Here is a 228934-nt window from a genome sequence, read left to right on the forward strand (position 1 = left end):
CTCAACCGTGGCCCCTGCCGCGGCGGCGACCTCTGCCGCCTGAAGCGCCGGGTGATCACCGCTCTCATCATATATGAGGACCGACCCGCCGGGCGTCACATCCCCCGAAATGATATCCCAGGCGGAAACAACATGCGCGGCCTCCTCGCCCGCCTCGAATAGCTGCATATTCGGCAGCCCGCCGGTTGCAATGATCACAACATCAGGAGAGAGAGCGGTCACATCCTCAACCTCCGCCCAGCTGTTGAAGCGGAACTGCACATCCCGTGCGGCACATTGCGCCATGCGCCAGTCGATGATGCCCATCATCTCGCGGCGGCGCTGGTTTTGCGCGGTGAGCCGGACCTGTCCGCCGGGATCAGGCGCCGCCTCAAAGACGGTGACCACATGACCGCGTTCTGCCGCAACGCGCGCCGCCTCCAACCCACCGGGGCCAGCGCCAACGATCACCACCTTCTTGTGCTGCTCAGCCGGGCTGATCACATGCGGCATCGTCAACTCGCGCCCGGTTGCGGCGTTATGAATGCACAGCGCCTCCCCGGCCTGATAAATCCGGTCCAGACAATAGGTGGCGCCCACACAGGGGCGGATGTCATCCTCGCGCCCCTCGGTGATCTTCTGCACAATATGCGGATCAGCCATATGGGCACGGGTCATACCCACCATATCCAGCAGACCGCTGGCAATCGCATGGCGGGCGGTGGCCACATCGGGGATACGGGCCGCATGAAAGGTGGGCAGGCCTGTCGCCTGCCGGACCGCACCGGCAAAATCCAGATGCGGCGCCGACGGCATCCCCTGCACCGGGATCACATCGGTCATCGCCGGATCCGTGTGGATGCGGCCCCGGATCACATTCAGGAAATCCACCATCCCGCTGGCGGCCAAGCGTTTGGAGATCTCAAGCCCCTCCTCAGGGGTGATCCCGCCCGCCTGCGCCTCATCCGCTGTATACCGCAGGCCAACGATAAACTCATCCCCCACCCGCTCACGGACCGCCGTCAGCACCGCCATCGGCAGCGCCATCCGGCTGTCCAGCGTCTGCCCCCCGTAGGGTCCGTCCAGATCATTGGTCAGCGGCGACCAGAATTGATCCAGCAGATGGCCATAGACCTGCAGTTCGATCCCGTCCATGCCGCCTTCCTTCATCCGCGCCGCGGCATCGGCGAAATCGGCGATGACCCGGGTGATGTCCCAATCCTCCGCCAGCTTCGGAAAGGCGCGGTGTGCAGGTTCGCGGTGGCGCGAGGAGCTGATTGAGGGCAGCCAGTCGCCCTTGTCCCAACCGGTGCGGCGCCCCAGATGGGTCAGCTGGATCATCGCCGCGCAACCATGCTCATGCAGCTGGTCAGTCAGATTGCGGATCCAGGGAACCACCTCATCCTTATAGGCGAGGATATTGTTGAACACCGGCGGGCTGTCACGCGACACCGCCGCAGAGCCCGCCGTCATCGCCAACGCCACGCCCGCCTTGGCCCGTTCTGCGTGATAGGCCGCATAACGCTCCTTTGGCATCCCCTCTTCCGGGTAGGCCGGTTCATGACTGGTTGTCATGATCCGATTGCGCAGGGTGAGATGTTTCAGCTGGTAGGGCTGTAGCAAAGGGTCGTTGGACATAACAGGCTCCTGCAAAGGGGGCGGGATACCCGCACCGCCGCCCGGGACCCACTGACAAGTTCACAGTTCTGGACAGATGTGTCAGGTCAATTTCCGACGCCATCAACAGTCTTGCGCGACACCGCTCCGGTCCTCCCCCAACTGCCGGGTCACCCAGTGATCCCCTGTTCAAAAGAAGTGAACTCTCGCTGGCGGCTGCGAAAGAACTGTTTCAGCCCGCGTTTGAAGTGACGGACCTTGGCCGATTGCAGCAGATCCTGATGGCTCAGCACCCAGATCGGCGCATAGTCCTGCGGCGCAATCCCGGGCAGCGGCGCCAGATCCGGATCGCTCCGCCCCAAGTACACCGGCATCCTGACGGCCCCCATTCCGGCCTTGGCCGCCGCAATCAGTGAGGTCATATCGTCAAACCGCGCCCGTATCCGCGCATTGGGATAGTGCTGCAGCGCGGCTTTTGGTGGCGCGTCATATCCGCTGTAGATCACCCAGTCGAGCGGCGCCTCCGGATCGGCGGCCGCCTGTGCCACCAGATCGGGCCGCGCCACGCAGGCGGTTTTCTGATCGGCCAGATGCAGCCCCACCAGCGTGTCGCCCGGCGTCTTGCTGATCCGGATCGCCAGATCCGCCTCGCGCCGGGTCAGGTCCAGCACCTCGTTTGTTGCCCGCACGGTCAGCGCAACCTCCGGATGGGTCGCACAGAACTCCGCCAGAAATGGCGCCAGGTGAGACTGGATCAACAGCTGAGGCGCCGTCAGCACCAACTCCCCCGATAGGCTCTGATCGCGCCCAGAGAGGTTCCGTAACGCCGATTGCTCCGCCTGTTCCATCCGCCGCGCCGCAGCGGCCAGGTCTTCAGCCTCCGCCGTGGCCAGATAGCCATCGGGGCGGCGTTCAAACAATGGTCGCCCCAGCATATCCTCGGCCCGCTGCACCCGGCGCGCAACGGTGGTGTAACTGACGGAGAGCGCCTGCGCCGCCCCGGCCAGGGATCCAGCCCGCACCAGCGCCAGAATGGTCCGCATGTCGTCCCAGTTGATCTGCATACATGCGTTTTCGCATGAGCAAGACGCAAATGCATGTGTTTTCTTGCAGCCCACCGCTTGGCATCAGATTCATATCAACGCTGAAAGGACAGACGATGGCCTATGTATATGTAAACCTCCTGCTGAAAGACCCCGACACCATGGCCGCCTACCGCGAGAAAGCCGGGGCGGCTCTGCAGAAACACCGGGCAAAAGTGCTGGTCTCCACCCCGCAGCAAACCGTGATCGAAGGCACGCGTGATGCCACCGGTATCGGTGTCATCCTGGAATTCGCCAACGCCGACGCTGCCAAGGCTTGGATCAATGATCCCGATTTGCAGGAGACGCACGCCCTGCGCCAGCGCGCAGGCAAAAGCGCGATTACACTTCTGGCCTGACAGAACCCCAGGCAGAGACCTCCGCCCGTCGGCTGGCGGCAGTGCCACCAGCTCCCGTTTGGCGTGGCGCCGCGCCCCTTGGGCCCGGCGCAGGTCGCGCGCGGCCACATCTCATGCGCCCCACTTGCTCCGCTCTTGCTTCCAACACAGCAACGGGCCACGCCCGCGCCGGGCGTCAGCCCGGCGCCACGAGAGACAACGGGCGCGGAACCTCTGGTTCCGCGCCCGCTCTAATGTCTCAGTCAGATCCGCCGGTTCACTCGGCTGCGATTTGCCCTTCGATCTTCTCAACCTTCACCGCCGAGAATTTGAACTCAGGGATCTTGCCGTAGGGGTCCAGCGCCGGATTGGTCAGGATATTGGCAGCAGCCTCCACATAGGCGAAGGGCACAAACACCATGTCCTCGGCGATGGCCCGGTCAGCCCGCGCCATGATCTCAATCGACCCACGGCGTGTTGACAGGCGCACCATTTCGCCCGGCTCAACTCCCATCAGCTTCAGCGTGCGCGGGTTGAGCGAGCAGTTCGCCTCCGGCTCCACCGCATCCAGAACCAATGACCGGCGGGTCATCGACCCGGTATGCCAATGCTCCAGCTGGCGGCCCGTGGTCATGATCATCGGATAGTCCGCATCCGGCGCCTCATCCGGCGGGATCACCGATGCCGGGGTGAAGCGGGCGCGGCCTTCGGGACGCGGGAAGCCATCGCCGAACACAATCGCCTGACCGGGGTCGGTCTCATGCAGCGACGGATAGGTGATGGTCTCGGTCTCCAGACGCTCCCAGGTGATGTTGTTCAGGGACTTCATGTTCAGCTTCATCTCGTTAAAGACTTCGCTGACATCCCTATAATCCCAGGGCAGACCAATGCGCCGCGCCAGCTCAACCGTCACCTTCCAGTCCTCACGCGCCTCACCCGGAGGCGCCACAGCAGGACGCACCCGCTGCACCTGACGGTTGGTGTTCGACACGGTGCCGTTCTTTTCATAGAGCGCAGAGGCCGGCAGGATGATATCGGCATAGTTCGCCGTTTCGGTCAGGAAGATATCCTGAACGATCATCAACTCCAGCTTGGCAAAGGCCTCGCGCGCGTGGTCGGCATCCGGGTCGGACATCGCCGGGTTTTCACCCTGGATATACATGCCCTTGATATTGCCGGCATAGGCCTGATCGACAATCTCGGTCACGGTGAGGCCCTTCTCGTTCGAGAAGTCACCGCCGCCCCAGACATCGGTGAAGGATTTGCGCACATCATCCGAGGTCACGGTCTGATAATCCGGCAGGAACATCGGGATGAGGCCCGCGTCAGACGCGCCCTGCACATTGTTCTGGCCACGCAGCGGGTGCAGACCCGCCCCCGGTTTGCCGACGTTGCCGGTCATCAGCGCCAGCGAAATCAGGCAGCGTGAATTATCCGTCCCGTGTATGTGCTGGGAGATGCCCATACCCCAGAAGATGAGACCCGCATTCCCCCCTGCAAAAATCCGCGCCACACGGCGCAGCTGATCCGGGCTGATGCCGCAGATTTCCGACATCTTCTCAGGCGTGAACTGCTTCAGGTGCTCTTTCTCGGCTTCCCAGTTCTCGGTCCAGCGGTGGATGTACTGGCTGTCATAGAGCTCTTCTTCGACGATCACATTCATAATCGCGTTCAGCATCGACACATCGGCACCCGGGCGGAACTGCACCATTTCGGTGGCAAAGCGGCGCAGGCCGACGCCGCGCGGATCCATCACAATGAGCTTGCCGCCGCGCTTGGTGAACTGCTTGAAATAGGTCGCCGCCACCGGGTGGTTCTCAATCGGGTTGGAGCCGATCACGATCGCCACATCGGCGTTCTCAATCTCGTTGAAGGTCGCGGTCACAGCCCCTGAGCCGACGTTTTCGATCAGCGCCGCAACAGAGGACGCATGGCACAGACGGGTGCAGTGATCGACGTTGTTGTGCTTGAAGCCCTGACGGATGAACTTCTGGAAGAGATAGGCCTCCTCATTGGTGCATTTCGCGGAGCCGAAACCGGCAACCGATTTCGGATCTTCGTCCCGCAAGCGCATCAGCTCTTTGCCCGCCAGATCCATAGCCTCTTCCCAGGTCGCTTCGCGGAAATGGGTCGAAAGGTTGCCGGGATCGACGTTCAGGCCCTTGGCGGGCGCATCGTCGCGGCGGATCAGCGGCTTGGTCAGCCGGTGCGGGTGATGGATGTAGTCAAAGCCAAACCGCCCCTTCACACACAGGCGGCCCTCGTTTGCCGGGCCATTGATGCCCTCAACATGCTTGACCTTGCCATCCTTCACTTTCAGCGACACTTTGCAGCCGACACCGCAGAACGGGCAGACGCTTTCGGTTTCGCTGTCGTAATCCTTGCTGTCCCCAACCTGATTGTCGTCCATCACGGTCGCAGGCATCAGCGCCCCGGTCGGACAGGCCTGCACACATTCACCGCAGGCCACACAGGAGGACGCGCCCATCGGATCGGCGATATCAAACACCGGGTAGGCATCATGGCCGCGACCAGCCATGCCGATCACGTCATTCACCTGCACTTCGCGGCAGGCGCGCACGCAGAGGTTACAGGAGATGCAGGCGTCCAGATTGACCTTCATCGCCACATGGCTGTCGTCCAAGAGCGGGATCCGGTCCTTTTCCAGCTTGGGAAAGCGCGACTCTGAAACCCCGTTCAGCTCTGCCATATCCCACAGATGGGAGGACTTATCGCGCGCCTCTTCCTGCTTCGGCTGATCGGCAACCAGCAGTTCCATCACCATCTTGCGGGCACCTTCCGCGCGCGCGTTGTTGGTGGTGACAACCATGCCCTCGGCAGGTTCGCGGATGCAGGAGGCGGCCAGCGTGCGCTCGCCCTCGATCTCCACCATGCAGGCGCGGCAGTTGCCGTCCGGACGGTACCCCGGCTGCGGCTTGTGGCACAGATGCGGGATTTTCAGCCCGCGACCGTTGGCGACTTCCCAGATGGTCAGGCCTGCGTCTGCCGTGACCTGTTCGCCATCGAGTGTGAAAGTGATTTTATCGCTCATGGCTTATACCTCCTCGGGGAAGTGTTTGATGGTCAGGCGGATCGGGTTGGGTGCGGCCTGTCCCAGACCGCAGATCGAGGTATCAACCATCGCGGCGCTCAGCTCTTCCAACAGCCCCTGATCCCACTTCTTTTCGCCCATCAGCTTGACGGCTTTTTCGCAGCCCACCCGGCACGGAGTGCATTGACCGCAGCTTTCATCCTCGAAAAAGCGCAGCATGTTCAGCGCCGCATCGCGGGCCGAGTCCTTGTCGGACAGCACCACAACAGCGGCGGACCCGATGAAGGTGCCATGCGGCTGCAACGTGTCGAAATCGAGCGGAATGTCATGCATCGACGCGGGCAACAGGCCAGACGACGGGCCGCCCGGCTGATAGGCTTTGAAGGCGTGGCCATCCAGCATACCGCCGCAGGCCTCGATGATATCGGTGATGGTCGATCCGGCAGGCAGAAGATGCACGCCCGGGTTCTTCACCCGACCCGACACCGAATAGCTGCGCAGCCCCTTGCGACCGTTCTTCTCAACCGAGTTCAGGCATTCCGGCCCCTCGCGGTTGACCTTACAGACCCAATACAAGGTCTCGACGTTGTGAACCAACGTCGGACGGCCGAAGATGCCCACCTGCGCCACGAACGGCGGGCGGTGGCGCGGCTCGCCGCGCTTGCCTTCGATCGATTCAATCATCGCGCTTTCTTCACCGCAAATATAGGCCCCTGCCCCGCGGCGCAGGTCGATATAGCCCGCCTCGACGATGCCCGCCTCTTCCAGCGCGGCGATCTCACGGCGCAGAATTTCCAGCACCGCCGGATATTCGTCGCGCATATAGATAAAGGCTTTCTCGGCCTCGACCGCCCAGGCGGCAATCAGCATCCCCTCAAGGAAGACATGCGGCGTCCGCTCAAGGTAGTAGCGATCCTTGAAGGTGCCCGGTTCACCCTCGTCGCCGTTCACGGCCAGATAACGCGGGCCTTCGTTGGCGCGCACAAAGCCCCATTTGGTGCCGGACGGGAAGCCAGCGCCGCCAAGGCCGCGCAGACCGGCTTCTTTGACCTTGGCCTGAACCGCTTCCCAGTCGCCATTCGCACGCAGGTCTTTCAGCGTGGCATAGCCGCCATCCGCCTCATAGGCGGCAAAGGTTTCATACGCGGGGATATGCGCGTGGGTGTCGTCTGCCGCAATCGCCGCCTGCACCTTCTCGGGTGTCGCGTGGTCGATGTGGTTGTGGCCGATTTCCAGCACTGGCGCGGTGTCGCAGCGCCCCATGCAGGGCGCGCGCAGCACGCGGACTTGTGACGCGTCCAGACCGTCTTCCAGCGCCTTCTGCAGCGCTTCGGCCCCCGCCAACTCGCAGGACAGAGAGTCGCAAACCCGGATGGTCAGCGCCGGTGGTGGTGTCTCGCCTTCGCGCACCACATCGAAATGGGCGTAAAAACTCGCAACCTCATAGATCTCCGCCTGCCCGGTGCGCAGCTCCTCAGCAAGGGCGCGAATATGCGCCGCGCTGAGACAGCCGTATTTGTCCTGAATGAGATGCAGGAATTCGATCAGCAAATCCCGATTGCGCGGCTGGTCACCAATCAGGTCCAGAACCTCGCTATGCGCCTGATCCTCCAGCTGCCGGCCTTTGGGGGTTTTGCGCCCCTTGCCTTTGCCAGATTTCCATACGCCCTTGCTATTGTCCAAAGGTGCCACAATGACCTCCACTTCGCGTCGCCAGTTACGGCGGCATTCCATTGAAGAAGCCTATCGTCAAATCGGAAATTTCGAAGGTACGATAACGAACGCTTATTGCACGAAATCGTCAACCACCGCCCGCAGGGCCTGCACCGTGGTCAAGGCAGGCTGACGGTCCAGCGTCACCATGGCAATCGGTTTGGTTGGAGCCGGGTCCGTCAGCGGCAGCACCGTTGTCCCGTCCAGCGTACCCAGCGCCTCGACAAGTGCCTGCGGCAGGATTGTTGCAACCGATCCCGCCCGCGCCATCACCATCGCCGCCATGAACCCGCTGGATTCCGAACGCACTTCAGGCCGCAGCCCCTGATCGGCAAAGATCCGGTCCAGAATACGCCGGTTCTGCATTTGCGGCTCCAACAGGCTCAGCGGCAGATCCGCCGCCTCCGCCCAGGTGATGCCCTCGGCGCCCGCGGGACGCTCCGCCACCATAGCCGCCGGCGCGACCAGCACATATGTCTCTTCATAGAGCGGCTGAATGCTCACCTGATCCGGGCCCAGACTGTCGTGATAGGTCACACCGGCATCAATGGTGCCATCAAACAGCCGCTGTTGGATCACCAGCGAGCTGAGCACCTCAACCCGTGCCAGCACCCGCCGGTGGGCCAGATGCAACCGGTCCACCAGCTGCGCTGCATACGCCGTCGCCGTTGGCACCACGCCCAGCACCAGCGTGCCGGTGACCTCCCCGCGCGCCGCCGCCACCTCCTGTTCCAATGCCTTGGCATCGTCCAGAATGCTGCGCGCCCGCCGCACAATCATCATGCCTTCTTCGGTCAGACCCTGAAAGCGGTTCCCACGGCGCACGATCGACACGCCAAGACGGTCCTCAAGATTGCGGATCCGCATGGAAAACGCCGGTTGCGACATGCCGCTGTCCTGCGCCGCCTTGGCAAAATGCCGATGGCGCGCCAGGGCGCTCAACAACCTCAGATCCTTGAGTTCAATCACCGCTCTACGTCCTTGCTGCTGCCGGGGCGCCCCGATCTCTGCCCGTGCATCACCAATGACGCAACAGGCCGAACACGCAAGGGCGCAGGTCACCCTGCACCGAAGCTCGCTCCCTGTCGAGATCGCGATGGGTGTCGGCGGAAACCGGCAGACGGAACGGCGCTACGCGGGTCCTAGATTTGCCGCTGCGCCGTTGCCGAGCGGGCAATACCATCATAGATGCCAGTCAGAATGTTCAGCACCCGCGTCGCCTCACCCACACGGTTTTCCACCCCCGGCACCTGTTCCAGCGCCTGCAGCAGCAGCTTGCGACGCTGCACATCATAGGCGGCGGTTATCTCCAGCCCCTCGTCGGTCGCCGAATAGGTCACCCCGCCACGCCCGGATCCGGTCTTGCGGATCAGCCCTGCCGAGGCCAGCTTGCGCAGCGAATACTGAATATTCGGCACATCATCCCGATTGGTGACGCGGGCCAGTTCCTTGATCGTCTTGGGCCGGTCATTCATGCGGATCACGTTCAACAAGGTGATTTCCGGGCCGGAGGCCGCCAGATCCGACACCAGACCCAGGCATTCAGATTGCCAACGCGCAAAGCCCTCAAAGGTCCGCATCAAGGCAAATTCGAAATCGCTCAGATCGTCTTCCGCCCCTTGATGAGCGATCTGATCCGCAGCCTCAGCGGCCTCTGTCTTGGGTGATCCGGAATATGTATCCAACAATAGTCTCCTTACGTCAGCGGCAAAATGAGCCTCCGGTGGCGGCAAAACCCTCTGTCAAGGTGTTTTGCCCGCATTCGTTCCCCAAAAACGTCACCACGCCCCTTAGTAAATGTCTGGCGTTAGGTTTCAACCCGTCCGTGCAGGAGAAAGTGAAGCCAAACGCGGCGAATTCTTCCAACGGTTTGGAGAATCAGCGGAAAATAAAAAACCGGATAAATTTTAAATGATGCGAAATACGATGGAATATAGATAAAATACCACCCTACGGGGACTTCATGACAGAAAATTTCGCACCTGCCTGCCGCAAAGCAAGGCTTCTTCAAGGCCGCCGCGACAGTGAAACTGCGCCCTCTGCGCGATGCAAAACCGCAACTGAAACATCACCTTGCGTGAAATTCCGTCATCTCACGCCGTTATCACAGCGCAAAATACCCGGCTCGATGGGGCGTCCGTCATTGCCGCCTGGGCCATTAATTCACCGGTAAGTCCTGATGGCTATGCTACCCGCCGAATATGTGCAGACGCGCATGTTATGAAAAGGAGCGGACCTTGGAACGACGGGCGGACCTCAAGCTGGTTATCGCGCAGATGCAGGCCACGATCACAGCGATTCCGCGCCCTGTAACGGCCCGGCCTGCTGTGGGCCGACCAGTCTCGTTGCGGCCTGTTACACCGCGATACGCACACTGCACGTCCATTACAGGGCGGTGTCTGCAGTTGTTCCGCAAAGTCGCCGCGCCTTTTCCTGTCGTTTTTTGTCTCAATTGGGGCAGCGCTATTTCGCGCTTGCTGACTACCGGCATCCGAGCCTGTGCAAAGGCATGCCATGTTGTGTTCACCATGTCGCCGCCCCCAATCGGGCATGGTTTTCTGGGGTGTCCAATTCCGGTCAATCCCATCGTGAAGCGAGGCAGCCCGATGGCGCGGCTGCCTATTGGGGGCTGTCGGTATTAGTCCGACTCAAATACCGCCCGCGCGCCAGTTCCGCGCAACGGCGACTGAAAGGTGCTGAAATGAAATTCCGAAACCCTGCACGTGCGGCCCTGAACAGGCTCTCTGTCTTTGCCAAATGCAGTCTGCTCATTGCAGTGTCCACCCTTGTGGTCACCCTGTTTCTAACCTGGGAAAACCAGAAAATTCTGGGCGAAGCCGTTGATAGCGGCGTGCGGACGCTGGCCGAAGGTGTCACCGTAACCGTGGCCGCGCGCAGCGGCGGCGCCATCCGCTTTGGCGACACCGAACGTCTCGAGAGCGATCTAGAATCGCTGATTGAGCTGTCGAACGGTCGCGCCAGCCACGGCATTGCGATCAACGGCAAAAGCAAGACCGTCGCCTCCACCGGCGTCGCGACAGAGGCTGAAATCGCGGAACTGACGCTCGTCGCGCAAAAAGCGATGGAATCCAATCAGATGGAGTATAGCGAGAACGGCTATCTGGTCGCTGCACCTGCAACAGCGGGCGCCGAAGGCACCGTTGTGGTCGGCGCTGTCGGCATGGTCTGGTCGCCGGATGTGGCCTTTGCCGAAGTGGCCCCGAACCAGCTGTTGTCCTTCCTCCTTGCGGGGGCCGCCTTTGTGGTCATGCTCGGCCTCTCCGTGGTTGCGCTGCGGTCGATGATGTCCCGCCCCCTTGGCGATGTCGCCACCGCCATCAACCGTCTTGCCGATGGGGATTATGACCACGATACCGAACACCAGACGCGCGGCGATGAAATCGGCCTGATTGCACGCCATATTGAGGCGCTGAAGGCACAACTCTCCGCGGCCCGCACCGTCGAAGAACAGCGCCATGCCGATCAGGCCGCACAGAAGCTGGTTGTGGACCGCCTGAACGATGGGCTTCATACCCTCTCCGAAGGGGATCTGTCGCAGACCATCGACGAAGAATTCTCGGCCGATTACGAAAGCCTGCGCCAGAATTTCAACAAGACTGTCGACAAGATGGTCGGCATTATTGACGCGGTGATCGAAAACTCCTCACGCATTCGCGCCAGTGCCGAGGAAATCAGCCAGTCCTCCGGGGATCTGTCACAGCGCACGGAATCGCAGGCCGCCACGCTGGAAGAGACCGCCGCCGCGATGGAACAGCTGACTGTCAGCGTGAAATCCGCCGCCGATGGCGCGCGTGAGGTCGAGGGGATCGTATCCGAGGCCAAAGAGACGGCCGTCAACAGCGGCGAGGTCGTCACCCGCGCCGTGGATGCCATGTCCAAGATCGAAACCTCATCGGAAAAGATCTCTCAGATCATCTCCGTCATTGACGACATCTCGTTCCAGACCAACCTTCTGGCCCTGAACGCGGGTGTTGAGGCTGCCCGCGCAGGCGAGGCTGGACGTGGCTTTGCCGTCGTCGCATCCGAAGTGCGCGCGCTGGCGCAACGCTCCTCGGATGCCGCACAGGAGATCAAGGCCCTGATCAGCGAGAGCACCAGCCACGTGGGCGAAGGTGTGGATCTAGTCGGTCGCGCCGGCGAGGAGCTGAAGCAGATCATCGACCGGGTCGCCACCATTTCCGGTCATGTCAGCGGCATCGCCACTGGCGCGCAGGAGCAATCCACCACATTGGGCGAGATCAACACCGGTGTCACCCAACTGGATCAGGTGACCCAACACAATGCCGCCATGGTTGAGGAATCGACCGCAGCCAGCCAGATCCTGCGCAACGATGCCAATGAACTGGCCCGTCAGGTTTCGGTTTTCAAAACCCGCAAGGCAGCAGGCAATGTGGTGGCCATGGCCCCCAGTGCCCCGGCGCCAGCCCGGCCAACCACAACCGCCGAACCAACCGCGGCGGCGAACCCGGCGCCCACGGCGCATGGTGATGATGATTTCTTTGACGCCAGCCCGGCAAAGGCCGCCGCCGGATGGGAGGATTTCTGATCCCCTTGCAATCGACACACTGACAAGGCGCGCCCCATCAGGCGCGCCTTTTTCGTGGTATCCTATCTCTCACACCAGCCCCACAACACCAGTCCGCCACGGCAGGAGCGGCTCCCAAATTGCGCCCGACCGCTGGGCTATCTGGTCAAGTGCGCCGTCACGCCACTACGCCACACCAGCATAGTCAGTCAGGCGCAATTGCTTTCCCAACAACAAGGGGGCGGCCTCCGACGAGGCGCCCCCTTTTCGTTTGCATGATAGGCAGCAACCACTGTCACAAAGGGTGTTCACCGCAGCCGATCCCATCAGGTCGGCGCAGCCTTGGCACAGGCTGCGCGCCAGAGTTCAGGAACAGGCGCGGACTGGTGCCGCCTCAGCCGATGCGCTCTGCGTCGGCGCCCAGCCCGGATAGTCCAGCGCCGCCAGAGGGGTCGCCTCAGACGGGTCCGCCTCCAGCCGCCAGGCAGGCTCCAGCCAGACCTGAGCCCGATCCGCCGCAGTCCCTGCAGCATGGACCGACACACTCAGCGCGGCGGCATCGTGCTGCGCTGTCACCTGCAATTCATCGCCGGGCGACAGCCGCCGCGACGCATCCAGCAGAAACGCCGTCCGCCCCCAATGCCCATCCGACGTAAGCCCGTTTGTCAGCGCAATCCCCGGTGCCAGCTGCATCTCGAAGCTGACAAAAACCGCATGGGCCTCACCGCCATGCGTGCAGCCCAACCGTGCGTTGCTGCGCGCCGGGGCCACATCGGGGCGGGTAAAATCAAACTGAAACAGATCGGTGCCCGGCCCCAGAGACCGCAGTCCGCAGGCCATAAAATCTCCTGGCGTGATCTGCGCCACCCGCGCCAGATGATGAAATGCGCTGAGGTCGAACCCCTCCGCTGTCTGTGGCCGCCACTGCTGCAGCAACGCCTCACTCTCAACCAGCTGCGCCACCAATGTCCCGGTTTCAGGGATCGCCCGCGCGCCCGGTTTGGCCAGTACAGCCATCGCATGGCTCAGCGTATCCAGCGCGCCCTCCCCCAGCAGCACCGTATCGACGATCTCAGAGACCACCACATCGGCCTGTTCCGGCATATCAACGCCAATGACAATCTCATGCGACCACTTCGAAAGAACCGTAATGCGGTCGCTCAGACCGTTGTCGGCAATCACCTGCGTGGCCGCCGCCGCGATCAGCGGCTGCTGTTCGCAGGTATAGACATGTTTGGCTCCGGCCCGCGCCGCCAGCATTGCCGTCAGCCCCGCACCGCAGCCGATGTCCAGCACGATATCGCCCGGCCTCACCTTCATCGCGATCGCCTCGGCATAGGCGCGGTTGCGTGCCTGATCTGCCAGCATGGGAAAATGCCAACGCGGCACAAACGTCTGATGCAGCCGCTCCTGCAGAATCTGCGCCTCATGGTGATGCGGGTCCAGTTGCAACGCCTCTGCCAACAGCTGCGAGGTCTGCACCCCGCCATCCGCAAGGGAGGCCGTTTTTGCAAGCTGCACAAATGTCCCGGCATCCGCACGCGCCGTTTGGGAGGAGCGCGGAGCAGGGTTCGGCGTTTGTATTTTAAGCAATTTTTAGTTTTCCCTATTTGAGGCAAATGCACCTGAACGCGACTATCCTCCATGCGGGTCTAAGAATTGGTAAAGGCGGCACGGCACATCCAGCACGCCTCAGCGACCGCCCCCTTGCCAAGCACCGCTCAGTTTTCTAGCCTTGCGATAACGGTCACACACACAATGGGAGGGCATCAGCTGAATATGCGTATCATCCGCCGACTTCAGCACGGCCCCCGTCTGGCCCTGTAAATCCGTTTGCAGGGCTGGCCAGAGGAAAGTCTCAGAAACTGGTCTGCCTATTGCCGCTGCCGCGGCCATATCTTTTTGAGCTGAGTTTTCCATGTCCATCATCAATCTCAATGCCCTGGGTGTCACCCTTGGCGATCCGCTGTTCTCCGACCTCTCCCTGACCCTCTCAAAAGGCGACCGTATCGGTCTGGTCGCCGCCAATGGGCGCGGGAAATCAACCCTTCTGGCCTGTCTCGCCAATGAGCTGGCCCCAACAACAGGTGAAATCACCCGCGCCCGTGGCCTGCGCATCGGCCATGTGACACAAAGCCTGCCCGCAGACGCGCTGCCAATCACGCTGTACGACTGGGTGCAGGCCGCGCTGCCAGCCGAGCAAGCCGATTACGAAAGCTGGCGCGTTGATGTGGTGCTGGATGAGCTGCAGGTGCCGTATGACTTCCAGCACCAGCCGCTGGGCACGCTCAGCGGCGGCTGGCAGCGCACCGCCATGCTCGCTGCCGCCTGGATCAATACGCCGGATCTCCTGCTGCTGGATGAGCCGACCAACCATCTGGATCTGAAACGCATCGCCTTTCTGGAAGGCTGGCTGTCGCAGCGCCCCCGCGATCTGCCGATGGTGATCACTTCCCATGACCGCGCCTTTCTGGATGCCACGACCACGCGCACCCTGTTCCTGCGGGCAGAGGGATCGCGGGTGTTTCAGCTGCCGTTTTCTGCCGCCCGCAGTGCTCTGGACGACCATGACGCCGCTGAGGCGCGCCGCCACAGCAATGACCTGAAGAAGGCCCAGCAGCTGCGCCAGCAGGCGGCCAAGCTGAAAAATGTCGGCACCAACTCCGGCTCCGACCTGCTGTTGACCAAGACCAAGCAGCTGGCGGATCGCGCCGACCGGCTGGAGGCTGCGGCCACCCCGGCGCACCGCGAACACTCCGCAGGTGACATCCGGCTGGGCAACAGCGGCACCCACGCCAAGGCCCTGATCACACTGGATGATCTCACGGTGGACACGCCGGACGGACGGCCGCTTTACAGCACGGGGCAGAAGTGGATCACCCCCGGTGACCGCATCGTGCTGCTGGGCGCCAATGGCACTGGCAAAACGCAATTGGTCCGAATGATCCAGCAGGCCCTGACCGGCGCCCGCGCGGACATCAAATGCGCGCCCTCGGTTGTCCCGGCCTACTCGGATCAACATCTCAGCCAGCTGTCCGAGCCGGAAACACCGCTGGCGCTGGTCACGGCGGCGTCAGATGTTGGCGACCAATCCGCGCGCAGCCTGCTGGCGGGTGCCGGGGTCAAATTCGCCCTGCAGGATACCCCGGTTGCGGCCCTCTCGGGAGGGCAGAAGGCGCGGCTGGCAATGCTGCTTTTGCGGCTCAAACACCCGAATTTCTATCTCTTGGATGAGCCGACAAACCATCTCGATATCGAAGGCCAGGAAGCGCTGGAGGCAGAGCTGGTCGCCCATGGTGCCGCCTGTCTGCTGGTGAGCCACGATCGCAGTTTCCTGCGCGCAGTTGGCAATCGGTTCTGGCAGATTCGCGGTCGCCGCCTGGAGGAGGTCGCCAGCCCCGAGGCCTTCCTCGCCTCTGAAATGGCCGCCACCTGACAGATCGGGGCGGCAGGCCAGCCGCCCTGCCGCCACCTGCCTAAATTTTAGGCAAAGCGCTGTCCGCAGCGCACCCCGTTGCCTCAGCACCGCAGAACCGCTTGCGCCGCGACGCACTTTTGGTGACCCTGCGGGCAGCAATACCGGCCCCAAAGCGGGGTAAGGCCAGACCAGAGGATACCCCGCAATGCCCGCGACGATTGCCATCACCCGAGCCAGCCCGGCAGAGCCCGAGGCCCGGTCTCTGATCCGCCGTCATCTGGACCAGATGGCCGCACAATCCCCTGAAGAGAGTTGCCACGCGCTCGACGGCAGCGGGCTTGACGCCCCGGATGTGGCCTTCTTTCTATTGCGGCGCGAGGGCACAGCGATTGCGATGGGCGCTCTCAAAACGCTGTCAGGCGGCGGGCGCGAATTGAAATCCATGCACACCGTGGCTGAGGCCCGCGGCAGCGGCGCCGGGCGTCAGATGCTTGAATTTCTGCTGCACAGGGCGCGTGCGGAACAGGCAACAGCGATCTATCTGGAAACCGGCTCCACACCCGATTTTCTTGCCGCAAGACGGCTTTACGAGAGCTACGGTTTTGTCGAATGTCCGCCGTTCGAAGGCTACACCGAAGACCCTTGGTCGCTCTTTATGCGCCTCGACCTGCCCGCCGCGACTTGACCCTTCCCCGCGTCCTGTCATAACTGGCGCCAGCGGTCCCTTAGCTCAACTGGATAGAGCAGCTGACTTCTAATCAGCAGGTTGAGGGTTCGAGTCCTTCAGGGATCGCCAGCACGCCCTTACCATTCGGCAATTTGGGACAGACCGGTCATATCTGGTCGGCTCACACGATGTCTGCCTGACCTCTGCGACAGGCCGCCCTTCCCTTAACTTGACAAAAGAACTAAGGTTAAATAGGTGACGGAACGCGCCCGAAATGGCGCTCTCAGCAAGATTCTGCGCCTCTCGCGGCACCGAAATCCAGCCATCCCAGATCTACAGAATGATCAACACTGCGGCAGCCTCCTGTCGCTGGCTGGAGAGACACGTGAGACAGGCCTATCCACCTCAGAAGACGGGGAAAAATCTCCGACATATGCGGGTTTCCCGACGTGGATCCGGCTGGCGCAAACCACTGGCGTCCTGTGCGGCGCCACTGGCCGCGCTGGTGCTGGGCCTCCTGCCGCTGCACAGCAGCGCAGATCCTTTCCCGGTGGTGATTGACCATCGCTACGGCACCACGACGGTGCCCGCCAAACCCACCCGCATCGTCTCGCTCAGCTTCATCGGGCATGATTTTCTGCTGGCGTTGGGGGAGCGCCCCTATGCGCTGCGCAAATGGTACGGCAGCGATCCCTATGGCGTCTGGCCCTGGGGGCATGATGCGCTTGGGGAGGCTCAACCGGTGGTGATGCGGGGCGAGATCGACATCGAACGGATCGCGGCCATGGAGCCTGATCTGATCGCCGCACAGTGGTCTGGCATCACCGCGCAGCAATTTGCGCTGCTGTCGCAAATCGCCCCGACCCTACCGCCGCGCGCCGAGGATGGCGACTATGGCACCCCCTGGCAGCAGATGCTGCTGCGACTGGGAACCGCCACCGGCAAACGCACCACCGCTGAGGCAATTGTCACCCGGATTGAGGGTCGTTTTGCCGAGCTGCGTGCATCCCATCCCGAATGGCAAGGCGCCAGCGCCATGATGGCCTGGGCCGGCCACACCCGCGCCTATACCCGTGCCGATATTCGCGGCCAGTTCCTCACCGCATTAGGGTTTTCGGTGCCGGACGCGCCGGGCGGGCCAAATGCGCTCAACAGGTTTTACGTTGAATTCCCCGCCGAAGACCCGTCAGCGATGGATGTGGATGCGCTGATCTGGCTGGATACCGGGCGCAATGTCGAAAAACTCGCCCGGATGCCGCTGCGCCATACCACACGGGCCTATCGCGAGGGGCGCGAGATCTATGCCGACAAATTGCTGTCCGCTGCGCTGTCCCATTCCAGCCCGCTCAGCCTCGATTATGCGCTCGACCAGCTGGTGGCCCTGCTGGAGGCGGCGGCGGATGGCGACCCCGCAACCGTGGTGAGCAGCACTGCAAATGCCGGGCTACTCGCGAAGGGAGGCTCCTGACATGACCGCGTCGACACTCTCGCTTCCTCGGCGCTCCAGCACTGGCGATCTGCGGCTGCTGTGGCTTGGGGCTGCGTTGCTTGCGCTTTGCCTGCTGTCCATTGCCGCCCTCAGCCTTGGTGCCCGCGCCACCAGCTGGGCGGAGATCTGGGGGGGGCTGACAGCCTATGACCCGAACAATGCCGATCATATCGTGGTGCGCAATATGCGCCTGCCGCGACTGATCGGGGCCGGGCTGGCGGGGGCGGCCCTTGGCATGTCGGGCGCGCTGATCCAGGCGATGACCCGCAACCCGCTGGCTGATCCCGGCCTTCTGGGCATCAACGGTGGCGCAGCCCTTGGGGTTGTGCTGTGCATTCTAGTTCTGGGCGTGACCGACCCGGCTGAATTCATCTGGGTGGCCCTCGGTGGTGGTCTGGCCGCCTCCGTGCTGGTGTTCCTCCTCGGCGGTGGCAGCCAGGCCAACCCGCTGCGGTTGATCCTGGCCGGGGCTGCGGTCAGCGCGCTGTTTCTGGCACTCACCCGTGCCCTGCTGCTGGTCAGCCGACAGACGCTGGATGTCTATCGGTTCTGGGTGCTGGGCGGGTTCGACGGCATTCAGCCCGCGACGCTCCAGTCCCTGCTGCCGTTTCTCATTCTGGGCGCGCTGCTGGCCATTATCGCGGGGTTCGGCCTCAATGCGCTGATGCTGGGCGAGGATACCGCCAAGGGGCTGGGCGTGCGCACCGGGCTGACACGGCTCACAGCCGGGGCCGCGATTGTGCTTCTATGTGGCGCAACCGTTGCCATGGCCGGGCCGATTGCCTTTGCCGGGCTGATCGTGCCGCATATCGCCCGCTGGGCCGCAGGTCCCGCGATTGGCTGGTCGCTCGCCTTCTCTGCCGTGTTCGGCGCGCTGCTGCTGATCGCGGCAGATCTTCTGGGGCGGCTGGCGCTGTTTGGCGGCAATATGCAGGCCGGGGTGATGACCGCACTGATTGGCGGACCGGTGCTGATCTGGCTGGTTCGCCGCAACGGGGTGCGCAAGCTATGATCTGGACCCTCCGCCTCTCCGCCCTGTCGCTGCAAATCTCACACCGCGCGGTTCTCACTGCGGCCCTGCTGTTCAGCGTGGTGCTGGCGACCGCGGTGCTGGCCCTGACCCTGGGCAGCTACCCGCTGAGCCTTGCGGACATGCGGGAGATCCTGACCGGCGGCGGCACCGCGATCCAGCAGATGATCCTGCTGGACCATCGGATGCCGCGTATCCTGACCGCACTTGGCGCAGGGGCTGCCTTCGGCCTCTCCGGTGCGCTGTTCCAGACCATGATGCGCAACCCGCTGGCCTCTCCCGATGTGATCGGCTTCAACGCCGGGGCCAGCTGCGGCGCGCTGGTGGCGATGATGCTCACCGGTGGCATGGTGCTGCCCGGTGCCATCGTCGGCGCGCTCATCACCGCCGGTGTTGTGACCCTCCTGGCCTGGTCGCGCGGCCTGCCGCCCTATCGGCTGATCCTGACCGGTGTGGGGGCCAGCCTCGTGCTGACCGCCCTAGGCGATCTGCTGATCAGCCGCATGGATGCCCAGACCGCCGCAGATATGGCGCAATGGCTGATCGGCACGCTGAACGCCCGCAGCTGGCGCGATGTTGCCCTCATCTGGGGCGGCCTGCTGCTGCTGGCCCCGGCTGTGATCTGGCTGCACTTCCCGCTCACCCGGCTGGGCATGGCCGATGATATCGCAACCGGGCTGGGGATGGCGCTGTCACCGCTCAGACTTGCACTCACCGGCACCGGCATCCTGCTTGCCGCATTGGCTGTCAGCACCGCCGGGCCGCTGCCCTTTGTGGCTTTTGCCGCCGGTCCCATCGCCCGCCGCCTGATCCCCAATGGCCGCCCCGTGCTGCTGGCTGCGGCAGCCACCGGCGCGCTGATCACCCTGCTGGCCGATACCGCCGCCCGCGCGGTCCCGATGATCCAGCTGCCTGCCGGTGTCTTCACCGCGCTGATCGGCGCCCCGGTACTGATCTGGCTGCTCTTGGCCCAATTCAGAAAAGGAGCCCTGTGATGGCTGCCACCGCCCGCCTGCGCGCCGAGGATCTCTCGGTGTCCTACAGCCGCACACCCGTGCTCAACAGTCTGTCGACAGATCTCCCCGATGGCGCACTCACCGTGATCGTCGGCCCCAACGCCTGTGGCAAATCCACCTTGCTGCGGGCGCTGGCGCGGCTGCAGCCTGCGGGCAAGGGTCAGGTGCTGTTGGATGGCAAGGCGATCCACCGACAGGGCAGCCGCGCCGTGGCGCAGCGGCTTGCGATCCTGCCGCAGACCCCCACCGCCCCGGAGGGGCTGACCGTACGCGACCTCGCCACCCGTGGTCGCACCCCGCATCAATCTCCGCTGCGGCAATGGTCCAGACAGGATGCCGAGGCAGTCACCCGCGCGCTTGATCTGACCCATATGACACCCCATGCCGATCGCCCGCTTGAGGCGCTCTCCGGCGGGCAGCGCCAACGTGCCTGGATCGCCATGGCGCTGGCCCAGGACACAGACATCCTGCTGCTTGATGAACCCACGACCTACCTCGATCTGCCGCATCAGATCGAACTGCTGAAACTGGTGCAGCAGCTCAACCGGGACACCGGGCGTACCGTGGTCATGGTGCTGCATGACATCAATCTGGCCGCACGCTTTGCCAGCCATATGATCGCGCTGAAAGACGGGCAGGTCTTCTGCGAAGGCCCCCCGAAGGAGGTGGTCACCGAAGGCGTCCTGCACTCCGTCTTCGCCCTGCCCTGCCGGATCATTGCCGATCCCGTCCACGGCAGCCCGCATGTCATCCCGGAGTGAGTGAGACCCCATGACCATCAACCCGACCTTCCCGCTACAGACCACCGCCACCCTGTCCACGCTGCCCTTTGGTACCCTGCGCACGCCCCTTGTCGCCATGGCGCAGGAACATGAGCTGCCGGTGATCGAAGACAGCGACAGCGCCGTCACGGTCGAGGTGCCCAGCTTTGGCCACTATCATTTCACCGCGCAAGGTGATGGGATCGAAATCCGCGTCTCTGCCGCCCTGCCCGACCGTCTGCATATGCTGAAGGATGGCTTTGCCGAACATCTGGAGGAGCTGCAACCTGGCCTGTCCCAGACCCTGCGCTGGTCCGACACCGCCACCGTCGGCGCGCTGCCTCCGAACGTGCATGTCACCACCGTGATGTCGATCACACCGGTGGGCCGCGCCTTCCTGCGGGTCCGGGTGAAGGCGGCCGATCTCAGCAGCTTTCAGGAGGACGCCATTCATTTCCGCCTGCTGTTGCCCGCTGCGGATTGCGCCGACCCCGCGTGGCCTCATGTGGCTGAAAACGGCGCCACTGTCTGGCCCTCGGGTGACAAGGCGCTGCACCGCCCCGTCTATACCATCCGCGATATCGACCATGCCGCCGCAGAGATGACCTTTGACATCTTCCTGCACGATGGTGGCCGCGCCACCAATTGGGTTCTGGGCGCCAAACCCGGCGACACGCTTCGGATTGCAGGCCCCGGCGGTGGTGGCATTCCGCAGACCTCGCAAATCCTGATCTATGCCGATGAAACCGCCCTGCCCGCAGCGGCCCGTATTCTGGAAACCCTGCCGCGTGACAGTCGCGGAGCGGCGGTCTTCCTCGCCGCAGACGGGGCCGATTGCGGCTATCCCATCACCGCGCCAGAAGGCATCTCCGTCACCTGGTTGCGCCACGCTGACCAGCAGAGCCTGTGCGATCTGGCCCTGACTGCCCGTGCGCGGACCCCCGACCACTTCCTGTGGTTTGCCTGCGAAAAATCCGACGTGCAGCGCCTGCGCACCGCGATAAAGCAGGACAAACCCGCCCCCGGACAAAGCTATATCGCTGCCTATTGGAGCCAATCATGACCATCCGCAGACCAGCGGCCCTTGCCGCGCTGTTGCTGATCCCCTCGCTGGCTGTGGCGCAGGAGCCCCCCGTCGCCCCGACCACATCCGCGCCGCAAATCACCACACAATCCCCAGCCACCACGGCCCCAGCCACCACGGCCCCAGCCGCACCCGCTGCCCCGGCTGCCCCGGCGGGCACATCGACGCCTGCGGCGCCAGCCGTCTCGGGTGAAACGCCAACACCGGGCCTCTCCGGCACCAGCGTCCCCGCGACCACCACTGCCGATGGTGCAGGCCCCAGCGCCGAGACGACACCCGCAGCCGACAGCAGCCCCGCGCTCAATGACACGCCCGCAGCGACGCCCGCGCCCCAACCCGAGGCACCGCTCTCCCAGCAGGAGATGCTGGCTGACACCGCCAGCGACGCGGCGGCGCAAGCGGTCAAGTTCCTGCGCGACGGCGGCCCGTCGATCTGGGCGATTGCGGCGCTTTCTGTGATCACGCTGGCGCTGATCCTGTGGAAAATCTGGCGGCTGGCGCTGATCGGCGCATGGTCGCGGGGCAAGGCGGGTCGCGCCGTCGCCGCCTTTGAGAGGGGCGAACAGGACGCCGCCCGCGACATCGTCCGGGGTCGACGGGGCATCCGCTCCAAAGTCGTCGCCTCCGCGCTGGCCTCCGTCTGCACCCTGCCCGAAGATCGCGCCCGCGAGGAAACCGCCCGCGTGGCGAAGCTGCATCTGGCCTCGGCCGGCACCGGCCTTGGCGCGCTGGAATTGATTGCCACCATTGCCCCACTCCTAGGCCTTCTGGGCACGGTTCTGGGCATGATCGCCGCCTTTCAGGCCTTGCAGGCCGCCGGGTCCAAGGCCGATCCCGCGCTGCTGGCCGGCGGCATCTGGGAGGCGCTGCTGACCACCGCTGCCGGCATGGCCGTGGCCATCCCAGCCTCCGCCGCGCTGACCTGGTTTGAGGCCGTGATCACCCGCATCCGCCGCGACGTTGAGGACAGCGCCACCCGCATCTTTGTCGCCCATCAGCCGCAGTCGCTGAAACTCGCCGCTGAGTAACCCGATGCAGTTCACCCAAGCCCCGAAACCCCGGCGCAAACCCAGCCTGACGCCGATGATCGACGTGGTGTTTCTGCTGCTGGTGTTTTTCATGCTGGCGTCCCGCTTTGGCACCGATGCGGTGCTGGATCTGCCGCTTGCAGGTCAGGGCGGCAGCTACACCGGCCCGCCCCGGCTGATCGGTATCGGCGCGGGCAATCTGGACCTGAACGGGCTGCCGGTGGCCGACAGCAACCTGGCCGAGGCCCTGGCCCCGCTGATGGACAGCCCCGGCGATATGCTGGTGTTGCGCGGGCGCGATCAGGCCGATCTGCAACGCATCACCAATGTGACCAGCCTGCTGCGGCAGGCGGGGTTCACCAATTTTGTTCTGGTGGAGTGAGGAGGCCCTATGGACCTGACCGATCCCCCCCGCCGCGCGCGTGGTGAATCCATCGTGCCGATGATCAACGTCGTGTTCCTGCTGTTGATCTTCTTCCTGATGACCTCGCGCCTCGCCCAGCCTGACCCGTTTGAGGTGACCCCGCCCGACGCCGGCTTGGAGGGCGAGGCCAAATCCGACGATGTGCTTTATATCGACGCCACGGGTCGGCTGCATTTCGACGGCAGCGAAGGCCCCGCCGCGCTCAGCCGACTTGCCAGCGCACCCGGCAAATCCGTGCAGCTGCGCGCCGATGCGCGACTGCAGGCGACAGAACTGGCGCGAATCCTGCGCCAGCTGGCCGAGGCCGGGCTGAGCCACGCCGAACTGGTGGTGAACCCGCAATGAAACGTGCAGCCGAACTCACCGTTTTTGCCGGGATCGCCACGGTGATTCACGTGGCGCTCTTTGCCAGTGCCCCCAAATCCGGTGCTGAGGCCAGCGGCGGGGGTGGCGATGCCATGGTCTCGGTGCAGGCCGCAAGCGCCACCGTCGCCGAGATGGTCGAAACCTGGGAGCGCCCGCCGCAGACCCAACCGCAGATCGACACCGCCCTGACACCACCGCAGACCGCCCCGACAGCACCCGTGGTGCCCCAGTTCGAACTGGCCCAGGCGCCCAGCGCCGCGCGGCAGATCGCCCTTGCCAAGCCCACGCCGGACGACAAGCTGCAACTGGACACAACACCGCCTCCCCCACCTCCGCCACCGCCAAAGGCAGAGCCGCAACCCGATCCCGATCTTCGCCCCCGCGCCAAACCGCGCCCCAAACAGGAACCGACCCCGCAGACCGCCCAAAAGGCCCAGCAGACCTCTGCAGGCCGCGCGGCTCAGCGCGCCGTCGGGTCGGGTGGTGGTGCGCAGGCCGGTCAGACCGGACGCGCCGCCGCTGCGACGGCGCAGGCCGGGCAACAGGCGAAACTCAAATCCATCTGGGGCGCAAAAATCCGCGCCCGTGTCGAACGCAACAAACGCAGGACCTCTGGCACCCGCGCCACCGGACGGGTGCTGCTGCGCCTCACCGTGGCGCGCAATGGTCAACTGATCAGCCACCGTATCGCCAGATCTTCCGGCAATGCAGCGCTGGACCAGGCCGCTCTTCAGGCCGTTGCCCGCGCCCGCAAGTTCCCTGCCGCCCCCAAGCAGCTGTCTCTCAACCAGATGACCTTCAACCTGCCGATGACCTTCTCCAAATAGCCCGTCAGGTCCATGGCAATGTCCAAACGGCCCGCAATTCTCATGCGGGCCGTTTTTCTTTTCTGCTCACCCAAGTGGCCCACACGGCACAAAAAACTGCGCCCGCAGATCTTGCGGACGCAGTTGCCGTTCCCCTTAGCTGTGGCTAAGGCTCAGAACTTCGATGTCAGTGTCAGGGCAATGTTTCGCCCGTCGCCGAAGTAGCAGGCACCGCCCTGACAGGTGGTGACATAACGCTCATCGGTGAGGTTCCGCACATTGAGCGACACCAGCCAATTGTCCTGACCGTAGGAAACAGCCGCATCATAAAGCGTATAGGACGGCGTCAGATAGGTCCCGGTCCCCCCCAGGCTTCGCCGTTGTAGCGCACGCCGCCGCCAAAGCTCCAGCCCTGCAAGGCACCCGCTTCGGGGGCGTAGTTCAGCCACAGCGAGGCGGCATTCTTCGGCACCTGCGCGATATAATCGCCCTCGGCATCTTCGCTATCAAGATAGGTATAAGCCGCATCCAATGTCAGATCACCAAAGCGGTGGAACAGTTCCAGCTCCAACCCCTTGGCCGAGGCGGCACCGGTCTGCACCTGAAAGCCCGGATTGCCCGGATCCGCCACCGTCATATTGGATTTGGTCAGATCGAATACCGCCGCCGTCAGCAGCGTATCACTGCCTGCAGGCTGGAATTTCACACCCAGTTCATACTGCTCACCACGGGTCGGCTCAAACGCCTTGCCATTCACATCGCTGCCAATCGCATCCTGACGGAAGCTTTCGGCGTAGCTGATGTAGGGGGCGATGCCGTTGTCAAAGCGGTACATCACCGCCGCATTGCCGGTCCATTCGCTGTCACTGGCCGCGGTGCTGGTCGCACCAAAGCTGCCATTGCTCGGCCCGCTCTCGATCTTGCCATAGCGCAGACCAAAATCGACAAACAGCCGGTCATCATAGCTGGCACGCTGCTGCACATAAGCGCCAGTTTCGGTGATGGAGGTTCCTGGCGTATCCGTCACTGAGACCGTCGGGTAACCGACATAAACCGGGTTGAACGGATCAATCGGGCCAACCTGTGCGCCGTAACCTGTGTCGCTGTCATAATGGCCGCGCGTATAGCTCGCCCCGACAATGGTTCTCATGTCGAAACCACCAAGCCGGTATTCCGCCGTGCCATAGGCATCAAGCCCCCAGGTCTTCAGCGTGTTTTCAGCCCGGTAGAAGGTCCGGTTGATGGTGCCATCCGGATTGTACCGGCCTGAGCCGAAGTTGTCGAAGGCCCACCAGGCATGCTGGTATTCACCGTCGCTCTCCAGATAGCGCGCATTGGCGTTGAGGCTCCAAACCGCGTTGAAACGATGTTTGAACATCGCCGTGATGGCCCGTTGTTCTGTATTGAACGTATCAAACCCCGGCTCCCCCACAAACAGGCTGTTGGGCAGGTAATCGCCATTGCCAAGCCCGGTCGCAGGCAGCAGCGTGCCCGCCATGGAGGCAAACTGGATCAGCGGGCTGCCATCGCTTTTCTGGTAGTTGGCCAGAATGGTCAGCTCTGTGTCCTCGCTGGGCCGCCAGGTGATCGAGGGCGCCAGAACAACCGTGTCATCCTGCGAATGATCGACCTGTGTTTCAGCATCTCGCAGCAGACCGACAAAGCGATAGCGCAGGGTGCCGCTGGCGTTCAGATCACCGCTGACATCCACCGCCGCCTGTTTGCGATCATGAGATCCGACCTGCAGCTGAAACAGGTTTTCGGCCTCCTGTGCGGCGGTTTTGGATGTGGTGTTCACCACCCCGCCCACTGCGCCGCTGCCATACAGCCCGGAGGACGGGCCTTTCAGCACCTCGACGCTGTTCAGCAGGAAGGGTTCCGGCTTGGTGTCATTGTAAAACCCATACCGCGCGGGCAGCCCGTCGTGCAGGGTGCTGGCGTCAAAGCTGCGCACCAGATACCAGTTGGCGCGGCTGTCCAGCCCCCATTGGCCGCCAACAACCCCGGCAGAATATTGCAGCGCCTGTTCCACATTCTGGGCACCGCGCTCCGCCAGTTCCTGAGCTGTGACCACCGTGACCGAGCGTGGCGTCTCGGCGATGGCATCCCCGGTTTTGGCCACCGTGCCGGTATCAAGGGACACGCTTTTACCAAAGAAGGCATCCCCGGAGTCCTGAGTTACAATAATTGGTTCCAGTTCGACAACTTCAGCCATTGCCGGCACAGAGGCCAGCAGGGCAAAGGTCGACACAGCAGTGCGTCGCAGAATCATGTCCCGTCTCCGCTTGTTTTGCGGTTGATGTTCTGCCTGACTTTTCGCTGGGTGATTGGGGGTTAGCCGGGCTGAGTTCTGCTGGCAAGACCTGATACCAATCCCGGCTCCAAAAGCTCTGAAGCCGGTGCAGGAACCGCAGATTTCGCACGCATCAAGCGCAGCAAACCACGCCCACACCACCATAAGATCGCAAAGCAGCAATCGCCCCTTTGGCCGCGTCCGGTTAACCCCGCCGAAACATCTGTTGCAGCGTCACCAGATATCTGCGCCCGCCCCCTGCGCAACGCCCAGAAAAAGTATCAACACCCCTGCCCGAATGCTTCGCACGCGAAACAATTGGACAGAAACACTGACCTGTCACCGCACCTTCGGTCATCGGAGTTGGAACAGCTCGCTCAGCGCGCACCATCGAAGACAGTGACAAACATCGTTGCCATTACATAGTTTGCTATTTACATTCATAGCAGGCACTGTAATTGACCCAGCATGGAGACCCGCCATGAAAACACGCATCCACGCCATCGCAGGCACGATCGGCTTTCTGACCATTTTGCTGTTCTGGACATCCACTGTCCTGTCTGAACAGTTTGGCTCTCACGCGACCGTCGCAACCGTAAAATCAGCGATCCTGATGGGCATGTTCATCCTGATCCCGGCAATGGCGATTGTCGGCGGCTCCGGGTTCTCGCTGGCCAGCGGGCGCAATGAGGCGTTGGTTTCGGCCAAAAAGAAGCGGATGCCTATTATTGGCGCCAACGGTCTGCTGGTGCTGGTGCCGATGGCCTTCTTTCTCGAATCCCGGGCCGCAGCCGGACAATTCGATGCCACCTTCTACGGCTTGCAGGTCGTCGAACTGCTGGCGGGGGCAACCAATCTGGTCCTGATGGGGCTGAACATGCGCGATGGCATTCGCCTGTCAGGAAAGGCCGCGCCAGCCACTCAGGTCACACTGACCAGCAGCGAGACAATCGCAACCGGAACGATGGCGTTTCACATGACCAAACCCGCGGGATTTCAGCATCAGGCGGGTCAATGGATCCGCCTGACCATCGCAAATGCCGCAAAGGATGGCAAAGCCAGGTCCCGCATCCTCTCCATCGTCAGCGCACCGGATGAGCCTCAGATCACAGTCGCCACCCGGATCAGCGACAGCGCCTTTAAACGCAGCCTCAGCACACTGTCCGACGGGGCTAAGCTGACGGTCGCCGGCCCTTCCGGCACCTTCACTCTGCACGAAGATACCAGCCGACCTGCGGTTTTCATTGCCGGTGGCATCGGGATTACCCCGTTCATGTCGATGTTGCAGGACGTCACGGCGACCAACTGCGACCATAAAATCACACTGTTCTATTCCAACCGCGCCCCCGCTGCCTCTGCCTTCCTCAGCGAACTGGAGAACCTGCAGAAGACCACTTCCAACGTCCAGCTGATCGCGACGGTGACCGATCTAGACGCCGATGACAGCTGGAGCGGTGAGACCCGCCAGATTGATCAGGACATGCTCCGCCGCCACCTCAGCGATCTCAATGCGCCGATCTACTATTGCGTCGGCCCTGCGGGCATGGTGACCGCCACGCAGAAAATGCTCACCGCCGCCGGCGTGGCAGAGCAGGACATCCGGGGTGAATCCTTCACCGGCTACTAGGAGCTTTTGACAAACGTGAAACTGGTCTGCCCCCCTTGCTCCGGCTGCTGCCGGGCCATCAGGGGGCGGACAGCCTCAGCTCAAACCCCCCGCGCGCAGGGTTTTGACCACCCGCTGAAGCAGGTCGATAAATGTTCGGCGTTCCGCCTCGGACAGATCGGCCAGCATCACGCCGTTCACATCCCCGGCCGCCCGGTAAGCCTGATCACGGATCGCCTTGGCTTTCTCCGTCAGATAGATCACCCGGGCCCGCCCATCCTCAGGATGCGCCTGCCGCACAATCAACCCATCCCGCTCCATCCGATTCAGTGTATTGGCCATGGTCGCCTGTTCGACATCCGTTTTGGCCACCAGTTCACGCTGGGTCTGACCATCGCGCTGCCAAAGCGCCAGCAGCGCCGGGAACTGCCCGGGCACAATGCCCAGCGGTTCGATTTCCCTGCGCAGCCCCTCAAAGGCAAGCCGCGCCAATTGATTTATCAGATATCCGGCTGAGGTATTTTGATCAAAGGTCATGCGCCACCGGTAGCAGTGCATAGCATAGAATGCAATAACGCCGCAAAGCGCGGGTCACCGCGTCGTGTCCCCGGCTCAGTCATGAGTGGCCCTATCAGAACGCGCCCAGAATGCTGTGCTAGCACCACCTGCCCCCGCCCTGCGACGGCTCATCGGACACATTCGACAGGCAAAATATCACACTGCGGCCGGTTTAGCCGTCGATTGGCTGAACCGCCTGAACAGCGCGCTTCGCCAGTTCCATAATCGCCTCTCGGCTGCGCGCCACCGCGATGAACCGGGCGTTGTGGCAGAATTTTGCCCCCGCAACACCAGAGGCCGCCTCAAGCGCCCCATCCGTAAGGCCCGCCCAGGCTGCGGGCAGATCGGCGCGGCTCTCGAAACTGTCACCGCTCTTGCGGATGGTGGTCAGCGTCCAGTCGCGGCCGCGCGGATGCACCACGAACAGCAGATGATCGGCGCCCGCCTTCTCCACCGCTGAGCGGAAGGGCATCCCCATCGGCAGCTCCAGCACCCTGCCCGCGCCTGCGACCTCAATCGCCTGCAGCACCATGGTTTCCGCCCGCCGTTTCGCAGCCTTGCCCCGGATCGACGCCTCGACAAAGGCCCGCGCCACCGACAGCGCTGCCAGAAAGGCCTGATCATCCGCGCCTTCACTGCGATCATCAAACGCCGGCTTCAGCGTTTCCAGCAACACCGGCAGCGTCATCCCCGCCAGAGGCCCGGCCACACCGGGATCAATCGCGCCATTGTCCAGCAGATCCACCGGCAGCACGAAGCCCTGATCAAAACTGTGGTGGATGGCGTCAATGTCGGCCTCCGGCACATCGAGGCTGCGAAGGTAATCACGCCCGAAATGGTGCCAGATCAGACCGAAGGAGCTGTAGGGCTGGCCATCTTCGCGCAGGGGATTGGGGCGCTGATGATGGTCGAAAACCTGCGCCGCCGCCTCATAGGCCTGCCCCACATCATAGATGATCCGCCCCGCGTCCGGCGTGATCCATGCAGCCTCCCGCGAGCGTATCAGCTCTGCATCGGGAAACAGACAGGTCAGGATCACCGACGACAGAAGTTCATCGGCATGAAACCCGCCGGAATGGGTCACAAGATGGGTGATGGTCATAAAAAACGCTCCACGGCGGCAGGACAGAAGACAGGCGACACAACGACGCCCACAGGGGTCAGGGGCAGCGGTTACAGAGGCGCCCAGTCACACCTCTGGCTCCCGTCGGCACATCGCCCGGCTCCCCCTGCGATACCCCAAGACCCGGGCCAAAGACAACCGGGGGCTGTCGGAGTTTCTTGAGGCTCTGCTGGTTCAGAGTTCAGCCAGAATGAGATCCGTTGGCCTGCCTTATGCACCGGCTTTGCGGACCAAGACGCGGGCCCATTTCTCGCCCCGCCAAAGATCACGCAGTGATCCGATCTGGCCCAACTCCTCGCGCTGGCGGGCAGCCTCTGCATCCCGAAGGTCAAGGATGATGGACCCGTCCTGCCTGACACTTGTCTCCCAGAACCGTGCATAGGTGTTCGCCGGATAGTGAAAACCGCAGCTGAGCAAGGACAGCGCCAGATCGACCTCTGCAATCTGGGTTGGCTCCTCACGTCCGGGGTTGAGCGTCGTCACGGCCTCTGCCGCCACCCCATTGGCCAGTAGGAACGCCCGCGCCGTGGCAAGGCTGCTGTAGGCCGCCCCCTCTGTGTGAAACCCAAAATGCGTCGCGTCATTGCTTTCCAGATCAATCAGCGTCAGCGCGGGCTGGAAATCCCGGGCAATGAACAGGTCAATGAACCCGTAGCCACATCCTATGTCCGCGACATGTTTCGGAGCGAGGGTTGCAATGGTGGGTTTCAGCGCGAGATATTCGAGATAGAGAACCGAAATCGCACGCCTGAGCAGCAGATCGCCCCGTCGGGCCACCTCCGCCTGAAGCGCGTCGGGTTTTCCCTTGGACCATTGCCGGATCGGCAGGCCAGGGCGATCCAGATCAAAGAGAACCTCAGAGCGCTGCAACACCGTGTTGAGAATGTCCTTGTCAGAGAACATCGACAGGTCAAGCGCGGTCACAATTTGCGACTGGGCGACCTCCTGCACACGATCTGCATCGAACATGTCTGTCTTCCTTGTGTCCGCATCGGATCTGCGCCGCATCGCATCCCATTTCACCTATATGAGACACAGGTTCGCGACGAATAACAACCAGATTATCAAACATATTCCGTCACAAAGAACGCATCTGGGCTCAGTTCTTCATCAAACGCTTGCGACGCTCCCGAATACGCGCGTCTGCCTCCGTCGTCCCGTCATGAAAGGATCCGAAGAATTTGTCCCAAGGGATCTCAAGCGAGCCATAATTACACTCAAAATAGCGATGATGCATCTGATGGTGGAACGTCCCAAGGGCCAGCCGGTTCTTGTCCTTCACCAGCAATCCCTCAAAACCCGTGTGGGTCGTGGCGGCGGTCAGCGCATAATATTGCAGATGAAACAGAATGTGGATCGGGTGCGCCGCAACAATCCAGTGGATCAACACCGAGCCAAGAAAGATGAGATGCTCAACCGGGTGCATAGACAGCCCCGACCAGGGACCAACATTGATGTTTCGGTGATGCAGCGCATGCACGTGTTTGTAGAGAAATGGCACATGCAGCAGGCGGTGGATCCAGTAGAAATAGAAACTCTCCCAGATCGGGATCAGCAGGAACAATGCAACAAACCAGACCGGATGCGCCGCAAAGGTCAGCATCGGCGCGTAGCCATTGGCCAGAGCCCAGAACATCAGGACCTCATAGGCGGTCCAGACTGTCACGCCGCTTGCCAAGGTCCAGAACATATTGTCCCGGATCTGCCCGCCCAAGGTGAACTGTCGTCCGGCCTTCATCAGCGGGCGCGGATCATATCGCAGCCTCTGGCCCTGTTTGGTGAAGGTGTAGAAATAGAGATGCAGCCCGCCGGCGACCGCTGTCATCAGGAGGAGATTGCGCAGATACATCTGGGCAATCCAGCCAAAGGCAAACTCTCTGCTCTCCGCCAGAGGGGGTTGAAACCAATAATAGGACGCAAATGCAACCGCGACGAGGATCAACTTTTCGGTAATCAGGAACCAGGAGTTCCAGAGCCACCCAGCCATCACCAGCGGCCGTGGCGGCCAGGTAAAAAACGGGGATACTTTGATTGGAACAGGCGGAACATGGTTCCACCCCTTGAGCGGCGTCTTGTCCATCAGCATTGTCTCCGCGCGAAACGGTATGCTGCCAGTCTGACAGAACATCCCGCGCGTGAATACAGTTAATAGCTGACCGCAATAGTCGCCCGGAACACCGCTCCTGTTCAGCGGCTTCTACCGGAATCCAGGGGTCGTCCCGCATGGGATCTGATGACCAGACCCATCGCAGAGCTACGGTGCATAGATAGCACCGTGATCAGCAGGTTCGATGGCCAGTCGCGTTCAGTCGGTTTCGATCACCGTGTAGAGACTGGGGGTGAACTTCAACCCGTCTATCGGCGCGATCCCGGCAGTTTTCATCATCTTCGCGGAGGCCGTCTTATACGTCTCTGCGCTCTCCCAAATCGCGACATTGACCAGCATGAATTTGGCATCTGGCGCAATCGATTGATGCAGAGCGGTTGAGACATATCCGGGTTGGGTTTGCAGAAAATCGCGGGCCAATTTCCAAAAGTCGATCGTGGCCTGCAAGGCACCTTCCGGAACTTCAAAAACGTTGATCAAGGTGACGTGACCGCCTTCTGCCGGTGCAGAGGCGGCGCTCATAATGCACCTGAGAGGTTATGAAAGATGAGAGATATCATACAGAAAGGCTCCAGGAGTTCAATTTGCATAGCCGACTTTATAACATTAAACAGCCAGCTATGCAATGCGAAGTATCTTGTGGGCATCGAACATGCCCCCACCCTCAACGGTCAGACAACGCCGCCGTCGACAACCTGATCGGGATGTTGCTCCGCCCAGTCCATCAGGAATTCCGCCACCTCGGCCACGCCTGTCAGCGCGATTGCGCGGCGTGGCAGGGTGATACCTTCGCCCAGTGCCAGGTCCAGACAGGCGATGTGGTCGCGCGCGGCGGCCTGCGGGCAGTTTTCCGCGCCATGCAGAATGGTCGACAGCAGCGTGCCGCCAAAGCCGTTCACATGGGTGAGATCCGGTTTGAGGCTCAAAAGATAGCGCAGACCCTCCGCCACCCCTTCCCAGCCTGCAACCTGCACCGGCGTCAGCCCTTCGCTGTCGGGGCGGTCATAATCGACGCCGATGGCAACCAGCCGCCGGATATGATCCAGCTTACCGGGCAGATGCAGGATCTGGCGAATGATGTCGCGGTAGGCCTCCGGGATCGCCTCGGGCGATAGAACAGCCCCCTGCGGCGCCCCCTCTGCGGCGGCTGCCAGGGCCTCCTCCACCGGGGTCAGGGTTGTGTCCGCGCCCCGCTCTGCCAAGAGCAGCGCCAGATCGCGGTTGCCGAAGACACGCGCATAGGCATAGGGGGTCGCGCCCTGAAACCGGCGGTTCAGCGCCGCGCCATTGTCCAGCAGCAGCGTGATCATCTGCCGGTCGGCCATGCGGCGGGCGGCCTGATGCAGGGCGGGCACCACCCAGGGCGTCTCACCGCCCACGGGGCGCCCGTCAAAGGCGTCAACTTTGGCACCGTGATCCAGCAACAGCTGCACCGCCTGCAGGTCATGGAAATCCATGGCCCGCAGCAGCGCGTTGGTGCCCTCCGGCTCGGCACCATGGGCCAGCAACATCCGCAGGCCGTCGTGATGCCCCAGTTCGGTTGCGTGGTAGAGGCTCTCGCCGTCATCGGGGTTGGCGCCCTGTTCCAGCAGCCATTGCCCCAGCGCCATGTTGTCGGCATGGCCAATCGCAAAATAGAGCGGCGACAGGCGGTGGTCGCTGCCGTCATGCACCGGCGCACCAAGGTTGATATCCGCGCCCGCCGCAAGAAGCGCCTCGGCGATGGCCAGCATATCCGCCTCTCGCTCCGGGGCGTGATGGATCCATCGGGAGCGCGCCAGAATGGTCATCGGTGGGGCAACATCGCCGATCAGCGCCGTTGCATGTTGCGTGGACTGGTCCAGTGCCGCCAGCACATCGGCCTTGCGCAGCAGGCTGAGGCTGAGGCCAAAATCGCCATCCGCAAGGGTCGGGGTGTCGGCCAGCAACTGATCCGCAACCGCAAAGTGACCAGCATAGAGCGCCCCCCGCAGACGCTGGCGTTTGGTGGCCAAATCCATCCCCAGCAACTCCACCGCGAGTTTGAGGGCAGGCCAGGAGGCAAAGCCGTTTTCCCGCGCGATCACATGCAGATAGTCGGCATGTCTCAGCGGGGTTTCAGGCTTGCGTGGTCGCTGGCTGGCGATCCGCTGCAGGGCGATTGTGTCGTGGGAGTGATGGGCTTTGCGCAGCGCCTTTGCGTCGCGGCGCAGTTGGTCCAGAGATTTGGTCATCGGTGTCCTCATTCAATGCCCGACGGTCCGCTATGTGCGAGCATGAGACATACCGAAGAAGGCTGTCGTCTGATGTGGTTTGGGGTGCCGATGACGGCTTTCCGCGGACCTGGTGGCTGCCCCGGCAGCGGTGTCATGTTAGGACGATGCCCCGCTTAGGGCAAGAGGCCGGGGCACGGGGGCACGGGGGCACGGGGGCACGGAGGGATGGCACCCCTTTCTGCCGGTGAGAACAGTTCTGTCAGTACATCACCTGGTTGAGGGTGATATGGAGCGGGGAGCCTGCCGGCAGTTTGGTGCTGCCACGGGCGATCAGCCAGCCATCTGCGCGTTCAAGCCGCGCCACCACCTGCAGGGTCGGGGAGAGGGCTGACAGCGCCGCCGATGAGAGGGTGAAGTCGATCCGCTTGGCCCGGCCTGTGCTGATCAGGTCAAACTCCAGCGCCGGATCCGAGGTGCCAGGCTGACCCAAACTTGATAGGAAAATGGTGATCCGCCCTTTTGGGATCTTGGCGTCCCCTGCAAAAATCAACCTGCCCTGCACGACCTCCGACTGGGCCTTGGCGCGATACGTCAGGGCCGTCAGCGCGAAACCGGCAGCCCCCAGCAACAACGTGCGGCGATGAGGATGGTGGGGCATGCTTGTCCTTTGTCGACCTGAGGCAGGCACAGGGAGTGATGAGACCCCCTGTGCCAAGTTTATGTGCTATTTCTGGACCGGATCAGATGATCACAAAATCATCTGCGCCCAGCTGTAATCCGGACTGCAACTGCGCAAACTGGATGGCATCAACGCCGCCCATCCCGTCCGCATCATACGAGAGCGCACCACTGTCGGAGTTGTAGACAATGCGGTCCGCGCCATCCAGCGCGGTGCCAGAGGCGCTGCTGTGGAAGGCGTTGAAGTCCAGCACGCCGACCTCTCCCACCTCAGTAAAGATGGCGCTGTCCAGCAGGATCGTATCGCTGGTGGTATCGAAATCGCGGATCTCATCAATGTTATCCGCCCCCAGTTCGGTGGAGAAGCGGAAGAAATCATCCCCTTTGCCACCGATCAGGGTATCGTCCATCAGCCCGCCATCCAGCAGGTCATTGCCACGTCCGCCTCGCAGAACATCTGCGCCAGCCTCACCCGGTTGCGCCGGTGCCGGTGGGAATTCAACCGAGACGTTCAGCTCATAGGTGGAACCTTCCGGCACGCTTTCGGACCAGCCTTCGGCGGCATCCGGCGACCAGCTGCCCTCGACAATGAAATAGGTGCCGGTTTCCTCAACCACAAAGACGGTGCTGGAATCGCGGTTGCTGGTGGAGCCGGGATCGCCGCCGCCATCATCGTTCTGGGTGACGATATTGCCCTCGCCGTCCAGCAGGCGGACCCAGCTGTCGTGGACATTGGGATCGGCGATGCCGTCGATGTCGATGGTCAGCACGGTGCCTGCCGCCAGATCAATGCTGTAATAGCCCCCCTGCCCGTTGCCGGTGGCATTCACCGTGGTGTGCAGCACGGTGGTGGAGTCAAAGATATCCGGATCCTCGGTCAGCGAGAAATTATCCGAGATATCAAAGGCGGTTTCCATCGAGTTGTTGGTGGCGTCCGGCCCCAATGTGGCATAGCCGGTGCCCATACCCGGCTGCGGTATCGCATCCGCTGCATCGGCGTAATCCCCGAGTAGAATGTCGTCGCCGGCCGCGCCGCGCAGGGTGTCATTGCCGCCCTGCCCGGTCAGCACATTGTCAGACCTGTCGCCCTTGATCCGGTCGTTGAAGCCGGAGCCGGAGATATTCTCGATAGAGATATAGGTGTCACCCTCGGTCTTGCCCTTGGCCATGTTCAGCTTCACGCCACGGGCCGACTGCGCGTAATCTGCGGTATCGCGACCAATCCCGCCATCCAGCAGGTCTGCCCCACCGCCACCGCTCAGGACATCATCTCCCGCACCGCCGCGCAGGGCATTGTCGCCATCGGAGCCAATGAGATAATCGCCGTGGAAGGAGCCGGTCGCATTTTCCACATCGACAATGATGTCATGGCGAATGGTGGTGCCGCGCCCGACAATCTGCACCGGACCATCCGCATCGCCCCCACGGGCGGTGCCGTTTTCCAGATCCACCGTCACGCCAACAGAACTGGTGGTATAGAGCACCGTATCCACGCCTGCGCCACCGTCGAGATAATCCTGACCGCTGCCGCCGATCAGCACGTCATCGCCGTCCTCACCATAGAGCATGTCACCGTCGTTGCCGCCGTCCAGCGTGTCGTCACCGCCACCGCCGTTGAAGACGTCGCCGCCGCCCTGCCCCCAGAAGTGGTTGTTGTCGGAGGTGCCGATAAAGCGGTCGATACGATCATCGGAGCCGATCAGGTTTTCAATGCTGTAGAAGGTATCGCCCGACGCGGTGCCGCCGCTGGCCACATTGGTCTCCAGATTGACCAGCAATTGGAACGGGCTTTCCTGGCTGAAATCAACGGTGTCGCTGCCAGCCCCACCGCGGAACACATCCTGACCAGCCTGACCGCGCAAGAGGTCATCGCCGTCGCCACCGTCCAGCAGGTCATCACCGGCCCCGCCGTTGATGGTGTCATTGCCGTCGCCACCATAAAGCGCATCATTGCCATCATCCGTTTCGGTCTGATCCTCCAGATCCTCAATCGCGATGGTGTTGTTGATGTCGCGGCTGGCCAGCGTGTCGCGCCCGCCAATGATCAGATCATCGCCGCCAAGGCCGAAGATCGTGTTGCCCCCTGCGCCACCGTCCAGGGTTTCATTGCTCTCATCGCCGATGATCAAGCTGTCGGTCGCGTCGGTCGGCCCGCCGTTTGGCGCATCCGGCGCGTCGCTGCCCGGCGTTCCCGGCGTACCGCCAGCGTAGATGATGGTCTCCACATTGGCGATGTCGCCCAGATCCAGCCCATCGGCCACCACGATCACGGTGTCATTGCCGCCGTTTTCTTCCTCGCGGACGATATCATCAATGGAATCAACAAAATAAACGTCATCGCCGCCATTGCCCGCCATCCGGTCATTGCCCGCGCGCCCGTCCAACACGTTGTCGCCATCATTGCCAATCAGGATATCGTCGTAGCTGCTGCCGATCCCTGTCTCGATGTAATATTCCGTCTGGTCGGCATTGTGGCCCGCAAAGATCGACACATTGTTGCTGTGGCCGTTGACGCTGGAGAACTCACCCGCGCGCAGGTCCAGAATGGTGCTGGCGGTGGAACCGGAGAAATCAATGGTGTCATCACCGCCGGTGTCATGGATCACAAAGCCGATGTCATGCTGCGGCCCGTCCTCGGTCAGCAGGTAGCCATAGTCGGTGCTGTTGAAGCCATAGGTATTGTCGTCGGTATTGAGGTTGATGGTCTGATAGGTCCGCACGCCGTCATCATCGACGGTCGAATAATAGCGCCGGATGATCGCCTCGATGTCGCCCATCAACGGGGTCACCGCCGACCAGCGTGTCTCCTCTCCCACGTCGATGCCATCAAAATAGGACATGACGCTGTACTGCTGGCGGTCATAGGTCCAGGTGGCATTGTTCAGATAGTTGATCTGCACACCGCCGGGGCCGCTGTAATTATAAAGACCGGGGTGGTTCAGGCCGAATTCATGGCCAAACTCATGCACGAAAGTGTCAAAGACATAGCCGCCCAGATCGGTGATATTCGGCTCAGTGTCGTGGAAGCGCTGGCCGACGCTGACATAGCGGTCGCTGGAAAAGGCGCTGCCGTCGCTCGGCTCACCGATTTCGGGGCTGACCACCTCCATCCAATGGAGATCCGCATCATAAGGTGCGTCATCGACAATCTCGAACTGCAATGGCGTGACCGAGGACCACATCTCCAGCGCACCGATGGCGGCGTCCTTGTAGGCCGGGTGATCATTCAGCCCGGTCAGGTTGATCACCAAGGGTTCAGCGGCGATTTCCGGGGTCAGGCTGCGGCCAAGCGCGCCCAGGTAGTCAAGAAACCCCTCGTAATCTTCGCTCTTGCCAAAGGGGTTCTCCGGCGTCTGATCATTGGTCCACCACTCGGTGGTGCTGTCGGTTGTTGCGGGCATGTTTGCCTCCCTGTCATTCAACCCCGAGTGGTCAGACCTGCTGGGCAAAATTCACCCGCAGCCCTCCGCAGGCATAGCGGAGCGCCCGGGCAGCCATCGGCCGACCTCGGAGATTATAGATATATTGGTTTCGCGCCCTGATCGTTTCCGAATTGAATGATCGTTCAACTCACTATTTTTGGTGAGTTTTTCGCCATCCCTTCGTTTCGGCAAAAGCCGGCCCATTGACGTCGGGGCATGGGCGAAGTTGTGCAGGGAGATGCCAGCGCCACAACCCCACGCAGAACGGCGAATTGACAGCTGGTCGCTGTCCCACCGATCGAATCAATCATAGGTGGTAGATCCGTAGCGCACCCAGCATTCCAGCGAAGCGTGTCAGTCTGCCCCCCCCCAAAGCGGTGCAGCACAGGGAATGGTCATCGACAGCAACCTGTGCGGGGCCGCCGCTTCAAGTCGCGCAAGACTGGGGAGGCTTTTTTGCGCGCTAGCTTGGAAACTCAACCTCTATCGTGGGGGTTTGGGCGACACTTTGACAGGTAAGAATGTCGCCTTGCAAAATGTCTCTTTCGCAAAGCGCCATCTGCGTGCGCATCATAACCTTACCCGTCTTAAGCCGTGCCTTACAGGCTCCACAAACCCCGGACCGGCAACTATGCGGAGGCTTCAGCCCCGATGCGAGCGCGGCCTCCAGAACCGTCTGATCCGCAGCCATAGTGACATCGTGACACCTGCCATTGAGGATCACCGATGCTGTCGCTGCCATTCCATTGACCGGGCTGCCAATATCCATCTCTGCGCCGCCAAAGCTCTCCAGATGAATGCGGTCTGCAGGCACATCCAGTGCCATCAAAGCGTCGCGCACATCTTTGTTCATCGCCCCCGGACCACAGATCCAATATTTGACGTCCTGCGCCACCGGCGAGCTCTCCGCAAAAGCTGCGCTGATGGCGTCTGCTCCGATGCGCCCCTTGCGCCAGGGGGAGAACCAGCTCCATAGGGACGGGGCCGAGAGTATGTGGCGCAGGGTGAACCGATCCTCATGTGCATCGGCGAGGGCCGCCAGTTCCGCGCGAAATAGAATTCCATCCGCGGTTTTATTGCCGAAAATCAGATGCGACACGGAATGCGGTTCATGCGCCAGGACATCTTTGATCATCGCAAACAGAGGCGTAATTCCGCTGCCACCGCCAAAGAAATAATGGGTGCGGCGCGCCATCGGGTCGGGCTGCAGCGCGAATTGCCCCAACGGCGGCATCGCGTCCAGGGTCTCTCCAATCTTAAGGCTCTCCGCGATATGGTTCGAGACCACACCACCTTTCACCCGCTTGACCGTGATACGCAGCGGCGCACCGGGCGGGTTGGAGATCGTATAACAACGGCGGTGCTCTTCGCCGTCGATCCTCAGGCGCAATGGCAAATGCTGCCCTGCCTGCCAGCTATATATTTGGCTCAGATCTGGCGGCACGGCCAGGGTAATGCTGGTGGCGTTGCCGCCGATCTCCTGGCGGATGTCGGCGATGGTCAGGGCGTGAAAATCGATGCTCATTGCAGCCTCAACGGTGGCGATAGATGGAAGACAGCGCGGCAGCCAAGAGAGGCTCGGTCGCGCGAGTGGCAATGCGTTTCATTCAACGCCCTCCAGTTGGTTGATCCGTGCAGTGATTTCGGACAGGCGCGACAGCGTTTGCAAAGTCATCGGCAAGATCAGAGCGCTTTCAACGAAGTCCCAGCTGTAGGTGACGATGGAAAATACACTGCCAGCGGTGACGCCGAGTGACTGGGTTGCAAACCAAAGGTTGAACATTTCCATGCCCAGCAGGGCGGTGAAAATCAGTCCGTAGATCAGGCCTTCGGTATCTGAGATACGGATCTCTGATTTTCGCAATGACAGAAGATGCGCTCCCAGGCGCGGCGTCGACCGGGTCGACAGCACGCCAACCTGCTGCTCAGCCCGGGCGTTAAGTGTCGCATTCAGTTGGAAAAACCGTTTGTGCGCCAGCCCGTATATGAGCATGGTTGCGGCCAACGCTGCCATCGCTGACGATGCCAGCAGGGGATGGAAGCCTGCCAGGATGACAAGCGCGGCAAGAACCCGGACAACCGCTGTCATACTTGCCGGCGCTTCAGATTCCAGAAAATCCACCAGTTCCCGTCCCATACCCAGGCGCGCGTTCAACTGCGAGACAGGTGTGCCTGCTGATCTTCGGGCAAGCTCCTTACCCAACTCGACCCGCATGAGACCGTAGGCCCGGGTATCATAGACCCGACGCAGGGTGCCCAGAAGGACCAGCCCGCCCAGCACCGCACCTAGCTGGATAAATGCCCCGAGATCCGAGACCAGCAGTCCGTCGATGGCCTTGCCGATCAGCAAGGGGATCAGAGCAAACATCACCACCTCCGCCAAGGTCAGCCCCCATGTCACACTGATCTGCGGCCAAAAGGCGCGCAGCAACCCACGCAGGGTGAGCGGCCGGTCTGTCAGCGGTCCGACGCGGCGCCTGGTGGAGGGCCTCATGCGTTTCGGGCCTCTTGCGCGGCCATGAAGTCCAGGACGGCTTGCTGGTGACGGGTGACTGGGCTTTCTCCGACCGCTGCCGGGCCAACCTCAAAATAGGGGCTTTGCAGCGATTTCTGCTGCTGCTCACATGCATAGACGTCCTCGGTCGTAAAATCGCCCGACGCCATTGGATCCTCTTCGCCCGACAGGTCAGCCTCGTCGTATTTTGCGCCACCGAAGTCTTTCCAGAAACCGTGGCTGCTCCACGCCTGCTTGCTGAAGTCCCACTCAGAGACATTGGCGAGTTTGGTGCGATTTTCGATCCGCGTCAGCTCCGGGCCCAAAGGCGTTATGACAAACAGGTTCCAGCTGTCCTCGCTCGCGCCAATGCCAATACCGGGAAACAGCATTGGCACCCATGTGCCGCGATGCGGTTCAGGGATCACCCTCGGGGTAGGCAGATTTTTTTCAAGATCCGCGCCATAAGCCTCGCTGGGTGGTTCCCAGAAATGGTAGTGTGGCCCCTTCCAGCCATAGTCCGCCTGCGAATGGGCATACATGTGCAGCGTATTCGCGTGCAGGTGACTGAGATGATAGACGTCGATGTAGTTTTCCACGACGATCTTCCAGTTGGCTTTGATCTCGTAGGACTTGCGCGCTTCAGGGTATTCCACCAGTTCATCGGGCTTGTGCGGGCCCAGATACGGATCCACAGCGCCGAACCATTGTGCCAAGCCGGGGGCCTGCGGGTCCGGGTGCACAAACAGCATGCCGCGCCAGACATCGACACGTGCCGGTTTCAAACCCAGACAGCTCTTGTCGATGCCATTGGGATACTCGCGATCCTCGTCGGGAACCGAGATCAGGTTGCCTTCCAGATCATAGGTCCAGTCGTGATACGGACAGGTCAGCGCCTTTTGCGACTTGCCGACTGCGCGGATCAGTTGGGTTCCGCGATGGCGGCAGATGTTGTGAAACGCCCGCAAACGGCGATCCCGCCCCATTACGATGAAGAGGTTGTTGAGGCCAGCCTGAACCGAGATGTAATGGCCAGGTTCCGGGACATCCTCTGCAAGGCCGGCATAGCGCCAGCTGCGGGAAAAAATCAGAGCCTGTTCACGGTCGAACCAGTCCTGCGACGTGTAAGCGGAGACGGGGAGGTTGTGGTACATGCGAGTCATTGTTTTGCCTCAGACAAGCCAAGGGGCGTAGTGCGGGAACAGGCTGGCGGCGATCATCATGACGCCGGACAAGCCCCAGAGGAGCAGCACGGCCCAAAACAGCAGCGGATCCTCGCTGCGGGCGACCTCAAACACAAAATGGGCTTGGCCGCTTCTCACGGCAGGCACCAGCCACCACAGAAACAGCAGCCCCCAAATCCAATAGAGTCCGAGAACCGCAGCGCCCCCGAGGATCGGAAAGGCAATGTAGTTCACGCCCCTCTGACGCGTCATGCCGATCCCCCCAGAGTCCGCGCAAGAAGCAAGGCCGCCTGCTTCAGTTCCTGCCGCCACCCTGCGGGAGGAGAAAGCGGTGATAGAGAGTCGAGTGTCACGAAACTTGACGAAATGCCCTGTGCCACGGCCCGGACCCTTGCGGGGTTTGCCCCGGGTACGATCCGGTTCAGCGTGTCGCTGAGAACCGTCAGAAAACGCTCAAGGCTGTCCAGAAGGTCAGCCCGCATTCCGGGGGTTTCTGAAGCCGAGATTGAGAGCCCCTGCCAGGCGAGCAGCAGCCTCGGGTCATTCGGTGCATCTTCGGCAAACAATATTGCAACCATGTCTTCCGCGTTCCCTGCATCAGCCAAGGCGGTAGCCAATGAGCTGGTCGAAGCATTGAACGTGTCAACGACATGTTGGGTCAGAGCAGCAATCATCTGATCGCGATTGCCAAGGTAGTGCCGCAGAAGTGGACGCTTTACTCCCGCTTCTGCGGCAATGCGTTCTTGTGTTGCTCCTTCCAACCCGAAGCGGGCAACGCAGGTCAGATACGCGTCGAGGATCTCCTCGGAACGCTGATCCTTTAAACTCGGGCGAGGCATGGCGACTCCATTCTTTGTCACATTTGACAAATAACGGCATCGTATAAATTGTCAACTCTGAAAATATATCCACATGCCTTTCTCGCCTGCGAGTTTGAAACCGCAGAAGCCAGAAGAAGCTTCGGTGAGGGCGCCATCCGTTGCACCCGCGCTTCGTGGCCAATCAGCATGACTGGGGTCCAAGGGATTGTCGTTTTGTGTGGTGGATTGACAGAGCGGACATCACAGGTCACAGCCGCGTCCCGACAGTGGCGTATGTACCGAGCGCTTTGCAGGGTGACCAAGCAGATTTCGCCCGATCATGGCACCGAAAGCCCACAGCTAAAGCGCTTCGGAACAATGATGGCACCGGCTAGCGCAACAGGCCTCATAGTCCTTCAGCAAGGCCAATCACAGGCAGCAATAGGAAAACTCCAAACACCCTCCATCACCACGTGGAGGGCGGATAGCTGCATACCCCGTCTGATTTCAAACGCAGATGAACCGACATCAACTGATAAAAAAGGCGCCCGCTGGGCGCCCTATATGTAGATCTTGGTGAGAACTCGTGCCGAAACGGTGGGAACTCGTGGAAGATTTAGAAACCTTAATGTGTCCAGGGGGCGCGGCGGTTGGTGGCGAAGTTTTCGCCGTAGCCGCCAGCGCGGACATTGGCCTTGCGGCTCTTTGGCTCTGTCACCACGGCGTCGATGCCGTTGGCCTCGGCGTATTCCAGCGCGGCCTCTTTGGTGTCGAAGCGCAGGCGCACCTGGCTCTGGGTATCCTGAGAGGAGGTCCAACCCATCAGCGGGTCCACTTCCCGCGCACTGGTCGGCACGAAATCCAGAACCCATTTGCGGGTTTTGGCCATACCGGAGGTCATGGCGTTCTTGGCTGGCCGATAAATCCGCGCTCGCATGGGATATCTCCTCGTCAATCTCTGCCCCCTATATGCGCTGAACCCTGCGGGCGGGCAAGGTGGCAAATGCCGCAGATTGCGCAGGTTTGGGTGGAAAACCGGGGATCTCAGGACCTTCACGACAGGTTTGAGCGCAAAGCGGGGCCTTCATCCACGCACGCAGGCAAAATCCCCCTTGAATAAGAACAAAAACAGACCAATCTCTGCCCCTAGCAGGAGAGAGCCACAATGCCATACGCCCATTCCGACAAATCCATGCCGATGATGGCTGACCGCGCGCCGCAGCACCGCCCCAAGCTGGAAGGTGGGCGGGAATTTGTGATGCATACGGAGTTTGATCCGGCGGGCGACCAGCCCACCGCAATCCAGGAGCTGTCAGCAGGCGTGCTGGACGGCGAGCGCAATCAGGTGCTGCTGGGGGCGACCGGAACGGGCAAGACCTTCACCATGGCGAAGGTGATCGAGGAGACCCAGCGCCCGGCCATCATTCTGGCACCGAACAAGACGCTGGCGGCGCAATTATACGGCGAATTCAAAGGCTTCTTCCCGGAGAACTCCGTCGAATACTTTGTCTCCTTCTACGACTATTACCAGCCTGAAGCCTATGTCGCGCGCTCCGACACCTATATCGAGAAGGAAAGCCAAATCAACGAACAGATCGACCGGATGCGCCACTCCGCCACCCGGTCGCTGTTGGAGCGGGATGATGTGATCATCATCGCGTCTGTGAGCTGCATCTACGGTATCGGCTCGGTCGAGACCTATTCGGCGATGACGCAGGATTTGAAGGTCGGCGATGACTATGACCAGCGGCAGGTGATGGCCGATCTGGTCGCGCAGCAATACAAACGCAACGATCAGGCGTTTCAGCGCGGCAGCTTCCGGGTACGTGGCGATTCGCTGGAGATTTTCCCCGCCCACCTTGAGGATCGCGCCTGGCGGCTGTCCTTCTTTGGTGAGGAGCTGGAGGGCATCACCGAATTCGACCCGCTCACCGGCGAGAAAACCGGCTCCTTCGATCAGATCCGCGTCTATGCGAATTCCCACTATGTGACCCCGAAGCCGACGCTGAAACAGGCGGTCATTTCGATCAAGGAAGAGCTGAAGATGCGGCTGGATCAGCTGGTGGGTGAGGGCAAACTGCTGGAAGCGCAGCGGCTGGAGCAGCGCACCAATTTCGACATTGAAATGCTGGAGGCCACCGGCCATTGCAACGGAATCGAGAATTACTCGCGCTATCTGACGGGGCGCGCTCCGGGGGAGCCGCCCCCTACCCTGTTTGAATTCATCCCGGACAATGCCATTGTTTTTGCGGATGAATCCCATGTTTCCGTGCCGCAGATCGGCGGCATGTACAAAGGTGACCACCGGCGTAAATTCACATTGGCCGAACATGGTTTCCGCCTGCCGTCCTGCATGGATAACCGTCCGCTGAAGTTTGAGGAATGGGACGCGATGCGCCCGCAATCGGTCTTTGTCTCGGCAACGCCGGCGGCCTGGGAGATTGAGCAATCGGGTGGCGTCTTTGCCGAACAGGTGATCCGCCCAACCGGCCTGTTGGATCCGCAGGTCGAAATCCGCCCGGTGGATATGCAGGTCGACGATCTGCTGGACGAGGTGCGCCGCGTCACCGCAGATGGGTTCCGCACGCTGGTGACCACCCTCACCAAACGCATGGCCGAGGATCTGACCGAATATATGCACGAACAGGGGATCAAGGTCCGCTACATGCACAGCGACATCGACACGCTGGAGCGGATCGAAATCCTGCGCGATCTGCGGCTAGGCGCCTTTGACGTGCTGATCGGCATCAACCTGTTGCGTGAGGGGCTGGATATCCCCGAATGCGGGCTGGTTGCCATTCTGGATGCCGACAAGGAGGGCTTCCTGCGCTCCGAAACCTCGCTGGTCCAGACCATCGGTCGCGCGGCCCGGAATGCTGAAGGCCGGGTTATCATGTATGCTGACCGCATCACTGGTTCGATGGAACGCGCCCTTGGCGAGACCAACCGCCGCCGCGAGAAACAGATCGCCTATAACGAGGAACACGGCATCACCCCCGCGACCGTCAAGAAAAACGTCGAGGATGTGCTGGCGGGTCTCTATGAGGGCGATGTGGATATGAACCGCGTCACCGCAACCATCGACAAACCGATGCATGGTGCCAATCTGGAGGCCCATCTGGCCGGGCTGCGCGAGCAGATGCGCAAGGCCGCCGAGAACCTGGAGTTCGAGGAAGCTGCGCGGCTGCGCGACGAGGTCAAGCGGCTGGAAGCGGTGGATCTGGCGGTCTCTGACGATCCGCTGGCGCGGCAATCCGCGATTGAGGCCGCATCAGATGCGGCGGTGAAATCACGCGGGCGTTCCACTGCGGGCAAGGCCGGGACACGGGCCTATCGGGGCAAGTCGCAGAAAAAGTTCTCGTCGTAGGCTCAGCGGGGCTAACTGGTTCACGAGAAGATAGCGGAGGCAACAGCGCCCGCTCCCCGACAATCCGGACACGAAAAAAGCCCCCCGCGATGGCGGGGGGCAAACTGTGCCGGATCAGGCAGCTGCGTCTCTTAGTTGGATTCGGCGGCAACTTCGTCAGCGGCGTCTTCCGGCGGGGTCACCTTCAGGCCGGGAACCGAAATTTCAGCTTCTTCCATGGTCACATCGACGTCCGGAACCTTCACCGTTGCGGTTTCTTCGGTGATGGAGACGGATCCAACCTCAGCATCGAATTTTGGCAGGTTGCCACCCTCGACGCTGACATCAACGTCGGGCAGGCTGGCTTCTTCTGTCTGATCGACGTCTACCATGTAGATGCCAATCGCAACGGCGATGACGGCAATAACACCCAGAACAATTCCAGTAGCGGTTTTCATAACGTGGTTCCTTTCCGATTGCGATACATCTCAATGATGGTTCGGAGAGGAAACGAGATATCCGTTGAAATGGTTCCCAATATTTTTATCGGAACATTTTGAGCCTTTGATTGGTTGGGATGGCAGAACACAATCATTGGAGAGAGAAAATGGGTTACAGTCTTCTTGGTCTGATCATTCTAATTGCCGATCTCTATGCGATTTATCAGGTTCTGACCTCAGGCGCCTCGACCGCGGCCAAGGTGGTCTGGACCCTCGTCATTCTGATCCTGCCTGTCATCGGCTTGATCGCATGGCTGATCGCTGGTCCCCGTGGCAGTAAAGCACATATCTAACAGTATGTTATGAAGAAAAAACGCCCCGATACCAGATCATGGTATCGGGGCGTTTTTTTTGTGGCCTGCACGATCAGGGGCGCAGCAGAGTGAGGCCCGGATGTCGGTTTTGCTGCACCGTTTTAGGTCAGCCAACCTTGACGCCCGGGCATGTCATTCTTAAAAATCAAAAAGATCTTCGAGAAACCCACCGCGTTTTTTCTTGTAGCGTTTTTCGGAATAATGCCGATCTGAATCGCGTTTTTCGGGGCGATGGCTGTCACGCGGCGGCGCGGATTGCTGCGGCGCGGATCGCTCAATGATCTTGTCCAATTCACCGCGATCCAGCCAGACACCCCGGCATTGCGGACAGTAATCGATTTCCACTCCGGCCCGGTCGGTCATGACCAGCTGTGTGCCATCAATTGGACATTGCATCGTTTTCTCCTCACAAAACATGATTGCATTGCAAGTGGGGTCGCTTTTGCCACACGACAAGTCTTGCGGCGCATTATTGCGCGCCCGGCGTCAAAACAACGCAAGCCTCAGCGTACGACATGTACCGCGCAGGACGCGTGGCGCACCACCTGGGTGGCGGTTGAGCCGAGCAACAGATCCTGCATTCCGGGACGGTGTGACGCGATGATGATCAGATCGGGAGAATTGTCTTCGGCCCAATCGAGGATGGCGCGGCCGGAATGGCCGTCGATCAGCAGGCCGCTGGCATTCGGCAGGGTTTTGGCCAGCCCGTCCAACTCTGCCTGCAACGCCTTGCGCGCCGCATCGAGGTAATCAACCGGCATGTAGGAAATCGCATAGGCCGGCACCTGTTCGACCACATGCAACAGCGTGATCTTCGCCTCCGGCGTGGCCAGCAGCCCCGCGAGTTTCAGCGGGCCGCTGACATCGCGATCCGGGTCGAATGAAATCGGGACAAGAATATGGCTGTACATCTGCGCTTTCCTCTGTCTGTGACCGCATCATGGGACAGGCGTATCGTGGGGCAGGCCTGAAGCGCCTGCCTTGATCAAGATCAGCCGCCCACAGATGGGAAACGCGCCACAGATCAAAAGGTTGCCGCGACCTCATACATCACCGGTTCAAAGCTGCGACAAAGCTCATTGATCTTGCGATTGCGGTTGCGCATCTCGGCACTGCGCAACATGGCCATAAAATCCTCGCGCCGGCGCCACTGGGAATAATTGGCAATCCGCGTCTGAGCGTCATTCACATGCAACCCGGCGGAAATGAACCCCGGCTGATGGGAAATAAACTCGGCATAGGCCGCAGTCAGGGCGTCCAGAAGATCCTGGCAGGTGCCCGGTGTCATCTCGAATGTGGTGATGACGGTTTGGGTTTCGGTATTGGTCGCGATCGTCGGCATGGCTTCCTCCGTTGTCCGGGTCCAGCCTACGCCGGTTTGGGAAAATCCGGCAGAGGTTTTTGCCACACCGGGCGGCCAGCCTGCTGTTCCATAAAAAGAGTGGTCAAAAGTGCGAACAACTTTAAGATGTTTTCATGTCTCATCACTTCGCCCGTCTTCTGGCACTGATCCTGACCTGTCTGATGCCTTCGGCGCCGGTCTTTGCCGGGGCGTGGTTACAGCAAAAGGGACAGGGGTTCAGCGCAACCAGCCTGACCCTGCGGCGGGATCTGGCCGCGATAAAGGGGCTGGACGCAGGACAGCGCATCCCGGCTGAGGTTGGCTATTACGGTGAATACGGGCTGCATCCGCGCTGGACCGTGGGGGTGGATCTGAACCTGAGCCGGGGCAGCTCTGCCCATGCGCTGCTGTTCGTGCGCCATCCCCTGCCCCGGCTGGGGCGTGCCAATACGGCGGTGGAACTGGCGCTGGGGCTGAACCAGAGCAGCGCGGTCTGGGCGCCGATGCAGCGGCTGACGTTGTCGTATGGCCGTGGGTTTGACACCCGGTGGCGCGACCGGCCGCTTTCGGGATGGGTGGCATTGGATCTGGGCCATGAATGGCGCAGCAAGGGGCTGGAGCAGACCTGGAAACTGGATGCCACTTTCGGGCTGAACCGCCCCGGCAAATTGGCGCCGCTGTTGCAGGTGGAAACCAGCAAAACGGCTGGAACGTCACTCTCCGTTGCGGTCACCCCCAGTCTGCGAGTGCCACTGGCGCGTCGCTTCGGCAAGGACGCGCCAGAGCTGGTGATTGGCCTACAACACAAGCGGACCGAGACAAGGTCGCTGGGGATCAAACTGGCGATCTGGCACCGGTTCTGACCCCCGTCCGCGCATCTCAAGGCGAGGGTTACTTGTCCACCCGGACGGTCACCTGCACAGTGCCGCGCACCGCCTCGGGCCAGATCAGCTGCACCTGATCGCGACGGCTGCCAACCCGCAGTTTGGTGTGCGGCATGGCGTGGCGATCAGCACCGCCGCTGACCTCCACCGGGCCAATCGCGATGACGCTGTCGACCCCCCGCGCCTGCCCGCGGAACGGCAGCATATCATCGGTATCGACCGTCCAGGTCTTGGCCGTACTGCCCTGCACATGTTCAATCCGCAGCGGATTGGCCACGGCGGCTGAGACATTGTGATAGGTGTTGCCCTCGTAAAAGATGCTCTTGGAGCGACTGAAATCGAGATCCGCAAAACTGGTGTCGACCCGCTCTGCCCGGTCGATGGACCCATTGATGGAGCGGAATTTATTCCCCGACACCGTCATCCCATTGAGGAAATGGCCGCTGCCATAGGGTTTGACCACGATGTAGCTGAACCACCGGGCCACATCACCGGAGAGGAATACATTGTCAGTGATTGACAGCGCGCTGAAGGAAAAGCCGCTGCTGAAATCCGGCCGCGCATCGCGTTCATTGGTCCATTCCACAAAGCAGTTGTCGATGTAATTGTCCGACACGGTGGAGGCGCAATTGGTGCTGGTCAGGATCAGCCCGGCGGTGCGACTGCCATCGGCGACGGTATCGCCCTGAAAGAAGTGGTTGCCGGTCACGGTCTGGTTCTGCCCGCCCAGGAGGGCGAAATGGCGGAACTTGGTCGCACGGTTGTTGCGCAGCTTGGCGTCATTGGCATTCACATTCAGCGCAATGGACTGGCGCGCGGAGACATTCAGCGGCTCCTCATCGGAGAGGAACTGGCAATTGTCCACCAGAATGCCCTGACAGCCCGACCCGATGGAGGTGATACCACGATTGAGAGGACGCGAGATGAAACAGTGATCCAGGCTGAACACCGTGCCCGCAGGCGCAAGACGGATCCCGCTACAACGGCCCGCGCATTGGATTTCCACCTCGGTCATGCCGAATTTGCTGAGCGCGCTGAAACCGCTGAAATCCAGCATGTATTTGAAGTCTCGAAAGGTGAACTGCTGGGTGCCGACCGCATCATAAAGCGGCGCGGTCAGGGTCAGTTCCCGCGCGCCCACGTTTTTGGCCCGGACATAGATCTCGCGCCCGACACCGCTGCCTTCGACCAAGGCGCCGACGGGGATATTGGCGATATTGGCGACATTGGTCAGCTTGCGCGCGTCGCTGGTGCTGTAAGTCGCCTGTGCAGTCACCGTGTCGGTGTCCCAGGCGGCATTGGCGGCAGCCTCCAGCTGGCCATTTCGGATCACCCGGCGGGTGGCATAGCTGGTTTTGTTGGGCACTGCCGCCTGCATGTCGACCGGCCCGCGCAGGGTCACCTTGCGCCCGCAGAGATCGAGCGATTCATGGTCGGCGTTGTTCAAAAGCGCCTGAAACGCCTTCTTGAACCCCAGTTCCTCATCCCCGAAGGCGGCAGCATAGCTGGGGAAATCAAAGTTGCGGGTGAGCAGCAGCATCCGGTTGTTGGGCATGCGGACGGTGCCCTCAAACCGGACCTCATGGTTCATGGAAACCGTGCTGGCGAGGAAGAACTCCCCCGCGGGAACCAGTACACGGCGGCCTGCGGCGGCGGCATCTGCGGCCTCAAAGGCGGCAGTATTGTCGGTGCTGCCATCGCCAATGGCACCATAATCCGTCACATCCACAAGGCTGATCATATCGCGCAGGAACACGCCGGTGACATCGCGTACCTCGATATCCTCAATCCGCACCACGCCGCCGTTTGCCCCGATCAGATCCAGCCCCACATGGGCAAAGCGTGCGGCGCGGCCCCAGGGCATATCGACACCATTGCGACTGCCGGTGCCGACGATGGCTGTGACCTCAACCACCTCGCCGTAGGTGGAGAGGCTGGTGCCCGGCCCGGTTTCCACCACGCCGCCCAGATGGCCGCCGCCGGACTGCCCGGCCCAGGCCGCGATGCGCACTGTGGGAAGGGCGCCGCTGATCGCCTTCACCTTTGCGGTGATCTGCAGATAGCAGCCCAGCGTCAGCATGGTGCGGGTCATATTGCGCAGCTTCTGCACCGAGGTGGTTTTCTGCAGCTCCAGACAGCCGCCGAAATCGGGGTCCGCCGCGACAAAGGCCGCATTGGCCGCCCCCTGATAGGTGTCCGATCCCGGTGTGCCATTGCCGCTGGACCAGTTGTTCAGCCCCTCAGCAAAGGCCGGGGGCATCAGCTCTACGCCGTCAGTGATCGCTATATTCATCAGTCACCCTTTCCAAAACCGCCGTTTCCGGCATCGCAGGCCGCAGCCCGGTTCAATCAGGGAAAGGGTTATACCGGGCCGGATTTAACGCGCTGTCAGAGGGGCGTTCGCAGGGTATGCACCACCCCCGTTGTAGAAGGGGGCGGTCCATTGGTCAGCGAGAGGGCGGGTCAGGCCGTCGGGGCGTCCGCAGTCAGCAGCTGGACAGCGTTGATTTTCCAGCCCGTCGCAGTCTCAACCATCTGATAATAAAGGAGATGCACGCGCCCCTCGGGGTCGGTGATCATGACCCGCTGCCACAGGCCGCCCGCGACATTGCGCAGATCCAGATAGCGCACCTCATCCGGTTGCCAGACCATAGGGTAGCCGGACTGCACCATGGTCGCAAACCGCTCAGAGCTGCCAAACAGTCCCTGGATCATCGGGGACGCACGGGCAAAGGCAGCCTCTGCATCGCCGCGCAGGAAGGCCGCCATCTGATCGCTGATCACCCCGGCAATGGCCGTATCGCGCCCCTCGGCAGAGGCGGAAACAGGCAGCGCCATCATGGCGACGCAGACACTCATCAACATAAACTTGCGCATAAAACATCTCCCTTGATGAGAGATCAGCTAGGCCGCCGCCTGCACCCGTCAATTCACGCCAACCTGACAAAGCCTGCCCCGCAACGGAAAAAGGGCACCCGTCGGGCCGCCCTTTTCAAATGCTTTTCTGTGGTCTGCCAGCTGGTTAGACCAGCTCACCTGCCAGCGCCTGATCAATCAGCTTGATGGTGTCCTCAACCCCGTAAAGGGCGATGAACCCGCCAAACCGCGGGCCTTGGGACGCGCCCAGCAGCACCTCGTAGATGGCCGAGAACCAGGCCCGCAGCGGCTCGAAGCCGTGGATCTTGCCGATGGCAAAGACCACGGATTGCAGGAATTCCTCATCCGCAAAATCCGCCTCGGGCAGTGGATCGGTGTTGCCGGCGAGTTCGTTCTTCTTGGCGATCGCCGCGAGGGCCGCCTCAGACGATTTCAGCGCGTCTGCCAGATCCTGAAGCGCCGCGCGCTCCTGATCGGTGGGCAAGCGGTAGGTCTTCTCCGGTTTCACGAAATCATTGAAATAGGCCACCGCAAAGCCTGCGGCCTGATCCATTGTCGGGTTGCTTTCGGGCGTCGCATCTGGCGCGTATTTGTTGATGAAACCCCACATGGTCGCCTTGTCCTCGGCACTGGAGGCGGAGGCGAGGTTCAGCAGCATCGAGAACGGCACCACCATATCCGACTGCGGAACGTCACCGCCGTGGATGTGCCAGACCGGATTGTTCAGCTGTGCCTTCAGGTCCTGGCCATGATAGGCGCGCAGCTGCTGGTGGTATTCGTCCACCGCCTTGGGGATTACATCGAAATGCATCCGCTTGGCGGTTTTGGGCTTCTGGTACATGAAATACGCGAGGCTCTCGGTCGAGGCATAGGTCAGCCATTCGTCAATCGAGATGCCATTGCCGGAGGTTTTGGAGATCTTCTGGCCGTTGGCATCCAGAAACAGCTCATAGGTGAAATGCTCCGGCGCGCGGTGGCCCAGCACCCGGCAGATGCCGTCGTAGATCGGCGTGTTGGTGGAGTGGTCCTTGCCGTACATCTCAAAATCGACGCCCAGCGCGGCCCAGCGGGCGCCGAAATCCGGCTTCCACTGCAGTTTCACATTGCCGCCGGTCACGGGCAGGGTCCATTCCTTACCGTCCTCATCGTCAAAGGTAACGGTGTAGGTTTCGGCGCAGACCTTCTTCATCGGCACATAGAGGACGCGGCCAGTTTCCGGGTGGATCGGCAGGAAGATCGAATAGGTCTGGCGGCGCTCTTCGCGCAGGGACTTCAGCATGATCGCCATGACGTCGTCGTATTTGTCGACCGCGCGCTTCAGCACCTCGTCGAACTGGCCGGATTCATAGAATTCCTTGGCCGAGTAGAAGTCATACTCAAAACCAAAGGTGTCCAGGAAGCGGCGCAGCATGGCATTGTTGTGATGGCCAAAGCTCTCATGCGTGCCGAAGGGATCCGGAACGCTGGTCAGCGGCTTTTGCAGATGGTCCTGCAGGCTCTCTGGGTTGGGGACATTGCCCGGCACCTTGCGCATGCCGTCGAGATCATCCGAGAAGCAGATCAGCTTCGTCGGGATGTCGGAAATCACCTCAAAGGCGGTTTTGATCATGGTGGTGCGGGCGACCTCGCCGAAGGTGCCGATATGCGGCAGGCCGGAGGGGCCATAGCCGGTTTCAAACAGAACATAGCCCTTCTCCGGCGCGCCCTTGGCATAACGTTTGAGAACCCGGCGGGCTTCTTCAAACGGCCAGGCTTTGCTCTTCAGAGCTTCTTCGCGCAGATCAGACATTGTTTTCTCCATCGGCAACCGGGCACTGCTCCGGTCGGGCTGCCTGCCGCCACGGGTGGTGCCGCTATGGGCGGCGATATTACGGGCGGCAAACCACTGCCGGGCACCCCATGCACCCGGTCGGCCTCACCTATGGCGGCAGGCGAAATGAGTCAAGAAACAGCAGCCCTGACACCCCTTCCATGCCGGTCCCTGCGGCGGAATATGCACGATGACGCATTGTCCCGTTGATCGGGGTCCACACGATGCCTATTCTTCTATGCAGAACACATGCCAATTTACTGGATTTCATAATGAACACCCAAACCGCCCATCCCTTTACCCCGCAGGATTGCCTTGTTGCGCTGATGGTGGCGGTGTCGGCCTCGGATGAGAATATCCGCACCGCTGAACTGGTGAAGATCCAGTCGGCGGTGAATATGCTGCCCGTGTTTGCCGATTACGATATTGACCGGGTCAATCGCACCTCGCAGACGGTGTTTGACCTGTTTGAGCAGGAAGACGGGCTGGACGCGCTGTTTGGGCTGATCCGTGAGGATCTGCCGGAGCGCCTGTTTGAGACCGCTTATGCGCTGGCCTGCGATGTGGCTGCCGCCGATGGCAGCCTGGCGGAGTCCGAACTGCGGCTTTTGGAAGAGATCCGTTATGAGCTGAACATCGACCGCCTGCACGCCGCCGCCATCGAACGCGGTGCCCGCGCCCGGCATATGGTCTGATGTGACCGAGGTACGGGCAGGCAGGGACAAGCAGGTATGACAGCGCTCACCACCGCCCCCCGGCTGACAACTGCGCGTTTGGTCCTGCGCGGGCCTGAGCGCGGCGATCTGCCCGCCTTTACCCGTTTTATGACCAGCGCGCCTTCGATGGTTGCGCAGGGCGAGACGATCACCGCAGATCAGGCCTGGTTTGGGTTTCTGACCGGGGTTGGCCACTGGCAGTGGCATGGCTTTGGCTTCTTTACGGTCACATTGCGAGAGAGCGGCGAGCATGTCGGTCGCGTCGGTCTGATCAAACACTCCAACTGGCCGGAGATTGAGCTGGCCTGGCATCTGTTTGAAGGGGCCGAGGGACAGGGTTTTGCCACCGAAGCCGCCGTGGCCGTGAGGACATGGGCCACCGAGGATCTGGGGCTGGATCACCTCTACAGCTATATTGATCACGACAATCTACGGTCGCAGGCAGTGGCAAGGCGGCTGGGGGCTGTCACCGAAGGCACCCGCGCCCCGCATGAGCCGCAGGCAGAGATCTGGGTCCACACAATGGCGGGCGGTTAGCGTAGTTGGCCGGGGCCCACGGCCGAGCCCCAGAACAAGCCGGGATAGAGGCACACAGGCGGATTAGACACAGGCGGATAAAGCCGCGCCTATGGTCTTGCACCGGATCAGCTGCCGTAAACCCGCCCCCAGCGCTCAATCAATTTTTGCTGCACCTGTTTGGCGCGGCGGTTCCAGGATCTTGCCCCCTGCGGGCGTTCGCGTTCCGCCCGTGATATGCGGGAGCGCGCCTTCTGATCGGCACTGAAAATGGCAAAGGCCAGCACGGTGCCATCGGTGGCGGTCATGAACCCGCCAAGACCAGATACGAAGTTGAGCGTACCGGTTTTGGCCGCGACCTTGATCGGATGGCCCTTCTGAATGCGGCCCTTGCTGTCGCGCATGGGGAAGGATTTCAGCAAAGGCTTCAACCGCCCATCCCGATAGGAGGCCACCAGCGCGCTGACCATATCATCGGGGGTCACCCGCGAAGCCTCGCCCAGACCGGAGTGATCCACCAGCCGGGTATTGGCCATACCATAGGTGGCCTGCGCCCAGCGGTTCATCGCCCCGGCAGAGTCCTTCAGCGTGCGGGGCCGTCCGCCGCGCGCCTGCGTGGCCGCCAGACCGATCATTTCGGCCATCAGATTGTTGGAATATTTCAGCGTCGCTTTCAGCATCAGATCCAGCGGCGGGCTGTTGTGATGGGCCACCACCTGCCCCGAGGGGCGCGATCTGGCGATCTTCGGCGCTGGCAGTTTGATGCCATTGGCACGCGCCATGGTGCGGAAGACATCCGCCGCATAAGCGCCCGGATGGCGCACCGGCAGCCAGCGCGCGCCGCCTTTGCCCAGCGCCTTGCTGGCGACCGTCCAGCGGTCGGTATCCTTGCCCTCGGAGTAGCTATAGACCGGCAGGCTGCGCTGGGCGATTTTCATCGTCGCAACAGAGACTTCGGGGCGATATTTCTTGGTCCGGGCATCCATGGTCACGGCCCAGCCCTGGCCCGCACGCTTCCATTCGAAATGGACCCGGTTGTAATTGAGCGCCAGCCCTGAAATCGCCGGGCTGTATCCCACGTGATCGGGCTGGCCGGGATCAATCGACTTGATCTGTGGCAGCGCGCCCTCCCAGACGCGGAAGGCGCCGCGCACCTCGCGGATGCCCGCAGCGTTGAGCGCCTTGGCCAGCTGCGCCAGAGTGTCGGTGTTCAGCATCGGATCGCCGCCACCCACCAGCACCAGATCGCCCGCCACCACACCGCCGCTGATGCCGCCAGTCGCGACAATCTGCGTGGTAAAGCGATGGTCCGCCCCCAGCGCATCCAGCGCATAAAGCGCGGTCAGCGCCTTGGCGACACTGGCGGGCGGCAAACCCGCACCTGCCCCTTCGGCCTCCAGCCGCAGACCGGTTTTCACATCTGCCACCGCGCAGGCGACCTCCCCCGAGAGGCCCGCCCGGGACAACAGCCCCTTCAGCCCGCCACCCGCGCTGATCAGACTGGCCGGATCCCGCGCCACTGGGCGCAGAGAGATCGCAGGCGCATTGGCCAGCGCAGTATTCGCCGCCACAGAGGCAAGGCAGGAGGTCAGGAAAAAACGTCGCGAAATCATATTAGCAATAGTCTACTCAAAACCCCTACAATTCTGCAAACGCGCCACAGGTTTTTATGTCGCGGGGCCGCGGAGATCTGGCCGCTTTCCCCGGAGGTGGATGCCTGTTACCGCTGGCGCGATGGTACGGGCAGTGATGATCATGTTTGTCGCCATGTCAATGATCCCTGCCGGGGACCTTTGCGGGAAACTGCTCACATCGGGCGGTCTGGCGACACCGGGATTTGTGGCGTGGTCACGGTTTGCAATCGGCACAGTATTGGTGCTGCCCTTTGCCTGTCGCGGGGCGTGGCCGCTGTTTGGCGACTGGCGGCTGTGGCTGCGGGCCGCCCTGCTGAGCGGTGGCATCCTGTCCATTCAGATCGCTCTCAAGACGGAGCCGTTGGCGAATGTTTTTGCTGCCTTCTTTGTCGGGCCGATTGTCAGCTATGGTCTATCGGTGCTGCTGCTGCGTGAACCGGTGACGCTGGCGCGCAGCCTGTTGATGGCGGTGGGGTTCTGTGGCGTGCTGCTGGTTGTGCGCCCCGGTCTTGGCGGGTCGGCCAATCTGATCTGGGCCGCAGTCGCAGGCGTCTGCTATGGTGGTTTCCTTACCAGCTCGCGCTGGCTGTCACATCTGGGCACGCCGTTGCAGCTGAGCCTGACACAGCTGTCGATCAGCGCATTGCTGACCCTGCCACTGGGGCTGGCTTCCCTGCCCGCCCCCAGTCTGAGCACCGCCGCACTGACCTTTGGCAGCGCCGGGTTTTCGATGCTGGGCAATCTTCTGCTGCTGTTTGCCTATGCGCAGGCGCCCGCATCGCGTCTGGCGCCGCTGGTCTATTTCCAGCTGATCGCAGCGGTGTCGCTTGGGTGGTGGGCGTTTGCGCAATGGCCCGACCCGCTGACCTGGGCTGGGCTTGCGGTGGTGATCGGAGCCGGGCTTCTCTCAGCGCGGCTGCGTCGCTGACCAATCGCCCCGCGCCCGGATCTCGCTTGAGCTGGCATTGACCATTGGTACATTCACAAAACACCAGGCCGGTGCGCAGGCCTTTGCCAACAGGCGGCTTTGCCCGCCCTTCAGCCGGTAGGGCGCATAAAGCCGCGCCGCCGGTGACAGTCGCGCCGAAATCCGGTCTCCGGGCCGTGCCAGCACCCCCACCGGCACCGTCTCAAGGATCTGCTGCCAATCCTTCCAGCGATGAAAATCCGCCAGATTATCCGCCCCCATCAGCCAAACAAACCGCACCCCGGGATGGCGTTTGCGCAGGCTGCGCAGGGTTTCGGCAGTGTAGCGCGTGCCAATATCGGCCTCGATCCCGCTGATCTGCACACGGGGGTGATCCATCAGCTCCTGCGCTGCCGCGATCCGCCGCTCTAGGGGGGCTGGCGGATGCGCCTTCAGCGGATTGCCGGGGGAAACCAGCCAGACCAGCTGATCCAGCCCGAACCGTTTCAACGCGGCAAGCGAGATCGCCCGGTGCCCCTCATGCGGCGGATCAAAGGAGCCGCCCAACAGACCAACAGTGGTTCCGGGCGGGATATGGGGCAGGCGATGCATCATACCCGCCTTGATGCACAGAGTTAGGAGAGAGATCAATCAGGTGTTGTGGGCCTGCCGAAGAACAGGTTGCGTTTCTCACACCTACTGGCCTGCCTGAAGCGAAACCTCGTGGCAGTCCAGCCTGGAAATCTGCGGGGCGCGCATCGACGACATAGGCACGTAGCCTTAAACCAGTTCTCTTCCTGTTTCACGGAGTAGCCCTGCAGCCCAGACAGACAGGGGCGCTGCCCCTCGGCCTTATGGCCTCACCCCGGAGTATTTGAAGAAAGGTGAGACAGTAAATCACCTGTCATCTTTCCAGCAAGTACTCTGGGGTCCGGGGCAAAGCCCCGGCGACAACAGGCCTGACAGGACGTCCCACACGGCAGGCCGGGAGCGGGCGTGCTGCGGGGCGTCCCGCACCGATAGAAACTGCAAGAGCCGCCGCCTGCATCCCGCATTGCCCCGGCCCGCCCCATCCGTTATCACACCAGCCAGCGAAATTCCCCCATCACGGAGCAGTCACATGGCCGCCTATCAATACGTCTACCACATGCAGGGTGTCTCCAAGACCTACCCGGGTGGCAAGAAATGCTTTGAAAACATTCACCTGTCCTTTCTCCCCGGTGTGAAAATCGGTGTGGTCGGCGTCAACGGCGCCGGTAAATCGACGCTGATGAAAATCATGGCCGGTCTGGATACCGATTTCACCGGTGAGGCCTGGGCGGCTGAGGGCGCCAAGGTTGGCTATCTGCCGCAGGAGCCGAAGCTGGACGAGAGCCTCACCGTGCGTGAAAACGTCATGCTGGGTGTCAAAGCCAAGAAAGACAAGGTCGACCGTTTCAATCAGATCGCGGTCGAGATGGCCGAGAACTACACCGATGAGCTGATGGAAGAGATGACCGCGCTGCAAGACAGCATTGATGCGGAAAACCTCTGGGATCTGGACAGCCAGATCGACATCTCGATGGAGGCGCTGCGTTGTCCGCCGGATGATGCGGAGATCGCCAATCTCTCGGGCGGTGAGCGTCGCCGCGTGGCGCTGTGCAAGCTCTTGCTCGAAGCCCCGGAAATGCTGCTGCTTGACGAACCGACCAACCACCTTGATGCGGAAACCATCGCCTGGCTGCAACAGCACCTGATCGACTACAAGGGCACCATCCTCTGCGTCACCCACGACCGCTATTTCCTTGATGATATCACCAGCTGGATCCTTGAATTGGATCGCGGCAAGGGCATTCCTTATGAGGGCAACTACTCTGCCTGGCTGGAACAAAAGGCCAAACGTCTGGAGCAGGAAGCGCGCGAAGACAAATCCAAGCAGAAAACGCTGGAACGCGAATTGGAGTGGATGCGTCAGGGCGCGAAGGCCCGTCAGGCCAAGTCCAAGGCCCGGATCAACGCCTATAACGATCTGGCCAGCCAGTCCGAGCGTGAGAAGCTGACCCGCGCCCAGATTGTCATCCCCAATGGCCCGCGTCTTGGCTCCAAGGTGATCGAGGTTGACGGCATTTCCAAACACTACGGCGACAAACAGCTGGTTGAGGGGCTGTCCTTTGACCTGCCCCCCGGCGGCATCGTCGGCGTGATCGGCCCCAACGGCGCGGGTAAATCAACCCTGTTCCGCATGCTGACCGGCCAGGAACAGCCCGATGAGGGCAATGTCAGCTATGGCGACACCGTGAAGCTCTCCTATGTGGATCAGTCGCGCGATGATCTGGATGACAATGAAACCGTCTGGGAAGCGATCTCCGGCGGCGCTGAAATCATCGAACTGGGTGATGCGCAGGTCAATTCCCGCGCCTATTGCTCGTCGTTCAACTTCAAGGGCGGCGATCAGCAGAAAAAATTGAGCCTCCTGTCCGGTGGTGAGCGCAACCGCGTTCACATGGCGCGCCTGCTGAAAGAGGGCGGCAACGTTCTCCTGCTCGACGAACCGACCAACGATCTGGACGTGGAAACCCTGCGGGCGCTGGAAGACGCGCTGGTGGATTTCGCCGGCTGCGCCGTGGTAATCTCGCACGACCGTTTCTTCCTCGACCGGATCTGTACGCATATTCTGGCGTTTGAGGGTGACGCCCATGTGGAGTGGTTCGAGGGCAACTTCGAGGACTACGAAGAAGACAAGAAACGCCGTCTCGGCCCCGACGCGCTGGAGCCCAAGCGGTTGAAGCACAAGAAGTTTGTGAGATAGCGCTTGGGAAAAGCCGCTTGGAGCTACTTTGGCGCCTTCGCTGTATGTCTCAGTGTGATCTTCGGCGCTGTATCATTTGCAGCCTTATACCTGGGCGAACGATGGTTCGCCCAGAACAAGGCTTTGACAGTGACACATTCAATATATCTGGTTGTTATTCTATTTCTTTTGTACTGTCTTGCTCATCGCCCTCACAGGCAGAACTTTCCCCTTCCCAGAGTTAGGAAGGTGCTAAGTGAGGACGCATCGCAAAGTGTACTACTTATCGACCCATGCTCTTGGCTAAGCAACCAAACCGCTGTTGCGCTGTTCAAAGTCGAAGATGATGTTGAAAGATTGATCGCAGTTGGTGAAGTTATTCTCGTTCAACAGAATAGCTTTGTTCAGATTGCTTGCCGTATTCCGGAAGCATTTGAGGGTGAGCTACCAAAAATTTCCGATATCAAAGAAAAGATTGCAGTGAAGCCGGGGATAAACCAACAATGATTGACGATGAGTACTCACATCTCGCTCGCGTTGTCCAGATTGTAGACGACTACGAGGTTGTAGTTAATCGAGGTACGACACACGGGCTGAAAAACGGCGATCACTTCATGGTCTTCGCTGTTGGTGATGAAATATTTGATCCAGAAACAAACGAGAGCTTGGGGCGTTTGGAAACAGTCAGAGGGCGCACAGTTGTTACCCATGCCCAAGCGAACATGTCGACACTACGTTCAATAACCAAACTAGAGGTTAGTAGTGGAAGGCGGATTTATCGCAAGCCAAGCGGTGCTTTGGGAACGTTGAACGCGTTGGCAGGTATAACCTACGGCATGCGTGAAGAAGAAATCGTCGAAGAGCCAAATAAGAAACTTGCTGAGTTGAATGCTACTATTGGCGACTATGTAAAGCCAATTTAACTCTCGATCCGGGGAACACTACAGCCCCCCGCCTGACCTTTGGGGAGGTGCGCATGCGCCTTCGTCATACTGAATGCGTGCCTCTGGCACGTGGGGAAGGTTAGGCGCGAGTCGTGGTACTGCGCGCCACGTCCCAGATGCCGTCCCTCCAAACCCTTTCCAAGCACCGACATGGCATCGGCATAATTTGAACAAAATCATCGCTAGTCTTTAACCATATTCTCACGATGCCCCCGGCGAGAACCGCTAGGGGATAGGGCCAGAGAAAGGGCGGAGCATGGCAGGGATTGGTATTCTGGTAGGCGTCATCGGCGGGCTGAATGCCGCTATTCTGGGCTATACGCTGATCGGTCTCTCCTTCGGGATGAGCTTGCTGCTGTATCCGCTGTTCGGAGTCCCCTCGGCAATGCTGGCGATCCTGTTGCTCTGGATGCAGAAAACCGCGCGCGAGTCGTTTGGGCAGGAGGCGCTGGACGATTTGGCGCAGGCCGCCCATCCGGAGTTTGCCGGGAAACCCGCACGCGCCTGATCTTTTTGCAAAAACCCCGCACACAACGCGATTTTGCGCGCTATACGCGCGCACCTGTGCTGTTCCTGCCATAAATCGCGAATAAGCTGCAACACATGCCACTATACTCGCCGCCTGACCGTAAGGCGTATTGATTGCACGGCCTACTTTAGGTCTGATTTACCTCAATTGATGTGAGGGTGCGATGGCTTGGCTGGCGATGTTAACGAGTGCTGGGGTGACGATGTTGATCACCGTGCTGGGCCATGTGGCCTATGACCTTCCGATCTGGGGCCTGTTTCTGCTCTACTCCGGCCTCGGCGGGCTGCTTGGACTGGGGCTCACTCTGTGCCTGATGATCAAAAGCGGCGGGTTTTCGCGCAAGATGACGGCGCAAAATTCGCAGGATTAGTCAATTTCAGGATGGCTATCAGCTTATACCCAACCAAAATGATCACCTAATTCCTCTTTCAAAACAACACCCTAACGGAACAACTGTGACGGGCGAGGCGGTGACCAGCCCAGACGTTAACCAGATCTATAGAAAATTTGAACTATTCTTGTGGATATCAAAGCGTTGCGATCCGCTTAAAAAATTGTAGATTAATTGCAACTCAACCCAAAGGGTAGGACCATGGCGTGGATCGGGATCATTGTGGGCACTTTTGCAGGGATTTTCTCTGCTGTGGCGGCCTACGCCCTCTATGCGATGCCCCTCTGGTATAGTGTGATGCTCTATCCAACTGTCGGGACAACAAGTGCGATTTTGACGATTCTGGTCATGAGCCATCTGCCGCCCGGATTACGCCCAATGGCGCAGCCGCAGCGGGATGAGCTGCAGCGCACTGCCTGAAGCGGCGCCCTTGACAGGCATCTGCCCGGACCGTGACACCCGTTACCTCTACCCCTTGGCCCAGCTGACGATCTGCCCTGCCCGCATGGCACCGGCTTGTCGTTTCTGCTCCTTGCCACGGGCAAAGCGCACCAATGTCGGGATCCCCTTGATACGATAGCGCGCGCCAGTGGACTGATGGGTCTGGGTGTTCAGCTTGACCAGCCGCACCTGCCCCTTCAGCGATTTTGCCGCCTCGGCAAAATCCGGCGCCATCATCTTGCAGGGGCCACACCAAGGCGCCCAGAAATCCACCACCAGCGGCAGATCATCCTGTGCCGCAGCCTTTTGCAGGGTTGCCGGATCGACATCTACCGGCCCCGCCGGGATCAGCGCCGCACCACAGGTGCCGCATTTGGGACCCGCGGCCAGACGGTCCTCCGGCACGCGGTTCAGCTGCGCACAGCTGAGGCAGGTCAGGGTTTTGGCGCCCATGTCGCGATCACTCCTTGCAGAAGGCCGCTGGTGCGACCTCCTTCCCGATATACGGGAGACTGCGCGCGGGACAAGGCCCTGCCGACGCGCGCCCCTGCGGCCTGCGCCTAGAAGGTCAGCTTTGCCCCCAGAATGACGCTATGGGACCGCACGCTGGCGTCGCCGGTGCGCCGGGGCAGGATCAGCGGCACAAACCCATCGTTGAACAGATACTCAGCGCCCAATGTGACATTGGGAGCCACCGCTACCTCCATCCCCAGAATGACCTGCGACATCGATTCCCATTCGGTCCCCGATGCCCCCTGCCGCCCGTGACTGGCCGACAGCGAATAAACCGCAGGGCGCCCCAGAAACTCACTCCGGTAGCGCCCCTGCAGCGTCAGCGCGCTGACCTTGTGGTCGGTGGCGGGCCAGCGGTCGGTGGTCTGGGTGAATTCTGCCATGACGTCAAACCGCTCCCCGCTGAGGGTAGCGTGGACATCCCAGGCGCCGTTCCAGCCGCGATCAATGCCGCTGCCGGGCGGATGATGGGCGATGGTGCTGTCGTAGATGGTGCCCCGCAGGAAGCCCGCGCCAAGTTTCAGCCCCAGCCCGTTGGCCAGCGGGATGCGATGGGCCGCGTTCAGCGCGTAGTTGGTGTAGTGATCATCGTTCTTCGGACTGCTGACCACCCGGTTGCCGCGATGGTTGCGGATGATCGACAGGGACAGCTCGGTCCGGTCGGTGATATAGCCGATCTCAATCAGCGGATCCTTGGTCTGAGCCCAGAAGTAGTGGCTGCTATGGGTGTGGGTGAAGGGCGCGTAGCTGGCAAAATTACCGAAGTTCACGGTCTTGCGCCCCACCGCCACGTAGAAAGGTGAGCGGTCCAAATTGCCGATGGCCAGCCAGGCTTTGCGCAGCTGGATATCATTCTGACCGGGGTATTCGACCTCGGTATATTCTCCCTGCACAAAGGCCGTCAGCACCGACGTGGTCACGGTGGCGGTGAGCGAAATATCATTGATCACGCCATAGGTATCAGAGGTGCCGCTGGTATGGGTCGGCGGCAGGCGCGACAGGATCGGAAATTTGCCGGGCGTATTGGTGTTCTCATAGATCACCGTGCCCAGAAAGCGCCCGCCAAAGGTGATCTTGTTGATGCCCAGCTGTCCGGACTGCCGTGCGCGCAGGGCAATCGCGACCTTGTTGGTCACATCCTCCTGCCGGTCCAGCATCCGTTCTGAATAGCGCAGCGAGGTTGCGAGAAAACCACCCCCCTCCTGCGCCTTACTCGTGTGGGCTGCGGTCATGCCCACAGCCATCGTCAGCGCGGCCAAGACCGCGCGCCCCCCAAATGAAACAGTCACAATCGTTACTCCAGTATATGACCCCCGACAGACCGCCAGCCGTGCTGCGCACAACACCCGGCCGATTTCAGACAGGGTCAGTCCGGTTGCAGGCAAAACAGGCCCAACACCAAACCGTTAGAAATAACGCATACCCCCGTGCGACCAAGCCGGTGGAACTGCCCCCGCAGCCGCGCCGGAAATACTGTCGCCAATCACTGAAATCCGCCGAAACTGGCGGTGGATCAGAAACGCGATCCGATCACAGGGTATCACAGCTTCGTGATCTGACGAAGCCTGATCTGCCACGGGGACAACGGCCTGACTGCGGGCAGCTGTTGCACCGACGTCGCGCAGGCCATGGTGCAATCGACCCGCACCGGGGCACCTATTGACCGGATTGTCCCCACCCCGCAGACTGGCTGCATCTGTTCCAAAACTGAAAGAGCCCCGCATGTTGTCACGCCGCGCCTTTCTGGCCAGCTCCGCCGCAGCCTCGCTCTGGCCCCAGATCGGGTCAGCCGAAACGGTCTTTGATCCGACCCCGCAAGAGGTCCGCATCAAGAAGCAATTCGCCCCCGGGCAGATCCTTGTGCTGCCGCGATCCTATTACCTTTATTATGTGACGGAGCCGCGACGGGCGCGCCGTTATGGGGTTGGGGTTGGTCGCGCGGGTCTCGAATTCACCGGCACCGCCGTTATTCAGGCCAAGAAAGAATGGCCGACCTGGCGCCCCACGCCCGAGATGATCGAACGAGATCCACGCAGCTATGCCCGCTTTGTCGATAATAAATACATCCAGCCCGGTGGCACCGATAACCCGCTGGGCGCGCGCGCGCTTTACCTGTTTCAGAACGGCATCGACACATATTTCCGCATTCATGGCACCAATCAGCCGCAGACCATTGGACATTCCGTCTCCAATGGCTGCATTCGCATGACGAATGAGCATATTGTCGACCTCTATGAGCGGGTGCCATTGGGAACCGTGGTGACGGTGCTCTGACCAACATCAGACCAGAGCGACAATGCGTGATCTGGCGTCGCTTCGGCGCCAGCTTGCCTGCCTGCGTGCTGAGCTTTGCCGATCAGCGCGCCGTCGTGGCCCCTGCGCTGCCCAACTGACAGGCACCCCCCGCTATAACACTTGCGCCGAAAGACCTTTGGCGACAAGATCGTTACCGCAAGGTTACGCAGAACTCATCGCTGTCCTAGGAGGCTCGGTCATGAATACGCAATGACATTGCCGGGCTGTCGCATGTCGCGGACAGGGATTTGAGTAAAGACTGGGAGAAGAAGACGATGGCCACAGGCACCGTCAAATGGTTCAACACCACCAAAGGCTACGGTTTCATCGCACCCGATGCGGGTGGCAGCGATGTATTTGTACATATTTCTGCGGTAGAGCGGTCCGGGCTGACCGGCCTCGCCGACAATCAGAAAGTCACCTATGAGCTGCAACCGGGCCGTGATGGCCGCGAGTCTGCGGTGAATATCGAACTGGCCTGAGCGGCCAGAACGACAATAAGATCAGCTGTCGGCCCCTTCATCGGGGCCGTCTTTTGTTGTGGGGTTGGTTTTCCGGGCTGAACAGATTTTGAGAGCTGAAACCACCGGATCAAACCCGCCTGGCGAGACGCCTACTGCTTTGCCAACTCGACCAGTACCAGCACCTTCGGACCGATGGCGGCCACATTCAACGCCACGCCTTCGGCATTGGGGTGAATCCCGTCCTCCTGCAGATATTGCGCAGCAGCCTGAATATCATCCCCGGTTGCGGCCCGGATACCGGCGAGGCTGTCTGCGTGAAGCAACGTGTCATAGTCCCGCGCGAGATCGGGAAAGATCGCGTCGAACTCAGCCTTGAAATCCGCGCCGTAATTGCCCGGTGCCTGTATGCCAACCAGCAGCACCGGCACCGCATTGGCCTCTGCGACCTCCAGAATGCGGGTGAGATTGGCACGGCTTTCGGATGGCGCAAGGCCGCGCAGCAGATCATTGCCCCCAAGGGCCACGATCAGCGCATCCGGTCCGTCCGCCAGCGTCCAGTCAATCCGGGCGGCACCGCCTGCGGTGGTATCACCAGAAACCCCGGCATTGATCAGCCGCACCTCGGCCCCTTTTTCCCCCAGCCAGCGTTGCAGCTGCGGCACCCAGCCCTGCCCCTGCGGCAGGCCATAGCCCTGCACCAGACTGTCTCCCAGTGCTGCAACACGCACCGGCTCTGCCTGCGCAATTGCCGCAGTTAACATAAAAATCAGTCCTGCTATCATCTTGCGCATTGCTACAAAGGCTCCATATCCAGAGTGGTCCCAAAACAGGCGCGATATCACATGCAGTCCAGCACGATCCCCTCATCCGATCCCATTCTGAACCTCCAACATGCGTCTTTGTCACTGGTTGGCAATACCGGACCTGTCGAAATTCTACATGATATCTCATTGGCGGTGGAGAGCGGAGAAACCCTGGGCCTGATCGGCCCCTCCGGCTCTGGCAAATCCTCTCTCCTGATGGTGATGGGGGGGCTGGAGCAGGCCACCGGCGGCACCGTCTCAGCGCTGGGACAGGATCTGACGGCGATGGATGAGGATGCGCTGGCGCGCTTTCGCCGTGACAATATGGGCGTCGTTTTTCAGAGCTTTCACCTGATCCCGACCATGACCGCGCTGGAAAATGTGGCCACACCGCTGGAGCTTGCGGGTCACAAGGATGCCTTTGATCGCGCGCAAGCTGAACTGGAGGCGGTCGGACTGGGCCATCGCGCGGGCCATTTCCCGGCGCAGATGTCCGGAGGCGAACAGCAGCGCGTGGCGCTGGCCCGCGCTCTGGTCACCCGCCCCCGCATCCTGCTGGCGGATGAGCCGACCGGCAATCTGGATGCGACCAATGGCGATGCGATCATGGACCTGCTGTTTGACCTGCGCGACCGCTATGGGGCGACGCTGATCATGGTGACCCATGCGCCGGAACTGGCGGCGCGCTGCGACCGGGTGATCCGGCTGCGCGACGGGCGACTGGATCAGGGCGCCGCGCGTGAGGCCGCTGAATGAGCCCCTCTTCCCTGTCGCTGGCCACGCGGTTTGCCAAGCGCGAGCTGCGCGGTGGTCTGTCTGGATTTCGTGTTTTCCTGATCTGTCTGGCGCTGGGGGTTGCGGTGATTGCCGGGATCGGCTCCCTGCGCTCGGCGATCCAGACCGGGCTGAGCGAGGAAGGCGCAGTGCTGCTGGGCGGAGACGCCGAGCTGGGCTTTACCTATCGGCGCGCCACCGCTGAGGAACAGGCCTGGATGGAGGCCCGCGCCCTCGCCCGGTCTGAAATAATTGATTTCCGGTCCATGGCGACGGTGGGCGACGAACGCGCGCTGACGCAGGTGAAGGCCGTGGATGACGCCTATCCGCTGGTGGGCACGGTGACCCTCTCCCCCGACATGCCGCTGGAGGCAGCACTGGCAGGAACAGGGGGTTTACCCGGCGGTCTGATGCAGCGGGTTCTGGCGGATCGGCTCGGCCTGTCGGTTGGCGATGAATTCACCCTAGGAAGCCAGCGATTTGCTCTGACGGCGCTATTGGAGACCGAACCTGATGCGGCCAGCGCAGGCTTCACCCTTGGGCCGCGAACGCTTGTGCGCACCGAGGACCTGGCGCAATCCGGCCTCTTGCAGCCCGGCACGTTGTTTTCCAGCAAATACCGGCTGACCCTGCCCCCGGATACCGATCTGGAGCAGCTGAAAATCCGTGCCGAGGCAGAGTATGACAACAGCGGCATGCGCTGGACCGATGCCCGCAACGGTGCGCCGGGCATTGCCACCTTTGTCGAGCGGCTGGCCGGGTTTCTGGTGCTGGTTGGCCTCTCCGGGCTGGCAGTCGGCGGGATTGGCGTCTCCGCCGCGGTACGCGCCTATCTGGCGGGCAAAACGGCAACCATCGCCACGCTACGCACCCTTGGTGCCGACCGCCGAACGATCTTCCTGACGTATTTTCTGCAAATCGGTGCGCTGGCGCTGTTGGGTATCGCGATTGGCCTTCTGATCGGCGGGCTGGCTCCGGTGCTGCTGGGACCGCTGATCGCGGCGCAGCTGCCGTTTCCTGCGGTCTTTGGCATCTCGGTTCCCGCCCTCAGCGAGGCAGCCCTTTATGGTTTGCTGACGGCCTTTGTTTTTGCGCTCTGGCCGCTGGCCAGGGCGGAACGGATCCGGGCGGCGGCGCTGTTTCGCGACGCGCTGGACAGCCGCAGCCGCTGGCCTGCGCCGCGCTATATTCTGGCCACCGTCGTTGCCGTCGCTGTACTGATCGGCGCGGCGGCCCTGTTCAGCGGCGCGGTTGAGCTGACGCTCTGGACTGCGGGCGGTCTGATTGGCGCGCTGGCGGTGCTGCTGCTGGCCGCGCTGGTGCTGGGCTGGATCGCGCGCCGCTCAGCCCCCTTGGCCCGTGGCAACCCGGCGCTGCGATGGGCGCTCTCCGCCATCGGGACCTCCCGCGATGGCGCCGTGCCAACGGTGCTGGCGCTGGGGCTTGGCCTGACGGTGCTGGCGGCCATCGGTCAGGTCGATGGCAATATGCGCCGCGCGATTGAGGGCAACCTGCCCGATGTGGCCCCCTCCTACTTCTTTGTTGATATCCAGCGGGACCAAATGCCGGACTTCCTCACCCGCGTTGAGGGCGATCCAGCTGTGGAGCGAGTGCAGAACGCGCCGATGCTGCGCGGGGTGCTCACCACCATCAACGATCAGCCCGCGACCGAGGTGGCCGGCGACCACTGGGTGGTGCGCGGCGATCGCGGCATCACCTATGCCGCGAAACAGCCCGAAACAACGCAGATCGTGGCTGGCGCATGGTGGCCTGAGGACTACACCGGTCCGCCACAGGTCAGCTTTGCCCGCGAGGAGGCCGAGGAACTGGGGCTGAATCTGGGAGACACGCTGACGATCAACGTGCTGGGCCGCGACATCACTGCGACAATCACCAGCCTGCGCGAGGTGGATTTCTCCACCGCTGGCATGGGGTTTGTCATGGTGCTAAACGAAAGCGCCCTGGCAGGAGCGCCGCACAGCTATATCGCCACGGTCTATGCCGAGCAGGAGGCCGAGGCGCAGATCCTGAGGGATCTGGCCAAGGCAATGCCGAATATTACCGCCGTCCGGGTGCGGGATGCGCTGGACCGCGTGTCAGACATCCTGCGGCAGCTGGCCTCCGCCACCGCTTATGGCGCGGCAGCCACCTTGCTTACCGGGTTCATGGTTCTGATCGGCACCGCCGCGGCCGGGGAACCGGCCCGCCGCTATGAGGCCGCTGTGCTGAAGACACTGGGCGCCTCCAGACGCCGCATTCTGATCAGCTTCGCCCTCAGGTCGGTGTTTCTGGGAGCAGGCGCCGGATTGGTGGCGCTGATTGCGGGGATGAGCGGTGCCTGGGCGATCAACACCTATGTGTTTGAGAGCGACTATCAGGTGATCTGGGGCAACGCGCTGGCGATCATCAGCGGTGGCATCCTGACCACGCTGCTGGCCGGGCTTGCCTTTGCCTGGGGGCCGCTTCAGGTGCGCCCTGCACGGATCCTGCGGGCACGCGACTAGACCCGCACACCGCTTTGGCGCGGAGAAGGTAAACACTTCTGACACCAGCTGCGACAGGCTGGTGTCTTTTCCAGCACTGCTGGGCCGACCTAATTCACATAGCGCGCGCAGCTGGCGGCGACCGGCGGCTGAAACAGCGCAAACAGGTCGTCATTGTCACAGATCAGCGCCTCCAGCGTGATGCCATCCAACGACTGGTAGAAGGCCTGCGCGGCCTCCGACAAGGCAAGGCGCAACCGGCAGGCCGACACCAGCGGGCAGGTATTGTCGGCATCGGCAAAACACTCAACCATCGGCACCGTGCCCTCGACATCGCGGAACACATCGCCAATGCCAATTTCTACCGCAGGCTTGCCCAGTGACATGCCGCCATTGCGGCCCCGTTGGGTATGCAGATATCCCAATTGCGCCAATTGGTTGATCACCTGTGCCAAATGGTTCTCGGAGATATTGCAGCGCGCCGCAATTTCCGATTTGGTGACCAGGCGGTCCGCATGGGCCGCACAGTACATCAACAGCCGCACTGCAATATTTGTCCGTTTTGTGATCCGCATGATCGCCCCTCCAAGGTGCCTTGATCGCCGGATCATGACATGGCTGCGCAAAGGCCACTTTGACATGTATCAAAGCTGCAATAGCTCTGTGCGGATGTTTGCCGTCGCAGGGATGCATCGCCGCCGACACCGCCGTCAGGGCAAAGGCCAGCCGCCTTGCCCCGATCCGACACACGGCGCAGATATTGCCGATTGAGACATTGCTGACAGGAGATCCGAATGCCCGCCCCCCTTCCCCCAGCCCCCTATTTCTTTGGCTACGGTAGCCTGGTGAACACGCGCACCCATGCCTATGGGCAGGCCCGTCCGGCCCGGCTCAGCGGCTGGCGGCGGGCCTGGGTGCAGACCGATCTGCGCCCGGTGGCCTATCTCTCTGCGGTGCCCTGCGCCGATAGCCGCATCGACGGGCTGGTCGCCGAAGTCCCCGGCGCGGATTGGGCCGCCCTGGATGACCGCGAGTTCGGCTATGATCGGCTGGCGGCGCGGGACGCGGTGCAGCATGATCTGGCGCCGGAGACTGAGGTCGCCGTCTATGCGATCCCCGCCGACAGTCAGCGCACAGCCAGCCTGCGCCATCCGATCCTGCTGAGCTATCTTGATGTGGTGATCCAAGGCTATCTCGATGTCTTTGGCACCGAAGGCGTTGCCGATTTCATCCGCACGACCGATGGCTGGGACGCGCCAATCCTGAATGACCGCGCCGCGCCCCGCTATCCCCGGGCACAGGTGCTGACCACGGAAGAACGTGATCTGGTGGACCATCATCTGGATGCCCTGGGTACACAACTGATCGAGGCGGATCAGTGATCTCACGCACGCTTCTCTACATTCAGCGGATCACCCGGCAGCTGTGGTTCCGCGTGGTGCTGATCTCGGCCTGTTCCCTGCTGGCGCTGGCCATCGCGCCTTGGCTCACCCCGTTTATCCCCGAGGATCTGGGCGAGCGGTTCGGACGCGAGGCCGCACTACCGGTGCTGAATATCCTCGCCTCCGGCATGTTGGCCGTGACCACATTTTCGCTGAATGTCATGGTCTCCGCCTATCGCACCGCCGCCGCCACTGCGACCCCGCGGGTTTATCGCCTGCTGCTGGAGGACACGATCACCCAGAGCGTTCTGGCCACCTTTGTCGGCGGGTTTGTGTTCAGCCTGAGCGCAGTGATCCTGTTTCGGGCCGGGTTCTACAGCGAGGATGCCGCCATTGTGGTCTTTGCACTCACTGTCGGGGTTGTGGCGTTGATTGTCGGGGCGATTTTGCGCTGGATTGATCACCTGTCGGGGCTTGGCAGCATGGATCATACCCTGCGCCTGATTGAGGAGCGCAGCCGCACCAGCCTGCGCCAGCGCGCCGATGCCCCCTGTCTGGACGCGCAGCGCGCCGAGGATGACACCCGGTTTCAGGCAGACGGCACAGCGATCCCGGCGCAGGCGTCGGGGTTTGTGCGGTTTGTGGATGTGGCGCAGCTGCAGACATTGGCAGAAGAGGCCGACACCCAGATCTCGATCCACCGCACGCCGGGAGAATTTGTGCTGCGCGGGCGACCTGTGGCCTATGCGAAATCCGGGGATGAGGACCTGTGCAAGGCCGCCAGCCGCTGCATTGAAATCGGCGATGTGCGCAGTTTTGATCAGGATCCCTCATTTGGGCTGACCTTGCTTGCGGAAACCGCCCAACGGGCGCTCTCCCCCGGGGTTAATGACCCCGGCACCGCGCTGGAGGTCATGGGGCGATTGGAACGGCTGCTGTGGGAGAATACCCCGGATGAGGACGCGCAGACCGGGCAGGATCCATCCTTTGATCGGGTACTCATGCCTGCCATATCCGCCCGGCATCTTCTGTCCTGCGCCTTCCCGCCCATTGCCCACGCCGGAGGGGATGACCCGGCGGTGATTGACTGGATGGACAAAGCCCTCACGGCGCTGGGGCACCATCCCAACCCGGCCATGGCCGAAGCCGCCACAAAGATGCGGGCGCAGCGCTCTGATCGCTGAGACCTGACACATTTGAGAGCTGACGCTCCCGGCCCAAACGAAAAAGGCGGCCCACCCGGAGCCGCCTTTTCAAAACAATATTGGCTGCGTTCAGCGGCGAGCGCGCACCGTCTCCATCAGCGCCAGCAGGGCCGACATATCGGGTCCGCGTTCCATGCCGGTGACGGCTTTGCGCAGCGGCATAAACAGGCCTTTGCCCTTGCGTCCGGTGGCCTCTTTCACAGCGGCGGTCCACTTGCCCCAGCTTTCGCTGTCATAAGGCCCCTCGGGCAGCAGCGCCATCGCCTCTGCGATGAACTCTTTGTCCTCATCCGCGATCAGCGGCTCGGCGCCATCGCGGCACAGCTCCCACCAACCGGCGAGATCCTTGAGCGTGGTGATGTTTTCCCTGGCCACATCCCAGAACGCCGCCTGTTTCTCGGCCGGAACCCCCAGCGCGTCCACATGGGTCTGCACATCCGCCAGCGCCAGCGACTGCAGGTAGCGTGCCGTCAGCGGGTAGACATCCTCCACATCGAATTTGGTCGGCGCCGCGCCAAAGCGATTGATGTCAAAGCCGTCGATCAGCTCTGCCATCTCACTGCGGATCTCAACCGGATCGGAGGACCCCAGCCGCGCCATCAAGGACAGCAGCGCCATTGGCTGCACGCCTGCCTCGCGCAGATCCCGCAGCGCCAGCGTGCCGAGACGCTTGGACAGCGCCTCGCCCTGTGGGCCGGTCAGCAGCGAGTGGTGCGCGAATGACGGCACAGTGCCGCCCAGCGCCTCGATGATCTGGATCTGGGTCGCGGTGTTGGTCACATGGTCCGAGCCGCGCACCACATGGGTCACGCCCATTTCGGTGTCATCGACAACCGACGCGAGAGTATAAAGGAACTGACCGTCGCCACGGATCAGCACCGGATCGGAGACCGAAGCCGCATCAATGGAGATATCGCCCAGAATACCGTCAGCCCATTCGATGCGCTGGTGATTCAGCTTGAACCGCCAGACACCATCGCCACGCTCGGCGCGCAGGGCGGCCTTTTCCTCATCGGACAGGGCCAAGGCCGCGCGGTCATAAACCGGCGGCTTGCCCATGTTCAGCTGTTTCTTGCGCTTAAGGTCCAGTTCAACCGGCGTCTCAAAGGCCTCATAAAACCGGCCGATCTCGCGCAGTTTGTCCGCCGCAGCAACATAGCGCTCCAGCCGCTCGGACTGGCGCTCAACCCGGTCCCAGGTGAGGCCCAGCCATTCGAGATCCTGTTTGATCGCGTCGACGTATTCTTCCTTTGAGCGCTCTGGATCGGTGTCGTCGATACGCAGGATGAAGCTGCCGCCGGCCTTGCGGGCAATCAGATAGTTCATCAGCGCGGTGCGCAGGTTGCCAACATGGATATAGCCGGTCGGCGACGGGGCAAATCGGGTGGTTGTCATCACAAGTCTCCTGTTGCCCTGCCCCATGTCACATGGACGCCGTTTTGTCCAGTTGCGCCACAGCTGCTGAGCTTGCTCGAAAGTCGTTTCAAAGTTTCGGCGTTTTTCCGGGGGATGGCTTAGATTTGATTCAGACTTCCTGTGTCAGCCTGTCGCAGCACAACATGTCATATTGGTACGAAGCAAATGGGGTCTCCCGTGAACAAAGTGATCCCGAGCGAGATATTGCAGGAGCAAAGCCTGCCCGAGCCGTCCCATGCCCGGCTTATGGATGTGTTGAACAAGTTGGATCAGGGGGTAATGGTCTGGACTGAGGACGGGCATTGCCAGGTTTTCAACGAACGTCTCCTCACCCTTCTGGAGCTACAGAACGGCGATATCTTTCCCGGCTACTCCCGCGCGGCGTTTTTCGCAACCGCCGTCAAACTCGGCCATGTGACCGAAGAGAGCGCCAAACAGGCGGAGCAGGATTTCAGCTCGGACAAACAGCGATTTTCAGCGACCCGTAGAATGCCCTCCGGGCGGCGGCTGCAAATTGACACGCGGCGGCTGTCCACCGGGGGGTTTGTCACCTGCTACACCGATGTTACCCAGATTGAGCGCAGCGCGCGTGACCTGACCCAGGCGCGACAAGCCGCCGAAGAGGCCGAGCTGACCGCCCTGAAGACGCTCGCGGCAGAGCAATCCTGGCGTGAGGAAGCCAAGTTGTTGTCCCAACTGGATGAATGGCTGCACTCCTGCAAATCCCAGGAGGAGCTGTTTCGCATTGTCAGCGCCTTTATGGCGCAGCTGTTTCCGCAATCCCGGGGGGAGCTGTATATCTATTCCAACTCACGCGATGTTCTGGACGGCAAATGCCACTGGGGTGGCGGCGAGGCGCATGACCACATCTTCCCCGATGCCTGCTGGGCGCTGCGGCGGGGGCGGCAATATCTCTATTCCGCCGACAAGATTGCCTTTGCCTGCGCCCATGTGGAAGAGCAGCCCAGCACCAGCGAGCATGAGGATTACGTCTGCTTCCCGGTCGTCGCCCATGGCAATACCGTGGGTCTGTTGCACGTGAAATTTGCGCCGGAAGAGGATGCCAAACGCAAGGTGGCGCTGCATCGTCTGGCGCTGCGCTGCGGTGAGCATATCTCGCTGGCGGTGGCCAATGTGCGGCTGCGCGACGAATTGCACGATCAATCCACCCGAGATCCGCTGACCGGCGTCTATAACCGGCGCTATTTCCTGGGAGAGCTGCGCAATGCGGTGGCCTTGGCCGACCGGCGCGCCAGCCAGCTGGGGGTGCTCAGCTTTGATGCGGATCGGTTCAAGACGTTCAATGACACCCATGGCCACGATGCCGGCGACATGGTGCTGCGCGCCATTGGCGACACGCTGAAGGAGCTGTTTCACAACGGAGAGGTCTGTTGCCGGATGGGGGGTGAGGAATTTGCAGTGTTCCTGCCCGATACCGATAAGGAACAGACCATGGAGGTGGGCGAGGCGCTGCGCGCTGCAATCGAGGATATCACCCTGCGCTATGGATCCGGCACCCTGCCACGGGTCACCATCTCCATCGGGGTGGCCAGCTACCCCGAAGATGGGCTGCTGCCACAGGATCTGATGCATGCTGCGGATCGCGCGCTCTATGCCGCGAAGGACGCAGGTCGCAACTGCGTGGTGGATTGCCAGAAGGCCAACCCGGCGGAAGGGCCGTTTTCAGGGCCGTAAGACCAGCGGCGACCATCGGCACAGGTGCCGCGGGCAACCGCAGGCGCAGCTGTGCAGGGACTGCTCCACCCCGCCGCCCTGGCCTCAGGCCGTCTTTGCCTCAGCTTGGGTCGCGCCAGCGGTTCACGATGGGGTAACGCCGGTCCAGCCAGAACGCACGCGGCGTCAGACGCGCACCGGGCGCAGACTGAAACCGTTTGTATTCGCTGATATAAATCAGGTGCTCCACACGTTTGGCATTCTCCCGCGAGAAGCCTGCCGCGACGCAATCGGCAATCGACCCATCGCGGTCCACCAGGATTTCCAGCAGCGCATCCAGTTCCGGGTAATCCGGCAGGCTGTCGCTGTCCTTCTGATCGTCGCGCAGTTCGGCACTGGGCGGTTTGTCGATCACATTCGGGCGGATCACCTCGCCCTCCGGCCCCATCATCCAGTCGCGGTGATTGGCGTTGCGCCAGCGGCAGGTCTCAAACACGCGGGTCTTGTAGAGATCCTTGATCGGGTTATAGCCCCCCGCCATATCGCCATAGATCGTCGCATAGCCCACGGCGACCTCGGATTTATTGCCGGTGGTCAGCAGCATCTCGCCAAATTTGTTCGACATTGCCATCAGTAGAAGGCCCCGCAGGCGCGACTGGATGTTTTCCTCCGTCAGCCCCGCGTCCAGACCGGCAAACAGCGGCGCCAGCGTATTGGTGATGGCGGCGCGCCCCTCGGCAATCGGGACGTAATCGTAATGCACGCCCAGCGCCTTGGCCACGGCCTCAGCATCGTCGAGGGACTCTTGCGAGGTATATTCGGACGGCAGCATCACGCAGCGGACATTCTCCGCCCCCAGCGCATCAACCGCAATGGTAGCCACAATGGCGGAATCGACCCCACCGGACAGACCCAGCAGCACCTTCTTGAAGCCGGTCTTGCGCATGTAGTCGCGCAGCGACAGCGTCATGACGTGATAATCCTGCTCCCATTCATCCGGCAGCGAGGCCTTGGGGCCGTCCACCGCGCGCCACCCCTCGGCGGTGCGTTCCAGATCGAGATGCTGTATCGCCTCGTCAAAGACCGGCATCTGCAGCGCCAGCGCACCGCCCGGATTCAGCACAAAGGAGCCGCCATCAAAAACCTGATCGTCCTGCCCGCCCACCATGTTGAGGTAGATCACCGGCAAATCCGTTTCGACAGCGCGGGCCACCATGTGGTTGAACCGCACATCCATCTTGTTGCGAAAATAAGGCGACCCATTGGGGATCAGCAAGAACTCAGCGCCGGTTTCGGCCAAGGTCTCGGCCACATCCTCATACCAGCCATCCTCGCAAATCGGGCTGCCGATCCGGGTGTCGCCAACCGCATATGGCCCCCCCAGAGGGCCGGCATCAAAGATCCGCACCTCGTCAAACACGGTGGCATTGGGCAGATGGTGCTTCAGCACCTGCGTGGTGATCTTGCCCCCCTTCAGGATCAGATAGGCGTTGAACAATTTGCCATCCGCGACCCAGGGGCTGCCGATGGCCAGAGCGGGCCCATCGGCGCAATCGGCGGCCAACCGCTCAACCTCGGCGATGGCGGCCTGATGGAAAACCGGCTTTCGCACCAGGTCCTGCGTGTTGTAGCCGGTGATGAACATTTCCGGCAAAGCGACCAGATCCGCCCCGGCGTCACGGCCTGCGGCCCAGGCCTCGCGGGCCTTGTTTGCATTGCCCGCCAGATCCCCGACGGTGGGGTTCAACTGGGCCAGTGTCACGCGAAAACGATCAGCCATCCTGCTTGCGTCCTTCGATAATCCTGCCTTCTGCCATTAAACAGATCGCGCCCCGAGGGAAAGACCACAGCGGCAAAAGACATTGCGACGGCGGCGGCTGTGGCATAGTTTCCTGTCAAACAGATCAACAGGCCCGCACTGCGGCTCTCCTTATGGCAAGCAGATATTCCATGACCCGTTTCACCACCGCCGCTCTTTTGACCTCTGCCCTGGCGCTTGGCGCTGCCGGGGGGATCCGTCCGGCCCTGGCACAGGACGATGGCAAGGTACTGACCACACAGGATGAAATTGGCGGCATCTATGAGGGCACCTTTCGCGGTGGGTTGCAGCATGGCACCGGCACCTACACCCTGCCCAACGGCTATGAATATACCGGCGACTGGGTCGATGGTGAGGTGCGCGGACGTGGCGTCGCGCGTTTTCCCAACGGCTCCGTCTACGAGGGCGAGTTTGCCAAGGGCAAACCGGAGGGCGCGGGCAAAATCACCTTTGCCGATGGCGGCACCTACGAGGGGGAGTGGTCCGACGGGGTGATCAACGGTCAGGGCATCGCGGTCTACGCCAACGGCGCCCGCTACGAGGGCGGCTTTCGTGATGCCAAGCACCACGGCAAGGGCCTCATGCGCAATCCCGGCGGCTACCAGTATGAGGGCGACTGGGTCGATGGCCTGAAGGACGGCACCGGCAAAATCACCTACCCCGACGGCGCCACTTACGAGGGCGATATCCGCAACGGGCAGCTGGAGGGCACCGGCAAGCTGATCATGCCCGACGGGCTGATCTACGAGGGCGACTGGGCCGCGAACCAGATGGATGGCACCGGGGTGCTGACGCAGCCCAATGGCGACATCTACGAGGGCCCTTTGGCGGCCGGGCGCCGTCAGGGTGAAGGCAAGCAGATCCATGCCAATGGTGATGTCTATATCGGCAATTTCGAGGATGATCTGCGCCACGGCGAAGGCACCTTCACCAAGACCGATGGCTATGTCTACAGCGGCGAATGGCTGGCTGGCCAGATCGAGGGCAAGGGCCGCGTCACCTATCCCGACGGTTCGGTCTACGAAGGCCAGTTCCGCGATGATCTCGCCGATGGGGTGGGCAAAATCACCTATCCCGATGGCTCCACCTACGAAGGCGACTGGGTCGCCGGCGTGATCGAGGGAACTGGCACCACCACCTATCCCAACGGGCTGGTCTATAGCGGCGAATTCAAGAACGCCAAGAACCACGGTCAGGGGGTCATGACCTATCCCGACGGTTACCGCTACGAAGGTGGCTGGAAAGACGGTCAGCGTGATGGTGATGCGGTTGTGACCTACCCTGACGGCTCGGTCTATACCGGCAGCTTTGCCAACAGCCAGCGTCACGGCACTGGCAAGATCGTGATGACAGATGGCTTCAGCTATGAAGGCGACTGGACCGAAGGCAAGATCAGCGGCAAGGGGGTCGCGACCTATGCCAATGGCGACGTCTATGAGGGCAGCTTCCTCAACTCCAAACGACAAGGTCCCGGCGTGATGCGCTATGCCAGCGGTCAGGAGGCCGAAGGCACCTGGGAAAACGGCGCCCTGAAAACCACCGGCGGCGCCACGCAGGGCAACGATGACGCCGATGCAGATCAGGCCACCGAAGATCAGGCCAGCGACACGGCTCCCGCCGCAGCCGATGACGACGCCAGCAACTGATCTGGCTCACCCGGCCAGGGCGGCGGATCGGCGGCGGCGCGGAGTTTGATGCCGCACCGATAATTTCTGTCTTCCCATTCGCCTTCGGCTCTGTATAACTCTGCGTCATGACCATGCGTGCAGATATCCTTCGCTCCGCCACCGCGTTTCGCGGTGCAGATCTGCGCGCCCTACTGATCCTAATCCGCCTCTGAGCGTGCCATCCGGCGCGCCCGCTCAGAGGGGAAGGCATGCGCGCCAAGGATTGGATTTTAGGACAGACAAGAAAGATACCGACATGACGACTGCAGCTGACAAAGATCGCGTTTTGATCTTCGACACCACTTTGCGCGATGGCGAGCAGAGCCCCGGCGCAACCATGACACATGATGAAAAGCTCGAGATTGCAGAGCTGCTTGACGATATGGGCGTGGACATCATTGAAGCGGGCTTCCCCATCGCCTCTGAAGGCGACTTCAAAGCGGTGAGCGAGATTGCAGAACGCTCCAAAAACTCCAGGATCTGTGGCCTGGCGCGCGCCAATTTCAAAGATATCGACCGCTGCGCCGAAGCCGTGAAACGTGCCGCTCAGCCGCGTATCCACACCTTTATCGGCACCTCGCCGCTGCACCGCGCCATCCCCAACCTCACCAAGGATGAGATGGCCGAGAAAATCCACGACACGGTCACACATGCCCGCAACCTGGTGGACAATGTGCAGTGGTCGCCAATGGATGCAACACGCACCGAATGGGATTACCTCTGCCGGGTGATCGAGATTGCGATCAAAGCGGGGGCGACCACCATCAATATCCCCGATACCGTGGGCTATACCGCCCCGGTCGAAAGCGCCGATCTGATCAAGCGCCTGATCGAAACCGTTCCCGGCGCCGATGATGTGATTTTTGCCACCCATTGTCACAACGACCTTGGCATGGCGACGGCGAATTCTCTGGCCGCAGTTGCCGGTGGCGCGCGACAGATCGAATGCACCATAAACGGGCTTGGCGAACGCGCCGGCAACACCGCACTGGAAGAGGTCGTCATGGCCCTGAAGGTGCGCAATGATATTATGCCCTTCACCACTGGCATCGACACCCAGAAGATCATGCATATCTCCCGCCGGGTCTCCACGGTGTCGGGCTTCGTCGTGCAGCCGAACAAGGCGATTGTCGGCAAGAACGCCTTTGCTCATGAAAGCGGCATCCATCAGGATGGCATGCTGAAGAACAAGGAAACCTTTGAGATCATGCGGCCCGAGGATGTGGGCATTGCCGGCACCTCGCTGCCCTTGGGCAAACACTCCGGTCGTGCAGCCTTGCGCGACAAGCTGAGCCAGCTCGGCTTTGAGGTGGGCGACAACCAGCTGAAGGATCTTTTTGTTCGCTTCAAGGAACTCGCCGACCGCAAGAAAGAGGTGTTCGACGACGACATCATCGCCCTGATGCGCACCAGCGGCGATGAGGATGATCACCTCAAACTGGTCTCCATGAAGGTGGTCTGTGGCACCGGCGGCCCGGCTGAGGCAACCCTTGAGATGGAAGTCGAGGGCAAGGATGTGTCTGAGACCGCAGAAGGCGACGGCCCGGTTGATGCAGCCTTCAGGGCGATCCGCAAAATCCATCCAAACTCGGCGCATCTGCAGCTCTATCAGGTCCATGCGGTGACCGAAGGCACTGACGCGCAGGCCACGGTCTCTGTCCGGCTGGAAGAAAACGGCGTGATTGCCACCGGCGAAAGCGCCAACACCGACACGGTTGTCGCCTCTGCCGCAGCCTATATCGGCGCACTGAACCGTCTGATCATCCGCCGCGACAAAATGGGCGCAGGCGCCGATACGCGTGAGATTTCCTACAAGGATATCACCTAAGCCGCGCGCGAAACCAGAATAACAAAAGGCCACCCAAAGCGGGTGGCCTTTTTGACGTCAGCTATCCGGGTGGGGATCTAACCCAGCTTTGCGAACAGCTTGGTCAGCCGCTGTGCCTCATCCGCTGTGCCGTAGGGGGCATTCACGATGAACATGCCGGAGCCGACCATACGGTGGCCCTCGCGGGCAGGCGGAAACTGTACCTCGTGGCGCAGCGCACCCGGCAGGTTCTGGGCCGCTAGTGTGGTCAGCATCGGCTTATGGGTCCCATCGGTCAGGATCGGGTACCACAGCGCAATCACCCCGACGTTCCATTTGCGGTGCAGCTTGGCGATATGGCCGGGGATCTGTGCATAGTCGCGCTTCACCTCATAGCTCGGGTCAATAAGCATCAGCCCACGGCGCGGGGTTGGCGGCGCCAGTGATTGCGCCAGCTCGAACCCATCCCGCTGATGCACATGGACGCGCCGTCCCAGCCCATGCGGCCAAAGCGCCTCCCGCAGAGCCGCGTTCTCCTGTGGGTGCAGCTCTGCGAAATGCAGACTGTCCTCTGCCCGCATGAGATGCGCTGCGATCAGGGGGGAGCCGGGATAGGCGTTCTCGCCAGCGGCGCGGCGGGTTCGGGTGATGGCCTCTGCCAGCGGGTGGTCCACATCCAGCATCGCCCCGTCCAGCAGGCGGTTGATCCCTGCCGCGGCCTCTCCGGTTTTCACCGCCTCTGCGGCGTCCAGCTGATAGAGGCCACGCCCTGCGTGGGTCTCCATATAGCTGAGCGGTTTGTCCTTCCGGGTCAGATACGCCAGCATCCGCGCCAGCAGCGCATGTTTCTGAACATCGGCCAGATTTCCGGCGTGGTAGATATGTTGATATGACAGCATCCCAGCCCTCTAGCGCCAAACCGCCCCGGACAAAAGCCCTTTGCCGCAGCGGAGTGCGTTGGATCCGACGGCTCAGACCGCTGGCATCTGCTGCGTTGCGCAGTGAATGCCGCCGCCCAATTCGCCCAGCGGGTCCACGTTCAGCGTGACAATCTCCCGTCCCGGATAATGCCGCGCCAGCGCCTCCCGCGCGATCTCATCGGTTTCGCGATCCCCGAATTCCGCCGCAATCACCGCGCCGTTACAGACGTAGAAATTGGCGTAGGAGGCGACAAAGTCGTAGCTGTTGACCCGGCGGATATGTGGTTCGGGGATCACCTCTACCGCCAGTCCCGCCGCAATCAACCGGTCATGCGTGTCCAACGCGGCCATATGGAACGGATCGGTCCTGTCAGGCGTATCGGGCAGGTTCATAAGAACACGCTCCGGCCCGGTGAACCGTGCGAGGCTATCAATATGATAATCGGTGATGTCCTCGCCGCGTAAACCCTCCGCCCAGATCATGCGATCCGCGCCATACGCGTCCAGCAATCGCTGTTCTATCTGGGCGCGCGACAGGCCGGGATTGCGGTTCTTGTTCACCCAGCTGCTTTCATGCGCCATCAGCAGCCCGTGCCCATCCTGCTCTACGCCGCCTGCCTCGCCCCGCAAACCAGTTGGCAACAGCGGCAGCCCCAAACGCTCAGCCACCCGTTCTGCGATCTGGCTGTCCCGCCGGTTGACCTGCTTTACACCCCAGCCATTGAACTGGATATGGCTGATGGCCATGTTGCCTGCGCCATCAACGACAAAAATAGGCCCGGAATCGCGGCACCACAGATCCTCGGTCGGGATATCCCACAGCTCCACATCCGCAGACAGCTTGGCGCGTGCGCGGGCCTGATCCGCTGCCGCCGCAAGCACTGTGACAGGTTCAAACGCCGCAATCGCGTTGGCGATATCTGCAATCGTCTGCTGCGCCATGTCGCGGAACACAGGATCGGGATGCACTTTCCGGCTGACCGGCCATTGCATGAAGCTGCGCTGGTGTGGTGCCTCCTCCGGTGGAACAAAAAATCCCGACCCGGCAATTGCGTTTGGTCCCGTGATCAGATTTGCCATGCCGACAGCCCCACCAGCCAGTAAGAAATTCCGCCGCTTCATCGCCGTTCCCTCCGTCGATCACACGCCCGTTATGAAAAAGTTTATCAAGCCTGTCCAAACAAGAGAAGCGACGCACCCGCCCTGCCAGTGCGACCCGACGTCTGCCTTTCCCATGAGGCACCCTTGCACTGGTGGCGAAAAGGCGCCTTTTGGTCCGAATCCGCCCTTTCGCCACCTCTCAGCGCTGCTTATAAGACATAAAGCCCGCTCTCAGCAGAGTCGCGGGACAGGTGGCAGTTTTACAGGGTCTTAATATATGTCGATCTTCGGAAGTCTTGGCGGGTTGTTCACGTCTGATATGGCAATTGACCTCGGCACGGCGAACACGCTTGTCTATGTCAAAGGTCGCGGTGTCATCCTGTCAGAGCCGTCGGTTGTGGCCTATCACGTGAAAGATGGCGTCAAGAAAGTGCTGGCCGTTGGCGAAGACGCCAAGCTGATGCTGGGCCGGACCCCCGGCTCGATCGAGGCGATCCGCCCGATGCGCGAAGGGGTGATTGCGGATTTTGATACTGCCGAAGAGATGATCAAACACTTCATCCGCAAGGTCCATAAACGCTCCACCTTCTCCAAGCCCAAGATCATCGTCTGCGTCCCGCATGGGGCCACCCCGGTTGAAAAACGCGCGATCCGCCAGTCGGTTTTGTCCGCAGGGGCGCGCCGTGCTGGCCTGATTGCAGAGCCGATTGCCGCGGCCATTGGTGCCGGCATGCCGATCACCGATCCCACCGGCAACATGGTTGTGGATATCGGTGGCGGCACGACCGAGGTTGCGGTCCTGTCGCTGGGCGACATCGTCTATGCCCGCTCCGTTCGCGTTGGTGGTGACCGGATGGATGAGGCGATCATCTCCTATCTGCGGCGCCAGCAGAACCTTCTGATTGGGGAATCCACCGCTGAACGCGTGAAAACCTCCATCGGCACCGCGCGCATGCCCGATGACGGCCGTGGCCAGTCGATGCAAATTCGCGGACGCGACCTGCTGAACGGCGTGCCGAAAGAGATCGAAGTCAGCCAGGCCCAGGTCGCCGAGGCGCTGGCCGAACCGGTGCAGCAGATCTGCGAAGCGGTGATGACCGCGCTGGAAACCACCCCGCCGGATCTGGCGGCAGATATCGTCGACCGGGGCGTTATGCTCACTGGCGGCGGCGCGCTGCTGGGCGATCTGGATCTGGCCCTGCGGGAACAGACCGGTCTGGCCGTCTCCATCGCCGATGAGAGCCTGAACTGCGTGGCGCTTGGCACCGGCAAGGCACTGGAATACGAAAAACAGCTGGCACATGCCATTGATTACGACAGCTGAGCGGCCAGACCATCGCTAAGATGGTCGACGCCCGGCACCGGGAAGGAACACCTTGGCCAAAGATCGGTCCCAGCGCGATGACTACACCGCCCCGCTGCGCCGCCTGCTGACCGGGGTTGTCTGCCTGTGCCTGCTGGGTATTTTTCTGGTCTGGCGCATCGACAGCCCACGGGTTGAACGGTTCCGCGCGCAGGTGGTTGACGCCGTGGTCCCCAGCATGGATTGGGCCATGATCCCGGTTGAGGGCGCAATCAACCTGTTCCGCGATTTCCAGAGTTATCAGCGGCTTGCCGAACAGAACCGGGAATTGCGCAGCGAATTACGCCAGATGCGCGCCTGGAAAGAGGCCGCGTTGCAGCTGGAGCAGGAAAACGCCCGTCTGCTGGATCTCAACAATGTGCGGCTAGACCCGCGTCTTACCTATGTGACCGGCGTGGTGATGGCCGACAGCGGGTCTCCGTTTCGCCAGTCGGTGATCCTGAATGTGGGCGCCCGCGACGGGGTGCGCGATGGCTGGGCGGCGATGGATGGCATCGGCCTTGTCGGGCGGATCTCCGGCACCGGGCAGGACACCGCGCGGGTGATCCTGCTGACCGATGCGGCCAGTGCCGTACCAGCCCTGATCCAGCCTTCGGGGCAGAGCACGCTGGTGGCCGGCGACAACAGCCCGGCACCGGTGATCGACTTCCTTGAAAACCCCGATCTGGTGCGCCCCGGTGACCGGGTGGTGACCTCAGGCGATGGCAATGTGTTTCCGGCGGGCCTGCTGATCGGGCAGGTTACACAGGACCGGTTTGGCCGCCTGCGGGTGCGGCTCTCGGCGGATTATGAGCGGCTCGAATTTCTGCGGGTGCTGCGCCACCACGGCTCTGAGGTGATCAAGGACCCCGGTGGGCTGGTGGTGCCTGCACCGGGCATCAACATCCCGCAGCCCCGCCCCGAAGGTCTGGGCGATGAGGCCGCAGCGGAGGCCGGCAATGGCGAATAACGCCCCGGCGCGGATCTGGGTCATGCGGGCGGCCTTTCCCGCCTTGGCGCTGGTGATCATGTTCTTTCATTTGCTGCCCCTGGACACGCTGCCCTCCCGCTGGGCACCGCCGGATCTGCTGCTGGCGCTGGTCATGGCCTGGTCGATGCGCCGCCCTGACTATGTGCCGACCGTGCTGATTGCGCTGACCTTCCTGCTGGCGGATCTGTTGTTTCAACGGCCACCGGGGCTGATGGCGCTTCTGGTCGTGCTCGCCTGCAGCTTTCTGAAGTCGCAGGTTCAGCCGCACCGCGAAACCGCCTTCATCGGGGAATGGGTCACCGTGGCCATGACCATCACCGCTGTGACCCTGCTCAACCGGCTGATCCTCGCGGTTCTGGGGGTGGTGCAGCCGTCGCTGGGGTTGATTCTGATCCAGATGGTGGCAACATTGCTGATCTATCCGCTGGTCGCACTGGCCAGCCAAAGCCTGCTGGGGGTGCGCAAACTCTCCCCCGCAGAGGCAGAAGCCCTGGGAAGCCGCTGATGAAACGCAACGTCAAAGACGTCGAAGCCACACATCGCAAACTCAGCCGCCGCGCCCTGCTTTTGGGCGGGTTGCAGCTGGCCTTTGCCGGTGGTCTTGCGATGCGCATGCGCCACCTTCAGGTCGATCAAGCCGATCAGTTCCGCCTGCTGGCGGAGGAAAACCGGATCAACCTGCGCCTGATCCCGCCCGCCCGCGGGCAGATCTATGACCGCAACGGCACCATTTTGGCGCAGAACTCCCAATCCTACCGGATCACTGTGGTACCGGAGGACGCAGGTGACGTGGGTGACGTCATCGACAAGCTGTCGCGCCTGCTGACGCTGGACCCCGAAGATATCGAACGCGCGATGGCCGAGATGCGCCGCTCACCGCCGTTTCTGCCGATCACCCTAGCCGATCAGATCAGTTGGGACGATATCTCCAAAGTTGCCGTGAACGCCCCCGCCCTGCCCGGCATCACGCCTGAGGTCGGCCTCACACGGGTTTACCCTCAGCAGGAAGATTTTGCCCATGTGGTGGGCTATGTCGGTCCGGTCTCCGATTATGATCTGAGCAAGATGGAGGACCCCGAGCCGGTGCTGATGATCCCGCGCTTCCAGATCGGCAAGGTCGGGTTCGAGGCCAAGCGTGAGGACGTCTTGCGCGGCAAGGCCGGCGCCAAGCGGGTCGAGGTCAACGCCACCGGGCGGGTCATGCGCGAGCTGGACCGCCGCGAGGGTGAGGCCGGCGCGGATATGCAGCTGACCGTTGATGCGGATTTGCAGTATTACACTCAGGCCCGTCTGGGCAAGGAAAGCGCCAGCGCCGTAGTGATCGACTGCGAGAGCGGCGATGTGCGCGCCATCGCCTCCTCCCCCAGCTTTGATCCCAATCTCTTTGTGCGCGGTATTTCGGTCGCCGACTACCGGATGCTGACCGAAGACCCCTATCGCCCGCTGGCCAATAAATCGGTGCAAGGCACCTATCCGCCCGGATCGACCTTCAAGATGATCACCGCCCTCGCCGCGCTGGAGGAAGGCTTGATCGGCACCGAAGACACCGTCTGGTGCCCCGGCCATCTGGAGGTCTCGGGCCGCCGTTTCCACTGCTGGAAACGCGCAGGCCACGGCCATGTGGATCTCAACACCTCGCTCAAAAGCTCCTGCGACGTCTATTATTACGACCTCGCCATCAAGGTTGGCATCGACAAGATTTCCGCCATGGCGAAACGCTTTGGCCTTGGCGTGCGCCATGATCTTCCGATGTCCGCAGTGGCCAAGGGGATTGCCCCGAACAAGGAATGGAAATCGAAAACCTACGGTCAGGACTGGCTGGTTGGCGATACCGTGAACTCCTCCATCGGGCAGGGCTATCTCTTGGCCTCGCCGATGCAGCTGGCCGTGATGACAGCGCGTCTGGCCACTGGTCGCTCGGTCACGCCGCGCCTGCTGAAATCCATCGACGGGGTGGAGCAGCCCAGCGGCGCCGGAGAGCCGATCGGCGTCAATGAAAACAACCTGCGCACCATCCGCCGGGGCATGTACTCGGTCAGCAATGAGCGGCGCGGCACCGGCTACCGCTCCCGGATCATCGCCGACGGCATGCGTATGGCCGGCAAAAGCGGCACCAGCCAGGTGCGCAATATCACCGCCGCAGAACGCGCCGCCGGGGTGATCCGCAACGAGGATCTGCCGTGGGAACGCCGCGACCATGCGCTGTTTGTTGCCTATGCGCCGGCAGATGATCCGAAATTTGCCGTGGCGGTGGTGGTCGAACATGGCGGCGGCGGCTCCAAAGCAGCCGCCCCGATTGCGCGCGATGTGCTGTTGCAGGCGCTTTATGATGGCAGCCCGCCGCTGGAGGCCTACCCCAAGAAGGACCGCACCAATATCGAAGCCCTGCAGGAACGTCTGGAACGTGAGCGCATTCAGCGCAACCGCAACAGCGGCAGCGGGCAGGCATAGAGGGTCAGCATGAGTTATCTCGCCAATAACGCACAATCGGTTCCCACCGGCCTGCGCAAGATCCTCTATCTGAACTGGCCCTTGGTCCTGCTACTGGCCAGCGTCGCCAGCGTCGGATTTCTGATGCTCTACTCGGTGGCGGGGGGCAGTTTCTCCCCCTGGGTGGAGCCGCAGGTCAAACGCTTCGTTCTGGGCCTGTCGGTAATGCTGGTCGTCGCCATGATCCCGATCTGGTTCTGGCGCAATATCTCTGTTCTGGCCTATCTGGTCTCCGTCCTGCTGCTGGTGGCGGTGGAGTTTTTTGGCACCGTCGGCATGGGCGCGCAGCGCTGGATCGATATCGGCTTCATGCGGCTGCAACCGTCTGAGTTGATGAAGATCACGCTGGTGATGCTGCTGGCGGCCTATTACGACTGGCTGCCGCCGGAACGCTGCTCGCGTCCGCAATGGGTGATCCTGCCAGTTATCTTGATCCTGCTGCCTACCTTTCTGGTGCTGCGCCAGCCGGACCTTGGCACCTCCATCCTGCTGATGGCGGCCGGTGGCGGTGTGATGTTCCTCGCGGGCGTCCACTGGGCTTATTTCGCCGCTGTCATTGGGGCCGGGGTCGGGCTTGTGGCGACCGTGTTCAAAAGCAGGGGCACCGACTGGCAACTGCTGAAGGATTACCAGTTCCGCCGCATCGACACCTTCCTCGACCCCTCACAGGACCCGCTTGGGGCCGGTTACCACATCACCCAGTCAAAGATCGCACTCGGCTCCGGCGGCTGGTCAGGGCGTGGCTTCATGCAGGGCACACAATCGCGGCTGAACTTCCTGCCGGAAAAACACACCGATTTCATCTTCACCACCCTAGCCGAGGAATTCGGCTTCATCGGTGGGTTTGCCCTGCTGTTCATCTATATGCTGGTCATCACATTCTGCATCGCCACCGCACTCGCCACCAAGGACCGTTTTGCGTCGCTGGTCACATTGGGGATTGCGATCAGCTTCTTCCTGTTCTTTGCAGTGAACATGTCGATGGTGATGGGCCTTGCCCCGGTGGTGGGCGTGCCGCTGCCGATGGTGTCTTACGGTGGCTCGGTGATGCTGGTGCTGATGGGTGCCTTCGGACTTGTGCAAAGCGCGAATATCCACCGCCCACGCTAGGGTCAGGCGCCTAAAGCCGCCAGCAACACCCGTGTCAGCGCACTGTCGGCATCGCGTTGGTGCAGCAGAACTCCCAACCGCCGGGCCTCCCCGTCAAACGGGGTGAACCGCAGGCCAGCATGCCTGCGCAGCCCCTCCCACAGCGGTACAACGGCCTGTGCGGTGCCTTCTGCCACCATCTGCGCGATCAGTTCCAGCGCATCCAGTTCCGCCAGAATGTCCAGCGTATCAACCCGCTGTGTCAGCGCCTGCCAACAGCGCGCCCCACCCCAGGCCTCGCGGCTGTAGATCAGGAACGGCAGCGCCCCATCAGATAGCCCCTCACCGTCGCCTTCTGCCTGCAACAGACCAATGGGCTGGCGGGCGACCTCTTTGAAAACATAAGCTTTGGGGAGTGCAAACGGTGGCTCAATCAGCAGTGCGGCGTCCACCTGCCCCTGTTGCATCAAAGCATAAAGCCCTTCTGACGTGCCCGGCACCAGCTGCACGGCAACCTCCGGCGCGGCCCCCCTCAGGTGCCGAAGGATCACTCCCGCGTAATCCCCCATGGCCGTCGACACCGCCCCCAGCCGCAGCGTGCCGCTGAGGCTGGCCCCGCACAGCTGCCCCCGCAACTCTGCCTCAGCCCGCAGAATCTCTCGCATCTTTGGCAACAGGCGACGGCACTCCGCCGTGGGCTGCATGACGCGCCCGGCGCGGCACAAAAGCCCCACACCAACATCGGCCTCCAACGCCGCGATCCGTTGCGAAATCGCCGATGCGGTGATCCCCTCCCGGCGCGCCGCCGCGGCCAGGGATCCCTCCTCTATCGTGGTGACGAGGCTGGAGAGGAACCGTGTATCCATAGTTTTTCTTATGTTTGAATATAGAAAAACAAGCTACCCTTTTTCATCGCCCCCTTCTATCCCTAGGGCCACAGATTACAGGGAGCAGAGCGATGAGCATTTTTCACCTCGCCTATCACGTCGATGACCTTGATCAGGCGCGCGGCTTTTATGGCGGCCTGCTGGGCTGTCAGGAGGGGCGCAGCACAGAGACCTGGGTCGATTTCAACTTCTTCGGTCATCAGATCTCGCTCCATCTCGGGCCGGTTTTTGCCACCGCCAACACCGGCAAGGTCGGCGATCACATGGTGCCGATGCCCCATCTGGGTGTGATCCTGCCGCAGGACGCCTGGCGCCTGCTGGCGGATCGGCTGGAACAGGCGGGGCTGGAGTTCACCATCGCCCCCACCACCCGGTTTGCGGGCGAGCCGGGTGAGCAAAGCACGATGTTCTTTCACGATCCCGCAGGCAACCCGATTGAAATCAAGGGATTCGCCGATATGGCCGGAGTGTTCGCCACATGATCAACGTCCAGTTTGCCGCCCTGCCCGAACGCTGGGCCACCTATGAGGCGCCTTTGCGCGCCGCCTTTGCGGAGGCCGGGCTGGAGGTCGATCTGCGCCTTGATCACGACCCGGCTGATGTGGATTACGTGGTCTATGCCCCCAATTCGGACCTACAGGATTTCACACCCTATACCCGCTGCAAGGCGGTGCTCAGCCTCTGGGCCGGGGTGGAGAAGATCGTGGGCAACCAGACCCTGACGATGCCGCTCTGCCGGATGGTGGACCCCGGTCTGACCGCGGGTATGGTCGAATGGGTCACGGGGCATGTGCTGCGCTATCACCTCAATATCGACCGCACGATCCACACGCAGGACCGATGGGAGCCGGTGGTCCCCCCGCTTGCCGAAGAACGTCCGGTGACGGTTCTGGGCCTTGGCGCATTGGGACAGGCCTGTGCCGACATGCTGGCCACACTGGGCTTTCCGGTCACCGGCTGGTCGCGATCCAAGAAATCCATCGACGGCATCACCTGCCGCCATGGCGACGACGGCCTGCGGGACGCCCTCGCCACGGCACAGATCGTGATCCTGCTCCTGCCAGACACCCACGCGACCGAGAATACGCTCAACAGCGACACCCTCGCCCTGCTGCCCAAAGGGGCGCGCATCATCAACCCCGGTCGCGGTCCCCTGATTGACGATGACGCCCTTCTGGCCGCCCTCGACAGTGGCCAGATCGGCCATGCAACGCTCGATGTCTTCCGCATTGAGCCGCTGCCGATGGATCACCCCTATTGGGCCCATCCAAGGGTCACCGTGACGCCGCATATCGCGGCAGAAACACGCCCCCTTACCGCCGCGCGTGTCATTGCCGACAACATCCGCCGGGGCGAGGCTGAGGCGCCATTCCTGCATCAGGTGGATCGCACCCTCGGATACTAGAGACGGATACGCAGTGGACAAGATTTAACAATTAGCAACCACAGCGCACGCCCCGCTCAGGATCGTTTCAGGCCGCTGTGCCAGACTGGCCCCAATCGCGATTGCAGGATCCGGGTCTAGCACCCCGGCTCCGACCAGGAACCGGGCCCCACCCTCTGGGGTCGTGCAGAGAATTTGAGCACGCGGGCCATCAACCCGCCCCCTCCGCCCCCGTGGCGGCGCCGTCCACATTATGCCGCAACCCTCCGGTTGCAGAACAAGGCCCCGATCAACGGTTAATAGATTGATCCAGCCCAGAGCCACCCCGGACAGCCACAGGCTGCACCGGTAAATCCGCGCGTCTTGTAGATCCGGCTATCCCGTCCCAATCCGCCCGACAGCCCAGTAAACCCTGTTGCAGAGCGGTAGTTTTCAAAACTTGAAGACTGGTGCGCCCGGCCTGCCCTCTCTCAGAATACAGCCCTTCGTGCCCCGGACCGTCTGATAACAGGTTCGACACGGCATTTTGCGGAATTGTTGCTAGCCAGACGCCAGACAGCTGCGCTACGGTCCTTGAAAAAACTATAAAACAGGGACGGAACACATGAACAATCGCTTAAGGAAGATCACCATCGTCGGCGGCGGCACGGCGGGGTGGATGACGGCGCTGATCCTGGAGACAGAACTCTCCCGCACATCAGCGCCCAAGGACCGACCAAAAATCTGCCTGATCGAAAGCCCGAATATCGCCACCGTCGGGGTGGGCGAGGCAACCGTGCCGCGGATGCCCAAAACCCTCCGTCAGGCTGGCATTTCAGAGCGCGCCTTTTTCCGTGAGACCAACGCCTCGTTCAAGCTGGGGGTAAAGTTCTGCAACTGGAACAAGGATGCCAAGGGAAATCGCATCGACTACGTGAACCCCTTCGCCCATGGTCAGCTGCTGGAGGGTCTGGAGCCTGCCGAGTACTTCCTGCGCTTTGGCAACGGGGATCGGGACTACACTCAGTCCATCTCTCCCCATGATGATCTGGGCCGCCTGTGCAAGGGCGCCCGCCCGCTTGGTCAGCCGGAGTTTGAGCAACGCTTTGGCTATGCCTACCATCTGGACGCGGTGAAATTTGCCGGCATGCTCACCAAGGTCTGCACCAAACATGGCGTGGAACATATTCAGGATGAGGTGACATCGGTTGAGTTGGATGAGCAGGGCAATGTCAGCCATCTGATGCTGGAGCAGCGCGGTCGTCACGATGTTGAGATGGTCATCGACTGCACCGGTTTCCGCGGGCTGATTATCAATCAGGCGCTGGGTGAGCCGTTTATGGATTACTCCGACTATCTGCCCAATGACCGCGCGATGGCGTTGCAGATCGACCACCCGGACCCGGAAAAAATCGAAAGCCTCACCCGCTCCACCGCCCTTGGCGCCGGTTGGACCTGGCGGGTGCCGCTCTATAACCGGGTCGGCACCGGCTATGTGTTCTCCTCTGCCCATCGCACCGATGATCAGGCAGCGGATGAGTATCTTGAATGGCTGGGCGACAGCGGCGAAGGGGCGACCCCGCGCATCATTCCAATGCGGATCGGGCGGGTGCGCAATGCCTGGGTAAAGAACTGTGTGGCCATCGGTCTGGCCGGTGGGTTCATCGAACCGCTGGAAAGCACCGCGATCCATATGATTGATCACGCGGTGCGCTGGCTCACCGAACATATGCCCACGCGCGACATCGCACCGTCCCTGCGCAGCCGATACAACCGCCAGATGGACAAGCTCTACGACGAGGTGCTGGAGTTTATCTGCCTGCACTACCGGTTGGGCAACCGCACCGACGACCAGTATTGGATCGACGCTCGCACCGAGATGAAGATCCCGGATCGTCTGGCCGAGAATCTGGAACTCTGGCAGCACCGCCTACCGATGCCCCATGATATTGAGTTCGCGACCCTGTTTGACTACCGCGTCTATCAGACCGTGCTTCTGGGCAAACAGGTCTATGATACGGGCTATGGCCCCGGCATCCGGGACCGGCTGCGCCCGCTGAAGAAACCGATCTGGTTCCAGTGGTGGAAAGGCGCGAAGGTGGATCTGGCGCAGATCCTCAAATCCATGCCCGATCACAAAACCCTGCTGCGCGATATTCGCGGCGAGCTGGATCAGCCCGGCTTTGGCATGGCCGCCGCGATGAAGCCAACGGTGCCGATGCCATGTGCTGAGGCGGTGCCCTGCATGATCCAGAACATGCCCAGCTTCAGCGAAATCGAGAACGGTCAGAAAGACCTGCAGCTGTTCTAGGATCACGGGCGAACGCTCAAACAGTTCACCAATGAAAGAGGGCAGACGCATAGCGCCTGCCCTTTTCCATTCCAACGGTCGACGTGGATTATTTCGCCGCCAGTCCGCGTCCTTTCAGCAACGCATCAACGCCCGGCAGGCGCCCCCGGAACGCGGTGTACAGCTCAGCTGGATCGCGGGAGCCACCGGTGGAGAGGATATGCGCCTCCAACGCCTCGGCGCGCTCGGGATCAAAGGCGCCACCCGCCTCCTCAAAGGCAGCAAAGGCGTCTGCGTCCATCACCTCGGACCACATGTAGCTATAGTAGCCGGAGGAATAGCCGTCGCCCGAGAACACATGCGCAAAATGCGGCGTTGCGTGGCGCATGATGATCGCGGATGGCATGCCGATCTCTGCCAGAACCTCGGCCTGTCTGGCCATCGGATCCTTCGGTGCAGGCCCGTCATGAAACGCCAGATCCACCAGCGCAGACGCCACATATTCCACCGTCTGGAACCCCATATCAAAGGTCGAGGCCGCCAGCACCCGGTCGCGCATCTCCACCGGCATCGGTTTGCCGGTGTCGGCATGGGTTGCGAAATTGCCCAGAACCTCCGGCACAGCCAGCCAGTGTTCATATAGCTGCGAGGGCAGCTCAACAAAGTCGCGCGCCACCGAGGTGCCAGAGATGCTCTCATAACTCACATCCGACAGCATCTGGTGCAGCGCATGGCCGAACTCATGGAACAACGTGCGCGCATCATCATAAGATAACAGCGCGGGCTCACCCTTGGCAAAGTTGCAGACGTTGATCACGACCGGGGTCTGCACCTCAGGGAATTTCGCCTGGCTGCGCATCGCGGAACACCAGGCGCCGGACCGTTTGGAGGAGCGAGCGAAATAGTCCCCGATGAACACGGCCACATGCGCACCATTGCGGGTCACTTCCCAGGCGCGGCAATCCGCGTGGTACAGCGGCACGTCCAGCGGCGTGAACTCCAACCCGAACAGGCGGGTTGCGCAGTCAAACGACGCCTCGATCATGCGGTCCAGCTGGAAATAGGGCTTCAACTCTGCCTCATCCAGATCATGCTCCGCCTTGCGCCGTTTCTCTGCGTAGTAGCGCCAGTCCCAGGGCTCCAGCGCGCCGTTGATGCCATCCTCCTGCATCATCTTGGTCAGCACCCAGGCATCCGCCTCCGCCTGCGCCTTGGCCGGCTCCCACACCTGCATCAGCAGATCGCGCACCGCGGCCGGGGTTTTGGCCATCTCGGTTTCCAACTTGTAGGCCGCGAAGTTTTCATAGCCCAGCAGTTTGGCGCGTTCTTCGCGGAGGGCCAGAATTTCGGCAGCAATCTCACGATTGTCGCTCTCACCCCCATTGGCACCGCGCGCAGCCCAGGCCTCAAAGGCGCGTTTGCGCAGGTCGCGGCGGGGCGAGAACTGCAGAAACGGCGTGATGAGCGAGCGCGACAGCGTCACCGCCGGGCCATCCAACCCCTTGTCCTTGCCCGCGGCGCGGGCAGCATCGACGACGAATTGCGGCAGACCGGTCAGATCTTCTTCGCTCAGCGCCATGAACCAGTCGCGCTCATCCGCCAGCAGGTTCTGGGTGAACTCGGTCCCAAGCGTTGCCAGACGGGATTTGATCTCCTGCATGCGGGTGTCATCCGCGCCTTCCAGCGCCGCACCACCCCGCACGAATCCACGATGGGACAACATCAGAACGCGCTGTTGCTCCTCGCTCAGATCCAGCGTGTCACGCTGATCCCACACGGTTTTGACGCGGGCATAAAGGGCCTTGTTCGCGGTGATCGCGGAAAAATGCGCCGCCAGTTTCGGCGAAAACGCCCGCTGCAACGCCTCGCGCTCGGGGTTACTGTCGGCCCCAGCCACGCTGTAGAACACTGACAGAACCTGCTCCAGCGCGCGGCAGGGGGTTTCCAGCGCCTCGATCACATTGGCAAATGTCGGCGCCTCATCCGAGCTGGCAATTGCATCAATCTGCGCCTTATGCGCAGCCAAGGCCTCCTCCAGCGCGGGGGCAAAATCGCTGTCCTTGATCTGGTCGAAGGGGGCAATTTCAAACGGCGTGTCCCAAGTGGACAGCAGCGGATTGGTCATGGCAAATCTCCTTTGAGAGGAAGCTATGCCTGCCCCCGCCCGCCGTCCAGAGGCGCAGCCAAGAGAATTTCACCAATCAGCGCCGAGGGACCACCGCTACCGGCGCTCCTCACGGCGGCGCAGGTGTTTTTCAAACCGTCTGAGCAGCAGCGACAGGCCAATTGTCAGCGTCAGATAGATCAGCGCCACCACATTGTAGGTCTCGAAATAGCGAAAATTGCCCACCGCCGTCAGCTTGCCCAGCTGCGTGACATCCGCAACGCCCAGCACCGACACCAGCGAACTGTCTTTGACCAAGGCGATAAAATCATTGCCCAGCGGCGGCAGGATGGTGCGGATTGCCTGTGGAAACACGATGAAGCGGAAGCGATGCCAGCGGCTGAGGCCCAGCGCCTTCGCCGCCTCGATCTGGCCCTCATCCACCGATTGCAGACCGGCGCGAAACACCTCGGAGATGAATGCGGAATAGGCAATCATCAGCGCAATAATGGCCCGCCACAACAGCGGAAAATTGCGCGTACGGATCGGATCCAGCCCCAGGTGCGCGCCGATCCAGTTGCGCAGCTCCACCAGCGCCGGGGCCAGAACAAAGGCGACGTAGAGCAGCAGCACAATGATCGGAATGCCGCGCACCACCTCTATGTAGAACCGCGCGCTCTGACGGATCACCAGCCAGCGTGACCCCGCCGCCAGCGCCAGCCCAAGGCCCAAAAACGACGCGAGAGAGAAGCTGATCAGCGTGACAAAGATGGTCAGCTGGACGCCGCGCATCAACGTGCTGAGGATGGAGAGATAGAGATCATCCGAGGCCACCCGCCAGATCAGCGTCCCGCCAATCAGAAGCACCGCCGCCAGCCACCAGGGAAAATCGTCTTTCTTGCCGTCCGGTCTGCGCGGCTTTGGCTCTTGTGCGCTCATGTCTGCCCCTTGATGTAGAAATCCCCAGCGCTTGGCCGGGGATTGGTCGGTGTCTGTGCAGGGTTATCCGCCGAGCTTATACTCAAGGAACCATTTGGTGTTCAGCGCCTCCAGCGTGCCGTCGGCCTCCATTGCGGCGATGGCTGCATTGATCGGCGCCACCAGATCGCTGCCCTTGGGGAAGATGAAGCCGAAATCTTCAGTCCCCAGCGGCTCACCCACAATTTTCAGCGCACCATCAGACGCCTGCACATAGCCATTTGCGGCGGTGCTGTCAGACAATGCCAGATCCACATCCCCCGTGCGCAGCGCCTGAATGGCCGCGCCGAAGGTTTCAAACAGCTTGATACGCGGGTTCGCCTCATCGCCATCAAGGATATCGTAAACTGTCACGTAAAACGGCGTGGTGCCGGGCTGCGCGCCTGCCAGAAGATCCGCATCCGCGGCAAAACCTGCAGCATCATCAAACCGGCTCTCATCCCCGGCCACGATCATGCGCATCTGCGAGGTCAGATATTTGTCTGAAAAATCGACTTTTTCCTTACGATCGTCGCGGATGGTGATGCCGGTCATGCCGATGTCATACTGGCCATCGCTGACGGCAGGAATCATCGCGTCCCAGCTGGTGGTTTCATAGACGACGGTGATGTTGATCCGCTCCGCGATCTCCGCCATCGCGTCATATTCCCAGCCGATTGCCTTGCCGCTGGAGGGTTCAACAAATTGCAGCGGCGGATAGGCGTTTTCCACCGACACGACCACTTCGCGCCCCTCAAGATCCGGCAAATCCGCAGCCGTGGCTGCGCTTGCCAGCAAGGCCACCCCTGCGGTTGCGGCCACCGTTTTCAGAGCCGTTTGGGTCCAATTGAATGTCATCTTATCCTCCCCTTTGGTGATGTGATTGCGTCGTCAGAGTGTCTCAGGTGGCCTCCGCATCGGAGCGCGGCGCGCCTGCCTCTTTGCTGCTGTCGTCTCCGGCTTCGGCTCCGCCCGCGCAAATCGGGCAGTCGCTGCGTTGGCTGAGGGTGATCTTGCGGCTCTCGGAATAAAGCCCGTCGTAAATCAACATCTCGCCCTGCAGGGTTTGACCTGCGCCAGTGATTGCTTTGATCGCCTCAAGTGCCATCATCGCGCCAACCACGCCGGGCAATGGGCCCACGACCCCCGCCTCGGAACAGCTGGGGGCAAGGCCTGCTGCCGGCGCTTCGGGAAAGATGCACTGATAGCAGGGGCCGCCTGTAGTGGGGTGAAACAGCGAAATCTGCCCCTCCCACTGCGACAGCGCGCCTGAAATCAGCGGCTTGCCCAGTGCCACAGCGGTCCGATTGGCCAGATAGCGCGTCTCGAAATTATCGGTGCCATCCAGGATCAGATCATAATCGCCAAACAGATCGGCGGCGATCTCCGCATCCAAGCGACGGTGGTAGGGGCTCACGGAGACATAGGGGTTCTGCGCCTCCATCGCGGCCTGCGCCGAAAACACTTTGGGCATCCCGATGTCCTGATCGCGGTGGATCACCTGCCGCTGCAGGTTGGCGTTTTCCACCAGATCATCGTCGATCACCCCGATGGTGCCGACCCCGGCGGCGGCAAGATATTGCAGCGCGGGCGCGCCAAGGCCCCCGGCCCCGATCACCAGAACGCGCGCCTTGCGGAGTTTCTTTTGCCCCGGCCCGCCCAGCTCGCGCAGGACAATATGTCGGGCGTAGCGGTCCAGCTCGCTCTCCGAAAATTTATCCGGGCGGGGTTGGGCGCCCTCCCGTGCGTCCTCCTCCGGCTGCGCGCGGCTGCGCAGGCGGCGCAGCACATGGCGATAGGCCAGCACCAGAACCACCATGCCGGCCAGCACCAGCCAGGGTGCCACAGATCCACCGGTGCCCACGCGCAGCGGTGCCGTTTCAGGCAGGGTCAGATGCACCGCCAAAATAGCGAGATACAGCACTCCAAGCAGACCCAGACGCAGGTTGCGCCCCAGCCCGAGAACCCGCCCGCCCCACCAGATCAGCGCGGCAAGAACAACAATCGACAGCATCAGTGCTGCCCCGTGGAGCCAAAGCCACCGCTGCCGCGCGCGCTGTTGCCCAGGCTGTCGACCAGTTGGAATCGCGCCTGCAGGACCGGCGCAACCACCATCTGCGCGATGCGGTCGCCATGGGCGATCTCAAATGGGGCGTCACCTGCGTTCATCACAATCACCCCCAGCGGGCCGCGATAATCGCTGTCGATGGTGCCGGGCGCGTTGGGCAGGGTGATGCCATGTTTCAGCGCAAGGCCGGAGCGGGGACGGATCTGCACCTCGTACCCTTGCGGGATTTCCAGTCGCAGCCCGGTCGGCACCAGCGCGCGGGCACCGGGGGCAAGGGTCAGGCGCGCACGATCCGGCAGGTTGGCGCGCAGATCGGCACCTGCGGCTTCGGCCGTCTGATAGGCGGGCAGCGGCACATCCCTGTCTGCGCCCTCGTCATATGTGATGCGGATCTCGACCATTCCCGTGCCTTGTCCTTATTCGTTTGTTCCTATTCGAGCACCTCAGCCCCTATCGGTCAGCGCCTCAGCAATGCGATCGGCCAACTGGCGTGCGACTGCGCCCTTGTCCATGCGCGGCCAGCTTTCGGCGCCTGCATCGGAGATCAGGATCACCGCGTTTTCGCTGCCACCCATGATGCCCGTCGCCGGGGAGACGTCATTGGCCACAATCCAGTCACAGCCCTTGCGCAGGCGTTTGGCGGTGGCGTTATCCACCACATCATTGGTTTCTGCGGCAAAGCCCACAACCAGCCCCGGTCGTCCTTCTTTCAGATGCGACACGGTTTTGAGGATGTCGGGGTTTTCGGCAAATTCCATCACCGGCAGCCCGTCCTTTGATTTTTTCAGCTTGCGGTCCGAGGCGCTGGTGACGCGCCAGTCGGCCACCGCTGCGGCAAAGACACCGGCATCCGCAGGCAGGGCGGCGGACACCGCATCTGCCATCTCTTGTGCGGTTTCAACGGCCACCACCTCCACCCCCTCGGGCGGCGCGACGCCGGCCGGGCCCGTAATGAAGACCACCTCAGCGCCCAGATCGCGCAGAGCACGGGCCAGCGCAGTCCCCTGCGCCCCGGAGGAGCGGTTGGCGATATAGCGCACCGGGTCGATGGGCTCATGGGTGGGGCCCGAGGTCAGGACAATGCGGCGTCCCTTCAGCGGCCCGTCGGTGAGTTTGGCGGCAATGGCGGCAACAATCGCGTCCGGTTCAGCCAGACGACCTAGGCCAAATTCACCGCAGGCCATGCCGCCCTCATCAGGGCCGACGCAGGTGATGCCATCCGCCAGCAGTGTGGCCAGATTGCGCTGCGTTGCGGGGTGCTGCCACATGCGGACATTCATCGCAGGCGCCAGCAGCACCGGCGTATCCGTCGCCAGCAGCAGGGTGGAGGCCAGATCATTGGCGTGACCATTGGCCATTTTCGCCATCAGGTCCGCCGTCGCCGGGGCCACCACCAGAAGATCCGCACTGCGCGATAGCTGGATATGGCCCATCTCAGCCTCGGCGGTGAGATCAAAGAGATCGCGATGCACCGCCTGCCCGGCCAGCGCCGAGACTGACAAGGGGGTGACAAATTCCTCGCCCGCCTTGGTCAGAACCGGCACCACCTCAGCGCCCTGATCCTGCAGACGGCGGATCAGCTCCAGCGATTTATAGGCGGCAATTCCGCCACCGATGATCAGGAGAATACGTTTGTTCGCCAGCATTTGCCTATCCTTGCCGCAGATCCCGGCAAACTCTACTGCGCCCTGTCGCCAGTGTGAAACGGTTTTCCACGGGGTCCACGATCAAGTGGTCGTCCCCCGGTTGAACTGCTCCCTCTTTACTGGAACGCAAGGCAGGGGTCGGGCCGCGAAACCGGCGGCCCATCCAGCAGCACGTCAAACACACCGTCGATCTGCCCGCCCTCCGACTGGCCAAGGGCGACAATTTTGAGATCAGGCCGGGCCAATCGCAAGGCCGCAGGCGCGCCCCGGTCCAGCCGGGCATGGCCATTGCCGGTGATGACAACCACCTGCGCGCGCGGTTGGTCGGCGATCCCATCTGTCAGCTGATCCAACGCCGTCACAACACCACGCGCCAGTGCGGCATCCCGCAGCCGTTGCAGGTCGACCAGTACCGGCAGCATCTCTGCGGGCATTGCGTTGCAGTGATTTGCCAGCTGGTCGGCCTCCCGCGCGGCCTGTTCGGCCTCTGGCAGCGGCTCGGTCAAACCATATGCGGCCGCCTCTGCGCCGAAAAAACGCGCCACCCCCTGCTCCATCGCGCGGCGGGTCTCAGTGCGGGGCACCAAGGCCCCGACCTGCGCGGCCCCGTGGCCCGCCGCAAAAACCGGCTGGTAGAGTGCAAATTCCGGCCAGCCGGACTGCGCCCAGTCCAGCGCCTCCGCCAATGCAGGACCATCCTGTAACAGATCCGGGGTCAGACCGGCAGCCTGCGCCGGGGTGATCATTTCCCAAACCACGGCGGCAGGCGCTAGCGCGGCGATAATCTCCGCCTGCGCTGTATGGTGGGCGGGATTGTCATGCACCTCTCCCAGAAACACCACATCCGCATCCGTGAGCCGTGACACCACGTCTAAAACGGAGGTCGCTGCCGTCGCTGTCTGGGCGGTCTGGCTGGCCGATTGATCTGCGTGGGCAGTACCGATAATTGCAGCGGCAGAGACAAGGCCGCCGAGGGCCATGGGGCGCAGCGCCGCCGCGCAGATGAAAAAGGCGCGTCCGATGTGGGTCGCGCCTTTGTTGATAAAATTACTATGGTTTGTCATAGGAGGAAGTTTTGAACTTCCCGTGAGCAGGTTTCAAGCGATTTGCGCATCTTTTGGAAGGCGCCTGCCTCCAGCTGGCGAACACGCTCCTTGGACAGGCCCAGCTCGGTTCCGAGGCTCTCCAATGTGCGCGGCTTGTCCCGCAGTTTGCGTTCCGTAATGATGAAGCGTTCGCGATCATTCAGCGCCTGCATCGCCTCCACCAGCCAGGTCCGCAGCTGCTGGGTGTCATGGCTCTCCTCGACCAGCTCGGCGGCCTGAGCGCTGTCATCTTCCAGCGCCTCAATCCACTCGCGCCCCTCTTCCTCGGCTGACTGGACAGCGTTTAGCGAGAAATCCGCGCCCGCCAGCCGCCCGTCCATCATTTGAACGTCCCGCAGTGGCACGCCGATTTCGGTGGCAATTTGCTGGTGCAGCTGATGTTGATCCAGACGTGAACCCTCGGACTGGGCCTGACGCTCCAGCTGGGCCTGCACCCGGCGCATATTGAAGAACAGTGATTTCTGCGAAGAGGTCGAGCCGGTCCGCACCATCGACCAGTTGCGCATCACATAGTCCTGAATGGAGGCCTTGATCCACCAGACCGCATAGGTGGAGAACCGCACACCCCGATCCGGGTCAAACTTATCCGCCGCCTTCATCAGGCCCAGACCCGCCTCCTGAATGAGGTCGTTCATCGGTGCGCCGTAGCGGCGGAATTTGGACGCCATCGAAATGGCCAGTCGCATATAGGCGTTGATCAAGCGGTGCAGCGCCTGCACATCGCGTTCATCCCGCCAAGCATAGGCCAGTTGCAGCTCCGTTTCCGCGTCCAGCAATTCCGCCTTCATTGCCCGCTTGGGCAACGGGTTTTCGATCATGGTATCAAGTGCCATTTTTCTTCCCCGTAGATGAATTTTGATCTGATTACGCGCGCTGCGCGGATTTGGATCACTTCACAATTGGCAAATTCCCGAAAATAAGGTCGGGACGGTTGTCTGCGGCCGGATGGGGCGTGGAGAAAAACGCATAACGCGCTGCCACATCGGGCCGGTCTGGGGTGCAATCAACGTCTGAAATATGGCGCCACCCTCGGCAGGTTGACGCGCTCTTGTGGTCAACACATCTTGTGCTGCATCGCACCCGTGGCTACCCAGTCACGCAACACTCGATGCAATCAGGGTAATAAAATTGCCGTCTAAAGTCACATTCATTCTGGGCGGCGCAGCGTCGGGCAAGTCTGCCTTTGCCGAAAACCTTTGCCTAAGCTCTGGTAAAGACAGGGTTTACCTCGCCACTTCACAAGTGTTTGACGATGAGATGCGGGCGAAAATTGATCGCCACCTCCGTCAGCGGGGCACCGACTGGATCACCCATGAAGCGCCAATGGACCTTGCGCCGGTGCTCGACTCGCTAACGGCGGATCAGATCTGCCTCGTGGATTGCGCCACCATGTGGCTCAGCAATCAGATGCTGGCAGAGGCGGATCTGGAGGCCGCTCAGCGCGACCTGCTGGAGGCGCTGGGGCGCTGCGCGGCTGAGGTGGTTGTCGTGTCCAACGAGGTGGGGCATGGCATTGTGCCGGAAAATGCGCTGGCGCGCGCCTTCCGCGAGGCGCAGGGGCGGCTCAATATCGCGTTGGCCGGGATGGCCGACCGGGCCGTGCTGGTCACCGCCGGACTGCCGCAAGTGTTGAAAGGAACGCTATGAGCAATGATGCCATCACACGGCTGTTTCTGGTCCGCCACGGTCCCACCCATGCCAAATCCATGGTCGGCTGGTCCGATCTGCCCGCGGATCTGTCGGACACCGCCGCGCTGGACCGGCTGCATGGCTACCTGCCGGAACAGGCGCTGGTGGTCTCCTCCGATCTGAGCCGGGCGCGCGATACGGCCACCGCCATCGGCCGCGACCGGCAGCGGCTGGAGGATCATCCGGATCTGCGCGAGATTCATTTCGGCGCCTGGGAGCTGCGCAGCTGGCGGGAGATTGACGCCGAAGACCCCGAACGCATCCGCGCCTATTGGGAAACCCCCGGCGATGTGACCCCGCCCGGCGGCGAGAGCTGGAATCAGGTCTGCGCGCGGGTAAATGGCGCCATCAACGGGCTGATCGACACCCATCGCGGGCGCGATCTGATTGTGGTGGGCCATTTCGGCCAGATCCTGACACAAATCCAGCGGGCCGAGCGGCTGACCGCCGAGGAGGCCTTCTCTCACCGGATCGACAATCTGTCGGTCACGGAACTCACCCATCAGGGAACCGATTGGGAGCAAGGCTGGGGCTGCGGCAAGATTAATCACATTCCGTGATGGATATGCGCACAAATATTACCTTTGGGAATATCTTGTGACGCGCTAGCCTCGCGCCATGACATATCAACTTTATATCGGTGATCGCAAGTATTCCAGCTGGTCGTTGCGCGGCTGGCTGATGCTGGAAAAATTCAACCTGCCCCATGAGGTCTCCTTGATTGAGATGTTTTCGGGCACCATGAAGGCGCAGATGGCGGCGCTGGCGCCTGCGCGGCTGCTGCCCACGCTGCAACTCCCCGATGGGACCGTGATTGGCGAAACCGTCGCCATTGCCGAAACGCTGGCGGAGCGCCACCCCGAGGCTGGCATGTGGCCCGAGGATCCGCGCCAGCGCGCAACGGCCCGCTGGTTGGTGGCGGAGATGGCCTCCGGATTTGGCGCGCTGCGCAGCGCCTGCCCGATGCAATTGGCCCATGTCTATCAGGGATTTGAACCCTCTGACGCGGTTCTGGCGGATCTGCGGCGCATTGAGGCACTGTTCGACCATGCGCGGACGGTCTCTGGCTGCGCGGAAGGCTGGCTCTTTGGCAGCTATTCCATCGCGGATGCCTTTTATGCCCCGGTGGCGGCGCGTATTGTTGGCTTTGACCTGCCCGTATCGGAGGCGATGCGCGCCTATTGCCGGGTCACGCTTTCTGACCCTGTGTTGCGCCGTTGGCGGGACCGGATGGATGAGGTGAGCTATGCCAGTGACCCCTATCCGATTGATCTGCCGCGCAAACCCTGGCAGCTGAGCTGAGCCTCCGGTCGGCCCTCAAGGTAAATAATACGTAAAACCCCAAGGGGTCCGCACGCGCATTAACGACTCCGAAACCACGTTGCCAAAGCATCTCTCCCACCCACAGCGGAAAGGGGAGAGATGATTTCGCGCGCGTATACCGTGGCCTTTCAAGGCATAGAGGCCCGCCCGGTCGAGGTGCAATGCGCCGTCGCACCCGGCCTGCCTGCCTTCTCCATCGTGGGTCTGCCCGACAAGGCCGTGAGCGAGGCGCGCGAACGGGTGCGCTCCGCCCTTGCGACCATGTCGATTGCCCTGCCCTCGCGCCGGATCACCGTAAACCTGTCGCCAGCAGATCTGCCCAAGGAGGGCAGCCATTTCGACCTCCCCATCGCGCTGGCGCTGCTGGCGGCCATCGAGATTGTGCCGCCGGAAGCCGCCTCCGAAACCATCGCGCTGGGGGAATTGTCGCTTGATGGCAGTCTGGTGCCCGTGGTGGGCGCGCTGCCTGCCGCCATGGCGGCCGCCAGTGAAGGACGGCGCCTGCTTTGCCCCAAGGCCTCTGGCGCGGAGGCCGCCTGGGTCAGTGATGCAACGGTAATTGGCGCCAGCGGGTTATCAGATGTGGTGCGGCATTTTACCGGGCAGATGGTGATCCCCCCGGCAGAACCCGGTGACGTCATTGAGGGCCCCACAGGCAAGGATCTGCGCGATGTGAAAGGTCAGGAACGGGCCAAACGCGCGCTGGAAATCGCGGCAGCCGGTCGGCACCATTTGTTCATGGTGGGGTCGCCGGGATCGGGAAAATCCATGTTGGCGGCGCGGCTGTCTTCTATTCTGCCGCCCCTCACGGCGGCTGAGGCGCTGGAGACATCCATGATCCAGTCGCTTTGCGGGTTGATCGACGACGGTGGCATTCGCCGCGACCGCCCGTACCGCGAACCCCATCACACCGCATCTATGGCGGCGATTGTCGGTGGCGGACGGCGGGCGCAGCCGGGGGAGATCAGCCTGGCCCATAACGGGGTTCTGTTTCTTGATGAGCTGCCGGAGTTCAGCCGCGCGGTGCTGGAAACCCTGCGCCAGCCGCTGGAGACCGGCCAAGTGAATGTGGCGCGCGCCAATGCCCACGTCAGCTACCCCAGCCGCTTCATGCTGGTGGCAGCCGCCAACCCCTGCAAATGCGGTGCGCTGAGCGATGCCAGCCGGGCCTGTGCCCGGGCGCCGCAATGTTCGGCGGATTATCTTGGCCGCATCTCCGGGCCATTGATGGACCGGTTTGACCTGCGGGTGGATGTACCGCCGGTGGCATTTGCCGATCTGGACATGCCGGGCGACAGCGAACCATCAGCAGATGTGGCGATGCGGGTCGCCATCGCGCGTGAAATCCAGACCAGCCGCTACCGCGATCATCCCGGCCTGCGCCAGAACGCCGATGCGGAGGGGCAATTGCTGGAAGAGGTGGCGCCCCCCGATGCCGAGAGCCGCGCGCTGTTGCTACAGGCTGCCGACCGGTTCGGCCTGACCGCGCGCGGGTATCACCGGGTATTGCGGGTGGCCCGCACCATCGCGGATCTGGATGGGGCGCCGGATGTCCGCCGCCCCCATATCGCCGAAGCGATCAGTTTTCGGATTGCTGCCTAGACGGGGTTTCGGCGCCCGTGGCTCAAAGCTTTGCCTCGATCGCCTGCCAGATTTTTTCGGCGATATTTACCCCGTCAAAGCGTTCCAGCTCCTGAATGCCGGTGGGGGAGGTCACGTTGATCTCAGTGAGATAATCGCCGATCACATCAATGCCGACAAAGATCTGGCCCTTCTCGCGCAGCAACGGACCGATGGCGGCACAAATCTCACGATCCCGGTCGCTGAGGCTGATTTTTTCAGGCCGGCCACCCACATGCATGTTGGAGCGGGTCTCGCCCGCTGCCGGCACGCGATTGATGGCCCCGACGGGTTCGCCATCGACAAGGATCACCCGCTTGTCGCCGTTGGACACGTCGGGCAGGAATTTCTGCACGATCAGCGGCTCGCGGCTGAAGCCGGTGAACAGCTCATGCAGCGAGGTCAGGTTGCGGTCATTGGCGTCGAGCCTGAACACCCCGGCCCCGCCATTGCCATAGAGCGGCTTCAGAATGATGTCGCCGTGATTTTCCTTGAACGCCTTGATGGTCTCCAGATCGCGAGCGACAGTGGTCGGCGGCGTCAATTCAGGGAAATCCAGAACCAGCAGTTTTTCCGGGTAGTTGCGGACCCAGAACGGATCATTGACCACCAGCGCCTGGCCTTTCAGGCGGTCTAGCAGATGGGTCGAGGTGATGTAATGCATGTCAAAGGGCGGGTCCTGACGCAGCCAGACCACGTCAAAGTCGCTCAGATCCACTTCGCGGCGCGGGCCGAGTTCCGCCGGGCTGCCAGCAACGCGCTGGACCGTCATATCATGGCCGCGCGCGGTGATCCGCCCTTCCTGATAGGCGAGCTGGTCGGGGCTGTAGAAAAACAGCTCATGCCCGCGCGCCTGCGCCTCCTCCGCGATGCGGAAGCTGCTGTCGGCGTTGATGTCAACGTCGGTGATCGGATCCATTTGGAAGGCGATTTTCATTATGTCAGTCCCTCATGACATGGGCAAAATGACATGGGCAAAACCGCCCACGTCGAATACATGGCCCAGCTTGGCGGCGGGTTCAATGGCTGAACTGATCAACCCTGACCATAGGCGTTTTCCAGCACCTCAACCCTGCCGGTGCCATTGACCACGGCCACGTCCAGCCGTGACTCGGTCAGCTGACCCGCAGGTTCCCCCGCCAGAAACTGCGCCGCACTGGCCATCATGCGTTGCATCTGCGCGGCATTGATGCGCGCCATTGCCTGATCGCGGGTGGCGCTGTGTTTGACCTCGACGAACACCACCATCGCGCCAAACCGCAGGATGAGATCGATTTCAGCACCGCCGCCGCGCCAACGGCGTGACGCGATCTGATAGCCCTGCCGCTCATAGAAACGCGCCACCAACTCCTCCGCCGCCTGTCCGGCGTGATGGGATTTTGCGCCACGTAGCCCGCGGGCAGAGGCGCGCTTGGGCGGGGTGTCCTGCCGCCCAGCCATGCTCAGCCTGCGTCCTTGGCCATATCAAGCGCCAGTTGGTAAATCTTCCGACGGGGCAGATTGTGCATCTCGGCCACGATGGAGGCGGCGTCTTTAACGGAATTGTCCTTCAACGCGGCGCGCAGATCACTGTCAAGATCGCCGTCGCTGACACTGGCACCGCGGGCGCGGTCCACCAGCACCACGATTTCGCCCTTCACGGGGGCCTGATCCAGACCTTCGGCGAGGGTCAGCAGGCTGTCGCGGCGCACCTCTTCGAATTTCTTGGTGATTTCACGGCAGAGCGCGGCAGGACGATCCCCGAGAACCGCCGCCATATCGCGCAGGGAGGCGGCAATCCGCTTCGGCGATTCGTAGAATACCAGCGTGCCGGGCACCGCTGTCAGCTCTTCCAGCCGCTTGCGGCGGGCACCGCTGGCATTGGGCAGAAAGCCTGCAAAGAAAAACGCATCCGTTGGCAGACCCGCCAATGTCAGCGCCGCCAGCGCCGCAGAGGCGCCCGGTGCAACGGTCACCAGATGTCCGGCCTCAGCAGCGGCGCGGCTGAGATCATAGCCCGGATCGGCGATAAGTGGCATACCCGCCTCGGAGGCATAGGCCACCGATTGGCCCTCCTCCAGCGCGGCCAGCAGGCGCGCGCGGGCCCCTGCACCGCTGTGATCGTGATAGGCCACAATCTGCCGCCCATTCAGCGGAACACCGTGGATTTCCATCAGCTTGCGCAGGGAGCGGGTGTCCTCGGCAGCGATCAGATCGGCAGAAGCCAGCACATCCAGCGCCCGCAGAGTGATATCGCGCGCGGTGCCGATGGGCGTCGCAACAAAGTAGAGGCCGGATGGCAAATGGACGATCTTGTGATTCACGCTGGACCCGCCTTGTTGGTCGTTTATGATCCCTCAGGTACCAACACGGCGTACGCCGCCGGACAAGGGAGTTTCAAGTCCATTATGTTTGCTGTTTTTCAACACGCCCGCAAGGCGGCAATGGCCGCTGCAACCGTGGTTTCGACGCTGGCACTGGCCGCCTGTGACACCTTGCCAACCGGTGGCGGCCCGTCGATCAACACAACCAAGCCCGTGCCCGTCGCCCTGCTGGTGCCGCGCGGGTCGGCCCAGCCCGGCGATGCGCTGCTGGCAAAAAGTCTTGAGAACGCCGCCCGGATGGCGATTGCCGACCTGAACGGGGCGCAGATCGATCTGCGAATCTATGACACCGCAGGCGCGCCACAACAGGCCGCAACAGCCGCGACCACCGCGATCAATGATGGCGCGCGGATCATTCTGGGGCCGGTCTATGCAGAGGCCGCCAATGCCGCCGGTCTCGTTGCCGCACAGCGCAATGTCAACGTTCTGGCCTTTTCCAACAACAGCGCCATTGCCGGTGGCAATGTCTTCATTCTGGGCCCGACGTTTGACAATACAGCGCGCCGTCTTACCAGCTATGCCGCCCGCCAGGGCAAGGGCAGTATGGTGGTTGTCAGCGGCAGCGATCCCGCAGGTCAAGCCGGTCGCGTCGCGATTGAACGCGCAGCGGCAGGCAATGGCGCCAGCATCAGTGGTGCGGTCAGCTATGAGCTGTCGCAGCAGGGCGTGATCAATGCCATTCCGACAATCCGCTCAACCGTGGCCAGCAGCGGTGCGCAATCGGTGTTCCTGACCGCGAATACCGCCGGCGCGCTGCCCCTGCTGACCCAGCTGATGCCGGAGGCGGGCGTGGATCCTGTCGCGACACAGTATATCGGCCTTACACGCTGGGACATCCCGGCACAGACGCTGGCCCTGCCAGGTGTTCAGGGCGGCTGGTTCGCAATGCCCGACACCAACCGGTCGCAGCAATTCCGCAGCCGCTATCAGGCCAGCTACGGGGCCGCGCCGCACCCCATTGGTGGGCTTGCCTATGACGGGATCGCCGCGATTGGCGCATTGGTCAGTGCAGGAAAATCCGACGCGCTGACCGGCGCGGCGCTGACCCGTGGCAATGGGTTCCAGGGCACCGGCGGCATTTTCCGCCTGCGCCCGGATGGCACCAATGAACGCGGCCTTGCGGTTGCGACAATCCAAGAACAGAAGGTTGTGGTTATTGACCCAGCTCCCAGCAGCTTCGCCGGTGCCGGATTCTGATCCAGCGCTGCCGGACACCGTCCATCTCCCACCTTTGCTGGGGCCGCTGATCTGCGACCCCGGCAAAATTTTTGACGCCGTTGCCGTACGCGCCGCCATCACCGCCCTGTCGCGGGATTGCTCGGCGGCGGAGTTGCGCGCAGGCGTTGTCAAAATCCTGCGCGAGGCCAATCTGGCCGGGCGTGCCGCCATCGCCGAGGCCTTTGCCGAGGAACCTTTTGCGGCGCGGGCGCTGACCCGGTCTTATGTCTATCTGACCGACGGTCTGGTCACTGCCGCCTATTTCACCGCCACCAGCCTGCTGCATCCGTTGTCCAACCCCACCCAGGGCGAGCGGATCGCGGTGATTGCGGTTGGCGGTTACGGCCGGGGCGAAATGGCGCCGCAGTCCGATGTGGATCTGCTGTTTCTCACGCCTTACAAAATCACCGCCTGGGCCGAGAGCGCGATTGAATCGATGCTCTATATCCTGTGGGATTTGCGCCTGAAAGTCGGCCATTCCAGCCGCACCATCCGTGATTGCATCCGGCTCGGGGGTGAGGATTTCACCATCCGCACTGCCATGCTGGAGCAGCGGTTTCTGGACGGGGACGCGGGGCTCGCCGCAGATCTGGACCGGCGCCTGACTGCGGAGCTGTTTTCCAAGGACGCTCGCGACTTTGTCGAGGCCAAGCTGGCCGAACGCGATGCCCGTCACCTGAAACAGGGGGAGCGCTATGTCGTGGAACCCAACGTCAAGGAGGGCAAGGGCGGCCTGCGCGATCTGCAGTCGCTCTACTGGATCGCGAAGTATCTCTATCAGGTGCAGGATGTGGCGGAGCTGGTGCCCATGGGGTTGTTCAGCCCGGAAGAGCTGGACTCCTTTGCCAAGGCTGAAAACTTCCTCTGGGCGGTACGCGCCCATCTGCATCTGCTGACCAAACGCGCCACCGAGCAGCTGAATTTTGACCTTCAGGTCGAGGTCGCCGCCCGCATGGGATATGAGGATCGCGCCGGGCGCCGGGCGGTTGAGGTCTTCATGCAGGAGTATTTCCGCCACGCCACCAAGGTGGGCGATGTAACCCGGATTTTCCTGACCAAACTGGAAGCCACCCACCAGAAAAGCGAGCCGCTGCTGGAACGGATTTTCCGCCGCCGCCCTCGGGTGAAGCCCGGCTATGCGGTCATCCACAACCGTCTGGATGTGGCCGATCCCGAAGCCTTTTGCGCGGACAAACTAAACCTGTTGCGGATCTTTGAGGAGGCGCTGCGCACGGGGATGCTGATCCACCCCGATGCTATGCGGCTGGTCACAGCCAGCCTGCATCTGGTCGATGACGAAATGCGCAATGACAAAGAAGCGCGGCGTATTTTCCTTGATCTGCTGCTGAAGCACGGCAACCCAGAACGCGCCCTGCGGCGGATGAACGAACTGGGGGTGCTCAGCGCCTTTGTGCCGGAGTTCGAGCCGATCGTGGCGATGATGCAGTTCAATATGTACCACTCCTACACCGTGGATGAGCATACCATTCAGGTGATCGCCAACTTCGCGGCGATTGAACGGGGGGAGCTGGAAGACGAGCTGCCGCTGTCCTCGGAAATCCTGCGCAAAGGGTTGAGCCGCAAGGTGCTGTTGGTGGCGATGCTGCTGCATGACATCGGCAAGGGGCGCGAGCAGGATCATTCGATCCTTGGCGCGCAGATTGCACGGCGGGTGGCGCCCCGGCTGGGCCTCAACAAGAGCGACAGCGAAACCGTGGAATGGCTGGTGCGCTATCATCTGTTGATGTCGGATATGGCGCAGAAACGCGATATCGCCGATCCGCGCACGGTGCGTGATTTCGCCAAGGCGGTGAAGACGATCAAGCGGCTGGACCTGTTGCTGCTGCTGACGGTCTGCGACATTCGCGGCGTCGGGCCGGACACCTGGAACAACTGGAAGGCAGCGCTGCTGCGCGCGCTTTATAACCAGACTCGCGAGGCACTGGAAAACGGCATGGAGGCGCTGAACCGCGCCCATCGCGGTACAGAAGCCAAGAAGGCCCTGCGCACCGCCCTGCCCGACTGGACCAAGGCGGAGCTGAAGGTGGAGACCGCGCGTCATTATGATCCCTATTGGCAGGGGCTGCATGTGACCGCGCATATTGATTTCGCCGAGATGCTGCGGGAGCTGACCGATCTGGATGATCCGGGAGGCATGATTGTCCGCCTGCACCCCGACGAAGACCGCGATGCGACGCGGGCCTGTTTCTGCATGGCCGATCACCCCGGCATCTTTGCCCGCATTGCCGGCGCGCTGGCACTGGTCGGGGCCAATGTTGTTGATGCGCGGTCCTATACGACCAAGGACGGCTATGTGACCGATGCCTTCTGGATCCAGGATTCCGAAGGCCACCCTTATGAGGCGGAGCGCCTGCCGCGACTGCGCGAGATGATCCACAAGACCCTGCGGGGCGAGGTGATCACCGGCGAGGCGCTGAAATCACGTGACAAGATCAAGAAGCGCGAGCGGGCGTTTAATGTGCCCACGCATATCACCTTCGACAACGACGGATCTGAGATTTACACCATCATCGAAGTGGATACGCGCGACCGGCCCGGCCTGCTGTATGATCTGGCGCGCACGCTGGCAGGGGCGAATATCTATATCGCCAACGCGGTGATCGCGACCTATGGCGAACAGGTGGTCGATGCGTTCTATGTGAAGGATATGTTCGGGTTGAAATACTACTCCGAGGCCAAGCAGAAATCGCTGGAAGCCAAGCTGCGCAGCGCCATCGCCGAAGGGGCAAAGCGGGCCGGATCATGAAGCCGATCAAACTGCTGTCAGGCTTTCTCACCGTCGGATTCTGGACGCTGGCAAGCCGCATCCTGGGGTTTCTGCGCGAAATCCTGATCACCGCCTATATCGGCCCCGGTCCGCTGATGGATGCCTTTGTGGCGGCTTTCCGACTGCCCAATATGTTCCGCCGCTTCTTTGCCGAGGGGGCGTTTAACGCGGCGTTTGTGCCGATGTTTGCCAAGCGGTTGGAGAGCGGAGAGGACCCGCAGGGCTTTGCGCAGGAGGCGTTCAACCTGCTGGCCATCACGGTTCTGCTGCTGGTGGGGCTTGGCATGGTGTTCATGCCCGGGCTGGTCTGGGCCACGGCGGGCGGTTTTGTGGGCGATGCGCGGTTCGATCTGGCAGTGGGCTACGGCAAAATCGTCTTTCCCTATATTCTGTGCATGTCGCTGGCGGCGCTGTTTTCCGGTGTGCTGAATGCCACCGGGCGGTTTGCCGCGGCAGCAGCGGCGCCTGTCTTGCTCAATATTTTTGCCTGTGCGGCGATGATTGCCGGGGCCACGATGGGGGGCGCGGTGATCACCTGGCTGGTCTGGACCATCCCCGTCGCAGGTGTCGCGCAGTTGGCGCTGGTCTGGATCGCCGCTGGTCGTGCCGGTATTCGCCTGCGCCCCGGCCTGCCGCGCTGGACGCCGCAGATGAAAAACCTCGTCCGTGTGGCGCTGCCGGCAGCACTGGCGATGGGGGTGACACAGATCAATCTGGTGGTCGGGCAGCAGGTGGCCTCTGACATTGAAAACGCGGTGAGCTGGCTGTTTGTGGCGGACCGGCTGTATCAGCTGCCGCTCGGGGTTGTCGGGATTGCCATCGGGATTGTGCTGCTGCCGGATCTGTCGCGCCGCCTGCGGGCGGGCGATGACGCCGGGGCCCGTGATGCCTTCTCCCGTGCTGGGGAGTTCTCCCTGCTGCTCACGTTGCCCTCGACCGCCGCGTTTCTGGCGGTGCCTGTGGTGCTTGTCTCCGTTCTTTATGAGCGTGGCGCAACCGGGGCGGAGGATGTGGCCGCCATTGCCCTGGCAGTTGCCATCTATGGTGCTGGCCTGCCGGCATTCGTGCTGCAAAAGGTGCTGCAACCGCTGTTTTTCGCCCGTGAGGATACGCGGTCACCGTTCCGCTACGCGCTGGTGGCGATGGTGATCAATGCGGTGCTGGCCTTTGGTCTGAAACCCTATGTCGGCTGGATCGCCCCTGCCATCGCGGCTACTGTTGCGGGCTGGGCCATGGTGGCCTGCCTGTGGTTGGGCGCCCGCCGCATGGGCGAAGTCGCGCGATTCGACCAGCGGTTCTACGACAGGAGCCTGCGCATTCTCATCGCCTCCGCCACCATGGGCGCTGTGCTCTTTGGTGTGGTGCAGCAGTTTGGCTGGCTGTTCTACCTGCCCAGCTGGCGCTACCTCGCGCTTCTGGGGCTGATCGTGCTTGGCGCAGTCGTCTATTTCGGCGTCGGCCAGATCATCGGCGCGGTGCGCCTGGGGGATTTGAGACGTGCTGTGCGGCGAGGTACGCCCCCAACCCGGTAAGACAACAGAGGCGATTTTGAACACGCCGCTAAAGGGCCGACGGCTCACTCCCGGCGGATGCGGTTGCGGATGCGGGCCCAGCCCCCCGGGGCGAGGAAGAAGGATAGGCCAAAGCCGGTGGCAAAACCGCAAAGGTCAGCGACCCAGTCAAGCGTGCCGCCGAACAACAGGCCAAACAGAAGCTGGATCCCCATCAGAAAGGCAATCAGCGTGAAGGCACGGCTTTGCTGGGCCCCGACCAGCGACAATTGCCGCCACAGAATATAGGTGAAGGCCCCGATCAGCCCATAGACCGCGGGAAAGCCACCGATCAGCGGCACCGAGGAGTGGGTCAGCAGCGCATAGCCCACAGCACCGCCAACGCCGGAGACCAGAAACACCAGCACCATGGCCAGATCGCCAAAGATCTCGCCCACCAACTTGCCCATGGCGAGGACGAAGACGCAGACAAACAGCGTCTGGGTGAAGGCGACATGCACAAAGGAATAGGAGGCAAAGCGGATCAGATGCTCCGTCGGCCATTGCCCTGTGTCCCACATCCACCAAAGCACCTCCGAGGAGAAAGCATAGGTCTGGATCGCCTCCAGCCGCCAGCCCACCGCCTCAGGCCCGCCAAAGATCCCGCGCGCGCCAAGCGAAAACCCGGCTTCGATCGCCATGATGATCAGCACAAGCGCCACTACAACCGGCGGCAGCGGATTCACCGGAGACGGTTCTTTTTGGTAGTCCATTGTGATCTTGCTCCTGCTTGCCTGCTCTGCCGCCCTGCCCCGCAGCCCGGTTGATCCGCGCGCGGTTGACGATGGTTCCCGCCATGGTTAAGCCAGCGAGGATCCTAATTCCAGACGGGAGTTTCTTGATGACCGAGACCACATTCACGCCACGCGTGTTTTCCGGCATCCAGCCATCGGGCAATCTGCACCTTGGCAACTATCTTGGCGCGCTGAAGCGGTTCGTGGACTGGCAGGCCAAGGACGTAGAGAGCATCTATTGCATGGTGGACATGCACGCGATCACCGTCTGGCAGGATCCGGCGGATCTGAAGAAATCCACGCGCGAGCTTTGCGCCGGGTTCATTGCCGCTGGGCTTGACCCTGAACAGTCGATCCTGATCAACCAAAGCCAGGTCCCCGAACACGCGCAGCTGGCGTGGATCTTCAACTGCGTGGCCCGCATGGGCTGGATGCAGCGAATGACCCAGTGGAAGGACAAGGCCGGTAAGAACGCGCAGAACGCCTCGCTTGGTCTGTTTGCTTATCCGGCGCTGATGGCGGCGGACATTCTGGTCTACCACGCCACCCATGTGCCTGTGGGCGAAGATCAGAAGCAACATCTGGAACTGACCCGCGACATTGCGGCCAAGTTCAATCACGACTACGGCGTCGACTTCTTTCCGCTGACCGAACCGGTGATCGAGGGCGCCGCCACACGCGTGATGTCGCTGCGGGACGGATCGAAGAAGATGTCGAAATCGGATGCGTCTGATGCCAGCCGCATCAATCTGACCGATGATGCCGACACCATCGCTAAGAAGATCCGCAAGGCGAAGACGGACCCTGACGCCCTGCCCTCCGAGGTTGAGGGGCTGGACGGGCGGCCTGAGGCGCGCAATCTGGTCAACATCTACGCCGCCATGGCCGAGCAATCGGTCGAACAGGTGCTGGCGGATGTAGGCGGCAAGGCGTTTTCGGAGTTCAAACCGATGCTGGCCGACCTGTCGGTTGCAAAAATGAGCCCGATCACCACCGAAATGGCCCGGCTGATGCAGCATCAGGACGAGATCGACAAGATTCTTGCACGCGGATCAGAGCGTGCCCGAGAGATCACAGCCCCCATCCTTCGCAAAACTTATGACATTGTGGGCATGGTGGCGCCGGTCACTCTGTGATATCAGGCCTTACGATCCCGCACCCTGCGGGGAGATAGATACTGGAGAATTCGGATGGCCAATGGCACCGTGAAATGGTTCAACGCAACAAAAGGCTACGGCTTTATCGAGCCTGAGTCTGGCGGCAAGGACGTGTTTGTACACATCTCTGCGGTTGAACGCTCGGGCCTTAATGGTTTGAACGACAACCAAAAAGTTTCCTACGAGCTGGAAACTGGTCGTGACGGCAAGCAGTCCGCAGGTTCGCTGGAACTGCTGTAAGGATCGCGGCGCGGAGTTTCCGCGCCCATCCATCTAAAGACGTTCTGACCACGGAAATCTGTGGATAGAATCACCCTAAGGCCGCCCGTTTCAGGCGGCCTTTTGCATGTCTGGGGTAAATTATTTTGCCGGCGCTGGAGAGCGCCACCACCGGACTGACCCGGTCAGCCAGCTACAGTGATCGGATACCGTTCATGGTCAGATCCGCCACCATCTGCGCGTAATCTTCGCGCGCCTCAGATCCGGCGCCGGAATTCCACATGTAATACCAGTTCAGCATCCCGAAGACCGACATCGTGGCGGCGCGCAGCTTCGCCGGATCCTTGGCGATGCCCTCGGCCGCGACCCCGGCAAGCGCGTCACTGACAAGGTGCACCAGTTCACGCTGATAGGCGCGCAGCAGTTTCTGCTGCTCTTCCGGCAGGGCTCCCATGGCGCTGATCTGCACCTGATGCTCGTGGTCGGCCCCCTGATAGGCCAGCAGGATTTCCGAAACGATGCGGCGCAGCCGCTGATCAGGGGAAAGCGCGCTGACGTCCACACCGCAGACCCGATCGCGCAAATCGCTCAGATAGGTATCAAGGACGCCGAACAATACGGCATCCTTGCTGTCATAATAGTGGTAGATATTGGCCTTGGAGATCCCGCATTCCCGCGCCAGCTGGGTCATCGACGCGCGGTCAAATCCCTGCTCGGCAAAGACTTTGGCCGCAGACTTCAGGATCTGGGCGCGTTTCTCGTCGTGGTCTTTTGCAATGGTGCGGGCCAAGCCGTGTTACTCCTTGCTGCGGTTGTCGACAACGCGCTTGGCCTTGCCTTGGCTGCGCTCCACCGATCCCGGCTCGCCGACGATGATTTCGGTCGAGACGCCAACCATATCCTTGATCCGCTTGGTCAGCATGCGCGCCGCTGCGGTCTTGCTCAGCTCATCTGTGGCGTCGGAAGTCGCCTCCACAAACACCCGCATCGCATCCATGCGGCCCGATTTGTAGAGTTCAATCTGGTAATACGGCGCCAGGCCACCGGTCGCCAGCAGCTGCTCCTCGACCTGGCTGGGGAAGACGTTGACGCCGCGCAGGATGATCATGTCATCGCTGCGGCCGGTGATCTTCTCCATCCGCCGCATGGAACGCGCGGTTCCCGGCAACAGTCGGGTCAGGTCGCGGGTGCGGTAACGCACCATTGGGAGGCCTTCTTTGGTGAGGGTGGTAAAGACCAGCTCGCCCAGCTCTCCATCCGGCAGTACCTCGCCGGTCTGCGGGTCGATGATTTCGGGCAGGAAGTGGTCCTCCCAGATCACCGGGCCGTCTTTGGTCTCAACACATTCATTGGCCACACCCGGCCCCATGATCTCGGACAGGCCGTAGATATCAACCGCGTGCATATCGAAGGCCTCTTCAACCTCGCGACGCATCGCATCGGTCCAGGGTTCAGCGCCAAAGATGCCCACCTTCAGCGAGCAGTCGCGCGGGTCCATGCCAACCTTGTGGTACTGCTCCAGAATGTTGAGCATGTAGGAGGGCGTCACCATGATGCCGTCGGGTTTGAAATCAGTGATCAGGCCCACCTGCTTCTCGGTTTGGCCGCCCGACATCGGAACGACAGTGGCGCCCAGCCGCTCGATCCCATAGTGCGCGCCAAGACCGCCGGTGAACAACCCGTAGCCATAGGCGTTATGCACCATGTCGCCCTTGCGCAGGCCGGAGGCGCGCAGGCTGCGTGCCACCAGATCGGCCCAATTGCTGATGTCATTCGCCGTATAGCCCACCACGGTCGGCTTGCCTGTGGTGCCGGAGGACGCATGCAGGCGCGTGATCTCACTGCGTGGTACCGCAAACAGGCCGAACGGGTAGTTGTCCCGCAGGTCATTTTTATAGGTAAATGGGAACTTCGACAGATCAGAGAGCTGTTGCAGGTCATCGGGATGCACCCCCGCCTCGTCAAAGCGCTGCGTGTACATCGGCACATTGTCATAGGCGTGGCGCAGTGACCATTTCAGCCGGTCTAGCTGCAGGGCGCGGATTTCGTCGATGGAGGCAATCTCAATCGGATCGAGATCCGCCTTGTTTGGGGTCAGGTCTTTCATGGCGTCCTCCACAGCTCGTCTTTGCAAAACAGCTTATTCATCAAACAACTGGCCCTTTATCGCGCGGGAGAAGCCCCGGAATTCAGCAATCTGTTGGCCGTTCTGGTTGCTGACTGTCACGTCGTAAATGCCGCTGCGCCCGGTCAGGGAGACCTCATGTGCCTTGGCAATCAGCCGGTCGCCCAGCCGCCCCGGCGCGGTAAAGCTGACCACATTGTGCTGCGCCACCGTCGATTGATTGCGACTGTTGCAGGCAAAGGCAAAGGCGCTGTCGGCGAGCATGAACGTCACCCCGCCATGGCAGATGCCATGGCCGTTGCAATGATGCTGGGCCACGGTCAGCTCCAGCGTGGCCTCGCCCTCGTCCACATGGGTGATCTCCATGCCCGCCCATTTGGAGGCATGGTCGCCCGCCCACATGGCAGCGGCGGATTTTTCTGCGCGGTCTTTTGGCGTCATGGTCACTTACCCTTGAACGCAGGGGCGCGCTTTTCCAGGAAGCTCGCGACGCCCTCAGCGTAATCCGCGCTTTCGCCGCAGGTCTTCATCGCGTCAGCTTCGATCTCCAATTGATCAGACAGCGTGTTGACGGCAGCGGCCTGAATCGTCTGTTTGGTCAGCCCCAGACCCAGCGTCGGGCCGTTAGCAAATTTCTCCGCCATCGCCCGGGCCTCGGTCATCAGATCGGCATCCGGCAGAGCCTTCCAGATCAGGCCCCAATCCTCGGCTGTCTTCGCTGGCAGAGGTTCTGCGGTCAGCGCCAGCCCTTTGGCGCGGGCCTCGCCCAGCAGCCGCGGCAGATGCCAGCTGCCGCCGGTGTCCGGGATCAGGCCGACCTTGGAAAATGACTGGATGAACTTGACGCTCTCCCCTGCGAGGACCACATCGCAGGCCAGCGCCAGATTGGCCCCTGCCCCGGCGGCGACGCCGTTCACGGCACAAATGACCGGAAAGTTGAGCGAGCGGATCAGGTTCACCAGCGGCGCATAGAAGGTGCGGACGGTGTGGCCCAGATCAGGCGGCCCGTCCATCTTGCGCGGATCGCGGTCGCCCAGATCCTGCCCGGCGCAGAACCCGCGTCCGGCCCCGGTCAGCAGCACCGCACGGGCACCGCCATCACGGGCCGCCTCAAGGGCTGCGCGCAGGGCGTGGTGCATCTCCTCGGTGAAACTGTTCAACCGGTCCGGACGGTTCAGGGTGATTTCCACCCATGTCCCGTGGTCCTCCACCAACAGCGTTTCAGACATTGCAGCGCCTCCCCTCGTGCAGTTGTTGACAAAGACCTTGCATAAACCGACCGGTTGGTCAATATATTTGCGACTTCTCATATTCAGACCGTGCAGCCCCCGGTCCAGACGCAAAGGAACCCGCCCATGAGCCTTCTTGATGTTTCCAGTTTTGCCGCTGGCCAGTGGATTGAACCGGGTGCAGGCGCGCGCAGCATTGCCAGTGCAATCACGGGTGCGCCGCTTGCGCAGGCGGGCAATGACGCGTTGGATGTGCAGGGGATGCTGGATTATGCCCGCACGGTCGGCGGCCCCTCCTTGCGCAAACTGACCTTCCATGATCGCGCCCGGATGCTGAAGGCGCTGGCGGCGCATCTGAACCAGCACAAACAAGCGCTATATGATCTGTCATTCGATACTGGCGCCACGCAGGCCGACCATATGATCGATATCGACGGCGGCATCGGCACCATGTTCGTTTTCGCCTCCAAGGGACGGCGCGAGATGCCGGACGCCCATGTCTATCTGGACGGTGATGTTGAGCAGCTGTCGCGCAATGGCACCTTCCTTGGCCAGCATATCTGCACGTCATTGCAAGGGGTTGCGGTGCATATCAACGCCTTCAACTTCCCGGTCTGGGGGATGTTGGAAAAACTGGCTCCGACCCTGCTGGCCGGTGTTCCGGCCATTGTGAAACCGGCCACGGCGACCTGCTATGTCACCGAACTGGCGGTGCGGCTGATGCTGGACTCCGGCATTCTACCCGAGGGCGCGTTGCAGCTGGTTTCTGGTGGCCTTGGCGACATGCTCGACCATCTTGGCATGCAGGATGTGGTCAGTTTCACCGGCTCCGCCGATACCGCGCTGAAGCTGCGTGCCAACCCGGTGATCCTTAAAAACTCCGTGCGGTTTGTGGCCGAACAGGACAGCCTCAACGCGTCTATTCTTGGCCCCGATGCGCAACCGGGAACGCCAGAATTTGATTTGTTCGTCAGGGAGGTCAGCCGCGAGATGACCACCAAGGCGGGCCAGAAATGCACCGCCATCCGCCGCATTATCGCGCCGCAAGCGCAGGTGGAGGCGGTGATCGAAGCACTCTCTGCCCGCCTCGCAAAAACCCAGATCGGCGACCCGCGCCTGGAAACCACCCGCATGGGCGCGCTGGTCTCGGGCAGCCAGAAACGCGACGTGCTGGAAAAGGCCGCGATCATCGGCCAGGAAGCTAAGCGTGTTTTTGGCGATCCGGAAAACTTCACCGTCGATGGCGCCGATGCCGAGAAAGGCGCCTTTGTGCCGCCGATGCTGTTCCACTGCGCCGATCCCGACACGGCACAGCGCGTCCATGACACCGAAGCCTTCGGCCCGGTCTCAACCATCATGGGCTACCGCGATCTGGGCCACGCCATCACGCTTGCCAATCGCGGCGAAGGGTCACTGGTGGCCTCCGTCATCACCCATGATACAGAGGTGGCCCGCGAGGTCGCGCTGGGGGCGGGCGCCTATCACGGGCGGCTTTACTTCAACAACCGCGACTCGATGAAGGAATCGACCGGCCATGGCTCCCCCCTGCCCCATATGGTGCATGGCGGGCCAGGTCGTGCTGGCGGCGGCGAGGAGCTGGGCGGCGTGCGCGGTGTCAAACATTACATGCAGCGTACCGCCATTCAGGGCTCCCCCGACATCCTGTCGGCGATTGGCGAGCAATGGGTGCCGGGTGGCACGGAGATCGCCGCCAAGGTGCATCCCTTTACCCGCAAATTCGGTGATCTGCAGTTGGGAGAAACCCTGCACAGTGCTGCGCGCCAGATCACGCTGGAGGACATCGAGACCTTTGCCCATTTCACCGGCGATACCTTCTATGCCCATATGGATGACGAAGCTGCCGCGCGGAACCCGTTCTTCCCCGGTCGTGTCGCCCATGGGTATCTGTTGATCAGCTTTGCTGCCGGCCTGTTTGTACAACCTGATGAGGGGCCAGTTCTGGCCAATACCGGGCTCGACAATCTGCGGTTCATGAAACCTGTTTCCGCGGGCGACAGCATCAAGGTGCGCCTGACCGTCAAGAAGAAGACCCCTCGTAACGAGGAATACGGCGAGGTGCGCTGGCATGTCACCCTGACCAATCAGGATGATGAAATTGCCGCCGAATATGACCTGCTGACCATGAACGCGTTCTGATCGGCCCATGTCATCAGACGGTCGTCCGGTCTGGCCTATCCGGGCCGGGCGACTTATCTATTATATATGACCGACGCACAGACCTCCTGGTTCGACACCACCGTAGCTGCCCTGAGCGATCCGCAGAACCAGCGGGTCTGGTCGATTATCGTATCGCTTTTTGGCGATCTGGCGCAGCGGGACGGGGACCAAATTGGCGGCAGCGCCCTCACCCGGATCATCACTCCGATGGGGATCAAGCCTGAGGCAATCCGCGTTGCCTTGCACCGGCTGCGCAAGGACGGCTGGATCGACAGCACGCGCTCAGGCCGCGCGTCGGTGCATTTTCTGACCCAGATGGGCCGCAGCCAGTCCGCCGCTGTCACCCCGCGCATCTATGCTCCGGCGACACCCACCCCCGATGACTGGCACCTGCTGATTGCACAGGACGGGCAAGGCGGCGCGCTGGATGCGCTGTTGCAGCAGCCAAATTACGTCGCGGTCAACCGCTCTACCGTGCTGGGCCATGGCCCCCTGCCACGGGAAAGGGACCGATTTCTGGTGGTCGATCAACCGGATCTGGCGGTGCCTGACTGGCTGCGCCAGCGGCTGTTTCCAGAAGATCTGAAACTGGCCTGTGCCCGGCTCGATAGCACCTTATACGGCGTCAAACCGCCGGAGCTTGATGCGGATGCAAATGCCCTTGACCCGGCACAGATCGCCACGCTGCGCACCCTGATCGTGCATCGCTGGCGCCGTGTGGTGTTGCGGCATCCTGATTTGCCGCCCCGCTTTCATCCCAATGACTGGGCCGGAGAACACTGCCGCCAGCGTGTCGCATCGCTGTTGCGGCACCTGCCGCGCCCCCGGCTCAGCCCAAATGGTGAGCTGATCGCTGCTGACGCCCCCTGAAAGGTAGCCCCGCTTGCGCCCGACGCTGCAGCGGTGATGATTTTTCTTTACAAACCTTGGCGAGAAATCTACCCAAAGTCGCAGATGGTTCCCACGGCCCCAAAGCGGTCACGGGATGAAAAGGGAACGTGGTGTGGTGTAGCCAAAAGGCGCCAAATCCACGACTGCCCCCGCAACTGTGAGCGGTGAGCGACCTCGATAGACCACTGGCCTTTGGGCCGGGAAGGCCGAGGCCCGCAGCAACCCGCAAGTCAGGAGACCTGCCATCCACAGGAAACCTATTGAACCGGACGGGGTGTTCCGGCGGGCAGGATGATGCGGCACGACGCTTTGGCGTGGCTGGTCCCCTTCCCCCTTTGTCCCCTGATCGGAGTGCGCGGAGGGCGCTATGGACGGGACAGCACGGCACCGCATTCTGGTGTGTACATCCTGCAAAGGGACAGACCCCGGCACCCGTCCGGGGCCGCAATTGATTGACGCCTTGCGCAGCGAGCTTGACCGGCGCGGCGATACCGTGGTGGAGGTGGCAGGCGTGGCCTGTATGGCCGGATGCAGCCATCCCTGCACTGTCGGATTTCAGGCCGAGGGCAAGGCCAGCTATGTGTTTGGCGATCTTAACCTTAAGGACGATCTGGCGGACATTCTGCATTTTGCCGATCTCTACAAGGTGCTCGCGGACGGTTGGTGCAGCTCGGTTGACCGCCCCGGAAAACTGCGCCGCTCCACTCTGTCGCGCATCCCGGCCCTGTTCCCCGCCGCCCCGACAAAAGCCGACATGGCAAAAACAACCGCGCCGATGGAGCCTGCCGAATGACCGCAGCCGCGCTCACTGTGACAGACGTCAGCTGGGGACCGGGCCGTACGGCACCGCTGATCCTGCATCCGGTCAGCTTTCATCTGGATGCGGGCCGTGTGCTGGGTGTGGTTGGCCCCAATGGTGCCGGAAAGTCCAGCCTTCTGCGGGTGATCTACCGCTTCAACCAACCGCGCAGCGGCACGGTTGAGGTTGGTGACAGTGATATCTGGACCTTGCCCCCAAAAGCTGCCGCGCAGCGCGTTGCTGCCGTGCTGCAGGAACAACCCACCGATTTTGCCCTGACCGTGGCGGAGATCGTTGCCCTGGGAAGGGCGCCCTATCGCTCCGGGTTTGCAACGCCGGGCGCGCGCGATGCGGCGATCATTGAGGGGATGCTGGACCGTCTCGACCTTTACAGCATGGCTGACCGGGCCTTTGGCACCCTGTCGGGTGGCGAACGTCAGCGGGTCATGGTGGCGCGGGCACTGGCGCAGGAACCCGCACTTCTGGTGCTGGATGAGCCGACCAACCATCTGGATATCCGCCATCAGCTGGATGTGCTGGACCTGATCCGGGATCTGGATGTGACCATTGTCACCAGCCTGCATGATCTGAACATCGCAGCCGGTGCCTGTGACGAAATTCTGTTGATGTCCGAGGGCCACCAGCTGGCCTTTGGTGCGCCGCAGGACGTGCTGAGCGAGGACACCGTTAGCCGGGTCTTCAACGTCGCTGCCAGACGCGAAACCCTGACCCCCTCCGGGCAGGATCACCTGACCTTTCACCTCCCTGTTTCATAAGGATACCCCTGACTATGACTGCCCGTTTTTCCACAGTGACGCAGCTGCTCGCCGCCGGTGTTATGGCCGTCTCCCTCGCCCCCATGGCGCAGGCAGAGACCACGGTAGAGAGCTGCAACCGCAGCGTGACATTTGATGCCCCGCCGCAGCGTGCCATCTCCAATGACGTTAACCTGACCGAGATGATGCTGGCGCTGGGGCTGGCCGACCGGATGGTGGGCTACACCGGGATTTCCGGCTGGAAGACATTGGATCCGGTGATGCGCGCAGGCGTTGCGGAATTGCCGGAGCTGTCGGCGAAATACCCCTCAAAGGAGGTGCTGATCGGCGCCGATGCGGATTTCTTCTTTGCCGGCTGGAACTACGGCATGAAGGTGGGCGGAGAAGTCACGCCCGAAACCCTCGCGCCCTTTGACATCAAGGTCTATGAACTGACCGAAAGCTGCATCCACATCGGCGAGAAGGCCAAGGTCAGCATGGATGACATGTATAATGACCTGCTGAACCTCGGCCGCATCTTTGCCGTTGAAGACACCGCCGAGGCATTGGTTGCGGGGTACAAGGACGAGTTGGCAGCCTTTGCCAAGGATCGTGCCGAGGCCAGCGACCCGCTGCGCGTCTTTGTCTATGACAGCGGCGAGGACACGCCGTTCACCGCAGGCAAATACGCCATGCCCACCGCGCTGATCGAGGCGGCCGGCGGCAGCAACATCATGGATGATCTGGAGAAAAGCTGGGCCACCGTGACGTGGGAAGCCGTGGTGGAGCGCAATCCCGAGGTGATCGTGATCGTGAACTACGGGTCGGTCACGGCTGAAGAGAAGCGTGCCTTCATGCGGAGCAACCCGGCCTTTGCAGAGATCGACGCGGTGAAGAACGACCGTTTTGTGACCCTTGAGTATGTCGAAGCCACGCCTGGCCCGCGCAACATCCGCGCGATCAAGACGTTGGCGACCAGCTTTGACGCGGCGCGCACGGATGCGGTAAGCAACTGATATGCCCACCGCCCACGCACATCCCGCATCTGAGCCGCGCCTCAGCGCGCGCGCCCGGCGGCGCCTGCGCGGGCGGCTGGCCTGGATTCTGGGTGGGGCCGTTCTGACGGCCCTGACCCTATCGATTGCCGTTTCTGTGGGCGCGGTTGGTATTCCGCTGACCTCCGTCTGGGGTATCGTCGCGCACAAGCTGACCCACGGATCAGCGCTTGCGGCAGACGGTGTATTTGATGTGAGCTGGAGCAAGGGACAGGCGGCGATTGTCTGGGACATCCGGTTTCCCCGTGCCCTGCTGGCGATGATGGTCGGCGCCGGGCTTGCCATGGTGGGGGCCAGCCTGCAGGCGGTGACCCGCAATCCGCTGGCCGATCCGCATCTGCTGGGCATCTCCGCCGGTGGCGCCTTTGGTGCGATTCTGGCGCTGCTGCATACCGGTTTGTTTCTGGGGCTGCTGACGGTGCCCCTGCTGGCGTTTGTCGGCGCCCTCGCGGCCACGGCGCTGGTGTTGGCTGTTTCCCGATTTGCCGAGGCAACCACCGCAGACCGGCTGGTGCTGGTGGGTGTGGCGGTGTCCTTTGTCGTTATGGCAGGGGCCAATGTGCTGATTTTCCTAGGCGATCCACGCGCAACCCATACCGTGGTCTTCTGGATGCTGGGAGGGCTTGGCCTCGCCCAGTGGAGCCATCTGGCTTATCCTCTGGTGGTGCTGGTGCTCTGCGGCGGCTGGCTCTGGTCCCGCTCTGGCGATCTGAACGCAATGACGGTCGGGGACGAGACAGCCACGACGCTGGGCATCCCGGTGGCGCGGTTTCGCCTGATGACTTTCTGCGTCGGCGCGCTGATCACCGGGGTGATGGTCGCGTTTTCCGGCATGATCGGCTTTGTCGGATTGATCGTTCCGCATGTGGCCCGGCTGATCGTCGGCGGTGACCACCGCCGGGTGCTGCCGGTGTCCGCACTGTTTGGCGGGTTGTTTCTGGTCGCCGCCGATATTGCCGCCCGCACCCTGATGGCGCCAGAGGATATGCCGATTGGGCTGGTCACGGGTCTGGTGGGCGGTGTGTTCTTCATCTGGCTGCTGCGGCGACGCTAGGTCTGCTGCGACAACAGACAGCCAAGGCCCCCGGCGCATCGGGGGCCTTTTGCAATTGCGGAGGTCAGGCCGCGGCGACCACGATCATTTCAACCAAGAAGTCGGGCCGCGCCAGCTTTGCCTCGCCGCAGGCCCGCGCCGGGGTCTGCCCTTCGGGAACCCAAGCGTCCCAGACCGCGTTCATCGCCGCAAAATCGGCCATATCCGAGAGCCAGATCGTGCATTGCAGGATACGGGATTTGTCGCTGCCTGCCTCGGCCAGCAGCGTGTCGATCTTGTCGAGGCAATCCTGCGTCTGCTGAGCAACGCTGGCGCCTGCGGTGCCGACCTGACCGGCCAGATAAATGGTCTCGCCATGTTTGACGATCTGGCTCATGCGGGGGCCGGTATGGCTGCGTTCGATCTGTGTCATATGTTCCTCGTTCGGTGACGGCCACGCCGGAGGGCGGGTCTGCATCAGGGATATCGGTCCGGCCTTGGCATGGCAATGCACCCTGAGACGGACCTCCGCTGCCAGCAGATCACCGGTCGCAAGCCGTTCAAATAACGCACAAATTTTGATAATTGAATTCGTCCTTGCCGAAAAGAGAAGCGCCCCCCTATAGTTTCCCCTGCGGAACATATGGCGCGTATTGCCGGGCTCACGACCGAGCCCCTAGCGTCGATACCACGCGGGCTTGACCGGCGACGTTCCAAAAGAGCCTGCAACATCGCAGGGCCATCGACAGGGGGAAATGACATGACATCGACCAAGACCCGCGCGCGGATGTCGCGCCGCCAGTTTCTGCTCAGCTGTGCCGCTGGCGCGCTAACCGTTGGGTTCGGACTCTCGCTGGCTGGGCAGGCACAGGCCGCAGAACCGATCAAGGTTGCCGGCATTTACACGGTGCCCGTCGAGCAACAGTGGGTCAGCCGCATCCACGTTGCCGCCCTCGCTGCAAAGGATCGCGGTGACATCACCTATACGTTCTCCGAGAACACCTCGAACACCGATTACCCGCGCGTGATGCGGGAGTATGCCGAACAGGGCCACAAACTGATCATCGGTGAGATTTTTGGCGTTGAGGCCGAGGCCCGCGAAGTGGCCGCAGATTACCCCGATGTGGCCTTCCTGATGGGAAGCTCTTTCAAGGAAGATCCCGCCCTGCCCAATCTGGCAGTGTTCGACAATTATATTCAGGATGCGTCCTACCTTTCGGGTATCGTGGCTGGTGCTATGTCCGAGAGCGGCAATATCGGCATGGTCGGCGGCTTTCCCATCCCTGAGGTGAACCGCTTGATGCATGCCTTTATGGCGGGTGCGCGGGAGATGAATCCCGATATCACATTCCAGGTCTCCTTCATCGGCAGCTGGTTTGATCCGCCAAAAGCCAAAGAAACAGCCTTTGCGATGATCGAGAACGGCGCCGACATGCTTTATGCGGAACGCTTCGGGGTGTCGGATGCAGCCAAGGAAAAGGGCGTTCTGGCCATCGGCAATGTGATCGACACACAGGGCGACTACCCCGACACGGTGGCGGCCTCGGCCCTGTGGCATTTTGAGCCAACGTTAGATGCCGCAATTGCCAAGGTGCGTGACGGCAGCTTCACCGCGGCGGACTACGGCGTCTATTCCTTCATGAAGGAGGGTGGCGCCTCGCTGGCCCCATTTGGCACCTTTGAAGGCAAGATCCCCCAGAAGGCACTGGACCTGATCGCCAGCCGCACAGCGGCCATCAAGGACGGCTCCTACGAGGTGGAAATCAACGACGCTGAGCCTGCGTCCTCCTGACAGGGGGCCGCGCATGGCGTCGGATAAAATGGCGGCGGCACCGGGCAACGCCCCGGTGCTGCGCCTACAAAACATCACCAAACGCTTTGGCAATGTCACCGCAAACGATGACGTGAGCTTTGATCTGTTTCCGGGCGAAGTCATTGCCTTGCTTGGGGAAAACGGGGCGGGCAAGACCACGCTGATGAACATTCTGTTTGGTCAGTATACGGCGGATGGCGGCGGCGTGGAGCTGTTTGGCGCCCCCCTGCCGCCCGGTGCGCCGCGCGCAGCGCTGGATGGCGGCGTCGGCATGGTGCATCAACATTTCACGCTGGCGGACAATCTGACAGTCTGGGAAAACATCACCCTTGGTGTGGAGCCGCTGTTGGGTTTCGGCCTGCGGGCCGGACCGGCCAAGGCCCGCATCCGCGCGCTGGCCGAGCAGTTTCACCTGAAGGTCGATCCCAACGCAAAGGTGTCCCGGCTCACCGTGGGTGAACGGCAGCGGGTTGAGATCCTGAAGGCGCTCTACCGGGACGCCCGGATCCTCATCCTGGACGAACCCACTGCGGTTCTGACGCCGCAGGAGGCCGATGCGCTTTTTGCGACCCTGCGCGAAGCCATCAGCCTGGGCCACTCGGTGATCTTCATCTCGCATAAACTGCATGAGGTGATGGCGATTTCAGATCGGGTTCTGGTGCTGCGACATGGCAGACTGGTGGCCGAACGACTGACCGCTGACACTGACAGTGACGAACTGGCTGCGCTGATGGTCGGGGCCGATGTGGTGCCCGCGAAATTTGCCGCCAACACACCCGGCCCTGCCCTGTTGCAGTTGCGCGACGTCACCACCCCCACCATCGGCGCAGCCCCCGGATTGCAGCGGGTCTCGCTGGATCTGGCGGCAGGGCAAATCACAGGGCTGGCCGGGGTTTCTGGCAATGGACAGGCGGCGCTGTCTGATCTGGTCTCAGGCCTGATCTCGCCGCAATCTGGCAGCTTGGTCCTGAATGGCGGCGATATTGCCAACTGGACACCACGCAAAGCCATCACCGCCGGTATCGCCCGCATCCCCGAAGATCGTCACAAAACCGGGACAATCGCGGATTTCGATCTGACGGAGAATGCAATCCTTGAAACCTACGCCACCCGTTTCAGCCACCGGGGCTGGCTTGACTGGCGGGCCGCGCGTGACTTCGCCAAGACCGTGATCGCGGGCTATGATGTCCGCTGCCCCGGCCCGGACACCCGCATTCGGCTGCTGTCGGGTGGCAATATGCAGAAGCTGATCCTTGGCCGCGTGCTGGAGCAGGCCCCGCAGATCATCCTCGCCAATCAGCCGGTGCGCGGGCTGGATATTGGCGCGGTTACCTATGTGCATGAACAGCTGGCCAAAGCCTGCGCCCGGGGTGCGGCGGTTCTGCTGATATCCGAGGATCTGGATGAAATCATGCAGCTTTCTGATGTAATCCATGTGATCAGCGAGGGACGTCTAAGCCCCGGGTTTGCCCGAGGCTCTAAACAGCCAGAAGACCTGGGGGCTTGGATGGCCGGTCATGGCTTTGATACGCCACAGACGGAGGATGGCCATGCGGCTTGAACCGATTGCCGCGCCAAGCTGGTCGCGGCGGCTGATGCCGCCTGCGCTGGCGCTGTTGGCGACTTTTGCCATTGCCGCGCTGCTGGCGCAGATCGCGGGCGGAGAGCCGCTGTCGATCTTTGGCCTGATCCTGACCGGGGCGTTCGGGTCGAAATTTGCGCTCCTTGAGACGCTGAACCGGGCCACGCCGCTGATTTTTACTGGCCTCGCCATTGCCGTCGCCTTTCGCGCCAAGCTGTGGAATATCGGCGCTGAGGCGCAGCTTTATGCCGGGGCGGTGATCACAGTTGTGCTGGGCACCGGCGCGCTATCCCTGCCTGCCCCGCTGCTGCTGCCGCTTCTGGGTCTGGCCGCGATGGTCGCCGGGGCGGCGCTATTGCTGGGGCCTGCGCTGCTGAAAACACGGCTGGGGGTGGATGAGGTGGTCACCACGCTTTTGTTCAACTTCATTTTTCTACTGTTTGTCTCCTACCTGCTGGAAGGGCCGCTGAAGGATCCGATGGGGATGGGCTGGCCGAAATCCCCACGGCTGAGCCCCGACGCACGGCTACCCCGAGTGGTTGACGGGTTGCGGCTGCACTGGGGGTTTGCGCTGGCGCTGATTTCGGCGGTCGCGATCTGGGTGATCAACACCCGCACCACGCTGGGCTATGAGATGCGGGCGGTTGGCCAGAACGCCGAGGCCGCCCGATTTGCGGGTGTTCCAGTGACGCGGGTGATCCTGAAAACCGCGCTGCTATCAGGGGGGCTGGCCGGGTTGGCGGGCTATTCCGAGGTGGCGGGTCTGAAAGGGGCGCTGACGCTCGATCTCAGCCCCGGTTTTGGCTACACGGGCATCGTTGTCGCCATGCTGGCGTTGCTGCATCCCCTTGGCGTGGTGTTTGCAGCGCTGTTTGTAGCAGCCATTTTTGTCGGTGCGGACAGTATGAGCCGGGCCGCAGGTGTTCCCAGCTATCTGGCCGATATCATGCTGGCCTCTGCTCTGCTGCTGATGGTGCTGGCGATCCTTCTGAGCAAATTCCGGCTGCGGAGGGACTGAGATGGACATTCTGGAAATCCTGTTTTCCGCCAGTTTCTGGGCCGCCGCCATCCGCATCGCCTCCCCGCTGATTTTCGCCACATTGGGAGAGCTGATCTGCGAACGCGCCGGTGTGCTGAACCTCGGGATTGAGGGGATCATGGTCGCGGGTGCCTTCTCCGGCTGGATCGCGGTCTGGGCCGGGCTGCCGCTCTGGGGTGGGGTTGGTGTGGCGCTGCTGACCGGCATGGCCTTTGGCCTGCTGCATGCGACGCTCAGCGTGCCTTTCGGGTTATCGCAGCATGTGGTGGGCATCGGGCTGACACTGCTGGCCACGTCGCTGACCTTTTACACCTACCGCGTGGTGCTGCCGGAGGTGTCCTCGCCGCCCAAGATCGAAGCCTTCCAACCCTATGAGATCCCGTTTTTATCAGATCTGCCGCTACTCGGCCCGGCGCTGTTTTCCCAGACACCGCTGACCTATGCCGCCTTTGTGCTGGCGGCACTCTGCGCCTACACCCTGTATCGCACGCCGCTGGGGCTGGCGGTGCGCGCGGCGGGTGAAAACCCATCGGCAGTGGCCGCGCAGGGGCTGTCAGTGACCGCAATCCGCATGGGCGCGGTGGTGGTGGGCAGCGGGTTTATGGCGGTTGGTGGCGCGTTCCTGACGCTCTCGGCCTTTGACAGTTTCTTCTTCGATATGGTGAACGGGCGCGGCTGGATCTGCATTGCGCTGGTGGTCTTTGGCGCGTGGCGACCGGGCAAGGCGGTGCTGGGCGCCATCCTCTTTGCCGCATTTGATGCCTTGCAGATCCGCCTTCAACAGACCGGGATCGGCGCGGTGGTGCCTTATCAGCTGTTCCTGATGCTGCCCTATATTCTGTCGATACTGGCGCTGATCCTGATGTCGCGCCGCGCCGAGGTGCCAGCCGCGCTGATGGTGCCATTCAACAAGGGAGAGAGATGATGTTGAACCTGTTGATCAAAGGCGGCACCCTGCCCGATGGTTCTGTCGCGGATATCGGCATCACCGGTGACACCATCACCGAGGTGGCGCCCTCCATTGACGCGACAGCCGGAGAGACCATCGAGGCCAGCGGTGATCTGGTCGCGCCGCCCTTTGTCGATCCGCATTTCCATATGGATGCGACGCTGTCCTACGGGCTGCCGCGGGTCAACGCCTCCGGCACGCTCCTGGAGGGGATCAGTCTCTGGGGGGAACTGCGCGAGGAGGCCAGTGTTGAGGATATGGTCAGCCGCGCGCTGACCTATTGCGACTGGGCGGCCAGCATGGGGTTGCTGGCAATCCGCACCCATGTGGATACCACGCCCGACCACCTGCGGGGCGTGACCGCGATGCTGGAGGTCCGCGAGGCCGTGAAGGAGTATATCGACCTACAACTCGTCGCCTTCCCACAGGATGGGCTCTATCGCGCTGAAAACGGGCGCGAAAACCTGATCCGCGCGCTGGATATGGGGGTCGATGTGGTTGGTGGCATCCCACATTTCGAACGCAGCATGCAGGACGGCGCGGACTCTCTGCGTGACCTTTGCAAGATCGCGGCGGATCGGGGTTTGCAGGTTGATATCCACTGCGACGAGACCGATGACCCCCTGTCGCGTCATATTGAGACCCTGGCGCAGGAAACCCTGCGGCACGGGTTACAGGGACGCGTTGCGGGCAGTCACCTCACCTCCATGCATTCGATGGACAATTACTACGTCTCCAAGCTGCTGCCGCTGATCGCCGAGGCTGAGATTGCGGCCATTCCAAATCCGCTGATCAATATCGTGTTGCAGGGACGGCATGACAGTTTCCCCAAACGACGCGGGTTGACGCGGGTGAAGGAACTGCTGGAGGCAGGTGTCACAGTGGGCTGGGGGCAGGATTGCGTGCTGGATCCCTGGTACAGCCTAGGCACCGGGGACATGCTGGATGTGGCCTTCATGGGGATGCATGTGGCGCAGATGACCCACCCGGATGAGATGGCTCATTGCTTCACCATGGTGACCGACAACAATGCCGCCATCATGGGGCTGGAGGGCTATGGGCTGAAGAGAGGTGACCGTGCATCGCTGGTGGTGCTGGATGCCGCCACTCCGACCGAGGCGCTGCGTCTGCGGCCTGCGCGCCTTGCGGTGATTTCACGCGGCAAGGTGATCAGCCGAAGCGCGCGCGGTGATGCGGCTCTGTCCATCCCAGGCCGCCCGGCACAGGTGCGGCGACGTCATCAACGGCCCGGATGACCTGACATCAGAGCAGCAGATACGGCAGGCCGACCGCCGCCGCGGCCAGCAACAGCAGGGCCACCAGCATCACCAACCCGTCGCGGGTCAACATCGCAACCGCTAGGCTGCTGACGACAATCCCCAGTGTGGAGGAACTGAACGGCACCAGTTCAAGAAAGGGCATTGCCAGCCCGCAGAGCGCGCAAATCACCCGCGGAACGGTCAGAAAAGGCTGCCGCAGCAAAATTTTGACGCGCGCCTCCATGTGACGATCCAGAAACCGCGCCATGCGGCGCATCGGCCCGAGGACCTTTCGCGCACGGTCAGAGGAGACCCGCTGCCTTCGAAGCCAATCCGGCAACCAGGGATGATCGCGTCCCAATGCCATCTGACCCGCAATCAGGAAGATCAACATCCCGCAGATTGTGGAGAATAGCGGCACCCCGCTGAGAGGGGACACGACCGCCATTGCAGGGAGTAGCAGGGTCGTCGACATCGACGAGTGGCCCAGTTCCTCCACAACGTCCGCCACGCTGATGCTGTCTTCCTCAAGCAGCTCTGTTGTGGCGTCGATCATTTCGGCAACGGGTTGGTTTTCGGCGGTCATTCTGTGCAGGCTCCTGTTTGCGGCGCGCGTCCGATACACGGGCAAAACGTGTTCAAGCCGCCGTGGTTCCGTCGTGTCCGCGCCGCAACCCGCCGAACCAAGCCATTGTGCCAACCTCCAGCACCCAACTCAGCCGCAGTTTTTCAAGGAACCCGCAACGTCTGTGGGAACAGTTTCCTGATGCGAGGCGTTACCACAGCGCAACCCCGTGATGAGACGGGGCAGGCCCCAGCTGATTGGGGCCAACCGGGGCCGCGACCGGGCATTTGCCCGCGCCCCACCCTTCCGCTGGTCGCAGACTGGCGCGCATAAGACCGGGAGACATTCCGGATTGGAAACGGCCCCAGCGCCGTGAAACGAAAGGAAATTGATATGCGACTTTTCATTGCTGCTCTTGCTCTGGCCGGTCTGGCCGCTTGCGAAACCACCGAAGGGTTCGGCCGCGACGTCTCAGATCTTGGCGATGCCATTACCGAAGAATCTCAGGAAGCACAGTAAACCAACTGCGCCCGAGCACCCCGTCAGATCCGTTCTGGCGGGGTGCTTTTGTATTTGAGGTAGAGCCTGCGAATTTTGTCGTGACATCAACGCCCGTCTGCGGTTGACCTAGCCCTGAAGTCACAGAACCATTGCGGTGCGGCAGTCCGCTTTGATTTCGATCCGCTGCCGAACTTTCACATCTGCGCCCCAGACCGAGGATGCCCATGCCAGACTGCCCTGCCCGCCCCCCAGTCATCGCTGTATTGGGCGCGCGCCCTACCATGGCATGCATCCCCTGCCCCCAGCGCGCACTGCAGATGCTGTTGCACGGTTTGGTGGTAGCAACCCTGGTGATATCCTTGCTGATGCCGGTTCTGGCGACGGCCCAGACCAGCAGCGAACCGGTTCAGACCGACAGCGCAATCCAACTGGACGGCAAAGCGGCTCCGGATTCGCAGATCCGCCGCCGGATCGTCGAACTTCTGGGGGAAATCGACGGGTTTGATAAGGTCGGTGTCTCAGTCTCTAATGGTGTGGTGACCCTTGCGGGCGAGGTGCTGGATAATGCGCGCCAGACCCAGCTCACCACCATGATTGAGCGGATTGACGGCGTCGTGGCGATTGAAAACCAGACCCTGGTCAACGGTCGGCTGGACGAGCGGCTGGACTCTGCGTTTTCAAGACTGAAAGAGCGGACCCGCAATATCATCGCCAATGCGCCGATCTTCTTTGTTGCGATGCTGGTCTTCGTGATGATCTCCGCCTTTGGTTGGCTGGTCACCACCCGGCTGCGGATCTGGCAGCGTCTGGCGCCCAATTCCTTTATCGCAGAGGTCTACAGCGCCGTTGCTCGCATCGCCTTCATCATTCTGGGTCTGGTGGTAGCATTGGATATCCTAAACGCAACCGCGTTGCTGGGTGCGGTTCTGGGGGCTGCAGGTGTGGCAGGTCTCGCGGTTGGTTTTGCGGTGCGCGACACGGTAGAGAATTTCATCGCCTCAATCCTGCTGAGCCTGCGGCAACCCTTCCGACCGAATGATTTTGTAGAGATTGCTGGCGATATGGGCACTGTGGCCCGGCTGACCTCGCGTGCAACCATTCTGATCTCACCGGAGGGCAACCATATCCGCATCCCCAATGCGACCGTATTTAAGGGCCGGATTGTGAACTATACACGGGACGCCAACCGGCGGTTTGAGTTTGAGCTGGGGGTGGATGCGGACGCCGATCTGGCGGCGGCCCTATCGACGGCAGTCGACGCACTGCAATCGCTGCCCTTCGTGCTGCGCGATCCGTCGGTCGGGGCCTGGGTCAAGGAAGTGGGCGATTCCAACGTGATCTTGACCTTCACCGGCTGGGTGGACCAGACCCGCAGCAGCTTCCTGAAAGCGCGCGGCGAGGCGATCCGCACCGCCAAGACCGCCCTGGAGAGCAACGGATTTGGCCTGCCGGAACCGATCTACCGCCTGCGCGTGGATGCCAATGCAGCGGCCAGCCTGTTGCCGATCACCGATCAGCCGCGTGGTGACGCCGCCGATCTGTCGCCGCAACCTGCACCAGCTGCGGCAGAGACCCCCCTTCCGGCAGCCGCTGATCCGGCGCGGGTTGAAGACGCCAATGAGGAGGCCGCCACCCGTGAACGCAACGCCCCCGACGGCGGTGGCGATCTGCTGAGTGAGGGGCAGAAAGCGGAATAAACTTCGCACAACGCAACCGTGTGGACCGATGTTTCTGCGGAACAATCGCTGATGTCTCTGCGTTGCCCCACAGACAAAGGAGCATCCCATGGCAAAAACCCACAGCCCCTCCATTAAAAATGACAGCACCTATGATGCCCTGCGCGACAAGGGCTATAGCAAGTCCAAGGCCGCAGCGATCGCCAATGCCCAGGCCAACGACAATATGGCCCCCTCTGAAAAAGGCGGCAAAGCGCCCCCATATGAGGATTGGACCAAGGATGAGTTGATGGAGCGTGCCCGCGAGCTTGAGGTTGAGGGGCGTTCGACCATGAACAAAGACGAACTGATTAAGGCTTTGCGCAACGGCTGACGCGGTCAGGCCCGCGCTGCGCGGTCTCTAACCCCTTTCAATCAGGAGACATGATAGATGGTAGAATATGCTGGAATTGGCGGGCTTATTGTCCTTCTGTTATCGATCTGGGCAATCGTATCAATTGTCGGATCCAACGCCAGCACCGGCAAAAAGGTCATCTGGGTGGTCTTTGTTCTGATCTTGCCCATATTTGGGTTCATCTGCTGGCTGCTTTTTGGTCCGCGCGCGCGCTAGCCGCTGCGCTTTACTTCGATGATACAAAAACAGCGCCGTCTTTTGCGAGACCGCGCTGTTTGTTTTGCATGTTCGGGAGGTCGGCAACGATCTCAGGTATTGAGCTGAAACACGTGGTGTACGCCGACGTCCGGGTGGCCTTCGGTCTCGCTCATGCTGGCGCGCAGCAGTTTCAGACCAACCAGAACCGCGTTGCCCTGCGAGGCCCAGACCGCCGCCTCCCGCGGGGTCATTCTCAATAGCGTGACCTTTGGATCATCGCGCCCCTTCTCGAACCAGGCACCGACTGCAAAGCTCCACAGCTCGTCCAGCTTATCAGGGTCATTGGTGACCTCAATCGGACCGCGCACGCTAGCATGATAGTCCTGACCATCCGACACAAAGGTCAGCTGCGCGTCAGCGCCAAGGCCGGTTGCCTTGACCAGATCGCTGTCGGATGAGCTGATGAACCAGATCGCGCCGTTCTCTACGTCGGCGAAATGAGTCATCGGCTGCGGGTGCTGTTCGCTGTCGCGCACCGCCAGCATGGAGGTGCGGCGTTTTTCCAGTTGGTGCCAGAGTTGAGAAATCGCATCGTCTTTTGTCTCGGTCTGTCGTGCCACGGGTGAAATCCTCTTATCTATATGCTCGCGCCTGTTTTCGGGCTTGTGCCGGGGACGGGCTTCAGCCCGTTCCCCGTGCTGCTGTCTGCAACTGCTTCGGTCGATACGGGGGGCCGGTCAGACAGAGGCGAAGAATTTGTCCAATTCGCGCTCCGCTTCTTCGCGGGCTTTGCCGTATTTGGTTTGCAACAGGCCGACCAGCTGCTCGCGGTCACCCTTGGCCTGCTCCACTTCGTCATCCGTCAACTCACCATAGGCTTCGTGGAATTTCCCTTTCAGGGTCGCCCAATTGCCTTTGATCTGGTCCTGATTCATAGCGTGCTCCTGCTGTTGTGGTATCGTCGCCTAACCAACGTGCCGATATCGGCTTGGTTCCCGGAAATTTTGCTGTGCGCACAAGCGCTGGCGCTCTGAGCCGCATCTTCTACCGATTGCCTGACCGCACCCGCAAACTGAGCAGAGGATCGGGAACCAACCGCCACAATCGGCGTTGAGAGCATGAGCCATCCAGACAGAACAGGAGAGGCAAATGACTGATCACAGCACCACCCCGCGCCCCATTGAGCGGGCCAAACACCACGCCAGCGAACTGGCTGAACAGGCGCAGGATACGCTACGAAGCGAAGCGCGCGCCCGCGCTGAAGAGGCGCAGGAGCAGGCCGCAGGCGAAGCTGCCGCCGTGGCCCGCGCCGCAGATGCCGCAGCATCCGAACTGCCGCCGGGATCGCTGCAAGCCGAAGCTGCGCAGCAACTTGCGCAGGGCCTGGAACAATTTGCCGACAAGGTCCGGACTGCCGATCTCGACAAGGTGCTCCGCGATACCGGCGATTTTGCCCGTAAGAACCCGATGCTATTTCTTGGCGGGGCCGCGCTGCTTGGCTTTGCCGCGACCCGGTTTCTGAAGTCCACCGCCCCGGATGCAGGCCCCACCACCTCTGTCGCAGACGACACCGCCGATGACCCATGGGGTAGCCACGAGGCAAACCACGTCTATCCGACCAGAGACGCTGACTCTGACCACGGTGCGACGGCGCGCGCGACCGGTCACGGATCTGCCCCAGCCGCCACACGGAGGGTATCCTGATGGAAGAGCAGAATACAGCAGCCAGCCCGTCCGAGGCGCCGGGCATTGTGGTGACCGTGCTGAAGCAGATGTCACAGCTGATGCAGGATGAGGTGCGTCTGATCCGGGCAGAGATGTCCCGCAACCTCTCTCGCGCGGGCGTAGCGCTTGCGATGATCGTGGTCGGCGCCGTACTGGCCATTGTGGGCCTGCATGTGCTGGCCGCCGCCCTGGTCGCAGCAATCGCTGCTCTGGGCCTGAGCGTCGGCACCGCCGCGCTGATTGTTGGTGGACCGCTGATCGCGCTGGCGGTTGGTCTGGCCATGCTGGGCGTCAACCGCCTGTCCCCGTCCGCCCTGATGCCCGATCGCAGCCTGCGCAACGTCCAGCGCGACCTGAAGACCCTGAAGGAGACCACCCGCCATGCCTGAGACATCTGATCTGACCGACCTTGAGAGTGAAGTGGCCCGCGACCGCGTGGCCTTGTCCAAATCCCTTGATACGCTGGCCGTCAGCCTGTCGCCTGATCGTATTGCGACGCAGGTCTCGGCCACCGCATCGCACTATGGCGGCGAGATCTCGCAGCAGCTGTGGTCAACCGCGCGGGCCAACCCGGCCGCACTGGCCTTGGTTGGCACCGGCATTGCGCTGCTGATGTCCGGCGCTGGTCAGCGCCGCGACGCCTCCGCGCGGCCGCAATCCAATGCCCCTGCCCAGACGCCTGTGACACCAACAGCGCAGTCAGTCGCGAGCAAAGGCCCAAGTGCCAAACGCCTGCGCGCCGCCTTGGATCACGGGTTGGACAAACTACCGCCCAAAGCCCGCAAACAGGTCCGCAAGGCGCGCATGTCCGCGCTCCACATTCAGGAAGACCTTGAGCGCCGCGCCGCCAAGCTTAGCCGGGCCTCGCAGGAGGGCATAGCGGCCCAGCCGCTGGTGGCCGGCGGGCTGGCCTTCGGCCTTGGTGCCATAGCTGCGGCCTTGCTGCCGCAGACCCGGCAGGAAGATGCGCTCCTAGGTGAAAAGCGCGACTCGATGATGGCGGAGGCCCGCGACATTCTGCAACAGGAGATGCGCAATCTCGCCGACAAGGGCGAAACCGCCCTGAACGAACAGATCAGTAAAGGACGCGACGCAGTACATGCCTCGCTCAGCTGATCTCAGCCACCCCCGCCGCTTCATCAGGGGCGGCGGGGGTCTCTTTGCACAAGGCCTTTGCGATGTTGAATTCCACGCTCTCTGACCGGGCAGCGCGTATCATGCTGCTCATTCTGACAACCCTTGCACTTGGCCTTGCGCTTTTCTTTGCAAAACCCGTTCTTGCGCCCGTTGTTTTTGCGATAGTCGTCGGGATCGTCGTTTCTCCGCTGGCGGACCGACTGCAGGGAATTGGCGTTGCACGCGTGATCGTTGCCGCCAGCCTGCTGCTTTTTTCTTGCGCCGTTATCGTACTGCTGTTCCTATCGCTGGAACCGCTGATCTCCGGCGTGGTCGAAGATCTGCCAAAGATCAAACAGGAGATAAAAAGCTGGATTTACATGATGTCCGGCCTGCTACGCGGGATTGAGGCGATCAGCCAGGAGATTGAGCAGACGGTCGGTACAGGCGGCGCTGACGCAGATGTCACGAGCGGTTTTCCGACACTGATGGACGCACTGTGGGTGGCCCCGAACTTCGGCGCGCAGGTGTTCATCTTCATCGGAACGCTGTTCTTTTTCGTGCTGACGCGGACCGATATTTACGCGGCGGCCGGATCGCTGGGCAAACGGTTATACCGTGCGGAGCATGAGGTCGCGCGGTATTTTGCTGCTGTGACACTGGTCAATGCAGGATTAGGCGTCACCACCGCAATCGGCCTTGCGACCCTTGGGATCAACAGCGCGTTGATCTGGGGGCTCGCGGCGATGTTGCTGAACTTCATTCTCTACCTTGGCCCGCTGATGATGATCGCGGGGCTGACCTTTGTCGGAATGACGCAACTGGGTGGTGCTGCGGCGCTAATGCCGCCAGCGCTGTTTTTGGCGCTCAACCTGATTGAGGCACAATTTGTGACGCCCGCCTTTGTGGGTCATCAACTGCACCTCAGCCCTCTCGTGGTGTTTCTTGCCATTGTTTTCGGCCTGTGGATCTGGGGACCCGTCGGCGCTATCGTCGCCTTGCCAGTGATGCTGTGGATTGGGCAGTTGCTGCGCTCCTCGGCGGAGGCGCGCAGATTACGGGGCGAAGAAAACCCGACGGGCTGAGCCGCACAACCCGGGCGGGGCGTCAAGCTCAGTGGCGGCCATCACACCACATCTTCGGTCGCCCCCGGCAGCGATTGCTGCAAATCCGCCATCTTCTGCGGATCATGCGGCACCAGAAATCCGCTGCGGGTCTGTGGCAGGCGAACGCCGTTGCGCTGAATCTCACGGTGCCACCAGTCTGCTGCTGTCCCGACAGCGCGGGCCTCTGCCGGCATCTGCTCCCGATGCCACCAATGGGCACACATCGCCTGCCAGGTTTTAGCGACGCGCTGCTTGTCTGTGATCCGAAGCGCCACCTCCGTATCCCAGCGCATTGATCGCCCATTCATATTGGCGGATCCGATCATCGCAAAACTATTATCTGCAATCAGAACCTTGCTGTGCACATAGATCACGGGTGACCCTGCCAGCACCGATGGCGCTTCGCGGTCCGCCAGAAACGGCTGGACGGGGCTTGCGATTGTAGCCCGGTCGCCGAAGGCGGTCTGCACTGTCTCCAGAGCCTGCCCCTGCAACGCCATGCCATAGCGCGCATCCAAATCGCGATTACCCTCAAACGCCACATCATCTGGCAGCGCCGGCAAAACCAATATCAGCGAAAGATCCGGATTGCGTTTGGCGGCGGCGGCCAGGCCATCGGCCAGCACGCTGGACCTCAGAAACTGGGTCTCCAGATAGATCAGACGTTCCGCCCGTTCAAAGGCGGCCAGATAATCCTCTTCGATCTCGCGCAGGACCGTTCGGGGCGACACCGCCCAGAACCCAAAGCGGCGCGGCGCGGAAATCGTGCGCCGAATGAGCTGCCCCTCTGGCGGGGTTTCTTTGCCTGCGACATAGCGCTGAAAATGACGCAGGTAATGGGCCGCCTCCCGCGCTTCGGGGCCGCTGACCAGCAGCTGCACATCCGCCCAGGTCTCCTGCGATGGCAGATCATGTTTCAGCGTGTCGCGGCGCCGGTCATTCAGATCCAGCCCCCCAACATACAGAAGACGTTCATCAATCACCGCCAGTTTCTGGTGATGGGTCACCGGGCGGACCTCTGGTAGAACCTCATCGCCCGGGGCATCCTCCGACAGAGTGGACTGGCCGTAGTCGGGGATCTGCGTCTTCTTCATCTTGACAAAGGGGCCAAAGGCCAGGCGCGGCAGAAGGCCGGCACGCGCCGGGTGCATCGCCCCCTCGACCTGCAGATGTCCCACCGGATCATCGGTGGCGCGACGGGCCACCCGCGCGGCGATATCCTGCGCCTGCGCCACGCTGCGCTTGGTCATCTGGTGCAGTTCCGGCCCCATGACCGGATCAAAATCGCTGATCACCAGATGAAAATCGACACCCCGCGCCACCACATGTTCAACCAGATCGGCCCATGTCTTGCCAATGGCACAGGCTTCGGGGCTGAGCAAAGCGGTCGAGAAATCGAAAATACGGAAACTGGCACGCACTTCTTTTTTCGCGCCCAGCACTGCGCGTTCAAACGCAGGCCACGCCTGCGCCGCCGTCACCAGAACCTCAAAAACCTCTGGATCGCTCGCGTCATCCGGTATGTCGGAGGTCCGCATTGTCATTTGCACCCTTTTGTTCCGCAAGCGCTGCTGCTGCGGTGTCATCACTACGCGGAAAAACAACCTCGTAGGTAAATTCGGTCTCAGTCTCGGTGACCTTCGCATCACCATTAAGCTGGGCGACAAAGGCCTTGATCAGCCGCGCGCCGAGCCCGCTGGTGAAGTGACGGTCTTCATGTGTCATCCCGGACTGCGGATCCAACACATTGTGAATCGTGAGACGGCACATACCGCCTTTCTCTTCGCCGAAGAAGACCTGAACCACCCGTCGTCCGTCCTCAGCCGCACCTGCGTATCTGACCGCATTGGTTAGCGCCTCAGCAACCAGCATGGAGAGGTTTACCGCATCATCCTGATTGAGGGGAACCGTCTCCAGTTTGGTTTCAATGGACACAGCTGCATCAGACCCAAGCGACATGGCCGCAACTTCTTTTGCCAGGGCGGTGACCAATTCAGCCGCATCGACGGTTGTGACGTCTGGGTTTGTGTTCAGGGAGCGGTGGATCGCTGCCAGTCCACGCACTCGGCGCTGGAGCTGTGCCAGCACTGTGCGTGCCTCATCTGAACGCGCAGAGCGGGCCTGCATATTCATGATGGAGGCGATCAGTTGGAGATTGTTCTTCACCCGGTGATGGATCTCGCGCAGGAGAATTGTTTTCTCGCGCAGATCGATTTCACGGCGTTCCTCCGCTTTGCTGAGGATCAGAACCATCCGGTTGAAGGACTGCTGCGCCTCGGCGAATTCACGTGGTGGGTTGGTCAGTTCCAGTTGCGCCTGTTTACGCTCACCCAAGGCATAGCGCCGCATTGCCGTTCGCAGATCGCTGAGGTGACGGATGACCAGACGGTGCAGGCCAAAAACCCCGACAACCATACCCGCCAGCCACATCAACACCGGAAAGGCCAGTGTGAAGACCCAACCGCCCGCGCCGGTGGCCATCTTGGCCTGCGCAGCCGGCCAGCTGCCCACAACCGCGATCTGCCCCGGAATAATATCACTCACTGCAAAGAAACGTTCTTCCCCCGCGTTTGACACCGCGAAAAAAGTCTCACCGGATCGTGCCATCAGCTCCTTACGCACCGAAGTCTGGGGCAGGATCAACCCAGCCTCGGACCGAGGTTCGGACGCAGACAGCACCTCCCCCTCCTCATTGATCGTGGCAAAGCGGATCCCCTCCAGTTTCCAGTCATCGGTGAAAAAACTGCTGGTCAGCCGGTTTGGAATCGCCAGAACAAGATAGCCAATCACCCGGCCCGCCTCTTCGATTGGACGTGTGAGGGACAGCTCAAACCCATCGCTGCCGTCAAGATTGCGGCCAACGCCATAAGATGGCGCGCGCCGGGACAGCGCGCGTTGAAAGATCGGTGTGTCGGCGATGCTGGCCTGCCTCCCGCCCGAACTGCAGACTGGCTGCCCATCAGGTCGAAACAGGCCCGCAAAGGAATAAGCCGCAGTCTCCGCCACAAACGACGTCATCACCGCATTACAAGCCTCGGGTCGGTCGCTGAGAGGGAGGGCGACCGCGCTAAGCGCCTCCGCAGCGCCATTGGTGCGCTGCAGAAGTTCACGCTCTGCCAAGGCTGCATGTTCCGCGCGCGCCAGAATGGCGACGCGCGACAATCTGGCCGCCTCGTCTATCACCGAATAGGTCTGATAGATGGCAATCATGCCCAGCGGCAACAGGGCCAAGGTCATGAGAGCGGCGAGCCTGAAAAACAGGCCGCCGGCCAGTGCCCGCCCCAACGCCATGTTACGCCACGCTTTGCTGCGATACGATGCCAGCAGTGACGGTATCCGTCAGCTCCATCGGCTCATCTTCGTCAAGGTTCATCAGCTCTGCCAGACGCGCACGCCCGCGATTGACGCGGCTCTTGATCGTGCCAACCTTGACGCCGCAGGTTTCCGCCGCTTCCTCATAGGAGAAACCGCCTGCACCAACCAGCACCAGTGCCTCGCGCTGCTCATCGTTCAGCTGTTCAAAGGCCGCGTTGAAATCGCGCATGTTGAGGCGCCCGTCGTGGTCGGGTTTCTGTGACAGCTGTTCAGAAAGAACACCATCGGCGTCTTCAACCTCACGGCGACGCTTGCGGCGCAGGGAGTAATATGTGTTGCGCAGGATCGTGAAGAGCCAGGCCCGCATGTTGGAGCCTTCCTCGAATTTCTCGATATTGGTCCAGGCCTTCACCAACGTGTCCTGTACCAGATCATCGGCCATCGCCGTGTTGCGGGTCAGGCTGATGGCAAAGGCGCGCATCGCACCAAGGTGGTTGACCAGCTCGTCTCTTGGATCACTCATTGGTGTCACCCGCGCCATTGCCCGAGGATTTCGCTGGCTCTGAACCCTTTGCCTTGAGCTGATCCAGCAGGTTGGCGAAGCGATCAGGAATAGGTTCGGAGGCCAACGTATCGAAGGCCTTCTTGAGATTGCTATCGATCTCTCGCTCGACCGCATCGCTGCGTGTTTCGGTTGCCTTGTGCTTTTCCATACGATCCAACTATATTTTTTACGCACACTCTGGAACCAAACGCGGTCACCGGGCGTATGGTTCCATATGTATTCAGAAAAAAAGGGACATATCAAATGACCGCCCCGACGGGAGAAGTTCTTGCTAATCAGATTGGGTCTAACCTGCCGTTTCTGCGTCGTTACGCCCGTGCGCTGACAGGCAGCCAGACCAGCGGTGACACCTATGCCCTTGCCACTCTGGAGGCGATCTTGGCCGAGCCTGATCGTTTTGAGCCGGAGCTGAAGGCCAAGGTGGCCCTCTTTCGCGCCTTCCACATCATCTGGAGTTCCAGCGGCGCCCCGGTGGAACTGGATGAGCCGGACAGCGGGCTGGAGACCCAAGCGCAGAAGCATTTGCGCAGGCTCACGCCCAACACCCGCGAGGCGCTGCTGCTGCACACCATTGAGGACTTTAGCACCGCAGAAGTGGGCCAGGTCATGGATATCAGCGCCACAGAAGCGGGAGAACTGGTCAAGATCGCCTATCAGGAAATGTCAAAATCCACCTCCGGCCGCATTATGATCATTGAGGATGAAGCAATCATCTCCATGGATCTTGAAGGGATTGTGTCGGATATGGGCCATCTCGTTACAGGTATTGCCCGCACAGAAGATGCCGCGCTGAAACTCGCGCAGCAGGAGACCCCCGACCTTATCCTGTCGGATATCCAATTGGCAGACAATTCCAGCGGCATCGACGCGGTGAACAAGATATTGGCAGCGCATGTTGACTGCCCGGTCATTTTCATCACCGCCTTCCCTGAACGGTTGCTGACTGGTGAGGGGCCAGAGCCTGCGTTCCTGATCTCGAAACCCTATACTGAGGATCAGGTCCGTTCAGCTGTCAGCCAGGCGATGTTCTTCTCTTCGACCGAGACGCTCAAAGCCTAGTCAACGACCAACGCTTTATCTGTGATAGCCGCCTGAAATCAGGCGGCTATTTTTTTGAGTATTTATGGAAAGGTGACAGGCTGTCAGCGGCCAGTCTAGGCGGTGTTACCCTTTTGAAATGGCACGCAGCATCCAAGCCGCCTGTTCATGAAATGCTGAACGCGCGGTGGCCAGATCTTCGGTCACGATGTCTTTGCGATCGCCAGCCAGCTCAGCCAGAGCGTGCAGCCGGTGCGCCACGCGCTCATGACTATGGGCAAGATCTTCGACCATTTCCGCTGCCGTCAGCCCACCAGGTTTGTCCTCCAGCTTCGACCGGCCCACGATATCGGCAAGGCTGGACGGCGCCAGATGTCCCAGAGCTCGGATTCTTTCGGCCAGATCGTCGGCAGCAGCAAACATATTTTCATATTGTTCTTCGGTCAGCTTATGAACCGAATAGAACGCCGGACCTTCGACATTCCAGTGATAGGCGTGAGTTTTGAATACAAGGCGGTAGGTGTCAGCCAGCACGTCGGCAATGCCACTGGCAATTACAGATGTGTCGCGGACACCGGTGGCAACATCGTCGCGGCTGGGCACAACTGAAAGCGCTTCGCTCATTTCATTGTCTCCTTTAACTGTGTCGTTATCGTTGACCCAACGTATGTCGGTAGCTGAGGTTCCATATTTTCTAGACCCTGTTTTGATCCGCCCGGCGACCGCCGCGAAACATTGAACTGATACGAAAAACGGGCGGAAGTCAGCACCTCCGCCCGTCTGTGTCAGGTCCGGATCCAAGATCTGCATATTACCTGCCCCTGATCACCCGAACGACCATCGCGATGGCGAACAAAATGAGAAATACAAAGAACAGGATCTGGGCGATCCCCGCAGAGGCCGACGCAACCCCGCCAAAGCCAAACAGGCCAGCGATGACTGCGACGACAAAGAATAACAATGCCCAATAAAGCATGGCCGCCTCCTTCATATCGTGTTGCGCTGTGATACCTGCCCAACTCAGGTCGCGCGGCGATAGTTCCATGGAACCTTCGCCGCATTCTGACGTTGAGAGGGGGAAAGGAGATTTCATCATGGCCGCGACCCAGACACAGACTGAGACGAAAAAATCACCCGCAGCGCGCCGCGCCGGGGGGAACAAAGCCGAGGAGACACAACCGATCGCCGAGAAGGTGAAAGAGGTTGGTGAGCAGCTTGAGGACATGGCAGTGCGCAATGCACAGGCCGTCCGCGAGATTGCCAGCGACGGCGCCAAGACCGCATCTGAAGCCGTCAGCGATCTGGCGGGCCAGAGCGAGGATTTCGTGAAAAAGAACCCTGCTCTGGCTGTGGCAGGCGCACTGGGCGTCGGCGTGCTGATTGGTTTGGCGGTGCGCAACCGCTACTAATCCAGTTCGCGACGATCGGATAGAAGGGGGGCCTGTCGGCCTCCCTTTTTCTACGTCAAGGGACCTTAGGGCATGATGAACCGCCCAGCGGCAGCCGTCAGGTGAATTTACGGAACAGCCGCGTGGTATCGAAAATTGTGTCCAGCTTCTCGTAACGGGCGCGGGTCTCGTCCCAGCGCTCCTCCTGCGCGGCAGAGATCATCGCCTCCAGCAGCATCATTGTCGAGATGTTGGAATCCCAGGCTGACGGGATTTCCACCCAGCAGTTGAACGTCTGTGCCGCCACCGATCCGATGGGGCTCGACCATTGATCGGTGATCAAGATCACCTGCACGCCACGTTCCGAGGCCAGTTCAGCCAGCCGCTGCAGATTGGTTTCATAGCGGCGTACATCGAACATCAGCAGCGTGTCACCTTCAACCATATCCAACACGTAGTGGGGCCAAGTTGCCGATGAGGACGTCATATGCGTGACCCGCTGTCGGATCGCCTGAAAATGGGTGAACGCATAATCCGCAAGCGCCCGCGTGATACGACCACCAACCACATACAGCCGGCCCTCGGTATCGGCCAACTGGCGGACGGCGGCGTCAAATTGCTCTGAGTCGACATTGGAAAACGTCTGACTGAGGTTGTCTGTCACCGCCTGTGCAAATCTGTTCAGCAGATGCCCTTCCGGCGCCTCAGACGCCCAGTTCGCCCGGCGTTGGGTTGGCCCGGATCCTTTGGCCTCCAACTCCTTCAGCAAGGCTTGATGAAACTGCGGATACCCTTTGAAACCAAGCTTTTGCACCATCCGCGCCACGGTCGGCGTCGAGACGTCAGCATTGGCCGCAACAATGGTGATGGAGGCCAGACCGGCGGCTGGGTAATTCGCCAGCAAGGCGTTGGCAAATTTGCGTTCCGCCTGCGTCAGGCTCGCATATTGCTCCCGGATGAGTTCGCGCACGGTGGCGGGCGGTTTTGTCACAGTCCGGCTATCCCTCTGCTTTGCCTGCAATTTAAGCACAGCTCCGAAACAAGAGCCATTCAAATCGCAGGCCCTCAAACTGGTGCTGAAAAGATATTGACACAAAAAGTCGTACGTGAAAACATTTTTCCAAAATCAGGGAGTACCCAATGTCACTGAGCGATTCCAACGCTCCATCTGCCGCCTCGCCAGATCTGCCCAACCGGGCGGTGGAGGTCTGGAATGCGACTGGAACCGGCGCGGTGCTGGTGCTGTGCGAACATGCCAGCAACCACATCCCGGCCCGATACGAGGGGCTTGGCCTGTCAGAGGAAGATCGCAGCAGTCACGCGGCCTGGGATCCCGGTGCATTGGCAGTAGCCAAGGGCCTGTCGGCGGCGCTGGACGCGCCATTGGTTGCAAGCTGCGTGTCGCGACTGGTCTATGACTGCAACCGCCCCCCCGAAGCCCCAAGCGCCATGCCCGCCAAATCGGAACTGATCGAGGTGCCGGGCAACCGCGATCTGGATGCAGCGGCGCGGGCAGAACGGGTGGCAACCGTCTACGACCCTTTCTGCGCGGCTGTGGCCAAGGTGATTGCAGATCGCAAGGCTGCTGGTCGTGAGACGATGCTGGTCACCGTCCACAGCTTCACGCCGGTCTACTACGGCAGCCCGCGCAGTGTCGAAATCGGCATTCTGCACGATGATGATACGCGGCTGGCGGACGCGATGCTGGACGCGGCACCTGCGCTGCCGCACCGCCAGGTTGAGCGCAATGCGCCTTATGGTCCGCAGGACGGCGTCACCCATTCCCTGGTGCTGCATGGCCAAGACAACGGTCTGGCAAATGTGATGATCGAGATCCGCAACGATCTGCTGCGCACCCCCGAACAGGAAACCACCATGACCGAAGAGTTGCTGTGCCTGCTGCGCCCGGCGCTTGCGACCCTCGTCACCAAGGGGGCCGCCAATGCCTAGAGCCATCAAAAGCTACGTGCGCGCCATTGATGCGATGAACCGGCTGATTGGCCGCTTTGCCATGTATCTGATCTTTGTGCTGGTGGGCGTTTTGCTGTGGTCGTCGATCTCCAAGACCTTCTTCAACCCCTCGCTCTGGACGTTGGAGACCGCGCAGTTTGTCATGGTTGCCTATTATATTCTGGGTGGGCCTTACTCGATCCAGATGGGCAGCAACGTCCGTATGGATCTATTCTACGGGTCCTGGTCGCTGAAAACCAAAGCATGGGTGGACGCCTTCACCGTGCTGTTCCTGATGATCTATCTGAGCGTGCTCTTTTACGGGGCCATCAGCTCCACCGCCTATTCGCTGGGCTATTTCGGGCTGGAGCCATTTCAATTCTTTGGCGACCTTCTGATGACCCTCGTGACCGAAGGTCTGGATGCTGCCAGTGCCAAGCTCGGCTATCTGGAACGCAGCTCTACCGCCTGGCGCCCCTTCATGTGGCCCATCAAAACCATCCTCTGTTTCGGCGTCTTTCTGATGCTGCTGCAATGCCTTGCTGAATTGTTCCGTGATCTCGGACGCCTTCGCGGAGACGACTTCTAATGTCCTATGAACTCATCGCCATTATGATGTTTGCCGGCATGATGCTGATGCTGATGACCGGTCAGCGCGTGTTTGGCGCCATCGGATTTGTCGGCGCCGTTGCGGGTCTCCTGCTCTGGGGTACGGGCGGCAGCGAGATTCCGTTTTCAGCAGCCATGAAACTGATGAAGTGGTATCCGCTGCTGACACTGCCGATGTTCATTTTCATGGGCTATGTGCTGTCGGAATCCAAGATTGCCGATGATCTCTACCGGATGTTCCACGTGTGGATGGGACCCGTCAAAGGCGGGCTTGCCATTGGCACCATCGGCCTGATGGTCCTGATTTCCGCGATGAACGGCCTGTCGGTGGCGGGTATGGCAATCGGTGCCACCATTGCGCTGCCCGAACTGTTACGCCGGGGCTATGACAAAACCCTTGTGACCGGCACCATTCAGGCCGGATCATCCCTGGGCATTCTGGTGCCACCCTCGGTGGTGCTGGTTCTCTATGCGATGATCGCGCGCCAGCCTGTCGGGCAGCTCTGGCTGGCCGGTGTGGTACCGGGGCTTCTGATGGCGACGATGTTCATCATCTACATCTATCTGCGCGCCCGCATGCAGCCCGAGCTTGGCCCGGCGATGAGCCCTGAGGATCTGGCCGAATACGAACGCATCAGCGATCATCCGTTGCGGCTGAACTATGTCGTGCTGGCACTGCTGGTGCTGGTGCCGCTGGTGGTAAAACTGGGTATCATCGAGGCAAAGCCCGTAATCGGCGTGGCGCTGGTCGGGTCTGTTCTGGCCTTTGTGACCCGCGGCATTCCTGCCTTCTATCACGATGTCTTCATGCGTGAAAAATATCGCCTGCTGTTCTCCGGCGTGCTGCCGCTGGCGATTTTTGCCGCGATGATGGTGCCCTTTGTCAATGGCTGGACCTCGCTGGTCGAAAGCTCTGCCATCGGAGCCATGACCGCCTTTATCGCCGCGATCCTCAAGGGGCGCATGAACAAGGAGGTGTTTGAAACCTCTGTGCGCTCCACACTCGGCATCTCCTGCATGTTCATGTGGATCATCCTGGCCGCCCTTGGCTTTGGCGCGATCTTTGATGGTCTGGGTGCGGTGAAGGCGATCGAGGATCTGTTCACCACGCAGCTGGGGCTGTCGCCCTGGATGATCCTGATCCTGATGCAGCTGAGCTTCATCGTGATGGGTACATTCCTTGATGACACGGCGATGCTGGTAATTGTGGCGCCACTTTACGTGCCGCTGGTGGGCGCGCTGGGGTTCGATCTGATCTGGTACGGTGTGCTCTATACCATCACCACCCAGATCGCCTATATGACGCCGCCCTTCGGCTATAACCTGTTCCTGATGCGGGCGATGGCGCCGCCAGAGATCGGGCTTAAGGATATTTATGTCTCAATCATCCCCTTTGCGGCCGTGATGGTCGTGGCCCTGGCTTTGGTGATGATCTTCCCGCAGATCGCCCTGTGGCTGCCGGAATATGTTTACGGAAAATAACCCTCAGAAGAGCCCCGCAAGGGGGCCGGAATTTCAACATGGAGAAGAGATATGACGACAAGACGTAAGTTTATTCAGACTGCCGGTGTCGGTGCCCTCGCGGCTCCGCTGGCCACCCCTGCACTGGCCCAATCCAAAATCACATGGCGGATGCAGACCTATGCCGGTGCGGCGCTGGCCGAACATGTGGTGAAACCCGCCATCGACATGTTCAACAAGATCGCGGGCGACCGTATGCAGATCGAGCTTTATTATGCCGATCAGCTGGTCCCCACCGGCGAATTGTTCCGCGCTATGCAGCGTGGCACCATCGATGCGGTGCAGTCCGATGATGACTCGATGGCCTCCCCGACCGATGTGACGGTCTTTGGCGGTTATTTCCCCTTTGCCTCGCGCTACTCGCTCGACGTGCCGGTCCTGTTCAACAAATATGGGCTGAATGAGATCTGGGACGAAGAATATTCCAAGGTCGGCGTCAAGCACATCTCCGCCGGCGCTTGGGATCCCTGCCACTTTGCCACCAAGGATCCAATCCGCAGCCTTGCCGATCTGAAAGGCAAGCGCGTCTTTACCTTCCCGACCGCTGGCCGCTTCCTCAGCCAGTTCGGCGTGGTGCCTGTCACCCTGCCGTGGGAAGACATCGAAGTCGCCATGCAGACCGGTGAACTCGATGGGATCGCATGGTCCGGCATCACCGAGGATTACACCGTCGGCTGGGCAGATGTGACCAACTACTTCCTGACCAACAACATCTCCGGTGCCTGGGCTGGGTCCTTCTTTGCCAATCAGGGCCGCTGGAACGAGCTGCCGGAAGATCTGCAGACCCTGTTCCGCGTCTGCTGTGACCAGTCGCATTATTACCGCCAGTGGTGGTATTGGGGCGGCGAAGCAGACCTGCGCGTCAACGGCCCGAAGATGGAGCTGACCTCAATCCCCGATGAAGAATGGGCAACGGTTGAGGAAGCCGCCTACAAGTTCTGGGATGAGATCGCCGCCGAAAGCCCGACCAAGGCGCGTGTTGTCGAAATCATCAAGAAGTACAACGCAGACATGCAGAAAGCCGGACGCCCCTACCGCTACGGCTAAGTCTACCGTCCAAAAACCGGAGTTTGGCCCGCATGCGGTGGGCCAAACTCCTTTCAAAGGAATTTGCCAAACTTTTTTGTCAAAAAGTTCTGGCCTCAAAACGCAAAGGGCTGCTCATGCTCTCCTTCGACACTCTTGCTGACCAGGTTTCTGCTGGCAGCGTTGACACTGTTCTGGTCTGCCTTGTGGACATGCAGGGGCGGCTGATGGGCAAGCGTTTCCACGCCAAGCATTTTGTGAATGGCGCCTGGGAAGAGACCCATTGCTGCAACTATCTTCTGGCCACCGATCTGGCGATGGCGACACCGGATGGCTATGCGTCGACCAGCTGGGAAAACGGCTATGGCGACTACGTCATGAAGCCGGATCTGGCAACTTTGCGCCCGGTGCCCTGGCTCGAAGGCACCGTGATGGTGCTTTGCGATGTGCTGGATCACCACGCCCACGAAGAGGTCCCCCATTCCCCCCGCGCCATCCTGAAGCGTCAGGTGAACCGTCTCAAGGAGATGGGGTTTGACGCGATGTGCGCCACCGAGCTGGAGTTTTTCCTCTTCGAGAAGAGCTTCGATGCGATCCGTAAGTCAGGCTTCCGCGATCTGGAGCCGATCTCGGGCTATAATGAGGACTACAGCATCCTGCAGACCTCCCGCGAGGAGCATGTGCTGCGCCCGATCCGCAACCATCTGTGGGACGCGGGCCTGCCAATCGAAAACTCCAAGGGCGAAGCAGAGACCGGTCAGGAAGAGCTGAACATCAAATACGCCGCGGCGATGGACACCGCCACCTATCACACCATCGCCAAACATGCGGTGAAGGAAATCGCCCAGCAGCAGGGCCATGCAGTGACCTTCCTGCCGAAATGGAGCCACGACAAGGTCGGCTCCTCCTCCCATGTGCATCAGTCGTTGTGGCAAGACGGCAAACCCGCCTTCTTTGACGAGAGCGATGAGCTGGGCATGTCGGCGCTGATGAAGAATTACATGGCGGGATTGCTGAAATACGCACCCGATTACACCTCCTTCATGGCGCCCTATATCAACAGCTACAAACGCTTCATGAAGGGCACCTTTGCCCCGACCCGGATCATCTGGTCGGTGGACAACCGCACGGCGGGCTATCGTCTGTGCGGTGTCGGCAGCAAAGCCATCCGCGTCGAATGTCGCATTCCGGGCTCGGACATGAACCCCTATCTGGCGATCGCAGGCATGCTGGCCGCGGGTATTGCGGGCATCGAGGAAGGCCTGGAGCTGCAAGCCCCCACCAAGGGCGATGTCTATCAGGGCGACACCGGCATGATCCCAGGCACGCTGCGGGATGCGGCTGTGGCACTCAAAGGCTCGGCCATGTTGCGGGCTGCAATGGGCGATGACGTGGTGGATCACTACGTGCGCGCCGCCGAAGTGGAAATCGAGGATTTCGAGCGGATCGTGACCGATTACGAGATTGCCCGCGGGTTCGAGCGCGCCTGAGGCGCGCAGAGCCTTCGGCGAGAGTATTTTTGGAAAGATGACAATGGGGGCGTGCCCCCGTCAAACCACATGAGGAAGACCATGGGCCAGACCCTGAAATGTATCTCACCGATCGACGGATCGGTCTATGCCGAGCGTGAGACGCTGTCACCGGAGACCGCAGCGGAGCGCGTGACCGCAGCCCGCACGGCCCAGACGGCCTGGGCTGCCCGCCCCCTGCAAGAGCGGGTTGATCTGGTGATGGCCGGCGTGGCGGCTATAGGCGCGATGAACGATGAAATCGTACCGGAACTGGCCCATATGATGGGGCGCCCGGTGCGCTATGGCGGTGAATTTGGCGGCTTCAACGAGCGCGCCAGCCATATGGCGCAGATCGCCGAAGACGCGCTGGCCGATATCGAGGTCGGCGAGGACGCAACCTTCAAGCGCTACATCAAACATGTTCCCCATGGCGTGGTGCTGGTGGTGGCGCCCTGGAACTACCCCTATATGACCGCGATCAACACCGTCGCGCCGGCCCTGATTGCGGGCAATACCGTGGTGCTGAAACACGCCACCCAAACGCTTCTGGTGGGCGAGCGCATGGCGCAGGCCTTCCAGTCGGCTGGCATTCCGGCGGATGTGTTCCAGAATATCTTCCTCGATCATGACACCACATCGGCACTGATTGCAGACCGCGCGTTTGACTTCGTGAACTTCACCGGCTCTGTCGGTGGCGGTCAGGCGATGGAGCGCGCGGCAGCGGGCACCTTTACCGGTGTCGGCACCGAGCTGGGCGGCAAGGATCCGGGCTATGTGATGGAAGACGCCGATCTTGATGCGGCAGTGGATACGCTGATCGATGGCGCCATGTTCAATTCCGGTCAGTGCTGCTGCGGGATCGAGCGGATCTATGTACATGAAAGCCTTTACGACGCCTTCGTCGAAAAGGCTGTTGCCATCATCAAGGGCTACAAACTGGGCAATCCGCTGGAGCAGGAGACCACCATCGGTCCGATGGCCAATGTGCGCTTTGCAGCTGAGGTACGCAGCCAGATTGCTGAGGCCGTTGAGGCAGGCGCCGTGGCTCATATCGAGACATTTGTCGAAGACGACGGTGGCGCCTATCTGACACCGCAGATCCTGACCAATGTGACCCATGACATGCGGGTGATGCGCGACGAGAGCTTTGGCCCCGTGGTGGGCATCATGAAAGTCTCCTCCGACGCGGAGGCCATCGAGTTGATGAATGACAGCGAATTTGGCCTCACTGCCTCGCTGTGGACCGGGGATGTGGAGCGTGCGACCCGTGTTGGTGATCAGATCGAAACCGGCACCGTCTTCATGAACCGCGCCGATTATCTGGACCCCGGTCTGTGCTGGACCGGCTGCAAGAACACCGGGCGCGGGGGCGGCCTCTCTGTCATCGGCTATCATAACCTCACCCGCCCAAAATCCTATCATCTGAAAAAGGTCACGGGCTGAGCCCCGTCATCTTTCCGAAAAATACTCCGGGGGGCTTGCCGCAGGGCAAGCGGGGGCAGCGCCCCCTCCCCGGCTTCATCACAGGAACACACCTATGACTCTTGTTGGAAACTGGTCCTACCCGACCGCAATCAAGTTTGGCGCTGGCCGGATCAAGGAGCTGGCCGAGGCCTGCGCGGCAGCGGGCATGAAAAAGCCGCTGCTGGTCACCGACAAAGGCCTGGCCGATCTGCCGGTCACCCAATCCACGCTCGATATCCTGGAGGCTGCGGGCCTCCGGCGGGCGATGTTCTCAGAGGTTGATCCCAACCCGAATGAGAAGAACCTTGAGGCCGGTGTGGCCGCCTATAAGGCAGGCGATCATGACGGGGTGATCGCCTTTGGCGGCGGTTCCGGTCTGGATCTGGGCAAGATGGTCGCCTTCATGTGCGGCCAGACGCGGCCGGTCTGGGATTTTGAAGATATCGGCGACTGGTGGACCCGCGCCGATGCCGATGCCATCGCGCCGATCATCGCGGTGCCGACCACGGCTGGTACCGGTTCCGAAGTGGGTCGCGCCTCTGTGATCACCGACAGCGTGACCCATCAGAAAAAGATCATCTTCCACCCCAAGGTGCTGCCAACCGTGGTGATCTGCGACCCTGAACTGACCGTCGGCATGCCCAAGTTCATCACCGCAGGCACCGGATTGGATGCCTTTGCCCATTGTGTCGAGGCGTTCTCCTCCCCCCATTATCACCCGATGTCCCAGGGCATCGCACTGGAAGGCATGCGCCTGGTGAAGGACTACCTGCCACGCGCCTATGCGGATGGCACCGACATTGAGGCCCGCGCGCAGATGATGTCCGCCGCCGCAATGGGCGCCACCGCCTTCCAGAAGGGTTTGGGCGCGATCCACGCCATGAGCCACCCCATCGGTGCGCATTTCAACACTCACCACGGCACCACCAATGCGGTCTGCATGCCTGCGGTGCTGACCTTCAACGCGCCGGAAATCCGGGAACGGTTCAACATGGCGGCGGCCTATCTGGGCATTAAAGGCGGCTTTGAAGGCTTCTGCACCTACGTGCAGGACCTGAACGACAGCCTCGGCATTCCACGTGGCCTCTCAGAGCTGGGCGTCACGGAGGCGGCCATCCCCGAACTGGTAAAGGGCGCACTGATTGATCCCTCCTGCGGCGGCAACCCTGTCGTTCTTGACGAGGCCAATCTCACCCAACTGTTCAAGGATGCCATGTGATCCACGCAGATCATATCTGCAATGATCGTGCGGCTGCGCTTGTTCCGCCCCCGGCGCAGCGCAGCACATAGATAACCCGGCGCGTCTTTGACGCAGCATAGGGCACCTTATGACTGCGGCCCCTCTCCAAGCTGAGAGGGGCCGCAGTTTCGTGCAGTGCTATCGTCGGCTCAATACTTAGTCAGACACACCGCAGTGACGGTCCACCATCCGCTGAACCATTGGCGCGAAATGCCAGAAATCAGGGGTTTCCATGCCTGCCCGTTTGCCTGCCTCATCAAGATAGCGCACCGCGATAATCTCTTTCAGGTTTGGATTGGCCTCAAACGCTGCAACCTCCTCAGCGTTCATCGGCCCGCCCTGCAGCTCCAGCGTATGGACGGACGCCGGGGACAGCCGTTTGAAATACTCGGGCTTCGTCGCGCAGAGATACCGTTTGGCCGCAACGTGGTAGCGGCAGCAATCCGTGATCACACTGGGAAAGAACCGCTCCAACACCTCTGCGCCCGCGTCCTCATGATGGCGATCCTCGGTATCATCGGGATGATAGGTGCCAAACTCCGAGGTGAAATGCCCGATGTCATGCAACAGCGCACCGACGATGATCTCCTCAGGCTGACCATTCTGCTCGGCGATGGTGGCGCCCTGCAGCATATGTTCGCCCATGGTCACCGGCTCACCCAGATATTCCTCCCCGCCGCGCCGGTCGAAGATGGAGCCGAGGAAGGCGACGATTGTGTCCCGATCCAACGTCGCTGGTGGGACATGCGTGGTTGCTGGCTGTGGCTGGCTGCTGGTCATTCGGCCGCCTCCGCCAACGCCTGACGTCGGCGCGCCTCATGAGCCGACCGTAGCCCGTCCTTGTCAGCATAACAGCCCTGCAACCACCGCGTCCCCTCACCCGAGTAGCCCTTGCGCGCGTGCAAGACGCGGGTGTTGTCGACCACAAAGGCCTCGCCGGGATTAAGACGGAACGTGACCTCCATCGCCGTATCGTCGATGATCTCGCCCAATCGGCGATAGGCCGCATAATAGAGCGCCATCTTCTCGAACGGGACATCCTGCACCGCGGCCAGTGATCGATTGTTGAAACGCACCCCGATCAGCTCCCCATCGGGGGCCAGCTCGATCATCGGGCGACGAGAGGTCAGGCAGACGCCGGCCTCGCCTGCGTATTCAAATCGCGCACAGTGTTCTGCCAGCACATTGAAATAGGCCTCATTCTCGGCCTTGAGGCGCAGCGCGGCGGCAAAACCGTCAACAACCATATTTTCACCCCCGGCAGCCGAGCTTTCGAGGCAGTAGAGCACCTGAATGGTCGGCACCGGATCGCGATATGGATTGTCGGTATGCGCCTGCAAGCCCAGACCGGTGAAGGCCAGGTTGGTCGGGTTCACTTCGGTGCGCACCTCAAAATGGCGTCCGTAGTTGGTCTCACGAACGTGCCCGAAGAGGTCGACCACGCGGAACAACGCGCCTTCTTCGATCGGCCCGTTGACGACCTTGCCAAAGCCATAGCGCGTCACAGCGCCCAGCCAGTCGCCTAGCGCCGCACCGCCAGCTTCCAGCGCCGCAAAGTCGCCAGTGGGCACGCCGTCCATCAACCCTGCGTCCCAGGTCTCGACCCCGTCGGCGAGCCACCCAGCGTCATCACAGGCAGCGCGGTCGTAGGCGTGGGCCTCCAGCCACGAAAGATCATAGGCCACGTTCTTGTTTTCGGGCGCAAATTGTACCTTGAGGCTGCCACCCTCCAGCGTGGCCTCCGCAATCGTGGTGTCTGCCGGGATATCCCGCAACGCAATCAGGCGCTGACCGTTGGCTTCGGCGCGGGTTTCCGGGTCGCTGGCATTGTCGCGCAACCAGATCGCGTGAAAGCGCAGCTCAGACGTTCCAAGAGATAGGGTAAGGTAGTCGCCCGCCGGGGCAATCGTGACTGTCGGCATGGTATCCTCAATGATGGTCCGCAACGCGGAAGATGACTCTTGCGCGCATGTTGCCATTGCCCCTACATAATCTCAAATTAGGAATTTCCGCACTAAGGCCAAGGTCAGCTAATGCAACAGCAGCGCCCCACCCTGCCACCCCTGGAATGGATCCGCGCCTTTGAGGCGGCGGCACGCTGCGGCAGCTTTACCGCGGCGGCTGCGGAAACGGGGATCACTCAATCCGCCATTTCACAGCGTATCTCTCAGCTGGAGAAGCGGCTGGGCACCGCGCTGTTTCACCGCCACCCCCGCGCCATCACACTGACCGTGGAGGGCGAAGCCTGGTTACCACACATCCAATCGGCCTTGGATACGATGCGCGACAGCTCCGAAGCGCTGTTTGGCACCGGACGACGACAGCTGACGATTTCCGCAAGCCAATCGGTCATTGATTTGTGGCTCACCCCGCGGCTGGCCGCCCTGAGCGACATCGCAGGCGGCCAGTTGGCGATACGGACCATGGTCCTGGGCGCCCATGATGCGGTAGAGGACGAGGTGGTCCGCATCCGCTACGGCGTTGGCGACTGGCCGCATCCCTACAAGCTGCCGCTCTATTCCGAAGGGATCGCCCCCATGGCGTCCCCGGAGTTGATTGGTCGCAGAGACGGCCACTGGAGCGAGTGGCCCCGGATCGCCTGCTCTGGCCCCCGGCCGGGGTGGCCGGATTGGGTGGCCTGCCATGGTGGTGGATCAACGCCGGTCCCACACCTGCGATTTGATACGTTTCTGTCCGCTCTGGGGGCGGCCCGTGCCGGCACTGGCGTGGTGCTGGGATCCCTGCCGCTCTGCAATCAGGATCTGGCAGCCGGGCGGCTGGTGCGGATGGGTCAGGACCAGCTTGACCATCACGCCACCTATTGGATGATCGCTGGGCAGGATGCGGTCAGCCGCACCCAATGGACCGAGTTGGCCCGCATCATGACTTGATGACGGCCTCTTGGGTCAGGCGCGTATTGTCGCGATGGCAGCCTGCCCCATTGCCCCGCTGCGAATGGCCCGACATTTTCTGCGCTGTAAAGACTATCGAACCATTTGGAGTACGAACGCGCATGAATATCTGGCTCTTGGCCGCTGGTGGCCTGTCTGTCATCAACACTCTATTGCACATTTTTGCCGGCGGCCCCAGCGTCGCACGCCCCCTGCTGGACGCCCGCGACCTGTCGGCGGAGGTGCGCTACGTCAATTATTACTGCTGGCATCTCGTGAGCATAAATCTGGCGGCTGTGGCGGCGCTCTTCCTCTGGCCTGCATGGTCGGGCGAGGCCGAAATCGCTGCGATCCTCGCCACTGGTCTGGCCGCTGCCTACGCCATCTGGGGGCTCGCCCTGCCGGTCCTGAATGGTCAGCGCTACAAGGACATTCCGCAGGGTTTTTTGTTCGTACCGGTGACGATTTTGGGAATCGCCGGCCTCATGCTCTAGCAGCACGTCGCCGTCCGAGACCCAGGCAGAAACGATTTTGCGGGAAAATTACGGTCGGTGATATCCGGGAAATACCATCGGCCCCAAACAATTTCATAGATAAAATATATTCCGGAAAACCTCAGAAATACTGAGACCTCTCATGCGGCCACCCAAGGAAAAAAGGGGGAAAACAGCCTTAACAGCTTATGAACAAGGGTGGATCGGGGTCTGCCGATGCGCAGCTCTATACCGCCTGGTTAAAGTCTTAACGACAGAAGGCAGGCATATTAATCTTTCGTTAGGGCTGAAATGTCAGTTTCTGGCTACAGTCTTTGGAAAGGGCGTCATCATGAATGGTACTGAGGTTACAATGGAGACCAGCCACCCGACACTGCCCTCCGGCAACCTGTGCGTCTTGGTGCTGGATGACAGTGAATTCGACCGGACGCGGATGCGGCGGCTCATTGCGCAGGCTGATCGCACGGTCGAGGTGATTACATGTTCGGACATTCAGGACCTCGAAAGGGCATTGGATGAAAACGTTGTTGATCTCTGCCTGATTGATCACCAGCTGCGCGATGCCTCTGGCCTTGATGCGGTGGCTGTGGTCAAAAAACAGCTGGAGACCGAAGAGGTACCGGTGGTGATGATCTCTGGCCGCGAGGATACCGAAGCGGTGGTCAGTTCCATGCGCGCTGGCTGCGTTGATTATGTCGGCAAGGGCAATCTGACCGCAGAAAAACTGCATGGTGTGATCTACAACTCCATCGCCGAGACATTCTCAAACCCGGCGATGAAATCTGAAGTGCAAGACGCCACACGCAACGTGATCCGGGGCATGGCGGAGGGCTGCATCAGCGAATTGCAGCCAAAACTGCGGCGCATGTATCGCCAGATCTCCTTCATTCGCGGCTGCCATAATCAGGGGCTCACACCATCCCCTGAAGCGCTTGATGAAATTGAAACACATTGCCTGAACATCTGGCGCTTCTTCGACGAGATCGAGAATTACAGCAACAGTTTCAATGCGGTCCACCATTAGGGTGGACCACATCATCGCCGCCTAGTCCTGGCGAGGCTGCTTCAGCCGCAAACGAATGGTCGCCCCGTCCCGCTTGGTTCGGGGTGCGAGTGCCTCCACAACACCGCCGTAGCTGTCAGCAAGACGGCGCAAGATCGCAAGGCCCATCCCAGCCCCACCGGTCTCCACAACCGAAAACTTGCTCATCGGGTCAAAAGCCCGTTCCAATTTTCCATCCGGAAACCCGACACCGTTGTCGCGCAGCATCATGTCCCAATGCCCGTCGCACAAGCCTCCGGTCACCGCAATGCGCACCGGTCCCGCGTTGTGCTCGGCAGCATTTCCCAGCAGGATCAGAAATACCGACATCAGCGCATCTGGATTCATTTCGATCTCCGCCGGATCAAATCGTGCCCGCACCCGCACATCACTAGGCAGGTTCAGTGCCGCAATAGCCCGTTCCAGACAGGTTCTCACTGAAACCCGCTCCGTCTCACGGTATTCGGTTTTGGAATACTGCGACAGCTGATCAAGCATCATGTTCAGCTTTTCCGCATGGCGCCGCATCAGATCAAACGACTGCGCAGGCCCCTCAGGCAGCGCGATGCCGGCATCCTGCAGGTCCTCCTCAATCCAATTTGGCAATTCAGCGATGGCCCGCACCGATCCGCGCAGGTCGTGCACGATCTTATAGACCACTTCCATCATGGCCTGATCGCGCATGGTCTGGCTCAGGGCCGGATCGGGTGTATCATGTTTCATCGGTAAGCACCTTTCGCAGGTCGGCAGGATAGGTATCGCGCAACGCCATCCAGCGGCGCGATTGCACCTCAACGCCAACACGATCTGTCGTCGCCCGCCAGGACTGGGCAACGTTGTTCAACGCGACCTCAGCGGTCACATCCCCAGCCAGTGCGGCCAGCAGCCAATAGGACAACGCCTCAAAATACTCTCCACGCCGCGCCAGATACAGATCCGGCATCGAAGCGCGCATCGCCTGCTCATGAACCGTCAGAAACTGCGTTCCGTAGGCTTTGATGATGGCCGGATCCTGATACTGGTCGGTTCTGAACGGATCAAAGAACCCGTCGGTCTGGGCGATCGCCGCAGCGCCAACCTGCTGCGAGACCGCATTGAGGCAAAACTGATAGGCCAGCTCTGGTTGTTTTGAGTTCTTGGCAACAACGTAACTCCACCCCCAGTTGAAATAGGAAAGCGGCACCACTGCCTCATCGATACGCCCTCCGGGCAACGACGCATTGATCATATTGTCGCGCATCGCCGAACCGGGCGCATAGAGGCTCTTCTGCGTACCGCCCCAGCCAATGTTGGCGTAGATATCGCCCTCCTGGTAGCGCGCCCAGTTGGAAAACAGATCCAGATCGGCCCCGACAAGATGCGCGCTGGAGGCCATCATATCCTCCAACGCAGCAACCCCACGCGCTCCTGCGATCTGCGGTTCCATCGTGGGTGAAAACGGCCAGGCGCCCTTGGCATGAAACCGTGCCCACCACTCCCAGGCCACCTTATCGGCCGTGCGAAACAGGCAGCCGCCATACCGACCCGCGTCCGGATCGTGAAAAAAAGCCATCTGTCGGTCCAGCTCATCCCAGGTTTGCGGCGTCGACAACGCGGTACCGGTCTGGTCCGCGTATCTATTGGCGAGGTCCCGATCCTCGATAAGCTTCTTGTTATAGAACATTAAAAAGACGTCACCGTCGGTCTGATACCCCCACAGCTGCTCGTCAAAAAAATCGCCGCTGGTGTACATCATCGCGTCAGTCAGCCCCTGCGGCGCGTATTGTTGTGCAAGCGCATCCAAGGGCAAAATAGCCTCAGCCTCGACAAGGTCAGGAATGCCAAAAGTGGCCGGCAGCGCCACATCAACGCCAACATCATTCAGCATCGCTTCCAGTGTCAGAACCGCGTTCACCTCGCCGACGCCGACCACAACCAACTCCGTTCGGCACCCGCACATGGCCTCGAAACTCTTGGCCACCGGCGCCAGGTTGGCCTCCGCCCCCTGAGGCGTCAGAATTCGGAGCAAATTAGGATGCTGGTGATCAAGTCCGGCACGCCCAGCAGCAGGCAGGCCGCCAACCCCGCCAAGCGCAAGGGCATGCGTCGTAAAGGCGCGTCTCGTGAACATGGGGATCCTCGCGTGTGGTCAGTATCTTTAAGCCTATCCACGCCCAGTTAAGGACTAGTAAACCTCTCAACCCTATGTTGAGCAAACCAGCAGCAGAAGGGTCCAGCAGTGTCGCTAACCGCACGCCTCAGATCTTGTGTCGTTATATGCCTCGCGTCGATTTGCGTCGCGATGTACGCGGAATGGAACGACCTAAGCCGCATTGAGCGCAAGACAGAGAACCTGTCGGATCGGACAATCCCGTTGCTCGACAGGATTGCCGACCTCGGCGACCTGCAACACGGGCTGGAGGTGACGCTGGCTCGGGTCAGGCTGATCGACGATCTGGACGGGCTTGCGGGGCTGAGTCGACGCGTCGACAATCTTTCGCAGTTGTTTCGCGAGAATTTCAGCGACCGAGAAGATACAATCGCCGAAGAACTGTCATCAGCAGATGCGGATGTTTTTCAGAACGTGGTGAAGGGTCGTCAGGATATCGTCGCTCAGAACATCCGGATCAACACCCTTGTGTCACAGGCTGTTGACAAGATCCTGGCGCTGGAAAAATCCATCGTTGTTGCGCAGATCGAATTCGGCAATCAACAGCGCGATGCGCAATCCAGACAGGAGGGCCCCCGGTCGGTCACCTGGGCAATCGATACTGCCAAGACCTTGGGAGAAATATCTGGCAGCGTTGCCTCGCTTGCCATTCTGACCAAAGATTTCTCCCTCGAAACCGGTGCCGGACAGACAGCTGCGCGTCAGAGACTGGTGGCAGAGATCAACATCCTTGCCTCTCGTCTTGCCCGACTGAAAAATCTGGACGCACGCCACGACATCGCCGGTGTTTTGGTCGATTATCGCAACACCATGCTGGGCCCAAACGGGGTGGTCGCCGCATTGTCGGATCTGCACACGCGCCAAGCAGATCAGGAACAGCTTTACGGTGAGGCGGAGGCCGTGCTCAACAACATTGGCGCCTGGACCCGGTCGAGCACCCAGCGTGCCGCGATGGAGTTTCGCCAAAGCGCCGCGGAAACGAGCCGTATTGTGGAGCGTATTCGGTTCGTCGATGTCGCCTTCAATATGTGTATGCTTCTGATTTCTCTTGCTCTTTTGTGGTTCATGATTGAGGTGAGAATGATCTCGCGGATCCACCGCCTGACCCGCCACATTCAGCGTATGTCGCGCGGCCATCTTGATGATCCGATCGACACCAACGGGTCAGATGAGATTGCCGAAATCGCCAAGGCTGTGGAGAAATCCCGGCTCACTGCGGCCGCCCTGAAACGTTCAAATGAGGAACTGGAACGCTTCGCCTATGTGGCGGCCCATGACCTGCGTGCACCGCTGCGCGCCATCTCAAATCTGATCGAATGGACAGAAGAAGATTTCGCCGATGAGATGCCCGCTGACGCGCAAAAAAATATCGGATTGATCCGTAATCGTACGGACAGGTTGTCAGGCCACCTGTCTGCCCTGCTGGATTATGCGCGTGCCGGCCAGATTGATGGCGAACACGGATCCTTCAACCTGACTACATTTGCGGATGAGCTGAGGCTCTACTTCAATTCAAACTCCGCTTTCGAAATCAGGGTAGAGCAGGATTGTGGCTCCTTTGGCGCCTATCTGACACCGCTGAAGACCATTCTGATCAATCTTGTCAGCAACGCGAGCAAGCACCACGACAGATCCTCAGGCACGATCCGCATCAGCAGCGAGCGCTACCCCAATTACGTCGAGATCACAGTGGCCGACGACGGGCCCGGGATACCGAAACAATATCAGGATCAGATATTTGTTCTATTTCAGACACTTAAATCCCGTGACGAAGTAGAGGGATCCGGCCTGGGCTTGGCACTTGTACAAAAACTCGCGCGATCACTGGGCGGCAGCGTGTCCGTCGTCTCCAACCCGGATGTGGCCCGTGGCACCGTGTTTACGGTCCGTGTCCCACTCAATACACCCTCAGCAAAAACACCGAATGACATCCAAGGATTGGCCGCATGACCGATAGAGAATCCGTTACGTTTCTGATTGTAGACGATGACGAGGTTGCCGTGATGGCAATCAAACGCGCGTTAAAAAAACTCCGCCTTGTGAACCCGATTGAAGTTGTAGGCGACGGGCAGGAAGCGTTGGACCTGCTGCGGGGTGTGAACTCCGCTGCGCTTGAGCGTCCGTATATCATCCTTCTGGACCTGAATATGCCGCGCATGGGCGGGTTGGAATTCCTCGCAGAGGTGCGCGAGGATAAAGAGCTGGCGAACTCGGTGATTTTTGTTCTGACAACCTCTGATGCGCCATCGGACATTGCCGTTGCTTACGAGCATAAGATTGCCGGCTATATCGTCAAAGAAAACGCCTATGATGCGGTGAAATCTGCGGTGGAGATGCTGGGCGCCTATGTCGAGATCGTATCGTTGGAAAACAAATTGAAGTGAGGTTTGTTGCGGGCGCCGGCGCAAAACGCTGCACCGGTCGCTGCGCCTCGCCCGTCCCTGCGCCTTCCGCGCGTCGGGAGACGCACGTTTAAGGCTCCGCTATACAACAAGGAAGATAGGACTGATCGGCGCCATCAACCTCAGTCTTTCACCGGCCCCTGCGTCAGGGTCAGGGTCAGGGTCAGGGTTGACATGAATAGCCTCTTTTGCGCTGGCCAGTTTTGCCCAGCCCATGAGCAAAGGATCTCAGAACCGGTAAAAACGTGCCGCAGTCTCACCAAAGACCTGTGATCTTAGGCGATCCGGAACCAAACTCTCATGTGCACGCAGCAGCGTTTCATAGTCTGAGTAAAGGCTATCCACCGGAAAGTTGGAGCCAAACATACAGCGGTCAGCACCAAATTGATCAAGGCACGTCTCAATGATCGGCCTGAAATCCTCAACGGTCCAGCGGTGCTGAAACATACCCAAACCTGAAAGTTTGCACCGCACATGTGGAAGGTCAGACAGCTGCTTGAGCTGCTGCCTCCACGCCGTTAATCCCTCGGGGCTTCGATCATGGGGGCTGCCCGCATGGCATAGGGCTACATTTGTTCTAGGAGCCTGTGCCAGAACGCCCGCGGTCTTCTCCATCAGCTCAGGGATAAGCTGAAGATCAAAGGACAGCCCGCGGTCTCCAATGAGCATAAGCCCCTCCAGAAAACGCGGATCATCCAAAAGCGCGTTGGTGCCGGTCTGCGCGTCCTCGCCTGGGGCGCGACCGACGATCTGGCGCACGCCCCGGACCGAGGGCAACGCCTGGAAAATGTCGAGTTTCTGCGCCAGATCCGGCGCTGTCAGGTCGCAATGAACCACCTGCACCATCGGCCAATCCTGGTTCGCATCGACGACAGTTTGCACCCACTTCGCCTCCGCCAGCGGATCTTCGGCGCCGACCTGAATGTGAACAGATCCGGTGATCCCCAAGGCAGCGGCCTCTGCGCGAAATTCCGGCAACAGATAGTCGCGCTGGATCGGACTTGGATCACCAAAGAACCGCGACACCCCCTTGGCGGCCAGCCAAGGGTAGTGCACCGCCGTGAGGTCCCAAAGATGATGATGCGCGTCAATCATGCCAGGGTCCCGTCGCTGAGCTGTTGCAGGACATCATATCCCTGCCCTTTCCAGAAATGCAGCAGGTCAATGAAGATCCAGTTTTCTGCAAGTTTGTCACCGCTACGCCGGTAAATATCAATCACCCGGAATTCGCCCCGTTCATTGGTCGCCTCGCGGCCCATGAAGTCGCCGCTTAGGCGCGCGGTGAAATTGGGCCAGCCGACAAAGCCGCCATAGGTGCCTTCGGCGAGACGCGCCGTATGACCGGTCTTGGATCTGTCCGAGAAGGCCGCGCGAAACGGGCCGGAATGCTGCTGGGCATAACGCGCGATCGTATAGGTCGCGCCGATGCCGGTCGGCCCCCACCACAACATGTCTTCACACCAGGTCTGGCGCAACTCATCCTCAAGACTGAGTTTGTTGTCCCACTGCCCCAGTTCACCGATCATGCGGTTGATCACGGCCAGCGTCGCCTCGCCTTCGTGGTCTGGTTGCGCGTCAAACAGCAGGCCGTCATGCGTCATTGGCCCCGGCTGGACCAGCTGCGCGGCAGTCTGACCGGGAAAAGCTGTGACACCGGCCTGCGCCATCAGATGCGGGAGATCAAAATACATCGCGGTCTGGGCAATCTTGCCGTCTTCCACCCGGTGAAACTCGCAATAGCGCAGCATCGCAATCTTGCCCGTGGGCGGGATGCCAACAAATGGCGCGTCAAACAGCCCCATCAAATGCCCCATGGACACCACCCAGATGCCTTGGAAATCGTCCATCTGATTGCGCCCGGCAAAGAAGATATCCTCACGCCGCTGCAACGATGTGAGGCTTTTGCGCAGTGGCGTCCAGAACTGTCGGGCGACCTCAGCAGCCTCAGTCATCTCGTTAAATGGGTGGAACCCGCGCCATAGGTAATCGGGTGATGTATGTCGAATCAGAGCCGCTTCAAGATTCGTATCCGGAGCGTCCAGATCGGCATAGAAGGCGCGCACGACGGCTTTTGCTGCCTGAAGATCGTTCATTTCTTTCCCTATTTTACAGGCGCTTCACGCCGCATTGCATACGATTGCAAAATTATCTTGCCAAATTAACGCAGCAAAGACTAACCTTTTTGCAATCGTATGCAAAATAGATTTCGCTGGGAGGCGGACCCGCATGGCACAGATAGAGCTGCGTAATATCAGCAAGCGTTGGGGCAGCTTTGTCGGGGTTGATAATTTCGACCTGACCATCGCCGATAAGGAGTTTCTGGTTCTCTTGGGGCCGTCGGGCTGCGGCAAGACCACGACAATGCGGATGATTGCCGGCCTGGAGAGTGCCAGCGAGGGCGACATTCTGGTGGATGGCAATCGGGTCAACGAACTGGAGCCGAAGGACCGGGACGTCGCCATGGTGTTCCAGAGCTACGCGCTTTATCCAAATATGAATGTCTACGAGAACATCCGCTTCCCACTGAAGGTGCGCGGTGTTGACGCCAAAACCCATGACGAGAAGGTCCGACGGGCCAGCGCCATGGTTGAATTGGACGAGTTCCTGCACCGCAAACCGGCAGAACTCTCCGGTGGTCAGCGTCAGCGGGTGGCTTTGGCTCGGGCTATCGTACGCGAACCAAACGTGTTTTTGATGGACGAGCCACTGTCGAACCTGGATGCCAAACTGCGGGTCTCTACCCGCGCGCAGATCAAAAACCTCAGCCATGAACTGGCCGTGACAACGATCTATGTGACCCATGACCAGATCGAAGCGATGACCCTCGCCGACCGCGTGGTGGTCATGAACAAAGGCGTCGTGCAGCAGGTCGGCAGCCCGACAGAGATCTACGACCGTCCCGCCAATGCCTTTGTCGCGAGTTTCATCGGCTCACCGGCGATGAACCTCATGGAGGGAGGTCTCTCCGGCGGACGGTTCACCGCACAGCACACGGATATCGCCGGGCTGTCCGGTCCGGATGGTCCGGTCACGCTGGGTTTTCGGGCCGAGGACGCCAGCGTTGTAGAGAGCGGCGGCCAGATCAACGCCCCGATCTACACGATGGAACTCTTGGGCGATGCCACCATGGTCACGGTCCGAATTGGCGGCGTCCTGGTTTCGGTCAAGGCAGACAAGACCTTCCGCGCAGAGATCGACGATATGGTGTCGATCCATGTGCCCACCGATCACTGCCACCTGTTTGACACACAAACAGGTGCGCGGCTGGGGGGGTAATCCCCCACCACCGCCGCCTTCGTGCATGCGACGGGGGCAACGACGGGGATGCTGTCCGGACGGCTTCCCCCTATAACAGGGAGACTACCATGAAATTCACACATATCGCACTTGCCAGCTCGGTTCTGGCCTTTGCCGCAAGCGCAGGTTCTGCCTGCGAGATTTCGGCACGGGTCAATATCGTCGGCAATGAATTCCCCGCCATCCATTCCGTCGCCGATGCGGCCAAAGAATGCACCGGTGGCGAGGTCAAGGCCAACTTGACCGCAGACCATCAGAAGATCAATGTTGCGGGCATGACCGGCAATCCGGCGGAATACACCTCTGCCATCATCGCCAATTCCTCCATCGTGGCCCTGATGAACGAAGACGTCATCCGCCCGCTGGATGATCTGGTCGCCAAACACGGTGACGGGCTGCAGAAAACCCAGCTGATCACCATCGATGGAAAGATCATGGCCGTGGCCTTCATGGCAAACGCCCAGCATCTGGTTTATCGCGCCGACGTGTTGGAAGAGATCGGTGTTGAGCCACCCAAGAGCTATGAGGACCTGCTGGCAGCCGCCAAGATGATCCGCGAAAAGGGCCTCATGGAGAACCCCGTAGGCGGTGCCTACAAGGCGGGTTGGAACCTCGCGCAGGAATTCAACAACATGTACCTGGGCCACGGCGGTAGCTTCTTTGAGCCGGGCAGCGCCAAGGTCTCGATCAACAATGAACAGGGCGTGGCCGCTCTGGAAATGATGAAGTCGCTGGCGGATTATATGAACCCCGACTTCCTGACCCATGACTCCAACGCCACCAACGCTGAATTCCGGGCCGGTAATGTCGCACTGATGAACATGTGGGGCAGCCGCGCCGCCACCTTGGCGGATGCCGATGGTGTTGTGCAGGAGGTGAAGGATCACACGGCCATCTCCGGTCCGCTGACCGTGGCCGGTGGGTCTGATGCGGCCTCCACCCTGTGGTGGGATGGCTGGACTGTTGCCAAGAACATTCCCGATGCCGAAGCCGAAGCGACTTTTGTCGCCCTGACCCACGGCATCCGCCCCGAGATGCTGAACGAAGAAACCGCCCCTCAGGCAGTCTGGTTGATCGACGGTTATGAGCCCACCGATGCCGCTCAAGGTGTCTTTGAGGCCGTGCAGATGAGCACCAGCCCCTACCCGATGCTGCCCTACATGGGTCTGCTGCATACTGCGCTGGGTGCTGAGCTGAGCGATTTCATGCAGGGCAAGGAAAGCGCTGAACAGGCTCTTGCTGATGCAGAAGCAGCCTATACCGCTGCCGCCAAGGAAAAAGGGTTCCTCAACTAAGTTGAGGCCCAACCGGCAGAGGGGAGCCTCCCCTCTGCCACCACCACCTGAACTCTGGACATCGGTTTGTCATGAAACACCGCACCTTTTTCTGGTTCTTTCTGCCCACCGGGCTTGCGATGCTCTTGTTCATCGCGCTGCCCATCGTGTCGGTGTTGTTCCAGTCCGTTCACACCCCCCATGACGCCGTTCTGGTGACGGTTGAAAACTGCGGCCCCTTCGGCTGCAAAGAGGAAACCACCATCGACCAGGAGGCGACACGTGCCCTGCGCGATGCGGAGCCTCTGGGCAAATTTGTCGGCCTGCAGATCTATCTTGATCGTGGCCACCTGGCTGTGGCCGAGGTGGCAGAAGCCTGGCGCAGCACCGACAGCATCGGCGATTTCCTTGGCGAAATCAGCGACCTGCCTTTTTACCGCGCGATGGGTTTCACGCTGACCTACACCTTTACCGTGACGCCGCTGCTGATCGTGCTGGGTCTGATGATCGCGCTTGCCGTGAATTCGCTCAACCGACATCTGAAGGGGCTGGTGATCTTCTTCTCACTGCTGCCCATGATCGTGACACCGCTGATTGGCTCTCTCATCCTGTTCTGGATGATCGACAGCCGCGGTGTTCTTGGGTCGGCGCTGCAATATCTGACCGATGATCCGACCCTATCTCTCAAGGCCTCCACCGGGCTGACCTGGATCATGCTGATTGTCTATGGGGTCTGGCACTCGGCTCCCTTTGCCTTCGTGGTCTTCTACGCCGGTTTGCAGACCCTGCCGCAGGACCAGCTGGAAAGCGCGCAGATCGACGGCGCCACCCGCTGGCAACGCGTCCGCTACGTTGTGGTGCCGCATCTGATGCCGCTGGTGACCTTTGTTGCGCTCATTCAGCTGATGGATAACTTCCGCGTCTTCGAACCGATCGTCGGCTTCAACGCCGAGGCCCATGCGACGTCTTTCAGCTGGATCATCTTCAACGATATGGGCGGTGAAACCCGGCTGTTGTCCTCTGCCGCGACCACATCCGTTCTGACCATTCTCGGCGTTGCCGTACTGCTGACCCCGGTGCTGATCCGGACCTGGCAAGATTTCAAGGGGAAGACTTAACATGAGCAGTTCCGCCGCCACCCGCCGCCCATTGGGCCTGCGCCTGCTGGTCAATGGTTTCATCTTGTTCTGGCTCATTCTCGCAGCCTTCCCGTTTCTCTGGACCTTCTGGGGCTCTTTCAAGGTTGAGCTGGATTTCTTCTCCATCGCGGACTGGACAAATGCGCTGACCGGTACGCTGACCAAGGCAACCCACGGCTCATCCTTGACTGGCGCCGGCTACGAAGGGGCCTGGGTCCAGGAAGAATTCTGGAAAGCAGGCATCAACACCACATTGGTCTGTATCTTTGTGGTGATGACCTCGCTGACGATCGGGACGCTGGGTGGATATGCCCTGTCCCGCTCCGGCTATCGTTATACCTTCTGGCTGCTGATCACCGCGCTGATCTTCCGCGCGATGCCGCCGATCACCCTGGTTGCGGGCTACCTCTTGCCGTTTTTTGAATGGAACCTTTGGGGGCATCTTGCAACGACAGTTATCGTTCTGGTGGCGATCAATCAGCCCTTCACCCTGTGGATGCTGCACTCTTTCTTCCAGTCGATCCCCAAGGAACTGGACGAAAGTGCTAAGGTTGATGGCTGCACACAGTTTCAGGCCTTCCGCCATGTGATCATCCCGGTGATGTGGCCCGGCGTCATCACCACAGGCCTGTTCTCCTTCCTGCTGGCCTACAACGATTTTGCCGTCACCTCGATGCTGCTGAGCAAGGACAATCAGACCATGATCCCCAAGATCGCCAGCTTCATGGGCACCACCCAGACCGAAGGCAACGTGATGTTTGCCGTGGCCGCCGTGGTCTCCGCCACCGCCCCGCTGTTTGTGCTGGTGATGTTCTTCCAGCGCCAGATCGTCAGCGGCCTGACCGCAGGTGCGGTCAAAGGATGAGCGCATCTTTCCGTCATAACGCCCTCGGCCGCCATCCGGCGCTGAACAGGATGCCAAGGGATTTTCTGTGTGCGGGATCTCCTCCCCCCATCACAGATTTTCCCTTGGTAGACTGAAAAGGATAAGACCAATGAAAGGCTCTCGCCCAGAACAAGCCGTGCTGACCAAAGACACGGATATGAGCAAGACAGACGACACCCGCCGCGTCATCGAAGAGATGGTGGATGGGCTGAACGACCACCGCATCGGCGATATCGGCGAGTTTTTCTCCGATGGCTTTCGCTGGATGGGCAATCAGGGGTGCGGCACCAAGACCGGGCTGAAGGAATTCCAGGACAACTGGCAGCGCCCGTTTCAGGCAGCCTTCTCCGACAAGGTCTGCATCGACGAGGCCCGCCTCTACATGGGCGAATGGGCTGCGGCCTTTGGCCGGCAGGAAGCCACCCACAGCGGCACCTTCCTGGGCATCGCCCCCACCGGCAAACGGGTTGAGATCCGTTACATGGATTTCTGGAAAGTCGTTGACGGCAAGATCGTGGACAATTGGGTCAATGTCGATTTCACCCATGTCGCCGCCCAGCTTGGCGTCGATCTGTTCAACGGCGAAGGCTGGGAAGCATTTGATCGTGGCGAAAAGCAACCGCCGCGACCCGACAACAAAGGATAAATACGATGGCGATTGACTATCTCAAACGCGGCAAACCCGAAGCAGACCGGGCCGAGGATGACGCCAAGACCGCCTCTGTAGTGGCCTCAACGCTGAAGGATATCGAGGCGCGTGGCGATGCAGCTGTGCGTGAGTTGGCCTGCAAGTTCGACAACTACGACCGCGACAGCTACCGGCTGAGCGAGGCGGAGATTGAGGCGATCATCGCCAAGGTTTCCCCCCGCGAGATGGCAGACATCCAATTCGCACAGGATCAGGTGACCAAATTCGCGCAGGCGCAGCGTGACTCCATGCTTGATATCGAGGTGGAGCCGATGCCCGGCGTGATCCTCGGCCACAAGAATATCCCGGTTCAATCCGTCGGCTGCTATGTGCCCGGTGGCAAATTCCCGATGGTCGCCTCTGCACATATGTCTGTGGCCACCGCAAAGGTCGCAGGTGTGCCCCGCATCGTGGCCTGCACCCCGCCCTTCAACGGTGAGCCAAACCCCGCCGTAATCGCGGCGATGCACCTCGGCGGCGCACATGAAATCTATGTGCTCGGCGGTATTCAGGCGGTGGGCGCCATGGCCATCGGCACCGAGAGCATTGCCCCGGTGCATCTGCTGGTGGGGCCCGGCAATGCGTTTGTTGCCGAAGCCAAACGTCAGCTGTTTGGCCGCGTGGGCATTGACCTCTTCGCGGGCCCGACCGAAACCATGGTCATCGCCGATGACACGGTTGACGCCGAACTCTGCGCGACCGACCTTCTGGGGCAGGCCGAACATGGCTACAACAGCCCCGCCGTTCTGGTCACCAACAGCCGAGCCCTTGCCGAAGAAACGCTGAAAGAAATCGACCGGATCCTCACCATCCTGCCCACCGCGGGGACCGCCCGCGTCAGCTGGGAGGACTACGGCGAGGTGATCCTGTGCGACAGCTACGACGAAATGCTCGCGGTGGCCGATGATATTGCATCGGAGCATGTTCAGGTCATGACCGACCGCGATGATTGGTTCCTCGACAACATGACCTGTTACGGCGCGCTGTTCCTCGGCCCGCGCACCAATGTTGCCAATGGTGACAAGGTGATCGGCACCAACCACACGCTGCCGACAAAGAAGGCCGGGCGCTACACCGGTGGTCTCTGGGTGGGTAAATTCCTGAAAACCCACTCCTATCAGAAGGTTACCAGCGATGAGGCTGCAACGCTGATCGGCGAATACGGCTCGCGCCTGTGTATGCTGGAAGGCTTCGTGGGCCACGCCGAGCAATGCAACATCCGGGTCCGTCGCTATGGCGGGATCAACGTGCCTTATGGTGAGGGCGCCCCTTACCGCGACGCTGCTGAATAAATATCCAAGATCTGCCGGGCGGGGGGAATCCTGCCCGGCATCAAAATGCCTCCTACTCATTCGGACCAATGATGGACCATCCTAGCGCCCATAAAGCTCTGTTATCTCAACTATTCTCGGCGATGCGCGATTTTTCGGCGGACCCGGTGCAGAGCGCGATGACAGCCCTTTTTTCTGCCGAAGCTGAGATCCATCTCTGCCACCCCATTGGTGATATGACCGGCCCGGATGCGCTTTATCGGACGGCTTACGCCCCCTTGTTGCGCGCCATGCCGGATCTGGAACGGCGCGACTGGATCGTTATGGCCGGCGAAACCGCCAAAGGAGAGCAATGGCTGGGGGCTGGCGGGCATTATATCGGAACCTTCGTGGCACCTTGGCTGGATATTCCTCCAACCGGCCACATCGCCCATATGCGATACCATGAATTCTATCGCATCTCAGATGGAAAAATCGTCGAGATGCAGGCGATCTGGGACATCCCGGAGCTGATGATGCAGGCCGGTGCCTGGCCCATGGCGCCCTCACTCGGGCGGGAATTTTTTGTCCCCGCCCCCGCGACGCAGGACGGGTTTGTCCCCGGACCATGGGACCGGGATCGGGCGACAGCGTCCTGCGACCATATCGTGGACATGCTGGCCCATCTGACGCGCCACCCGGCGCAGGGTGGCCCGGAGGTCATGGAGATGGAGCGTTTCTGGCATCCGCGTTTCAACTGGTACGGCCCCGCCGGGATTGGGACTGCGCGCGGTGTTTCAGGCTTTCGTAACTGGCATCAGATCCCCTTTCTCAACGCGATGCCGGATCGTGGCGCCAAGGATGAGACGCTGGATTTTCATTTCTTTGGCGATGGCGATTATGCCGCTGTCACCGGCTGGCCAAACATGCGCCAGAGCCTGTCGGCGGATGGCTGGCTGGGGCTTCCCCCCACCGGCCAGATGATTGACCTGCGCAGTCTTGATTTCTGGCGGATGGAGAATGGGTTGATCCGGGAAAACTGGGTTTTGGTCGACCTGCTTGACCTCTATGCGCAGCTTGGCGTTGACGTGATGGCCCGACTGCGCGAGTTCAACAAAGCCCGCAATCCGGGCCTCATCCCACAACTCGGAGATCGCCTGTGACCCTGCCCCGCACCCCTTCTTTCCGTCTTGATGGCAAACGCGCGCTGGTGACCGGGGCCAGCTCCGGTATTGGCCGTGCCTGCGCCGTGGCCCTGGCCGAGGCCGGGGCCCATGTCACCATTGCTGCCCGCCGGATTGAGCCGCTGGAGGCTCTGGTAACGGAGATGCAGGCCGCCGATATGCAGGCAGAGGCGATGGTTCTTGACGTTGCTGACATCACCGCCACTCAGGCCAGCATTGATAAGTGTGTCACCCAAAACGGCGCCTTTGACATTCTGGTGAACTCCGCCGGACTGGCGCGCCATAGCCCTGCCAGCGACACCACTGAGGATGATTTCGACGCGGTGATCGACCTGAACATCAAGGGTGCTTATTTCCTGACCCAGGCGGTGGCCAAGGGGCTGATGGCCGCCGGTAAGCCGGGATCCCTCATCAACATCAGCAGCCAGATGGCCAAGGTCGGCGGCCTGGACCGGGCCGTGTATTCTGCGACCAAACACGCGGTTGAGGGTTTCACGAAATCCATGGCCATCGAATGGGGGAAATCGGGTATCCGGGTGAATACCATCTGCCCAACCTTTATTGTAACGCCGCTCACGCAGTCCACCTTTGACCGCCCCGAACGCCGCGCCTGGATCGAGAGCAAGATCCAGCTGGGTCGCATCGGTGAGGTGGAGGATATCATGGGTGGCGTGGTTTACTTGGCCTCTGACGCCTCGGCCCTGATCACCGGCACCGCGCTGATGATCGATGGCGGGTGGACCGCAGAATGACCGCCGCGAAAGTCACCTCTGCCGATGTGGCGCGGCTTGCGGGTGTCTCACAATCCGCTGTCAGCCGGGTCTTCACCCCCGGAGCCTCCGCGTCGAAAAAAACCGTGGACAAGGTTCGCGCAGCAGCGGAATCCCTGGGCTACAGGCCCAACTCTTTGGCGCGCGCCATGGTCTCGGGCCGGTCGCGTATCATCGGGTTGGTGGTGGCCTATCTGGAGAACCATTTTTATCCGGAGGCACTGGAGAAACTGTCCAACGCGCTTCAGGAACGCGGCTACCACGTGTTGATGTTCATGGCCCCCAACACTGCCCCCAGCATCGACAATGTGATTGAGGAAATCCTCGATTATCAAGTTGATGGCATTATCGCCGCCTCGGTCGCGATGTCGTCGGAGCTGTCAGATCGCTGCCGCGCCGCCGGTGTGCCGATGGTACTGTTCAACCGGTCGCAAGATGACCAGAGCATGTCAGCCGTCACCTCGGACAACTACGCAGGCGGGCGCAAGGTCGCGGAGTTTCTGCTGGCCGCCGGACATCGCAAGATCGGCTATATCGCCGGCTGGGAGGGCGCCTCGACCCAGCGGGACCGCGAAACGGGGTTCTGCGAGCGTCTGGCCGAAGACGGGCTGACACTGCATGCCCGTGGCGTAGGTAACTTCAAGATGGAAACCGCCGCCGAAGCCACCCGCCAAATGTTCACCGGCGACCACCCCGATGCTGTGTTTGTGGGCAATGATCACATGGCCTTTGCGGTGATGGATGTGCTGCGCTCCGAACTGGGGCTTTGCGTGCCGGGAGATGTTTCTGTGGTGGGATATGACGATGTGCCTACCGCCGCCTGGCCCGCCTATGACATGACCACAGTTCGTCAGCCCGCCAATCGCATGGTCTCGGCTACGGTGGATATTCTGCTGGACGAAGTCAACGGTGCGCCGCAGAGGCCGCGCCGCATTGCCATTGATGGCCCACTAATTGTTCGCGGCTCTGCCCGCATTCCCGAAGGATGGAAAAATGAAGGGTTTTGATCCCAAATTCAAAGACTTCCCCGATTACATTATCGGTATCACCAAAGAGATCTGGGAAGATCGGGGTATTGCCACCCTGCACGACTACTACGCGCCCGACATCGTTGTGCGCTCGCCTGCGTCGGTGGTCACCGGTAACGAAGGGGTCATTGCGGCTACCATGGCCACTCTGGCTGAATTCCCAGACCGCACCCTGCTGGGTGAAGACGTGATCTGGTCCGGCACCCCAGAGGAGGGCATGCTCTCGTCCCACCGCCTGTTGTCCACGGCAACCCATCTGGGCGACGGCGTCTATGGCAAAGCAACAGGCAAGAAGCTCACGTACCGTATTATCGCCGACTGCCATGCGATCGACAATCAGATCAATGATGAATGGCTGATACGCGACCAAAGCGCGATCGTGCAGCAGATGGGCTGGGACGCCAAAGATTATGCGCGCGACCTGATCGCGCGTGAGGGCGGGCCCGATGCTTGCCAACAGCCCTACACACCAGCCACCGATCAGCCTGGCCCCTATAAGGGACGGGGAAACGACAATGAATGGGGACAGAAATACGCGGACATCCTTACCCGGATCATGAACGCCGACATGCGTACGATCGAAAGTGAATACGACCGTGCAGTTCAGTCGGAATACCCCGGCGGTGCCACCGGCCACAGTTTTGGCCCTGTGGATCGGTTCTGGATGGGGCTGCGTGCGTCCTTCCCAAACGCCAAGTTCACCATTGAACACCAGATTGGCCGTGATGATCCCATGATGCCCCCTCGCGCCGCATTGCGCTGGACCCTGCATGGCAAACACGACGGCTGGGGCGCCTTTGGCAAGCCAACCGGCGCCGAAGTGTTCATACTGGGGGCCAGCCATGCTGAATTCGGTCCCTGGGGCCTGCGCCGGGAATACACGCTGTTTGACGAAACATCGGTCTGGAAACAGATCCTGCTGCAGACGGGCGACCTCTGAGTGAACGCGCAGACCTCATATCTGAATGCCAGTCAGGCGGCGCGGCGCTATCATACGTACCGGGCTTCCCTGCGCGCGCGCCGCCTAAACAACCGCCCTCCCGGGGTGCGGGTTTGAACCCTGTCAAACCCAATACCCAAAACGGAGAAAACACATGAGCACTATTCAAGACCGCATCGTCCGCTACGGTGAGTTGCGCCCCTGCAAAACCGCCTTCATCGACGCGCATACGCCCGGTTCCGACCAGAAGGAAAACTTCACCATCATCGGCGGCGGCGTTTCCGAAAGCCCGGACCAGCATGTCCATATCACCGACCAGATCGGGTTCAACATTGGCGCTGCAGGCCAGCCCCCGAAATGCCGCAACTCCCTGCACAGCCACACCACCGCCGAAGTTTTCTTCGTGCTGAAGGGGCGTTGGCGCTTTTTTTGGGGCCGCCATGGGGATGCCGGTGAATTTGTCGCCGAGGAAGGTGATATCTTCAACATTCCGACTGGCATCTTCCGTGGTTTTGAGAACATCGGCACCGACTACGGGATGATCATGGCCGTGCTGGGCGGTGATGATGCCGGCGGCGGTGTCACATGGGCACCGCAAGTGATCGAGGACGCCCGCGACCACGGGCTGGTCTTGGGTGAAAACGGCGTGCTCTACGACAGCAAGAAAGGGGTATCCCTGCCCGACGGCATCAACCCGATGCCTTTGCTGAGCGAGGAGGAGCTGGCTGCATTCCCGGAGGTCCCCGTTGAGGCGGTGGTGCGTGACTATGTGGCGCGGTACTGGGATCTGATGGCGTTGGCCCGCGACAAACCGGCCAAGGTGATCGGTGCAGATGCGCTCCTCAAGGACAAGCCCGGTTTCTGCGTCGATTTCCTGACCCGCGGCTCCTTGCCTGCTGACATGCACAGCCATGATCAGCACACTGTGTTGATGCCGGTGCGCGGCCACTGGCGGCTGCGTTGGGAGGGGGGCGAAACAACCCTCAATCCCGGCGACACGGCATTGATCAAGGCGGGTGAGAGCCACAGCCTGGAACCCTCCATGACCGGTGAGGCCAGCCTCTACCGGGTCACCGCCACCGATGATCCGGCCGGCGCCACCTGGACCGGCAGCTAAAGCAACTGCCCCCGCGCATACAATCGTAGCGCGGGGCGATCTCAGGGCAGCGCCCCCGCGCCACCGATCTGATTTGAGGACACTAGGCACATGGTCAAGACAACCCACGTAGGCTCCCTTCCCCGATCACAGGAGGTGGTCGATTTCATCTTTGCCCGCGAACGGGAGCAGCCGTTTGATCAGGCGGAGTTCGATGCCTGCATGCGCGCTGCGGTCAGCGATACGGTCAAAAAACAGGTCGAGGCCGGGATTGATATTGTCAGCGATGGCGAGACCTCCAAAATTTCCTATGCCACCTATGTAAAGGACCGCTACACCGGGTTTTCCGGTGACAGCCCGCGCAACGCGCCTGCCGATCTCAAGATGTTCCCCGGGTTTCTGAAACGGCTCGCGGATGATGGCAGCACGCCGCAATATGCCCGTCCCATGTGCACCGGAGAGGTCCGCTCCAAGGGGCAAGGAGAGCTGGAAAAAGATATCGCCAATCTGAAATTCGCGATGGCAGAGCATGGCGCGGATCGCGGGTTCATGAATGCCGCCTCCCCTGGTGTCATCTCCCTGTTTTTGCAGAACGATTACTATTCGACGCGCGAAGCATATCTGGCCGCGCTCGCCGATGCGATGAAGGCCGAATATGAAACCATCGTCGGTGCCGGGCTTGACCTGCAACTGGATTGCCCGGATCTGGCGCTGTCGCGTCACATGCTGTTCACGGATCTGAGCGATGATGAGTTTGTGAAAGTCGCCCAGATGCACGTTGAAGCGCTGAATCACGCGCTGTCCGACGTACCCGCCGAGAAGGTTCGCGTGCATATCTGCTGGGGCAACTACGAGGGTCCACATTGCTGCGATATCTCTATGGAGAAGGTCTTTGCCCCGCTGATGGCGACCAAGGCGCGGTATGTGCTGTTTGAAACCTCCAATCCCCGGCATGCCCACGAATGGACGGTGTTCCGCGACCACAAGGCGCAGATCCCCGATGACAAAGTGTTGGTGCCCGGCGTTGTTGATACCACCACAAATTTTGTCGAACACCCGGCGGTCGTCGCCCAGCGTATTGAGCGATTTACCGATATTCTGGGTCAGGACCGGGTGATTGCCGGATCAGACTGTGGCTTTGGCACCTTTGCCGGGTTTGGCGCGGTTGATCCCGATATCGCCTATGCCAAACTCTCAGCCCTGTCCGAAGGCGCAAAACTCGCGGCAGGGCGGGCGTGACACCGCTTCTGCTGCTCCCCGGCATGATGTGTGATGCGCGACTGTTCCAGCCGCAGGTCGCAGCATTGTCGGGTCATGTCCCATTGATGACCGCCCCTATCGGGCAGGGCGACAGCATGGCGGCCCTTGCACAGGCGATACTGGAGATTGCCCCCCCACAGTTTGCCGTTGCAGGGCTGTCCATGGGGGGCATCCTCGCGATGGAGATAATCCGGCAAGCCCCCGAACGCATTCTCGGCGCTGCTCTGATGGACACCAACCCGCGGGCCGAAGCGCCCGAAGTGCAGGCCTGCAGGGAGCCGCAGATAGCAGCGGCACACGCCGGACGGCTGGAACAGGTGATGCGCGAAGAGATGAAGCCCAACTATCTGACCGATGGACCAAACCGGGCTCAGATCCTTGATCTCTGCATGGCGATGGCGCTCGATCTGGGGCCGGAGGTGTTCGTCAACCAGTCCAAGGCGCTGCGGGATCGCCCTGATCAATGCGACACGTTGCGCCAGTTCGACCGACCTACGCTGGTGCTCTGCGGGCGAGAGGACTCGCTCTGCCCACCGCACCGCCATGAATTGATGCACGACCTGCTCCCCCAGAGCCATCTGGAAATCCTCGATGGTGCCGGTCATCTGCCGACGCTGGAAACCCCTGACCAAACCACAGCGGCCCTGCGTCGCTGGCTGGAGAGCCTATGACCCCGACACTTCTGAACCTGCTGCGCCACGTCGACACCCCTACTGTTTGCAACGCGATTGAGGTCGCCGAAGGCAAACGCGGCTTCAACGCATTCACCCGCGGCACCATGCTGGCCTCAGCACCCGAAGCAGGCGCCATGGTCGGCTATGCGCGGACCGCCAGGATCTCGGCGCTGGCGCCCCCCACCGAGCCGCCCGAGGTGATCAAGGCACGGCGCATGGATTACTATCGCCACATGGCAAACGGCCCCCGCCCCGCCGTAACAGTGGTTGAGGATGTTGATTTTCCCAACTGCATTGGCGCCTATTGGGGTGAAATCAACACCACCGTTCACAAAGGCTTCGGTATCAGCGGCGCCTTGACCAACGGGGTGATGCGCGATCTGGGTGACCTGCCCGAGGGGTTTCCGGTCGTTGCCGGATCTATCGGCCCATCGCATGGGTTTGTTCACGTGAAGGAAATCGGCACACCTGTCACGATTTTTGGCCTCCAGATCAGCGACGGCGATCTGGTTCACGCCGATCGCCACGGCGCGCTGGTTATTCCACCCGCGGTTCTGCCGCATCTTGAGGGCGCAATCCGCAAGCTGCTGGAGACGGAAAAGCTGGTGCTGGATCCCGCCCGCCAGGACGGTTTTGACTTTGAGGCCTTCGAAGCCGCCTGGAGTGCATTCGAGGCCGCGCGCACCTGAGCGATCGGCCGGTGCCGCAGACGAGTCCGCACCCAGAGCCATCATTCTAGAGCCGCTCTACGAAAGGCTGATTGATACTTGCATTTGCCCTACCCCTGACCCAACCGCGTGCATCGCAGGGGGCTGATACACGCCTCTGACTAACCTTCTAATCTCAGAAGCTGACGCTCGCGCTAGGGCCGGGATCCTGGTATTTTCTGCCGCCATCATCAGCGACCGCTACTTCAGCGCCACCACCACGAATGCTGCGGCCGAAAGCGCCGCGAAGAGGGAAAACCAGATCAGTTCTGTTAGCTGCGATGCGGTCTCCTGCTCAAGCTGACTGGCGAGGAAAACGAGTTCGGCTGTGATAACACTTTCTTCTTGCCGCAAAAGATCAATCCAGGCCGTCGACGCCGTAATCCACTGCGCGCGCGTGACGGGGGGCGTGCCGATGGTGGCTTCGGTTGCGACAACGGTCTCGTGCAATGCGTTCAGCGCCATATATTGTCGCGTTCTCTGCAGTGTCGGGAGCCAGGCTGCGCTGCCTTTAACGGCGCCGGCTTCGTTCAGGATGGTAAGCTGCCTGCGCCGTAGGGAGGTCAGCTCCTCCTGCAGCGAGAGAGAAAACACCTTTACGATACCTGCCGCACCGGTAGCCCGCTCCAATCCTGCTTTCTCTTTCGCGGAACTGATCAGAAAACGCGCCTGCCGCAACGCGTGATATTCTGTCGATCTGTCAGATCCGGTACTCGCCCGCGCGAGCCCCACCAGGGTGTCAATCAGCTCGGAATAAGAACTGATCACCTCCTGGATCGCGGCGTTCCCGTGTCCGTCTCCTCCGTCGATGCGACGTCGCATCTGCGCCAAGGTCTGCAACCGTCTGACCGCGTGATCAAATTCCTCCCGGTGGTTTGTCGCGATAAGATCTATATCGGATAATGCCGATGCAATGACCTGATCTGTCCGGCCACGCTGCCTGATCAACTCCTCCGGAAAGGTCAGCCCGTCAGATGAGACATAGCCAACCGAATACCCCCGCTCCTTTTGCAGCTCATGGATCACATCGCTGATTGCGCTGTCTTCGCGGGCAGTCTGGGCGGTACGCCCGGCCTGCACATGCAGCTCTCTTTGTTTGGAAATCTCGCTGTAGGCAAAATACCCCGCCAGTAAAAACAACGGTGCGATGACCAGCAACACGATAGTTCGAAGTGGCATGAAAACTCCCTCGGATTGCAAGCGGCAAAACAATTATAGCGTGCATTCATTAACGGCAAATCACCACATGCGCTATTCATTGATACTTGGCAGTGCAGCTACATGTGAGAGGCTGACGGTCGGCCAGCAGCAGACTGACCCTGGCCCAGACGCGGTTGCGGCTGGCCGACCGCCCGGCGCGTCGAGATCGCGCAGGGGCTGTGTCGCATGCCTGAGCAGAACAGGCTGTCGCCGCATCGTCACCGAGACGATTTCGACACCAGCAGCTTGCGCCGCGAACGGGCTTGATTTTTGTCACTGTTAGCGATAACGATGCGGCAACTGTCAGACCACCGGGCGCGCCCGTTGAGGGCTGCCCCACATCATCACCGGAGTTGCACATATGACCCTGAAAATTGCTATCAACGGATTTGGACGCATTGGCCGCGGCGTTTTGCGTGCCCTGCTGGAGAGCAACGCCGACGATATCTCGGTTGTGGCCATCAATGATCTGTCCCCGGCTGAAACTCTGGCACATCTGCTGAAATACGACAGTGTGCATGGCCGGCTGCGCGCCCCCGTGAAGGTGGATGGCGACACCATGCAGGTGGGCAACCACAGCATTCGCCTGACCGCGATCCGCAATCCAGAAGAACTGCCCTGGCAAGACGTTGATATTGCGTATGAATGCACTGGCCTGTTTACCAGCCATGACACAGCCGCCAAACATTTGAAGAATGGCTCCAAGCGGGTTCTGATTTCTGCACCGGGCAAGGATGTCGACCGCACCGTGGTCTTTGGCGTCAACCATGATGACCTGACCAAGGACGACGTGATCGTCTCCAACGCCTCCTGCACCACCAATTGTCTGGCGCCCGTCGCCAAGGTTCTGGATGACACATTCGGCATCAAGACCGGGTATATGACCACCATCCACGCCTACACCGGTGATCAGCCGACCCATGACACCAGCCACAAGGATCTTTACCGGGCCCGCGCGGCTGCCCTGTCGATGATCCCCACGTCGACCGGTGCGGCACGGGCGATCTCAGAAGTGCTTCCGCATCTCAAAGGTCGTCTGGAGGGGTCGGCAATCCGCGTACCGACACCAAATGTATCCGTGGTGGACCTCAGCTTCATCCCTGAGAAAGCTGCGACAGTCGACGCGATCAACGACGCAATGAAGGCCGCCTCCGAAGGGGCTCTGGCTGGTATCCTGTCCTATGAGACTGACCCGTTGGTCTCCATTGATTTCAACCACGACCCGCATTCCTCCTGCTTTGCCGCGCCGCAGACCGCTGTCACTGCCGAAGGGCTGGTGCGGGTTGTCAGCTGGTATGACAATGAATGGGGGTTCTCCAACCGGATGGTCGACACCGGCCGCCACATGGGCAAGGTGATGAAGGACTGAACGCCAGACCTGCCATCGATGACTACGCAAAAAGGGCTGCCTTAGGGCAGCCCTTTATCATAACCGGGGTGTCGCACAGCGACGGTTGTCCCGATGCAGCCTCTGTTATGTTCAGATGCGGAAGATTGGTTGCAGCAGGCGCGGCACCAGCGACCGGAACCGCAGCGCGGCGTCGGTTGCGGCCAGACAAATGCAGGTCTCACCCTCCTCTGCGATCGGCGTGTGTTCCAAATCATCGTCGGCAACTTCCAAATCGCCAACGCCGAAGCGCCCTGTCTCATCACGAAACGCGCCCTGCAGCACCAATGTCAGCTCCAGCCCATTGTGGCCGTGGTCCGGTACCGCCTGCCCCGACGGGATATACAAAAGCCGAACGCTGCCCCCGTCGTCATGGCTCAGGATGGATTGACGCACCCCCATACCAAGGGACTTCCACTTGGGCGGCAAGCCACCAAGCGCCTGCATGACCGGCGCCGGAAAAATACCGGAACGGGTAAACTGCGGCGCCTCCTCATAGGGCTCATCCAACTCGGCGAACACGCGATCCCGCAGATCATTCGAAAGATCCTGGGTGCCGCAGGCTTCCAATACGGAACCTCCAACAGCCTGATGCGCAGACAGCCGGGTGCGGCAACTGTCACACATCGACAGATGGGTCGCCACGACCAGCGAATAGGCATAGGGCAAGTTGCCAGAGGCATAAGCCACCAACAACGGGTCAGGGATATGATGGCGTACGCCGGTCATGATAGTCCTTGTTCCTTCAACTCATGACGCAACCGCTCAAGTCCGAGGCGGATGCGGGATTTGATTGTTCCCAATGGCAGCCCGGTTTGTTCCCGAATGTCCGCATGGGTCAGTTCGCCCAGATAGGCCTTTTCGACCATCTCACGCTGGGCAGGTTTCAACCGCGCAAGGGCGGCGCGCAGCTTTGATGTTTCCTGATCCAGCGCCAGAATCTGCGCTGCATCTTCCTGTGTTTCTTCCGGAAGCTTCAGCTCTTCCGGGATTGGTCGGCGCTCCTTGCGGATCACGTCGATCTGCCTGTTGCGGGCGATCTGGTAAATCCAGGCCGACACCTGCGCCCGCTCTGGATCAAACATCGCTGCTTTGCGCCACACGGTCAGCATGACGTCTTGCACCACCTCTTCGGCCTGACTGGGCGGCATACCGGACCGGCAGATCACCCCCTTGAGGCGCGGCGCAAAATAGTCGAACAGCCGTCCAAACGCCACCTTGCAGCGGTTATCGCGCACGGCCAGCATCCAGAGTGTCTGATCAGACAAGCTCTCCCGTTCCACTTTTTTCCTTTCGCGCAATGCACTTGTGTCACGGTCTACCGTAACGGGCGGCGCAGGGGCTGCAAGAGTTGGATCGCTCAGCGTGGTCAACATGTATGCATTACGCAGGTTTTCCGGCGCTGGATCACTCTGCGCCGAATTTTTTTCGTATTTTCCCCAATTCGTCAAAATCTGCTGTCACCTTTTTTGATCCGCTCGGGCAGAAGCCGCGTAACAACTTGAAATCACAGATGGAGACAGCATGTCCTTTGACGCATTATCATCCGCTCGCGAGCGTACCGCCGTCGTAGGCGGCGGGATTTCCGGGCTGGCCACAGCCTGGCTGCTGGCAAAGACGCATAATGTCACCCTGTTTGAGGCAGCCCCGCGGCTGGGTGGTCACGCCCGCACGGTGATGGCCGGGCGCAATGGGGATCAGCCTGTCGATACGGGCTTCATCGTTTTCAATTATGTGAATTATCCGCATCTGACGTCGATGTTTCGCGATTTGGAGGTCCCCGTCGTCAAGAGCGACATGAGCTTTGGCGCCAGCATCGGTGATGGTCGCGTGGAATACGGGCTGCGAGATCTTGGAGCGCTGCTGGGGCAGCGTCGCAACATTGCGCGACCCGCATTTTTCCGCATGGTCAGGGACATCCTGCGCTTCAATGCCAATGCCGAACAGGTGGCCAAAAGCGACAGCGTCACCATTGGTGAGTTGGTCAATGACCTGAAATTGGGGGATTGGTTCCAGCGCTACTATCTGATGCCGATTTGTGGCGCGATCTGGTCCACCCCGCCTGATGAGATCCGTGGCTTTCCGGCCCAGTCACTGGTGCGATTTTTTCGCAATCACGCCTTGCTCAGTGCCTCAGGTCAGCACCAGTGGTGGACGGTCAAAGGTGGCAGCATCGAATATGTGCGCCGTCTGACCAGCCGACTGGACCAGATGGGCTGTCAGCTGCGTCCGGGCACCTCAGTGCGCAGTGTCGAGCGCACGGCAGACGGCGTGTCTATCCATCTGCCTGACGGCACCAGCGAGAATTTTGATCACGTGGTCATGGCCTGCCATTCGGACGACAGCCTGCGCCTGCTGAGCCAGCCAACGCGCGCTGAACAGGCAACGCTGGGGGTCATGCGTTATCAGGACAATGAAATGATCCTGCATCATGACAGCGCTCAGATGCCACACCGCCGCGCCTGTTGGTCCTCCTGGGTCTACAAGGCCGACACCCGCGATGACCGGGCAGCCATCGGCGTCACCTACTGGATGAACCGGCTGCAGAACATCGACGAAAATGACCCGCTTTTTGTCTCCCTAAACCCGGTGAAAGACGTGCAAAGCGATCTGATCTACGATCAGAAAACCTTCCGTCACCCGGTGTTTGATACCGCAGCCCTGCGCGCGCAGAGCCAGATCGGCGATATCCAAGGTCAGAACAACACTTGGTTTGCAGGTGCTTACCTGCGCCACGGCTTCCATGAAGATGGCTTCGCCAGCGCGGTGCGCGTCGCACGGGGGATCGGCGCGCGCACAAAGGTGGTGGGATGACACAGTGGCCCGATCATATCGACGGGCAGACCACCCATGCCCGTTATGGTGCTATCGCCAACAGCTTTCGCTATGGCGTGGACTATGTGCTGATTGATCCGCGTGCTAAAAACGGCCCGCTGCTGTTCTCGCGCAATCGCTTCAATTTGCTTTCGGTGCATGATCGCAATCACGGTGGCCCGCCACGTCGGGGGACCGGGCTGCCCTGGGCGGAACGGGTCTTTGCCGACGCCGGCTTGAAGCTGGACGGGATCACCATCCGGCTGCTGACGCAACCAAGCTATCTGGGTCACATATTCAACCCCGTCAGTTTCTGGCTCGCCTTTCGGGGCACCGCGCTGCACGCCGTGATCGCAGAGGTCAGCAATACCTTTGGCGACCGGCACAGCTATGTCTGTCACAAACCCAAATTCACAGCGATTGCCCCGTCGGAAAAATTGCAGGCAAAGAAGATATTCCACGTCTCTCCCTTTCAGCAGATCGCGGGAGACTATTGGTTCAATTTCGACATTGGGCCACGGCGGATCGCGATCCGCATCGATCACAAAAATGGTGACCAGGGAGTAGTGGCGACCCTGACCGGCCCGCGCCAACCGCTGAGCAACAGCGCCGTGTTGGGTGCCAGCCTGCGCCGACCTGCCGGAACCCTGCGTACGGTTGCGCTGATCTATTGGCAGGCGCTGAAACTAAAACTGAAGGGCGCAAGCTATCGCCCCCGCCCTACCCCACCGGAACATGAGGTCAGCTGATGATATTCCTTACCAAACGTGTGAAACACGACTTTCTCGACAGCTGCGCCCGCATCCGCAACGGCAGCCTTCGCCTGCATACGCCCGAAGGGGATCTGCATGATTTCGGCGCCGGTGCCCCGCATGCAGAAATTCAACTGCATGACTGGAGTGCGATCACCGCTATGGCTGCCCGCGGGGATATCGGCCTCGGCGAGGCCTATGTTTCAGGACTTTGGGACAGCCCCAGCATCGAAGATGTGATCAAAGTGGCGCTGATGAACCTCGATCATCTGACCGACTATGCCTATCCCAGCTTCTGGGCGGGTCTAAAATACCGGGTGGTGGACCGGATGTTGCGCGCCAACTCAATCAAGGGCGCATCGCGCAACATCAAGGCGCATTATGATGTCGGTAACGAATTCTACCAGCTGTGGCTGGACGAAAGCATGACCTATTCATCGGCGCTGTTTGCCCCCGGCGACAATGATCTGGCCCGCGCCCAAACTCGCAAATATGACCGCGTGCTCAGCCGTCTGAACGCGGGGGATCGGGTGTTGGAGGTCGGCTGCGGTTGGGGCGGGTTCGCCGATCGCGCCGCCGAACAGGGCCGCCATGTCACCGGCCTGACGATTTCTCCCAGCCAGTTCGGATATGCCGATGCACGGCTGGATGGACGGGCCGACATCCGGCTCTGCGACTATCGCAAATCGGAAGGCAAATTCGACAATATCGTCTCCATCGAGATGGTCGAGGCCGTGGGCGAACGATACTGGCCCAGCTATTTCTCCACCCTGAAAAACCGCCTCGCGGATGATGGCCGTGCCGTGGTGCAGGCGATCACGGTGCAGGACAGCTATTTCGATATCTATCGACAATCCTCTGACTATATCCGCCAATACACCTTCCCCGGTGGCATGTTGTTGTCCGATGCAGTCATTTCTCATCAGGCGCGCACCGCCGGGCTGAAAGTCACGGATAACTTTGCCTTTGGTCAGGATTACGCCCGCACCTGCCGCGAGTGGGCGGCCCGGCTTTCTGCGATGACGGCAAAGATCCAGGCCCTGGGTTATGGCGATGCCTTCCTGCGCAACTGGCGGTATTATCTGGAAACCTGTGCTGCGTCCTTTGAGGTCGGGCAAACCGATGTCGTACAGGTGGAGCTGGCCCATGCCTGATCCACGCCCGCCCCGCGTCACCAAGATCGGCCCGATGCGTCATCGCTCGGTCATGGCAGCTTTTGCATTGGGGCTGACTGTGATCCTGAGCAGCTTCAGCAGCGCGGCAACGGCGGAGACCGGCCTTCGATCCCCGATCAAACTGGGTGAGGTCACCTTCCGCTGGTTCGGCCTGCCGCTATATGATGCAAGCCTGTTTGCAGAGGGTCAAAACCGTTTCGATTGGCAAACACCTATGGCGCTAAAGCTCAGTTATCGGCGCGGGTTCACGCGGGCGCAGCTGACCAAGGCGACTGCCGCTGAACTGACCCGGCTTGAGGGGCCACGCGCGGATCAGGAGCGATTGATTGCAAAGCTGGAAACCTGCTTTCGCGATGTGGCAGCCGGGGACAGTTTTGTCGCCACCACACAGGATCCGAACCAGGTGGCCCTTTACCTCAATGGTCGGCGGACCTGTGATGTGCGCCATGCAGAGGCTCGCAAACGGTTTTTGAATATCTGGTTGTCTCCCAACAGCCGGTCCGCACGCCTGTCCAGTCGGCTCAGGGGCAACTGATGCAAGCCACCCGTGTCTCCCTGTTTGCCATGATGCTGGCCGCTGCTGGCCTGCCGCTCTACATTCATCTGCCACGTTTTGCGACGGCGGAGCTTGGGGTGAGTCTGGCCACCTTGGCGGCAGTGCTGGCCGGAATACGGGTGCTTGATTTCGTGCAGGATCCGCTGCTGGGTTGGATCACCGACCGCTGGCCACAGGAGCGGGCGACCTTTGCGGCACTGGCGGCCTTTGGGATGGCTGTGGGATTCCTTCTGCTCTACACATATCGCCCAACTGCCGGTGGCGTGTTGCCTTGGCTGGTGATTGCATTGGTGTTGCTGTTCACAGCCTACAGTCTGGGCACCGTGCTGTTTTATGGACAAAGCACCGCACTCGCCGGCAGTCCGGAGGCACTGATCCGCCTTGCCGGATTTCGCGAGGGAGGCACATTGGTCGGGATCATTCTGGCCGCCCTCGCCCCCAGCCTATTGGGGGCACTGGGGGTCGGTCAGGGCGGTTATCCTGCATTTGGCGCGATGCTTGCGGGGCTTTGCATAGCGGTCTGGTGGCTGACCCGCGGTCTATGGACCACGACCCCGCGCCCGGAGCAGCCCCTGTCAATTACCGCCCTGCGTGAGGCTGGTGGCTTTCGCCTTCTGGCCTTGGCTCTGGTCAACAGCCTGCCCGTTGCCATGACCTCAACGCTGTTTCTGTTCTTTGTCGAGGACAAGCTGGCACTGCCCGATATGGCCGGTCCCTTTCTGGTGTTGTTCTTCCTCGCTGCCGGACTTTCGGTACCATTATGGACGCGAGCCGCTGACCGCTATGGGGCGCGCAATGTGCTGTTTCCGGCGATGATTTTGGCGATACTATCGTTTGTTTCCGCAGCGTTTCTGCCTGCTGGTGCCGCGCTCGGGTTTGCCATGATCTGTGTCGGATCTGGTGCGGCGCTTGGCGCGGATATGGTGATCCTGCCGGTGCTGTTCTCGCGCATGTTGGCACGGGCCGGGTTGCAGGCAGGACAGGCCTTTGGGCTCTGGTCCTTCGCCGCCAAACTGGCGCTTGCTGCGGCGGCAGTTCTGCTCCTGCCGATGCTGCAACTCAGCGGCTTCACCCCCGGCGGCCAGAACAGCATCGCCGCGCTCCAGACCCTGACATGGGCCTACGCCATCATTCCCTGCTGTATCAAACTCATCGCCATCGCGATGGTCCTCCGACTCCCAAGAAAGGTCACCGCACCATGAAACTCCTGCTTGTAGCGATCATCCTGGTGCTGCTGCTTGCACTGCTCCGGCCCGGTTTCGGGTTTCGCAGCCAACGCCCCCAGCACTACGCCGGCACCGGTCCCGACTTCGACATTCGCACACATCTGAGCGGCGAAATGATCTCCGAAGGCATGATCTATGGCCCAATGGGCCGCGTGGTCTCGCGTTTTGTCGCCACAATGAACGGAGCTTGGGACGGCAACACCGGCACGTTGAGCGAGGATTTCTCCTATGCCAGCAGCGGCACGCAGCAACGCAAGTGGTTTCTCACCATGGGGGAGGACGGGGCGTTCACCGCGACCGCAGATGACATCATCGGTACCGGCAAGGGTCAGCAGAGCGGCGCAACCGTGCGCCTGACCTATCGCATCCGCCTCCCCGAGAGTGCGGGTGGTCACGTGCTCGACGTCACCGACTGGATGTATCTGATGGAGAACGGCACCATCATGAACCGCTCTGAAATGCGCAAATTCGGCATCAAGGTCGCCGAGCTGGTGGCCACCATCCGTCCGAAAGGAACCTAAGATGTTTGCAGGACAGACATGGTGGATCATCGGCGCCAGTGAAGGATTGGGCCGTGCCATTGCCCAAAAGCTGGACGCAGCCGGAGCGCGGCTTATGCTCTCGGCCCGCAGCGAGGAACGATTGCAGGACCTCGCGGGGGAGCTGACCAATGCCACCGCCCTGCCACTGGATGTGACCGATAGTGACGCCATCCGTGAGGCTGCTGCCCTGATCGGCAAGGTGCATGGCGTCCTCTATTGCGCGGGCGCCTACGATCCAATGCCCGCGCAGGAGTGGGATGCCGACAAGGTTGAACTGATCTGTGATGTGAATTTCATGGGGGCCATTCGTGTGGTCGGCCGAGTGGTGCCTCAGATGGTGGCCGCCAATGAGGGGCATATCGTGCTGATCGGCTCTCTCGCCGGTCATACGGGCCTTCCCGGCGCCACCGGTTATGGCGCTTCCAAATCCGCTGTTATGCATATGGCGGAAAATCTCCAGGCGGATCTACTCCAGACCCCAATCAAGATCCAAGTGATCAATCCCGGTTTCATCAAGACCCGGCTGACCGAAAAAAATGACTTCAACATGCCCATGATCCAGACCCCGGATGAGGCGGCGGAAGCCTGCATGAAAGCCATGAAAAGCGGACGCTTCAGCACCAGTTTCCCGGCACCATTTGCCTGGGTGTTCACGGTCGGAAAGTACCTGCCGCGCAAGTTGTTCCTGCGCCTGATGGGAGCGGGTAAATGAGTGCGCCACAGCATATCGTGATTATTGGTGCCACGGGCGGTATCGGATCGGCATTGGTGGATCACTATGCGGCGCAGTCCCTCGCCAGCCTGACCGCAGTGGCCCGCAGCGCGTTGCCATCGCGCCCCAGGGTCGATACGCACCAAGTGGACATAACAGACGACGCACAGCTTAGCAAGCTGGCCAACACTCTGCGTAGCCGGGATATCGCGCCGGATCTCGTGCTTGTCGCGACCGGTATCCTGTCCGATGAGTCGGGCCTCACACCCGAAAAAAGCTACCGCCAGCAGGATCCTGAGGCTTTCAGGAAAGTCTTTGAAATAAATACCTTTGCCCCCGCCAACGTTGCCAAACATCTGCTGCCGATCATGCCACGCAAAGGGCGTGCCGTCTTTGCAGCGCTGTCAGCGCGGGTCGGTTCAATCAGCGACAACGGCCTTGGCGGCTGGCATGCCTATCGCGCGTCAAAAGCAGCGCTGAACATGCTGATCCGCAACTACGCAATCGAGACGGCCCGCAGCAATGACCAGATGATCTGCGTCGGGCTGCATCCCGGCACGGTACGAACGCCGCTTTCGGGTCCGTTCTCCAAAAATGTTCCTGAATCTGCGTTGTTCGAGCCGTCCCAATCCGCAGCATATCTGGCTCAGGTTATCGACGGCCTGTCCCCCGATGACAGCGGTCGGGTGTTTGACTGGGCGGGAAAGGAAATTCCAGCCTGATTGGGGACGGCCCGGCAGGTTCAGCCTGTCCGGGCTTGCCCCGCCAATCCGCATCATGCCACAGTCAGGCGATCCCGCACATCTGGACTTGCTCGGGTTCTGATGTGCCCGCTGTCCACAGGAAATCATCACCTTGAAATCTGTTCGGCTTCGCCTCCTTCTGCTCGCGCTCCTGCCGCTCAGCGTGGTGATGCCGCTGCTTCTGGTCGTGGCAATGGCCCGGTGGAACGCCGACTACGATAACGTCCTGATCGTCAACGTAGAAAGCGACCTGAAAATTGCTGACCAATACCTCCGCCAGCTGCAGGCAAACAGCGGCGATGATCTGGCGGCCATTGCCAGTTCAACCCAATTTTCCAAGGTCCTGCGCGCGCCGCTACAGGATCAACTGAGGTATCTGGACCAACGCAGGCAGGCGCTCAGGCTCGATTTCCTCTACTATCTGCCGATGCGCAACATTGACCGTGATGCCCGTCGCTGGCCGGTCATCAACCGCGCCGCCCAAGGGGATCTGGCCTCGGAAATCGACATCTTCACTGCCGCAGATCTCGATGTGATCTCTGCCGATCTGCGCGACCGCGCCCGCATTCCACTGATTGAGACCGAAGCTGCCGCCCCCACCACCCGCCCCGCCGAAGATCGCGGCATGGTCATCCACTCTGCCGCGCCGGTGTCCAACCCCGGCAGCGAAGGCGTGCTGGTGGCGGGGAGGCTGCTGAACCGGGATCTGGACTTCATCGATACGATCAACGCCTTGGTTTATCTCGGCGACAGTCACCGGATCAGCCGCAAGGGCACCGCGACGCTGTTTCTGGATGACACCCGCATTTCCACCAACGTTCGCCTATTTGAGGATGTCCGCGCCCTCGGAACGCGTGTCTCGCAAGCCGTACGAGACGCTGTTCTGGGGGACGGGCAAACCTGGCTCGACCGCGCCTTTGTGGTGAATGACTGGTATATCTCAGGCTATCTGCCACTGACCGACAGTTTCGGAAAACGGGTCGGCATGCTCTACGTGGGCTTTCTTGAGGCGCCGTTTGCCGCAGCCAAAGTCTCCGCCTATTGGACCGTCGTTCTGTCCTTCCTCTCGGTCCTGCTACTCTCGGCACCTTTGTTTTTATGGCTGGCCAAGGGGATCTTTGCACCGTTGGAGCAGATGAGCCAGACCATGGCCCGTGTGGAACGTGGCGACTTGGCGGCGCGCAATGGAAATGTGGGGCGGCGCGATGAAATCGGCCAGGTTGCAGCCCATCTTGATAGTCTGTTGGATCAGGTCCAGGACCGCGACCAGAAACTCCGCGACTGGGCGGGTGAGCTGAACGACCGCGTTGACCAGCGCACCGCAGAACTGCGCGCCGCCAATGACAAACTGGAAGCCACTTATAAGCAATTGGTCATGAGCGAGAAACTTGCCTCAATTGGTGAGATCACCGCCGGTGTCGCCCATGAGATCAACAACCCGATCGCGGTCATTCAGGGTAACGTCGATGTCATGCGGATGACACTCGGCACTGCAACCGAGGACGTGGAAACGGAGCTGGCGCTAATCGACGATCAAATCCTGCGGATCAGCGCCATCGTCGGCAAGCTGCTGCAATTCGCCCGCCCGACTGAGTTCGGCACCTTTGAGGAGAGCCTGGATCTGGCACCGGTGGTGTCGGACTGTTTGGTGCTGGTCGATCACGTCGTGACCAAACAGGACGTCGCCGTGATCAAACAGTTCAGCGAGACACCGGCGGTGCGCATTGATCCCGGCGAACTGCAACAGGTGGTGATCAATCTGATCCTAAACGCCGTCCAGGCGATGGAGGGCTCAGGCCAGCTTGTGCTGACCTTGCGCGAAATGGATCGGAATGATGTCAGCGGTGCCTGTCTGGAGGTTGCAGATACCGGGTCAGGCATTGCGGCGAAAGACCTGCCATCGGTATTCAACCCATTCTATACCACCAAACTGGGCGAAGGAACCGGCCTGGGCCTGTCGATCAGCCAGACCCTGATCCAACGTGCAGGCGGTGCAATCTCGGCCGAGAACCGCGTTGAAGACGGGAAAATCATCGGCGCGGTTTTCTCAATCTGGTTGCCCGCGGTTGAGACGACCTTTTAGGCGCAGGCCCCAATAACGGCAGGCGCATCGCCCGCCGCTCTCTCAGATCAAAGGCCCCAACTGGCACATTTGCGATCCACGGTCTTGCGCGAGACGCCGAGCCTGCGGGCTGCCTCTGCCCGGTTGCCCTCACAAGCATCCAGAACATGCATGATGTGGCGTTGCATCACCAGATCCAGCGTATCCATCGCGGCCGACCCTGTTACCGCGCCCGTGCCTGCAAACTCCTCCGGAAAGGCGCCCAGAATGACCGAGCGTTCGATCAGATTTCGCAACTCGCGCACATTTCCGGGCCAGTCATAGCGACTGAATTTCAACAGGGTCTCAGCGTCCAGTTCAAGCGCGGGCATCGCCAGCGTGGTGGAAAACTGCTCCATGAAGAGTGCCGCCAGCTCCACGATATCCTCAACCCGCTCACTCAGCGGCGGCATCTGGATATTCACCACATTGATCCGGTGGTACAAATCCGCCCGGAACCGTCCCTCAGCCACCGCCTGTTCCAGATCGGCATTGGTGGCGAACAAAAACCGCAGATTGAGCGGGATATCGCGTTCGGCGCCGACCGGGCGGATGCGCTGATCCTCTAGCACCCGCAAGAGGGCCGCCTGCACCTGCTCCGGCATCTGCGCGACCTCATCCAGGAACAGCGTCCCCCCATCGGCATAGAGAAACAAGCCGTCCTGCCTGCGGTCCTGCGCATCCACCATGCCGAACAGCTCATGTGCGATCCGGTCCGGCGCAATCGCAGCGCAGTTGACTGCAACAAAGGGTTTTTCCGCCCGATCCGACAGCGAATGCAGCGTCCGCGCGGCGATTTCCTTGCCCGTACCGCTGGCGCCCGTGAACAGAACCGGTGTGGGCAGAGGTGCCAGTCGGGTGATCATGTCGCGCGCGGTCTGAATCGCCGGGGATTTCCCCAACAACCGCCCGCGTGCTGCGGTGCCTTCGGCAGAGAGCGCATGTTTCAGCAGATAGTTCTCCTGCCGCAGATGCTTTCGATCCAGCGCACGCGCGACTGAGTTCAAAATCTGATTGGCGCGGAACGGCTTCAGAACGAAATCCGCGACGCCGACCCTTAGGGCCTGAATGGCGGTTTCCAGATCCGCATAGGCGGTGACCAGAACCGTGTCCGCAAACAGGCCGACCTTATGCTGCTCCTGCACCCATTCCAGACCCGTCTTGCCCGGCATGATATTGTCGAGGATGATCAGATCGAAATGCGCCTGATCCAGGATGTTCGATGCCTCCGCGGCCGAGGCCGCCTGCTCCACCCGCTTGCAACGAGGGGTCAGGATCTTCGTCATGAAGTTGCGCATACCGGGTTCGTCGTCGATCACCAGTATCGACGCACCCGCAAGGTTTTCCCCATATTCATCGCGGGGCGGCGACGCAGCTGTCAGCACGGTCAGTCCAGTCGCACAGAGGGGCCGGAATGCACCTCTTCAGCGGCAAATCCTGCCTGATCCAGCGCGAAATTCGCACCGGCAGCAATCACGATGATGGCGGCAAATCCCGTCAACATGGCTTTCATTTGGTCACTTCTCCACCTTGGTTGCGCGTTTCAGAAACGCAATCAAATCGCGCCGGTCCTGCGGGTCCGTAATCCGCTGCATCGGCATCTTGGAACCCGGAATATAGTGATCCGGCCCCAGATCGAAGAGGGCATCAATCGTCGCCTCTCCCCAAATTATATCAGATCCATCAAGGACCTCTGAATATCGATACCCGGCCAGCGTTCCCGCCGGACGGCCAAAGACATCATGCAGACTTGGTCCCGCCTTACGGCTGTCCCCAGCGTCAAGCGCGTGGCAGATGGAACATTTCCGCATAAATTGCCGCTCCCCGTTGGGCATCGTGGCCGGGTCTTTCAGGAACCCGCGATTGCCCGCGATCTGCGCTTCAGCCTCTCCCATCAGCGCAACAGGCCAGCCATAGGCCAGATCATCCAGCCCCGCCGCCCAGATCGTCCGCCCGTCCGGTGCGAAATCCAATGCCCAGACTGGCCCCGCACGGGTGGCGCGAAAATCGGCGCTGATGCGCCAAGTCTCCGTATCTACCATCATGATATAGCCCTGCCCGTCCCCCACGGCGAGCCGCGCTGTCTCCGCGTGATGCGCCATTGCCAGAATGGGCCGCCGTTCCAGCGTGAAATCCGCAACCGGATCGCCGCTCTGACTGTCAACAACACGGGTGGCACCATCCACAGCCCCATAGGCCAGCCAATCACCATTCGGTCCCAACACCAGCTGGTTGATCCCGAACCCCTGATCCACCAGCCGACGCGGCGGGCTGTCGACATCCTCGTAGACTAGGATCTGCCCACTCATGGTGGCCGCATAGATAGATCCGTCCGGTCCGACCGCAACATCGTTGATCCCGCTGCCAACCGTGATCCGCCGCTCGGAGCCATCATCAAGCGGCCAAAGGCCGATTTCCCCATCCCAGCTGCCCGACACAAGGGTGTCACCGTTCGGTACCACGGCCAGCGCCCGGATCTTGCCCTGATGCCGCCCGATCAGCTCTCCTTTACCGCTGCCCTGAGGCCAGAGGTAAAGCGCAAAATCATCTCCTGCGGTGACCAGTCGCCCGGCATCAATGAATGCAAGTGCGGTCACAGCCGCGTCATGGGCCTCAAGCCAGCGCGGGCTGCGATCATGCCACAGCCCCACCGCATTGTCGAAACTGCCGGTGGCCACCTGCCCCTCCGGCGACACCGCCAGTGCCATGACCGGGCCGCCATGACCCTTTAATGTGGTGAATTCATCTGCGTCCGCGTAGTCGCCGACACCCATCCACGACAGCGCTGCCGCCCCCAAAATAGCGCAGAACTTGCGGGACATACCGGCGTGTGCTGACATGTGGCGGGCCACCGCCGATCACTCCGCCGGTGTTGCGCCCTTGGCGCCACCACCACCCGTGCCATCGGGGGTGACTTCACCCTTTTCACGCATCTCGTCCAACCAGAGAGAGTGGTGTTGATGCGCCCAAGCCTCATCCACATCGCCGCTGCCCATGGCGTCAAAGGCGCCTTCCATGCCAAGTGACCCGATGTAGATATGTGCCAGAATGATCGCCATCAGCACAAAGCTGAGGATCGCGTGCCAGCTCTGCGCCAGCTGCATTTCCTCCTGCGGTGCCAGTTCAACCGGTAGCGTGCCATACCCCACAAGCTGCGGCAGCCCCAGATCGTTCAGAATGGCAAAGGTCTTGGCAAAAAGCTGAATTTCAAACGGAAACAGCAGCGACAGTCCGGAGACAGAAATGGAGACACCGAAAACGATCACCGACCAGAAGATCAATTTCTGACCAAAGTTGAATTTTTTCGCCGGCGGGTGCGATTTACCGACGATACCGCCCATCTGGCGGATCCACACCAGATCTGTCCGGTTCGGAATATTATGGGCGACCCACATGACAAACACCATGACCAGCGCCAGCATGAACGCCCAAGAGACGTTGTTGTGCACCCATTTGCTCCAGATCAGCAGGCCTGCATTGATCTCCTTGCCGAGATAAGGCGCAATCACCAGACGACCAAACAGGCTGGCCAAACCAGTAAGGCCAAGCAGGATAAACGACCCCGCCAGCATCCAATGGGCAAACCGTTCGATGAACTGAAACCGCATCACGCTGCGCCCGGTTGCGGGCTCGTCAATGCGGATGCGACCGCGCAGCAGATAAAACAGAGCCAGCGCCGCAATAGTGCCCAGCAGCAGCCAGCCACCGTAGGTGCGCAACGGTCCCTCGCGGAAGGTCAGCCAGCGCATGCCACCATCCTGCACCAGTACGGTGGCCACATCACCGCCTGCCGACACGCGCAGATCAGCAGCGTTATAGCGGATCGCGCGCCACAGCTCAGGGTCAGACGCGCCGCCAAGCGTGCCCAGCTGTTCCGTCAACCCAGCCCCCAGGGCCGCCGCGCCCGTGTCATCACTGCGAAAGCTGTCGTCAATTTTTTCCCCGCGCTGCCGCGCCAGAATATCCTCAAGCGTCTGCGCGCCGCCTGTGGCACTGCGATCCGGCACAGCACCCGTCGCGGGGGCATCCGGTGCGTCCTGCGCCGCAGCGACCCCCGCGATCAACGTCAGTTGCATCAAAATTGCAAAGGCGATGCGCAGCATGGGCCACACTCCTTCATGGGTTGTCTTGGAAACTGAATATGGAAACAGGACGGCCCGCGCGGGCGGGCCATCCCATCATGTCAAAGGAGGCTGATCAGCCGCCCTTCTGGTCATAGGCTGTGCCCCAGCCCCAGGCACCGGAGCCAAAGCCACGGGCCACCACACGTTCGCGGTAGACAGCGGAAACCACATCTCCGTCACCCGCCAGCAGCGCCTTGGTCGAGCACATCTCGGCACAGATGGGCAGCTTGCCCTCGGCAATCCGGTTGCGGCCGTATTTGGAGAACTCCGCATTGGAATGCGTCTCCTCAGGGCCACCGGCGCAGAAGGTGCATTTGTCCATCTTGCCACGGCTGCCAAAGTTGCCTGCCTGCGGATATTGCGGCGCGCCAAAGGGGCACGCGTAGAAGCAATAGCCGCAGCCAATGCAGAGATCCTTGGAGTGCAGGACCACGCCTTCCTCGTTCTGGTAGAAGCAGTCGACCGGGCACACCGCCATACAGGGCGCATCCGAGCAATGCATACAGGCGACCGAGATCGACCGCTCGCCGGGCTTGCCATCATTGATGGTCACCACCCGGCGCCGGTTGATACCCCAAGGCACCTCGTGCTCGTTCTTACAGGCCGTGACACAGGCGTTGCATTCAATGCAGCGTTCGGCGTCACAGAGAAACTTCGCTCTTGCCATATCTCTTTCTCCTTATGCTGCGCTGATCTTGCAGAGAGTACACTTGCTCTCCTGCATCTGGGTCACGCTGTCATAGCCATAGGTCTGCGCGGTGTTGGCACTTTCGCCCAAGACATAGGGGTCAGCTCCATCGGGGTATTTGTCGCGCAGATCTTCACCCTGGTAGTGACCGCCAAAGTGGAACGGCATGAAGGCAACGCCCTCTCCGACCCGCTCTGTGACCATTGCCATGACCTTGACCTTGCCGCCCTCCGGACCTTCGACCCAGACCTGCGATCCATCCCGAATGCCGATATTGTTGGCATCGCGCGGGTGGATTTCGACAAACATGTCCTGCTGCAGTTCTGCCAGCCACGGATTGGACCGGGTTTCCTCGCCGCCGCCTTCGTATTCGACCAGACGACCAGAGGTCAGGATGATCGGATATTCCTTGGAGACGTCGTTTTTCTGGATCGACGCATAGAGGGTCGGCAACCGGTAGGAATGACGGTCCTCATATGTCGGGTAGTCTTCGACCAGATCCCGGCGGTTGGTGTAAAGCGGCTCGCGGTGGATGGGCACCGGATCCGGGAAGGTCCAGACCACGGCCCGCGCCTTGGCATTGCCGAAGGGCGCACACTCATGGGCAATCGCAACCCGCTGAATGCCACCGGACAGATCCGTCTTCCAGTTCACCTTGGCGACCTTATCGTCATAGTCCGACGGGAAGGGCGACATGCTTTGTTCCCCAACTTCATGGGTGTAGTCGGCAAAGCCGTCCACTCCAGCTGCCTTGGCGATGAACGCCCGCTCACTTGGGGTCAGTTCGGTGTGCCAGCCCAGATCCTTCAGCATCTGATAGGTGAATTCGGGATAGCCATCCTGAATATCCGACCCTGCAGAATAGACACCCTCGGCCAGAAGGTTGTCGCCATCCCGCTCCACGCCGAAGCGCGCGCGGAAGGTCAGGCCACCTTCGGATACCGGTTTGGACATATCATAAAGGTTCGGCGTGCCCGGATGCCCCATTTCGGCGGTGCCCCAGCAGGGCCAGGGCATACCGTAGTAGTCCCCGTCAGCAGGACCACCCACGGCCCGCAGCGTGGTGCGGTCAAAGGTGTGCTGATTGGCCATATGCAACTTCATCCGCTCCGGTGATTGACCGGTGTAGCCGATGGTCCACATACCCTTGTTGAATTCGCGCGTGATGCTTTCGACATTCGGGGTTTCGGCGTCTTCCATCTCAATATTGCGGAAGAGCCGGTCGCCCCAGCCGAACTTGTTCGCGAACTTGGCGATGATCACATGATCTGGCAGGCTCTCGAACAGCGGATCGACGATCTTGTCACGCCACTGCAAAGACCGGTTCGACGCGGTGACCGATCCACGGGTCTCGAACTGGGTACAGGCGGGCAGCAGATAAACACCATCGGTGCGATCATGCAGCACGGCAGAGACGGTGGGATACGGGTCAACAACGACCAGCATGTCCAGCTTCTCCATCGCCGTCTTCATCTCCGTCATACGGGTCTGAGAGTTCGGCGCGTGGCCCCACAGAACCATGGCCCGCACGTTGTTGGGCTGATCCATGTTGTCCTTGTCTTCAAGGATACCGTCGATCCAGCGGCTGACCGGGATACCCGTCAGGTTCTGCAGCGATTTATCCTTGCCGTCGGCCCCTTTGACGGAGTCAAACTGCGCCGACAGCCACTCACCATCTTCGCCCCAGACACGGCCCCAATGGGCCCAGGCGCCTTTGGAAAGGCCATAGTAACCCGGCAACGTGTGGCTCAAAACGCCAAGATCGGTTGCGCCCTGCACGTTGTCATGGCCACGGAAGATATTGGTGCCGCCACCCGAGGTGCCCATGTTCCCCAGCGCAAGCTGAAGGATGCAATAGGCGCGGGTGTTGTTGTTGCCAGTGGTGTGCTGGGTGCCGCCCATACACCAGATCACGGTGCCAGGACGGTTGTTGGCCAATGTCCGCGCCACGCGCTTCAGCTGGCTGCCGGGGGTGCCGGTCACACGCTCAACTTCCTCAGGCGTCCATTTGGCAACTTCTTCGCGGATCTGGTCCATTCCCCAGACACGGGTGCGGATGAATTCCTTGTCTTCCCAGCTGTTGTCAAAGATGTGCCACAGGATCCCCCAAACCAGCGCCACATCAGTGCCGGGGCGGAAGCGCACATATTCGTCGGCATGAGCTGCCGTGCGGGTAAAGCGCGGATCACAGACGATCAGCGGCGCGTTGTTCTGCTCCTTGGCCTTCAGCACGTGCAACAGCGAGACGGGATGCGCCTCTGCCGGGTTGCCGCCGATGATGAAGATCGCCTTGGAGTTATGGATGTCATTGTAGCTGTTGGTCATGGCGCCGTAGCCCCATGTATTTGCAACACCTGCAACGGTGGTCGAGTGACAGATCCGCGCCTGATGGTCGACGTTATTGGTGCCCCAATAGGCGGCGAATTTGCGGAACAGATAGGCCTGTTCGTTGTTGTGCTTGGCTGACCCCAGCCAGTAGACGGAGTCCGGCCCGCTTTCTTCGCGGATCTGCATCATGCCGTCGCCGATCTCGTTGATCGCCTGTTCCCAGCTGATGCGCTTCCATTCCCCGCCTTCTTTCTTCATCGGGTACTTCAGGCGGCGTTCGCCATGGGCGTGTTCACGCACAGAGGCCCCTTTGGCGCAATGGGCACCAAGGTTGAACGGGCTGTCCCAACCGGGTTCCTGACCGGTCCAGACGCCGTTTTGCACCTCTGCCACGACGGTACAGCCGACCGAACAATGGGTGCAGACAGATTTGACGGTTTCCACCGCGCCTGCCGCAGCGGTTGCGGCATTCGCCTTGGTGACAGATCCACCTGTGGCGCTGATGGCGGCAAGGCCACCGATGGCCAGGCCGGATCCGCGCAGAAACGCGCGGCGGTCAACGGAGCTTTCCGCAACCTTGGACAGGATACTGGTCCGCTGGGGGCGTCGCGCAACCCCGTTGGTCTTTTTCCTAAGCATGTGTTCCTCCCTTGCTTCCCTTACGGGTTCGCTGGGTTATTGGGGGCCTTTGGCAGTCGGGCGTCACGCAACCAGTCGCCGGGGGCGTTCATAACATCACCGGTGCGTCAGAACCGGAGGCTGTCGTAGTAGGCGCGGGTATGCGCGGTGTCCTGCATCACCTCTGATGTCAGGTCTGGCTCGGCCGCCTCGGCCGTGCCGCCGGTCGTTGCAACCGCCACCGCCGCAATCGGCGTTGTGGTCGCTGCCAGCTTGAGAAAGTCGCGGCGGCTGGTGGCCTCCTCGGTCTTTCTGGTCATGTGATCCTCCTCCTCAAATGGTTGGTTCACAGGGTTATGGGCCGGCGCACCGGCCCGGCTCAGGCGGATTGCTCCGCGCTCATCCGAAATCCTTCGGACTCAATCTCCATGAAGACACGGCCCACGGCGCCGACAGCGGCGTAAAGCACCGAGTTCTTTGCCGCCTCAAGATCGGAGTAGAAATGACCCGCCCAAGGACCGATGTGTTTGTTGAAGAACTGTTTCTGGTCGCTCAGTGGTGCCACCGCGCCAAAGCGCCCTGCGATCAGCGCGCCCATCATCTCCATCAGCGAGGCGATATTATCCTCCGGCTCATAGACATTCTGCGCCCGTGTCATGCCGCGCGCGGCCATGTCCTGCCGCAGGGCCGCCAGCGGTTTCTCATTCAGGAACCCGGTGAGGTAATAGCTTGCGTAGGGCAGCAGCTCACCGCGCCCGAGACCGATGAACAGCTTGTTGAACTCCCGCTCGGCAGCTGCTGGTTTGGTCAGCTTGGCCAGTTTCGCCAGCGCATTGATCGCCGTACCCAGATCCGTGTCATCCCCAGCCAGCCCCGATACCTGCGCGAGCAGCATCTCATCCGGCGGGCCGGACAGCATCAGGCCCAGAAAGTTATAGAGATCCGCGCGCAGACGATCCTCATCCTGCGGGATGGCAGGGCTGACCTCCTGTGCAATGGTCTCTGACTGGGCTTCCTTGGCGGTCATATGTGTCTCCTTGAGGGGCATCTTGGTCTTTGGATCGGATCGATGGTCAGGCCGCGGGCGCATCCGTGTCGGCGGCAAAGGTAAAGCGCATCCGCCGCGGCGCAGGCGCCACCGGGTCTGGTGCCACTGGGTCAGATGCGACGTGTGCAGATGGCGGCGCATCGGTCGGTATGGCAGGCGCAGCGGCCTCCTGCATGGGCACCTCAGCGTCATCCGCTTCCGCAGGAGAAAGCAGCGCCATGGTCGGACGGCGCACCGGATCAACGGGCCCGGCCGTTGCGGCGGTTTCCTCATCCACAGACGCGGCCTTCTCTCCTGCAGGGTCCTCATCTTCTACGTCGGCGACGATCCCCGTTGCACGGCCTGCTGCCTCTTCCGCCTGCCGCGCCAGTTCTTCGACATGGGCGGTCATGCCCTTGCCCACCTGATAGGCGGTCTGCAGATTTTCGATCACCATGGCGCTGTCAGTGAAATCCTCACCGTAGTCCAAAAGCCCGTCGACATTCGCCAGCACCGGATTGCTGGCCCACAGACGCCGCAGCGCGCGGGTCCGCAGTCGGGCCGGAATGGTCTCTTTCAGGAAAACGCTGAAGTCATCACCCTGCTGCATCTGATCCGGATCCGGAAGGTTCAGCTCTTCCAGAAGTTCGGCATCGCTCTTCGCCTCAAGTGCTTGCTCTTCGGCAACGCGCGCGGCGGCTGCGGTCTCGGCGTCCTCCGCCTGCTGCTCAGCCGCAACCTTGGCGCGGCGGCGGGACCAGAAATCATCCCCGCTCATGACAGGCGCGCCTTTTTCATCGTGGGCGACCGGTAAACATCGGTCAGCTGGGAGATCCGCGGATCCCCGATACCATCCTCAGTCGCATCGGTTTTTACACGATCCCGGCGACGTTTCTTGAACGGTTCATCATGGAAATGCAGCTGTGCGAAATCCCGGATCCAGGCCACAAGCCCATCCGGCATCGGTACTTTCTCCACCAGATCCTCACCGTTGTCAGCATAGTCCTGCGCCTCATAGGGCGAAGCCGTCACCAAGAGCACTTCCAGTGGGCGATCCTCCGACGCGCCCTCCCGCAGCACCACATAGATGCAGGGCGGCTCAGCCGTGAGGCCATGCAGATACGCTTCCGCCTCACTGCGGTGCAGTTCCAGCGGCAGTGTGGCGGCATGAAATTCACGCGTCTCACCCGCTTCGCGCAGCAACTGCCAGTCCGCCGGTGCTGCCCCTGGCAAGACCGAGGTCGCCTTCCAGGACCAGCGCGCCCATCGCGTCACGCCCGGCTGGCGCCGCAATACGACGCCCAGTGGGATCATATCCGTCTTTGCACTGCGATCTGCGGGTTCGGCCACGTCAATGCCCTGCTCATGAATTCGACTGCCCCAACAGTGCCGCATTCTCCAGCTGTGCCGAAAGATAACTTTTGCTGATGGCGCATTAAATCAACATCAATGGTCAAATTGACCAGTCCGATATGACCCCGCAGAACCGCCCGGACGAAAAGTCTATTTTGACTAATTCACTCAGGCTTAACGCTGGGGCAGCCCGGCCTGCCCGTGACGCGAATCACCGGCTTGATTTGCCGGGGATGGCGGCACGCTCACGATGCGAATTGCGGTTTACCTGCTTGCGCAAACATGCCTAGTCTGAGCGCGAGGCGGCGGAATTACGCTGCTCTGAAAGACCATAGAATACGCGGAGAAACCATGTCTAAGACGTTGATTTTATGTGGTTGTGCGGGAACGCAATCCATCGATTCCGAGGCATTGTCGCGCCGCACCGGCCTGCCCTGCTCCAAGCTGCATTCAGCGCTTTGCACAGACGAGATCGAGCAGGCCGCCGCTGCCTTGACGCAAGAGGATGCAATTATTTGCTGCGCTCAGGAGCACCGCATTTTCGAGGCTCTGGCAGAAGAAATCGACGCCCCTGCACCAGGGTTCATCGACCTGCGCGACCGGGCTGGTTGGACCGCAGATACCGCCGACACGCTGCCCAAAATGACCGCCCTGATCGCCGAAGCGACGTTGGCGCCGCCCCCTGCGAAGACGATAGACCTGCAATCCGAAGGGGTGTGCCTGATCCTCGGCGCGCCAGATATTGCCTATGCGGCGGCTGCGCGTTTGCAGGACAGCCTTGCAGTGACCGTCCTGCTCGACACACCAAGCGACCCGCCTCACAGCCGTGCCTATGACGTGATTGCCGGACAATTGCGTCACGCCAAGGGCGCGCTGGGGCAATTCGCCGTCACCATCGATCAGTTGCAACAGCTGGATGTCACCGGGCGCAGCTGGACCTGGGGCGAAGCCCGGAATGGCGGCCAGTCGATCTGCGATCTCATTCTGGATCTGCGCGGCGGTCAGGCCTTGTTTCCGGCGCCCGAAAAACGCGACGGCTATCTGCGGGCCGATCCAAAATCCGCTCCGGCAGTTGCTGAGGCCACCCTTGCAGCAAGCCAACTGATCGGCACCTTTGAAAAACCGCTCTACGTGCGCAGTGAACCGCTGCTTTGCGCCCATTCCCGCGCAGGTCAGACTGGCTGCACCCGCTGTCTGGATGTCTGCCCAACCGGCGCCATCAGCCCTGCTGGCGACCATGTCAGCATTGACCCGATGATCTGTGCGGGTTGCGGATCCTGTGCTTCGCTCTGCCCTTCCGGTGCGATCACCTATGACGCACCTCCAACCGATGCGCTGATGCGTCGGATCCAGACACTGGCGAAGGCTTATCTCGACGCAGGCGGCCCCGCCCCCCGGCTTCTCGTGGTCAACCAGCACGGCAGCGAGATGATCGAACTGGCGGCCCGCCATGGCCGTGGCCTGCCCGCAGATGTGATCCCGCTGGCGGTGGACGCGCTCAACAGCTTTGGTCATGCCGAAGCTCTGGCCGCCCTGGCCGCCGGTTTCACTGAGGTGTCGGTGCTGCTCTCTCCCAAGAGTGAGCACGACGTGCAGGAGCGCGAAAGCGCGCTCGCCGCGGCCATTGCCGGTCCGCACCTGCATCTGCTCGACCTCAGCGACCCGGATCAACTCAGCGATGTTCTGTTTGCTCGCGACGGCACCTTGGCTCAGGTCGAAACACCTCAACGCCCCATGGGCACCCGCCGCCAGATCACCCGCCAGGCCGCCAAGGCACTGCTGCCCGAGGCTGAGACCCTGCCGCTGCCAGAGGGCGCGCCCTATGGTGCGGTGCTGGTGTCATCGGACAACTGTACGCTCTGCCTCTCTTGTGTCTCGCTCTGCCCCTCCGGCGCTCTTGGCGACAATCCGGACCTGCCGCAGCTGCGCTTTCAGGAGGACGCCTGCCTGCAATGTGGCCTCTGCGCCAATGTCTGCCCGGAGGATGCGATCACTTATGAACCGCGCCTCAACCTGACGTCAGCGGCGTTGTCACAGGTGGTCCTGCACGAGGAAGAGCCTTTTGCCTGTGTCGAATGCGGATCGCTGTTCGGTGTGAAGTCGACCATCGACAAGATCACCGAGAAGCTGGCTGGGAAACACTCAATGTTTGCCAACCCGGATGCTGCGCGAATGATCCAGATGTGTGACGACTGCCGCGTCAACGCACAGTTCCACCAGCAGAATTCTCCCTTCGCGGGCGCGGAGCGGCCCAAGGTCCGAACCACCGAGGACTACCTCAGCAAGCGCAAGGATCATTGATCCTGAGGGACCGAGAGACGATGACGCCCCTATTTATGCTCCAGCGGTGCGCCCAGATCCGCCGGGCTGAGTACCGCCACATAGGCCAGGATGTTCTCCAGGTCATCCAGCGTGATCTCCACCGGGACGATGGGCGAGGGTCGCGCCTCATCAAACGGCGGCGTGACCTCGGCGACCTGGGTAAAGGCGGGGTGTGGATTCAAGGCATAGAACGCCTGAAACCGCTGTTCCCAATCCGCAAGGCTGCGCAGAACATAAAACGACGGCGTCGAGCCGATGCTGTTGATCCGCCCAGCCTCCTCTACCGCATGGCAGCGTCCGCAATGGACCTTCGACAGATGATACCCGTTCCCGGCGTCGCCATCCCATGTGGCAACATCCTCCTGCGCATCCGGTTGCGCGGGCACGCGAAACATCTGGGTCCCCTCCGGGGCGAAGGCAGCAATCGTGCGCCCGCCCACCTCAGAGGTCAGCCAATCCGCAAACCGCTGCGCCCCCGTGTGATCCGGGGTGATCAGCTCCAGATGCCAGATGATCCCGTCACCCTCCATCACCGGTGCCCCCCGTGGTCCCAAAGCGATCTCCGCGTCTCCGCCCGGTTCGACCACCTCCACCCGCACCTGTGTTTTCAGCGAAAATCGCGGCAGCATGAATCCCAGCACCCCGGTGTCAATGAGCGCCTGGGGCGCAATCAGCCGAACCATACGCGGATCACCCTGTGCCAGAGCGACCATGGGCTGCATCGAAACGGCAAATACCAGCACGACCAGTATCGCCGTATATTTGCGCAAAAGACTACATACCCAGACCATATGAAATGCTAGGAAACCATCTACATCCCCGTCAAGAACTGTTGCAGCCGAGGCGACGACCCCGGCAGATCATCAATACCAATCAAGCCAGCTTGACCCAAGCTCGCACCAAGAAGGAGCAACCCCGGCGTGTCCCTCACTCGTGAAACTGTCCTAGAGGCGCTCAAGACCATCAAAGACCCGGTGTCCGGCAGCGATATCGTCGCCGCAGGCATCGTCCGCGCGCTTAATATTGAAGAGGACGCCGTCCGCTTTGTTCTGGAGATCGACCCGGCGAAATCCGACGTCTACGCGCCTGTGCGCGATGAGGCCGACGCTAGGGTGACAGCGTTGCCCGGCGCGGGCAAGGTCTCTGCCATGCTGACCGCCCATTCCACCAAGGCGCCGCCGGATCTGAAGCCGAACAAACCGGCGCAGCCTCAAGGTCCGCAGAAGATCCCCGGCGTTGACCGGATCATCGCTGTTGCTTCGGGCAAAGGCGGTGTTGGCAAATCGACGGTTTCGGCGAATATCGCCTGCGCGCTGGCCGCGCAGGGCCGCCGTGTTGGCCTGCTGGATGCCGATGTCTATGGCCCCTCGCAGCCACGGATGCTGGGTGTCTCTGGCCGCCCGGCCAGCCCCGATGGCAAGACCATCCTGCCAATGCGCAACCATGGCGTCACCATGATGTCGATCGGCCTGATGACCAACGAAGATCAGGCGGTTGTCTGGCGTGGTCCGATGCTGATGGGCGCTTTGCAGCAGATGATGATGCAGGTGCAATGGGGCGCGCTGGATGTGCTGATCGTTGACCTGCCACCGGGCACAGGCGACGTGCAGATGACACTGGCGCAAAAGGCCCATGTGGACGGCGCCATCGTGGTGTCTACCCCGCAGGACGTCGCCCTGATCGATGCGCGCAAAGGCATCGACATGTTCCAGAAACTGAATGTGCCAATCCTCGGTATGGTGGAAAATATGTCCACGCATATCTGCTCCAACTGCGGGCATGAGGAACATGTCTTCGGCCATGGTGGCGTCGCAGCTGAGGCTAATAAGCTGAATGTGCCGCTGCTGGCAGAAATCCCGCTGCATCTGGACGTACGGGTGGCCGCTGACGGCGGTGCGCCGATTGCGGTCAGCAAACCCGACAGCGCGCAGGCCAAGGCGTTCCACGATCTGGCCGCCGATCTCGTCGCCAAGGGTCAGGCCTGATCCGGTGGCGGACATGAGCGAACTCAGCTTCCCGCCTCTGATGGCGGGGCTGGCCCTCAACGGGGCCGAGGATCCCTTTGCCCTGGCCTGTCAGAAGGCGGTGCTGGGCTGTGATGCGGGCCTAGTGGTGCATAATCTTGCGCATGATCGCTTGCAGGCAGCTCTTGTGTTTGCGCCGGAGGTGGCGTTGCAGCAAGCGATGACCATGCTGCCGGTCTGCGCTATCGCGCTGCAAAACGCACTGGGCGCGCTGGCCCCGCCAGAGGTGGCGGTGCACCTGCAATGGGATGGCGGGCTGCGCATCAATGGCGGGCGCTGCGGCCGCCTGCGTGCCGCCGCCAGCACCACCACACCGTCAGAGGTGCCAGACTGGCTGGTCATTGGCCTCGACCTGCCACTCTGGCCGCCGAGCGATGGCGAAACCGGCGACCGCCCTGAAGATACCGCGCTTTATGCTGAGGGCTGCGCCGATGTGGATGCCGGTCAATTGCTGGAAAGCTGGGCGCGCCACGCGCTGCACTGGATCAATCGCTGGGAAGACGAAGGCACCGAACCGGTTCACAGCACCTGGCGCGGGTTGGCGCAGGACATCGGCGAGACCATAACCCACGCAGGCCGGACCGGTACATTTCTCGGGGTGGATGAGGACTTCGGCCTGCTTTTGCGGGACAAGACCACCACCCATCTGATCCCGCTCACCACCCTACTGGAGACCCCATGATGCAGCTTGCCCGCGCCATTCACTTCGACGAAAGCGATCAGAACGTCTTTGCCAGCCCCGCCCGCACCGGGGAGTGGTGCATTTCCGGCGGGTTTGAGTTTTCGAACTGGGAAGAGGCGGATCTGATCGGCAAACAGCGCCAGGCCTTCGCCAATGGCTGGATGGGGTTGGAAACCGGCGGGCGCGCCACCTTTGTCGCCGTGACCAAGATCGAAGCGGGTGAATTGGCCACCCTCACCGATTTGCTGGCACAACATTTTGTCAGCTACTATGGCGCCCCGAATGCCGATACCGCCCGCCCCGTGGCGGAGGAAGAGCTGGCCCATATGGCCGACCTCTGCGCCGATCACGCGCCCAACACCCTGCTGACCGTCATGCGCGAGCTGACAGATGCCGGCGTCAAGGAAAGCTATCGCGCGATTGAGGCACAGGACGCCGGGCTGGAGCAATTCGCCATCCATGTTACGGACGACTGAACGCCTACGACCCACAAAAAAAACGCCGCGCAGACCCCGCGCGGCGTTTTCCGTTTCATGCCCCAATGGGCACCGCATCACTGCTCCGCATTGAACACAAACAATGCTTCGCCATTGATCTGATAGCTGTTGATCAGATCTTTTGCCTTGTCCGACACCAGCCAATTCTCCAGCTCGGCCACCAGTTCCGTTTTCACATGCGGGTGCTTTTCCGGGTTCACCGGCAGATAGGCGTATTGATTGAACAGCACGGGATCGCCGGAATAAAGCAGCGCCAGATCGCCCTTGTTGGCAAAGTTGAGCCAGCTTGCCCGGTCGGACATGATGTAGCCCCCCATGCCAGAGGCTGTATTCAGCGCCGCCCCCATGCCTGCGCCAACAGCGTTGTACCAGTCGCCAAATCCGTCAGGTGACAGATCCGCCGCGGCCCAGAGGCTCAGCTCCTTCTTATGGGTTCCGCTGTCATCACCACGGCTGACGAAGGCCGCTTCAGCGGCTGCAACCTTCTGCAATGCCGCCTTCGCGGATCCCGCGCCCGCAATGGTCGCAGGGTCGGCCTTGGGCCCGATGAAGACAAAATCATTATACATGATCTCCCGGCGATGGGTGCCATTGCCCCCGGCCAGAAATGCCTCTTCCGCCTTTTTGGAGTGGACCAGAATGGCATCCACATCACCCGCTTCACCAAGGCGGATCGCCTGACCGGTGCCCACCACCAGCAGCTGCACCTCCAATCCCAGATCGGCCTTGATCTCAGGCAGCAGCACCTCTGCCAGACCGGAGTTGTGGAAGGATGTGGTCACCGCCAGCTTCATCTCCTCCGCCAGCGCAGCCGTTCCCATCGCCAGCGCGGCCAAAGCCCCCAGCATAATCCGTTTCATTCGACAATATCTCCTCTTAGAAATGCGCGTCCCTGTTCGGTGTGCGGGCGGGCAAAAAACGCCTCCGCCGCTGAAAACTCGGCAATCTGGCCATGCAGCACAAACAGCACCTCGTCCGCCAGACGCTGGGCCTGTCCCATATTGTGGGTCGACATGATCAACCGCGTACCGGCCGCGGCTGCCTCGCTCAGGATTTCTTCAATCTCGCGGGTGGCCCGCCCATCGAGCGAGGCACAGGGTTCATCCAGAAACAACAGCTGCGGCTTGCGAATAAGCGCGCGGGCCAGTGCCAGTTTCTGTCGCTCCCCGCCGGACAACAAAACCGCAGGCCGCTGCAACGCATCCCCGCCCAATCCGATCCGCTCAGCCCAGACCTCAGCCTCCGCCAGCGCGACCTTGCGCGACACGCGGTTCAGCCGCAGCGGATAGGCGATATTCTCCACCACCGAGCGGCGCATCATGACTGGCGTCTGAAAGACAAAGGCCTGACGCCGCTGCGCCTCCGCCATGGGACAGCCCCAGCTGATCCGCCCCTGCCCCAGCCGCAGAATACCATGGAGCATCTTCAAAAGGGACGTTTTGCCTGATCCATTTGGTCCGATCACAATGGTCGTCCCCTGCCCGTCCAGCCGCAAATCCACCGGCCCGATCAGCGTCTTACCACGCCGGCGCACCTGCGCCCCGTTGACCACCAGCGGGAAGAGAGTGTTCGCCTCGCTCACCAACGCCCCTCACTTTCGGTCTTGCCCAGCCAGTGAATGGTCAGGTTCACCGCAACGGCCAGCGCGATCAGCACAAAGCCAAGCCCCAGCGCCATGGCGAAATCCCCCTTGCCGGTTTCCAGCGCAATCGCCGTCGTCAACACCCGCGTAGCGTGGTCGATATTGCCGCCCACAATCATGATCGCGCCGACCTCGCCAATTGCGCGGCCAAACCCGGCCAGCGCCGCCGTCAGCAAGGCCCGCCGCCCATCCCAGAGCAGCGTGCAGATCCGTTGGAATTGACTGGCGTTCAGGGAAATCAGCAGGTCGTGGTAATCGCTCCACAGATCCCGCAGCGACTGATGCGCGATGGAGGCCACGAGCGGCACAATAATAATCACCTGCGCGATGATCATCGCGGTCGGGGTGAACAGCAGCCCAAGCACCCCGAACGGCCCAGCCCGCGACAGCATCACATAGACCACAAGCCCGACCACAACAGGCGGCAGCCCCATCAGCGCATTGAGCACCGCAATGGTGATCCGGCGCAGGCGAAACCGGCGCACCGCCAACAAGGCCGCCAACGGCAGCGCAATCAACGCAGCCACCAGCAACGCGGTCAAAGTGACCCGAAGCGAGCGCAGCGTAATCTCCACCAGATCGCTATCCAGCGTGACCACCAGCCAAAAGGCCTGGACCAATCCTTCCCAGAGATCAGACATGGAGGCGGGTTTTCTCCCTATGGGACCGGTCTTACCGCTTCCCTCTACTGCGTGTTGGTTCTGTGCAAACCACAATATCGGACCGCCCAATAGACAAAAACGTCACCCATCGCGCATTTTGGACAAATTGACCCCGCCCCGTTTGCGCTGACATTACCGGATGGTCAGAACGTCGTCACGACCTCTGGATCCAGTCGGTTGCCGATGTTGACGGATTGGCGCCGATTTGCAGCAGGAATTCCCGCTTTTCGGGCAATAAACCCCGTTCACTTGCTTGCGTGCTAAATGTGAACATGAAACAAGAATTCCCCAAAGTGCCATCTCCGGCGCAGCTTTGAGGAAATGCCATGTTCGATCTGCAAACCATGCGCGATCAGCTCGCCAACCACTATGACCTTGCGCCAAATCCGGCTCTGGCCGAAGAGATGTCCGGGATCTACGCCAATATGGACCGCGTGGTGAACCCGATCGACTGGGCCACCTACGCGCCTTATGTTGCGGCCATTCTGGCCCTCAAGAAAGAGCGAAACGCCGTCATTCTGGCGCATAACTACATGACGCCGGAAATCTACCATGGCGTTGCCGATGTGGTCGGCGACAGCCTCCAGCTCGCGATTGAAGCCGCCAAGGTCGAGGCAGATGTGATCGTGCAATGCGGCGTGCACTTCATGGCCGAAACCTCGAAAATCCTCAGCCCCGACAAAACCGTGCTGATCCCCGATATGGAGGCCGGCTGTTCGCTCGCGGAATCGATCACCGCCGAGGGCATCGCCCAGATGCGCGAGAAATACCCCGGCGCGCCGGTGGTCACCTATGTGAACACCACAGCCGAGGTCAAAGCCGCCTCCGATATCTGCTGCACCTCATCAAACGCCGCCCAGATTGTGGCCGCACAGGAGAGCGACACCGTGATCATGACGCCGGATCAATATCTGGCGCAGAATATCGCCCAACAGGTGCCGCAGAAAAATATCGTCTGGTGGGAGGGCTCCTGCATTGTGCATGAGCAATACACCGCCAAGGATCTGCGCGATTTCCGCGAATGGAACCCCGGCACCCGGCTGATCGCGCACCCTGAATGCCCGCCGGATGTGGTGAATGAGGCGGATTTCTCCGGCTCCACCAGCGGCATCATCAAATATGTGACCGACGAAAAGCCCGAAAAGGCGATGCTGATCACCGAATGTTCGATGGCTTCAAATATTGCCGATCAACTGCCCGAGGTGGATTTTGTCGGCCCCTGCAACATGTGCCCCTACATGAAGAAAATCACCCTGGAGAAAATCCTGTGGTCGCTGCACACCATGTCCGAACCGGTTGAGGTCAACGCCGAGGTGGCAGAACAGGCCCGCGTTGCGGTGCAGCGGATGATTGATCTCAGCCAGAAACTGGGGATCTGATCCTTGGACACCCCCGGCGCGAAGGTCACCTCTGAGGATCAGGTCCGCGAGGCCCCCCGTGACAAGACCCGCCCCCAACTGGATGTGCAGGCCCGGACCGAGGCCACCGCCGCCTGTGACACTGCTCGCGTGGTGATCGTCGGCGCCGGCATGGCCGCACTCTATGCCGCGCTTGAACTGGCGCCGCGCCCTGTGCTGATGATTTCGCCCGAAACCCTTGGTGAGGGCGCAAGTTCCGCCTGGGCACAGGGGGGAGTCGCCGCCGCGATGGATCAGGCCGACAGCCCCGCGGCCCATGCCAGCGATACTCTGCGCGCGGGTGCCGGAACCGTTGATGCCGAAGTCGCCGCCATGGTCACCAAGGTGGCGCAGGACCATATTCTGGACCTGACCGAGTTGGGCACGCCCTTTGACCGCACCGCCGATGGCGGCTTTGTCATGAGCCGTGAGGCCGCCCATTCCATGGCCCGTGTGGTGCGGGTGAAAGGTGATCAGGCTGGTCGCCAGATCATGGAAACGCTGATTGCAGCGGTGCGCGCCACGCCGTCCATTCAGGTCCATGAGGGCACCCAGGCCGTCCGGCTGAACGTCAGTGACAGCCGCGTCACCGGGGTCTGGGTCAGCGATGCGAGCGGCACCTCCGTACCGCTTTTGATCCGCGCGCCCGCCATCCTACTGGCCGGGGGCGGCTCTGGCGGGCTGTTTGCACATACCACCAATCCGCCCCGTATTCGCGGCCAGGTGATTGGCTTTGCCGCCCGCGCTGGCGCCTGCATTGCCGATCCTGAGTTCGTGCAGTTCCACCCTACCGCCTTTGACATTGGCGAGGATCCGGCGCCGCTGGCGACCGAAGCGCTGCGTGGGGACGGCGCAACCCTCATCAATGCTGAGGGCGCCCGTTTCATGCTGGCCGCGCATCCGGATGCCGAATTGGCACCGCGCGATATCGTCGCCCGCGCGATCTTTGCCGAAACGCAGGCAGGCCGCCGCCCGATGCTCGACACGCGCGACGCCTTGGGCGCCGAGGTGCTGACCCGTTTTCCCACCGTCGCGGAAACCTGCGCCCGTGCCGGTATCGACCCCGTTGCGACCCCAATTCCGGTCGCAGTGGCCGCGCATTACCACATGGGCGGCATCGACACCGACATGCAGGGCCGCGCCAGTCTCGCCCATCTCTGGGTCTGTGGCGAAGCCTCTTCAACCGGACTGCACGGCGCCAATCGCCTCGCCTCCAACGGTCTTTTGGAGGCGCTGGTCTACGCCCGTACCGCGGCACAGGATATCGCCGAAACCCTGGGACCGCTGCCCGATCACGGGCGCCAGTCACCGACCCTGTCGCTGACCTTTGCCCCCGCCACCACGCCTGCCGCCCCCGCCAGCGCAATTGCCCGCCTGCGCGAGACGATGACCGCCCATGTTGGCGTGCGCCGGGACGAAGCCGGGCTGAAAACCGCGCTTGCAACCATCGAACAGCTGCTGACAGAGCACGGCGATGACGAGAGCTTTGCCAATATGTGTGCCACCGCCACGCTGATCGCCGCCGCCGCATTGGCCCGTCGCGAAAGCCGGGGCGGGCATTTCCGCGATGACTATCCCGACGCCGACCCAGCACAGGCCCATCGCACCCACATCACGCTCACCGAGGCCCGCACCATCCGCGCCGCCGCCGTAGAGGATCTGACATGACCCCGTCCTTTGCCACCCTGCCCGACCTGATCCTGGAGCCTCTGATCCGCGCAGCCCTGCTGGAAGATCTTGGGCAAAGCGGTGATGTCACCACCCGCGCCGTGATCCCGGCAGAGACCACCTACGAGGCGCGGCTCAATGCGCGCGACACCGGCGTGGTGTCCGGCATGCAGATTGCCCGCATCGCCTTTCACCTCGTCGACCCGACGCTCAAGATCGACACACTGGTGCAGGACGGCCAACCCTGCGCCCCCGGACAGACGTTGATGACCATCGCAGGCTCTGCCGCGTCGATCCTGTCCGGTGAACGTGTGGCCCTGAACTTTGCCGGGCGCCTGTCCGGCGTCGCCAGTCTGACCGCCTCATTCGTGGGCGAAACCAGGGGCACCGCGACCCGGATCACCTGCACCCGCAAGACCACCCCCGGTCTGCGCATGGTGGAGAAACAGGCGGTGCTGCATGGCGGCGGCTACAATCACCGCTACGGGCTGTCTGACGCGATCCTGATCAAAGACAATCACATCGCCGCCGCCGGTGGCGTGGCCGCCGTCCTGCACGCAGCCAGAGCCAATGTCAGCCATATGATGAAGATCGAAATCGAAGTCGATACGCTCTCTCAGCTGGAAGAAGTGCTGGAGACGGGTGGCGCCGATGTGGTGCTTCTGGACAATATGGACACCGACACGCTGGCGCAGGCTGTGGCAATGGCGAAGGGCCATCTGGTGACCGAAGCCTCCGGGAATATGCGCCGCGACCGTATTGCTGAGGTCTCGGCTACGGGCGTCGACTATATCTCCTCCGGTGCGCTTACCCATTCAGCGCAGACGCTGGATCTTGGCCTCGATTTCTGAGCCTACCCAACGGATCTGACAGGCAAACGGGGGCGCTGAGGCCCCCGTTTTCGTTTCATCTGATATATCAGCTCACCCGCCATCGGGGATGTTGTGTGCCGCCTCGCGGATTGGGGTGGATGACAGCATGATCACGCTGCCCACGTCCAGATTGCGCACCTCATATTGTGCACCGCTGGCCCCCGCCTGCACATCTTCCGGCAGATGGGCACAGACATCTGGCGTCATCTCACAGATCACCACATCACGCCCCGTCAATTGCGTCAGGCGGAACGCCACCGACAGGTCATGCTGCAGGCCTGATTTCTCTCCGGATGGCAGTGACAGATATGTACCGCTGACATAGATCGGGCCATCCGCTGGCGTGATCTGCGCCACCATCTCGCGGCTGTCTGCCTGCCAGGCAGTAATATCGCGATGTTGCAACATGTTGAACGCCAGATAGATCAGCGCAACAAAGGCCAGAAGGTTGCGCCCGATGCGGTCCCAGCCCGCGCCCCGCGCCGCCAGCTCCTGCGACAGCAGACCCAATAGCACCGCATAATAAAGCCAGACAAACCCAGACACACGCGGCGGCAGGGTGATACCGGTCTTGACCGTCTGTACAAAGATCAGCCCCATCCCAAGGCAGATGCCCGCAAGCGGATAGATCACGCGCCAGGGATCGGAGTGTCCGACGGCCCATATAGCCCAGCCAAACAGCGCCAGCTGAAACACAGTCAAAGGCAGGAAGTGGAATGACATCAGCGATGCAGAGCTGGTCAGAAAACTCCCGATCAGGCCAGTGTTCTCCACTACAGACGCCAGATCATGGGCCGGGTTCGGCATCCGCCATTCGGCCATCGGAATGCCAAAAATACCGTGAAACAGATAGTTCAGCGTATAGATTGACGCCATCGCCAGTGCAAAACACAGGATGAACAGCCCCAGCAACGCCGCCAGATCCTTGGCCGAGCGCTGCGTATCCGCGCGAGTCAGACAGAGGGCCAGCAGGAAAAACGGGTAGGTGGTATAGGCCGTCAGCGCCAGCGGTACAAATGGCACCAGCAGCCAGCGACAGGTCCGGTCCGACAGCTGTGTGGTTGCCAGGGCATAGATGGCAAGGATCGCCATACCGGGGATCAGGGTATTGAACCACAGTGAAATCAGCAGCGCCGGCGCAGACAGGCCCGCAATCAGTGCCACCGCCCCCTTGCGCCACAGCGCCGCCCCGGCGCCCAGAGCATTATGCGCGAGGCACCCCAACACCACAGCCCAAAGCGTATTGTAAATCAGGTAGTTGACCCAGCTTGGCAGCAGAGTTTCGCGCAGGTGCCACAAGTAGTTGACCCAGCGCCCTTCCATCAGGGTTTTAACGTAGTAGGTTTCCGCATCGCCAAACAAGGCCGGGTAGTCGTCGTGACGGATCAGCGGGTCCGGCAGTTGAAACACCGCCGCAATCAGCAACCCGACAAAGGCCACCGCGATCGTCGCCGCCAAGGGCCAGACGCCCTGTCGTGGCGCCACCACGGGGCCGTCCATCACCAGTGTCATCAGATCGTTCCTTTTGCTGAACCAGCACCCACCAGACCCGCAGCCCGCGCCTGTCGCGCAATGATCGCCGCGCGCGCCTGGGCGATCTTGGTCACCATCGCCTCGGGCATCACAGAGACAACACTGCGGCGCAACCGCCAGCCGATACTGCCTGCAGGCTGCACTTTCTGGCCTGCTGGGATTTCGGTTGCGAGGGCCTCCTCAGGCAGGCCCTCACGCCCCGCCTCATTCACATAAAGAACCGTGTTGTAACGATACCAGGGCTCTACCCCCTCCGCCTCTTTCAGGGCCGGGCGCACGCAGTCAAAGGCACGGTACCCCTGTGCGGCAAAAAGGTCCTGCCAAAACGACAGCGGCTGTTCATTGATATGAAACTCCCCGCCCTGCCCCGGTACGGCGGCTGAAAACAACACCCGATCCGCATGGCGGGTCAGCCCGTTGACCAATGTCGCTGACGCGGCCTTCGGCAGATGCTCCCCCACTTCCAGGCTTTGCGCCAGATCGAAACGGCGCCCTAGATCGACGTCCCCCGTCAGATCCGCCGCGTGGTAGCACGCCGCCGGGATCGCCAACCGATCACGGTCTACATAATCGCCATCTACACCGGCGACCTCCTCAACCCCTGCCTTGGCCCATTCACTGAGCCAGACGCCACGACCACTGCCCAGATCCAGCACACTGTCGGCGCCCAACCAAGGCTGTACAGCAGCGATCAACGCCTGCGCCGAGCTGCGTGCGCCAAGGTCGATATAGTCATAGAATTCATTGGAATAGACATGCGACATCGCGGGTGTCTCCTCTTTACGCGCCGTTTCCGGCATAGACCCAGATTTTGAAAAATAGGTAGTTCTGCACCGGCAGCCAGACGGCGGCGGTGCTGGCAGCCAGCCAGTCCGGCCAGGACAGCATCGGCCCGATTACACCGGTGAGCAGCCCGGAGGCGACAAATCCCAGCCCGATGGTACATCCGAACCGCAGCGCCTGATCCGGCTGGCCAAGCTTTTGGCGGAAGGTCCAGACGGTCTGGCCGACATATTGCACCAATACCGCCAGGGCAAAGGCCAGCGCATTGGCAACCCCCGCCACAAACCCAAGCTGCAGGAACCCCAGGAACAGCAAGACATAAATCGCCGCAACCGAGACACCCACAATGGCAAAGCGGATCAACTGGCCGAGGTCCTTCTGAACGACAGCGCGGATCATGACGCTTCTTTTTGGGCGGGAGCCTTGGGCGATGCTGTGGTCGAACGGCTGTCACCGGTGAAGTCAACGGCATGGGCCGACGGATGCCCGGTCTCCTGCGACAGGAAGTAAAGCGGCCGCTGCTTGCTCTCCATATAAAGCCGCCCGACATATTCGCCGAGGATCCCCAGCGTCAGCAGCTGGATGGCGGAGAAGAAGGAAATCGCCAAAAGGACCGAGGCCCAACCAGCAACCGTGTTGAACAGGATCAGCGAGCCAAAGACATAGATCGCCATCAGCACCGTCACCAGCAAGCTGACAAAGGCCAGCCGCGTGGCCATTTTCAGCGGTTTGGTGGAAAATCCGGTCAGAGCATCGGTGGCAAAGCGCAGCATCGCCTTAAAGGGATATTTTGTCTCGCCGGCAACACGTGCCTCGCGGACATATTCCAACCCGATCTGGTGGAATCCGGCCCAGGCGAACATGCCACGGATGAACCGCGCCCGCTCCGGCATCTTCAGCACCGCATCCAGCGAGCGACGGCTCACCAGACGGAAATCGCCGGTATCCTTGGGGATATCCACATCAGACAGCGTATTGAGAAAGCGGTAAAACAGATAGGCCGTCGCCTTCTTGAACAGGGTTTCGCCATGACGTTCGGCACGGCGGCCATAGACCACGTCATAGCCGCGATCCATCATCATCATCATGTCAGGCAGAATTTCCGGCGGATCCTGGAGATCAGCATCCAGCATTAAGATGCGCGCGCCTGTCGCGGCTTCCAAACCGGCGGTCAACGCTACCTGATGGCCGCGATTGGCCGACAGACGAATGCCCCGCACCACCGGATGCTGCTTATGCGCGGCCTCCATCGCGGCCCAAGTCTCATCGCTGGAGCCATCATCGACCAGAATGATCTCGGCCCGGTCCGCCCAGGGTTCGATTGCCTGCACCAATCGATCCACCAACAGGGGGATGGACTCTTCCTCATTATAGCAGGGTACAACAACGGATAGATGCACCTTCTCGCCCCAATTCTGTTTGTCGTCTGCTCCAAGCCGGGGGCCATCCGCCCGACAGTCCAGCGCGGTGAAAACATCTCAAGGGGGGTATTCTCACCCGAAATGGTTAACGCGCAGTTCTGTTTTTGGTCACAGAACATGGCCAAACCGTGGCGAACTGGGGGTCAATCCGGGGAAAAACAGCGATTTTTAACAGGATTTGATGCGAAATCACAAACAATCGCGCGGCAAGCTCTTGCTCCATTCCTTAACACAGACCTCGGTCTGCTCAGCACCTTCGGTGGCCACAACCCTGCGCCATAGGTGGAAATTTTCGCGGTCCCCGCGCATCAGATTGTCGGTGTCGACCTGCACCTGCCAGTCTCCGCGCGCGAATGTGAACCGCCATTGGCTGGAGAATGTCGCACTTGCCGGATCATCGGGATGGATTGCATAGCGCATGGACACATGGCTGCCGACCTCCATCCCATGCATCGGATCAATCGCCGCGCCATAGTCATCAAATGTTTCCAGCACCAGCGTCCCGTCGGCCTCCTGATAGGTATTGGAAGTGCCGGATGGCGCGCGGGTCGTCTCCGCCTCATAGGTCGGATACTCCCGCGCGGCGCTTGGCGCCTGCGCCGCGACCTCCTCCACAAGTGAACGTTCCGGCAGGATCAGCGCACAGCCGTCCAGATGCAGCGTCAGTGCCACAGGCTCTGGCGAAGGCCAGACAATCGGCCAGTAAGACGTCGACAGCGCCAGCCGCAGCTTGTGCCCGCTACGCAAGTGATGGGCACATTCATTGAGCGCAAACTCCACCTCATAGCGCTTGCCCGGCACCAACGCCTCCGCGCGCTCATGGCTGTCATCATGGCACAGGTTACGCCCGCGATAGGTGATGCGCTGGGACACACCATCCGGCGCCACATCACACAGCCGCGCCATCACCTGCGCCACAGGTTTGTCGACGGAAAACGCCAGCCGCACCCGCGCCCGCCCCAGCAGCTCCAGCGGGACATCCAGTGGTTGCGTCTCAAAACAGGTGGACCGCGCATCATCCCCCGCCTGATCGCCCGGCAGTTCGTTGTCAATCCGCATGCCAGCGCAGAAATAGCCACCGGCCGCACCAAGGGTTGCCGGATTGGACACAACAGCCTCCCCCTCCTCCGGGGTGGCCTGCAACGTGCCCTGCGGCCCAAGATGATGCGTCACCTCCTGCACATTTGGGGACGGCCAAGCGGCCTCAGCAACCCAGCGGCCCTGCCGGGGTTTGTTCTCCTTGGTCGGGTTGAAATGCTCCTGCATATAAGTGCGATAGTCGGGCAGAGCCTCTGCCCCGCTGTCTTCGCCCTTCAGCCAGCGATCAAACCAGCGCAGCACCTCACCGTGAAAATCATGCGCCTCTAGCTTGGAAATATGCGCATAACGGTGCTCCCAGGGACCGATCAGCGCCTTCGCCGGGGCCTGCATATTGGCTGCCAATGCAGGCGGTGCATTCACATAGGCATCCGCCCAGCCGGTGATCGCCAGCACCGGTGCCTGGATTGCAGACCAATCCTCGCAGACCGACCCGTGTTTCCAGAAATCATCCCGCTGCGCGTGGGACAGCCAATCCGCGGCCATAAACGGCAGCGTCTCGATCCGCTCCACCCAGGCCGCGCGCCAATCCGGGCGCAGCTCGGGATCCAGCGGGCGGGTCTGATAGGCAAACATCTGCGACGCCCAATTGGCATTATCGCTGAGCAGACAGCCCCCCATGAAATGGATATCATCGGCATAGCGATCCACGGTTGAGGCCACGCTGACCACCGCCTTCAGCGCTTCGGGCTGACGTGCGGCCAACTGCAAGCCGTTGAAGCCGCCCCAAGAAATCCCGGTCATGCCGATATTGCCGTCGCAATAGGCCTGCGCCGCAAGCCAGGCCAGCACCGCCTCGCCGTCGCTCAGCTCCTGTTCGGAATACTCATCATCAAAAAGCCCCTCGCTGTCGCCGGTGCCCGCGATATCCACCCGCAGACAGACATAGCCCTCAGCCGCAAAAACCGGATGTGTGGTGGCATCGCGCGGCGCGGTGCCATCGCGTTTGCGATAGGGCAGATATTCCAGGATCGCGGGATAACGCCCCTCTGCCGCAGGCCGCCACATCCGCGCCGCCAGACGACGCCCATCCGGCAACGGAATCCACAGATGCTCAACTCCGGTGATCTCCATCGCCATGGCGCGCCCTCTTCCTGTCTGGTTTTATATCAAGCTGTTGCCGCCACCAAATCGGCAGGCGACCCGATGTTCTAGTCTCCCTGCGACATATCCTGCGCCACCGGCAAGATCGGTGCCGATTTCTCCAAGGCCAGCTCCGCATCGGAAAACACCCAAGGGCCCCGCACACCGGGCACATCTTCCGGCGCGATCTGCATCTGGCGGTGCTTGATCTGCGGGTCGTCAAAGGCCTGCCCGACGGTATTGATTGGTCCCGCGGGTACGGTTGCGGCCTCCAGCGCCGCCAAAAGATCCGCCTGCCCCCATTGCGCCAGCGCCGCCGCCAGCATCGGCGACAGATCGCCCCGATTGGCCACCCGCAGCTGATTGGAGACAAATCGCGGATCATCCGCCAGCCCCGCCATATTCAGCACCGCACAGAGCCGCGCAAACTGACCATCATTCCCCACCGCAAGGATCACATGCCCATCGCGCACTGCCATCACCTGATAAGGCGCGATATTGGGATGCTCATTGCCCATCCGCGTCGGACTGGTGCCGGTGGCCAGATAGTTCATGTTCTGATTGGCCAGCACAGCCGTTGCACAGTCCAAGAGCGACATATCGATGTGCTGCCCGCGCCCGGTGGTATGACGCTGCTCCACCGCCGCCAGAATGCCGATGGTGCCGTAAAGACCGGTGACAATATCGGTGATCGCTACGCCCACCTTCTGCGGCTCCCCCTCCGGCGCGCCGGTGATCGACATCAGCCCGGACATGCCCTGCAACAGGAAATCATAGCCCGCCCGCGCCGCATAGGGGCCATCCTGGCCAAAGCCCGTGACCGAACAATAAATCAGGCGCGGATTGACCGCTTTCAAACTGTCATAGTCCAGCCCGTATTTCGCCAGCCCACCGACTTTGAAATTCTCGATCAGAATGTCGGCACCCCGGATCAGCTCCAGCACCGTCTGCTTGCCCTTTTCGGTGCGAAAATCTGCGGTGACGCAGGTCTTGCCCCGGTTCGCTGCATAGTAATAAGCCGCCGTCGTGTCCCCACCCCGCTCAATGAAGGGCGGGCCCCAGCGACGGGTATCATCGCCTTCAGGACTCTCGACCTTAATGACCTCCGCCCCCAGATCGGCAAGCGACTGGCCAATCCATGGCCCTGCGAGAATACGGGCCAGCTCGACCACCTTCAGACCTGCAAGCGGTGTCATGGGCTCTCCTGTCAGTGCGCCCGCAATCAGCGGGACATCCCCCTACCAAGGCACGGCAGAGTGTTCTGACAGAGACTTAGCCTATCCCTTCCTCCGCGGGCAAATAATTTGATCAAAATACTTGAAGACGTCTGCAATAGATGTTGGTCGGCTGAGTCGACAAATTTACCGTTGGCTTCTACTCATTTCAGTGAGGACATATTAGCAGATGTACAAAATTAGATTTGGCAGATTTTCCGACTACACCCTATTAGAAAATTATGATGAGTTTATCGGAGATCGTCGTCTTGACTTACAGTCTGGGGAGATAACGGTTGCTGATGGACAAGAAGCAAACGCTGTTTGCTATATCAGGACTTCTTCAGGAGCCTTTCTGGGGTGGCCTTTGCTCACAACGCTTTGCTTAAATTCAAATTATCGTAGATGCGGAGACGGAGAAGCACTTATGAAGCATGCGATACAAAATGGAAGATTTAACCGTCTTTTTACGTCAACAGAAGTTGGAAATATGGCCATGCGGTCCCTGTTGGCTAAAGTAGACGCGCAGGAAATAGGGCATGTAGATTGTTTAAATTTGAACGATGAAAGAGAGTTTCTGTTTCGCCTCAAGTGAGGCAGTAATTGCTTGTCAACAAATGCACGACGCAGGCCAAACGAACTGGCACCACGCCGATTGATTTACACCGTTTCTGCGTCGCAACCAGTCACAACAGCAGCTACAGCGCCAGCCCGCCCTGCCAGACCTGCTGCAACTCCAGCGCGTCGTTCAGATGCAGTACATCGGCGCGCGCGCCGGGTTGCAGCCGCCCCAGATCGGACCGTCCAATGAGGTCCGCAGGCCGGGTGGAGGCCATCTCCAGCGCCGTCTCCAGCGGGACATCACAGTCCTTAACTAGGATCTGCACAGCCGTTGCCAGCTCCAGATGCGCGCCTGCAAGGGTGCCATCGGCCAGCGTTAGACGGTTGTTGTCGCGGCGAATTTCACGGCCATTGAGTGTAAACCAGTCAATGTCCGAGCCCCCGGTGGCCATGGAATCGCTGACCAGAAACACCTGACCCGGCCCAGTCTTCGCCGCGAGTGCCGCCTGTATCGACGCCGGGTGTACATGGACGCCGTCGGCAATCAACCCGGCGGACAGCCCGCCAAGATCAAGCACCGAGCCCACAACACCGGGTTCGCGATTGCCAAGCTGGCTCTGGGCGTTGAACAGATGAGTCACGCAGCGCGCACCCGCCGCAACCGCAGCCACGCAATCGGCATGGCTGGCATCGGTGTGGCCCAGCGAGACCAGTACACCCGCCTCACTCAACCGCCTGATCTGCGCCGGGGTGGCCGCCTCACAGGCCAGCGTTACCTTAAGCAACGGCAGCTGGGCGGCGGCAGCACACAGAACCTCCAGATCCTCCTCACTCATCGGGCGGATCAGCGACGCATCATGCGCGCCCTTGCGCGAAACAGCCAGATGCGGCCCTTCCAGATGCAGCCCGACGATGCCCGGCACACCGGAAGCAATCGCCTCGATAGTCGCCTCAATCGCGCGGGCAACGAAGTTCGGCGTATCGGTGATCAGCGTCGGCAGGATCGAGGTCGCACCAATTCGCGCGTGTGCGGCAGCGATGACCTGCAACTGCTCCAGTTCGGGGGCGTCATTGAACATGACCCCACCGCCGCCATTGACCTGCAGATCGACAAACCCCGCTGTCAGTATCCCCCCATCAAGTGCTGTAACCTCGGCCCCCTCGGGCAGTTTGCCTATCGGCAAGACCGCCGAGATCTGATCGCCGCGCAATACCAGCGCAAAATCATCCTCCCAGCCCACCGGGGTCAGAATACGCGCGCCGGTCAACGCGCGCAGCGGATGCATATCTTCGATCATACCGTTTCCGTCACTTTCTTCAGGTGTCGCGGTGCATCCGGGTCAATCCCACGTGAGGCTGCAAAGGCTTCGACCATCGCATAGAAGGACACGATCAGACTGATCGGATCGGTCAGCGCATGATCCGTGCGGACGTGATCCACCTGCTGTGCCGCCGTGACCTTATCCGTGGTGGCAAAGACCTGTGCGCCCTTGGCGGCAATCTGATCGGCAATACCCGCCAGCGCGCCCTCCGCCGCATCCGCCGCCGCAAAGCCCAGCACCGGGAACCCCTCTTCCACAATAGACACAGGTCCGTGCAAGACCTCAGCCGAAGAATAGCTCTCCGCATGCAGCTGACAGGTTTCCTTGAACTTCAGCGCCGCCTCATTGGAGACGGCAAGCGCTTGCCCCCGACCCAGTGTGAACAGGGATGACCGCGCACCGATAGCCTCGCGCACCTCGGGCCAGTCGATCCGGCAGGCGCGGTCCAACTGCTCCGGCAACGCGTGCAACGCCGCTAGAACCGCCTGATTGCGATCCCATTGCGCCAGCAGCCACACCCCCGCCACAGCCGAGGTCACAAAGGTCTTGGTCGCCGCCACGCTCAGCTCAGGCCCCGCATGGATATCCAGCGTGTGATCCGCCGCCGCCGCCAGCGGCGAGGCCGCATCATTGGTCAGCGCAACCGACAGCGCGCCATCCCTGCGCGCACTGTCCGCCATCGACACGATGTCCGGGCTTTTGCCGGACTGCGACACCGCGAGGCTCAGCGCGCCCTTCAGGCGCAACGGCGCCTTGTAGATTGAGGCCACCGATGGTCCGACCGAGGCAACAGGCACCCCCAGCATGATCTCGCTCGCGTATTTCAGATAAGTGCAGACATGGTCGGAGGAACCGCGCGCGACGGTCACCATGACATTCGGGTCAAGGGCGCGCGCTGCATCTGCAACGGTCTCGATCTCAGCGCCGCTATGGCTCAGCAGCCGCTCTACAGCCGTCGGAATTTCGTCGATCTCGCGACGCATTTTGGTGATATCTGTCATGGTCCCCTCCTCAGGGTCGCCAGGTTAGGTCGTCCCGAGCCGCAGCTCGGCGACAAAATCATAGGCATCGCCGCGATAGATCGAGCGGGTGAATTCGACCACGCGCCGGTTGCGCAAATAGGATGTCCGCACGATGCTCAGCCCCGCCATCCCAGGCTCCACCCCCAGCATCTGCGCCTCTTGTTCGGGCAGGTTGATCGCCGAGATCCGCTGCAACGCCCGCGCCGGACGGCTGCCGGATTGCTCTAGAACCTCATAAAGCGAGCCTTGAACCGCCTGCGGATTGGGCAAGATATCCACCGGCAGCGACGCGCGTTCAATCGCCATCGGACGCCCGTTGGCCCGACGCAGACGCGCGATCCGGGCAACCGCCTCGCCAGAGGTCAGCGCCAGCGCCATCACCTCTTCCGGTGACGGGGTGTGAATGCCGCGTTCCAACCATTCAACGCTGGTGTCATACCCGCGCCGCTCCATATCCTCGGTAAAGGAGGTCAGCTGCGACAGCGATTGCTCCACCTTGGGCGTGCCATCCGCCACAAAACTGCCAGAACCCTGCCGCTGCACGATAATGCCGCGATCGACCAGATCCTGCATCGCACGGCGTACGGTGACCCGCGACAGGCCGGTGAGTGTTGCAATCTCCCGCTCCGCAGGCAGCGGCGCGCTTTTGGGGAGGAGCCCGGCTTCAACGCCATCTTCAATGCGCTGGCGCAGCCGCACATAGCGAGGACCGGCCGCATCGTCCAACCAGGCGGCCGGCGTCAGGAATTCCTCAACCGTCATACTGCCTCCTGCGCGATCTCGCGGGCAAATCGGCGCGACAGCTCCAGCGCGCCATCCAACGGTGAGCCTTCTGCCCCCCGCAGATAATCCGCCACATCCGCAGGCAGATAAGCGGCGTATTGCGCGGCGACACCTCCGATATGGTAAACCGGTTCCTCAGGTCGACGCCCCAGCGCCTGCAGCCCGTTGCACAGATACTCTGCGCCCTCCGTCATCAGCCGTCGGCCCGCCGCATCACCCTCCGCCGCAGCTTTGGCCACGCGCGGCGCATAGGCGCCAAAGGCCACCGGCCGCGCGGTCTGGGCAAACCGGACGATCTTCGCTGTCTCATTGGAGTAATCGCGCAAACAACTGCGCAGAAGCGGCGTCATCGGCTCGACCCCTTCAGCAGCCTGCAAGGTCAACTGCAACACACGCCGCCCCAGCCAGCCGCCCGAGGCCTCATCCCCCAGGACCGTGCCATGGCCACCAATAAGCGTAACCTGACCGGCCACCTGACGCCCGAGGAACGACCCGGTGCCAACCCCGATGAGGCTGGCGGTCTCCTCCCCCAATGCGCCCACCACAGCGGGCATGCGGTCATCTTCCACCCGGACATGCGCCTGTGGCAGGGCCTCCGCGACACGCGCGGCAGACTCGCGATCAATGACACCGGCCAGTCCGGCATAGACCGGTATCTGAGAAAACACCTCATCAGTTAGACCCGACTGCCGCTGCAAATCCGCCAATCCGGCACTCAGGGTAACAACCGCCTGATCAGGCGCCGTATAAACATTGGCGCTGCCGCCAGTCACCACCAGCTGCTGCGGTGGTGTCGCCCCGGATTTCAGTAAGGCAAAGCGGCAGGAGGTCCCCCCTCCATCCACGGCGATCAGATATGGAAAGCGTGAGTCGGTCATGCAATACCTATAAGATACCTTTCACGCAAAATAAAGACCTCTCTAATAGCAAGATTACCATTCGGCCGGGTAATTAGCTGAATTCACCGCGAAAAACCTCCCCATAAATTAAATGGTAGACAAGTGGTATTGTATAGGTATTAAATACTTCTCATTCACCTGAGGGGGAGGAATCACATGGGATCGAGGAGCGATCAACACTCCATAGCCCGTAAACCGGCGCAGGCTGAGGCGCAGACAGAGACGCTGCACCCCGATGCGCAGGGGCTGGATCTGCGCGCCGACGCGGAGATCCTCGACACCCTGCTGGACGGTCAGCTGCGCGCATTGGAAGCTGTAGCCAGCGCCCACACTGCGATCTCAGCCGGTGCGGCCCTGCTGACAAGCGGCCTGCACAATGGCGGCCATCTGCATTACGCAGCCGCAGGCTCCTCCGCCCTGATGGCGTTGGCCGATGGTGCAGAACTGCCCGGAACATTCGGCATCAGCGCCGATCAGATTTCCATTCACATGGCGGGGGGCATCCCTGCGGACGGGCGCATGCCCGGCCACACCGAAGACGATACTGCGGCAGGCGCCAAAGCCGCCGCCACCGTGACCGCAAATGATGTGGTTGTCGCCCTTTCGGCCAGCGGCAGCACCCCATTCCCGATGAGCTTTGCCCGGAGGGCGCAGGCCGCCGGGGCCAAGGTGATCGCCATCGCCAACAACGCCGACACGCCGCTGCTGAACCTGGCGGATGTGGCGATCTGCCTGCCCACTCCGCCAGAGGTCATCGCAGGATCGACCCGGATGGGGGCCGGCACCGCACAGAAGGCTGCGCTCAATATGATGTCCACGCTGGCCGGTATCCGGCTGGGGCATGTGATGGACGGCATGATGGTCAACCTCATCGCCGACAATGCCAAGCTGCGCCAGCGCGCCATCCGCATTGTCAGCACCCTCACCCGGCAGGACGCCGAGGCCGCAGCCCGGGCGCTGGATCAGACCGGCGGCGCGGTAAAGCCCGCCATTCTGCTGCTGCAGGGGGCCGCCTCACCCACCGCGGCAGAAACACTGCTGCGCCATCACAAGAACAACCTGCGAGCTGCGCTCGCACAGGTGTAACGGTCGGCCATGCGCCACCCAAGAGGTCACCAAGACCCTGATTACAAATACCAACATGCAAACTGGGAGATACTGAATGACACGGAAACTCTTTACCCTCGCGCTGCTCGGCTCGACCGT

General features: G+C 61.2%; 219 protein-coding genes, 1 tRNA gene and 1 riboswitch (2 of these 221 only partly in view). Of the genes, 120 read left to right on the plus strand and 100 right to left on the minus strand.

The window, feature by feature from the left end; translation table 11 throughout:
* Together D1820_RS07580 and D1820_RS07585 are read right to left on the minus strand one after the other, a co-directional pair.
* Positions 1 to 1617 carry the 5' portion of an NADH:flavin oxidoreductase gene (locus D1820_RS07580; protein ID WP_118068406.1) on the minus strand. The gene continues 435 nt to the left of window position 1, outside the view, so the window shows 1617 of its 2052 coding nt (coding positions 1-1617); it begins with the start codon at positions 1615 to 1617; its stop codon lies off the left edge, out of view.
* A gap of 149 nt (positions 1618 to 1766) precedes the next feature.
* Positions 1767 to 2660 carry a LysR family transcriptional regulator gene (locus tag D1820_RS07585; RefSeq protein WP_254683378.1) on the minus strand — a complete coding sequence of 298 codons (894 nt, stop codon included), beginning with the start codon at positions 2658 to 2660 and terminating at the stop codon, positions 1767 to 1769.
* Between the two features lie 95 nt (positions 2661 to 2755).
* On the opposite strand from D1820_RS07585, the gene D1820_RS07590 reads away from it, so the two are divergent.
* Positions 2756 to 3037, plus strand: a complete 282-nt coding sequence (locus D1820_RS07590; RefSeq protein WP_118070100.1) for a DUF1330 domain-containing protein — start codon at positions 2756 to 2758, stop codon at positions 3035 to 3037.
* A 256-nt stretch (positions 3038 to 3293) separates the two neighbouring features.
* On the opposite strand, the gene fdhF is transcribed toward D1820_RS07590, so the two are convergent.
* The 4 genes from fdhF to D1820_RS07610 all read right to left on the minus strand — a co-directional run bounded on the left by fdhF (position 3294) and on the right by D1820_RS07610 (position 9466).
* Entirely contained in the window at positions 3294 to 6068 is a 2775-nt protein-coding gene (gene fdhF, locus D1820_RS07595; protein ID WP_118068407.1) for a formate dehydrogenase subunit alpha, read from the minus strand.
* Between the two features lie 3 nt (positions 6069 to 6071).
* Positions 6072 to 7802, minus strand: coding sequence for an NAD(P)H-dependent oxidoreductase subunit E (locus tag D1820_RS07600; protein WP_118068408.1), 1731 nt, complete (start codon positions 7800 to 7802; stop codon positions 6072 to 6074).
* A 51-nt stretch (positions 7803 to 7853) separates the two neighbouring features.
* Positions 7854 to 8750 carry a LysR family transcriptional regulator gene (locus tag D1820_RS07605; protein ID WP_027246462.1) on the minus strand — a complete coding sequence of 299 codons (897 nt, stop codon included), beginning with the start codon at positions 8748 to 8750 and terminating at the stop codon, positions 7854 to 7856.
* A gap of 173 nt (positions 8751 to 8923) precedes the next feature.
* Positions 8924 to 9466 carry a winged helix DNA-binding protein gene (locus D1820_RS07610; protein ID WP_254683379.1) on the minus strand — a complete coding sequence of 181 codons (543 nt, stop codon included), beginning with the start codon at positions 9464 to 9466 and terminating at the stop codon, positions 8924 to 8926.
* Between the two features lie 1016 nt (positions 9467 to 10482).
* Between D1820_RS07610 and D1820_RS07615 the strand changes: the two genes are divergently transcribed.
* Positions 10483 to 12348 carry a methyl-accepting chemotaxis protein gene (locus D1820_RS07615; RefSeq protein ID WP_118068410.1) on the plus strand — a complete coding sequence of 622 codons (1866 nt, stop codon included), beginning with the start codon at positions 10483 to 10485 and terminating at the stop codon, positions 12346 to 12348.
* Positions 12349 to 12693: 345 nt separating this feature from the next.
* Here the strand turns inward: D1820_RS07615 and D1820_RS07620 are convergent, their stop codons facing one another.
* Positions 12694 to 13920: a 50S ribosomal protein L11 methyltransferase gene (locus D1820_RS07620; protein ID WP_118068411.1), complete on the minus strand. Its 1227-nt coding sequence runs from the start codon at positions 13918 to 13920 to the stop codon at positions 12694 to 12696.
* A 325-nt stretch (positions 13921 to 14245) separates the two neighbouring features.
* Here D1820_RS07620 and D1820_RS07625 point away from each other — a divergent pair, with 325 nt between their 5' ends.
* From D1820_RS07625 to D1820_RS07680, 12 genes are all read left to right on the plus strand, one after another.
* The gene (locus tag D1820_RS07625; RefSeq protein WP_118068412.1) at positions 14246 to 15763 is read left to right on the plus strand and encodes an ABC-F family ATP-binding cassette domain-containing protein; all 1518 of its coding nucleotides are present in this window, start codon (positions 14246 to 14248) and stop codon (positions 15761 to 15763) included.
* A gap of 187 nt (positions 15764 to 15950) precedes the next feature.
* Positions 15951 to 16430 carry a GNAT family N-acetyltransferase gene (locus tag D1820_RS07630; RefSeq protein ID WP_118068413.1) on the plus strand — a complete coding sequence of 160 codons (480 nt, stop codon included), beginning with the start codon at positions 15951 to 15953 and terminating at the stop codon, positions 16428 to 16430.
* 34 nt (positions 16431 to 16464) lie between these two features.
* Positions 16465 to 16541 (plus strand) — tRNA-Arg (locus D1820_RS07635).
* Positions 16542 to 16845: 304 nt separating this feature from the next.
* A complete protein-coding gene (locus D1820_RS07640; protein WP_118068414.1) occupies positions 16846 to 17880 on the plus strand; it encodes an ABC transporter substrate-binding protein in 1035 nt (344 codons plus the stop codon).
* Between the two features lies 1 nt (position 17881).
* A complete protein-coding gene (locus tag D1820_RS07645; protein ID WP_118068415.1) occupies positions 17882 to 18913 on the plus strand; it encodes an iron ABC transporter permease in 1032 nt (343 codons plus the stop codon).
* Entirely contained in the window at positions 18910 to 19926 is a 1017-nt protein-coding gene (locus tag D1820_RS07650; RefSeq protein ID WP_118068416.1) for an iron chelate uptake ABC transporter family permease subunit, read from the plus strand. The genes D1820_RS07645 and D1820_RS07650 overlap by 4 nt, the downstream gene beginning before the upstream one ends.
* Positions 19926 to 20708, plus strand: a complete 783-nt coding sequence (locus D1820_RS07655) for an ABC transporter ATP-binding protein (RefSeq protein ID WP_118068417.1) — start codon at positions 19926 to 19928, stop codon at positions 20706 to 20708. The genes D1820_RS07650 and D1820_RS07655 overlap by 1 nt, the downstream gene beginning before the upstream one ends.
* 10 nt (positions 20709 to 20718) lie before the next feature.
* Positions 20719 to 21771, plus strand: coding sequence for a siderophore-interacting protein (locus D1820_RS07660; protein ID WP_118068418.1), 1053 nt, complete (start codon positions 20719 to 20721; stop codon positions 21769 to 21771).
* Positions 21768 to 22820 carry a MotA/TolQ/ExbB proton channel family protein gene (locus D1820_RS07665; protein ID WP_118068419.1) on the plus strand — a complete coding sequence of 351 codons (1053 nt, stop codon included), beginning with the start codon at positions 21768 to 21770 and terminating at the stop codon, positions 22818 to 22820. Before D1820_RS07660 ends, D1820_RS07665 begins: the two co-directional genes overlap by 4 nt.
* 4 nt (positions 22821 to 22824) lie before the next feature.
* Positions 22825 to 23202, plus strand: coding sequence for a biopolymer transporter ExbD (locus D1820_RS07670; RefSeq protein ID WP_118068420.1), 378 nt, complete (start codon positions 22825 to 22827; stop codon positions 23200 to 23202).
* Positions 23203 to 23211: 9 nt separating this feature from the next.
* Positions 23212 to 23589 (plus strand): biopolymer transporter ExbD, encoded by a 378-nt coding sequence (locus tag D1820_RS07675; RefSeq protein ID WP_118068421.1) that lies wholly within the window; start codon positions 23212 to 23214, stop codon positions 23587 to 23589.
* Positions 23586 to 24437: a TonB family protein gene (locus tag D1820_RS07680; protein ID WP_118068422.1), complete on the plus strand. Its 852-nt coding sequence runs from the start codon at positions 23586 to 23588 to the stop codon at positions 24435 to 24437. The genes D1820_RS07675 and D1820_RS07680 overlap by 4 nt, the downstream gene beginning before the upstream one ends.
* A 325-nt stretch (positions 24438 to 24762) precedes the next feature.
* On the opposite strand, the gene D1820_RS07685 is transcribed toward D1820_RS07680, so the two are convergent.
* Positions 24763 to 26688: a TonB-dependent siderophore receptor gene (locus D1820_RS07685; protein ID WP_254683381.1), complete on the minus strand. Its 1926-nt coding sequence runs from the start codon at positions 26686 to 26688 to the stop codon at positions 24763 to 24765.
* Between the two features lie 502 nt (positions 26689 to 27190).
* Between D1820_RS07685 and D1820_RS07690 the strand changes: the two genes are divergently transcribed.
* Positions 27191 to 28336 carry an FAD-dependent oxidoreductase gene (locus D1820_RS07690; RefSeq protein WP_118068423.1) on the plus strand — a complete coding sequence of 382 codons (1146 nt, stop codon included), beginning with the start codon at positions 27191 to 27193 and terminating at the stop codon, positions 28334 to 28336.
* Between the two features lie 75 nt (positions 28337 to 28411).
* On the opposite strand, the gene D1820_RS07695 is transcribed toward D1820_RS07690, so the two are convergent.
* The 14 genes from D1820_RS07695 to D1820_RS07760 all read right to left on the minus strand — a co-directional run bounded on the left by D1820_RS07695 (position 28412) and on the right by D1820_RS07760 (position 43813).
* Positions 28412 to 28852 (minus strand): MarR family winged helix-turn-helix transcriptional regulator, encoded by a 441-nt coding sequence (locus D1820_RS07695; protein WP_118068424.1) that lies wholly within the window; start codon positions 28850 to 28852, stop codon positions 28412 to 28414.
* 193 nt (positions 28853 to 29045) lie between these two features.
* On the minus strand, positions 29046 to 29975 hold the full coding sequence (locus D1820_RS07700) for an MYG1 family protein (RefSeq protein ID WP_118068425.1): 930 nt from the start codon (positions 29973 to 29975) through the stop codon (positions 29046 to 29048).
* Positions 29976 to 30206: 231 nt separating this feature from the next.
* Positions 30207 to 30965, minus strand: coding sequence for a hypothetical protein (locus tag D1820_RS07705; protein WP_118068426.1), 759 nt, complete (start codon positions 30963 to 30965; stop codon positions 30207 to 30209).
* Positions 30966 to 31095: 130 nt separating this feature from the next.
* Positions 31096 to 32076 (minus strand): sterol desaturase family protein, encoded by a 981-nt coding sequence (locus D1820_RS07710; protein ID WP_118070102.1) that lies wholly within the window; start codon positions 32074 to 32076, stop codon positions 31096 to 31098.
* 225 nt (positions 32077 to 32301) lie between these two features.
* Positions 32302 to 32625, minus strand: a complete 324-nt coding sequence (locus tag D1820_RS07715) for an antibiotic biosynthesis monooxygenase (protein WP_118068427.1) — start codon at positions 32623 to 32625, stop codon at positions 32302 to 32304.
* Between the two features lie 149 nt (positions 32626 to 32774).
* Positions 32775 to 34316, minus strand: a complete 1542-nt coding sequence (locus tag D1820_RS07720; RefSeq protein WP_118068428.1) for an ankyrin repeat domain-containing protein — start codon at positions 34314 to 34316, stop codon at positions 32775 to 32777.
* Positions 34317 to 34557: 241 nt separating this feature from the next.
* Positions 34558 to 34956, minus strand: coding sequence for a hypothetical protein (locus D1820_RS07725; RefSeq protein WP_118068429.1), 399 nt, complete (start codon positions 34954 to 34956; stop codon positions 34558 to 34560).
* An 82-nt stretch (positions 34957 to 35038) separates the two neighbouring features.
* On the minus strand, positions 35039 to 38377 hold the full coding sequence (locus D1820_RS07730; RefSeq protein WP_118068430.1) for a M10 family metallopeptidase C-terminal domain-containing protein: 3339 nt from the start codon (positions 38375 to 38377) through the stop codon (positions 35039 to 35041).
* A gap of 484 nt (positions 38378 to 38861) precedes the next feature.
* Complete coding sequence (locus tag D1820_RS07735; RefSeq protein WP_118068431.1) at positions 38862 to 39923, minus strand: ferredoxin--NADP reductase; 1062 nt, start codon at positions 39921 to 39923, stop codon at positions 38862 to 38864.
* Between the two features lie 78 nt (positions 39924 to 40001).
* Entirely contained in the window at positions 40002 to 40892 is an 891-nt protein-coding gene (locus tag D1820_RS07740; RefSeq protein WP_118068432.1) for an ABC transporter six-transmembrane domain-containing protein, read from the minus strand.
* Positions 40889 to 42046 (minus strand): aromatic ring-hydroxylating dioxygenase subunit alpha, encoded by a 1158-nt coding sequence (locus tag D1820_RS07745; protein WP_217524251.1) that lies wholly within the window; start codon positions 42044 to 42046, stop codon positions 40889 to 40891. Before D1820_RS07745 ends, D1820_RS07740 begins: the two co-directional genes overlap by 4 nt.
* A gap of 18 nt (positions 42047 to 42064) precedes the next feature.
* Positions 42065 to 42328, minus strand: a complete 264-nt coding sequence (locus D1820_RS07750; RefSeq protein ID WP_162894081.1) for a hypothetical protein — start codon at positions 42326 to 42328, stop codon at positions 42065 to 42067.
* Positions 42325 to 42915: a TetR/AcrR family transcriptional regulator gene (locus D1820_RS07755; RefSeq protein ID WP_118068435.1), complete on the minus strand. Its 591-nt coding sequence runs from the start codon at positions 42913 to 42915 to the stop codon at positions 42325 to 42327. Before D1820_RS07755 ends, D1820_RS07750 begins: the two co-directional genes overlap by 4 nt.
* Before the next feature lie 586 nt (positions 42916 to 43501).
* Entirely contained in the window at positions 43502 to 43813 is a 312-nt protein-coding gene (locus tag D1820_RS07760; protein WP_096869243.1) for an ETC complex I subunit, read from the minus strand.
* Between the two features lie 228 nt (positions 43814 to 44041).
* Here D1820_RS07760 and uvrB point away from each other — a divergent pair, with 228 nt between their 5' ends.
* On the plus strand, positions 44042 to 46243 hold the full coding sequence (gene uvrB / locus D1820_RS07765) for an excinuclease ABC subunit UvrB (protein ID WP_118068436.1): 2202 nt from the start codon (positions 44042 to 44044) through the stop codon (positions 46241 to 46243).
* 131 nt (positions 46244 to 46374) lie between these two features.
* On the opposite strand, the gene D1820_RS07770 is transcribed toward uvrB, so the two are convergent.
* Entirely contained in the window at positions 46375 to 46680 is a 306-nt protein-coding gene (locus tag D1820_RS07770; protein WP_096872125.1) for a hypothetical protein, read from the minus strand.
* Positions 46681 to 46829: 149 nt separating this feature from the next.
* Here D1820_RS07770 and D1820_RS07775 point away from each other — a divergent pair, with 149 nt between their 5' ends.
* Positions 46830 to 47015 (plus strand): PLDc N-terminal domain-containing protein, encoded by a 186-nt coding sequence (locus tag D1820_RS07775; RefSeq protein ID WP_096872127.1) that lies wholly within the window; start codon positions 46830 to 46832, stop codon positions 47013 to 47015.
* Between the two features lie 159 nt (positions 47016 to 47174).
* Here D1820_RS07775 and D1820_RS07780 read toward each other — a convergent pair whose 3' ends face one another.
* The 3 genes from D1820_RS07780 to D1820_RS07790 form a co-directional block, all read right to left on the minus strand.
* On the minus strand, positions 47175 to 47432 hold the full coding sequence (locus tag D1820_RS07780) for a zf-TFIIB domain-containing protein (protein WP_061049878.1): 258 nt from the start codon (positions 47430 to 47432) through the stop codon (positions 47175 to 47177).
* A 107-nt stretch (positions 47433 to 47539) separates the two neighbouring features.
* Positions 47540 to 47947 (minus strand): universal stress protein, encoded by a 408-nt coding sequence (locus D1820_RS07785; RefSeq protein WP_040173479.1) that lies wholly within the window; start codon positions 47945 to 47947, stop codon positions 47540 to 47542.
* Between the two features lie 113 nt (positions 47948 to 48060).
* The gene (locus D1820_RS07790) at positions 48061 to 48378 is read right to left on the minus strand and encodes an antibiotic biosynthesis monooxygenase (RefSeq protein ID WP_118068437.1); all 318 of its coding nucleotides are present in this window, start codon (positions 48376 to 48378) and stop codon (positions 48061 to 48063) included.
* A 134-nt stretch (positions 48379 to 48512) separates the two neighbouring features.
* On the opposite strand from D1820_RS07790, the gene D1820_RS07795 reads away from it, so the two are divergent.
* A complete protein-coding gene (locus D1820_RS07795; RefSeq protein WP_254683382.1) occupies positions 48513 to 49241 on the plus strand; it encodes a hypothetical protein in 729 nt (242 codons plus the stop codon).
* Positions 49242 to 49269: 28 nt separating this feature from the next.
* Here the strand turns inward: D1820_RS07795 and D1820_RS07800 are convergent, their stop codons facing one another.
* The 3 genes from D1820_RS07800 to D1820_RS07810 all read right to left on the minus strand — a co-directional run bounded on the left by D1820_RS07800 (position 49270) and on the right by D1820_RS07810 (position 53928).
* Complete coding sequence (locus tag D1820_RS07800; RefSeq protein WP_118068438.1) at positions 49270 to 51555, minus strand: glycosyl hydrolase family 28-related protein; 2286 nt, start codon at positions 51553 to 51555, stop codon at positions 49270 to 49272.
* A gap of 170 nt (positions 51556 to 51725) precedes the next feature.
* A complete protein-coding gene (locus tag D1820_RS07805; protein WP_118068439.1) occupies positions 51726 to 52139 on the minus strand; it encodes a DUF4864 domain-containing protein in 414 nt (137 codons plus the stop codon).
* A gap of 145 nt (positions 52140 to 52284) precedes the next feature.
* Positions 52285 to 53928 carry a lysine--tRNA ligase gene (locus D1820_RS07810; RefSeq protein ID WP_096789631.1) on the minus strand — a complete coding sequence of 548 codons (1644 nt, stop codon included), beginning with the start codon at positions 53926 to 53928 and terminating at the stop codon, positions 52285 to 52287.
* A 293-nt stretch (positions 53929 to 54221) separates the two neighbouring features.
* Between D1820_RS07810 and D1820_RS07815 the strand changes: the two genes are divergently transcribed.
* Both D1820_RS07815 and D1820_RS07820 read left to right on the plus strand, forming a co-directional pair.
* Entirely contained in the window at positions 54222 to 54644 is a 423-nt protein-coding gene (locus tag D1820_RS07815; RefSeq protein WP_014875525.1) for a tellurite resistance TerB family protein, read from the plus strand.
* A gap of 36 nt (positions 54645 to 54680) precedes the next feature.
* A complete protein-coding gene (locus tag D1820_RS07820; protein WP_118068440.1) occupies positions 54681 to 55202 on the plus strand; it encodes a GNAT family N-acetyltransferase in 522 nt (173 codons plus the stop codon).
* 107 nt (positions 55203 to 55309) lie between these two features.
* Here D1820_RS07820 and dacB read toward each other — a convergent pair whose 3' ends face one another.
* Positions 55310 to 56794 carry a D-alanyl-D-alanine carboxypeptidase/D-alanyl-D-alanine-endopeptidase gene (dacB, locus tag D1820_RS07825; RefSeq protein ID WP_118068441.1) on the minus strand — a complete coding sequence of 495 codons (1485 nt, stop codon included), beginning with the start codon at positions 56792 to 56794 and terminating at the stop codon, positions 55310 to 55312.
* Positions 56795 to 56894: 100 nt separating this feature from the next.
* On the opposite strand from dacB, the gene D1820_RS07830 reads away from it, so the two are divergent.
* A complete protein-coding gene (locus D1820_RS07830; RefSeq protein WP_254683383.1) occupies positions 56895 to 57743 on the plus strand; it encodes a DMT family transporter in 849 nt (282 codons plus the stop codon).
* Here the strand turns inward: D1820_RS07830 and D1820_RS07835 are convergent.
* Positions 57723 to 58337: a nicotinate-nucleotide adenylyltransferase gene (locus D1820_RS07835; protein WP_118068442.1), complete on the minus strand. Its 615-nt coding sequence runs from the start codon at positions 58335 to 58337 to the stop codon at positions 57723 to 57725. The genes D1820_RS07830 and D1820_RS07835 overlap by 21 nt on opposite strands.
* 505 nt (positions 58338 to 58842) lie before the next feature.
* On the opposite strand from D1820_RS07835, the gene ettA reads away from it, so the two are divergent.
* From ettA to D1820_RS07865, 6 genes are all read left to right on the plus strand, one after another.
* Positions 58843 to 60510 carry an energy-dependent translational throttle protein EttA gene (gene ettA / locus D1820_RS07840; protein ID WP_118068443.1) on the plus strand — a complete coding sequence of 556 codons (1668 nt, stop codon included), beginning with the start codon at positions 58843 to 58845 and terminating at the stop codon, positions 60508 to 60510.
* A gap of 3 nt (positions 60511 to 60513) precedes the next feature.
* Positions 60514 to 60996 carry a hypothetical protein gene (locus D1820_RS07845; protein ID WP_118068444.1) on the plus strand — a complete coding sequence of 161 codons (483 nt, stop codon included), beginning with the start codon at positions 60514 to 60516 and terminating at the stop codon, positions 60994 to 60996.
* Positions 60993 to 61412, plus strand: a complete 420-nt coding sequence (locus D1820_RS07850) for a hypothetical protein (RefSeq protein ID WP_118068445.1) — start codon at positions 60993 to 60995, stop codon at positions 61410 to 61412. The genes D1820_RS07845 and D1820_RS07850 overlap by 4 nt, the downstream gene beginning before the upstream one ends.
* A gap of 277 nt (positions 61413 to 61689) precedes the next feature.
* Positions 61690 to 61941 carry a hypothetical protein gene (locus D1820_RS07855; protein WP_024096287.1) on the plus strand — a complete coding sequence of 84 codons (252 nt, stop codon included), beginning with the start codon at positions 61690 to 61692 and terminating at the stop codon, positions 61939 to 61941.
* A 217-nt stretch (positions 61942 to 62158) separates the two neighbouring features.
* Positions 62159 to 62332: a hypothetical protein gene (locus tag D1820_RS07860; protein WP_254683401.1), complete on the plus strand. Its 174-nt coding sequence runs from the start codon at positions 62159 to 62161 to the stop codon at positions 62330 to 62332.
* Positions 62333 to 62554: 222 nt separating this feature from the next.
* On the plus strand, positions 62555 to 62773 hold the full coding sequence (locus D1820_RS07865; protein ID WP_118068447.1) for a hypothetical protein: 219 nt from the start codon (positions 62555 to 62557) through the stop codon (positions 62771 to 62773).
* A 48-nt stretch (positions 62774 to 62821) separates the two neighbouring features.
* On the opposite strand, the gene trxC is transcribed toward D1820_RS07865, so the two are convergent.
* Positions 62822 to 63247 carry a thioredoxin TrxC gene (gene trxC / locus D1820_RS07870; protein WP_118068448.1) on the minus strand — a complete coding sequence of 142 codons (426 nt, stop codon included), beginning with the start codon at positions 63245 to 63247 and terminating at the stop codon, positions 62822 to 62824.
* 107 nt (positions 63248 to 63354) lie between these two features.
* A complete protein-coding gene (locus D1820_RS07875; RefSeq protein WP_118068449.1) occupies positions 63355 to 64596 on the minus strand; it encodes a hypothetical protein in 1242 nt (413 codons plus the stop codon).
* 433 nt (positions 64597 to 65029) lie between these two features.
* On the opposite strand from D1820_RS07875, the gene D1820_RS07880 reads away from it, so the two are divergent.
* Positions 65030 to 65581: a L,D-transpeptidase gene (locus tag D1820_RS07880; RefSeq protein ID WP_024096283.1), complete on the plus strand. Its 552-nt coding sequence runs from the start codon at positions 65030 to 65032 to the stop codon at positions 65579 to 65581.
* Between the two features lie 296 nt (positions 65582 to 65877).
* Positions 65878 to 66084, plus strand: a complete 207-nt coding sequence (locus D1820_RS07885; protein ID WP_014875536.1) for a cold-shock protein — start codon at positions 65878 to 65880, stop codon at positions 66082 to 66084.
* Positions 66085 to 66215: 131 nt separating this feature from the next.
* On the opposite strand, the gene D1820_RS07890 is transcribed toward D1820_RS07885, so the two are convergent.
* Positions 66216 to 66857 carry an arylesterase gene (locus tag D1820_RS07890; protein WP_118068450.1) on the minus strand — a complete coding sequence of 214 codons (642 nt, stop codon included), beginning with the start codon at positions 66855 to 66857 and terminating at the stop codon, positions 66216 to 66218.
* A gap of 51 nt (positions 66858 to 66908) precedes the next feature.
* Between D1820_RS07890 and D1820_RS07895 the strand changes: the two genes are divergently transcribed.
* Both D1820_RS07895 and D1820_RS07900 read left to right on the plus strand, forming a co-directional pair.
* Positions 66909 to 67625, plus strand: coding sequence for an ABC transporter ATP-binding protein (locus D1820_RS07895; RefSeq protein WP_118068451.1), 717 nt, complete (start codon positions 66909 to 66911; stop codon positions 67623 to 67625).
* Entirely contained in the window at positions 67622 to 70147 is a 2526-nt protein-coding gene (locus tag D1820_RS07900) for an ABC transporter permease (RefSeq protein ID WP_118068452.1), read from the plus strand. Before D1820_RS07895 ends, D1820_RS07900 begins: the two co-directional genes overlap by 4 nt.
* 89 nt (positions 70148 to 70236) lie before the next feature.
* Here the strand turns inward: D1820_RS07900 and D1820_RS07905 are convergent, their stop codons facing one another.
* The gene (locus D1820_RS07905; RefSeq protein ID WP_096872156.1) at positions 70237 to 70701 is read right to left on the minus strand and encodes an Rrf2 family transcriptional regulator; all 465 of its coding nucleotides are present in this window, start codon (positions 70699 to 70701) and stop codon (positions 70237 to 70239) included.
* A 219-nt stretch (positions 70702 to 70920) separates the two neighbouring features.
* On the opposite strand from D1820_RS07905, the gene D1820_RS07910 reads away from it, so the two are divergent.
* The gene (locus D1820_RS07910) at positions 70921 to 71508 is read left to right on the plus strand and encodes a gamma-glutamylcyclotransferase family protein (protein WP_118068453.1); all 588 of its coding nucleotides are present in this window, start codon (positions 70921 to 70923) and stop codon (positions 71506 to 71508) included.
* Positions 71505 to 72692 carry a DUF2254 domain-containing protein gene (locus D1820_RS07915; RefSeq protein WP_118068454.1) on the plus strand — a complete coding sequence of 396 codons (1188 nt, stop codon included), beginning with the start codon at positions 71505 to 71507 and terminating at the stop codon, positions 72690 to 72692. Before D1820_RS07910 ends, D1820_RS07915 begins: the two co-directional genes overlap by 4 nt.
* A gap of 90 nt (positions 72693 to 72782) precedes the next feature.
* Here D1820_RS07915 and gltX read toward each other — a convergent pair whose 3' ends face one another.
* Complete coding sequence (gene gltX, locus D1820_RS07920) at positions 72783 to 74108, minus strand: glutamate--tRNA ligase (RefSeq protein ID WP_118068455.1); 1326 nt, start codon at positions 74106 to 74108, stop codon at positions 72783 to 72785.
* A gap of 198 nt (positions 74109 to 74306) precedes the next feature.
* On the opposite strand from gltX, the gene D1820_RS07925 reads away from it, so the two are divergent.
* Positions 74307 to 75824, plus strand: coding sequence for a sensor domain-containing diguanylate cyclase (locus tag D1820_RS07925; RefSeq protein ID WP_254683384.1), 1518 nt, complete (start codon positions 74307 to 74309; stop codon positions 75822 to 75824).
* A gap of 100 nt (positions 75825 to 75924) precedes the next feature.
* On the opposite strand, the gene D1820_RS07930 is transcribed toward D1820_RS07925, so the two are convergent.
* Positions 75925 to 77583, minus strand: a complete 1659-nt coding sequence (locus tag D1820_RS07930) for an NAD+ synthase (RefSeq protein WP_102896478.1) — start codon at positions 77581 to 77583, stop codon at positions 75925 to 75927.
* Between the two features lie 170 nt (positions 77584 to 77753).
* On the opposite strand from D1820_RS07930, the gene D1820_RS07935 reads away from it, so the two are divergent.
* Positions 77754 to 79268: an MORN repeat-containing protein gene (locus D1820_RS07935; protein WP_244915595.1), complete on the plus strand. Its 1515-nt coding sequence runs from the start codon at positions 77754 to 77756 to the stop codon at positions 79266 to 79268.
* Between the two features lie 277 nt (positions 79269 to 79545).
* Positions 79546 to 81117, plus strand: a complete 1572-nt coding sequence (locus tag D1820_RS07940) for a 2-isopropylmalate synthase (RefSeq protein ID WP_027246423.1) — start codon at positions 79546 to 79548, stop codon at positions 81115 to 81117.
* A 77-nt stretch (positions 81118 to 81194) separates the two neighbouring features.
* Here D1820_RS07940 and D1820_RS07945 read toward each other — a convergent pair whose 3' ends face one another.
* The gene (locus tag D1820_RS07945) at positions 81195 to 81995 is read right to left on the minus strand and encodes a 23S rRNA (adenine(2030)-N(6))-methyltransferase RlmJ (protein ID WP_118068457.1); all 801 of its coding nucleotides are present in this window, start codon (positions 81993 to 81995) and stop codon (positions 81195 to 81197) included.
* Between the two features lie 72 nt (positions 81996 to 82067).
* Positions 82068 to 83138, minus strand: coding sequence for an agmatine/peptidylarginine deiminase (locus D1820_RS07950; protein WP_118068458.1), 1071 nt, complete (start codon positions 83136 to 83138; stop codon positions 82068 to 82070).
* A 256-nt stretch (positions 83139 to 83394) separates the two neighbouring features.
* Between D1820_RS07950 and D1820_RS07955 the strand changes: the two genes are divergently transcribed.
* Genes D1820_RS07955 through rodA form a run of 5 tightly spaced genes read left to right on the plus strand, consistent with a single transcriptional unit; the run spans position 83395 to position 89050 of the window.
* Positions 83395 to 84441, plus strand: coding sequence for a rod shape-determining protein (locus D1820_RS07955; protein WP_024096270.1), 1047 nt, complete (start codon positions 83395 to 83397; stop codon positions 84439 to 84441).
* Between the two features lie 52 nt (positions 84442 to 84493).
* A complete protein-coding gene (mreC, locus tag D1820_RS07960; RefSeq protein WP_024096269.1) occupies positions 84494 to 85429 on the plus strand; it encodes a rod shape-determining protein MreC in 936 nt (311 codons plus the stop codon).
* A complete protein-coding gene (mreD, locus tag D1820_RS07965) occupies positions 85419 to 85955 on the plus strand; it encodes a rod shape-determining protein MreD (protein WP_040173411.1) in 537 nt (178 codons plus the stop codon). Before mreC ends, mreD begins: the two co-directional genes overlap by 11 nt.
* Positions 85955 to 87901 (plus strand): penicillin-binding protein 2, encoded by a 1947-nt coding sequence (mrdA, locus tag D1820_RS07970; protein ID WP_118068459.1) that lies wholly within the window; start codon positions 85955 to 85957, stop codon positions 87899 to 87901. Before mreD ends, mrdA begins: the two co-directional genes overlap by 1 nt.
* A gap of 9 nt (positions 87902 to 87910) precedes the next feature.
* Positions 87911 to 89050, plus strand: a complete 1140-nt coding sequence (rodA, locus tag D1820_RS07975; protein ID WP_061049904.1) for a rod shape-determining protein RodA — start codon at positions 87911 to 87913, stop codon at positions 89048 to 89050.
* A 2-nt stretch (positions 89051 to 89052) separates the two neighbouring features.
* Here the strand turns inward: rodA and D1820_RS07980 are convergent, their stop codons facing one another.
* Positions 89053 to 89895 carry a LysR family transcriptional regulator gene (locus D1820_RS07980; RefSeq protein WP_118068460.1) on the minus strand — a complete coding sequence of 281 codons (843 nt, stop codon included), beginning with the start codon at positions 89893 to 89895 and terminating at the stop codon, positions 89053 to 89055.
* 92 nt (positions 89896 to 89987) lie between these two features.
* On the opposite strand from D1820_RS07980, the gene D1820_RS07985 reads away from it, so the two are divergent.
* The 3 genes from D1820_RS07985 (at position 89988) to D1820_RS07995 (ending at position 93590) form a co-directional block, all read left to right on the plus strand.
* The gene (locus D1820_RS07985) at positions 89988 to 90398 is read left to right on the plus strand and encodes a VOC family protein (protein WP_096789649.1); all 411 of its coding nucleotides are present in this window, start codon (positions 89988 to 89990) and stop codon (positions 90396 to 90398) included.
* Entirely contained in the window at positions 90395 to 91321 is a 927-nt protein-coding gene (locus D1820_RS07990) for a glyoxylate/hydroxypyruvate reductase A (RefSeq protein ID WP_118068461.1), read from the plus strand. The genes D1820_RS07985 and D1820_RS07990 overlap by 4 nt, the downstream gene beginning before the upstream one ends.
* Before the next feature lie 583 nt (positions 91322 to 91904).
* Positions 91905 to 93590: a tryptophan halogenase family protein gene (locus tag D1820_RS07995; protein WP_118068462.1), complete on the plus strand. Its 1686-nt coding sequence runs from the start codon at positions 91905 to 91907 to the stop codon at positions 93588 to 93590.
* 88 nt (positions 93591 to 93678) lie between these two features.
* Here the strand turns inward: D1820_RS07995 and D1820_RS08000 are convergent, their stop codons facing one another.
* From D1820_RS08000 to D1820_RS08035, 8 genes are all read right to left on the minus strand, one after another.
* Entirely contained in the window at positions 93679 to 95694 is a 2016-nt protein-coding gene (locus D1820_RS08000; RefSeq protein ID WP_118068463.1) for a M3 family metallopeptidase, read from the minus strand.
* Between the two features lie 96 nt (positions 95695 to 95790).
* Positions 95791 to 96612, minus strand: coding sequence for an amino acid ABC transporter permease (locus D1820_RS08005; protein WP_118068464.1), 822 nt, complete (start codon positions 96610 to 96612; stop codon positions 95791 to 95793).
* A gap of 63 nt (positions 96613 to 96675) precedes the next feature.
* Positions 96676 to 97488, minus strand: a complete 813-nt coding sequence (locus D1820_RS08010; protein WP_118068465.1) for a transporter substrate-binding domain-containing protein — start codon at positions 97486 to 97488, stop codon at positions 96676 to 96678.
* A gap of 43 nt (positions 97489 to 97531) precedes the next feature.
* Positions 97532 to 98644, minus strand: coding sequence for a molybdopterin-synthase adenylyltransferase MoeB (locus D1820_RS08015; RefSeq protein WP_118068466.1), 1113 nt, complete (start codon positions 98642 to 98644; stop codon positions 97532 to 97534).
* Positions 98644 to 99099, minus strand: coding sequence for a dUTP diphosphatase (gene dut / locus D1820_RS08020; protein ID WP_118068467.1), 456 nt, complete (start codon positions 99097 to 99099; stop codon positions 98644 to 98646). Before dut ends, D1820_RS08015 begins: the two co-directional genes overlap by 1 nt.
* Positions 99100 to 99141: 42 nt before the next feature.
* On the minus strand, positions 99142 to 100344 hold the full coding sequence (gene coaBC / locus D1820_RS08025; RefSeq protein WP_118068468.1) for a bifunctional phosphopantothenoylcysteine decarboxylase/phosphopantothenate--cysteine ligase CoaBC: 1203 nt from the start codon (positions 100342 to 100344) through the stop codon (positions 99142 to 99144).
* Positions 100345 to 100460: 116 nt separating this feature from the next.
* On the minus strand, positions 100461 to 101408 hold the full coding sequence (locus D1820_RS08030) for a ChaN family lipoprotein (protein WP_118068469.1): 948 nt from the start codon (positions 101406 to 101408) through the stop codon (positions 100461 to 100463).
* On the minus strand, positions 101405 to 102283 hold the full coding sequence (locus tag D1820_RS08035) for an RNA polymerase factor sigma-32 (protein ID WP_040173382.1): 879 nt from the start codon (positions 102281 to 102283) through the stop codon (positions 101405 to 101407). The genes D1820_RS08030 and D1820_RS08035 overlap by 4 nt, the downstream gene beginning before the upstream one ends.
* 295 nt (positions 102284 to 102578) lie before the next feature.
* Here D1820_RS08035 and cobU point away from each other — a divergent pair, with 295 nt between their 5' ends.
* The 4 genes from cobU to D1820_RS08055 all read left to right on the plus strand — a co-directional run bounded on the left by cobU (position 102579) and on the right by D1820_RS08055 (position 106064).
* On the plus strand, positions 102579 to 103097 hold the full coding sequence (cobU, locus tag D1820_RS08040) for a bifunctional adenosylcobinamide kinase/adenosylcobinamide-phosphate guanylyltransferase (RefSeq protein ID WP_118068470.1): 519 nt from the start codon (positions 102579 to 102581) through the stop codon (positions 103095 to 103097).
* Positions 103094 to 103699: a histidine phosphatase family protein gene (locus D1820_RS08045; RefSeq protein ID WP_118068471.1), complete on the plus strand. Its 606-nt coding sequence runs from the start codon at positions 103094 to 103096 to the stop codon at positions 103697 to 103699. The genes cobU and D1820_RS08045 overlap by 4 nt, the downstream gene beginning before the upstream one ends.
* 58 nt (positions 103700 to 103757) lie before the next feature.
* A complete protein-coding gene (locus tag D1820_RS08050) occupies positions 103758 to 104441 on the plus strand; it encodes a glutathione S-transferase (RefSeq protein WP_040173376.1) in 684 nt (227 codons plus the stop codon).
* A 120-nt stretch (positions 104442 to 104561) separates the two neighbouring features.
* Positions 104562 to 106064, plus strand: a complete 1503-nt coding sequence (locus D1820_RS08055) for a YifB family Mg chelatase-like AAA ATPase (protein ID WP_118068472.1) — start codon at positions 104562 to 104564, stop codon at positions 106062 to 106064.
* Between the two features lie 22 nt (positions 106065 to 106086).
* Here the strand turns inward: D1820_RS08055 and gshB are convergent, their stop codons facing one another.
* The 3 genes from gshB to rsmI form a co-directional block, all read right to left on the minus strand.
* Positions 106087 to 107019 (minus strand): glutathione synthase, encoded by a 933-nt coding sequence (gshB, locus tag D1820_RS08060; protein WP_118068473.1) that lies wholly within the window; start codon positions 107017 to 107019, stop codon positions 106087 to 106089.
* Between the two features lie 98 nt (positions 107020 to 107117).
* A complete protein-coding gene (locus tag D1820_RS08065; RefSeq protein ID WP_118068474.1) occupies positions 107118 to 107522 on the minus strand; it encodes a YraN family protein in 405 nt (134 codons plus the stop codon).
* A gap of 2 nt (positions 107523 to 107524) precedes the next feature.
* Entirely contained in the window at positions 107525 to 108385 is an 861-nt protein-coding gene (rsmI, locus tag D1820_RS08070) for a 16S rRNA (cytidine(1402)-2'-O)-methyltransferase (RefSeq protein ID WP_040173368.1), read from the minus strand.
* 84 nt (positions 108386 to 108469) lie between these two features.
* On the opposite strand from rsmI, the gene D1820_RS08075 reads away from it, so the two are divergent.
* The 3 genes from D1820_RS08075 to murJ are packed head-to-tail and all read left to right on the plus strand — an operon-like array spanning position 108470 to position 113983.
* Positions 108470 to 109642 (plus strand): penicillin-binding protein activator, encoded by a 1173-nt coding sequence (locus D1820_RS08075; RefSeq protein WP_118068475.1) that lies wholly within the window; start codon positions 108470 to 108472, stop codon positions 109640 to 109642.
* Positions 109602 to 112430: a [protein-PII] uridylyltransferase gene (locus tag D1820_RS08080; RefSeq protein WP_205521402.1), complete on the plus strand. Its 2829-nt coding sequence runs from the start codon at positions 109602 to 109604 to the stop codon at positions 112428 to 112430. Before D1820_RS08075 ends, D1820_RS08080 begins: the two co-directional genes overlap by 41 nt.
* Positions 112427 to 113983 carry a murein biosynthesis integral membrane protein MurJ gene (gene murJ / locus D1820_RS08085; RefSeq protein ID WP_118068477.1) on the plus strand — a complete coding sequence of 519 codons (1557 nt, stop codon included), beginning with the start codon at positions 112427 to 112429 and terminating at the stop codon, positions 113981 to 113983. Before D1820_RS08080 ends, murJ begins: the two co-directional genes overlap by 4 nt.
* A 44-nt stretch (positions 113984 to 114027) precedes the next feature.
* Here the strand turns inward: murJ and D1820_RS08090 are convergent, their stop codons facing one another.
* Positions 114028 to 114714, minus strand: a complete 687-nt coding sequence (locus D1820_RS08090) for a rhomboid family intramembrane serine protease (RefSeq protein WP_118068478.1) — start codon at positions 114712 to 114714, stop codon at positions 114028 to 114030.
* Between the two features lie 128 nt (positions 114715 to 114842).
* Here D1820_RS08090 and trpS point away from each other — a divergent pair, with 128 nt between their 5' ends.
* Both trpS and D1820_RS08100 read left to right on the plus strand, forming a co-directional pair.
* Complete coding sequence (gene trpS, locus D1820_RS08095; protein ID WP_040175385.1) at positions 114843 to 115871, plus strand: tryptophan--tRNA ligase; 1029 nt, start codon at positions 114843 to 114845, stop codon at positions 115869 to 115871.
* A gap of 54 nt (positions 115872 to 115925) precedes the next feature.
* Entirely contained in the window at positions 115926 to 116132 is a 207-nt protein-coding gene (locus tag D1820_RS08100) for a cold-shock protein (protein WP_014875579.1), read from the plus strand.
* A 172-nt stretch (positions 116133 to 116304) separates the two neighbouring features.
* Here D1820_RS08100 and D1820_RS08105 read toward each other — a convergent pair whose 3' ends face one another.
* The 4 genes from D1820_RS08105 to paaG are packed head-to-tail and all read right to left on the minus strand — an operon-like array spanning position 116305 to position 119465.
* Complete coding sequence (locus D1820_RS08105) at positions 116305 to 116901, minus strand: TetR/AcrR family transcriptional regulator (protein ID WP_096872215.1); 597 nt, start codon at positions 116899 to 116901, stop codon at positions 116305 to 116307.
* Positions 116902 to 116907: 6 nt separating this feature from the next.
* Positions 116908 to 118218: a phenylacetate--CoA ligase PaaK gene (gene paaK, locus D1820_RS08110; protein WP_118068479.1), complete on the minus strand. Its 1311-nt coding sequence runs from the start codon at positions 118216 to 118218 to the stop codon at positions 116908 to 116910.
* Between the two features lie 33 nt (positions 118219 to 118251).
* Positions 118252 to 118677, minus strand: a complete 426-nt coding sequence (paaI, locus tag D1820_RS08115; protein WP_096872218.1) for a hydroxyphenylacetyl-CoA thioesterase PaaI — start codon at positions 118675 to 118677, stop codon at positions 118252 to 118254.
* A 2-nt stretch (positions 118678 to 118679) separates the two neighbouring features.
* The gene (paaG, locus tag D1820_RS08120) at positions 118680 to 119465 is read right to left on the minus strand and encodes a 2-(1,2-epoxy-1,2-dihydrophenyl)acetyl-CoA isomerase PaaG (protein ID WP_118068480.1); all 786 of its coding nucleotides are present in this window, start codon (positions 119463 to 119465) and stop codon (positions 118680 to 118682) included.
* 126 nt (positions 119466 to 119591) lie between these two features.
* Here paaG and paaZ point away from each other — a divergent pair, with 126 nt between their 5' ends.
* The 6 genes from paaZ (at position 119592) to D1820_RS08150 (ending at position 126197) form a co-directional block, all read left to right on the plus strand.
* On the plus strand, positions 119592 to 121622 hold the full coding sequence (gene paaZ / locus D1820_RS08125; protein ID WP_118068481.1) for a phenylacetic acid degradation bifunctional protein PaaZ: 2031 nt from the start codon (positions 119592 to 119594) through the stop codon (positions 121620 to 121622).
* 66 nt (positions 121623 to 121688) lie between these two features.
* The gene (locus D1820_RS08130; RefSeq protein ID WP_118068482.1) at positions 121689 to 122513 is read left to right on the plus strand and encodes a PaaX family transcriptional regulator C-terminal domain-containing protein; all 825 of its coding nucleotides are present in this window, start codon (positions 121689 to 121691) and stop codon (positions 122511 to 122513) included.
* A 68-nt stretch (positions 122514 to 122581) separates the two neighbouring features.
* Positions 122582 to 122796: riboswitch (cobalamin riboswitch) on the plus strand.
* Positions 122797 to 122901: 105 nt separating this feature from the next.
* Positions 122902 to 123327 carry a DUF1636 domain-containing protein gene (locus tag D1820_RS08135; protein ID WP_118068483.1) on the plus strand — a complete coding sequence of 142 codons (426 nt, stop codon included), beginning with the start codon at positions 122902 to 122904 and terminating at the stop codon, positions 123325 to 123327.
* The gene (locus tag D1820_RS08140) at positions 123324 to 124109 is read left to right on the plus strand and encodes an ABC transporter ATP-binding protein (RefSeq protein ID WP_118068484.1); all 786 of its coding nucleotides are present in this window, start codon (positions 123324 to 123326) and stop codon (positions 124107 to 124109) included. The genes D1820_RS08135 and D1820_RS08140 overlap by 4 nt, the downstream gene beginning before the upstream one ends.
* A gap of 14 nt (positions 124110 to 124123) precedes the next feature.
* On the plus strand, positions 124124 to 125104 hold the full coding sequence (locus D1820_RS08145; protein ID WP_118068485.1) for an ABC transporter substrate-binding protein: 981 nt from the start codon (positions 124124 to 124126) through the stop codon (positions 125102 to 125104).
* Between the two features lies 1 nt (position 125105).
* On the plus strand, positions 125106 to 126197 hold the full coding sequence (locus tag D1820_RS08150; RefSeq protein ID WP_040175398.1) for an iron ABC transporter permease: 1092 nt from the start codon (positions 125106 to 125108) through the stop codon (positions 126195 to 126197).
* Between the two features lie 64 nt (positions 126198 to 126261).
* Here D1820_RS08150 and D1820_RS08155 read toward each other — a convergent pair whose 3' ends face one another.
* Entirely contained in the window at positions 126262 to 126609 is a 348-nt protein-coding gene (locus tag D1820_RS08155; protein ID WP_040175399.1) for a RidA family protein, read from the minus strand.
* A gap of 327 nt (positions 126610 to 126936) precedes the next feature.
* Here D1820_RS08155 and D1820_RS08160 point away from each other — a divergent pair, with 327 nt between their 5' ends.
* From D1820_RS08160 to D1820_RS08180, 5 genes are read left to right on the plus strand one after another with little or no spacing between them, the layout of a single operon-like run.
* Complete coding sequence (locus tag D1820_RS08160; RefSeq protein WP_118068486.1) at positions 126937 to 127968, plus strand: BMP family protein; 1032 nt, start codon at positions 126937 to 126939, stop codon at positions 127966 to 127968.
* A 13-nt stretch (positions 127969 to 127981) separates the two neighbouring features.
* Positions 127982 to 129550 (plus strand): ABC transporter ATP-binding protein, encoded by a 1569-nt coding sequence (locus D1820_RS08165; protein ID WP_118068487.1) that lies wholly within the window; start codon positions 127982 to 127984, stop codon positions 129548 to 129550.
* Positions 129540 to 130589, plus strand: coding sequence for an ABC transporter permease (locus D1820_RS08170; protein ID WP_118068488.1), 1050 nt, complete (start codon positions 129540 to 129542; stop codon positions 130587 to 130589). Before D1820_RS08165 ends, D1820_RS08170 begins: the two co-directional genes overlap by 11 nt.
* Position 130590: 1 nt before the next feature.
* Positions 130591 to 131535, plus strand: a complete 945-nt coding sequence (locus tag D1820_RS08175; RefSeq protein ID WP_118068489.1) for an ABC transporter permease — start codon at positions 130591 to 130593, stop codon at positions 131533 to 131535.
* The gene (locus tag D1820_RS08180) at positions 131535 to 132815 is read left to right on the plus strand and encodes an amidohydrolase family protein (RefSeq protein ID WP_205521403.1); all 1281 of its coding nucleotides are present in this window, start codon (positions 131535 to 131537) and stop codon (positions 132813 to 132815) included. Before D1820_RS08175 ends, D1820_RS08180 begins: the two co-directional genes overlap by 1 nt.
* Positions 132816 to 132822: 7 nt before the next feature.
* Here D1820_RS08180 and D1820_RS08185 read toward each other — a convergent pair whose 3' ends face one another.
* Positions 132823 to 133404: an exopolysaccharide biosynthesis protein gene (locus D1820_RS08185; protein ID WP_118068491.1), complete on the minus strand. Its 582-nt coding sequence runs from the start codon at positions 133402 to 133404 to the stop codon at positions 132823 to 132825.
* A gap of 372 nt (positions 133405 to 133776) precedes the next feature.
* On the opposite strand from D1820_RS08185, the gene D1820_RS08190 reads away from it, so the two are divergent.
* The 4 genes from D1820_RS08190 to D1820_RS08205 all read left to right on the plus strand — a co-directional run bounded on the left by D1820_RS08190 (position 133777) and on the right by D1820_RS08205 (position 136170).
* On the plus strand, positions 133777 to 133902 hold the full coding sequence (locus D1820_RS08190; protein WP_024096224.1) for an entericidin A/B family lipoprotein: 126 nt from the start codon (positions 133777 to 133779) through the stop codon (positions 133900 to 133902).
* A gap of 263 nt (positions 133903 to 134165) precedes the next feature.
* Positions 134166 to 135581 carry a mechanosensitive ion channel family protein gene (locus tag D1820_RS08195; protein ID WP_254683385.1) on the plus strand — a complete coding sequence of 472 codons (1416 nt, stop codon included), beginning with the start codon at positions 134166 to 134168 and terminating at the stop codon, positions 135579 to 135581.
* 88 nt (positions 135582 to 135669) lie between these two features.
* A complete protein-coding gene (locus tag D1820_RS08200; protein ID WP_096872244.1) occupies positions 135670 to 135933 on the plus strand; it encodes a Rho termination factor N-terminal domain-containing protein in 264 nt (87 codons plus the stop codon).
* Between the two features lie 57 nt (positions 135934 to 135990).
* Complete coding sequence (locus D1820_RS08205) at positions 135991 to 136170, plus strand: PLDc N-terminal domain-containing protein (protein WP_027246380.1); 180 nt, start codon at positions 135991 to 135993, stop codon at positions 136168 to 136170.
* Between the two features lie 92 nt (positions 136171 to 136262).
* Here D1820_RS08205 and D1820_RS08210 read toward each other — a convergent pair whose 3' ends face one another.
* Positions 136263 to 136772 (minus strand): pyridoxamine 5'-phosphate oxidase family protein, encoded by a 510-nt coding sequence (locus D1820_RS08210; RefSeq protein ID WP_118068493.1) that lies wholly within the window; start codon positions 136770 to 136772, stop codon positions 136263 to 136265.
* 117 nt (positions 136773 to 136889) lie between these two features.
* Positions 136890 to 137087 carry a CsbD family protein gene (locus D1820_RS08215; protein WP_014875600.1) on the minus strand — a complete coding sequence of 66 codons (198 nt, stop codon included), beginning with the start codon at positions 137085 to 137087 and terminating at the stop codon, positions 136890 to 136892.
* Positions 137088 to 137301: 214 nt separating this feature from the next.
* Here D1820_RS08215 and D1820_RS08220 point away from each other — a divergent pair, with 214 nt between their 5' ends.
* From D1820_RS08220 to D1820_RS08235, 4 genes are all read left to right on the plus strand, one after another.
* Positions 137302 to 137856, plus strand: coding sequence for a hypothetical protein (locus tag D1820_RS08220; RefSeq protein ID WP_118068494.1), 555 nt, complete (start codon positions 137302 to 137304; stop codon positions 137854 to 137856).
* Complete coding sequence (locus tag D1820_RS08225) at positions 137856 to 138266, plus strand: phage holin family protein (protein ID WP_118068495.1); 411 nt, start codon at positions 137856 to 137858, stop codon at positions 138264 to 138266. The genes D1820_RS08220 and D1820_RS08225 overlap by 1 nt, the downstream gene beginning before the upstream one ends.
* Positions 138259 to 138993 (plus strand): hypothetical protein, encoded by a 735-nt coding sequence (locus D1820_RS08230; protein ID WP_118068496.1) that lies wholly within the window; start codon positions 138259 to 138261, stop codon positions 138991 to 138993. The genes D1820_RS08225 and D1820_RS08230 overlap by 8 nt, the downstream gene beginning before the upstream one ends.
* Before the next feature lie 62 nt (positions 138994 to 139055).
* Entirely contained in the window at positions 139056 to 140078 is a 1023-nt protein-coding gene (locus D1820_RS08235; protein ID WP_118068497.1) for an AI-2E family transporter, read from the plus strand.
* A gap of 41 nt (positions 140079 to 140119) precedes the next feature.
* On the opposite strand, the gene D1820_RS08240 is transcribed toward D1820_RS08235, so the two are convergent.
* The 4 genes from D1820_RS08240 to D1820_RS08255 are packed head-to-tail and all read right to left on the minus strand — an operon-like array spanning position 140120 to position 144127.
* Positions 140120 to 141637 carry a phospholipase D-like domain-containing protein gene (locus D1820_RS08240; protein ID WP_118068498.1) on the minus strand — a complete coding sequence of 506 codons (1518 nt, stop codon included), beginning with the start codon at positions 141635 to 141637 and terminating at the stop codon, positions 140120 to 140122.
* Positions 141612 to 143336: a sensor histidine kinase gene (locus tag D1820_RS08245; protein ID WP_254683386.1), complete on the minus strand. Its 1725-nt coding sequence runs from the start codon at positions 143334 to 143336 to the stop codon at positions 141612 to 141614. The genes D1820_RS08240 and D1820_RS08245 overlap by 26 nt, the downstream gene beginning before the upstream one ends.
* Positions 143337 to 143391: 55 nt before the next feature.
* Positions 143392 to 143937, minus strand: coding sequence for an RNA polymerase sigma factor (locus tag D1820_RS08250; RefSeq protein ID WP_118068500.1), 546 nt, complete (start codon positions 143935 to 143937; stop codon positions 143392 to 143394).
* Positions 143930 to 144127, minus strand: coding sequence for a NepR family anti-sigma factor (locus tag D1820_RS08255; RefSeq protein WP_027246372.1), 198 nt, complete (start codon positions 144125 to 144127; stop codon positions 143930 to 143932). Before D1820_RS08255 ends, D1820_RS08250 begins: the two co-directional genes overlap by 8 nt.
* Positions 144128 to 144222: 95 nt before the next feature.
* Between D1820_RS08255 and D1820_RS08260 the strand changes: the two genes are divergently transcribed.
* On the plus strand, positions 144223 to 145038 hold the full coding sequence (locus tag D1820_RS08260) for a response regulator (protein ID WP_118068501.1): 816 nt from the start codon (positions 144223 to 144225) through the stop codon (positions 145036 to 145038).
* Positions 145039 to 145143: 105 nt separating this feature from the next.
* On the opposite strand, the gene D1820_RS08265 is transcribed toward D1820_RS08260, so the two are convergent.
* Entirely contained in the window at positions 145144 to 145641 is a 498-nt protein-coding gene (locus tag D1820_RS08265; RefSeq protein ID WP_024096209.1) for a Dps family protein, read from the minus strand.
* Positions 145642 to 145828: 187 nt separating this feature from the next.
* Positions 145829 to 145993 (minus strand): DUF1328 domain-containing protein, encoded by a 165-nt coding sequence (locus D1820_RS08270; protein WP_024096208.1) that lies wholly within the window; start codon positions 145991 to 145993, stop codon positions 145829 to 145831.
* A 118-nt stretch (positions 145994 to 146111) separates the two neighbouring features.
* On the opposite strand from D1820_RS08270, the gene D1820_RS08275 reads away from it, so the two are divergent.
* The gene (locus D1820_RS08275; protein WP_118068502.1) at positions 146112 to 146426 is read left to right on the plus strand and encodes a hypothetical protein; all 315 of its coding nucleotides are present in this window, start codon (positions 146112 to 146114) and stop codon (positions 146424 to 146426) included.
* A gap of 97 nt (positions 146427 to 146523) precedes the next feature.
* On the opposite strand, the gene D1820_RS08280 is transcribed toward D1820_RS08275, so the two are convergent.
* Positions 146524 to 147396 carry a MurR/RpiR family transcriptional regulator gene (locus D1820_RS08280; protein WP_096872266.1) on the minus strand — a complete coding sequence of 291 codons (873 nt, stop codon included), beginning with the start codon at positions 147394 to 147396 and terminating at the stop codon, positions 146524 to 146526.
* 149 nt (positions 147397 to 147545) lie between these two features.
* On the opposite strand from D1820_RS08280, the gene D1820_RS08285 reads away from it, so the two are divergent.
* From D1820_RS08285 to D1820_RS08315, 7 genes are all read left to right on the plus strand, one after another.
* A complete protein-coding gene (locus D1820_RS08285; protein ID WP_118068503.1) occupies positions 147546 to 148355 on the plus strand; it encodes an N-formylglutamate amidohydrolase in 810 nt (269 codons plus the stop codon).
* Positions 148348 to 148944 carry a TRAP transporter small permease subunit gene (locus D1820_RS08290; RefSeq protein ID WP_118068504.1) on the plus strand — a complete coding sequence of 199 codons (597 nt, stop codon included), beginning with the start codon at positions 148348 to 148350 and terminating at the stop codon, positions 148942 to 148944. Before D1820_RS08285 ends, D1820_RS08290 begins: the two co-directional genes overlap by 8 nt.
* Entirely contained in the window at positions 148944 to 150446 is a 1503-nt protein-coding gene (locus D1820_RS08295; protein WP_118068505.1) for a TRAP transporter large permease subunit, read from the plus strand. Before D1820_RS08290 ends, D1820_RS08295 begins: the two co-directional genes overlap by 1 nt.
* Positions 150447 to 150497: 51 nt before the next feature.
* Positions 150498 to 151532, plus strand: a complete 1035-nt coding sequence (locus tag D1820_RS08300; protein ID WP_024096202.1) for a TRAP transporter substrate-binding protein — start codon at positions 150498 to 150500, stop codon at positions 151530 to 151532.
* A 116-nt stretch (positions 151533 to 151648) separates the two neighbouring features.
* Entirely contained in the window at positions 151649 to 153001 is a 1353-nt protein-coding gene (locus tag D1820_RS08305) for a glutamine synthetase family protein (RefSeq protein ID WP_118070109.1), read from the plus strand.
* An 81-nt stretch (positions 153002 to 153082) separates the two neighbouring features.
* Positions 153083 to 154465 (plus strand): aldehyde dehydrogenase family protein, encoded by a 1383-nt coding sequence (locus tag D1820_RS08310; RefSeq protein ID WP_118068506.1) that lies wholly within the window; start codon positions 153083 to 153085, stop codon positions 154463 to 154465.
* Positions 154466 to 154559: 94 nt separating this feature from the next.
* Complete coding sequence (locus D1820_RS08315) at positions 154560 to 155705, plus strand: iron-containing alcohol dehydrogenase (protein ID WP_118068507.1); 1146 nt, start codon at positions 154560 to 154562, stop codon at positions 155703 to 155705.
* A gap of 177 nt (positions 155706 to 155882) precedes the next feature.
* Here the strand turns inward: D1820_RS08315 and D1820_RS08320 are convergent, their stop codons facing one another.
* Together D1820_RS08320 and D1820_RS08325 are read right to left on the minus strand one after the other, a co-directional pair.
* Positions 155883 to 156506, minus strand: a complete 624-nt coding sequence (locus D1820_RS08320; protein WP_118068508.1) for an HD domain-containing protein — start codon at positions 156504 to 156506, stop codon at positions 155883 to 155885.
* Positions 156503 to 157648, minus strand: coding sequence for a TauD/TfdA family dioxygenase (locus D1820_RS08325; RefSeq protein ID WP_040175633.1), 1146 nt, complete (start codon positions 157646 to 157648; stop codon positions 156503 to 156505). The genes D1820_RS08320 and D1820_RS08325 overlap by 4 nt, the downstream gene beginning before the upstream one ends.
* A gap of 111 nt (positions 157649 to 157759) precedes the next feature.
* Between D1820_RS08325 and D1820_RS08330 the strand changes: the two genes are divergently transcribed.
* From D1820_RS08330 to D1820_RS08340, 3 genes are all read left to right on the plus strand, one after another.
* Positions 157760 to 158617 (plus strand): LysR family transcriptional regulator, encoded by an 858-nt coding sequence (locus tag D1820_RS08330; protein ID WP_118068509.1) that lies wholly within the window; start codon positions 157760 to 157762, stop codon positions 158615 to 158617.
* A gap of 122 nt (positions 158618 to 158739) precedes the next feature.
* Positions 158740 to 159111, plus strand: a complete 372-nt coding sequence (locus tag D1820_RS08335) for a hypothetical protein (protein ID WP_102896423.1) — start codon at positions 158740 to 158742, stop codon at positions 159109 to 159111.
* Positions 159112 to 159442: 331 nt separating this feature from the next.
* The gene (locus tag D1820_RS08340) at positions 159443 to 160135 is read left to right on the plus strand and encodes a PleD family two-component system response regulator (RefSeq protein ID WP_118068510.1); all 693 of its coding nucleotides are present in this window, start codon (positions 159443 to 159445) and stop codon (positions 160133 to 160135) included.
* A 21-nt stretch (positions 160136 to 160156) separates the two neighbouring features.
* Here D1820_RS08340 and D1820_RS08345 read toward each other — a convergent pair whose 3' ends face one another.
* Positions 160157 to 160876 (minus strand): sensor histidine kinase KdpD, encoded by a 720-nt coding sequence (locus D1820_RS08345; protein ID WP_118068511.1) that lies wholly within the window; start codon positions 160874 to 160876, stop codon positions 160157 to 160159.
* On the minus strand, positions 160866 to 162263 hold the full coding sequence (locus D1820_RS08350; RefSeq protein WP_118068512.1) for an extracellular solute-binding protein: 1398 nt from the start codon (positions 162261 to 162263) through the stop codon (positions 160866 to 160868). Before D1820_RS08350 ends, D1820_RS08345 begins: the two co-directional genes overlap by 11 nt.
* 171 nt (positions 162264 to 162434) lie before the next feature.
* Between D1820_RS08350 and D1820_RS08355 the strand changes: the two genes are divergently transcribed.
* A complete protein-coding gene (locus D1820_RS08355) occupies positions 162435 to 164252 on the plus strand; it encodes an ATP-binding protein (RefSeq protein WP_254683127.1) in 1818 nt (605 codons plus the stop codon).
* Positions 164249 to 164686 carry a response regulator gene (locus D1820_RS08360; RefSeq protein ID WP_096872291.1) on the plus strand — a complete coding sequence of 146 codons (438 nt, stop codon included), beginning with the start codon at positions 164249 to 164251 and terminating at the stop codon, positions 164684 to 164686. The genes D1820_RS08355 and D1820_RS08360 overlap by 4 nt, the downstream gene beginning before the upstream one ends.
* Positions 164687 to 164932: 246 nt before the next feature.
* Here D1820_RS08360 and D1820_RS08365 read toward each other — a convergent pair whose 3' ends face one another.
* Entirely contained in the window at positions 164933 to 165799 is an 867-nt protein-coding gene (locus D1820_RS08365; RefSeq protein WP_118068513.1) for an amidohydrolase, read from the minus strand.
* Positions 165796 to 166797, minus strand: coding sequence for an ester cyclase (locus D1820_RS08370; RefSeq protein WP_118068515.1), 1002 nt, complete (start codon positions 166795 to 166797; stop codon positions 165796 to 165798). Before D1820_RS08370 ends, D1820_RS08365 begins: the two co-directional genes overlap by 4 nt.
* A 133-nt stretch (positions 166798 to 166930) precedes the next feature.
* Here D1820_RS08370 and D1820_RS08375 point away from each other — a divergent pair, with 133 nt between their 5' ends.
* From D1820_RS08375 to D1820_RS08440, 14 genes are all read left to right on the plus strand, one after another.
* Positions 166931 to 167980 (plus strand): ABC transporter ATP-binding protein, encoded by a 1050-nt coding sequence (locus D1820_RS08375; RefSeq protein WP_096872297.1) that lies wholly within the window; start codon positions 166931 to 166933, stop codon positions 167978 to 167980.
* Between the two features lie 89 nt (positions 167981 to 168069).
* Positions 168070 to 169296 (plus strand): ABC transporter substrate-binding protein, encoded by a 1227-nt coding sequence (locus D1820_RS08380; RefSeq protein WP_118068517.1) that lies wholly within the window; start codon positions 168070 to 168072, stop codon positions 169294 to 169296.
* Between the two features lie 71 nt (positions 169297 to 169367).
* A complete protein-coding gene (locus tag D1820_RS08385) occupies positions 169368 to 170393 on the plus strand; it encodes a carbohydrate ABC transporter permease (RefSeq protein WP_096872300.1) in 1026 nt (341 codons plus the stop codon).
* 1 nt (position 170394) lies between these two features.
* Positions 170395 to 171279 carry a carbohydrate ABC transporter permease gene (locus tag D1820_RS08390; protein WP_096872302.1) on the plus strand — a complete coding sequence of 295 codons (885 nt, stop codon included), beginning with the start codon at positions 170395 to 170397 and terminating at the stop codon, positions 171277 to 171279.
* A 130-nt stretch (positions 171280 to 171409) separates the two neighbouring features.
* The gene (locus D1820_RS08395) at positions 171410 to 171946 is read left to right on the plus strand and encodes an ester cyclase (RefSeq protein WP_118068518.1); all 537 of its coding nucleotides are present in this window, start codon (positions 171410 to 171412) and stop codon (positions 171944 to 171946) included.
* A gap of 5 nt (positions 171947 to 171951) precedes the next feature.
* Entirely contained in the window at positions 171952 to 173280 is a 1329-nt protein-coding gene (gene hisD, locus D1820_RS08400) for a histidinol dehydrogenase (RefSeq protein WP_118068520.1), read from the plus strand.
* Positions 173281 to 173438: 158 nt separating this feature from the next.
* Complete coding sequence (locus D1820_RS08405; RefSeq protein WP_118070111.1) at positions 173439 to 174401, plus strand: ester cyclase; 963 nt, start codon at positions 173439 to 173441, stop codon at positions 174399 to 174401.
* Positions 174398 to 175174: an SDR family NAD(P)-dependent oxidoreductase gene (locus D1820_RS08410; protein WP_118068522.1), complete on the plus strand. Its 777-nt coding sequence runs from the start codon at positions 174398 to 174400 to the stop codon at positions 175172 to 175174. Before D1820_RS08405 ends, D1820_RS08410 begins: the two co-directional genes overlap by 4 nt.
* Positions 175171 to 176199, plus strand: a complete 1029-nt coding sequence (locus D1820_RS08415) for a LacI family DNA-binding transcriptional regulator (protein WP_118068523.1) — start codon at positions 175171 to 175173, stop codon at positions 176197 to 176199. Before D1820_RS08410 ends, D1820_RS08415 begins: the two co-directional genes overlap by 4 nt.
* Entirely contained in the window at positions 176186 to 177160 is a 975-nt protein-coding gene (locus D1820_RS08420; protein WP_096789696.1) for an ester cyclase, read from the plus strand. The genes D1820_RS08415 and D1820_RS08420 overlap by 14 nt, the downstream gene beginning before the upstream one ends.
* Positions 177161 to 177314: 154 nt before the next feature.
* Positions 177315 to 178277 (plus strand): cupin domain-containing protein, encoded by a 963-nt coding sequence (locus D1820_RS08425; RefSeq protein WP_118068525.1) that lies wholly within the window; start codon positions 177315 to 177317, stop codon positions 178275 to 178277.
* 90 nt (positions 178278 to 178367) lie between these two features.
* Complete coding sequence (locus D1820_RS08430; protein WP_118068527.1) at positions 178368 to 179495, plus strand: cobalamin-independent methionine synthase II family protein; 1128 nt, start codon at positions 178368 to 178370, stop codon at positions 179493 to 179495.
* Entirely contained in the window at positions 179492 to 180187 is a 696-nt protein-coding gene (locus D1820_RS08435) for an alpha/beta fold hydrolase (protein WP_118068528.1), read from the plus strand. Before D1820_RS08430 ends, D1820_RS08435 begins: the two co-directional genes overlap by 4 nt.
* The gene (locus D1820_RS08440) at positions 180184 to 180879 is read left to right on the plus strand and encodes an RraA family protein (protein WP_118068530.1); all 696 of its coding nucleotides are present in this window, start codon (positions 180184 to 180186) and stop codon (positions 180877 to 180879) included. Before D1820_RS08435 ends, D1820_RS08440 begins: the two co-directional genes overlap by 4 nt.
* A gap of 219 nt (positions 180880 to 181098) precedes the next feature.
* Here D1820_RS08440 and D1820_RS08445 read toward each other — a convergent pair whose 3' ends face one another.
* Entirely contained in the window at positions 181099 to 182058 is a 960-nt protein-coding gene (locus D1820_RS08445; RefSeq protein WP_254683387.1) for a nitrate- and nitrite sensing domain-containing protein, read from the minus strand.
* A gap of 400 nt (positions 182059 to 182458) precedes the next feature.
* Between D1820_RS08445 and gap the strand changes: the two genes are divergently transcribed.
* Positions 182459 to 183466, plus strand: coding sequence for a type I glyceraldehyde-3-phosphate dehydrogenase (gene gap, locus D1820_RS08450; protein WP_118068533.1), 1008 nt, complete (start codon positions 182459 to 182461; stop codon positions 183464 to 183466).
* 111 nt (positions 183467 to 183577) lie between these two features.
* Here the strand turns inward: gap and D1820_RS08455 are convergent, their stop codons facing one another.
* Entirely contained in the window at positions 183578 to 184213 is a 636-nt protein-coding gene (locus D1820_RS08455) for a ChrR family anti-sigma-E factor (protein ID WP_118068535.1), read from the minus strand.
* Positions 184210 to 184860, minus strand: a complete 651-nt coding sequence (locus D1820_RS08460) for a sigma-70 family RNA polymerase sigma factor (RefSeq protein WP_118068536.1) — start codon at positions 184858 to 184860, stop codon at positions 184210 to 184212. Before D1820_RS08460 ends, D1820_RS08455 begins: the two co-directional genes overlap by 4 nt.
* Before the next feature lie 148 nt (positions 184861 to 185008).
* Between D1820_RS08460 and D1820_RS08465 the strand changes: the two genes are divergently transcribed.
* The 9 genes from D1820_RS08465 (at position 185009) to D1820_RS08505 (ending at position 194087) form a co-directional block, all read left to right on the plus strand.
* A complete protein-coding gene (locus D1820_RS08465; RefSeq protein ID WP_118068538.1) occupies positions 185009 to 186298 on the plus strand; it encodes an NAD(P)/FAD-dependent oxidoreductase in 1290 nt (429 codons plus the stop codon).
* Entirely contained in the window at positions 186295 to 187047 is a 753-nt protein-coding gene (locus tag D1820_RS08470) for a DUF1365 domain-containing protein (RefSeq protein WP_118068539.1), read from the plus strand. The genes D1820_RS08465 and D1820_RS08470 overlap by 4 nt, the downstream gene beginning before the upstream one ends.
* Positions 187047 to 188204: a cyclopropane-fatty-acyl-phospholipid synthase family protein gene (locus D1820_RS08475; RefSeq protein WP_118068541.1), complete on the plus strand. Its 1158-nt coding sequence runs from the start codon at positions 187047 to 187049 to the stop codon at positions 188202 to 188204. Before D1820_RS08470 ends, D1820_RS08475 begins: the two co-directional genes overlap by 1 nt.
* Complete coding sequence (locus tag D1820_RS08480) at positions 188197 to 188760, plus strand: chalcone isomerase family protein (protein ID WP_118068542.1); 564 nt, start codon at positions 188197 to 188199, stop codon at positions 188758 to 188760. The genes D1820_RS08475 and D1820_RS08480 overlap by 8 nt, the downstream gene beginning before the upstream one ends.
* Positions 188760 to 189983: an MFS transporter gene (locus tag D1820_RS08485; RefSeq protein WP_118068544.1), complete on the plus strand. Its 1224-nt coding sequence runs from the start codon at positions 188760 to 188762 to the stop codon at positions 189981 to 189983. The genes D1820_RS08480 and D1820_RS08485 overlap by 1 nt, the downstream gene beginning before the upstream one ends.
* The gene (locus D1820_RS08490) at positions 189980 to 190528 is read left to right on the plus strand and encodes a DUF3833 domain-containing protein (protein ID WP_118068545.1); all 549 of its coding nucleotides are present in this window, start codon (positions 189980 to 189982) and stop codon (positions 190526 to 190528) included. Before D1820_RS08485 ends, D1820_RS08490 begins: the two co-directional genes overlap by 4 nt.
* Before the next feature lies 1 nt (position 190529).
* Positions 190530 to 191261 (plus strand): SDR family oxidoreductase, encoded by a 732-nt coding sequence (locus D1820_RS08495; RefSeq protein WP_118068547.1) that lies wholly within the window; start codon positions 190530 to 190532, stop codon positions 191259 to 191261.
* Complete coding sequence (locus tag D1820_RS08500) at positions 191258 to 191983, plus strand: SDR family NAD(P)-dependent oxidoreductase (protein WP_118068549.1); 726 nt, start codon at positions 191258 to 191260, stop codon at positions 191981 to 191983. Before D1820_RS08495 ends, D1820_RS08500 begins: the two co-directional genes overlap by 4 nt.
* A 133-nt stretch (positions 191984 to 192116) precedes the next feature.
* The gene (locus D1820_RS08505) at positions 192117 to 194087 is read left to right on the plus strand and encodes a cache domain-containing protein (protein WP_118068550.1); all 1971 of its coding nucleotides are present in this window, start codon (positions 192117 to 192119) and stop codon (positions 194085 to 194087) included.
* Positions 194088 to 194134: 47 nt separating this feature from the next.
* On the opposite strand, the gene D1820_RS08510 is transcribed toward D1820_RS08505, so the two are convergent.
* The 10 genes from D1820_RS08510 to D1820_RS08550 form a co-directional block, all read right to left on the minus strand.
* The gene (locus D1820_RS08510) at positions 194135 to 195496 is read right to left on the minus strand and encodes a sigma-54 dependent transcriptional regulator (RefSeq protein WP_096872333.1); all 1362 of its coding nucleotides are present in this window, start codon (positions 195494 to 195496) and stop codon (positions 194135 to 194137) included.
* Positions 195493 to 195618: a hypothetical protein gene (locus tag D1820_RS19255; RefSeq protein WP_255352594.1), complete on the minus strand. Its 126-nt coding sequence runs from the start codon at positions 195616 to 195618 to the stop codon at positions 195493 to 195495. The genes D1820_RS08510 and D1820_RS19255 overlap by 4 nt, the downstream gene beginning before the upstream one ends.
* A 4-nt stretch (positions 195619 to 195622) precedes the next feature.
* The gene (locus tag D1820_RS08515) at positions 195623 to 196945 is read right to left on the minus strand and encodes a c-type cytochrome (RefSeq protein WP_118068552.1); all 1323 of its coding nucleotides are present in this window, start codon (positions 196943 to 196945) and stop codon (positions 195623 to 195625) included.
* A gap of 18 nt (positions 196946 to 196963) precedes the next feature.
* Positions 196964 to 198208 carry a formate dehydrogenase subunit gamma gene (locus D1820_RS08520; RefSeq protein WP_118068554.1) on the minus strand — a complete coding sequence of 415 codons (1245 nt, stop codon included), beginning with the start codon at positions 198206 to 198208 and terminating at the stop codon, positions 196964 to 196966.
* 94 nt (positions 198209 to 198302) lie between these two features.
* A complete protein-coding gene (fdh3B, locus tag D1820_RS08525) occupies positions 198303 to 198896 on the minus strand; it encodes a formate dehydrogenase FDH3 subunit beta (protein ID WP_014875661.1) in 594 nt (197 codons plus the stop codon).
* Between the two features lie 12 nt (positions 198897 to 198908).
* Entirely contained in the window at positions 198909 to 201884 is a 2976-nt protein-coding gene (locus tag D1820_RS08530) for a formate dehydrogenase subunit alpha (protein WP_118068555.1), read from the minus strand.
* Between the two features lie 107 nt (positions 201885 to 201991).
* Entirely contained in the window at positions 201992 to 202183 is a 192-nt protein-coding gene (locus D1820_RS08535; RefSeq protein WP_014875663.1) for a twin-arginine translocation pathway signal protein, read from the minus strand.
* A gap of 59 nt (positions 202184 to 202242) precedes the next feature.
* Entirely contained in the window at positions 202243 to 202890 is a 648-nt protein-coding gene (locus D1820_RS08540; protein WP_040175636.1) for a molecular chaperone, read from the minus strand.
* 46 nt (positions 202891 to 202936) lie between these two features.
* Entirely contained in the window at positions 202937 to 203668 is a 732-nt protein-coding gene (locus tag D1820_RS08545) for a DUF3306 domain-containing protein (RefSeq protein WP_118068557.1), read from the minus strand.
* Complete coding sequence (locus D1820_RS08550) at positions 203665 to 204204, minus strand: DUF3305 domain-containing protein (protein WP_052463960.1); 540 nt, start codon at positions 204202 to 204204, stop codon at positions 203665 to 203667. The genes D1820_RS08545 and D1820_RS08550 overlap by 4 nt, the downstream gene beginning before the upstream one ends.
* Before the next feature lie 390 nt (positions 204205 to 204594).
* On the opposite strand from D1820_RS08550, the gene D1820_RS08555 reads away from it, so the two are divergent.
* Positions 204595 to 206544: a 4Fe-4S binding protein gene (locus tag D1820_RS08555; RefSeq protein WP_118068558.1), complete on the plus strand. Its 1950-nt coding sequence runs from the start codon at positions 204595 to 204597 to the stop codon at positions 206542 to 206544.
* A 29-nt stretch (positions 206545 to 206573) separates the two neighbouring features.
* On the opposite strand, the gene D1820_RS08560 is transcribed toward D1820_RS08555, so the two are convergent.
* Positions 206574 to 207308, minus strand: coding sequence for a hypothetical protein (locus D1820_RS08560; RefSeq protein ID WP_254683388.1), 735 nt, complete (start codon positions 207306 to 207308; stop codon positions 206574 to 206576).
* Between the two features lie 177 nt (positions 207309 to 207485).
* Here D1820_RS08560 and apbC point away from each other — a divergent pair, with 177 nt between their 5' ends.
* From apbC to D1820_RS08575, 3 genes are read left to right on the plus strand one after another with little or no spacing between them, the layout of a single operon-like run.
* Complete coding sequence (gene apbC / locus D1820_RS08565; RefSeq protein WP_118068562.1) at positions 207486 to 208550, plus strand: iron-sulfur cluster carrier protein ApbC; 1065 nt, start codon at positions 207486 to 207488, stop codon at positions 208548 to 208550.
* 13 nt (positions 208551 to 208563) lie between these two features.
* Positions 208564 to 209271 carry a DUF4444 domain-containing protein gene (locus D1820_RS08570; protein ID WP_118068563.1) on the plus strand — a complete coding sequence of 236 codons (708 nt, stop codon included), beginning with the start codon at positions 208564 to 208566 and terminating at the stop codon, positions 209269 to 209271.
* The gene (locus tag D1820_RS08575) at positions 209271 to 209747 is read left to right on the plus strand and encodes a DUF6505 family protein (protein ID WP_118068565.1); all 477 of its coding nucleotides are present in this window, start codon (positions 209271 to 209273) and stop codon (positions 209745 to 209747) included. The genes D1820_RS08570 and D1820_RS08575 overlap by 1 nt, the downstream gene beginning before the upstream one ends.
* 77 nt (positions 209748 to 209824) lie before the next feature.
* Here D1820_RS08575 and D1820_RS08580 read toward each other — a convergent pair whose 3' ends face one another.
* The 3 genes from D1820_RS08580 to D1820_RS08590 are packed head-to-tail and all read right to left on the minus strand — an operon-like array spanning position 209825 to position 212051.
* A complete protein-coding gene (locus D1820_RS08580) occupies positions 209825 to 210628 on the minus strand; it encodes a substrate-binding domain-containing protein (RefSeq protein ID WP_118068566.1) in 804 nt (267 codons plus the stop codon).
* Entirely contained in the window at positions 210625 to 211350 is a 726-nt protein-coding gene (locus tag D1820_RS08585) for an ATP-binding cassette domain-containing protein (RefSeq protein ID WP_040175494.1), read from the minus strand. The genes D1820_RS08580 and D1820_RS08585 overlap by 4 nt, the downstream gene beginning before the upstream one ends.
* Positions 211347 to 212051, minus strand: a complete 705-nt coding sequence (locus D1820_RS08590) for an ABC transporter permease (protein ID WP_040175495.1) — start codon at positions 212049 to 212051, stop codon at positions 211347 to 211349. Before D1820_RS08590 ends, D1820_RS08585 begins: the two co-directional genes overlap by 4 nt.
* Before the next feature lie 347 nt (positions 212052 to 212398).
* Between D1820_RS08590 and nadA the strand changes: the two genes are divergently transcribed.
* The 3 genes from nadA to nadC are packed head-to-tail and all read left to right on the plus strand — an operon-like array spanning position 212399 to position 215988.
* Positions 212399 to 213451: a quinolinate synthase NadA gene (gene nadA / locus D1820_RS08595; RefSeq protein ID WP_040179574.1), complete on the plus strand. Its 1053-nt coding sequence runs from the start codon at positions 212399 to 212401 to the stop codon at positions 213449 to 213451.
* A 3-nt stretch (positions 213452 to 213454) separates the two neighbouring features.
* Entirely contained in the window at positions 213455 to 215137 is a 1683-nt protein-coding gene (locus D1820_RS08600; protein ID WP_118068568.1) for an L-aspartate oxidase, read from the plus strand.
* Complete coding sequence (gene nadC, locus D1820_RS08605) at positions 215134 to 215988, plus strand: carboxylating nicotinate-nucleotide diphosphorylase (RefSeq protein WP_118068569.1); 855 nt, start codon at positions 215134 to 215136, stop codon at positions 215986 to 215988. The genes D1820_RS08600 and nadC overlap by 4 nt, the downstream gene beginning before the upstream one ends.
* A gap of 72 nt (positions 215989 to 216060) precedes the next feature.
* Here nadC and D1820_RS08610 read toward each other — a convergent pair whose 3' ends face one another.
* The 6 genes from D1820_RS08610 to D1820_RS08635 all read right to left on the minus strand — a co-directional run bounded on the left by D1820_RS08610 (position 216061) and on the right by D1820_RS08635 (position 223123).
* Positions 216061 to 217521, minus strand: a complete 1461-nt coding sequence (locus D1820_RS08610) for a hypothetical protein (protein WP_118068571.1) — start codon at positions 217519 to 217521, stop codon at positions 216061 to 216063.
* Entirely contained in the window at positions 217521 to 218306 is a 786-nt protein-coding gene (locus D1820_RS08615; protein WP_118070114.1) for a methyltransferase domain-containing protein, read from the minus strand. The genes D1820_RS08610 and D1820_RS08615 overlap by 1 nt, the downstream gene beginning before the upstream one ends.
* A 16-nt stretch (positions 218307 to 218322) precedes the next feature.
* Positions 218323 to 218724: a GtrA family protein gene (locus D1820_RS08620; RefSeq protein WP_118068572.1), complete on the minus strand. Its 402-nt coding sequence runs from the start codon at positions 218722 to 218724 to the stop codon at positions 218323 to 218325.
* Positions 218721 to 219725 carry a glycosyltransferase family 2 protein gene (locus D1820_RS08625; RefSeq protein WP_118068574.1) on the minus strand — a complete coding sequence of 335 codons (1005 nt, stop codon included), beginning with the start codon at positions 219723 to 219725 and terminating at the stop codon, positions 218721 to 218723. Before D1820_RS08625 ends, D1820_RS08620 begins: the two co-directional genes overlap by 4 nt.
* A 210-nt stretch (positions 219726 to 219935) precedes the next feature.
* A complete protein-coding gene (locus tag D1820_RS08630) occupies positions 219936 to 221924 on the minus strand; it encodes a CocE/NonD family hydrolase (protein ID WP_118068575.1) in 1989 nt (662 codons plus the stop codon).
* A 71-nt stretch (positions 221925 to 221995) separates the two neighbouring features.
* Entirely contained in the window at positions 221996 to 223123 is a 1128-nt protein-coding gene (locus tag D1820_RS08635; protein WP_118068577.1) for a CaiB/BaiF CoA-transferase family protein, read from the minus strand.
* 208 nt (positions 223124 to 223331) lie between these two features.
* Here D1820_RS08635 and D1820_RS19110 point away from each other — a divergent pair, with 208 nt between their 5' ends.
* Positions 223332 to 223736 (plus strand): hypothetical protein, encoded by a 405-nt coding sequence (locus D1820_RS19110; RefSeq protein WP_162894083.1) that lies wholly within the window; start codon positions 223332 to 223334, stop codon positions 223734 to 223736.
* A 103-nt stretch (positions 223737 to 223839) separates the two neighbouring features.
* Here D1820_RS19110 and nagA read toward each other — a convergent pair whose 3' ends face one another.
* Genes nagA through D1820_RS08655 form a run of 4 tightly spaced genes read right to left on the minus strand, consistent with a single transcriptional unit; the run spans position 223840 to position 227707 of the window.
* Positions 223840 to 225000, minus strand: coding sequence for an N-acetylglucosamine-6-phosphate deacetylase (gene nagA, locus D1820_RS08640; RefSeq protein ID WP_118068578.1), 1161 nt, complete (start codon positions 224998 to 225000; stop codon positions 223840 to 223842).
* Complete coding sequence (locus D1820_RS08645; RefSeq protein WP_118068580.1) at positions 224997 to 226025, minus strand: SIS domain-containing protein; 1029 nt, start codon at positions 226023 to 226025, stop codon at positions 224997 to 224999. The genes nagA and D1820_RS08645 overlap by 4 nt, the downstream gene beginning before the upstream one ends.
* A gap of 24 nt (positions 226026 to 226049) precedes the next feature.
* A complete protein-coding gene (locus D1820_RS08650) occupies positions 226050 to 226808 on the minus strand; it encodes a GntR family transcriptional regulator (protein WP_118068581.1) in 759 nt (252 codons plus the stop codon).
* On the minus strand, positions 226805 to 227707 hold the full coding sequence (locus D1820_RS08655; protein ID WP_118068583.1) for a BadF/BadG/BcrA/BcrD ATPase family protein: 903 nt from the start codon (positions 227705 to 227707) through the stop codon (positions 226805 to 226807). The genes D1820_RS08650 and D1820_RS08655 overlap by 4 nt, the downstream gene beginning before the upstream one ends.
* A gap of 177 nt (positions 227708 to 227884) precedes the next feature.
* Between D1820_RS08655 and D1820_RS08660 the strand changes: the two genes are divergently transcribed.
* The gene (locus tag D1820_RS08660; protein ID WP_118068584.1) at positions 227885 to 228814 is read left to right on the plus strand and encodes an N-acetylmuramic acid 6-phosphate etherase; all 930 of its coding nucleotides are present in this window, start codon (positions 227885 to 227887) and stop codon (positions 228812 to 228814) included.
* 76 nt (positions 228815 to 228890) lie between these two features.
* A protein-coding gene (locus tag D1820_RS08665) for an ABC transporter substrate-binding protein (RefSeq protein WP_118068586.1) crosses the window boundary here: on the plus strand, positions 228891 to 228934 show its beginning. Its footprint extends 1210 nt past the window's final position; only the first 44 of its 1254 coding nucleotides appear in the window; its start codon is at positions 228891 to 228893; its stop codon lies off the right edge, out of view.

The organism is Phaeobacter sp. LSS9 (assembly GCF_003443595.1).
Taxonomy (GTDB): Bacteria; Pseudomonadota; Alphaproteobacteria; order Rhodobacterales; family Rhodobacteraceae; genus Phaeobacter; species Phaeobacter piscinae.

Bases quoted from the DNA above. Each gene is read 5' to 3' on its own strand.
- D1820_RS07830 (WP_254683383.1), top strand. From the start codon at position 56,895: ATGCCTGTTACCGCTGGCGCGATGGTACGGGCAGTGATGATCATGTTT.
- ettA (WP_118068443.1), top strand. From the start codon at position 58,843: ATGGCCGCCTATCAATACGTCTACCACATGCAGGGTGTCTCCAAGACC.
- D1820_RS07930 (WP_102896478.1), bottom strand. From the start codon at position 77,583: ATGGCTGATCGTTTTCGCGTGACACTGGCCCAGTTGAACCCCACCGTC.
- D1820_RS08370 (WP_118068515.1), bottom strand. From the start codon at position 166,797: ATGAACGATCTTCAGGCAGCAAAAGCCGTCGTGCGCGCCTTCTATGCC.
- D1820_RS08305 (WP_118070109.1), top strand. From the start codon at position 151,649: ATGCTCTCCTTCGACACTCTTGCTGACCAGGTTTCTGCTGGCAGCGTT.
- D1820_RS08290 (WP_118068504.1), top strand. From the start codon at position 148,348: ATGCCTAGAGCCATCAAAAGCTACGTGCGCGCCATTGATGCGATGAAC.
- paaG (WP_118068480.1), bottom strand. From the start codon at position 119,465: ATGTCTGAAACGCTGTTGGTGGAGGACCACGGGACATGGGTGGAAATC.
- D1820_RS07600 (WP_118068408.1), bottom strand. From the start codon at position 7,802: ATGGAATGCCGCCGTAACTGGCGACGCGAAGTGGAGGTCATTGTGGCA.
- D1820_RS19255 (WP_255352594.1), bottom strand. From the start codon at position 195,618: ATGAAAGCCATGTTGACGGGATTTGCCGCCATCATCGTGATTGCTGCC.
- D1820_RS08075 (WP_118068475.1), top strand. From the start codon at position 108,470: ATGTTTGCTGTTTTTCAACACGCCCGCAAGGCGGCAATGGCCGCTGCA.
- D1820_RS07775 (WP_096872127.1), top strand. From the start codon at position 46,830: ATGGGTTACAGTCTTCTTGGTCTGATCATTCTAATTGCCGATCTCTAT.
- mrdA (WP_118068459.1), top strand. From the start codon at position 85,955: ATGAAACGCAACGTCAAAGACGTCGAAGCCACACATCGCAAACTCAGC.
- D1820_RS08195 (WP_254683385.1), top strand. From the start codon at position 134,166: ATGGCATGCATCCCCTGCCCCCAGCGCGCACTGCAGATGCTGTTGCAC.
- D1820_RS08240 (WP_118068498.1), bottom strand. From the start codon at position 141,637: ATGCGGACCTCCGACATACCGGATGACGCGAGCGATCCAGAGGTTTTT.
- nadA (WP_040179574.1), top strand. From the start codon at position 212,399: ATGTTCGATCTGCAAACCATGCGCGATCAGCTCGCCAACCACTATGAC.
- D1820_RS08360 (WP_096872291.1), top strand. From the start codon at position 164,249: ATGACCGATAGAGAATCCGTTACGTTTCTGATTGTAGACGATGACGAG.
- D1820_RS08500 (WP_118068549.1), top strand. From the start codon at position 191,258: ATGAGTGCGCCACAGCATATCGTGATTATTGGTGCCACGGGCGGTATC.
- D1820_RS08620 (WP_118068572.1), bottom strand. From the start codon at position 218,724: ATGATCCGCGCTGTCGTTCAGAAGGACCTCGGCCAGTTGATCCGCTTT.
- D1820_RS08010 (WP_118068465.1), bottom strand. From the start codon at position 97,488: ATGACATTCAATTGGACCCAAACGGCTCTGAAAACGGTGGCCGCAACC.
- D1820_RS08455 (WP_118068535.1), bottom strand. From the start codon at position 184,213: ATGACCGGCGTACGCCATCATATCCCTGACCCGTTGTTGGTGGCTTAT.
- D1820_RS07720 (WP_118068428.1), bottom strand. From the start codon at position 34,316: ATGACCAAATCTCTGGACCAACTGCGCCGCGACGCAAAGGCGCTGCGC.
- D1820_RS08495 (WP_118068547.1), top strand. From the start codon at position 190,530: ATGTTTGCAGGACAGACATGGTGGATCATCGGCGCCAGTGAAGGATTG.
- murJ (WP_118068477.1), top strand. From the start codon at position 112,427: ATGAAGCCGATCAAACTGCTGTCAGGCTTTCTCACCGTCGGATTCTGG.
- D1820_RS08270 (WP_024096208.1), bottom strand. From the start codon at position 145,993: ATGCTTTATTGGGCATTGTTATTCTTTGTCGTCGCAGTCATCGCTGGC.
- D1820_RS07650 (WP_118068416.1), top strand. From the start codon at position 18,910: ATGATCTGGACCCTCCGCCTCTCCGCCCTGTCGCTGCAAATCTCACAC.
- D1820_RS08235 (WP_118068497.1), top strand. From the start codon at position 139,056: ATGTTGAATTCCACGCTCTCTGACCGGGCAGCGCGTATCATGCTGCTC.
- D1820_RS08355 (WP_254683127.1), top strand. From the start codon at position 162,435: ATGTACGCGGAATGGAACGACCTAAGCCGCATTGAGCGCAAGACAGAG.
- D1820_RS19110 (WP_162894083.1), top strand. From the start codon at position 223,332: ATGTACAAAATTAGATTTGGCAGATTTTCCGACTACACCCTATTAGAA.
- D1820_RS07950 (WP_118068458.1), bottom strand. From the start codon at position 83,138: ATGAAGCGGCGGAATTTCTTACTGGCTGGTGGGGCTGTCGGCATGGCA.
- D1820_RS07615 (WP_118068410.1), top strand. From the start codon at position 10,483: ATGAAATTCCGAAACCCTGCACGTGCGGCCCTGAACAGGCTCTCTGTC.
- D1820_RS08220 (WP_118068494.1), top strand. From the start codon at position 137,302: ATGACTGATCACAGCACCACCCCGCGCCCCATTGAGCGGGCCAAACAC.
- trxC (WP_118068448.1), bottom strand. From the start codon at position 63,247: ATGGGCGCCAAAACCCTGACCTGCCTCAGCTGTGCGCAGCTGAACCGC.
- D1820_RS08050 (WP_040173376.1), top strand. From the start codon at position 103,758: ATGACATATCAACTTTATATCGGTGATCGCAAGTATTCCAGCTGGTCG.
- D1820_RS07855 (WP_024096287.1), top strand. From the start codon at position 61,690: ATGGCAGGGATTGGTATTCTGGTAGGCGTCATCGGCGGGCTGAATGCC.
- D1820_RS08200 (WP_096872244.1), top strand. From the start codon at position 135,670: ATGGCAAAAACCCACAGCCCCTCCATTAAAAATGACAGCACCTATGAT.
- D1820_RS07585 (WP_254683378.1), bottom strand. From the start codon at position 2,660: ATGCAGATCAACTGGGACGACATGCGGACCATTCTGGCGCTGGTGCGG.
- D1820_RS07770 (WP_096872125.1), bottom strand. From the start codon at position 46,680: ATGAAAACCGCTACTGGAATTGTTCTGGGTGTTATTGCCGTCATCGCC.
- gap (WP_118068533.1), top strand. From the start codon at position 182,459: ATGACCCTGAAAATTGCTATCAACGGATTTGGACGCATTGGCCGCGGC.
- D1820_RS07945 (WP_118068457.1), bottom strand. From the start codon at position 81,995: ATGCTGTCATATCAACATATCTACCACGCCGGAAATCTGGCCGATGTT.
- D1820_RS08570 (WP_118068563.1), top strand. From the start codon at position 208,564: ATGAGCGAACTCAGCTTCCCGCCTCTGATGGCGGGGCTGGCCCTCAAC.
- dut (WP_118068467.1), bottom strand. From the start codon at position 99,099: ATGGTCGAGATCCGCATCACATATGACGAGGGCGCAGACAGGGATGTG.
- dacB (WP_118068441.1), bottom strand. From the start codon at position 56,794: ATGATTTCGCGACGTTTTTTCCTGACCTCCTGCCTTGCCTCTGTGGCG.
- gltX (WP_118068455.1), bottom strand. From the start codon at position 74,108: ATGACAACCACCCGATTTGCCCCGTCGCCGACCGGCTATATCCATGTT.
- D1820_RS07680 (WP_118068422.1), top strand. From the start codon at position 23,586: ATGAAACGTGCAGCCGAACTCACCGTTTTTGCCGGGATCGCCACGGTG.
- D1820_RS07980 (WP_118068460.1), bottom strand. From the start codon at position 89,895: ATGGATACACGGTTCCTCTCCAGCCTCGTCACCACGATAGAGGAGGGA.
- D1820_RS07790 (WP_118068437.1), bottom strand. From the start codon at position 48,378: ATGCCGACGATCGCGACCAATACCGAAACCCAAACCGTCATCACCACA.
- D1820_RS07640 (WP_118068414.1), top strand. From the start codon at position 16,846: ATGCGGGTTTCCCGACGTGGATCCGGCTGGCGCAAACCACTGGCGTCC.
- D1820_RS08610 (WP_118068571.1), bottom strand. From the start codon at position 217,521: ATGACACTGGTGATGGACGGCCCCGTGGTGGCGCCACGACAGGGCGTC.
- D1820_RS08545 (WP_118068557.1), bottom strand. From the start codon at position 203,668: ATGAGCGGGGATGATTTCTGGTCCCGCCGCCGCGCCAAGGTTGCGGCT.
- D1820_RS07850 (WP_118068445.1), top strand. From the start codon at position 60,993: ATGATTGACGATGAGTACTCACATCTCGCTCGCGTTGTCCAGATTGTA.
- D1820_RS07835 (WP_118068442.1), bottom strand. From the start codon at position 58,337: ATGATGCATCGCCTGCCCCATATCCCGCCCGGAACCACTGTTGGTCTG.
- paaZ (WP_118068481.1), top strand. From the start codon at position 119,592: ATGAGCCTTCTTGATGTTTCCAGTTTTGCCGCTGGCCAGTGGATTGAA.
- D1820_RS07955 (WP_024096270.1), top strand. From the start codon at position 83,395: ATGTCGATCTTCGGAAGTCTTGGCGGGTTGTTCACGTCTGATATGGCA.
- D1820_RS07695 (WP_118068424.1), bottom strand. From the start codon at position 28,852: ATGACCTTTGATCAAAATACCTCAGCCGGATATCTGATAAATCAATTG.
- D1820_RS08190 (WP_024096224.1), top strand. From the start codon at position 133,777: ATGCGACTTTTCATTGCTGCTCTTGCTCTGGCCGGTCTGGCCGCTTGC.
- D1820_RS07625 (WP_118068412.1), top strand. From the start codon at position 14,246: ATGTCCATCATCAATCTCAATGCCCTGGGTGTCACCCTTGGCGATCCG.
- D1820_RS08475 (WP_118068541.1), top strand. From the start codon at position 187,047: ATGATATTCCTTACCAAACGTGTGAAACACGACTTTCTCGACAGCTGC.
- fdh3B (WP_014875661.1), bottom strand. From the start codon at position 198,896: ATGGCAAGAGCGAAGTTTCTCTGTGACGCCGAACGCTGCATTGAATGC.
- coaBC (WP_118068468.1), bottom strand. From the start codon at position 100,344: ATGCTGGCGAACAAACGTATTCTCCTGATCATCGGTGGCGGAATTGCC.
- D1820_RS07890 (WP_118068450.1), bottom strand. From the start codon at position 66,857: ATGCGCAAGATGATAGCAGGACTGATTTTTATGTTAACTGCGGCAATT.
- D1820_RS08440 (WP_118068530.1), top strand. From the start codon at position 180,184: ATGACCCCGACACTTCTGAACCTGCTGCGCCACGTCGACACCCCTACT.
- rodA (WP_061049904.1), top strand. From the start codon at position 87,911: ATGAGTTATCTCGCCAATAACGCACAATCGGTTCCCACCGGCCTGCGC.
- paaI (WP_096872218.1), bottom strand. From the start codon at position 118,677: ATGACGCCAAAAGACCGCGCAGAAAAATCCGCCGCTGCCATGTGGGCG.
- D1820_RS07895 (WP_118068451.1), top strand. From the start codon at position 66,909: ATGCAGTCCAGCACGATCCCCTCATCCGATCCCATTCTGAACCTCCAA.
- D1820_RS07700 (WP_118068425.1), bottom strand. From the start codon at position 29,975: ATGACCATCACCCATCTTGTGACCCATTCCGGCGGGTTTCATGCCGAT.
- paaK (WP_118068479.1), bottom strand. From the start codon at position 118,218: ATGAAAGACCTGACCCCAAACAAGGCGGATCTCGATCCGATTGAGATT.
- D1820_RS08375 (WP_096872297.1), top strand. From the start codon at position 166,931: ATGGCACAGATAGAGCTGCGTAATATCAGCAAGCGTTGGGGCAGCTTT.
- D1820_RS07655 (WP_118068417.1), top strand. From the start codon at position 19,926: ATGGCTGCCACCGCCCGCCTGCGCGCCGAGGATCTCTCGGTGTCCTAC.
- D1820_RS07675 (WP_118068421.1), top strand. From the start codon at position 23,212: ATGGACCTGACCGATCCCCCCCGCCGCGCGCGTGGTGAATCCATCGTG.
- D1820_RS07820 (WP_118068440.1), top strand. From the start codon at position 54,681: ATGACAGCGCTCACCACCGCCCCCCGGCTGACAACTGCGCGTTTGGTC.
- D1820_RS07985 (WP_096789649.1), top strand. From the start codon at position 89,988: ATGAGCATTTTTCACCTCGCCTATCACGTCGATGACCTTGATCAGGCG.
- gshB (WP_118068473.1), bottom strand. From the start codon at position 107,019: ATGAAAATCGCCTTCCAAATGGATCCGATCACCGACGTTGACATCAAC.
- D1820_RS08245 (WP_254683386.1), bottom strand. From the start codon at position 143,336: ATGACCTTGGCCCTGTTGCCGCTGGGCATGATTGCCATCTATCAGACC.
- D1820_RS08320 (WP_118068508.1), bottom strand. From the start codon at position 156,506: ATGACCAGCAGCCAGCCACAGCCAGCAACCACGCATGTCCCACCAGCG.
- D1820_RS08185 (WP_118068491.1), bottom strand. From the start codon at position 133,404: ATGACCGCCGAAAACCAACCCGTTGCCGAAATGATCGACGCCACAACA.
- D1820_RS08430 (WP_118068527.1), top strand. From the start codon at position 178,368: ATGGTCAAGACAACCCACGTAGGCTCCCTTCCCCGATCACAGGAGGTG.
- D1820_RS08175 (WP_118068489.1), top strand. From the start codon at position 130,591: ATGGACATTCTGGAAATCCTGTTTTCCGCCAGTTTCTGGGCCGCCGCC.
- D1820_RS08460 (WP_118068536.1), bottom strand. From the start codon at position 184,860: ATGTTGACCACGCTGAGCGATCCAACTCTTGCAGCCCCTGCGCCGCCC.
- D1820_RS07725 (WP_118068429.1), bottom strand. From the start codon at position 34,956: ATGCCCCACCATCCTCATCGCCGCACGTTGTTGCTGGGGGCTGCCGGT.
- D1820_RS08645 (WP_118068580.1), bottom strand. From the start codon at position 226,025: ATGACAGATATCACCAAAATGCGTCGCGAGATCGACGAAATTCCGACG.
- D1820_RS07660 (WP_118068418.1), top strand. From the start codon at position 20,719: ATGACCATCAACCCGACCTTCCCGCTACAGACCACCGCCACCCTGTCC.
- D1820_RS08485 (WP_118068544.1), top strand. From the start codon at position 188,760: ATGCAAGCCACCCGTGTCTCCCTGTTTGCCATGATGCTGGCCGCTGCT.
- D1820_RS08490 (WP_118068545.1), top strand. From the start codon at position 189,980: ATGAAACTCCTGCTTGTAGCGATCATCCTGGTGCTGCTGCTTGCACTG.
- D1820_RS08405 (WP_118070111.1), top strand. From the start codon at position 173,439: ATGACAGCCCTTTTTTCTGCCGAAGCTGAGATCCATCTCTGCCACCCC.
- D1820_RS08345 (WP_118068511.1), bottom strand. From the start codon at position 160,876: ATGAAACATGATACACCCGATCCGGCCCTGAGCCAGACCATGCGCGAT.
- D1820_RS08635 (WP_118068577.1), bottom strand. From the start codon at position 223,123: ATGACACCGCTTGCAGGTCTGAAGGTGGTCGAGCTGGCCCGTATTCTC.
- D1820_RS08425 (WP_118068525.1), top strand. From the start codon at position 177,315: ATGAGCACTATTCAAGACCGCATCGTCCGCTACGGTGAGTTGCGCCCC.
- D1820_RS08480 (WP_118068542.1), top strand. From the start codon at position 188,197: ATGCCTGATCCACGCCCGCCCCGCGTCACCAAGATCGGCCCGATGCGT.
- D1820_RS08160 (WP_118068486.1), top strand. From the start codon at position 126,937: ATGACATCGACCAAGACCCGCGCGCGGATGTCGCGCCGCCAGTTTCTG.
- D1820_RS08005 (WP_118068464.1), bottom strand. From the start codon at position 96,612: ATGAGCGCACAAGAGCCAAAGCCGCGCAGACCGGACGGCAAGAAAGAC.
- D1820_RS08655 (WP_118068583.1), bottom strand. From the start codon at position 227,707: ATGACCGACTCACGCTTTCCATATCTGATCGCCGTGGATGGAGGGGGG.
- D1820_RS08550 (WP_052463960.1), bottom strand. From the start codon at position 204,204: ATGATCCCACTGGGCGTCGTATTGCGGCGCCAGCCGGGCGTGACGCGA.
- D1820_RS07800 (WP_118068438.1), bottom strand. From the start codon at position 51,555: ATGAATATAGCGATCACTGACGGCGTAGAGCTGATGCCCCCGGCCTTT.
- D1820_RS07815 (WP_014875525.1), top strand. From the start codon at position 54,222: ATGAACACCCAAACCGCCCATCCCTTTACCCCGCAGGATTGCCTTGTT.
- D1820_RS08155 (WP_040175399.1), bottom strand. From the start codon at position 126,609: ATGACACAGATCGAACGCAGCCATACCGGCCCCCGCATGAGCCAGATC.
- D1820_RS07935 (WP_244915595.1), top strand. From the start codon at position 77,754: ATGACCCGTTTCACCACCGCCGCTCTTTTGACCTCTGCCCTGGCGCTT.
- D1820_RS07810 (WP_096789631.1), bottom strand. From the start codon at position 53,928: ATGTCTGATCTGCGCGAAGAAGCTCTGAAGAGCAAAGCCTGGCCGTTT.
- D1820_RS08575 (WP_118068565.1), top strand. From the start codon at position 209,271: ATGCAGCTTGCCCGCGCCATTCACTTCGACGAAAGCGATCAGAACGTC.
- D1820_RS08180 (WP_205521403.1), top strand. From the start codon at position 131,535: ATGTTGAACCTGTTGATCAAAGGCGGCACCCTGCCCGATGGTTCTGTC.
- D1820_RS07705 (WP_118068426.1), bottom strand. From the start codon at position 30,965: ATGTTCGATGCAGATCGTGTGCAGGAGGTCGCCCAGTCGCAAATTGTG.
- D1820_RS08335 (WP_102896423.1), top strand. From the start codon at position 158,740: ATGAATATCTGGCTCTTGGCCGCTGGTGGCCTGTCTGTCATCAACACT.
- D1820_RS08215 (WP_014875600.1), bottom strand. From the start codon at position 137,087: ATGAATCAGGACCAGATCAAAGGCAATTGGGCGACCCTGAAAGGGAAA.
- D1820_RS07995 (WP_118068462.1), top strand. From the start codon at position 91,905: ATGAACAATCGCTTAAGGAAGATCACCATCGTCGGCGGCGGCACGGCG.
- D1820_RS07905 (WP_096872156.1), bottom strand. From the start codon at position 70,701: ATGCGGATCACAAAACGGACAAATATTGCAGTGCGGCTGTTGATGTAC.
- D1820_RS08275 (WP_118068502.1), top strand. From the start codon at position 146,112: ATGGCCGCGACCCAGACACAGACTGAGACGAAAAAATCACCCGCAGCG.
- D1820_RS08285 (WP_118068503.1), top strand. From the start codon at position 147,546: ATGTCACTGAGCGATTCCAACGCTCCATCTGCCGCCTCGCCAGATCTG.
- D1820_RS08535 (WP_014875663.1), bottom strand. From the start codon at position 202,183: ATGACCAGAAAGACCGAGGAGGCCACCAGCCGCCGCGACTTTCTCAAG.
- D1820_RS08230 (WP_118068496.1), top strand. From the start codon at position 138,259: ATGCCTGAGACATCTGATCTGACCGACCTTGAGAGTGAAGTGGCCCGC.
- D1820_RS07590 (WP_118070100.1), top strand. From the start codon at position 2,756: ATGGCCTATGTATATGTAAACCTCCTGCTGAAAGACCCCGACACCATG.
- D1820_RS08465 (WP_118068538.1), top strand. From the start codon at position 185,009: ATGTCCTTTGACGCATTATCATCCGCTCGCGAGCGTACCGCCGTCGTA.
- D1820_RS08130 (WP_118068482.1), top strand. From the start codon at position 121,689: ATGACCGACGCACAGACCTCCTGGTTCGACACCACCGTAGCTGCCCTG.
- D1820_RS08165 (WP_118068487.1), top strand. From the start codon at position 127,982: ATGGCGTCGGATAAAATGGCGGCGGCACCGGGCAACGCCCCGGTGCTG.
- D1820_RS08340 (WP_118068510.1), top strand. From the start codon at position 159,443: ATGAATGGTACTGAGGTTACAATGGAGACCAGCCACCCGACACTGCCC.
- D1820_RS07745 (WP_217524251.1), bottom strand. From the start codon at position 42,046: ATGTACCACAACCTCCCCGTCTCCGCTTACACGTCGCAGGACTGGTTC.
- D1820_RS08390 (WP_096872302.1), top strand. From the start codon at position 170,395: ATGAGCAGTTCCGCCGCCACCCGCCGCCCATTGGGCCTGCGCCTGCTG.
- D1820_RS08015 (WP_118068466.1), bottom strand. From the start codon at position 98,644: ATGCTGTCGATTGTTGTTCTTGCCGCGCTGATCTGGTGGGGCGGGCGG.
- D1820_RS07735 (WP_118068431.1), bottom strand. From the start codon at position 39,923: ATGAGCATCGATTTTCACGCCCTGACCATCGCCGACATCCGCCAGGAG.
- D1820_RS07690 (WP_118068423.1), top strand. From the start codon at position 27,191: ATGAAAACACGCATCCACGCCATCGCAGGCACGATCGGCTTTCTGACC.
- hisD (WP_118068520.1), top strand. From the start codon at position 171,952: ATGGCGATTGACTATCTCAAACGCGGCAAACCCGAAGCAGACCGGGCC.
- D1820_RS07865 (WP_118068447.1), top strand. From the start codon at position 62,555: ATGGCGTGGATCGGGATCATTGTGGGCACTTTTGCAGGGATTTTCTCT.
- D1820_RS07990 (WP_118068461.1), top strand. From the start codon at position 90,395: ATGATCAACGTCCAGTTTGCCGCCCTGCCCGAACGCTGGGCCACCTAT.
- D1820_RS08300 (WP_024096202.1), top strand. From the start codon at position 150,498: ATGACGACAAGACGTAAGTTTATTCAGACTGCCGGTGTCGGTGCCCTC.
- D1820_RS08580 (WP_118068566.1), bottom strand. From the start codon at position 210,628: ATGAAACGGATTATGCTGGGGGCTTTGGCCGCGCTGGCGATGGGAACG.
- D1820_RS07630 (WP_118068413.1), top strand. From the start codon at position 15,951: ATGCCCGCGACGATTGCCATCACCCGAGCCAGCCCGGCAGAGCCCGAG.
- fdhF (WP_118068407.1), bottom strand. From the start codon at position 6,068: ATGAGCGATAAAATCACTTTCACACTCGATGGCGAACAGGTCACGGCA.
- D1820_RS08365 (WP_118068513.1), bottom strand. From the start codon at position 165,799: ATGATTGACGCGCATCATCATCTTTGGGACCTCACGGCGGTGCACTAC.
- D1820_RS08540 (WP_040175636.1), bottom strand. From the start codon at position 202,890: ATGACCGCCAAGGAAGCCCAGTCAGAGACCATTGCACAGGAGGTCAGC.
- D1820_RS07740 (WP_118068432.1), bottom strand. From the start codon at position 40,892: ATGAGGCCCTCCACCAGGCGCCGCGTCGGACCGCTGACAGACCGGCCG.
- mreD (WP_040173411.1), top strand. From the start codon at position 85,419: ATGGCGAATAACGCCCCGGCGCGGATCTGGGTCATGCGGGCGGCCTTT.
- D1820_RS08035 (WP_040173382.1), bottom strand. From the start codon at position 102,283: ATGGCACTTGATACCATGATCGAAAACCCGTTGCCCAAGCGGGCAATG.
- D1820_RS08260 (WP_118068501.1), top strand. From the start codon at position 144,223: ATGACCGCCCCGACGGGAGAAGTTCTTGCTAATCAGATTGGGTCTAAC.
- D1820_RS08295 (WP_118068505.1), top strand. From the start codon at position 148,944: ATGTCCTATGAACTCATCGCCATTATGATGTTTGCCGGCATGATGCTG.
- D1820_RS07755 (WP_118068435.1), bottom strand. From the start codon at position 42,915: ATGCCTCGCCCGAGTTTAAAGGATCAGCGTTCCGAGGAGATCCTCGAC.
- D1820_RS08650 (WP_118068581.1), bottom strand. From the start codon at position 226,808: ATGACGGTTGAGGAATTCCTGACGCCGGCCGCCTGGTTGGACGATGCG.
- D1820_RS07805 (WP_118068439.1), bottom strand. From the start codon at position 52,139: ATGCGCAAGTTTATGTTGATGAGTGTCTGCGTCGCCATGATGGCGCTG.
- D1820_RS08030 (WP_118068469.1), bottom strand. From the start codon at position 101,408: ATGACAAACCATAGTAATTTTATCAACAAAGGCGCGACCCACATCGGA.
- D1820_RS08000 (WP_118068463.1), bottom strand. From the start codon at position 95,694: ATGACCAATCCGCTGCTGTCCACTTGGGACACGCCGTTTGAAATTGCC.
- nagA (WP_118068578.1), bottom strand. From the start codon at position 225,000: ATGATCGAAGATATGCATCCGCTGCGCGCGTTGACCGGCGCGCGTATT.
- D1820_RS08140 (WP_118068484.1), top strand. From the start codon at position 123,324: ATGACCGCAGCCGCGCTCACTGTGACAGACGTCAGCTGGGGACCGGGC.
- D1820_RS08135 (WP_118068483.1), top strand. From the start codon at position 122,902: ATGGACGGGACAGCACGGCACCGCATTCTGGTGTGTACATCCTGCAAA.
- D1820_RS08415 (WP_118068523.1), top strand. From the start codon at position 175,171: ATGACCGCCGCGAAAGTCACCTCTGCCGATGTGGCGCGGCTTGCGGGT.
- D1820_RS08520 (WP_118068554.1), bottom strand. From the start codon at position 198,208: ATGCTGCGCATCGCCTTTGCAATTTTGATGCAACTGACGTTGATCGCG.
- D1820_RS08325 (WP_040175633.1), bottom strand. From the start codon at position 157,648: ATGCCGACAGTCACGATTGCCCCGGCGGGCGACTACCTTACCCTATCT.
- D1820_RS07715 (WP_118068427.1), bottom strand. From the start codon at position 32,625: ATGAGCGCCGCCTCTGCACCGGCAGAAGGCGGTCACGTCACCTTGATC.
- D1820_RS08250 (WP_118068500.1), bottom strand. From the start codon at position 143,937: ATGAGTGATCCAAGAGACGAGCTGGTCAACCACCTTGGTGCGATGCGC.
- D1820_RS07710 (WP_118070102.1), bottom strand. From the start codon at position 32,076: ATGGACAAGACGCCGCTCAAGGGGTGGAACCATGTTCCGCCTGTTCCA.
- D1820_RS08065 (WP_118068474.1), bottom strand. From the start codon at position 107,522: ATGGCTGGGCGGCAGGACACCCCGCCCAAGCGCGCCTCTGCCCGCGGG.
- D1820_RS07760 (WP_096869243.1), bottom strand. From the start codon at position 43,813: ATGCGAGCGCGGATTTATCGGCCAGCCAAGAACGCCATGACCTCCGGT.
- D1820_RS08395 (WP_118068518.1), top strand. From the start codon at position 171,410: ATGAAAGGCTCTCGCCCAGAACAAGCCGTGCTGACCAAAGACACGGAT.
- D1820_RS08590 (WP_040175495.1), bottom strand. From the start codon at position 212,051: ATGTCTGATCTCTGGGAAGGATTGGTCCAGGCCTTTTGGCTGGTGGTC.
- D1820_RS07795 (WP_254683382.1), top strand. From the start codon at position 48,513: ATGTCTCATCACTTCGCCCGTCTTCTGGCACTGATCCTGACCTGTCTG.
- nadC (WP_118068569.1), top strand. From the start codon at position 215,134: ATGACCCCGTCCTTTGCCACCCTGCCCGACCTGATCCTGGAGCCTCTG.
- D1820_RS08045 (WP_118068471.1), top strand. From the start codon at position 103,094: ATGAGCAATGATGCCATCACACGGCTGTTTCTGGTCCGCCACGGTCCC.
- D1820_RS08055 (WP_118068472.1), top strand. From the start codon at position 104,562: ATGATTTCGCGCGCGTATACCGTGGCCTTTCAAGGCATAGAGGCCCGC.
- D1820_RS07780 (WP_061049878.1), bottom strand. From the start codon at position 47,432: ATGCAATGTCCAATTGATGGCACACAGCTGGTCATGACCGACCGGGCC.
- D1820_RS07665 (WP_118068419.1), top strand. From the start codon at position 21,768: ATGACCATCCGCAGACCAGCGGCCCTTGCCGCGCTGTTGCTGATCCCC.
- D1820_RS08090 (WP_118068478.1), bottom strand. From the start codon at position 114,714: ATGGACTACCAAAAAGAACCGTCTCCGGTGAATCCGCTGCCGCCGGTT.
- D1820_RS08100 (WP_014875579.1), top strand. From the start codon at position 115,926: ATGGCCAATGGCACCGTGAAATGGTTCAACGCAACAAAAGGCTACGGC.
- D1820_RS08150 (WP_040175398.1), top strand. From the start codon at position 125,106: ATGCCCACCGCCCACGCACATCCCGCATCTGAGCCGCGCCTCAGCGCG.
- D1820_RS08225 (WP_118068495.1), top strand. From the start codon at position 137,856: ATGGAAGAGCAGAATACAGCAGCCAGCCCGTCCGAGGCGCCGGGCATT.
- D1820_RS07910 (WP_118068453.1), top strand. From the start codon at position 70,921: ATGCCCGCCCCCCTTCCCCCAGCCCCCTATTTCTTTGGCTACGGTAGC.
- D1820_RS08170 (WP_118068488.1), top strand. From the start codon at position 129,540: ATGCGGCTTGAACCGATTGCCGCGCCAAGCTGGTCGCGGCGGCTGATG.
- D1820_RS08515 (WP_118068552.1), bottom strand. From the start codon at position 196,945: ATGTCAGCACACGCCGGTATGTCCCGCAAGTTCTGCGCTATTTTGGGG.
- D1820_RS08420 (WP_096789696.1), top strand. From the start codon at position 176,186: ATGAAGGGTTTTGATCCCAAATTCAAAGACTTCCCCGATTACATTATC.
- D1820_RS07785 (WP_040173479.1), bottom strand. From the start codon at position 47,947: ATGTACAGCCATATTCTTGTCCCGATTTCATTCGACCCGGATCGCGAT.
- D1820_RS07885 (WP_014875536.1), top strand. From the start codon at position 65,878: ATGGCCACAGGCACCGTCAAATGGTTCAACACCACCAAAGGCTACGGT.
- D1820_RS08385 (WP_096872300.1), top strand. From the start codon at position 169,368: ATGAAACACCGCACCTTTTTCTGGTTCTTTCTGCCCACCGGGCTTGCG.
- D1820_RS08380 (WP_118068517.1), top strand. From the start codon at position 168,070: ATGAAATTCACACATATCGCACTTGCCAGCTCGGTTCTGGCCTTTGCC.
- D1820_RS08330 (WP_118068509.1), top strand. From the start codon at position 157,760: ATGCAACAGCAGCGCCCCACCCTGCCACCCCTGGAATGGATCCGCGCC.
- D1820_RS08555 (WP_118068558.1), top strand. From the start codon at position 204,595: ATGTCTAAGACGTTGATTTTATGTGGTTGTGCGGGAACGCAATCCATC.
- D1820_RS08315 (WP_118068507.1), top strand. From the start codon at position 154,560: ATGACTCTTGTTGGAAACTGGTCCTACCCGACCGCAATCAAGTTTGGC.
- D1820_RS07670 (WP_118068420.1), top strand. From the start codon at position 22,825: ATGCAGTTCACCCAAGCCCCGAAACCCCGGCGCAAACCCAGCCTGACG.
- D1820_RS08205 (WP_027246380.1), top strand. From the start codon at position 135,991: ATGGTAGAATATGCTGGAATTGGCGGGCTTATTGTCCTTCTGTTATCG.
- D1820_RS08310 (WP_118068506.1), top strand. From the start codon at position 153,083: ATGGGCCAGACCCTGAAATGTATCTCACCGATCGACGGATCGGTCTAT.
- uvrB (WP_118068436.1), top strand. From the start codon at position 44,042: ATGCCATACGCCCATTCCGACAAATCCATGCCGATGATGGCTGACCGC.
- D1820_RS08145 (WP_118068485.1), top strand. From the start codon at position 124,124: ATGACTGCCCGTTTTTCCACAGTGACGCAGCTGCTCGCCGCCGGTGTT.
- D1820_RS08265 (WP_024096209.1), bottom strand. From the start codon at position 145,641: ATGAGCGAAGCGCTTTCAGTTGTGCCCAGCCGCGACGATGTTGCCACC.
- D1820_RS08530 (WP_118068555.1), bottom strand. From the start codon at position 201,884: ATGCTTAGGAAAAAGACCAACGGGGTTGCGCGACGCCCCCAGCGGACC.
- D1820_RS08470 (WP_118068539.1), top strand. From the start codon at position 186,295: ATGACACAGTGGCCCGATCATATCGACGGGCAGACCACCCATGCCCGT.
- D1820_RS08630 (WP_118068575.1), bottom strand. From the start codon at position 221,924: ATGGCGATGGAGATCACCGGAGTTGAGCATCTGTGGATTCCGTTGCCG.
- D1820_RS07940 (WP_027246423.1), top strand. From the start codon at position 79,546: ATGACGACTGCAGCTGACAAAGATCGCGTTTTGATCTTCGACACCACT.
- D1820_RS08660 (WP_118068584.1), top strand. From the start codon at position 227,885: ATGGGATCGAGGAGCGATCAACACTCCATAGCCCGTAAACCGGCGCAG.
- D1820_RS08615 (WP_118070114.1), bottom strand. From the start codon at position 218,306: ATGTCGCATGTCTATTCCAATGAATTCTATGACTATATCGACCTTGGC.
- D1820_RS07880 (WP_024096283.1), top strand. From the start codon at position 65,030: ATGTTGTCACGCCGCGCCTTTCTGGCCAGCTCCGCCGCAGCCTCGCTC.
- trpS (WP_040175385.1), top strand. From the start codon at position 114,843: ATGACCGAGACCACATTCACGCCACGCGTGTTTTCCGGCATCCAGCCA.
- D1820_RS07900 (WP_118068452.1), top strand. From the start codon at position 67,622: ATGAGCCCCTCTTCCCTGTCGCTGGCCACGCGGTTTGCCAAGCGCGAG.
- D1820_RS07645 (WP_118068415.1), top strand. From the start codon at position 17,882: ATGACCGCGTCGACACTCTCGCTTCCTCGGCGCTCCAGCACTGGCGAT.
- D1820_RS08255 (WP_027246372.1), bottom strand. From the start codon at position 144,127: ATGGAAAAGCACAAGGCAACCGAAACACGCAGCGATGCGGTCGAGCGA.
- D1820_RS08350 (WP_118068512.1), bottom strand. From the start codon at position 162,263: ATGTTCACGAGACGCGCCTTTACGACGCATGCCCTTGCGCTTGGCGGG.
- D1820_RS07730 (WP_118068430.1), bottom strand. From the start codon at position 38,377: ATGCCCGCAACAACCGACAGCACCACCGAGTGGTGGACCAATGATCAG.
- D1820_RS07750 (WP_162894081.1), bottom strand. From the start codon at position 42,328: ATGACGCGTCAGAGGGGCGTGAACTACATTGCCTTTCCGATCCTCGGG.
- D1820_RS07685 (WP_254683381.1), bottom strand. From the start codon at position 26,688: ATGATTCTGCGACGCACTGCTGTGTCGACCTTTGCCCTGCTGGCCTCT.